The sequence below is a fragment of the Photorhabdus africana genome, assembly GCF_035181445.1.
In the GTDB taxonomy this organism is placed as follows: domain Bacteria; phylum Pseudomonadota; class Gammaproteobacteria; order Enterobacterales; family Enterobacteriaceae; genus Photorhabdus; species Photorhabdus laumondii.
Map to the genome: position 1 here is coordinate 1 of NZ_JAXBVE010000004.1, position 201,191 is coordinate 201,191.

Genomic DNA, 201,191 nt, shown 5'->3' on the forward strand with positions numbered 1-201,191 from the left:
CACAGGCTTCATCCGTGGTTTTGGTATTAGTTTGGCGACGATTATCAGATCATAAATGAAGCCTTTTTTCTATCTAAAATATACAGTTACTGCTTAAGAGCCTGTATATGATCCAGGCAAAACTGATGTGGTTAACCGAGAGGTACAGCACAAATGTTGCCGCTCATCAAAAATATCGATTCGCCACACTTGGTGATTGCGGCCAATATGAAGAGGTTTACATACGCCTTTCACTTCACCACTACGAACCGACCTAATATGGTTAGCATTGATTTCCAGCCCAACAACTTTTTTCTCACCTTCGGAACAGAGATACCCAGCTAAAGAACCGAGTGATTCTGCCAGCACAACAGATGCCCCGCCATGCAATAAACCAAATGGCTGACGGGTCCGATGATCAACCGGCATTGTGCCTTCGATATAGTCATCACCGATATGCGTGATTTTTATGCCCAGATGGCCCATCATACATTGGCTATTTACTTGATTTAGGCTATCCAGTCCAATATCACGTTTCCAAATCATGGGATTATCTCCAATAAAGCTTGCAACGGATGCTTAAGTACTTGCCCTTCTATCCGCTTAACCTGACTGCGGCAGGAATAACCGGAGCTTAAACAACGCTCCAATGGTAATTTCCGCAAGGCAGGTTGCCAGGATAACTTATAGATACCAATAGAGTGTTCTATGTTTTTATTTTCATGACCATAGGTTCCAGCCATGCCACAGCAGCCTACACTGATATTATCCAGCTTGCTACCCAACCGATGGAAAATTTTTCCCCATTGTTGACTACTGCCCGGTAGCATAGTCACTTCAGTACAATGTCCAAATAGATACCATTTATCACCGGATTTTTCTTCATGGTCACTTTTCTCTGGTAAGGTATTAATCAACCATTCATGTACAAGCTGAACCTCAAACTTCCCACGCTGTTCTCCCAAAATTTCTTTATATTCGTCCCGGTAGCACAGCACCAGCGCTGGATCGACACCAACCATTGGAATACCCAACTCAGCAACCCGATTCAGAAAATCTGACGTCTTTTTGGCCGTTTTAGCAAAACGAGATAAGAAGCCTTTGATATGTTGTGCTTTACCGTTTGGAGAAAATGGCAGCAATACGGGTTTATATCCCAACTTTTCTACCAAATAGGCAAAATCAGCCACAACTTTAGCATCGTAATAGCTAGTGAACGGGTCCTGAACGATCAACACGTGTTCGTCACGATGGGCCTGTTCCATTTTTTCAAGCTGTTCCAGTGTGGTCGAAAGCGCATAATGACCCGCCAGTTGTTTGGGCAGCGTCGGGCTGGATAACAAGGGTAAATCCACCATGCCGATAGTCCGGCGACTCAATTCTTGTATCCACGGTTGTTTCAGGAAGAAATTAAAGACCCGAGGGATCTTAGCCATTAATGGCGTGCTGCTTTCCGCATTCGCCACGATATGATCACGTAAAGGGCGAAAATAGCGACCGTGATATAACTCAAGAAAACGTGCACGAAATGACGGAACATCAATTTTAATCGGGCACTGTGTTGAGCAAGCTTTGCATGCCAGACAACCCGACATTGCTTCTTTCACTTCGTGAGAAAAGTCATACTCCCCACGCCATGCCTGCCAACTATTGTGAGTCTTCTCAATCAATCCACGCAAACTTGGTCGTTTTTGTTCTAATCCCTGTTTCAGCAGCGTCGGATCCACCCCCTGCTCAGTTAAAAGACGCAGCCATTCACGCACCAATGTCGCACGTCCTTTCGGTGAATGGATACGTTGCTGACTCACTTTCATTGATGGACACATCGGGCTTTTTACATCGAAATTAAAACAGAGCCCATTCCCATTACACTCTATAGCGCCACGAAATGTATTCCTGACATTTATCGGAATTGTCCGGTCATACGTTCCTCGCTTAACAGCATCAACTTTCATCATAGGGGCATCAACCCCCATCGGCGGACAAATTTTACCCGGATTCAAACGGTTATCCGGGTCAAAGGCAGCCTTAATTCGGCGTAATTCTTCATACAAGATGCGACCGAAAAATGCCGGGCTGTATTCAGCACGAAATCCTTTACCATGCTCTCCCCACAACAAACCACCATAACGTGCGGTGAGACTGACAATTTCATCAGAAATCTGTTTCATCAGTATCTCTTGCTGAGGATCGCACATATCCAGCGCCGGTCGAACATGCAGCACCCCCGCATCCACATGACCAAACATACCGTAATTGAGATGATGGCTATCCAATAGCTGCCGGAATTCCGCAATATAATCAGCGAGATACTGTGGCGGCACACACGTATCTTCTACAAAAGGAATGGGTTTCGCCACACCTTTACTGTTACCCAACAAGCCAACTGCTTTCTTGCGCATTGCATAAATACGCTCAATATCAGCTAACTCTCGGCAAATTTGATAACCAATAATCCCAGCTTGCTTGCCATCCATCAGTTCATCAAGGCGCTGACAAAGTGTTTCTACTTGCCGATCTATCAAAGGTTGATCATCGCCACTGAATTCAACAATATTCAACCCCAGCATATCTTTGTTAGGAATATCCGTTATCAATTCCTTAACTGAGTACCAGACAATATCCTCACGCGCCAAATTCAGCACTTTGGAATCCACGGTCTCAACCGATAACGCCTTTGCCTCCACCATAAAAGGCGCATTACGCAGTGCAGAATCAAATGAATCATATTTCACATTTACCAATCGCCTGACTTTTGGCAGCGGGGTAATATCCAAAACCGCTTCGGTAATAAAAGCTAGCGTTCCTTCTGAACCGGCTAAGATACGACCCAAGTCAAATTTCCGCATATCATCACTGAAAACATGGCGCAAATCATAACCAGTCAAAAAGCGATTAAGTTTGGGGAATTTTTCAACGATAAGTTCACGTTGTTCACGACAACGACTAAGCACCGTGTTATAAATGCGACCGGTAACAGAATCCTCTTGCGCAATCGATTCCGCCTGGACTATATCCATCGCGCGGGTGTCAAGTAATTCCCCCCCTAATAGAACTGCCCGTAAGCTAAGAACATGATCAGAAGTTTTACCATAGACTAATGAGCCCTGACCGGATGCGTCAGTATTAATCATGCCGCCCAATGTTGCACGGTTACTGGTTGAAAGCTCCGGTGAAAAGAAATAACCATATAGACGCAAATATTGGTTCAGTTGGTCTTTAATCACCCCCGCTTCAACTCTGACCCAACCTTGCTCCGGGTTAATCTCAAGGATACGATTCATATAACGGGACATATCCACCACAATGCCGTCATTAAGCGCCTGGCCGTTTGTGCCTGTACCACCACCGCGTGGAGTAAATGTCAAAGTCTGATATTCTTTTTCACCTGCGACACGAGCCAGTAAAACCACATCCGCACTGGATCGAGGGAAAACGACAGCCTGTGGTAAGAGTTGATAGATACTGTTATCTGTCGCCATTGTCAGGCGATCGGCATAACTGCTTGCAACATCTCCGGTAAATCCTTGTTCCTTTAATGTATCCAAGAACTTCTGTGCGACCTCACTGACGTGCGGTGCTTGTGATATGCGTGGGATCATTATCGTTTTGACCCTTTTAAAATGAGTGTCCACATGACTATATTTATACTATCTTTGAATCAATGCCTTAATCAGCCGTAACCATTTACTGCCGTTAACTGATTTGTCTGATAAGGCAAGCGTTTACCTTATCATAATATTCACCTATTTTGAGTAACCTATATACCCTATGGATTTCAAGATGCATCGCGACGGCAAGGGAGTGAATCCCCGGGAGCATAGCAAACTATGTGACCGGGGTGAGCGAGTGCAGCCAACAAAGAGGCAACTTGAAAGATAACAGGTATAGATAACATCCTATTTATTCATTATCTTTAGCGCCACTAACTCCCTGAGAGAAATTAACTTATGGACAAATCTCAACCGTATTATGACCTGCCAAAACTATTATTTACTTTAATTTTCCTGTCACTGTTAATTGTTACCAGCTTTTGGGTGATAAAGCCCTTTATCTTCGGTTTTGTCTGGGCCGGTATGGTTGTTATCGCCACTTGGCCATTATTAGAAAAACTACAGAACAGTTTATGGGGTAAACGCTGGATTGCGGTCTCCATCATGACGCTACTGCTAATTCTATTATTTGTGATCCCTATCGCATTACTGGTCAGCAGTTTATTGGAAAACAGCACGCCATTAATCCAGTGGGCTAAATCCCCCTCTCATTTTCAGATACCGACAATGACCTGGCTAAATAGTATTCCTCTGGTTGGCGATAAACTTTACAGCGGCTGGAACTCACTTATTACTGACGGTGGCAATGTTCTGATAGCTAAAGTCCAGCCTTATGTTGGAGAAGCAGCAACCTGGTTCTTTACTCAGGCGGCAAATGCCGGACGTTTCGTATTCCATCTCTGTTTGATGGTGCTATTCAGCGTGCTCTTATATCTAAAAGGCGAACAGGTGACGATGAGTATTCGCCATTTTGCCATTCGCCTGGCAAATAAACGCGGAGATGCCGCCATCCTGTTGGCAGCACAATCCATCCGTGCCGTCGCGCTCGGCGTGGTAGTTACCGCATTGGTTCAAGCCATTATCGGTGGTCTTGGCTTGGCTGTTTCAGGCATTCCTTATGCTACGTTGCTGACAGTACTCATGTTTGTCTGTTGTGTCGCTCAGCTCGGTCCATTACTGATTTTAGTTCCCGCTGTTGCCTGGCTTTATTGGACAGGTGATACAACCTGGGGAACCGTGCTACTGATCTGGAGCTGTATCGTAACGACAATGGATGGATTTCTTCGCCCATTTTTAATCCGTCTGGGCGCAGATTTACCTATGGCGCTGATATTAATAGGCGTTATTGGTGGAATACTCTCATTTGGCATGATTGGCTTATTTATCGGCCCCGTTGTATTAGCCGTTGCTTATCGTTTATTAATCGCATGGATGAATGAAGTCCCAGAACCTGAAAATGATTTAGCCGAAACTGAAAAATATCTGGAACAGAAATTTTCAGAATAAATTTTTATGATAATGAATTCTGACTTATATAGCGAAAGAGTGTTAGCTCTTTCGCTAAAGCATAATTTTAATAAAACTTCTCACTTTTTTGAGGTGCTGATTTATTAAATATCATTATTGTGAATAAATTGTTAAAAAATCGTTAAATTTGGCTCATTTTAGCCGTAAATAATACTAAAATTAGGACAATTCTTAATGAATAAACTATTTAACTAAATTAATATAAGTGGGCTATGAACGAGACGTTTATTTCTCCTTTTGATGGTTCTACTTGTTAGAAACGCCTATATTGCTGTGTGTAGTCCTTGCCTATCACGCCCATGATAGGCTTTTTTTTTCGCTATTTTTATACTTTCCCGTAGAACTATACCCTATGGATTTCGAGATGCATCGCGGCGGCAAGGGAACGAATCCCCGGGAGCATAGATAACTATGTGACCGGGGTGAGAGAGTGCAGCCAACAAAGAGGCAACTTGAAAGATAACGGGTATATAATTAACGACTCAAATTGTTAAAAAGCCCACCATTATTTTGACGGGCCTTTAGTTTCAATTGAGTATTATTCTCAATTAACTCACTTTCGCTAATCCTAACCAAGTTTTTACAACGGTATCTGGATTTAATGACAGGCTATCAATCCCTTCTTCCATCAACCAGTGAGCAAAATCCTGATGGTCTGAAGGCCCCTGACCACAAATTCCCACATACTTGTTTTGACGCTTAGCCGCCTGGATAGCCAATGAGAGCAGAGCTTTGACCGCATCATTACGTTCATCAAATAGCTCAGATACCACCCCAGAATCCCGATCCAAACCAAGCGTCAGTTGAGTCATATCATTAGAACCAATAGAGAAGCCATCAAAATGTTCAAGGAACTGTTCTGCCAGAATTGCGTTGGACGGAATCTCGCACATCATAATGACTTTCAATCCATTTTCACCGCGCTTCAACCCTTGGGATGCCAGTTCAGCAATCACTGCTTCAGCCTGCGCTACCGTACGAACGAACGGGATCATAATTTCAACGTTGGTCAACCCCATATCATTACGTACACGTTTAACGGCGTCACACTCTAATGCAAAACAGCGACGGAAACTGTCAGAAACATAACGCCCTGCACCACGGAAACCTAGCATAGGGTTCTCTTCATCAGGTTCATAAATGTCACCACCAACCAAATTGGCATATTCATTGGATTTAAAATCAGACAAACGGACAATAACCCGTTTCGGCCAGAATGCAGCCGCCAGAGTGGCAATCCCCTCCGTCAAGCGCCCAACATAGAACTCAACCGGATTGTCATAACCTGCCATCAGCGATTTTATCTCGTGCTGCAACTCAGGCGTTTGCTGATCAAACTCCAGTAATGCACGGGGATGCACACCAATCATCCGATTAATAATAAACTCCAAACGAGCAAGACCTACGCCATCATTCGGCAAACGGGCAAAATCAAATGCACGATCGGGATTGCCGACGTTTAGCATAATTTTTACATCAAGCTCCGGTAGCTGATCGACCTGAGAACTTTGTACAGTAAAATTCAGTTGATTCTGATAAACAAAACCCGTATCACCTTCCGCACAGGAAACTGTCACCGACTGATTCTCTTTCAAACGTTCCGTTGCATCACCGCATCCAACAACCGCAGGAATGCCCAATTCACGGGCAATAATCGCTGCGTGACAGGTCCGGCCACCGCGATTAGTCACAATCGCAGCCGCTTTTTTCATAATAGGCTCCCAATCCGGATCGGTCATATCAGTGACCAAAACATCACCCGGTTGGATGCGATCCATTTCATTCAAATTGTGAATAACTTTTACTCGACCCGCACCAATACGATGGCCTATGGCACGTCCTTCCACCAATACCTGACCTTGTTCATTCAGTTGGTAACGCTCCATAACCTGCTGGTTTGAGCGGACAGTCTCAGGACGTGCCTGAACAATGTATAACTTGCCATTATGACCATCTTTAGCCCATTCAATATCCATTGGTCGGCCATAATGTTTTTCAATTAATAACGCCTGACGCGCCAATGCCTCAACTTCTTTATCAGCTAAAGAGAAACGATTACGTTGTGATGCTGGTACATCTTCGATACGTACCTGCTTGCCATGTTCTTTATTGTCAGCATAGATCATATGCAATTTTTTAGAACCCAGATTGCGTCGCACAATTGCTGGCTTCCCCTTATTTAGGGTTGATTTATGAACATAGAACTCATCCGGATTCACAGCGCCCTGAACAACCATCTCACCCAATCCGTAAGCAGAGGTAATAAAAACAACCTGATCAAACCCTGATTCAGTATCAATAGTGAACATCACACCGGAAGAGGCGAGATCAGAACGCACCATACGTTGTATACCCGCTGATAATGCAACCCCCCGATGGTCATACCCCTGATGGACACGATAGGAAATAGCGCGATCATTAAACAATGAAGCAAACACATGTTTGATGGCAACCATCACAGCATCAATGCCTTGCACGTTTAGAAAGGTTTCCTGCTGCCCGGCAAAAGAGGCATCAGGCATATCTTCAGCCGTTGCCGAAGAGCGTACAGCAAAAGAGGCTTCAGGCTCTCCTTCAGACAACTGTTGATAAGCATCCTGAATATCTTTTTCCAGTTGTGACGTAAATGGCGTATCAATCACCCATTGGCGAATTTGGGCACCTGCTTTAGCCAGTTGATTGACATCATTAACATCCGTTTCATCCAGCAAGTCATAAATACGCTGATTGACACCACTTTGTTCCAAGAAATCATTAAATGCCTGTGCTGTCGTGGCAAAACCATTCGGGACAGAAACCCCCAACTCTGACAGGTGAGTGATCATTTCTCCCAGGGAGGCGTTTTTACCACCAACCCGGTCAATATCATGCATACCTAATTGGTTATACCAAAGCACATTACGCGGGGTGAGGTCATTATTGGGCATTAAAACAATCCTTTTAGCATTTGGGTACAAATCGGAAAATTGGCACTGCATAGAGCAGTCACAAATAGACCTTATGGATTTCAAGATGCATCGCGACGGCAAGGGAGCGAATCCCCGGGAGCATAGATAACTCTGTGACCGGGGTGAGTGAGTGCAGCCAACAAAGAGGCAACTTGAAAGATGACGGGTATAGACTAACACAATGTTTTCGCACACATAGAAAGGTGAATCGATCAACCCAACACATTATTTTTTTCTTAGGTATACTTTGCAGAAAATCGACACTCGGTTTCATTTAACTAAACGATTGGAAAGATAAAAGGTCACTGTAAATATCATGGCAAAATTCAGATTAGAAACATCAGCGGAACGTAATGGTCGTAATAGTGTTGAAGGCGTTGAACGCACTGTCTTTTTTATTTCAGATGGTACGGCAATTACCGCAGAAGTATTGGGCCATGCTGTCTTATCACAATTTCCCATCAAAATAACTTCTTATACTCTTCCTTTTGTTGCCAGTGAAACCCGCGCAGAAGAAATAAAGCAACAAATAAATCAGATATATCAGAGTACGCGTATCAGACCTTTAGTTTTCTATTCCATTATCTCTTCTGGAGTGAAAAATATTATTACCAGCAGCGAAGGATTTTGTCAGGACATTGTACAAACACTGGTCGCTCCATTACAGCAAGAAACCGGGTTGGAACCCAAACCCGAACTTAATCGCACTCACGGTCTGACTGAAAAGAATCTCAGCCAGTACGATGCGCGTATAGCGGCGATTGATTATGCCCTGGCACATGATGATGGTATCTCTTTACGCAATCTTGACCAGGCACAGGTTATCCTATTGGGCGTATCCCGCTGTGGGAAAACACCCACTAGCCTCTATTTAGCCATGCAATTTGGTATTCAGGCTGCAAATTATCCTTTTACTGCGGATGATATGGACAATTTACAATTACCTGCGACATTAAAACAATTTCAACATAAGTTATTCGGTTTAACTATAAGCCCTGAACGGCTGGCAGCTATTAGAGAAGAACGTCGAGAAAATAGCCGTTATGCATCATTGAGGCAATGTAGAATAGAAATTTCCGAAGTTGAAGCTTTATTCCGTAAGAATAAGATTAATTATCTTAACACCACCAATTATTCTGTTGAAGAAATCTCAACCAAAATAATCGACATGATGAAGCTAAACCGCCGAATGTTTTAAAAATATATCAATAGGAATAATGGAAAAAAATTTATCATATGACTAACTATATCATTTGTTTAACTTAGTCGTTTTCGTTTATTGTAATTTCAATTATCTATAGATATGCCTGCTAATGTGAAACGAACATTGAGAAAATATATGTACAAAACAGATGGTTTAAGGACTCACCGTGTCGATAGTTTGGTCACACCTCAAACTCTTGCAATTCAATTTCCCGCATCCGAAAAAATCGTCAACAATGTGACGGCGTCACGGAAACGTATTGCCGATATTCTCTGCGGGAATGATCCACGGCTTATGGTAATCATCGGTCCTTGCTCTATTCATGATATTGATGCTGCTTTAGATTATGCTCAGCGACTGAACAGATTGCGTGAAAAATACCAGCACAGACTGGAAATTATTATGCGCACCTATTTTGAGAAACCACGCACCGTGGTGGGCTGGAAAGGTTTAATTTCAGATCCCTATCTCGACGGTTCTTGCCAGGTAAATCGGGGGATTACTTTGGCCCGGAAATTATTGGTTGACGTCAATGAGTTAGGTTTACCTACGGCAACCGAATTTCTGGATATGGTGACCGGCCAATATATTGCCGATCTGATCAGTTGGGGCGCGATCGGAGCCAGAACAACAGAAAGCCAGATTCACCGAGAAATGGCATCCGCCCTCTCCTGTCCAGTTGGCTTTAAAAATGGAACGGATGGCAACATCCGTATCGCCATAGATGCAATCCGCGCAGCCGGTGTCTGCCACACATTTCTCTCGCCAGATAAGCACGGTCAGATGACCATCTATCAAACCGAAGGCAACCCATACGGCCACGTTATTATGCGTGGAGGCAAACAACCTAACTACAGTGCCAAAGATATTGCTACAGCTTGTACTCAACTACGTGAATTTAATTTGCCAGAACATTTAGTTATCGATTTCAGTCATGGTAATTGTCAAAAAATTCATAGACGCCAACTGACTATAGCAAAAGAGGTGGGCCACCAGATTCAAGAGGGTTCTACCGCTATTGTCGGTGTGATGGCTGAAAGTTTTCTGGTTGAAGGCAACCAGCAAGTCATTCAGGGACAACCGCTAAATTACGGTCAATCGATCACCGATCCTTGTCTAAACTGGCAAGATACAGAACAGCTTATTGACATTCTCGCCGAAGCAGTAAGTTACCGTTTCTGAATCCTTATTCTGAGTTAGCCTTTTTCATTCATAAGAGGCTAACTGACAACACATTAATTAAATTTCATTAATGTGTTGATCCTGACCACCAAAATATTACTTGAAGTCACCTCTTTATATAACGATAATAATTCTCACTATGATAATAGTTGGTATTCGCAAAGTGGTTTTATGACTAAAATATGTCACCAACATTCTTGCATTGCACTTAAAAAACAATGCAACACCTATCCTGCTGAAATTGTAGAAATTAGCTACATTGACAGTAAACACCTATTAGGTGAGCTAGGAATTACCAGAATTCTCCACCAAGGAGAATTCTACCAATTGCGCCAAACTAAAGCCGGTAAGCTGATACTAACTAAATAAAATAATAACTCAGCCAGCCACCCAGATCGCGTATCGGGGCAGCCAGCTATATCCATAACTCATAAAATATTATTATGGAGATTCAACTGATGTCTCAATCTGCAAGATCAACACTCAAACTATCAGCATTAAGCTTAGCAATTATCAGTAGTATTCCGGCTGTTCATGCAGCAACAAAATCGCACGATGCCAACAGTGATAAATCATCCCGTGATGTGATAACGGTTTATGCAACAGGTAATGAAAGGGATAGTTTCGAAGCTCCCATGATGGTAACTGTGATAAATAGCAAGTCACCACAAAGTCAGACAGCCGGTAATGCTAACGATCTCATCAAAAAAATACCCGGCATTAATATAGCCGGTACAAACCGTGCTAATGGGCAAGATGTTAGTCTGCGTGGTTATGGTCCAAAAGGTGTTTTGACATTGATTGACGGGATTCGCCAAGGTACCGATACCGGTCATATCAATGGTACGTTTCTGGACCCAGCACTCATTAAACAAGTCGAAGTTGTACGCGGCCCTTCCGCCCTACTCTACGGCAGTGGTGCCTTAGGTGGTGTGATCGCTTATCAAACTGTCGATGCCGCAGATCTTCTGCAAGCGGGTCAAGATCACGGATTCCGCGTTTTTGCCCGCGGGGCAACGGGTGACCATAGTATGGGCTTTGGTGGTGCAACTTTTGCAAAATCAGAATCCCTGGATGGTCTATTTGCCTTCAGTACCCGTGATTCAGGTAACATCCGGCACGGTGGTGGGGTGGTTGGCGATAATGATGAATTTATCAGTAATCTGATGGCAAAAGGCAGTTGGAAAATTGATGATAACCAGTCCCTAAGCAGTCAATTACGCTATTACCGTAATGAGGCTAATCAGCCTAAAAATCCGCAATCTCTTACTAGTAAAAATAATAAACCTGAATCGTGGACTGATCGCACGACAACTCAACGTGACGCCCAATTCAGCTACCAATTAAATCCAGCAGAATATGATTGGTTAAATGCCAAAACTGACCTCTATTATTCCGATATCACTATTGATGCCCGTACTAAGGAGAAGGGTTTCGAAGGCCGTAAACAGAAAACCTATGGCGTAAAATTGGAAAACCGCTCCCGCCTGTGGACAGACAGCCCGCTGGCGCATCAATTGACTTACGGTGGTGAAACTTACAAACAGAAACAGACCCCAGATGGTAATACAAATAGCTTTCCTGACGCGGATATCCGCTTTTATTCCGGCTGGTTACAAGATGAGATAACGCTGCGCGACCTGCCAGTCTCTATTGTCGCGGGTACGCGCTATGACAACTATAAAGGAAACAATTCTAAAGATGAGGCTGTCAGCGCCGATAAATGGTCTTCCAAAGGGGCTATCAGTATCACACCAACTGACTGGTCGATGCTGTTTACCTCTTATGCCCAAGCTTTCCGTGCACCAACAATGGGAGAAATGTATAACGATTCCATGCACTATCCTGGAAACTTCTGGACCCCTAATCCAAATCTCCGCCCAGAAAGCAACGAAACGTGGGAGTCTGGTTTTGGATTACGTTTCAATGATCTACTAGCAGATAACGACGAGCTGAAATTTAAAGCGAGTTACTTTGATACTAAAGCCAAAGATTATATTAAGTCAGATGTAGTCAACCGAGGAAGGAACACAACATCTGTTAATATATCCAGCGCCAAGATCTGGGGATGGGATGCTTCCATAAACTATGAATCCAATCTGTTCTCTTGGGAACTGGCTTACAACCGCACAGAAGGTAAAGATGAAAAAAGCGGTGGATCTCTTGATAATCTCAGCCCAGATACTATCACCAGCATATTGGAAATCCCTATTGCACAAACCGGCTTCTCTGTCGGCTGGGTAGGTCAATTCACCAATCATACTGACTTCAAAGGTAAAGATGCTAGAGGTAGAGATCCTAAACAACAGGCAGGTTATGGCGTTAATGATTTCTATGTCAGCTATCAAGGTGAAGGAATGCTCAAAGGTGTGACTACTACGGCAGTTTTAGGTAATGCTTTTGATAAAGAATACTACTCACCACAGGGAACACCGCAGGATGGTCGCAATGCCAAACTGTTCGTCAGTTACCAGTGGTAATTAAATAAATGTATTTCAAGGAGTTAAATTGTGAATTCTTCACTTTATGAACGTTATCTACAAGCCAAATCTGATAACAAAGCCAAATATGCCCGTGATCTGGCAGCCTATCTGAATGTCAGTGAAGGCGAATTATTACATAGCCGCGTTGGTATCGATGCCAAACGCCTTAATGTTGACGCCCCAACTTTACTGGAAGAGTTAGCTGTTGTTGGTGAAATTAAAGCGATCACCCGCAATGATTTTGCTGTTCATGAACACATTGGCCGGTATGAAAATACCCATTTCAGCAGCCACGCAGGGCTGGTCCTGAACCCTCGTGAACTCGACTTGCGGATATTCTTTGGGCACTGGAGTAGTGTATTTTATCTGGTTGAACCCGCAAAAAATGGTATGCGCCACAGCATTCAATTTTTTGATCATCAGGGTGACGCATTGCATAAAGTTTATGCAACAGGTAATACGGATATGACAGCCTGGGAAGCACTGATCGAAAAATATCAGACAGAAAACAACCCCACACTGGTCATCAAACCTATAGAAGAAATCACCTATTCAACTCTAACAAATGAACTGAAAGCACAGCTTGATGAAGAATGGCGAGCAATGACTAACGTTCATCAATTCTTCACGTTACTTAAAAACCATAATCTGAGCCGTCAACAGGTTTTCAACGCGGTACATGATGATCTGGCTTACAAGGTGGAAAATTCCGCACTGAATGAACTTATCAACACCGCTTATAACGATCAGAATGAAATCATGATCTTCGTCAGCAATCATGGTTGCGTACAAATTTTCACCGGAAAGCTGGAACGCCTGATGCCCCATCAGGAAGAAAACTCAGATCAGAAATGGATTAATATCTTTAACCGCAATTTCACACTACATTTAATAGAGAGTGCTATTGCTGAAAGCTGGGTAACCCGCAAACCAACAGAGGATGGTTTTGTCACCAGCCTTGAGCTATTTGATGCTAATGGCGATCAGATTGCTCAACTGTTTGGTCAGCGTACAGAAGGCACTCCTGAACAAACTCAGTGGCGTGAGCAAGTGGCTGCTCTGCCAAAACTGCAATCAATACAGGAAGAGCGTGTAGCATGAAACAATGGCTTCTGACATTTGTCCTTGCGGTATCGTTCAGTGCTTTTTCCACTGAACGGATCGTCACTATCGGTGGCGATGTATCTGAAATTGTTTTTGCACTTGGTGAAGGTGATAAAGTTGTCGCCAGAGACAGCACCAGCCAGAAACCAACCGAATTGCTTACCTTACCCGATGTCGGCTATATGAGAATGCTTAACCCTGAAGGTATTCTCTCTATGAATCCGACACTGGTGCTAACCAGTGAGTTGGCAAAACCTTCACTGGCACTTAAGCAGCTCCAGGATTCTGGTGTGGAAGTAATTCAGATAACCGGAAAAGCAGCGTTAGAAGCCGTTCCTGAAAAAATTAAGACCGTCGCTAAGGCGGTCAATCAGACTGAACGTGGTGCACAACTGATTCAACAATATCAAAAAGCACTGGCAGAAATACCAACCACCACCTTGCCGACCCGTATTCTGTTTGTGATGAGTCACGGCGGTATCATGCCAATGGCTGCCGGCCAAAAAACCGCAGCGGACAAAATGATTCGCGCTGTTGGTGCCACTAATGCCATGCAAGGTTTCAACAATTACCGCCCACTTTCCCAGGAAGGTGTTATTGCCAGCGCACCCGATCTGTTATTGGTGACGGAGGATGGTATTAAATCAATGGGCGGTTTGGATAAAATCTGGCAATTACCCGGATTGAAACACACCCCTGCCGGCCAAAAACAACGGGTTTTAATTGTAGATGATATGGGGCTACTCGGTTTTGGCCTCGAAACCCCCTCAGTGATGAAACAACTCAGACAGGCGGCGGAGAAGACTCAATGAGCCGTATGAAGTCTCCGGGTTTGGGCTTGGCGTTTCTTTGTTTGTTACTGTCCGGGTTGGCTATTGGTTCTGCTAATCTTGGCGCATTATCATTATCTTTCAAGACATTATGGGAATCTTCCATCAGTGAACCCCAGTGGCAAATCTGGCTGAATATCAGATTACCAAGAGTGCTATTAGCCATACTGGTTGGCTGTGCTTTAGCAACTTCCGGGGCTGTAATGCAAGGGTTATTTCGCAATCCACTCGCTGATCCTGGCCTGCTAGGTATCAGCAGTGGAGCCGCATTGATGGTGGCAATGGCAATTGTTCTGCCCGTTAGCTTGCCATCTGTCATTGCTGTGTACGGACATATTATCGCCGCTTTTATTGGCAGCCTGTTAATTTCATTACTGATTTTTTCACTCAATAAATATAACTACGGAAATTTGGCCCGCTTATTACTCGCCGGGATTGCTATCAATGCCCTTTGTATGTCTGCTATTGGTGTCCTGAGCTATATCAGTGACGATCAACAGCTACGACAATTCTCCTTATGGATGATGGGTTCACTTAGCCAGGTAGAGTGGCCGACGTTGGCTATTACAGCTTCTTTAATTATTCCCGCTATTATCCTAACGTTCATCCAGGCCCGTAAACTGAATCTACTGCAATTAGGAGATGAAGAGGCCCACTATCTTGGTATAAATGTCCAACGCACTAAATTCCAGTTATTACTACTCAGCGCCCTGCTGATTGGCAGCGCTGTTGCATTAAGTGGTGTTATTGGATTTGTTGGGCTAGTTGTCCCACATCTGATCAGAATGCGATTTGGTGGTGATCATAATTGGCTACTTCCCGGTGCTGCTTTAGGCGGAGCTTCTCTTCTGCTTACCGCAGATACACTGGCAAGAACATTAGTTTCACCAGCAGAAATACCCGTTGGCCTAATTACTGGTTTAATCGGCGGTCCATATTTTCTATGGTTGATACTCAAACAACCGGGGAGCCGCACATAATGGATGCCATAAAAAATAATATTTCTCTGCAAGCGCAGAATTTAAGCTATTCAATTGGCAACCAAAAAATTATTGATAATGTTTCGCTCTCGGTAAATAAAGGCGAGATTGTCGCCATCATTGGGCCAAATGGCGCGGGGAAATCCACATTATTGCGGCTATTAACGGGATATATAAAACCTGAGCATGGACAATGTTATTTACATGGAATACCTATTGAGCAATGGCCAGCTGAACAATTAGCCCGCACTCGTGCCGTCATGCGTCAACATAGCTCACTCTCCTTCCCTTTCAGTGTGGAAGAAGTGGTCGCTATGGGGCGCTCTCCTCATGGTATTCATCACAAACAGACAGCCATTGATACCGTTATTGAACAAACGGATTGCCAAGCGTTACGTCACCGCGACTACCGGCAACTCTCCGGTGGTGAGCAGCAAAGAGTACAACTCGCTCGTGTCCTTGCCCAACTTTGGCATCCAACCCCAATAGAATGCTGTTTGTTTCTTGACGAACCCACATCAGCCTTGGATCTCTACCATCAGCAACACACTTTGCGTCTGCTTTACCGACTGACACGGGAGCAACCTATGGCTATGTGCTGTGTTCTACATGATTTAAATCTTGCTGCTCTCTATGCAGATAAAATCTTTCTATTACATAAAGGGAAGTTAGTCGCTGCGGGTACACCAGAAGAAGTACTGAATGATCATACTCTGAGAAAATGGTATCAAGCAGATCTTGGCATTACCCGCCATCCTGAGACTCAACAACCTCAGATTTATTTGAGGCAGTAACAGTAAATTTGACAGGCAAATTATTTCAATCGCTTGCCTGTCTTACTCTTTACTTACGAAATTTTATTGCATCAGGCAAATACCAAAAAGTTGAAATCAAACACAAGCAATAACCCAGAAGTTCGCACCCTTCCTCAACCATATTTTTTGCTGTTCGATCAAAATGTTCGAGCATCAAACCTTTCCATAATTCTCCCATACCAAACAAACGGGAAAAAACGAGTACACACAAAATACCTGCAACCATCATGCTGTAACTTTGATGGCGCGTAAAATGAACAAGCCCAACCAACGTATCCCTACCGTTATAAGCAGAGTAAAAAATACAAATTAGTGCTAACGGAATAGCAATCCACGCCCAGGCACCATGAAATATTTCATCAAATATAGCATCCAGCTCTCTTATCAATAAACAAGCAAAAAAACCTGATATCAAAACTAATGCAGGACGTAATTGACTATTCTTTTTTGCTTCCAGCAGAAATACAGCAGAAATAACAAACAGTATACTCTCCTGAGCAATTTCAGTTAATGAGTTCTCCTTCACTGCATTCTGCAAATAGATAACATCAATAAAGAGTAAACCTATAACCGTGGCTAAAATCAGAGCATAAAAAACAAAAAATGCCAACTTTTTAGTTAAAAAAGCCAAGTCCGATTGCATTACAACCTCCATTAAATTAAATGACGAACGATGATACTGTTTTAAGTAAATTAGTGAAGATCATTTGATGCTACTTATTATTAAAACAAAGGAAATTTGCATAAATGATAATAATTATCAATTATAAATAGCATTTTTTGCCTATAGATATCCCGGATTTATTTTAAAATACACTCATTAATAACTACCGTTATTATCTTTATGAAAATAACTAACGAAATCTAATATTTTAGCAACTAGCCCACCATCAGTGGGAGGTGAAAATGTCAGAAAGTGTCGTAAATGATATTGTCAGATGGCTCGAAACTCAGCTCCAACGTAACGAAGGTATAAAAATAGCGACCATTGCTGACAGAAGCGGTTATTCAAAGTGGCATCTACAAAGAGTGTTTAAAGAAGTGAAAGGCTATACCTTGGGTGAATATGTTCGTAAGCGGCGTTTACACGAAGCAGCAAGATCTCTGCGTGAAGAAAACCTACCAATCCTTGATATCGCCTTACAGTATGGTTTCAGTTCTCAGGCAACATTTACCCGGATCTTCAAAAAACACTTTGATACCACGCCTGCTAGATTTAGAGAAAATGGTAATCTACCTGAATTAAAGTACTTCTTAGATCATAAGCAATAACCGAGTTCCTAATAACCTTATTGATGGTATTCCCTAATGGTCAATATTTTATTGACCATTTAACGCTTATACTATTTTAATTCGCTAACATCCTAATATACCCGTTATCTTTCAAGTTGCCTCTTTGTTGGCTGCACTCGCTCACCCCGGTCACATCGTTTGCTATGCTCCCGGGGATTCACTCCCTTGCCGTCGCGATACATCTTGAAATCCATAGGGTATAGATTAAAAAACCAAATAAGAATTTTCCAGATAACTATTGGCTAGCCTCGTTTTGTTCACTAAAAATGAAGAACAAATTCCCATAAGTCTTCTAGAACAATTACCACATACACCAGCATAAGTGATTTCGGACAATAACTTTATTCGATGACAATAAAATCCATTCAATTATATTAGTCCACGATAAATAAACTGATTAATATAATTAAAAAACAAAAATATTTTCATACAAATCATAACTATAATATACAGTACTCTTTATTCAATCAGCAGGATTATTTTTACTGCCAACAAACAGATAAAAAACACTAAAAAATACGATCAGAAATGTTAAAATACTGTTCCTAAAATTTAGTGTATGTTCAGTTATTAAAAAGTAAAAACCCTGAAGACTAAACATCAGGGTTTTTATTTATAATTAATTCCAATTCACTATTTACCCTAATAAACGTTATTTTGCAAAAAGCTTGGACACTACCTAAATTTAAAATGGCAAATAACATAATAGGATAGGCTTTTAATACCTTTAACGTAAATAATAGCGAATAATATTTTCTATAAGAATTCTCACTCCTATCATTCCTAATTTCTACCGTCCTTATTATCCCCCGGTTCCGCCTCCTGCACTACCCTTTGCACCGCCTCCTGTACTACCTCCCGCACCACCTCCTGTACCGCCGCCTGTACCACCCCCCGTACCACCGCCTGTACCACCTCCTGTACCGCCTCCTGTTCCCTTATCCTCCTTAATTAATACACCGTTGATATATCCATGTTTATTATATTCATACCCGGTAGTTCTAATAGTAACTTTTTTCGAATTAAGGTGTGCAAGAATCAAAGCTATTAAACTACCACTCCCTTGATAACCACCATCAGAGTTATCTAGAAGAAAATCCCGTGAAGTCCCTTTATCATCAACAATGATTACATGAACATTGTCTCTGGCTATTTCCGGAGCAATTTGAATGGAGGACACAGTTACATCAGAAATCGATACATTAGGGGTAACTATATTATTAGAATTGTTTTGATCAATCATAATATATTATTCCTTATAAGATTAAATTCATATTATACCGAAAAATTCAACTAATTTACTGAACATCCATATTCAACTATCATAATCCATAAACTTATAAAAAATTAAAACACTTTCCAACTTTAAAAATAGTGTAGAACCAATAGTGCGTCAATAAAAGACCAAAGAAAATAAAAACCAAAAAAAATAAACACTCAACATTAATTTATAATAACAAATTAAATTACCGTATGTTTTTTTATTTTTAACCTAGTGCTAACATAACGCATATATTGTGTTATTTATACTAAACATACAGTAAAGAAAAAACCCACCTAATAGTAGTGGTTAGTAATTATATTATAAACATAAAATTCAAGATAAAAAATATAACGGACAGATAATCTAAAATTCACATAGTTATATACCCTATGGATTTCAAGATGCATCGCGGCGGCAAGGGAGCGAATCCCCGGGAGCATAGATAACGATGTGACCGGGGTGAGTGAGTGCAGACAACAAAGAAGCAACTTGAAAGATGACGGGTATATACCTTATAGATTTCAAGATGCATCGCGACGGCAAGGGAGCGAATCCCCGGGAGCATAGGTAACTATGTGACCGGGGTGAGTGAGTGCAGCCAACAAAGAGGCAACTTGAAAGATGACGGGTATAGAGCAATCTGACTCGCTGTTCACTACTTCATAGTAAATTCAACTGACCATGCATAGGTCGCAATATTAGTAGAAGTGATGGTTGCATTACAAACAGCACCTCCACTCGGCGTTGCTCCTTTATTCCATTTTGGAATTTTAACGCCATTAACATATCCGTTCACAAAAGTGGTCATAAATTCGCAGGTTTTAAACCCTATCTTATATCGCACCATTGCATAGTTTACGTCAGGTGAAAGCGGGCTTTGAACCTGATAACTATCGACTCCTCCTGGCCCTACGCTTGCACTAGGTTTAGGTGTTGCATTGACATAGGTACCGGATTCATTATTAGTAATGATGGTATAAACAGCATTCTCGCTACCAGACGCACCAAGATGCTTAAATGTAACTGTTACAGGCGGACCTGCATAAGCGATACCCGCGGCAGTTAGGGAAGTAGTTGCAAACAGGGCCAACAACGATTTACGTACTAACATGTTAGATACTCTCCTTTATGTTGTTTAGAATGGCTTACTGCACTTTAATACAACTTTCTTTTCTATAATTTATTTTTACGTACAATATATGCTCAATTTCATAAAGTGAATTTCCACTTTATGTCTCTATAATATAGACCACTTTTTTACAGAATTTATTTAAATAGTGCGCCATCAGTAAGATCTAAGCACTTTTTGAAATAGGTAGAGTCCCTCCTCATGTTCATATTTTGATTGACAGCGATGGTCGAGATCTTACTTTGCTTAACGAAAGACCATTAATTGCAGATTCAAAAATTTAAATATTGTGACAAATGAACTTCCAATATATGAACTTTCACAATGAGATATTGCACCCAAATTAGATTATCTGATCAATGAGGTTAAATCCGTTATTTCTGCGCAGGGACTTCAACATAGCCTGCCTCCAACCCGATCACCTCCACACCTTGAGGAACGGCATGCCCCGGTGTCACGACAATCTGCTGGGTTTGTGCGTTTAATTCACGGCGATAAGTGACGAAAGTTCGTCCATCAGGGCCGGTATGTAATGCCTCGGCTGGCAAGGCCAATCCACGTTCATTGAGATAGGTGACAATAGCCAGTTTCGCACTCATACTCAGCCGGATACGCTGCCGCTGTTCGGGAGTAAGAGGATCAATCGCCACTAATAGATCATAGGTTACACCCGCGCCCTGCATCTCCTTTGAACTCCCTTGTACACCAATTGTCTTAATTTGCCCTTGTAGAGATAGCCCGGCAAAACCATCACCAGTGATCTCAACCGGCATTCCTTCATACACCTGATAAAGGTCAGCCTCTTCAATACGCGCTACCGCCTGAATTTGCTCCAAATTGATTACCCCTAACAGAGGAGTTCCCTGAGTAACACGTGTCCCCTTTTGAATAAATAACTCCTTATCTGATTCCGATACCTGTGGGCGAATAACAATGCCATCAAAAGGAGAAACCAATTCACGTTGGGCTTGCTGGGCCTGAAGCGCCTGATAACGCGATTGAGCATTAGCTAATTCCATATCAGCAATCTGTCGATTCTCCCCTGTACCTTTATCGAGAGCAACACTCAGTTCCGCCTTAGCGGCGGCAAGATCGAGCTGTTGAACTCTGACCTGCTGCTCCAGGGTATCAACCTCCATACGGGGAACAATGCCACGCTCGAACAAAGCCCGGGTATCGGTTAGCTTACGTTCGGTATCGCTCAAACTTAACTGAGCATTCGTTAAAGCTCTACGTACCCTAGCAACATCCTGGCTGTTCTCCCACCCCACCAAATCTTGTACGGTTTTTTGGGCTTTCAACAGTTCCGCAAGCGCCTGCCGCAACTGAATGTCTAACTGTGTCGTATCAAGGCTCAACAGGGATTGCCCACGCTTAACGCGCTGGCCTTCAGTTACCATCACTTCAGCAATAACGCCATCAAATGGCGCGGCAATCGTCAAACGGGTTGCAGCCTGAATACGGCCAACTAACCCAAGACGATTTTCGAGTCGTTGAGGTTCAACATGCACCCACCGTTGCGGTGATGATGTATCAGTTGAAGAAGAAAGGAAAACATAAGCAATGGTAGCCCCAATGACTAATGCAATAGCAAGTGTCACGAGCCAACGAGTCTTATATCTGAAACGGGCAAGTCCCCTGATCTTAGTCGTTAAGTGCAATATCCCAACTCCCTAACGTAGTACCCAATGTTTCGTCCAACTCCGCTTGTGCATTTAAGTAAGTGATCAACGCATTGAGACGAACATTCTCTGCATTACGCAAATCGGTTTCAAAGCTCAAGACTTGAAAGTTACTGGAGCGGCCCACCGTCAATTTTTCACGTTCAATCTCCAGCTTGCGCAGAGATAGATCCCTGGCACGCTGTGCAATCTCATATTGACGCCAGCGCGTACCAATATCGCGTACCGCATTACCCACATTACGTTCTAGTGACTGTTTTGCCTCAGCAAGACGAATGCCTTGGTTCTGAACATCAACCCGCGCTCGCACTTCCGCCTGGCGCTGACTCAAATCGCCAATGGGTATTTCTACCTGAACACCGGCGTAATTTTCCCAATTACGAGAACGGTTTGATCCTGTTCGATCACGGACCTGACTGGCACCACCCACTAAAGAGACATCCCATAAACGTTCGTTACGGGCAACTGTCAGGTTAATTGCCGCCTGCTCCGCCGTAATCAATTGAGTGAGGTACGATGGCTGTTGCTCTTGTGCCAAATGTTGCGCTTGCAGCAGGTTAATATCTACGCGTTTAGCTTCCAATCTGTCAGTAGCCTTTACCTGAGTTTGTAAGTCTAAGGCGAGCAATCGCAGCAATTCTAAACGACTGGTATCCAATTGATTAGCCGCTTCCTCCGCAGCCAGCTCCTGCATTGCAACATCAGCCTCCGTCTGGACAATCTCAAAAGCTGCCATTCTGCCCGCGGAAATCATAGCCTTGTTAACCTCCAGCAGTTGACGCGAACGTTCAAGAGCATCACGTGCGATTTGTAATTGTTCTTGAGCACGCAACAATCCACGATAAGCCATAATAACTTGCGTGATAGTCTGGGATACCGTCGCTTTTAGGTTCAAACGATTTGTCTGCTCCATCAATTGAGCAAGACGCACAGGCGCTGTAGCCACATCTTTGCCAGCACCACGCAACAAAGGCTGAATAACTGAGAATGAAACACCATCATTACGGCTACGACCTGCATTGTCTGCCCATGTCGTCCGATTCGTCCAAGACAGACTGAATCGAGTACCATATTCTCCAAGCAGCGTAGATGTGGGTGTAATCTCGCTCTGGCGATAGCGATCGCTTTGATTGCGAGCGGCAATATAACGGCTATTAATCAGTAACTTTGGCGTAAAGCGATCTTCAGCAACGCGTAAATCGAATTTCTGTGCAATTCGATCCAGATAAGCACTGCGAATCGAACGATTGTTTCGTAACCCTAAATAGATCGCATCGCTGAGTGTCAGACCAATAGTTTGCTGATTAAGCGAAATTGTATCCGTTGCCGGCATGGTTGCCTGTGATGGATTCAACTGCTGCGCTAACGCTTGTTTGACAGATGCAGCTATTATCAGGGCAATGATGATGCCAATAGCACGTTGAAAAACTTGGCTAATCATCACGAAGTGCCTCTACAGGTTGTAATCTGGCCGCCGCTAATGCCGGATTGATACCGAAAAACAGACCAATCACTAATGAACTAGCGATACCCAGAGGCAAAGAGAATAGGGATAACGTAAATACCCAGCCCGAAAATTTTACAAATAGGTATCCCGCCGCGACCCCCAATAATGAGCCAACCATTGCACCGGCAATGGCCAGAATGGCAGCCTCCAACATAAACAGTATACCAATATCCATAGGCCGAGCTCCCAAAGCCATACGAACACCAATTTCACGCCTACGTTCCGAAACATTCATCAGCATGACATTCATCACGCCCACACCTCCCACCAGCAACGAAATTCCCCCTAAGCCCGCGAGCAAGTAGGAAAATGTCTTTGCTTGACGCGTCAATCCATCAAGCAATTGTTTCGGGATCTCAACTTCAACCTGACGACCTTTTGATAATGAGACAAGGTAGTCACGTAACGACACCGCGTCACTGTTTAGCGTTGCTGTGTCATGGGCTCTGGCAATAACGCTGCCAATTTCTGGTGCCGGCCGTAACCGCCGCATTGCTTCGATAGGCAGTATGACGGAATCATCAATAGAACCGGGGAGTAAAGGGTTTGGTCCCTGAACAGCAAGAATTCCTATAACTTCAAACAGATATTCCCCAATTTGCAATTGACTACCTATCCGAATAGGTTGATTAGCGATTTTTAATTGTTTGGCAATATTCGCTCCGAGCACGGCATAGGTCGTTTGGCGATCATAGTTCGATAGAAAACGTCCCTGCTCGATTTGTAAATCCAACACCGCAGCCAGATCAGAGGATGTACCGGTAATATTCGTATCGATTCCTTTCCCTTGGAAGCGTATACGGGTTGAGTATAATGTGATGGGCGCAGCATGTGTGATAGTCGGAATTGTCCGAGTCAGCGCCTGAGTATCCAGCGTAGATGGCGCGGGTTTAACATCGGCGCCTGGAATAAAACTAAAATGAGCAACCAAAATATTGCTTCCCATACTTTTAAAAGTGCTGATCGCTTCATTAACAGCATTATGACCGATGTTTAAAAGTGCAATGACAGAAGCACATCCAACTGCAATACCAAGCAAAGCAAGCAAGGAGCGCTTTCCTAGCAGACGCAAACTACCCAGTGATTCACGCAGGGCCTGCGCGAAGGAAAAACCGTAGCGACCAGAATTCACATTAAGCATCTAGGCTATCCAGCCACAGATCGGTTTCGGAAAGCCGCCCGTCATTAACATAGAGACAGCGCTGCATATTTTTGGCTATTTCTTCATCATGTGTAACCATGACGAGCGTCACGCCTTGCTCACGGTTCAATGACAGAAGAAGTGCCATAATATCGCGGGCTGTAGCGCTATCGAGATTGCCTGTCGGCTCATCCGCTAGAATCAAAGAAGGCTTACCGACCAAGGCTCTGGCAATGGCAACACGTTGCCGCTGCCCCCCGGAGAGATCAGCCGGACGATGGTAAATACGACCAGCCAGACCAACCAATTCAAGTTGGTATTTCGCTTCCTGCCGAGCCAGAGAACGAGAATATCCACGATATAACAGTGGTAGCGCCACATTATCCAACGCCTGCATTCTGGGAAGTAAATTAAAACTCTGAAACACGAAACCAATTTCCTGATTTCTTATTCTCGCCCGTTCATTAGGAGTAACATTTGTTATATTAACGCCACTAAACTGAAAATAGCCAGAAGAGGGTTGATCCAGTAAACCAAGAATATTGAGTAGAGTACTTTTACCCGAACCGGAAGCACCGACAATTGCACAACTTTGCCCACGCATGATAGTGAATGATATTTTATCAAGTACTGGGTAATATTTTTCCCCCATACGATAAGATCGACAAATATTTTCCATGCAAATCAGGGCTTCTTGGCATGGGGAAGTTATGATTGTCATGGCTGATTTATTCATCGTTTTTGACATCCATTAAACGTATCACTGACTCCATTTGGTTGTTTAGCCGATTTTATATCATGGGAAGATCTTCTTGTAAAAGATTACGGTCTAAGTAACAGGCAAAAACATCGAACAGTGAGAATATATTAGATTTACTTAACACAATTTCAAATTACCCCTTGCATTTTAGGGTTAATCCACCCAAATTACTCCTGCCTACTTTGGCATTGCGTACATGCTTTTATAACAATTCAAGAGATACAGGGCGCGAGATCAAAATATATATCTAAGTTCTCGCAATAGGAAATTATCAGATATTGGGGTAATGGCTATGAAATTAAAAAACATATTTGGTATTGGTAGCGCTTTATTGTTAACTATATTCTCACAGACAGTACCTGCGGCAAGTGGCAGCTATCACTCTTCAGTTGTTTTGCCAACAGTGTATTCCAGAAACTTCACAGAAACAGCTTATCTTCCTGTCGCCGGATCTCCACCAGCCTCCGGCAGTATTAACAATGTATCTTGGACTTGGAACGTTGTTGGATGGCCTACAGGACTATCTGTTTACCTTTGCCAAGGAAGTACCAGTAATTGCCTAGATATATCACGCATGCGAAGAATGTCGACAGACGCATTCAATAATAGAAGCCCGACACAGCAATTTTTTTATGCTCTGAGAGTAGCAAATGGTGGAACAGTACCGGTTGCAGGTCAAACCGGAGAAATTACTGTCAGTTGGCAATAACATTTCAATAACTCTCCAAAGATTGCCGCTAATATTATAGGCGGCAATTCTGATTTGCTTTGAATATTGTCGGATCTAAGAAAGTTGCTAGATGATTTCTTCAATGATTACGGACATTCACCGTATCCTTATAGTGCTTCGCGGCTTTAAGTAGTTTAGAGTTTGCTTTTGGCGGATTTTCCAAAGCTGCCAACAAAGCATCAGCCCCCTCCATCGAAAGGTGTAAGGTTTCAGTTCGTTCAATCACGTTACGCGCACGCTCCATTGCTGATTCAATAAGAAACTGTGAAAGTGTTGCTCCGGAGTAATCAGCCGCCCTTTGTATGATCACTTGAATCTCTGTGGAAGTTCTTGCAACTAAATGGATCTCTTTACGTTCTGTATTAATAGCCATTGATTTTATCTGCATTTTTAGTCTATATAAACATGATGCCATTATGGCATACAAAATAAACGTTTATTAATATATATGCCGAAAAGACACACATGAACACCTAGAATGTACTATTTCTCTGATGATAGATGACGGCCTCAGCCGCCATCTTGGTATCTCTCAGGTGATTAATCCTATGGTAGTTCAACCCCTTTATAACCAGATAAAATCAATTCCCATTCCTGCTGAGCAAACCATGTCTGGGTTTTGCCATCATAATGCAGACTATCAGGCAGAAAAACGCCAAACTCAGTCGCCTTTCCGGTATAGTTCGGAGAATTCCGTGCATCAATCAGTGTTCGATATTGGGGATCATCAGCGATAACATTATTGATTGCCTCAAGCACATAGCTGGTGTTGATGGGATCAAACGCAACCGAAAGTGGATAATACAATCTCCACGGTATACTGCGAGAACCCAAAGCATCACTGATACCAGTAATGATGCGGGTAAAATTCCACTCTGATGCCTGTGCTGCCAATAAACTTTCGGTTTCTGCTTCCCACTGGTTCCAATGAACAGTCAAAATACGAGGATTTTTTCCTAGTTTATGCAGTGATTCGACGGCCATGCGCAAGGTTCTGATCGCACGCGGATAGAGCGATTCCACATCGCAGGGATCTCGTTCAGGAGCCCAACGGTTATCCGGTGGATTATCCAGATACATGCCCTGACCACCCCAGCCCATCAAAATGACATAAAGATCAGGCAAATTAAGCACATTACCTTGATTGATATGGTCTTGCCAGAGTTTGGCAAAACGGTTGGCGGCATTGACAGAGTGATCTTGATTGCCACGAGATAAGCCGACAGGAGCGCCAATATTGGCATTACCAAAGCTGGTCAGCCCTGTCCAGTTAATTGCGGGAAAGTCAACGCGGTAAACTTCTGGCAGAGATAATGTGAATACGTTTTTTAAACCTTGCGTAATTTTTTCATCTTGTGGTAATTGTGTTCCATGACCATAACTATTTGATTGTCCAAGTATGATAAATAATGGGGCATCATTAGGTTCCCACGGAGAATATTTTATTTCTGGAGAATAAACTTGTTTATTTGTCATCAGTTTTCCTATTGATATAATTTAAATTATTATGTCTACTCTCTTCGGTTAAATATAATTAATTTTGGAAGACAAAAATCATTTAGTTAATCAATCATATTTATGGTGCGAGAATGTAAAACCATTTTAAATATTTCGCTTCACAGGTAAGCTATTTATATTTCATCTTAAAAAATACACTTACCAATGTAATCAAGCAAACAAAAATATAACTCATAAAAACAAGTCTGCTTAATAAATAATGTTTAAGTTTTCCGTCATAAAATAAAAATTTTTTTATTGCATTTGGTATTGATAGTATTTTATTTATGAATATAAATTTTATTGAAAATATGTAAATAATATATTGCTATATTTAAAAATATAGTTATAAACTATAAAAATATTAATCCAGCAATTCATACAATAAATAAATAAATAAATAAATAAATAAATAAATAAATAAATAAATAAATAAATAACGAAACAATAAACATCCCAACCAGCTCCTTGTATATTAAGGAACTGGTTATCTATTTTTAAACTTTTTTAAATAATATAACTTAAATCAAAATCAGATATTATCTTACCATGTTAAATGCAATATGGATAATTAATTTACTGTTATAAAATAATTATTTTTAGATAGTTAAAATGCAATTAATAAAATTAAAATTACTGACATTAATTACTGAGATTTAAATAAAACTGCCATCTTAATAATAATAATTTTTACAATTCGCGGATAAAAGCGGATTTAAATTCTCCGGGCTTGCCAAAAGGCTTTTTTCCAGTAAACATTATTCATAGATGAACGAGTAACACCTTTATGGGTTGATGCATGAATAAACTGGTTATTGGCATCATAAATGCCAACATGTAATCCATGCTCGCCACTACCCGTTCTGAAAAAGACCAAATCACCCGGCATTAAATCGCTTTTATCAATACGGGCCCCTAATTTTATTTGCCCACCGGTAGTACGAGGTAATTGAATATCAAACCGGTCACTGAAAGTACGGTAAACAAAACCAGAGCAATCTACCCCCCGACGATCCATTCCACCATAATGATATGGTGTACCACGCCATTGATTAAGCTGCTCCCTAAGCTGAGCAATCACCATGATTGGATCAGAAAGCGCCGTCTTTAACGCCGGAGCCGGGGTTCTGGGGGCATGACTAGAACAGCCAATAAGTAATAGACTGAGCAGCAACAGCAACTCTTTTGTTCTTATTATCATGACTCCCCCTCATAAGATCAGCAAAACAGGCTAACTCTATCCGGCACTCAATAAAAAAACAAGGCTGTAATTTAAGTAAAACAGTTAAATAGTTATTCTCTTCTTCATTCTGGACGACTAATCAACCAGACACCATACAAAATAAAAATCACGCCCGCGGTTTTCAATAATGTAATGGTTTCATTAAACCAAGGCAATAAAGCCGCCATTAAATAGACAAAGACATAACTTAAGCTTATTAACGGATAGGCTTTATTTAATGGTAAATATTTTAGCGTAAATAACCAACACAGCATAGATAATAGATATCCAGCCAGACCCGCCATTACCACCACCAGAGAATGGCGATAACGCCACAGCCACTCAATATCAAACCAATGCAAACCAAGGTTCAACGCTGGCAAATTGACAACACCCCATTTCAGTAATAACTGGGCTATTGTCACCAGTAATACGCTAACTAATCCCCAAATATAACCTTTCATTCATTCAAGCTCATCAGCAAAATTCCCAACATGATAAACACAACCCCACTCCAATGTTTTCTGCCCGCTTTTTCCTGATAGAAAAATTTCCCCGCCAAAGTGACCATAATAAAATTTATACTCAACATGGGATAAGCAATGCCTAACGGCAATATCTGCAATAAACGAAGCCAAAATAACATGCCAACAGCCAATAGAATCACAGCGCCTATTAACCATTTCAGCGCAGATGCCCGCGGATAAACATCACTTTGCCAACATATTACCGCCTGTTTCTGACATAACTGACCCGCACATGTCAGCAAGCTAACCAGCAACAATAAAGCGAAACTTATCATGGCCGCTTCTCATAAACCAAAATAGCAAAGCGATAATTGCGACTAATTTGATCTGCTTTTGGCAAATCAGGTAATTTTTCATTTTTATATAAATGAAAGAGTACTGATACCCGCCCTTCTTTACGCGCTTTCTCTAACCATTGCGGAAAATCTTTATAGCTGATATATCGATATCGGCTATCGGGATAATTCAGCCCATATTCCAATTCACCCCAATTCTCAAACATATAAATATCACTACGCTTCATCTCCCAAGCCACAGTGGTTGCAAGACCAACACTTTCCGATAGAATATAGCGACTGTCTGCAAGTTCCTGACGATGTAACTTAATAAAATTCTGTGGTAATTTGGAATTAACGGTATTTTCAGGCAACGCATTACCTATTACTGAACTGACAACAATGGAACAAAATGCAGCCCATAACCAATATTTCCCATTCATCGCAAAACACAGATAACCGATAATTCCCCAAATACCAAAAGCAACAATCGCTAAAACCCATTTAAGCCATTCCGATGGCTGATATAAAGCGTGTTTTGTCACTGCTTCCATAGCAAATAGAACCATTACTGCCAGCAGACCAAGAAATACGTTAACCATTCCATTGATCTTTAGTAATTTCATCTTGCCATCTCTTACACAATCGACACCAAATTTAGCCATCATCATTGCCAATGGCGCCATACAGGGCAAGATATAAGTTGGCAATTTTCCCTTCGCAATACTGAAAAATAGCAATGGCACGACAAACCAACAAAGGAGAAAAAACATTTCAGGATTGGATTTTCTTTCTTTCCAACTTTTCATCACCGCCCCAGGTAATAACCCCAACCAAGGGATAACACCAAGAATAAGAATGGGTATGTAATACCAGAACGGTGCAATATGCTGTGCATCATCGGAAGAAAAACGCTTAATATGTTCAATCCAGAAGAAATAGTGCCAGTAATCAGGCTCACGTAAGGCAATTGCAATCACCCACGGTAAACTGATTGCTATCGCCGAAATAATGGCAAGTGGGCCAAAGTAGACTATTTGCAGGACCCGCTTCTGATAAATGACAATGGGCAACATCACAATAACCGGAACAGCCAATGCCAGAAACCCTTTAGTCATAAAACCCATGCCACAGCACAAACCAAGCACCAAATATGCCATTATCCGCCGTCTGGTACAGTCTGTTTTTAGCCCCCAGAAGCTACACATCATGGCAGCCGTTACCCACAAAGAAAACATCGGATCGAGTACGCTATAAGTGCCAATGGCAAATACCAGAAACATTGAGATGTAGATAAGGCTAGTGGCAAAAGCAATATGCCGGTTATGCCACATCATCATAGCAAGTCGATATAGTAAAATTGCGCTGATAAAAATACAGAAAACCGATCCAAAACGGACAGCAAAATTATTATCACCAAAAATCCATTGGCTAATATTATTAATCCAATAACCCGCTACGGGCTTTTCAAAATAACGAATATCCAGCAAATACGGGACAATCCAATCTCCTCGTTGCAGCATTTCACGACTGATTTCTGCATAACGGGTTTCATCAGGCTGCCATAATAGACGGCCATTCAGAGGTAATAAGTAGGTAAGGATAAAAAAAAGAGCCATCAAAAAGGCCCCCACCTTACACGCCCGGTTATTTAACATATATAAGTTAAGCCTCTTGTTGGCATCCTAACCACCCTTCTCTACCGGGAAATACAGAACGAACAATTCTCCCGACAGGAAGTCGCTGTATATTTTCAGGCAGCAGATGACTCAGTGCACAAAATTGTATGTTTTCCTGATGAACCATTTCCAACAGTGTTGCAAATTCTGTGGACTTGGACATCCCTTCAACTTCCGTATGGATGGTATATACCGGAACTCCCTGGCTGTTTTGCATCTTATCAAGGATAAACTGGTTAAAATCTTCATCTTTAACCTGAGTTCCTATCACTTCGTCATAAGTTGGCAACGTCACCGGAATTTGCACGGTACCAAGAGTACCATCAGGCAGGATGGGCCTGAATGGATGCGTTCCCCGACAATCGCTGTTGTAATCAAAACCAAACTGCTGCTTTACCGCAAGTACGCGTTCATCAGCCCGCCAACCAGCAACAGCAGAACACGTTACCCGTTGGCCAATTACCTGTACCAATGCATCCACGCCCAATTTAACCTGCTCTGTTAACTGAGCTTCAGACCAACGGCCAACTTTCGCCTGCCAACGCTGATGATCCCAAGCATGCAGACCCACTTCATGGCCTGCATCCAGAGTTTGCTTCATCAAGTAGCCTAAATCTTTAGCAATCTTCTTACCCGGCCATGCCGTCCCCGCCAGTAAAATATCAAGACCATACAGAGACGCTGCATTTGACCTCAACATTTTCCATAAGAATTTTGGCCGTAAAAGACGCCACAAATGGCGCCCCATATTATCCGGCCCAACACTAAAGAAAAAACTGGCCTGAATCTGATGTTTTGCCAAAATTTTGAGCAGTTTCGGTACTCCTTCAACGGTTCCTCGATAAGTGTCCACATCAACTCTCAAGCCAATTTGTTTCATTAATTTTTCCCTAATTCTTCCACTGCTCCACGCAAGAAAAAATCCAGTGTTTCATTTATCGTCTGTTTCATGTCAATGGTTGGTTTCCAACCTAATAACCGCTCCGCATTTTTAATACTTGGCTTACGGTGTTCAACATCCTGATAACCTTTACCATAGTAACTGCCACTTTCAATCTTTTTAAATCCAGCAAACGGAGGAAAATTATCTCTCAATTCATGGTGTTCAAAGCTCTCAAGTAATATTTCCGCCAATTGGCGAATACTAGCTTCATTAGTTGGATTGCCAATATTGATAATTTGACCGTCACATAACTCATCCCGGTTTTCAATAATACGAAACAGCGCCTCAATACCATCATTAATATCGGTAAAACAGCGTTTCTGTTCACCACCATCTACCAGTTTGATCGGTGAACCCTCAACTAAGTTCAATATTAATTGTGTGATCGCTCTGGAACTGCCAATACGTGCAGAGTTCAAATTATCCAAACGCGGCCCCATCCAGTTAAATGGACGAAATAGCGTGAATTTGAGCCCCTCTTTTTCACCATATGCCCAAATAACACGATCTAGCAATTGTTTGGATACAGAATAGATCCAACGTTGTTTGTTGATCGGGCCGACAATCAGACGAGAGTCATCTTCATCAAATTCTTTATCATCACACATTCCATAAACTTCTGATGTGGACGGGAATATAATTCGTTTATTGTATTTAACGCAATAACGGACAATCTTTAGATTCTCTTCAAAATCCAATTCAAATACACGCAGCGGATTACGGGTATATTCAATTGGCGTCGCAATGGCGACCAATGGCAAAACGACATCACACTTTTTAATGTGATATTCGATCCATTCAGTATGGATATTGACATCACCTTCAATGAAGTGAAAACGCGGATTACCAATAAAACGCTCAATAGCGGAAGAGCCGATATCCATACCATAAATATCATAGTTGCCATCACGTAATAGACGTTCTGTTAGATGATTACCGATAAAGCCATTCACACCGAGAATTAATACACGTTTCCGGTGGCTAATTTGAGTGGTTGCCTTTGGGCCAACACGTACATCAGTCACAATGCTCATATCTACTGCCAGACGGTGGCCCTGAACATACAAACCCGATTCACTTTGCCCATTGATAATTTTTAACGCGCCTTTTCCACAAGCAATAATTAACGGATCTACCGATAATACTGTCCCCGGCTGTTTGTCATGCATCTCATTCAACGGGCAGGCACGCCAGATAGTAATCTTATGCTCACCTAAGAAAGTAAATGCCCCTGGATATGGCTCAGTCACTGCCCTAACAAGGTTGTTAATTTCCATGGCTGATTTACGCCAGTCAATCTCACTATCCGCGGCAGTACGACGCCCAAAGTAAGTTGCCTGACTTTCATCTTGAGGTATGGCAGGATACATTCCTGCTTTGATCTGCGGTAATACTTGATCAAACAGTTTTTCCGCTGCTTCACGAATTTTACCGTGCAAAGTCAACGCGGTATCTGTCTCTGCAATAGCAACCTTATGCTGAGCAATAATATCCCCTGCATCAGGTTTCAACACCATTTTATGCAGGGTTACACCTGTTTCCACTTCACCATTTAAAATCGCCCAGTTAATCGGGGCACGACCACGGTATTTTGGCAACAATGAACCATGCAAATTAAATGCACCTATGCTCGCCAGCGATAAAATATCTTCGCTCAACATATTTCGGTAATAAAAAGAGAAAATCACATCAGGTTTCAGTTCCCGAATACGTTCAATCCAAAGTGGATGGTTAACGTTTTCGGGCGCAAAAACCGGCAGCGCCAAATCTGCACTTAAACGGGCAACAGAAGAGAAAAAATGGTTTTCATTAGGATCATCTGTATGGGTAAATACCGCCTGAATATCAAAACCCGCTTTAGTTAAAGCATTGATCCCGACACAGCCGATATCATGATAGGCAAATACGATTGCTTTCATTTAGTACTCTTCCTGGTTGTCGTTGGTCTTTTTATCTCCGACCACTTTTTGAATAAAATAACGTGGGCGTGCACGAACATCGTTATAGATACGGCCTATGTATTCACCTAATAAGCCCATCGCGACGAACTGTGCGCCAATAAATATGAAAAGGAGAGCAAACAGAGTAAATACCCCTTCTGCTGCCCATATGGCACCGAAAATCAGACGTAAAACCATCAATAATACAGCCAGCAAAAAACCAGAAACGGCAATCACACTGCCTACCACACTCAGTAAACGCAAAGGTGCTGTTGTCAGGCAGGTTAGCAAGTCATACATCAGATTAATCAGCTTCATGAAGCTATATTTAGAATCACCAAATTCACGCTCTGCATGAGCAACATCAATCTCAATGGTTTTACGGGCAAACGTGTTTGCCAAAATAGGAATAAAGGTGCTGCGCTCATGGCACTGCAACATGGCTTCAACAATATGGCGACGATAGGCACGGAGCATACAGCCATAATCGCCCATAGAACGGCCAGTTGCCTTAGTAATCATAACATTGATGATTTTTGAAGCTGTTTTACGAAACAGAGAATCCTGCCGATTAGCCCGGCGAGTACCCACAACGTCATAACCTTGTTCAGCCGTTTTAACAAGACGGGGGATCTCTTCTGGCGGATTCTGTAAATCAGCATCAAGCGTAATAACTAAATCGCCATTGGCCTGATTAAACCCCGCCATAATCGCTGAATGCTGACCATAATTACGATTAAGTAAAATAGCAATAATATGATTCTCAGATTGTTCCGCGGCCTGAATCAGAATTTCCGCAGATTTATCACTACTACCATCATCAACCAAAATAAGCTCATATTCCTGAGTCAATTGTTTACAGGCTGCTAAGGTTCTTTCCAATAAAATAGGCAAACTTTCTTCTTCGTTATAAATTGGAATAACAACAGAAATTTTTTTAATTTGTTCAAATGACACTTATCTATGCTCCGAAATAATTTCTTGTAAAGCATCAATGACACGATCTACATCGTCATCACTCATATCAGGAAAGAGTGGCAATGAACACAGTGTTACTGAATTCCATTCTGATTCAGGTAATGACAACTGCGGATATCGATCCCGATAATATTTTTGTGTATGTACAGCTCTGAAATGCAAACCTGTGCCAATATTCTTGCTTTTCAAACGTTCCATTAATGTGTCGCGATCAATGCCACAAACATCCTTATCAACCCGCACCATAAATAGATGATGTGCATGCATATGCTCATAATCGGGCACACTTAACATCTGCAAAGGCGAATCTTTTAATGCCGCTGAATAACGGGCAACAATTTGCCGACGGCGAATATTCATTGATTCCAATTTACTTAATTGCACAACAGCAATCGCAGCATGAATGTCAGATAAATTATATTTGTAACCCGGTTCTATAACTTCTGCCTGTGGTCTCCTGCCTTGAATCTGACGGTCAAAAGCATCAATACCCAATCCATGAAACTTTAGACATCGAATTCGTTCAACAAGTTCATTATTATCAGTAGCAATTAGCCCACCTTCCGCACAAGTGGCATTTTTTATAGCATGGAAAGAGAAAATCGCTGTGCCATGCTCACCAATCCATTCATTCTTATAACGGGTTCCTAATGCATGAGCTGCGTCTTCAATCAATGGAATACCCGCCTCCAGAGCAATCCCACGCAATGCATCTAAATCACAGGGCGCACCGGCATAGTGAACAGGAATAATCGCTTTGGTTCTGGAAGTAATCGCCTTTTTCACTGCTTGCGCATCGATCATTAAAGTATGACGATCAACATCAATCATGATTGGTTCAGCACCAAGCAAACAGATCATGTTTATTGTGGAAACCCAAGTTTGAGACGGTGTAATCACTTCGTCACCGGGGCCAATTCCCAGCGCCATGAGTGTCAGATGCATACCCGCCGTTGCAGAAGCCAAAGCAACCGCATGTTTGCAGCCAAACATGCGGCAAAAGTCCTGTTCCAATTGATGATTTTGCGGGCCTGTTGTAATCCAACCCGAACGAAGAACCTTCTCTACTGCCTGAATTTCTTCATCACCTATCGCAGGACGAGAAAATGGAAGAAAGCTACCCATAAACCACAACCCAATTCATTCATAATATAACGATATATTAGATGACTATATTTGAACGAATCGTAAACACAGGTATGATTTAGCAAATTAAGTGGAAATTACTATCGATCCACGATACGTACAGATTCACGGCAGGTACATACATAAGCCTGGACTGTAATTATGGTAAGAAAACCCGCCAATATTTATCTGTCTTTTCTGGCACACATTTGATATCAGCGGCAAAAACTCTGGAGAGCGTATTTTCTTTCATTACCTCATCCGGCTTTCCATTCGCAACCAGTGATCCATTAGCAAGCAGCCAGATCCGATCAGCTTTATCATAGCTATGATTGAGATCATGGCCACTCATGACTACGGTTCCACCGAGTTCACAGAATTTCTTTATCAACAGATCAAGTGCGGCTACCTGAGTGATATCAAGATTATTCGTAGGCTCATCCAAGAGTAATAATTTACCTTCCGAATTGATTGATGGCCAGACTTGTAAAAAAACTCCGGTTAATCGCACCCTTTGCCATTCACCACCAGATAGATTGCCTACGGGTATTTCTAGAAACTTTCCCAACTTAAAAAAGGAACAGAGTTCTGACAACACACCGTCACAATTAACAAGATGGGCAGCTAAATGCAGTTGCAAATATTGAAAAACCGGCATTATTGGCACAGAAGAAATTTGCTGGCTAAGCCATGCTCTGTACCGTGCTAATTGGCAGTGACTATATTGACTAAGGCACTTTTGTTGCAAATCGATTGCACCACTATAGGGTAAAATACCGGCCATACAGGCCAATAGTGTACTTTTTCCTGAACCATTCGGCCCAATGAGATGTATCTGTTCACCTTGTTGTACCAACGCTGTCAGCGGCATTAATCGATTTCGTACTGATACCTGATTGAGAGCCATCAACTGATTGGTCACTTGCGCATTATCCACTTTTTTAACTCCAGTCTTTGACTCTCAATAATAACCAAATGAAGACTGGCGCACCCAATGTTGCAGTCACAACGCCAATCGGTACTTCTGCATTATTCAAGCTAAGACGAGATAGCAGATCAGCCAGCAATAATCCATAACCGCCGGATAGAACACAGGCAGGCAGTAGAGTTTTATAATCTGTTAGGCCGCATAAACGCAAAATATGTGGAATAACCAAACCAATAAAGCTGATTGTTCCAGCAAGTGCAACACTTAACCCTACCAACAATCCAACAGCAAAGACAAATAAATTACGCCAATAATAAAGTGAGATACCTAATTGTTGGGCCTGTGTTTCTCCCAGTGAAAGAAAATTAAGTACTTTTCCTTGTCTGCTCAACCAAATAATCAAAGGAAACAAAGCGACTACCAACCATTGCTGCCGCCAGTCTATTCCACTGAAACTCCCCATCATCCAATACATTAGCTGACGCAAGTCCAGGCTAGTACTAAAATAAACCATCCAGGTCATTAACGCACCAGAGACAACACCAAAAGCAACCCCGACCAACAACAAACGGGCATTATTCAGATAACGATTTCTTGAAAAGGTCAACAATATCATGGTAACGGTCAGCGCGCCGAGCACAGCGCCAATACTTAATAACCAGAACGGCGCAATGCCATGAAACATCAGCACTAAAAACACCACCACCACGCCAGCACCATTACTGACCCCCAATAGCCCAGGTTCCGCCAACGGATTTTCAAATAGTGCCTGCATTACTGCACCCGCCACAGTCAGGCTCGCACCTACAGCAACGACAGCTAATACACGAGGAAAACGTAACTGCCACACAAACAATTGACCTGTTTCAGAAAACCATTTATTAGGCCAGATCCAATTTTCCCCAGCACAAAGCGAGAGAAAAAAAACCAGTAAAAATAAACACGTGAGAATTGCCAGAAAACGATAATCATGCCTTTTCTGGCGAGTCACTAATTCAGTGATGGAATGAGTGGGTTGCATGGTAAATCAAGCTCATGAGGGAGAATCATTTAAGAAAAAGGCCGCTATTGATGCGGCCTTTTTGATTATTCTTTAGGTGTGGCTTTCTCAACCCTGCTTTTTAACTTCTGACCAGGACGGAATGTCACTACTCGGCGAGCTGTAATCGGAATGTCCTCACCAGTCTTAGGGTTACGCCCCGGACGTTGGTTTTTATCCCGTAAATCAAAGTTGCCAAATCCAGACAATTTTACCTGCTCACCATTCTCCAAAGAACGACGCACTTCTTCAAAGAATAATTCAACCAGATCTTTAGCATCACGCTTGCTAATTCCCAGTTTCTCAAACAGATTTTCTGACATTTCAGCTTTAGTAAGCGCCATAAGTTCAGTCCCTCAAGGATGCTTGGAATCGCTGTTTCAGCACTGCAACACATTTATTAATTGTCGCAGCAATCTCTTCTTCTTCCAGTGTACGCGCGGTATCCTGCAAGATAAAACTTATAGCAAGGCTCTTATGACCCTCTGCTACACCTTTACCACAATACACGTCAAACAAGTTTATGCCAACTATATGATTTACGCCAACTTTCTTGCATTCAGCCAAAATATCTTCTACAGCAACATTTTCAGGCACCACGATCGCAATATCACGACGGTTTGACGGGAAACGTGAAATCTCTTTCGCGTCAGGAACCACGCGGCTTGCCAGCTTGCTCCAGAGCACTTCGAATACCACGGTGCGGCCATTTAAGTCAAGTTTACGTTCCAATTCTGGGTGAACCACACCAATATATCCGATGTATTCCTTTTCCAAATAAATCCCGGCGCTTTGACCTGGGTGCAACGCCGGATTTACATCTGCTCTAAAAGAAATCTTAGATAATTTTCCAGTTAACTCCAGAACGGCTTCCAAATCGCCTTTCATATCGAAGAAATCAACGGACTGTTTTTCCAGTGACCAATGCTCTTCAAAGCGATTTCCTGTAATAACCCCCCCAAGCATCAGCTCCTGACGAATACCCTGATCGGCATTTTCATCAGGCACAAAACGTAAGCCAGTTTCAAACAGGCGCACACGGTTTTGTTGACGGTTTTGGTTATATACCACTGTTGTTAGCAAACCAGTCAGTAAAGATAAACGCATTGCTGACATATCCGCCGAAATTGGATTAGGCAACATCAACGTTTGTTGCTGTGGATGTAACAGTGCCTGAATTTTGGGATCAACAAAGCTATAGGTAATCGCTTCTTGATAACCTCTGTCAACCAGCATGGTTTTAACACGTTGCAGGGAAAGATCCGCTTCATGATGTTTTTTCATAATAAGATCTGCACGCATCGGTACATCTGGAATATTGTTGTAACCGTAGATACGGGCAACCTCTTCCACCAGATCTTCTTCAATCTCTACATCAAAACGCCAGCTTGGCGCAACCGCTTGCCAACAATTTTCCTGAATAGTAACTTTGCAACCTAAGCGGGTCAGGATGTCACCAACCTGTTCATCAGGTATATAGTGACCAATCAAACGATCCAGTTTTTCACGACGCAATGTGATTGTCGCAGATTGAGGCAATTGAGATTCATCAGTAACATCAATAATTGGGCCGGCTTCACCACCACAAATATCAATCAACAGTTGGGTTGTTCTCTCTATTGCTTTGTGTTGTAACTGAGGATCAACACCACGTTCATAGCGGTGAGAAGCATCAGTATGTAAACCATAACGACGAGCACGGCCAACAATCGCTAAAGGAGCAAAAAATGCGCACTCAAGTAAAATATTTTGCGTTTCTTCATTCACACCTGAATGTTCACCGCCAAAAATACCGGCTATTGCAACAGCTTGTTTTTCATCAGAAATAACTAGCGTATCAGCAGAAAGATTGGCTTCTGTACCATCCAGCAGCACCAATTTTTCATCCTGCTTCGCCATACGCACAGTGATTGAGCCATTCAAGCGTTCCAGATCAAACGCATGCAACGGTTGGCCTAATTCAAGCAATACATAGTTAGTTACATCGACAATCGGGTCGATAGAACGGATACCACCACGACGTAATTTTTCACGCATCCACAGCGGCGTTTCCGCTTTCACATTAATGTTTTTAATTACCCGTCCCAGGTAACGTGGGCAAGCTTCTGTCGCTTCAACACGAATAGGGAAAACTGCATCTGTTGTCGATTTTACTGCTTCAATTTGTGGCTCAGATAATGGCATTTTATTAGCAACTGCCACATCACGTGCGACACCTATAATACTCAGGCAGTCAGCACGATTAGGTGTAATGCTGATTTCAACGACCTTATCATCCAGCTTCAGATATTCATGCAGATCAACACCTAAAGGAGCATCCATTGGCAATTCAATAATGCCGTCGTGGTCCTCAGAAATACCCAGTTCAGAAAAAGAACATAGCATCCCTTCAGAAGGCTCGCCACGCAGTTTCGCCGCCTTGATTTTGAAATCACCCGGTAATACAGCACCCACGGTTGCTACTGCAACTTTCAGCCCTAAACGGCAATTTGGTGCACCACAAACAATGTCCAGTAGTCGTTCACCACCTACGTTCACTTTTGTTACCCGTAGCTTATCCGCATTTGGATGCTGGGCACATTGGACAACTTCACCAACAACCACACCATAAAATTGACCGGCAACGGCTTCAACGCCATCAACTTCCAGGCCTATCATGGTGATTTGCTCAGATAATGCTTCACTACTGATGGCTGGATTTACCCATTCGCGTAACCAGAGTTCACTGAATTTCATGAGATATTCCCGCCTTATTTAAACTGTTTGAGAAAACGCAGATCATTTTCGAAGAACGCGCGCAAATCAGTTACACCGTAACGTAACATTGTCAGGCGCTCCACCCCCATGCCGAAAGCAAAACCAGAATAAATTTCAGGATCAAGGCCAACATTATGCAGTACATTAGGATGAACCATACCGCAACCCAACACTTCCAGCCATTTGCCATTTTTACCCATGACATCAACTTCCGCCGAAGGTTCTGTAAATGGAAAGTAAGAAGGTCGGAAACGAACCTGCAAATCTTCTTCAAAAAAGTTAGTCAGGAAATCGTGCAACGTTCCTTTCAGATTGGTAAAACTGATATCACGATCAATAATCAAACCTTCCACCTGATGGAACATAGGTGTGTGTGTCTGGTCGTAGTCATTACGATATACACGACCCGGTGCAATGACGCGAATGGGTGGTTGTTGGCTGTGCATAGTTCGAACTTGAACACCGGAAGTCTGAGTACGCAACAGACGTTTGGCATCAAACCAGAAAGTATCATGATCAGCACGTGCAGGATGGTGAGCGGGAATATTCAGCGCATCGAAATTATGATAATCATCTTCAATCTCAGGGCCTGATTCTACAGAAAACCCTAATTCACCAAAGAAAGTTTCAATACGCTCTATTGTGCGGTTAACTGGATGTAGCCCACCATTTTCCATACGGCGGCCAGGCAATGATACATCTATCTTTTCCGCTGCTAAACGGAAGTTCAGAAGATCAGTTTCCAGTTTTTCTTTACGGATATTCAGAATTTCCAGGACTTCTTGCTTCGCCTGATTAATAACCGCCCCTGCTGCCGGGCGTTCTTCGGCCGGCAGATCACGCAGCGATGACATTTGGAGAGTTAAATGGCCTTTTCTGCCTAAATATTCAACACGCACCAAATCCAACGCAGCAACATCCTGGGCATCTTCTACGGCTGCTCTTGCTTTTGCAACCAGTTCAGCGAGATGTGGCATCGTTTTCCTCTTCCTTCGGCCTAACGGCCTGCTAGTAATGATCGTTAATGACTTTATATACCTTATATACCTTTTCTGTTTTTTGTCATAAAAACAAAAAAGCCTCCACAACGGAGGCTCAGGCGCTACTTTTCGTTTCTTTTCTTACGCGCAAAGCCCCCTGAATTCAGGCGCTAAAGTAAAAAAAGATGCGAAAAAAAGCTAAAGACATAATGTTGGTTCTCTCGGAATAAAACTCTCTTTTGGCAACGACACTCTCGTAAGCTACATCTGACAACAAAGTAAAAGAGGGAGCATGCCCCTCTTATACTACTCTAACTTATGCCAGAGCGCTCTTCGCTTTTTCAACTAAAGCAGCAAACGCCACTTTGTCAAACACAGCGATGTCAGCCAGGATCTTACGGTCGATTTCAATAGAAGCCTTTTTCAGACCATCGATGAAACGGCTGTAAGACAAACCATTCTGACGTGCAGCAGCGTTGATACGTGCAATCCACAGTTGACGGAACTGACGTTTCCGCTGACGACGGTCACGGTAAGCGTACTGCCCTGCTTTGATTACTGCCTGGAAGGCAACACGGTAAACGCGCGAACGGGCACCGTAGTAACCTTTCGCTTGCTTTAAAATTTTCTTGTGACGTGCACGGGCGACAACACCACGTTTTACGCGAGCCATATACTTCTCCTATCGTCTCTGAGTTCTAATCTAAAAATTGCTTATGCGTACGGCAAGCAAGCAACAACCAGGCCCAGATCACCTTTGGAGACCATGCCCTTTGGACGTAAATGACGTTTACGCTTGGTTGATTTCTTAGTCAGAATGTGACGAAGGTTAGCGTGCTTACGCTTAAAACCACCACTTGCAGTTTTTTTAAAGCGTTTAGCGGCGCCGCGTACTGTTTTAATCTTTGGCATTTTAATTTCCACTTCGCATTGTGAATTACAACGAATTAATCAGGCGAACAAGCCCCAACCAGATGAACCGACTGGAGCTTATTACTTGATTGCCTAACTATTTCTTCTTAGGAGCGAGCACCATTATCATCTGACGGCCTTCAATCTTCGAAGGGAAGGATTCGACTACCGCCAGTTCATCCAGATCGTCGCGGATGCGGTTAAGCATTTCGACACCAATCTGTTGGTGTGCCATTTCACGCCCACGGAAACGCAGGGTGATTTTGGCTTTATCGCCATCTTCCAGAAAACGAATCAGGTTGCGTAGTTTGACCTGATAGTCGCCTTCATCTGTACCAGGACGGAATTTAATTTCCTTAACCTGAATAACTTTTTGTTTTTTCTTCTGTTCTTTGACCGACTTACTCTTCTCATAGAGGAACTTGCCGTAATCCATAATACGGCAAACCGGCGGCTCGGCATTCGGGCTGATTTCAACTAAATCAACATCCGCTTCCTCAGCTTTTTCAAGAGCTTCCCTCAGACTGACAATGCCAATCTGTTCGCCATCTAAACCTGTTAAACGAACTTCAGAAGCGCGAATCTCTCCATTAATGCGATTAGGACGCGCTGTTTGAATTCTTTTTCCGCCTTTAATACCTTATTCCTCCAATTGATGAAGATTACGACTGCGTGTTTCTATAAGCAGTTTTTCGATGAACTCGTTAACATCAATGCTACCCAAATCTTTACCACGGCGGGTACGAACGGAAACTTTCCCTGATTCGACCTCTTTTTCACCACAGACAAGCATGTAGGGCACACGACGTAGAGTGTGTTCACGGATTTTAAAGCCAATCTTCTCGTTTCTCAAGTCTGCTTTTGCACGAATGCCAGCATCTTGAAGTTTTTTTACTAATTCCTGTACATAATCAGCCTGGCTATCGGTAATATTCATCACCACTACCTGCTGTGGGGCAATCCATGTTGGGAAGAAACCCGCATACTCCTCAGTTAGGATGCCGATAAACCGTTCCAGTGAACCCAGAACCGCACGGTGAATCATTACAGGAACCTTACGTTCATTATTTTCACCTACGTAGGACGCATTCAAACGACTTGGTAGTGAAAAGTCGAGCTGCACAGTACCACATTGCCACGCACGATCCAAACAATCATGCAAAGTAAATTCAATTTTCGGTCCGTAGAAGGCTCCTTCACCTGGCTGATATTCAAATTGAACACCATTTTCTTGTAGTGCCGCCGCCAGAGATTCTTCCGCTTGATTCCATTGTTCTTCAGTACCAATGCGCTTTTCCGGGCGGGTTGACAGCTTAACCACGATTTTTTCAAAACCAAAAGTGCTGTAAACGTCATACACCATCTTAATGCAACTACTGACTTCCCGGTGAATTTGCTCTTCTGTACAGAAGATATGAGCATCATCCTGAGTAAAACCACGAACCCGCATCAAGCCATGTAATGCCCCTGATGGTTCATTGCGGTGACAACTACCGAATTCAGCCATACGTAACGGTAAATCACGATAGGATTTTAACCCTTGGTTAAAAATCTGAATATGCCCTGGGCAGTTCATCGGTTTAACGCAATATTCACGGTTCTCTGAAGAAGTGGTAAACATATGCTCACCATAGTTTTCCCAGTGACCCGTTCTTTCCCACATGACACGGTCCATCATAAACGGACCTTTAACTTCCTGATATTGGTATTCTTTCAGTTTAGTGCGAACAAAAGTTTCCAGCTCACGGAAAATAGTCCAACCATCATTATGCCAGAATGCCATACCTGGAGCTTCTTCCTGCATGTGGTACAGATCTAATTGTTTACCAATCTTACGATGGTCACGTTTGGCGGCTTCTTCCAAACGTTGCAGATAAGTATTGAGCTGTTTCTTATCAGCCCACGCGGTACCGTATATTCGTTGCAACATTTTATTGTTGCTATCCCCACGCCAATATGCCCCTGCGACTTTCTGCAATTTGAAATGATGGCAGAAACGCATATTTGGCACATGTGGGCCACGGCACATATCAATATATTCTTCATGATTATAGAGACCAGGACGATCATCTCGACTGATGTTTTCATCCAAAATTTGTACTTTATAATCCTCACCACGAGCAACGAAGGTATCACGAGCTTCTTGCCAGTTCACTTTTTTCTTGATGACGTCATAGTCTTTTTTGGCAAGTTCCAACATACGCTTTTCAAGCAGTTCAATATCTTCCTGCGTCAGAGCACGGCCAAGATCAACATCATAGTAAAAACCATTATCAATAATCGGACCGATAGCCATTTTCGTATCTGGCCATAATTGTTTAATCGCATGGCCTAGCAGATGAGCACATGAATGGCGGATAATTTCCAGCCCTGCATCATCTTTACTGGTGATGATGGCAAGATTTGCATCTGAATCGATTAATTCACAAGCATCTACTGGCTCACCATTTACGCGGCCAGCAATACATGCTTTCGCTAAACCTGGACCAATATCACAGGCAACATCCATTACAGAAACGGCATGGTCAAACTGGCGTTGGCTACCGTCAGGAAGAGTAACAACAGGCATTTAAAATCCTTATCTACAGTGGTGACCCACACGAAAGGTCACTTGAAGGAGTTTGATATTCAACTAAAATAACGATTTAAATTATTATCTCGTCAATCCATTAAAGTTTGGTACTAAAATTGGTACACAATGTAAAAAGTGACTACCTTCAATACCGAAACATCGCGAAAATATACCACCAACAACCATTCAGGTCACGGCGATGTTTAGTATAGGTAAAATCATTTGCATTTATTAGTCGAATCCGTCTAATGAAATAATATGGTTGAGGAAAAACGGATAACAATTATCTTCAAGACACATGAAAAAACCCGGCATAAGTTATATATGCCGGATTATCATACGGATACAGGATCGTTTTAGTCTCGTTAAGCCATTACTGAAACTCCTCGTTACAACCCACGGCCAACGCCATATTTAAAGCTTGAACTAAAGCGACTTTATCCTCATTATTCTCCAACAGACTAGCTTCCGGCAAGATATTCAGCAACCGTACCGGTGTATCCGGCCGCTGTTCAAGCGCTTCTGCCAAACTTTCCAGTGCCTGTTGCATATAACCACATATCCGCTCCGGATCAATCGGTTGAACGATTTGCGTCGTCAGCCCTAGTGCATTATCAAAATCCTCCACCGACAAAACAAATGGATAGTTAGTGCGTTCTTGTCCGCCCTGAAATTCAATGCCGCTGGTAACTTTATCCGTGATGATCGCTGGTGTATTATGCCGGTAGTTCAACAAGGCACTAAAGAGTGGAATTTCATTTTGTACCCCACTGCAACGTTGAGCCAATGCCAGTGAAGCGTGCTCATGTTCCAACAATCCCGCCAGCCGGGCATGTGCTGCTCGTACACTCTCCCGTACTGAGGTATCATCCATATCCAGTCGTAACGGCAAGGTGTTGATAAACAGTCCCATGCCGCTGTCACCACCTTCCCCTGCCTGCATCCGCCCAAATAGCACGGTGCCGAACACCACTTTCGCCTGTCCGCTGGTACGTGACAGCACCTGTGCCCAAGCCAAATGACACAGCGCCGCCAAACTGACATCCAAACGTCGGGCCTGACTCACCCCCAACCGGGCCTGAGCCACCAGATTGCGGAAAGGGACTGGCGCAGGCAAGTTCTCTTCCTGTCCGGCAAGATAAGCCTGAATTTCACCTTTCATCACTTCCAGCGTCGTATGGTCGCCAATTAGATGATGCAGCAATTGCAGTACGCTCCAACGACCATCCTCCTCCTGCGCTATCCCAAAGTGCAACAAAGGTGCTTGGTTCAAGTCGAGGCGATGGTGATGTAGGTCAAAATGCTGAGCTAACTGATACATTTGTCATCCGGCATGAAAGAGACGGCAACTTGCCACGGGCAGCTTGTGGTTAATGCCGGGATAGCACACAGTGAAGGAGAACGAGAAAGGAGATCACGGCAAAATGTACGATGCTGCACCAGCCGTGCAAGCTCATCATTCATCCAGTTCGCTACCGTACACCACGGCTGATCAAACTCCACCTTAACAGTCATTGGCACCACCAGCGCCAAACCAGACAACACGTCTGATTCATTTTTCACCCTATCCACAGACCAGCCGATTTGGAATTCAGTTTGATGAGTCAAACGCGCAAGATAAATAGCGAATGTCTGTAACAGCATCTGCAATGAGGCTTTTTCACCATTTTTTAACTTTTCGCTATTTTCTAATAGCGGGGATTGCCAGGCACTTAATGCCCATTTAGGAGCTGCTGATTTTCCGGCAGTTTCGAAAGGTAATTGCAGCGGTATCAAAGAGGCAAGACGCTCGCGCCAGAATGACTCACTGGGTGCAAGTGCCTGGAGGGTATTTTTTACATTCTGAGCCTGTTGTGGAGAAACCAAAGGCAGCTGCTTGCCTGGCCTGAGTTCTGATATATCGGCAAGTTCGTCGGCGGAGAGTAATTTACCCTCAAGTGTGGCAAACCCTCCAATCCGAACATCCTCACTTCCGGTTGTTACCTGCCAAGCCTCCTCCTCTACCGCAATCAACGTACCGGGTACCCCCCCAGAATAGTGATTCAGCCGTTGAAGCTAAGAAATTCGCACTGTGCCCCGTTTCAGTAACAGTTTCGGGCAACCCAGTGGATTTAAATAATTTTCGCCAAAATCTAACGCCCGTACTAAAGCTGAAAGTGCCTCACCCGACTGCTGCCAGCACAAATATCCCCCACCATCGGGACGACGAGACTGAGTATAAAAACTCCGTCGTGTCAGATCTTGCGGATAAGTCACCAACTCGCCATGATCAAGATACCGAAGCAGTTTAATAAATCTTTCCTGAGCAGCCTGATAGCATTTTAGATTCAATGAAAATGCATTATCGTGCTCCTCAATAGGTACCGGACATTGCACAGCAATATCACCGGTATCTACCCCCTCCTCAATGCAATGCCACGAAACGGCATAGTGTGTCTCCCGCTCTAACAGCGCCCAGGAAGTTGCATGACTGCCGGCATAACGCGGCAAGGGGCTATTGTGATAATTAAAAGCACCGCCGCGAATCTGCCCAATCAGCGACATAGGCAAGATAAGCGGATTAACGATTGAGAAAAGCCAGTCCACAGGGTGCTGCGCAATTTGTGCTTGTAATGCTTCGACAGAATTCACACAAACGATCCCTTGCCGGGCAGCCCATGTTTGCAGAACAATATCGGTAGTTAATATTGTATGTATCGTATGCCCAGCCGCCTGAATTTGTTCGGCACAGAACACCGCAAGAGTCGTTCCCCCGACTACGATGCAACTACGTGACAAAGCAGGTATATTCTTTACGTTATTGGTTATATTTTCTGGTGTCTGAGAGAGAAGTTCGGCTTTAAGGATACTTTCCGCTTTTTTAGCAATGTTATCTTTCATCTACTACCTCAATAAATCTGTTAGATATTTGGCAACTGTCATTCTTGGCAATCATCACAAGTGTTTTTTTATTTTTATCCCACTTATCCTAGGCGGAATAAAAATGGGCACGTTAAACGTCAATTAAAATATTCAGGCAACGCTTTCTTTCTGGAATTGGATGTAAATAACTTATTTATTAGCAACTCTGCAATGATAACTTTCCTAATAACGGGAAATGGTCATTCATGAAACGTAACTATATGTTCTATTTCATCCTTATTTTTTTGGATAAACGCTTTTGATTGATACTTAATTCCACAACTTAGATTAAAATCATCAACGACTATTAACATCAATACGGTAAAAATCATATAACTTATTGAAAAATAAATATTAATATTCAAGAAAAGTGCAGATAAAATGCCACATAAAATACAACTTATTAAACATTTACAAAGACATCCTGTATATTTAATTACTTTAAAATATAAGTTCAAGCTAAAATTAATTTCAGCAAATATTATTTAATGATAATAAATTTCCATAATTAATGTAAAAGTTAATTATCTTTAAATCCATAAGAAAATAATTTCTAATTAGAATCAATCTAGCTATATTGTTTTGTTATAATATAGCTGAGTTCAACATTGGTTAAATACCGTATTGATCATTAAGCAATATATTCGAAGAGAGCCCTTCTTTAGATATGAATTATCGGATATCAAACGATATTTACCATCGCATGATGTAAATTGAAATGAGGTCTCATACCTTTTAGCTTGTAAACACCAGTGAACACATATATTAAAACCCCTTCTCTACAATCAATACCAAAGAAGGGATCATTTTATCTTCCATAATCCACTACGGATTGAGTGCAAGCCTTTTGTAGTTAAATTTAGCAGAAACCGCCGTAAACCTTGGTCCAATGCGAGGCTGTCACAAATAGAATTGTCATTTTTACCAGCAACTCAATCTGCCAATACTAACGAACGATAAGCCTTTTTTACCTTCCATAAATAGCGTGGAGCCTGAGGTGCTGGATGATTATCCTGAACATACTGATAAAACTCATCCGGCGTCATACGGTTTATTTTATTAACGGCTAATTGACGATCTGCATTAAAAGTACGTAAAAGAGCACCCGCCCCATTTACGTAGGCAACAATAGTGGCATAGTAGAGAGTCTCAGGGTTATCAATACCTGCCAAATGTTGTTCTTTCAGGATACTGATATAAGCAGTGCCAAGATCAATATTAGTTTTAGGATCTTTCAACTCACGCGTTGTTGGCTGATCAGAACGCCCCTTCTGTCGATACACATCCCGCCCTGCGGTCGATGCTTTTATCTGCATAAGACCAATTGCATTCGATTTACTGACGGCATCAGGGCGAAAACCAGATTCAACTTGAATAATCGCTCTGATAAGCGTTTCATCAACGCCGTATCGATTGGATGCCTGTTGAATAAATGTATCAAAAGGCGTTGACGGGAAAGAAGAAATTCTAGCCGCGTTAGCAGTGTTGCCACTAAGCATACGTTGCTGACCGAACTGTTTACCCGTATTTGTTTGCTGAGTATTTCTCTCAGCACAACCGACTAACAGCACAACCAGTGCCACAAAGCTCAGTCTTAATTTCACCCTATAATCCTCTGGATCAAATTTTACTAAAGCGCAGCATATACAATTTCGTTTACAATCTAAAAATATTTTTACTTAACTTTTCACTCTATTCGTGTTCATATCGTATGGAATGGCTATCGCAACAATCGTTGTTTCCAAATTTTATAATCTTGACTTTACTTAAATGATATTGATAATCGTTATCATATACTTATAACAAGTAAGGTTTGAATTGATGAAGAAAAAACTTTCTCTGCTGTTACTTTCGCCTCCTGTTCTGGGAATTATGCCGATTCTCTTATCCGTCATTCTATTTAGTCATCCGGTATCCGCCGCCAAACAATTTAAAGTTGTCACGACCTTTACCATCATTCAAGATATCGCACAAAACGTAGCGGGTGATGCAGCGATTGTTGAATCAATTACTAAACCGGGCGCCGAAATCCATGATTACCAACCTACCCCCAAAGATATTATAAAATCTCAACATGCTGATTTGATCCTTTGGAATGGACTAAATCTAGAACGCTGGTTTGAACGCTTCTTTGAAAACCTTAAAGATGTACCTGCCGTTGTTATTACTGATGGTATTGAACCACTACCTATCCGTGAAGGGCCTTACAACGGGAATCCTAATCCTCACGCCTGGATGTCACCCACAAATGCTTTGGTCTATATCGAGAATATCCGCCAAGCATTTGTAAAATACGATCCTGAAAATGCAGAAATTTATAATAGGAATGCCAAAGTCTATGCTGAAAAAATCGCGCAACTGGATTCTCCATTGAGAGAACGTCTTTCCCGTATTCCACAAAATCAACGTTGGTTAGTCACCAGTGAAGGGGCTTTTAGCTATTTGGCTAAAGATTACCAATTCAAGGAAGTTTATCTATGGCCAATTAATGCGGAAGAACAAGGTTCACCACAACAAGTTCGTCATGTTATTGATACTGTAAGAGCAAATAAAATCCCCGTTGTATTTAGCGAAAGTACCATTTCAGATAAACCCGCTAAACAAGTCAGTAAAGAAACAGATGCCCGTTATGGTGGCGTTCTTTATGTAGATTCACTCTCCGGCAGTCACGGCCCAGTACCAACTTATATTGATTTACTGAACAAAACTGTAGATACAATCGCAAAAGGGTTTAATCAATGAATAGCAATATGCTGTTTGAACGTCCTCATTTAGTCGTCGATGACGCCACTGTGACTTATAACAACGGTCACACAGCTATTTATGATGCAAGTTTTTCTATCACCGGTGGAACTATTTGTGCGTTGGTGGGCATTAACGGTAGTGGTAAATCCACATTGTTTAAGACTATCATGGGACTGGTAAGCCCATCTCAGGGAAAAGTAACTCTGAGTGATATGCCAGTCAAAAATGCCTTGAAGAAAAATATTATTGCATATGTCCCCCAAACAGAAGAAGTCGATTGGAACTTTCCAGTATTGGTTTCTGATGTCGTTATGATGGGCCGCTATGGGAAAATGGGATTCCTGAGAATCCCAAGTAAAAGAGATCACCAAGCTGTTGATAAAGCACTTGAACGTGTCGGCTTAACGGCCCTACGCAACCGACAGATTGGCGAACTCTCAGGTGGACAGAAAAAACGGGTTTTTCTTGCAAGGGCTCTGGCTCAGGAAGGTAAAGTTCTATTACTAGATGAACCTTTTACTGGTGTTGATGTAAAAACAGAGAATGCCATCATTGACCTGTTGTGTGATTTACGTGATGAGGGCCATCTGGTTCTGGTTTCTACACATAACCTCGGTAGCGTGCCTGAATTCTGCGATCATGTTATCCTAATCAACCGAACGGTTCTGGCAAGTGGCCCAACAGAAACAACGTTCACCCAAAAAAATTTAGAGATGACTTTTGGTGGAGTACTTCGTCATATTAATCTATCCGGCCCGGAATTACATGATGATGATGATCCACGCTCCTTGACTGTTATTACTGATGATGAACGCGCCGCCGTATTTTATGGTCATGATCATCATGTTCCGCCAAGGCAGGGTCAGCATAAGGAGAAGCGTCAATCATGACAGAGCTTTTGCTGCAACCTTTTCACTATAATTACATGGTAAAAGCCATCTGGGTTAGTGCCATCGTCGGTGCCGTCTGCGCCTTCCTTTCTTCCTACCTGATGTTAAAAGGCTGGTCATTGATGGGAGATGCTCTCTCTCACTCAGTTGTGCCTGGCGTCGCTGGTGCTTATGCGCTGGGTCTTCCTTATGCAGGTGGTGCTTTTTTTACCGGGATGTTGGCAGCTCTGTCTATGACTTTAGTTCGTCATATCACTCGCTTACGTGAAGATGCAGTAATCGGGTTCATCTTTTCCACTTTCTTTGCTGCTGGCTTATTAATCGTTTCCCTCAATCCTACATCGGTTAACGTACAAACCATTATTTTCGGCAATATCCTTGGCATCGCTGATGAAGATGTTCTCCAAGTTGAAATCATTATTGCGATTTCATTTATCGTGCTCATGTTTATCTGGAAAGATTTGCTCATTGTATTTTTTGATGAAACGCATGCTCGCTCTATCGGCTTATCTCCCTTGCGGATGAAAATCATTTTTTTTACTTTGTTGAGTGCTTGTACTGTCGCAGCCTTACAAACTGTCGGCGCTATTCTGGTAATTGCAATGGTTGTCACTCCTGGCGCAACAGCTTACTTATTAACAGATCGTTTTAAGCACCTGCTGATCATTGCCGTTACTATTGGCTCCCTGACCAGTGCATTTGGCGCTTACCTAAGCTTCTTCCTTAACGGCGCTACTGGTGGTGTCATTGTCACGCTGCAAACCGTTATTTTCCTACTAGCATTCTTCTTTGCACCAAAACATGGACTATTCGCTTCACGTATACGTGCCAGAAAAGAATCCTCAGCCTTAGCTCAGGAGACGCAACCATGAATGAGTTAATACAGCTATTCACTGAGCCGTTTATGTTTCCATTTATGCAACGGGCAATATTCGCAGCGATTGTAACAGGCGCGGTATGTGCAATACTCTCTTGTTATCTGGTTCTTAAAGGATGGTCGTTAATGGGGGACGCCATTTCTCACGCGGTATTACCAGGTATTGTACTGGCTTTCGCTGCCGGTATACCGCTGGCTATTGGCGCATTCCTTTCCGGTATCTTTTGTGCTGTTGCAACAGGATATCTGAAAGAACATAGCCGGATAAAAGAAGATACTGTCATGGGAATTGTCTTTTCAGGCATGTTTGCCTTTGGTTTAGTTCTTTTTACCCGCATAGATACCGACCAACATCTGACTCATATTCTGTTCGGAAATATACTAGGGATCACTAAAGATGAGTTGAATCAAACATTATGGATTACCTGCATCACTATGGCGGTGATACTGCTAAAGCGAAAAGACTTCATGCTTTATTGCTTCGATCCGAACCAAGCACGCGTAGTAGGATTGCCTGTTAAACTTTTACATTACGGTTTGCTTTGCCTGCTGTCCATGACCATCGTCGCTTCCCTGCAAGCAGTGGGAATGATTTTGGTTATTGCAATGTTGATTTCACCGGGCATTATCGCTTTCATGTTATGCCGCAGTTTTGACCGAATGTTAATCGTCGCTATCATTGCATCGGTCAGTTCCTGTATCCTGGGTACTCTGATCAGTTTCCACATTGATGGTGCAACGGGGCCATGCATCGTTATTGTTCAGGCTATCTTCTTTACACTAGCTTTGGCGTATAGTCAGATAAAACTTGTAAGAACAAAATCTAAACGTAAAACGTATCAAGCCGCTCTACAAATCTCTAACGAACCCAACCAATAACAAAAAGGGTTATATCTATTTTGAGATATAACCCTGTTAATCATCTTTTTTACCTGATCATATATTTTCTCTGACTATAATTGTTCATAAAGTAATTGACGACATAGAGAGGTGAACCATGTGGCAGACAGTAAATCGTTTGTTAAACGAACATTTCGGTGTTGCTGAAATTCACGATAAAACTGAATTAGCCGGAGGGGACATCCACCAAGCTTGGCGAATCACACATGGAAAACGACAAGTTTTTGTCAAATCCAATCTGCGCGAAATACTCCCTGTCTTCAAAGCAGAATCAGAACAGCTTGAACTCCTGGCACGCAGCCAAACTATCCGTGTTCCTGCTGTTTATGGTATTGGCAACAGCCGTGACCATAGCTTTCTACTGCTTGAATTTCTGCCGTTAAAATCTTTTGACCTTCACAGTGCCTATTGCTTCGGTCAACAACTGGCAAAACTTCATCAATGGAGCGAACAACCCCAATTCGGTTTTGATTTTGATAATATGCTGGCAACAACTCCACAACCTAATGGCTGGCAACGACGTTGGCACCAATTTTATGCGGAAAAGCGGGTCGGTTGGCAATTACAAATCGCGGCAGAAAAAAACATGATATTTGGTGATATTGATAATATCGTTCAAGCTATCAGTAACAAACTCCAACACCATCATCCACAACCCTCTCTGTTACATGGCGATCTCTGGCCTGCTAATTGTGCTTCGCTAGATGACCAAGCCGTTGCCTTCGACCCAGCCTGTTATTGGGGAGATCGTGAATGTGATTTCGCTATGTTACCGTTATACCCTGACTTACCAATGCAAATTTTTGATGGCTATCAGAGCATATGGCCGCTCCCTGCCAACTTTATTGAACGGCAACCTGTGTATCAGCTCTATTATTTGCTTAACCGGTGTAATCTATTTGGTGGTGATAATCTTATTGCGGTTCAAAATATTATCAATAATATTTTGACTGAAAATAGCCAATAGATGGCTAGCCAGGCTGCGAAAATACTTATTCCGCAGCTATCGCCAACCGGAGAATCTACCAACCTAAGATTTTCAATAGAAAATAAAAAATTGCACCGATAATTACCGGTGAAATATATAAGATATAAATCTGACTGAACAGTGTATGACGAGGAAGTTTAATTTTTAATTCAATCTGTTCTCTTGTCAGGCCATCATTGCCTTTAGCTTTTTCAATAATAAGCTGATCTTCAATGTTTTCTCGTATAAACTTCACTTGTCTGTATATCCGTTGACCTGACGCACTCATCGCAAGGCCGAAAAAAATAAGAAAATAGATAATCAGGAAACCAAGCGTTGATCCGGTAAAACCAGCCAGACGATCAGGTGTTGGTGAGTTTTTCCAGAAGAAATCCAGAAATGCGGTATTAAAACGCACCATTTCAGCCATCATTTTCAGGAAATCATCCAAAACAGCATTGATACCATCACCTTTAATACCATGCAACCAGACAAGGTTTATCACAGAAACAATGGTCGATAAAAGTGCCGGAACAAAAATCACCCAACCTAAAACTCGCTTAATAATAGCGATGTATCCGGCTTTTTGGTAAGTCATCGATACTCCTCATAACAATAAGCAGATTTTATTTTTGGCTAATCATAGCCCATCAATCACCAAATTTAACTTTATATTTAATTAACTAAGCATTTCTTACCATGTTCCCGATCAGGAAAAGATTTCACCTACTGAGATTGTTACAATCAGCTTTCGCTAACTGTCTGACCAGAGAGAGATACTTAAATGTCTTTTCATTTACCAATAAAAGCAGCCATTTTCGACATGGACGGTTTACTGATTGACTCTGAACCCTATTGGACCCAAGGAGAAAAAGAAGTATTTAGTGAGTTAGGCTTGGATTTCTCTTTAGCCGAAAAACTACCAGATACTCTTGGATTACGAATTGACCAGGTTGTGGAACTTTGGTACCAAGCTTCTCCCTGGCAAGGGGCATCAAAATCAGACGTGGAACAGCGAATTATCAACCATGTTATCGATTTGGTAAAAGAAAACCGTCCTTTACTCCCAGGTGTTGAATATGCTTTAAACCTTTGCCGCAAACAAGGACTGAAAATCGGCCTGGCCTCAGCTTCTCCACAATATATGCTGGAACAAGTACTCAAAATGTTCAGCCTTAATCACTATTTTGATACTGTCGTTTCTGCTGCCAAATTACCTCACAGTAAACCCAATCCCGAAGTTTATTTGCGCGCTGCTGAGCAATTGGATGTCGCTCCGATAAATTGTGTGACACTGGAAGATTCATTCAATGGAATGATAGCAACAAAAGCTGCAAGAATGCGTTCAATCGTTGTGCCATCCGCTCATCACTTTGATGATCCACGTTGGGTTCTCGCCGATATTAAACTACATTCTCTCGAACAATTAACTGTCATGAACATCACCTGATTATAACTTTAGCTGCCATCACTGATGCCGATGGCAGCTTCTTATTGTTCACATAGTAGCCGTAACGCTTATGTCTTATTCTGTCAAACAAAAATCTAATTAAATATTAACGTTATATACCCTATGGATTTCAAGATGCATCGCGGCGGCAAAGGAGCGAATCCCCGGGAGCATAGCAAACTATGTGGCCGGGGTGAGTGAGTGCAGCCAACAAAGAAGCAACTTGAAAGATGACGGGTATATATTAATAAATAAGATATTTTTGCTTTTCACCCTCTATCTTACCCACGTAAAACCCTCTATACTTCGCCAGCTGTATGGATAGACAGTTATTAGTCAGAGGAATTTATGACCGCAGAAGGGCATCTTTTATTTTCAGTTGCCAGCATTATCTTGGCACACAAGCTAGAAATAACACCTGAGATAGCTAATGGAGACTGGCTGCATATGCTACCAGGGGTGCTGCTTACTGCCTTATTACCCGATATCGATCACCCTAATTCAACCTTGGGTAGATTATTCAGATTTATCTCCATTCCTATTGCCAAACTCTGTGGTCATAGAGGATTTACTCACAGTTTGCTTGCTCTCATATTAGGGATTACTTTATTTTGGCTAAAAATACCCGAAGAGTGGCTAATCCCAACTGATTTTTTCCATGCCATGATTGTTGGCTATTTGAGCCATCTGATTGCAGATATGCTAACACCTGCTGGTGTGCCGTTATTATGGCCAATCAAAATACGTTTCTGTCTACCTGTGCTTGGCAAGCAAGGAAATAAGAAAGCAGAAAGGTTTATTTCTGCCTTATTAATTGTCATTGCCGTTTTTCTACCAGAAGATATTGAATATTCCATACTTTTTTATATAAATCGCATCAAAGATCTCTATTTCTAATGCTTTAATTGACTAAAAATAAATCTTAAAAGTCATATTTGTTATATTAAATTCTATATAGTTATAAATGATAATAGTTTAAGCTGGTACTATATTCCCCAATTGCTTGTTGTAATGTGTTCGTTTGCAAACTTACACGATTCGATACAACTTATGCCCTATGGATTTCAAGATGCATCGCGACGGCAAGGGCGCGAATCCCCGGGAGCATAGATAACTATGCGACCGGGGTGAGTGAGCGCAGCCAACAAAGAGGCAACTTGAAAGATGACGGGTATATAACTTAACTAAATTGAATTCTGGAGTTGGGGGATGAATTTACCACTCATTTCGAATGTGCTCGTCTTCGTAGCACTGCTTTTGCTATTGTCAAAAGCCAGTTCACGGCAATGGAACCTGTCGAAAAAGGTTTTTGCGGGCCTTGCCATTGGCATTATTTTTGGCTTAGCACTGCAACTAGTTTATGGTTCTGATAATACCATAGTGAAGGAATCCATATCATGGTTCAACATTGTAGGTAATGGCTACGTACAACTTCTACAAATGGTCATTATGCCTCTGGTATTTGCCTCTATTTTGAGTGCAGTTGCCAAATTACACAAAGCATCTTCTCTAGGAAAAATCAGCTTTCTGACTATCGGGACGTTGTTATTCACGACAATGATTGCAGCGCTTATCGGTATCATGATTATCAACCTGTTCGGCCTGACTGCTGAAGGTCTGATTCAAGGTCCCCAGGAAACAACACGTCTGTCTGCTATCGAAAACAACTACGTCAGCAAAGTCTCTGATTTATCTGTACCACAATTGATTTTATCTTTTATTCCTAAAAATCCGTTCGCAGATTTAACCGGCGCTAACCCAACTTCTGTTATCAGCGTTGTTATTTTTGCAACCTTCTTAGGTATCGCTGCCCTGCAAATGTTGAAAGATGATCATGAGAGGGGTGAACGCATATTAGTCGCTATCGACACTATACAAGCATGGGTAATGAAACTGGTTCGTCTGGTTATGCGCTTAACGCCGTATGGTGTTATGGCCCTGATGACCAAAGTTGTCGCCAACTCTAATATCCATGAAATTGCAAAACTAGGAACCTTTGTTATCGCATCCTACATTGCACTAGCACTAGTATTTGTTGCTCATGGGTTTCTACTTTCTCTCTTCGGCATCAATCCACTTAGATTTTTCAAAAAAACTTGGCCAGTGTTGACCTTTGCATTCACCAGCCGTTCCAGTGCAGCCAGTATTCCACTGAATGTCGAAACCCAGACACTCCGTATTGGCGTACCAGAATCAATCGCCAGCTTTTCAGCATCTTTTGGAGCAACAATTGGTCAGAATGGCTGTGCCGGAATTTATCCCGCCATGCTGGCCGCAATGGTTGCTCCAACAGTGGGCATAAACCCGCTCGACCCGATGTGGATTGCAACACTCGTTGGCATTGTCACTATCAGCTCTGCTGGCGTTGCTGGTGTCGGTGGCGGTGCTACGTTTGCAGCACTGATTGTCTTACCCGCAATGGGATTACCTGTAACATTGATTGCTTTATTGATTTCTGTTGAGCCTCTCATTGACATGGGCCGTACGGCACTGAATGTAAATGGCTCAATGACTGCTGGCACTATTACCAGCCAACTAATGGGGCAAACTGATAAAACTATCTTCGATCAGGAAGAACATGTTGAATTAAGTCAGCTATAATTTAACTGTAAAAAAGCCGGGATTAATTTCCCCGGCTTTTTATTTTATTCACAATATTATTTATTCAGGTATTGTCCACTACGCAGTGCTTCAATACGTTTGTCCAATGGTGGGTGAGACATGAACAGCTCACTGAATGTCTTTGATTTACCATTAATACAGAACGCCATCATGCTGCCTTCTTCCTGCGGTTCATAACTGGTTTTCAGACGCTGTAAAGCAGCGATCATTTTCTCACGACCGACCAACTTGGCAGAACCTGCATCTGCATGGAATTCGCGATAACGTGAGAACCACATCGTGATAATGCTCGCCAGAATACCAAATACTATTTCCAACACCATTGAAACAACCATGTAAACAATCGGATTGCCAGAAGAGTTACTCTCTTCCTCGTCACTATTGCCAGACAGGAAGCTTGATACAGCCTGAGCCAGTAGACGGGAAATAAAGATAACGAAAGTATTTACTATCCCTTGCAACAAAGTCATCGTCACCATATCACCATTAGCAATATGACTAATCTCATGAGCAATAACAGCTTCTGCTTCTGCCCTACTCATGTTATCCAATAGACCGGTGCTGACAGCAACCAGAGAAGCATTACGACGCGCTCCGGTAGCGAATGCGTTAATATCAGGCGCGGCATAAATCGCAACCTGGGGCATGGCAATATTGACTTGTTCCGCTTGACGGCGAACAGTTTCAACTAACCAATGTTCAACTTCATTTGCTGGCTGTTCTATGACCTGACCACCCACAGAACGCAGGGCCATCCATTTGGACATCAACAGGGAAACTAACGCCCCACCGAAACCAAACAGGCCAGCCATAATCATCAAACCTTGTACACTACTCCCCTGAATTCCTGTCAAAGAAAGTATTATCCCGAACACCAACATAACAGCGAGGTTAGTGAGGAGGAACAAAACAATTCGCATCATAAAAACCGGCTTCCTTTATTAATAAATCAATGCACTTTCAGAACTACTCTATAAATAAGGCTGTTCTTACTATATTCAAGGCTTTTAGCCTGTTAAGCGATATACCCGTCATCTTTCAAGTTGCTTCTTTGTTGGCTGCACTCACTCACCCCGGTCACATAGTTATCTATGCTCCCGGGGATTCGCTCCCTTGCCGCCGCGATGCATCTTGAAATCCATAGGGTATAAAACCAACACAACTTTACAAAATCATCAAAAAACCCACATTAGCCTAACACCAATTGGTTAAACAAAACACGCTAATACCTAGTAATGCTGAGAAAATGTGAAATAATTCATCTTTCCTGAAAAGAAAAAGACTGTTCATATTACTGACAGCCCAATACCGTTCACTCAAAACATCCCAAGCGAACGATATTGGGCATTAATCATTAACAGGCTTTAACCCATTATTTTACTTAGATTTAGCCAACATTTTCTCAGCAGGTTGGTGCGCTAAATCAAGTGCAATCTTCACTGACTCATCAAGATAGGGATCTGGCCCCTGATAATCTTTAGGCAAATCATCCAGTGAAGTTAACGGTTTTTTACCCTCGCGTTTAAAGCGATCATTTATGCGATTCAACTTCAGAGCATCCGCTTCTTTATTCTCTTTTTCTCTTTGTGCATAGTTCAGAGAAACAATATTTTTATGCTCTTTCAACGCCTTATAGTGAGCAATATCCTCATTGATATACTTGAATTCGGCATCAGTTGTAATGCGGGCATTGTGAGCAACATTCAACTGAGGAACTAATGCAGCAATAATTTTAGACCCTGTATAACGGGCAGGAGGAATGCTATCCCAAGGCAAAGCATTATCTTCGAAACTTTCCCCAGTTTCTGCCGGATCAACCCCCGTAGGCATGACGATATCAGGAGTAACCCCTTTACGCTGAGTACTACCGCCATTCACACGATAAAACTTCTGAATCGTATATTGGACAGAACCCAGTGATGGCCAATCAGGACGCATCATTTGATCGTAAATACGACTCAAAGAACGATATTGCTGAACTGTACCTTTACCAAAAGTCGGTTCACCAACAATCAACGCTCGCCCATAATCCTGCATTGCTGCGGCAAAAATTTCAGAAGCAGAAGCACTAAAATGGTCTACCAAGACAACCAAAGGTCCTTTATAGTACACCACTTCATCAGTATCAGAATCCTGACGAATTTTCCCATTATTATCTCTAACCTGGACAACCGGGCCACTTGGGAGAAACAAGCCTGATAAAGAAACCGCCTCTGTCAGTGCGCCACCGCCATTACTACGCAAATCAATGACAATAGCACTGACATGCTGTTTGGTCAGTTTTTGTAATTGAGTTTTAACATTATCAGTCAAACCAACATAAAAACCGGGGATATCAAGCACGCCCACTTTTTCCTGACCCATTGTCTTAACTGACATCTTCACAGCCCGATCTTCCAAACGGATCTGTTCGCGAGTTAAAGTAACAGTACGTGGTTTTGCCCCTTTGGTATCAGAAATAACCTCAAGCCGTACTTTACTCCCTTTAGGCCCTTTAATCAGCGCAACCACATCATCCAGACGCCAGCCAATAATATCCACCATAGACTTTCCTGACTGGGCAACGCCGATAATCTTATCACCCACGTTTAATGCTTTGCTTTTGGCGGCAGGTCCACCAGCAACCAAAGAATTTATCACCGTGTAGTCATCATCTATTTGCAAAACAGCACCAATCCCTTCCAGAGAAAGACTCATTTCTGAGTTAAACTGTTCAGTATTGCGTGGTGAAAGATAATTGGTATGAGGGTCAATTTCACGGGCAAACGCAGTCATAATCAATTGGAAAACATCTTCACTTTGGCTTTGTGTCAGACGTTTTAACGCAGATTGATAGCGTTTGGTAAGCATCTCTTTGATTTTATTGTCCTCTTTGCCGCTGAGCTTGAGGTTGAGCCAATCATATTTAACTTTAGCATCCCAAAGTTTATTTAGCTCTTCCACACTCTGTGGCCAAGGGGCTTTGGAACGATCAACATCAATTGTATCGTTACCATCAAAACTCATTGGCTGTTCAAGACGCGATAAAGCGTACTGATAACGCTCAAAGCGACGTTTCTGTAACAAATTAAACAAGTCATACGGAATTTCCAGATTCCCATTTTCCAATTCCTTGCCTAACAACTTTTTCTTATCGGCATACTGAGCAACATCTGACGCCAATAATATGTTATGGCTGTAATCCAGTATATTGAGATAACGGTCAAATATTTTTGCCGAAAAATCACCATTTAAATCAAATTGGCGATAATGAGAACGAGTGAAGCGGGATGTTACCCGCTCGCTAACTGTTGAATGCTGAGGTTCTTGCTTCAATATAGGTAATTGTTCAATACCAACAGGAACAGCCACTGGACTGTTTGTATTTGCATAACAAGTACCAAAAATTGAAACACCTAAGACAAAAGCCAGTCTGACGAATTTGTTCATGCCTTGGTCGGCCTCCGTATCAGAACTGTAAATGTTCTGCGCGTACAATCATTGCCAAACCGGAAGGCAATTGCACCCGTACACCATCTTTGGCGACCTCAAGCACAGAAGCATCCACTGAACTTTTACCCACTCTTACTTTAATTTCCTGACCAATTTTCAGCGACGAAACATCGATAATCTGAATCGGTGCAGGTTGAACAGGTTTAGCAACTGGTTTATGTGCTTGCTGAGGACGCTTTTGTTGGCGTGGCTGTTGCTGCCGTTTTTCTCCCTCAGTATTATTAGCACGGCGACGAGGAGCGGGCTTCTTGGCTATGGGCCGTTCATTTTTTTCACCAGCAGCCGCATTTTCAGCTTCACGTTTTTTAGCTCTTTGCTCCGCACGCTGTGCCTGAACCCGTGCTTTGGCTTCAGTCAGTTGCTGGAGAGCGTGCTCAATATGTTCCGCTTCCAATTCACCGCATGAATTACCATCAAGGTCAACACGCTGCGCACCTTCTTTCACACCATACAGGTAACGCCAACTTGATGTGTACAGACGTAAGGCTGAGCGCAGTTGTGTTTTACTTAAACACTCTTCGTCCTGAATACGTTCAACGATATCTTGAAAAATACCGATCTTTAAAGGACGAGCTTCACCTTCGGCTACGAAACAGAGCGGGAAACGCTCAGCTAAAAAAGCAATAATCTCTTTACTACTATTCAACTTAGGTTGATTTTCCATGAAATTTCCTGATTACAACGGTTTTGCCAACCAGCATAGGCATGAACTGGCGTCATTATAATAGCGTTGCTGATAAATGCCACGTTATCCATATGTTAAGTTACATTCAATTCAACATATTTCGGCACAACGCACTGTTCTAAATGAGCACAAAGCCCATCAATAAGGGCTTGTAAGCCAAATTCGTCTTTCTCGTCGAACCTATTAAAGACCGTACTATCAATATCCAATACACCGATAATTCTATCGCTTACGATCAACGGCAACACAATTTCAGCGTTACTAGCAACATCACAGGCGATATGACCAGGGAACGCATGAACATCATCAACACGCTGGATACGCTTTTCCAATACAGCCGTTCCGCATACCCCCTTGCCAACAGGTATTCTGACACAAGCAACTTTTCCCTGAAATGGCCCTAACACCAACGTATTACCATCAATCAGGTAAAAGCCAACCCAGTTAACGTCATGCAAACGTTCATACAACAATGCACTGGCATTAGCCAGCGTCGCTATTAAGTCATACTCACCAGACAACAGAGCTTTTAGGTCCCCCGTAAGCTCCCAATAGAACTCATTTTTATTCATAATTGACCTATCCGATGAAATTCACAAAATGCATCTCTATTTTTATATCAAAAAAACATCAAATGCCCATAACAATAAGGTTAACAGTCTGTCACACTGACGTAAATTTTTTACTGTCTCTCATAAGATATTCTTTAATTATATTTATCGAGTACTCGCAAAGGCTAGTGAGATATCACACTACTTCACCAAAACATTATCAGAGGTACAACCAGTATGAATATGATTCACTGTTAGTGCCTCTATGCCTTCATACAATAAAATCAAATTGAGTTTTTGCACAATTATAAAGATCAATTATCTGATAGCAGTGCCGTTCATTAACCTCTTTCATTTGAGAGTTGACTAGTGGTGTAGTAAAAAAACAAAACATTCAAACAATTTATCCATAGAATTATTGCATTTACCACACCAACACTTTGAGTCCTTACTACCACACCAAATAAATATTTCCTACTGAATGTATAAAAGGTCAAAGAATGACAGAGATAAAAAAAGCAATATGACAAGAGTAAGTTTTAGAACAGATCGTTATAACAGCAATATCATCTACCGATTATCCAACACAGAAAATATTATTACTGGAAATCTCAGCTATTTGATCTATTCTCAATGATGGCCACACTGGTCTTACCTGTTATCGAAAAGTTAAGGAGCGATCATGAACCAGACCAAATTAAGAATTTCCAGCTACGAAATTGATGATGCTATTCTCTCTTCACCTTCCCAAGAGGACGATATCACCATTAGTATTCCTTGTAATTCCGACCACGAACTTTGTATGCAGTTGGATGGATGGGATGAACATACCAGTATTCCCGCCTTACTAAACGATAAACACATTCTTCTCTACCGAAAGCATTATGATAGACAAAAACATGCATGGGTTATGAGGGTGGTCTGATGTCCACAAAACTTGTGACAAAAAAAGGCCGAGTTGACTCCTCTACTCGGCCTAGGGAAAATGGCTCTTAAGAGCCGTGCGCTAAAAGTGTCATTGAGACGAAAAACAACTTACAATTTAAAGAGTAGCTGACATGCTTGCATTTTACCAACTTTTTGGATAATAAATAATCAAAAACAACATCTTCCATTAAGCCAAAATAGACGCTATACCCTACGGATTTCAAGATGCATCGCGACGGCAAGAGAGTGAATCCCCGGGAGCATAGCAAACTATGTGACCGGGGTGAGCGAGCGCAGCCAACAAAGAGGCAACTTGAAAGATAACGGGTATATTGCTTACTCAATGACATTATCTCTTATCGCACAATGCTAAAGCTGCTTGTTGGAATGGCTCTATGCTCATTTTTTGAGTCGGATTTTTGCTATCATCCAATAGAATAATATCCAAAGACTTAGCATTCACTTTCCCTACCTTCATCATATCCGTGGCTATATCATTCAATGGGTATTGCACTAACGTACTTGGATTAATCACAAACAGAGCCTTATTTGCTCGGCAATCCAACATCACCTCTTCCCGTGTAAATGCCCATTTATCACCAAATTGTAGCTTACTCACCGTTTCAATCGGTGCAGCAACATTTTGAAAAGAGAGACAAAAAAAGGAAAGTAATAAAAGTAAACGTTTCATAATAGTTACCAATGTAGATATAAAAGCGAGCGAAATGGATCTTAAAATCCATAGGGTATAAACGAAGGCATGCATCAATCAGAATAGATAAACGCTCAGGAACCAATATGGCAGTAAATATGCTAAAGCCAAACACTAACATAACTGCCACGAAATGAATGAAGCGACAAAGAATATACAGCGCCGCTAGAGACATAATTATTTCACTGTAAAGCTATAGACACCTTTAGTCTTGTGCCCATCAACAGAGACCACACTCCAGTTAACATCATATCTCCCTGTCGTCAGTTTATCTTCGATAGGAAGAATAAGCTTTGTATTAGTTGCCGGATCAAGCTTCAACTTTCCCGTTTTAATGGGTTTATTTTCCGGACCAATCACTTTTACTTTACTAAAACTCAGCTCAATACCTTCCGAAAAGCTTAGCGTGATCACCTGCGGTGTATTTTCTACTGTCGTATCTTCTGCCGGAATTTGTTCTGTTAAATGCGCATGGGCCAAAGCTTGCTGGCAAGATATGGCAACAAAAAGGACAATTAAAGCAGATAATTTTCGGCCAAAAGAGCGGATTGTGCTAATGGTCATCAATAACCTCTTAATTTTCAAATGAATCTCTATAAATTGTCATCATTTTATATCAAAAGAGTTATTTTATCTGCGATAACTTACAATAAGAATTTCGTCTTGTGAACTATCGCGCAAAAATAAAGGAAAACCGCAGCATTGACTTTAAATACCTAAAGTTATTGCGACTACTGCGGCTAATTAATTCCATTTCATTAGACAGGATTTGCAGCAGCCAGACCTTTCAGATCCTTATCTAATAGGAAAAGAGCTTTACCATCTTCACCAACCATATCCAGTTTATCAAGGATAGATTTAAACAATTTCTCTTCTTCATGCTGTTCTGCTACATACCATTGCAGAAAGTTAAAAGTAGAATAATCCTGCGTGGTTATCGCCAAATGAGCAAGTTTATTAATTTCGGCAGTAATAAATCTCTCGTGCTCATAAGTTCTATTGAGTACATGAGATATAGATTCATAATCGGCCGAAGGTGCATCAATTTGCCCCAAACGTGGCATTGCACCTGTATCACTCAGATACTCAAACAAGCGATGCATATGCTGCATCTCTTCCTGAGAATGCGATTTAAAAAACGCAGCGGCACCAGGTAACCCTTGTTCACTACACCATGCACTCATTTGCAGATATAAATTCGCAGAATAGAACTCCAGATTCATCTGATCATTTAATTTATTAACCATGTCTTGATTTAACATAATAGATACTCCAGTTATTAATTGAACTATATTATGCCAATTAAATTAAAATAATAAAACCCAATATTAAAAATAAATTTAAAATAGTCATCACATTGAAATATCAATATATTTTTTAATAAAAAAATGAAAATGAATCTCATTTAATATATTTAAATGAAAATGAATTACATTTACAAAATAATCTTCATCAAGGAATTTTTATATTTAATGATAATGAATATTATTTATATTTATAAAATAATCAATTCAGACCTTGCCAGAAAAACCTGTCTGGATTAGTTTTATCACTTTGTATTTGTAAATGAGAGAGACACTGATGAAACACAATCTGGCCGAACTTTCTATAGAGAATATGGGCAAAGTGAATGTTGATTTGGCAGCTTCTGGCGTAGCCTTTAAGGAACGTTACAATATGCCGGTACTTCCTGATACAGTTGAACAAGAACAACCCGAACATCTGCGGCAATATTTTCAACAACGTTTAGTCCATTATCGCCAATTATCCAAACAACTTTCCATTTTACCCTACGAGCCAAAAGGCCGCTGATTATCCAGTAAGAATGGCTAACCACCGGATAACCGGTGGTTATACCCGTCATCTTTCAAGTTGCTTCTTTGTTGGCTGCACTCGCTCACCCCGGTCACATCGTTATCTATGCTCCCGGGGATTCACTCCCTTGCCGTCGCGATCCATCTTGAAATCCATAGGGTATATATCCAATTACTGAGCTGCAAACCTATCTGTTGCACTAATAAGCTGATGTAAAATACCCGGCTCATCAAATGAATGTCCTGCTCCTTCAATGATATGTAATTCCGCTTCCGGCCATGCCTGCGCCAGATCCCAAGCATTTTGCACCCGGCAAGCCATATCATATCGACCATGAATGATAACTGCCGGAATATCCCGTATAACGTCAATATTATTCAACAGTTGCTGCCCCTCATTCATAAAACCCTCATTGATAAAATAGTGATTCTCAATCCGGGCAAATGCCAAAGCAAACTCATCTTCCGTAAAACACTCTACACTATTTGAAGGAAGCAATGTTACCGTTTCTCCTTCCCACAAACTCCAGAGACGCGCGGCTTCTAATTGCACCCGAAGATCATTACTAGTCAGCCGCTTATTATACGCGCCGATCACATCCTTTCGTTCTTCCTCCGATAAAATAGATACCGTTCGTTGCCATTTGTCAGGGAAGAAATTAGAAGCACCATCCTGATAATACCAGTGCAACTCTTCTGGCCTCAGTAAGAAAATTCCCCGAAGAATTAATTCAGAAACGTGTTGAGGATGAGTCTGGGCGTAAACTAAAGATAAAGTTGACCCCCAAGAACCACCAAATACCAGCCATTTTTCGACTCCCATCAATTGACGTAAGCGCTCAATATCTTCAACTAAATGCCAAGTGGTATTATTTTCCAAGCTGGCATGAGGTTTTGAACGCCCACAACCACGCTGATCAAATAACATGACATGATATTTCTTCGGGTCGAATAACCGACGGTGATAAGAAGCAATACCACCCCCCGGCCCGCCATGAATAAATACAGCCGGCTTACCTACAGGATTACCACACAATTCCCAATAAATTTGATGACCGTCGCCTGTATCCAAATACCCCGAACGATAAGCTTCACAAGCCGGATATAATTTTTTCAATTCTGACATAACATTTCCTTTACTGGCTAACACCAAATCTGGTATCCGTCAAATGACGGGTAGACATAACTATCCGAAAATGTTATTTCAATTCACTATAGCTAATCGTATTTTGCTGACAATCAACGACAACACGGTAATCTTTGTCACGCTTAGAACCACGAACAGTCAGCGGAATTTTTAATATATCTTTATCACCAGTGATATTTTCCGCCTTTATCCACACCACGGGTTTAGAAGTTCCCAATTGCTTTCTATCTTCTGACCGATGGTTAATGCGATTTTGCAGAAAATCACGCTTTACTTGAGCGGCAATTTGCGATTTAGTTAAATTGTCGCAAGAAATAAATTTATCAACACGTTTGCTCTCCGACACAGCAGATACTGTGAATGAAGCAGTGAGCAAAAGTGCAGCACCTGATAGGCCAACTCTGTTAATGATATGACATGCTTTCATACTACCTCCCGTTAATATCTCAAAGTAAGAGATTAAATATGGAGCTAACCTAACATGTCAGGTAAAATAAATGTGTGATTATTGTTAAATAAATAATTTAATTATGTTCATTTTTCATCATCAAACACCACATTAACCTGCTCTTTTCCTCGATGCCGCTCACGAAGTTCTTGTGCAACCAACGCAATCGCTTCGCCACTACTCATTCCTTCAACCATCAATTGCTGAATTTTTTCTACTGCTCGTTGCTGTTCCTCATGGGATAAAGTTGGCATCTCTGAAAACATGATAATAACCTCTATAAAGTGATCTATGCCGAAGAGTATAGCGATTTTTAACTCAAGTAAGGAATGGATTTCTATGTTAATCTGTAAGGATTAAAAGCAAGACTCACTTTTGCATTACAACTGCTAAACCAACACGATAATGAGTATTTCACTACAAAAACGGCAATTACCCTATCAACCAGACGCTGCCATCAACTATTTCGCGCCGATTTCAAATCAGTCTTGGGCAATGCTGCTCCATTCTGGTGCTGCCAACCATCCCCATAACCGGTTCGATATTCTGGTTGCAGAACCACGGATAACACTGCTCAGTCATAATAAATCAACTGAAATAAATGAAGATGGCGATAGCTATATTACTGAGGAAGACCCCTTTTACCTGCTAAAAAGACAGCTAGAGAAATTAAATATTACAGCAAAGCGTGATCCTGATTTGCCATTTCAGGGCGGTGCGCTAGGTCTATGGGGATATGACCTTGGACGTTACATTGAAGAGTTACCATCACAAGCCAAAAATGAGCTGTCATTTCCAGATATGGCAATAGGTATTTATGACTGGGCGCTGATTGTTGATCATCATAAAAAAGAGGTGATTTTATTCAGCTACAGTGATGTTGATACACGCCTGAACTGGCTTACTTCTCACCAAATTTCGCCAAAAATGGCTTTTACGTTGACCAGTGAGTGGCAATCAAATATGAGTGCCAAACAATATAATGAAAAAATTAACTGCATTCATCACTATCTGTTAAGTGGTGATTGTTATCAAGTTAACCTGGCACAACGATTTTGCGCTGATTATCAAGGAGATGAATGGCAAGCATTCATAAAACTTAATGAGAACAACCGTGCACCTTTTTCCGCCTTTATTCGTTTACCGGAAAACAGCATTATCAGCGTCTCTCCTGAACGCTTTTTACTCCTGGAAAATAAACAAATTCAAACTCGCCCGATTAAGGGAACATTACCGCGCTTAAGTGATACAGAAAAGGACATACTGCAAGCCACAAAACTGGCAACCTCGAAAAAAGACCAGGCTGAAAATTTGATGATCGTCGATTTATTGCGTAATGATATTGGCCGAGTAGCCACACCGGGGTCAGTTAAAGTTCCTGAATTATTTGTAGTTGAACAATTCCCTGCCGTTCATCATCTGGTTAGCACAATCACCGCAACACTGCCAAATGAACAACATGCTACGGATTTATTACGTGTCTGTTTTCCCGGCGGTTCTATTACCGGAGCGCCTAAAATCAGAGCAATGGAAATAATAGAAGAGCTTGAACCTCACCGCCGACATGGATATTGTGGTTCAATCGGCTATATTAGTTTCTGTGGCACAATGGACAGCAATATCACCATTCGTACCCTCTTAACTGAGAAAGAAAAAATATATTGCTGGGCCGGTGGCGGAATCGTTGCCGACAGCATTGCTGAAAAAGAGTATCAGGAAACATTTGATAAGCTGAATCGTATCTTACCGCAACTAGGGAAAATAAAAGTAATATGATATCACTGTCTGATTTCGTTAACAGATTTCAGTTACAACTTCCACCACCACCTAAACGGCTTTCAGATAACAACCGCCATGCTGCGGTGTTACTACCCATCATCTGCAAACCGAAACCAACATTATTGTTGACCCGACGCTCAGCCACTTTACGATCACATGCCGGTCAAGTCGCCTTTCCAGGGGGCGTTGCTGATCCTAAAGATAAATCAATAATCGCGACAGCACTACGGGAAGCGGAAGAAGAAGTTAACATACCTCATCAGAAAGTTCAGGTTCTGGGACAACTTACCCCTTTAAATAGCAGCAGTGGCTATCTGGTAACGCCTATTGTCGGATTATTGCCCCCCGGATTATCCCTCCACAGCAACCCGGCGGAAGTTGCCAAAATATTCGAAGTTCCTCTATCTGAAGCACTTTCACTTTCGAGTTATCATTATCTTGATGTTAGTCGCCGTGGTCAGCAGCATCGTGTCTATTTTTACTGGTATCAGCAGCATCTCATTTGGGGATTAACAGCGACAATAATTCATCAATTAGCTCAACAAGTTCAGGTTTGATCCAAATCATTTAAGGATAACAAATTTGTATTTTTTTTACCCATCTTTATCGCTGTTGCTATCATAATTCAAAAAAACCTGTAAACTCCCTTATCAACACTACTAAATCACAGTAAAGTAGCGTACCTCAATATATATAACTATATCATTTCTATCTTTTTTAAGGAGTCTAGCGTGATTAGCGTTTTCGACATGTTTAAGGTCGGTATTGGCCCATCTAGCTCTCATACGGTTGGCCCGATGAAAGCCGGCAAACAGTTTGTCGACGATCTGGTAAACCAGGGATTAATGCCTTCTATCACGCGTGTAGCCGTCGATGTTTACGGCTCACTCTCATTAACCGGCAAGGGTCATCATACGGATATCGCCATTATCATGGGTCTGGCAGGTAATTTACCCGCCACCGTTGATATTGATTCGATCCCCGGTTTTATTCGTGATGTAGAGCAAACACAGCGTATTAAACTAGCCAATAGTTTACATGAAGTCGATTTCCCACATGATAGCGGCATGGTTTTCCGAAGTGATAATCTGTCATTACATGAAAACGGCATGCAAATTCACGCATTCGCGGGGGACAAAAAAGTTTATAGCAAAACCTACTACTCGATTGGTGGTGGTTTTATAGTTGATGAAGAACACTTTGGTAAACCCTCTCAGGATACCAAACCCGTTTCATATCCATTCAATTCAGCAAAAGAATTACTGATGAATTGCAATAAAACCGGGTTATCTATTTCCGGTTTAATGATGAAAAACGAACTGGATCTCCACAGCAAAGAAGAAATTAATGCCTATTTTGCCGATGTCTGGGATACCATGCAGGCTTGTATTGAACGTGGTTTGAACACCGAAGGGGTTTTACCTGGCCCACTGCGTGTACCACGCCGGGCAGCGGCATTACATCGTATGCTGACCTCATCAAATAATTTATCTAATGATCCAATGAATGTCGTGGATTTGGTGAATATGTTTGCCTTGGCAGTCAATGAAGAAAATGCTGCGGGTGGGCGTGTTGTTACTGCGCCAACCAATGGCGCTTGTGGCATTGTTCCTGCCGTACTCGCTTATTACAACCATTGCATTGAACCTGTAACACCAGAGCTCTATATCCGCTATTTCCTGGCTTCTGGCGCTATTGGCATTCTATATAAAATGAATGCATCGATATCTGGCGCTGAAGTGGGTTGCCAAGGGGAAGTAGGTGTTGCCTGCTCGATGGCAGCAGCCGGCCTTGCTGAACTGCTCGGTGGCAGCGCTGAACAGGTCTGTGTTGCAGCTGAAATCGGTATGGAACATAACCTTGGCCTTACCTGTGACCCGGTGGCAGGCCAAGTACAAGTACCTTGTATTGAACGAAATGCCATTGCTTCCGTAAAAGCAATCAATGCTGCACGCATGGCTTTGCGCCGTACTAGTGAACCGCGCGTTTCTCTCGATAAAGTTATTGAAACCATGTACGAAACAGGTAAAGACATGAACGCTAAATATCGTGAAACATCCCGCGGTGGTTTGGCAATTAAGGTTCAATGTGATTAATCAAATAAATAACCTGTTTTTTAATCAGTAAATGCTTCTGTCATGAAAATATCCCTACCATATGGTTGGGATATTTTTTGACCAAAACTTAATATGATCATCTTTTGATCTAAAAAGATGAATATTTTTTCAATTTTATACTAATTAGATGTTACCGAAAACAGAATAAATATCTAACAATAAGCAAATTATAGATAATTATAAATTAATTTTGCAATTTTTAGCTTATTAAATTGTTTTGTGGTTAACATTTTTATCTATTTCATTTTTTCTGACTGACAGCAATTTTCCTCTGGTATTTCTAATGTTAATCTAACAGCCGATTTTTCCAGTCAATAAGAGATAAAGTCTAAATCAAGTCAAATATTTAGGTATCATATTGATAAAAGGTCATTATTCATACAAATAAGATTTTTAGTGGAGGAATGATTCATCAAAATTATTGCAGTAACTTTGTAATAATCCTGCGTTTATACCCAATGGATTTCAAGATGGATCGCGACGGCAAGGGAGCGAATCCCTGGGAGCATAGCGAACTATGTGACCGGGGTGAGTGAGTGCAGCCAACAAAGAGACAACTTGAAAGATAACGGGTATATATTGTTAATAGAGGGGAAAACAAGTGAGTATAGCCATCATGATTGGCACACACGGAGCTGCGGCTGAGCAACTGCTTCATACCGCAGAGATGTTAATTGGAGAGCAAGAAAATGTCTCTTACATTGACTTCGTTCCTGGTGAAAATGCCGATACCTTATTTGAAAAATACAACAGTAAACTGGAAACGCTTAATACAGAGCAAGGTGTACTGTTTCTTGTCGATACATGGGGAGGAAGTCCATTCAATGCGGCTAGCCGTATCGCCGTAGATAAAGAGAATTATGAGATCATCACCGGCGTTAACGTTCCAATGTTGGTTGAAACCTTTATGTGTCGAGATGATGACCCATCTCTGGCAGAACTGGTTTCCGTTGCTCTGGAAACCGGGAAAGAAGGCATCCGGGCCCTGAAAACAGAAGAACCTCAAATAGCTGAACCCGCCAAGCCCGTGGCATCCGTTGCGGCACCTTCACTTGCACCATCAACCGGTGGTCATATGAAAATTGCACTGGCTCGAATTGATGACCGCCTCATTCATGGTCAGGTCGCTACTCGTTGGACAAAAGAAACCAATGTCAAACGGATCATTGTCGTCAGCGATGAAGTTGCTGCTGATACTGTCCGTACCACCTTGCTAAAACAAGTTGCTCCACCGGGGCTCAGTGCTCACGTTGTTGATGTTGCAAAATGTGTTCGCGTTTATAACAACCCGAAATATGCCAATGAACGTGTCATGTTACTGTTTACAAACCCAACAGATGTTTTGCGTTTAGTCGAGGATGGTGTCGATATCACTTCTGTCAACATCGGAGGAATGGCTTTCCGTCAAGGAAAAACGCAAGTTAACAACGCAATATCCGTTGATGAAACCGATATTGCAGCCTTCAAAAAACTAAATGAACGAGGCATTGAACTTGAAGCCCGTAAGGTTGCCAGTGATAGCCGCTTACAAATGATGGATCTACTCCAGAAGGTTAAAAACGAAAATCAGATCAGAGCAATTTAACTATTACTCAACGACAAAAATTACTCAATGACAAAAATTTCTTACCAAATTTAATTTGGTTACAGGAGACAAACAATGGAAATTACCGTTGTTCAAATTGCATTGATATTCATCGTAGCTTGTATAGCCGGAATGGATTCCATTCTTGATGAATTTCAATTCCACCGCCCACTCGTGGCCTGCACCTTAATCGGGATCATTCTTGGTGACATGACAACCGGTATCATTATCGGCGGTACGCTAGAGATGATCGCTCTTGGCTGGATGAATATCGGTGCTGCAATTGCCCCGGATGCAGCCTTAGCATCAATCATCTCGACGATTCTGGTCATCGCGGGTGGTCGTGATATCGGTGAAGGTATCGCTTTAGCCATTCCACTGGCAGCAGCAGGGCAAGTGCTGACGATCATTGTACGTACCATCACAGTCGCCTTTCAGCATGCTGCTGACAACGCGGCAGAACGTGGCAGCTTGCGTGCGATTAGCTTTATCCATCTGTCCGCATTACTGCTCCAGGCTATGCGTATCGCCATCCCTGCCCTGATCGTCGCACTATCGGTTGGCACCAACGAAGTCCAGCAGTTACTTGCTTCTATTCCAAAAGTGGTAACAGATGGCTTGAATATCGCTGGGGGTATGATCGTCGTTGTGGGTTACGCAATGGTTATCAACATGATGCGTGCCGGTTACCTAATGCCCTTCTTCTATCTCGGTTTCGTCACAGCAGCATTCACTGATTTTAACCTGGTTGCATTAGGCATTATTGGTATTGTTATGGCCGTGCTGTACATCCAGCTAAGCCCTAAATATAACAAATCTCAGGTAGCGGCTGCCCCTGGACACACCAATAACGACCTTGATAACGAATTAGATTAAAAGGATGAGCAACATGTTAGATACAACAAAAACGACTGCTCAGACAGCAGGCCAGAAAAAACTGACACCCAGTGATATCCGTGGTGTATTTCTCCGTTCTAATGTGTTTCAAGGTTCATGGAACTTTGAACGTATGCAGGCCCTAGGTTTCTGTTTCTCTATGGTGCCAGCTCTTCGTCGTTTGTATCCAGAAAATACCGATGAGCGTAAACAGGCACTCAAACGCCACCTTGAATTCTTTAACACTCACCCTTACGTCGTCGCACCTGTACTGGGTGTCACTCTGGCAATGGAGGAGCAGCGTGCTAATGGCGCAACGATTGATGATGGTGCGATTAACGGTATCAAAGTCGGTCTGATGGGGCCATTGGCCGGTGTTGGTGATCCTATTTTCTGGGGGACAGTCCGCCCAGTATTTGCTGCTTTGGGTGCTGGCTTGGCAATGAGTGGTAGCTGGCTTGGGCCTGTCTTATTCTTCTTCTTATTCAACCTGGTACGCCTGTTGGTTCTTTATTCAGGTATCTCTTATGGTTATAAGAAAGGGATCAATATCGTTCAAGATATGGGTGGTGGCTTCTTGCAAAAAATGACAGAAGGCGCGTCAATCCTTGGTCTATTTGTCATGGGGGCATTAGTTAATAAATGGACGAAAGTCAATATCCCGTTGGTTGTATCAGAAATTCCTAATCAACAGACAGGTGAAAAGACAATAACCACGGTTCAAAATATTCTCGATCAATTGATGCCAGGCTTGGTACCACTTTTACTGACATTTGCTTGTATGTGGTTATTACGACATAAAGTCAATGCTCTATGGATCATTATTGGCTTCTTTATTCTGGGGATTATTGGTGCCAGATTTGGTTTCCTTGGTCTCTAGTACAATGGTCTTTTAGTACAATATCATTCGGGGAGGGACTCCTCCCCATATTTTCTTTTTTATAACAATGCAGGGATAGGGATAAGGAATGAACCTTAATGATATAGCATTAACTGGTTTAATCGTACTCATGCTAGCTTTTGCTGTTTATGATGAATTCGTGGTGAATTTTCTAAAAGGGAAAACTCACTTACAAATAAAGCTAAAAAGAAAACATAAAATTGATGCACTCATCTTTATTATCCTGATACTTATTGTTGTTTATAATAATATTACTGCTTATGGTAGCCGTTTAACCACATATTTATTGCTGTTTACTATCCTGGTGACTATTTATATCGCCTATATACGTTCGCCTAAATTATTTTTTAAAAATAACGGTTTCTTCTATGCAAATACCTTTATTTCCTATAGCCGGATAAAAACCATGAATTTATCTGAAGATGGTATTCTGGTTATTGGTTTAGAAAACAAGAAATTATATATATCAGTAAGCCAAATTGATGATTTAGAAAGAATTTATAAATTTCTCATCGAAAACAGATAGATAAGAAAAAATAATAAATAAAAAAATAGACAATAAACAGTCAGCCTTACGCTGACTTTTATTTTCCCCATAAAACAGATAATGATAATTATTATCAATATCATGCCTTAACCCTAAAAATAATATTATTTTCCCTTTTTGAATTATTGTGCTATCTTTTAAATTGTCATGGGGAGTAGCCTGTTTCAGAGAAACGATTTAGTTAATTTTTCTGAAAAGCCCGTATCAACACGCTCGTTACAAAATAAACGTGGTGCGGGTAACCTTATTGCTATCTTAACAGGCATTATTGTTGCTAAAAATAGCAAATGAAATAGTCTAATGAGATAGCTATTAATTCGGTTGGCAAGACCATTGCATATAGCACCATCATTGGTTGGGGGTGGGTTATATGTATATGGAAACACCCAACCGAGGCTATATTAATGAATATGTACGCAACCCTCATCCTAGCTTTAGCACTTTCAATGGATGCCTTTGCTGCTTCAATTTGTAAAGGGGCCGCACTACATAGACCGCATTTTCGTGAAGCAATCCGTACCGGTTTAATATTTGGTTTGGCAGAAGCCTGTACCCCATTGATTGGCTGGTCTCTAGGGCTTTATGCCAGCCAATATATTATAGAGTGGGATCACTGGGTTGCTTTCACTCTGTTATTCATTCTGGGTTGTAGAATGATTACAGAGAGTTTCAAAACAAAGCAGGAAAAAAAGTGTGAGTCACCCTGCCGCCATAATTCAATTGTGTTGATAACAACAGCCATTGCCACCAGCCTGGATGCAATGGCAATTGGTATTGGGCTCGCGTTCCTTGAAGTCAATATCGTGCACACTGCGATGGCTATCGGAATGATGACAATGATTATGGCAACATTGGGTATGTTAATTGGCCGTTATATTGGCCCACGGTTAGGCAAACGCGCTGAACTTATTGGTGGGCTGATTCTAATTGCAATTGGCTTCAATATCTTGTTTGAACATCTAGAATTATTTATGTACTCTAAATAATATACCACCAGCCCAAAATATTTATACCCGTAAAGCCATAGGGTATATATTTTGGGCTGAAATCTTGATCAATTAAGGCGTTGATAGACCCGCAATATAAAATCAGTTTCACATTCAAACAGCGCTCTATCTGCCAACCCTTTTTTCACATCTTCTGTTGCTCGCCAGGCAAATGGGGTCATCTGTAATAAATGATACGCTTGCAGGCCATCTAATTTCATTGGATAAGATAACGATTCATCGGTTATCAATTCAAATCCTTCCAACGGTTCCGCCTTCAATGGATGAAGATGAATATTTTGATAAATCAACTCCTTGAGCTGATAAAGATGGCGAGGACCGGGAGTGACTGTCAAAACAATTCCCTGTGGCTTAACCACCCTTGCCAACTCTTCCGCTTTACAAGGCGCATAAATTCTTAACACCCCGGCAAGCGATTGATCGGCAAATGGCAAGCGATGGCTCGACGCAACACAAAAGCTAACAACCGGATAGCGCTTAGCGCCATAACGAACCGCAATCTTAGCAACATCTAACCCATAGATTTTAAAATTACGTCTCTTGCTTAACTGTGCTTCAACCGCAGCAGTGTAATAACCTTCACCACATCCTATATCCAACAAACTCTCCGCATTTTCTGGCAGATACTTTTCCAGTAATTCCGAAACCCGTTGTTGTAATGGTTGATAATGCCCTGAATCCAAAAATGCTCTTCTTGATTGCATCATCTCCGGGCTATCCCCCGGTTCCTTGGACCTTTTATGCTGAACAGGCATCAAATTAACATACCCTTCTTTAGCACAATCAAACTGATGATTATTCTCACAGCGCCATTGCTGTCGAATGAGCAATAAAGAGTGATGACATAAGGGGCATTGATAAGACATAAGATTCCAAAAATATCAGCGAAAACCAGCCGGTACTATAGCATATTCTGATACTTTTCGTCGTAAATCATGTTAATTAATAATTCTATATAAACAACTAATCATTATCTTGAATGAAATTATATTCCATTATTTTCAGTCCTATTTTCGAGACGACTCACAATATTTCTATGGCATAAATATATTTATCGGGTATGATTCTTCAATCAAAATAAAATATCATTGTTAATAAGTCATTTAACGAATAGAAACAACTAATAATGCAGGTAATATAATGAACATTTTCATACAATATTTTAATAAATTAAGATCAATTTCACCGAAATTCGATATTATGCCCAACACAAACTATTGTGAACTTATCTCACAGAAAAGTGACGTTGAAACTCTAGCAGATGATCTGGATAAAGTCCGTGCAGACTTTGCTGCGGTATTAAAACAATTCAATGATGAAATCATATTATCTACAGGGAAAGAGACGATATATGAGCAAAATAGTCATCGGAAAACACCCTAAAATAGCAAAACAATCTAATCAAGGTGGTATCAATCCATTACATTATCAATTGCCTGATTCAGAAATATTAACGCTTTATGAACAACATACCAAGGGAGCTGTTGACCGATTTCTAACCCTAATCGAACAACAACAGAAGCATAGACACGAGATGGAAAATCTTGGCTTAGGTCGTAGAGCCTGAACACAGCCCGGTTGCAAGCTTGCAAGTCCCGTTTGATAGCAGCCTCGGCTAACTCACGGCGCAGCGGTTCTGGCACTTCAGCCCAGTGCGGAATGCGAATGCGGCGCAGGTACTGCGCTTGGAAGCGTAGGAATCCACCCCGCATTTTCGTTGAATAGGTCGCCACAAACAGACGAGTGACAGCGGATAGCAGGACAGCCTGCAAGGCCCGTAAATCCCAGTCGTCTGACGTGACGTAGTAGAGGTTGTGGTGAGGATACAGTTCACCATCTTCATAGACGATATGCGCCTGTCCCTTGATATCTGGAATCAGGAGCTTTGGCCTCGCAGCCAACGACAGCGTGATGCGGTCAATTGTGCGATACCAGTTGGCCGGAGCTTTCTGCGCACAGTGACGCCCAGCGATCACCTCTCGTCGAGCCTCAAGGTAGCGCCGCAGACGGGGATACTCGTCAAGATCGACCAGTCCGCCCTGCTCAGCAAAGGGGTTGATAACACCCAGACCGCGCCACTCCACTTCACCGGTCATAATGTCTTTGGTTGTTACCAGCTGCACCTTCCGGTCTGGCTCAACATTGAGCGCGTCGAAATCCCCGATAAACGCTTTGTCCGCGCCAGTCGCAACACCGATCCCGACCTTACACCCAGCCTCTTCCAGCAGGGGAAAGTCCCCTTCCAGACGGCGAATAACCGCCATCTGGTCGAATGACTCCAGCAACCACGGCTCCGAACCGTTGGTCACTTGGGCAAGTTCACGCGCTGGGCCGACTTCCTTCGGCAGCGAGGGTGCTTTGAGCAAACCTGCCAATGCGGTCAGCGTCGCCCGGTCAATAGCCGGGCGGTAAGCGATGCGCGTTGGCCCCGGCACTTCACGGCTGATGATAGTGATTGCTGGGTAGGCAATCACATCGGAGTGGAAGGCAGGTGTATCCACCATGTCGACATAGACTTTCAGGTGGAACCGCTCGGCTACGAGGCTACGCAGTGGCCCGCCATAGCGGTTTTTCATCCAGCGATCAGCGCAGATGAAGCCTAGGCTGCCACCATCCGACAAAACCGACAGAGACCGCTCGATGAAGGGAATGTAGATATCTGCCCGGTCATACATCGTCAGGTAACGACTGCGATATTCGGCAAGCAGCGGTGCCGGGATCAACTCCTGACGGACATAGGGTGGGTTGCCAACCACAAAATCGAATTGCCCCTCCAGCGGTGCCAGCAGGAAATCGCCTTGCGACAGCCAGCAACTAGCCAACGTGACCGCAGCATTCGCAGCGATCCCTTGCCGTCTGAGCAGTGCGACAATGGCAGCTTTGGTGCTCTTAAAGGTCTCGTGGTGCAATTCCACCGCCCGGATTGCATCGGTTAGTTCGTCGAGCGCGTGAAAATGGCCCCTCGGGCTTCGAGCCCGCCCTCCGTCGCCAAAGCCTCGGTCGCTGCCGTGACGGGACATACAGGCACTGCAACAGCTCTAGGAGTAACCTTGCTGCGCACGCTGTCTGCGGCGTCTAGTTGTTGGGTCATCCCAAATCCTCATTGGCGCGGCGTGATGACGCCGACGTGCTTGTAAAGTGTGGTTCGGGACACGCCATAACGGCGGGCTACCTCGGCCAGCGCCGCGAACACATGGAAAACCAATCTGCCCGCTGCGCTGCTCAAGGTCAGCCACGATCTGCATCAGATCGGCGAGGCTACGCCCGAGTCGATCCAGCCACCACAACACTTTAGTGCCGGTCTATGCCGGACGCGGGATCATTCCCACTCAATAGTCGCAGGTGGTTTGCCGCTGACATCATAGACAACTCTTGATATCCCATTGACTTCATTGATGATCCGGTTAGAAACCCGGCCCAAGAAATCGTATGGTAAATGCGCCCAATGTGCGGTCATAAAATCAATCGTTTCTACTGCCCGTAACGAAACAACCCAGTCATATTTACGACCATCTCCCATCACGCCCACGGAGCGAACCGGCAAGAATACAGTAAACGCCTGGCTGACTTTATTGTACAAATCAGCTTTGTGCAGCTCTTCAATAAAAATAGCATCTGCACAACGCAGCAAATCGCAATACTCTTTCTTCACTTCACCCAACACACGAACGCCCAAACCTGGGCCTGGGAATGGATGGCGGTTCAACATGTCATAAGGCAATCCCAATTCCAAGCCAATCTTACGCACTTCATCTTTGAACAGCTCTTTCAGCGGTTCCACCAGACCCAATTTCATCTCTTCCGGCAAACCACCTACGTTATGATGAGATTTGATAACGTGTGCTTTGCCTGTCGCAGATGCCGCTGATTCGATAACATCTGGGTAAATAGTGCCTTGTGCCAGCCACTTAACCTGAGCCTGCTTACTTGCCTCTTCATCAAAGACTTCAATAAACACACGGCCAATTGTTTTGCGTTTCTCTTCCGGATCATTAATGCCAGCCAGTGCAGTCAGGAAGCGATCTTCTGCGGGAACATGAACAATATTCAGCCCAAATTTGCCGGCAAACATTTCCATCACCTGATCAGCTTCATTCAAACGCAGTAAGCCGTTATCAACAAATACACAGGTCAGGCGTTTACCAATTGCGCGATGCAGTAACAATGCGGTGACAGAGGAATCAACACCACCGGACAGCCCCAAAATAACGTGATCCTCACCAACCTGTTCACGCAGGCGTACAACGGTATCTTCGATAATAGAAGCAGGTGTCCACAGCGCTTCACATTGGCATATATCCAGTACAAAACGTTCCAATATACGCTGCCCCTGATGGGTATGGGTGACTTCCGGGTGGAATTGTACGCCGTAAAAACGTTTTTCTTCATTCGCTATGATGGCAAATGGACAGGTATCAGTGCTGGCGATAGTGATAAAGTCCTTAGGAATTGCCGTGACTTTATCACCGTGACTCATCCATACATCCAATAATGGTTTACCTTGCTCATTTAATGAATCTTGAACCCCACGGAATAATGCACTTTCCGCTTTAATCTCAACCTGCGCATAACCAAATTCACGCTCAGTAGAATCTTCTACCTTACCACCAAACTGTACTGACATCGTTTGCATGCCATAGCAAACGCCCAGAACCGGAACGCCAGCGTTAAAAACATATTCAGGTGCACGTGGGCTTTCTTGTGCTGTAGTACTTTCCGGACCACCGGAAAGAATAATACCGCTTGGGTTGAATTCGCGGATTTGCTTTTCAGTGACATCCCATGCCCAAAGTTCACAATAAACCCCGATTTCACGAATACGGCGAGCAATCAATTGAGTATATTGCGAACCAAAATCAAGGATAAGAATGCGGTGTTGATGGATATTAGTTGTCATGTGCAGTGAATTCCAAAAAAACAAGTAACAAATAAAGATAAGTGGCCCTTATATGGGCCACAATAAATATGGATTACAAACCTAACCGGTAGTTTGGAGACTCTTTGATAATGGTGACATCGTGAACGTGGCTTTCCTGAATACCGGCATTACTAATGCGAACAAATTCTGCTTTGGTTCTCAATTCATCAATAGTTGCACAACCGGTCAGCCCCATACAGGAACGCAAGCCTCCCATTTGCTGATGGACAATGTTTTTCAGAAAACCTTTATAGGCAACTCGGCCTTCAATGCCTTCCGGTACCAGCTTGTCTGCGGCATTATCAGTTTGGAAATATCGATCAGAAGAGCCTTTAGACATCGCCCCCAACGATCCCATGCCGCGATAAGATTTAAATGAACGCCCTTGGTACAGCTCAATTTCTCCCGGTGACTCTTCTGTCCCTGCCAGCATAGAACCCACCATAACGCACGACGCTCCCGCCGCGATGGCTTTGGCAATATCGCCAGAGAAACGAATACCACCATCAGCAATAACTGGAATGCCGGTGCCTTCCAACGCTTCAACGGCATCAGAGATAGCGGTAATTTGTGGCACCCCTACACCGGTAACAATACGGGTAGTACAGATAGAACCGGGACCAATACCGACTTTAACCGCATTGACGCCAGCCTCTACCAGCGCTTTTGCGCCTTCTCCAGTCGCCACGTTACCACCAATAATTTGTAGATTCGGGTATTTAGCGCGGGTTTCACGGATACGTTGCAGTACCCCTTCTGAATGACCATGCGAGGAATCAATAAGCAGAACATCAACACCGGCGGCAACCAATGCATCAATACGCGCTTCATTGCCGGCACCGGCACCAACCGCGGCACCAACACGTAAACGACCACGTTCATCCTTACAAGCATTCGGCTTACGTTCTGCTTTCTGAAAATCTTTAACCGTGATCATGCCAAGCAGATGAAAACTTTCATCAACTACCAGCGCTTTTTCGACACGTTTTTCGTGCATTTTCTGCAACACAACTTCACGGGCTTCACCTTCTTTCACTGTCACCAGACGCTCTTTAGGCGTCATTACCGCAGTAACAGGCTGATCCAAATCAGTAACGAAACGTACATCACGGCCAGTAATAATACCAACCAATTCATTTCCTTCGGTGACAACCGGATAACCCGCAAAACCATTACGTTCTGTCAATTCTTTAACTTCACGCAGCGTTGTTTCAGGTGCCACAGTGACTGGATCTGTCACAACACCACTCTCATGTTTTTTGACTCGGCTAACTTCTTCTGCCTGACGCTCAATGGACATATTTTTATGGATAAAACCCATTCCACCTTCCTGAGCCAACGCAATAGCCAAACCGGATTCGGTGACGGTATCCATAGCAGCAGACAGCATAGGAACTTTCAAGCGAATGGAGGAAGTCAGTTGAGTTGACAGGTCAGCAGTGTTAGGTAAAACGGTAGAGTGGGCAGGAACTAACAGAACATCATCAAAGGTTAAAGCTTCTTTTTTAATTCGTAACATAAGCAATATCTCACCAATCTGCTGAAAATTTAAGGAATAAAATATTGCCGCGGCATTATACAGAACGTAATCGGTTGCCTCCAGCATTTTATTAAAAAATTTCTTGCTTACTTCATGATGAACGTTAGTATCAGCATATTAAGTTATTGTTTTGAAATTTGATCTTTCTCACATGTCACTACCTTTTAACACTGGAATTTTTTCTGTCAGTCGTCTTAATCAGACGGTTCGACAACTGCTCGAAATGGAAATGGGCAGAATTTGGCTAAGCGCTGAAATATCCAATTTTTCTCACCCCTCCTCCGGGCACTGGTATTTCACGCTGAAAGATGAGCGTGCCCAAGTGCGGGCGGCAATGTTTCGCAGTAGCAATCAACGGGTAACATTCAAGCCACAAAATGGTCAGCAAGTTTTGGTTCGCGCGACAATCACGCTTTATGAACCAAGAGGGGACTATCAGCTTATTGTTGAAAGTATGCAACCCGCCGGTGATGGCCTGTTACAGCAACAGTTTGAATTATTGAAACAAAAACTCAGTACAGAAGGATTATTTGACCAAAGCCATAAAAAACCGTTGCCATCCCCGGCTCAACAACTTGGTGTCATTACTTCAACCAGTGGCGCAGCTCTGCATGATATTTTGAATATTTTAAAACGCCGTGATCCATCATTACCCATCATCATTTATCCAACAGCGGTTCAGGGCACAGAAGCACCGTTACAGATTATTCGGGCTATTGAATTAGCCAATGAACGGCAGGAGTGTAATGTATTGATTGTCGGGCGCGGTGGCGGCTCGCTGGAAGACTTATGGAGTTTCAACGATGAACGTGTCGCCAGAGCCATTTTTCACAGTGATATTCCGATAGTCAGTGCGGTTGGTCATGAAACAGATGTCACTATCGCTGACTTTGTAGCAGATTTACGCGCCCCGACGCCATCAGCGGCCGCTGAATTAGTTAGCCGTCATCAGCTCGAATTATTACGTCAAATTCAGTCGCAACAACAACGGTTGGAAATGGCAATGGATTATTTCTTTGCCAAAAAACAGCGTGTCTTTAGTCTGTTATCTCATCGTTTACAGCAACAACATCCTCATTTACATCTGGCTCGTCAGCAAAACTTACTGGTCAATTTACGCCAGCGACTCACTGACAGCTTGCAACGGCACTTAAAGCAAAACAGCCGGGCTTATGAGAAATTACAGCAACGGCTCTGGTACGCTGAACCTAGCCCGCAGATCCACCAGTATAGCCAACAGATTCAGCAACAAGATTTTCGGTTAAGACAAGCGATTGAAAGGCAAATCAGCCGTTCCAGAGAAAAATTTGCCGTTTCCTGTTCACGGATGGAAGCGGTTAGCCCATTGGCAACATTGGCTCGTGGTTACAGCATCAGTCAAACATCGGACGGAAAATTACTGAAACAAACCAAACAGGTACATGTTGGTGATGTCCTGAATACCCGTTTACAAGATGGCTGGATTGAAAGTGAGGTGTTGAAAATCAAAAAAGAACGGAAAAAACGATCTGCAAATCTGAAATAGTGGCCTTCCTTTGCCACTTATTTTTCCTATACACCCTATGGATTTCAAGATGCATCGCGACGGCAACTTGAAAGATAACGGGTATAATCAGAAACGAATTTCCGCGCCGACAATATAAGTCCGGCCCCGAGCAGTTTGCATAGCCGAAGTTTGCTCAGTCATTAATGGGGAAGAGTTTGCACGATTAAGTGCTTCAGAATAATTTTTGTTTGCCAAGTTCTGTACTGAAAATTTCAGCAGCACATTGTGATTTATCTGATAATCGCTATAAAGATCGACTATCGTTGGGATTTTAGGTTCTTTTTGCTGTACAACTCTCCCATCGTCATCAAAATTATATTGATCTGGGTCCAGTCTATGAGAATCACCGGTATATTTAACAATCGCACCAACACGGAGTTTCTCATCAAATAAACGAACACCGGTATCCAACGTCATAAATCTATCAGGTAGTTGTGACAACGGCTCTGCGCCAAAATGCGCTGTAGCGGCAGAGGTTGGCTGGCGCGTTTTTTGCCAACTATAAGCCAATTTGCTATAAAACATACCCGCATCATAATCAGCAGCAATTTCATATCCGCGTATTTTTACCGGGGTCAAGCTATTGTGATAGATATACATTTTGATGTTAGGATCGACTTCATTGTAATCTGTCGAACTATCGGCTTCACATTTTTTCCTATTGCCACATATAAGCCAGATATCACTGAGAATATAATTTTTTACTTTAGTATGATACCAAGCCGCTTTCAGACGGAAAGTATCTCCCTTTACAATTAAGTCTGGGCGGAAACTGTTAAAACCAATTTGATAAGTGTCTGATGACTCTCCTTTCAGAAATGGATTCATAGACCCACCACCTTCATTACTATAGAAAGTCTCCTGAATATTTGGTGCTCTCATTGAACGGGCATAACTGACGAATGGTTGGAACTCAGGAATAATTTCTGCTGATAATAAAATACCTGGATTAAACCCATGTTCTTTCAAATCCAATTCGATTGCTCCTTGGGGAAAACAAGGAATTCGCAGATCACAAGCCGGTTTATAGCCTTTAACACTGTAGTCCATATAATTAAACGTAATATCTGCCTGATAAATTCCACGACTTATTTTCAATCCACCATAAATACTGGCAATATCTTGTTTACCACTTGGTGCGAAAACATTATTTTCTTTTACTTCACTATCTTTCTTATTATATTCTTTTTTTTCTTTTTCATCTTTACCTTGACCAGAATAAACACTACTTGTTGTCCTGCTATATTCGGTTTCCATCAGCTTACTGCCAAATGTTAACTCAAAATTTGTATCACCATAGTCGAAACGACTAATATTACTGATATCTATTGCATCTGACTTATTTTTTGCATTACTATTGAGCAACTTAAAAAGTGAATCACCTTCATAGCGTTGAGTACTCTCACTGGTACTGACCAATAATTTTATATCAACCCACTCACTAAATGGGGTGTAATTGTATTTTAAATAAATATCCCGACTATCAATATGACGGCGGGTAAATTTATTATGATAGTTACGGCCACTTAGCTCCATATCATGAAATTCATTTGGTTCAATTTTTATTTTCATTAATTGAGAATTGGGTTTTTGCTTAAACGATTTATCTGTAACAAACTCATCGCTTAATACTCCGTCGCCATTCTTATAATGTGCATCAATTGAATGTCCGCTGACAGCCAACATAGCGCCTATTGAACCTTCAGAACTAAAAGCGGGTGTTTTACCCGCAATGGCTAGCATGCCATTATAGCCAATACCATTATTTCCATAAGCTGTTTTTGTGCGTACTCCCAATGAATTCCCTGCAAATATCACATCATCTACACCAATTGTGCGAAAATTAGCGCTACCCACTAATGCATTAACACTACTTGAGCCATCAGATTGACCACGGTTAACATCAACTCCTACAATAAAATTAGGATCAATGATTGTACCGAATTGGTTATACGTAGTACCATGAGCTGGACTCGTCGGAGATGTCCCATAAAAACTTTGGCTAACACCATCAACCATCATATTCACTCGACCAAATCCACTTAATCCACGAATATTCACACTCACGGTTCCCTGCCCCGGATCTATTTGCGTATAAGTTCCTGGCATACTACGTAATATACTATCCGTTGATTGAAGTTTAGTATCTTCACCTTTAGAACTGTAAGAACCGGGCCTTTCCATTGCCCTCACTTCCGCATCATCCTGTGAACCAGAAACCTTAAGGCTACCTAATTTCATCACCTTATCTGATTTTCTCTCTTGCTTTTCCTCGCCATAAGCAAACCCTTGAAGCCCAATTAAAACCACACCAGCTCCTGCTATCTTTGTCATTATTTTCATTTCAATCATCCCAAATGCATACAAATCAATATTTGCTCACATACCCGTCTTTAGAAAATAAAAATGTTTAGCACTGATAATGATTTATCAGTGCTTCAAATAACAAATTTATATTATTTATACCCGTCATCTTTCAAGTTGCCTCTTTGTTGGCTGCACTCGCTCACCCCGGTCACATAGTTATCTATGCTCCCGGGGATTCTCTCCCTTGCCGCCGCGATCCATCTTGAAATCCATAGGGTATATAATTTATTTCAGTTATCTTTTAATTGCGGAAAATACTTTTTAGCATCATCCAGCATCAAAATAAAACTGTAATCCAGTGCAGCATCTTTTAATCGATTAAATCGGCCCGATTTACCACCATGCCCGGCACTCATATTGGTTTCTAATAACAAAATAGAGTTATCTTTCTTCATATCCCGTAATTTTGCCACCCATTTAGTAGGTTCCCAATATTGCACTTGGGAATCATAAAATCCACTCGTAACCAATAAGTTTGGATAACGTTGATGTTTTATATTGTCATACGGACTATATGATTTAATCCGGAAATAATCCTCTTTATTTTCAGGATTACCCCACTCTTCATATTCTCCTACGGTCAGCGGAATAGAAGGATCAAGCATGGTTGTCACGGCATCAACAAATGGAACCTGAGCAACCACACCGCGATATAATTCCGGGGCCTGATTAATCACAGCGCCCATCAACAAACCACCCGCGCTGCCGCCCATTGCATAAACTCGTTTGCTGTCACCATATTTCTGAGCAATCAGTGCTTTAGTCACATCAATAAAGTCATTAAAACTATTCATTTTATTTTCGACTTTACCTTGTAGATACCATTTCTTACCCAATTCACCGCCACCACGCACATGCACCAAGGCGTAAACAAAGCCCCGATCTAATAAACTCAATCGTGGTGAACTAAATGAAGGGTCCATGCTGATACCATAAGCCCCATATCCATAAATCAGTATTGGGTTATGGCCTTTTTTAAACAGTGATTTACGATATACCAGAGATACCGGAACTTCAACGCCATCACGGGCCTTCACCCAAATACGTTGGCTCTCATAATGATGTTTATCAAAACCTTTTACTTCCTGCTGCTTAAGTAATTCCCGCTCACCTGTTTTCATATTCCATTGGAATGTTGAGCTTGGTGTCGTCATGGATGAATAACCATAACGTACAAAATCAGTATTGGGTTCAGGGTTGTAATCAATCCATGCCATATAACTTGGATCATCAAACTTAATCTGCTTTTCTTCCTGTGTCTGCCAATTAATCTGACGAATTGTCGATAATCCTTTTGTTCGCTCCTGTACGACCAACCAGTCATTAAACAGATCGAAATCTTCAAGATCACTATCTTGCCGCGGAGCAATGACTATTTTCCACGGTATATTGATAGCATCCGTCTGATAAAGACCATAAGTTTCATTTTCATGATTTGAACGGATGTAGAAATGATCGCGGAAATGGTCAATATAATACTCTCTGCCTTCCTGACGAGGAGAAAATAGTTGAAGTTCAGCTTGTGGTTTATTTGCATCAATCAGCAAATATTCGGAAGTCGAATTACTGGTTATCGACAACATAATATAATCGCGGGAAGTGCTCTTAGACATGCTTAAATAAAAACGCTCATCTTCTTCCTGATATATTTTCTGATCTTCGCTGGTATTGGTACCATATTGGTGACGAAATACCTGATATGGCAATAACGTTTGTGAATGCCTGCGCACATAAAACAACGTATTGTTGTCGTTAGCCCAAACCATGTTGCCAGAAGTATTTTTTATTACATCGTTATTCCACTGTTTATCCGCAATATCTTTAAAAGAGATCTGATAATTACGGCGTCCCTGCGTATCTTCAGCAATCGCAATACGTTTATTATCCAGAGAGATGGCAAAATTACTCAGTTGGTAATATTCGTGCCCTTTAGCCCTTTCATTACCATCGACCAGTATCTGCCAATCTGATGAGCCATCAACCGGTTTACGCTGATAAATCGGGAAATCTTTGCCCGTTTCATAGGTTGTCCGATAAATATACCCATTATAAGTATAGGGTACCGATTGATCATCCTGCTTCATCCTGCCAACCATTTCTTCGTATAACGTATCCCGTAGCTGTTCACCGGGTTTTAGCATCTGTTCAGTATATTTATTTTCGGCTGTCAGATAATCAATGACTTTTTGATCTTTACGATTATCATCCCGCATCCAGTAATAATCATCTATACGAGTATCACCGTGGGTAGTTATATGGTGTGGTTGTTTCATTGCCTTTGGTGGCATAATTTCTTCCTCTGCGGCGACAGGATTCAACCAGCCGCTTAATAAAAACATCAATAACAGCCCTTTAGTTTTCAGGGCAAACCACGCTTGCTGCCTTAACATATTTGCTGTCCTTAAGTCGTTCAAAAGTATTAATTAGTTAAACTAAAATCAATCGGAATTTCTATCGTAATTTCATTACCGTTTAAAACGGCAATGGGAGGAGCTGGCAACGGCTGCGCCCTTGCCAGAATTCGCTTCGCTTCCCGGTCTAAAGAATGGGTTCCAGAACGACGAACTAAGTCACTGTTAGTCACATAGCCCTGTTTATCAATAGTGAATCTGACGGTAGGCCGACCCGTGCGGTTTCTTCTCTGTGCATCCTCTGGATAGCGTTTATAACGGTTCAAATGCCCGACAACTTCCGCTCGCCATAACGCATCCGCATCAGCAACGGCCTTTGAATCACTGTCATAAGAAGCAGCAACCCGCGAAGTTACATTCGTAGATGTCGCCGTACTGCTCACCATAGCAGCACTACTTTGAGATTTTTCACTCTCTTGTTCTTCTACCTGCTGGCGTTTCACCGGGGGTGTTTTTTTAAGCTCTTCATGGTGTTTTTTCTGTTTTTTAGGTTTATGCACCAGAATCTGCGCCTGTTCATCTTTCATAAGCTCAGGCGTCTTAATCTCATTAACCTCACTTTCCTGCTGCCGACTGGCAACAGAAAGTTGCTGTTCAATACCGATAGGCTGTTTTTGTACCTGATGTGTCGCTTCTGTCAACAATGAAAGCTCCATCATCACCGCCGGCGGTGGCATCAGTTCACCAATAGCAATTTCTTCTGGCTGGTAGATAATCCAGCCAACCAAAATGAGGTGAGCAGCAATAGCAGAAACGAACCCTTTTTTAAAATGACCCGTTTGAAAGGCCGGGTGTGTCAACGTCAACATGGATGATAGCGCATAATTTTAATTATCATTTAGTAATGATAATTAATTTCATATGCTAATGAAAATTATTTTTACCTGTATCGTTAACTTGAGCACATCCCTGTGCCAAGACCTCTTATATACAGGGAAAAGAGCACTATACCCTATGGATTTCAAGATGTATCGCGACGGCAAAGGAGTGAATCCCCGGGAGCATAGCAAACTATGTGACCGGGGTGAGCGAGTGCAGCCAACAAAGGGACAACTTGAAAGATAACGGGTATATTTGTTTAAAATATCTACGGTTTTTTTATGGGTGTATACCAGACATAATCAGCATATTGGCTATCTAGTACATTGCTTTTCTCAGCCATGATCAACACAACAAAGTCCTCTTGGGGCGATAATTCTTTAACATGCAGAGGAACACCTATTACTTTTGTTGCATGATATCCACCCGCAATCAGTGTGGCAGGAGCCGGTGCTTTAAGTAACTGTTCCGCCATTCTGCGATCCCGCATTTGCTGAATAGTTGTCATGGCCGATAACTGTTGTGCCGTTATTTCACCACCGTGAACATCTTTAATCACCGCTTTAATCTGCGCTTTAACATTTTCAGCAACAGAAATATTCCCCTGAAGGGCCGGAGGGTTACTGTAAGCCGCTTTAATTTCACTGCGATCTAAGTTTGCAGACAGCAACGGATAAGGCTGAGATATAAGCTCCATGACCAATCCACCATACAACTCCCACCGCCACCCATCTTGCCATGCAAGAAGCTCTTTTATGCGGCTTTCACGTACGATAGGCTGAGTTTGCAACCAACTCTTAACCTTATTCACTTTTTGCTGCTGATCAGGATTAATCATCTCTAACAGGACCGAACCCTGTTCTCTTTTGAGCGGAAGTTGCTGAACCAACCAAAGCTCTATCTGATGATGATATGGATTATCATGTTTTTCACCCACAACTACCCGCTGATGTGATGCCAGCCGATTGATCAATTCATCAGGGGTCAGGGCGTGACCGGTTTTAAGATCGATAATCACCCCTTGTTGAGTCAGTTCCGGTGAAAGCGCTTGGAGAGTTGGTTTTTGTTGTACAGATACACAGCCAGATAAGATCAGTAAGCCACAGATAATCAGAAAAAATTTTACAGTCGTGAGAAATTTCGTCATGTCCATTATCCATATTATTAATGTCTTGCGCATCATATAGATAATAAGAATCGTTTACAACAAACAGCCCCTATCCATATAGGGAACAGGGGCAATAGGTATTACAGCGGATGAGTTTGCGCTTCAACTGCCGCCAGAGCGACCATATTAACGATCCGGCGTACAGAAGAAATTGGCGTCAAAATATGTACCGGTTTAGAAACTCCCATCAGAACTGGGCCGACAGTAACGCCTTCAGAACTGGTGACACGTAGCAAGTTATAACTGATACGGGCAGATTCCATATTCGGCATAATTAACAGATTGGCAGCCCCTTTCAGTGGGCTATCTGGCATGATGTCACGGCGAATACTTTCAACCAATGCGGCATCACCATGCATTTCACCATCAATTTCAAGTGAAGGTGACATCTTATTCACCAACTCCAGCGTCTGGCGCATCTTCTGTGCTGAGAGGCAATCTTTGGAACCAAAACTTGAATGAGAAAGCAGCGCAACTTTTGGTTCAATACCGAAACGGCGGATAGTTTCTGCCGCCATAAGGGTAATCTCTGCCAATTGTTCAGGTGTTGGATCATTATTGACATAAGTATCCGCAATAAAAGTATTACCGCTTGGTAACATCAGTGCATTCATGGCACCAGCAGTATGAACCCCATCACGGAAACCAAATACATTTTTCACAACATCGTAATGTTCACTGTAACTGCCAACAGTACCACAAATCAGGCCATCAGCTTCACCACGCAGTACCATAATCGCCCCAATCAGGGTGGGATTACCGATAACTGCCCGGCGAGCTTGTTCAGCAGAAACACCCCGACGTTTCATAATGTGATGATATTCCTGCCAGTATTTTTTGAAGCGCGGATCATTCTCATTATTGACGACTTCAAAATCTTTACCCGCTTCAATATGCAATCCCAGTTTCTGGATACGCATTTCGATAACACTAGGGCGACCAATTAGAATCGGGTAAGCCAACCCAAGAGAGATCAGCTCCTGAGTCGCATGCAATACACGTACTTCTTCCCCTTCGGCCAAAACGATACGCTTTTTCGCTTTCTTAGCCTGAGAAAAAATAGGTTTCATAAACAAGTTTGTTTTATAGACAAACTCATTCAGTTTCTCGATATACGCGCCAAAGTCTTTAATCGGGCGGGTTGCTACGCCGGAATCCATTGCTGCTTTGGCCACTGCCGGGGCAATTTTCACAATCAGGCGCGGATCAAATGGTTTAGGAATAATATACTCCGGGCCAAAAAACAGATCCTGATCATCATAAGCGGAAGCCACTTCTTCACTCTGCTCCGCTAGCGCTAAATCCGCAATCGCATGAACACAGGCGAGCTTCATCTCCTCGTTAATGGTTGTTGCACCAACATCCAGCGCACCACGGAAAATAAACGGGAAACAGAGCACATTATTAACCTGATTCGGATAATCAGAACGACCAGTACAAATGATTGCGTCAGGGCGAACTTGTTTTGCCAAGGGTGGCAAAATTTCTGGTTCAGGGTTTGCCAATGCCATGATGAGTGGATCTTTAGCCATCATTTTCACCATGTCTTGAGTCAACACGCCAGGGCCGGAACATCCGAGGAAAATATCTGCCCCAGGAATAACATCACCTAATGTGCGGCTGCCATTGTCTTCAATCGCATAGGCCGCTTTAGTTTCTTCCATATTTTTATCGCGACCACGATAAATCACCCCTTTAGAGTCACATACCACAATATTCTTGCGTTGCAACCCAAGCGCAACCAGCAAGTTCATACAGGCAATTGAGGCAGCACCGGCACCAGAAACGACTAAGCGAACCGCTGAAATCTCTTTTTTCATAATCCGCAAGCCATTCAAAACAGCAGCAGTACAAATTATCGCTGTGCCATGCTGGTCATCATGGAATACCGGAATGTTCATTTTTTCCCGCAGTTTTTTCTCAATATAGAAACATTCCGGTGCTTTGATATCTTCGAGGTTAATCCCCCCAAACGTCGGCTCCAATGCCGCAATGATATCAATCAATTTGTCAGGATCAGACTCATCAACTTCAATATCAAATACATCAATACCTGAGAACTTTTTAAACAGGACACCTTTTCCTTCCATCACGGGCTTACCTGCCAGTGCACCAATATTCCCCAATCCTAAGACCGCACTACCATTAGATATCACTGCCACAAGATTGCCCCGCGCAGTATATTTGTAAGCCGCTAATGGATCTTCTGCAATTTCCAGGCAAGGCGCAGCAACACCCGGTGAATAAGCTAAGGCCAAATCTCGCTGAGTTATCAGAGGCTTAGTGGGAGTAACCGTGATTTTTCCTGGTTGTGGAAACTGGTGAAAATCCAATGCACTCTGTTTTAATTTTTCATCCATCGTCGGATCCTTTATATACAATCTGGAGTAAGGGCAAGAGCAGTATATACCCATCATCTTTCAAGTTGCTTCTTTGTTGGCTGCACTCGCTCACCCCGGTCACATAGTTTGCTATGCTCCCGGGGATTCGCTCCTTTGCCGCCGCGATGCATCTTGAAATCCATAGGGTATAATAGGTACTGTGTGTCAAATCATAACATGGACAGCATCTTATCAATAAAGTAACACTTTTTTGCTCATAAAAAGCACTAGCCAATTTCTCCACTAATACCACTCTTTGCCATAAAGAACAAAAGAGCGAACCCAGGCAGTGCTCACTGTTCATTTATAAGAACGGACTGCAACAATTACACCTAATTTACGCTTATTGGGATGGGCACTTAATCTAGGAAAATAAAGACAGAAACATTATCCTTTATACAATATCATTAAAGTTATAGTAACTATAATAACTATAACATGGAAAAACTCTCAATATAAATTCAATTAAAATAAATTTTATAAAAGAAAACAAATCTAATAATCACTCATTTAACATATTGATTTTTAACATCATTAAAAGAAGCGAAGTTATGTATTTTTTGTGAAAATTACTCATCTTCTTTTTTTACTTATCAAACTAATTTGCGCTATTTATATTTTTATATCAGGATGTGCTTTCTGGACTTACAGAGCTATCAATTCTGTAAATCAATCGGTTTTGATAAAATTTTTTCATAGCAATTTAATTTAGGGCAGCCCCATTCATTACTGCCTTTTAATCAAATTCAAAGTCTGCATTTCGTGGCTTTACTTATTTAAGGGAGAAGGAAAATGTATAACCATTCAGTGATGATAGTTGATGACCACCCTCTCATTCGCCATGGCTTGAAACAGATTGTAGAGCTCGATCGAGCGCTTACCGTGACAGCGGAAGCTGACAATGGTGAAGAAGCAATAAATATTGCATGCAAGCTGAAACCTGATGTCATTATGATAGATCTCAATATGAATGGTCTTTCAGGCGTGGACACGATTAAATCTATCCGTAGAAAAGGGATCAATTCCTATGTACTGGTATTATCCGTTTCAGATGATCGAAATGATGTTTACGCAGCCATTGACGCAGGCGCTAATGGCTACTTACTTAAAGATAGCGACTTAGATTCGTTATTAAGCAGTATTCGCCATGCTGCTCGTGGACAAACTGTATTTAGTGAAAAAATATACCAACATCTTGCTAACCGTCATAAACATGTTGATCCTTTATCTGAATTGACCAAACGTGAGTTAGATGTATTAAAAGAAGTTTCCAGCGGCATGACCAATAAGGAAGTTGCTGATGTCCTATTTATTTCTGAAGAGACAGTGAAGGTACACATCAGAAACTTGTTAAAAAAACTGAATGTACGTTCCCGCCTGGCTGCAACCATCATGTATTTGCAACATAGGAAAAACGGAGTAGCCTAATACTTCTTCCGAGCCGCTCCTTGAGCTTATTACCGAGGGTCGGCTCTTACTTATCGTTGTTATGTAGTAAATGTTATGTAGTAAATGTTATGTAGCAAATGTTATGTAGCAAATGTTATGTAGCAAATACCCCCTATGAGAGCAGGCCAATAAAATTGAGTCTCCTGTTTTGGTGTCTCCGATAATAAAAATCAGGATATCATCTGGATAAAACAGGCATTTTCCAGCATTATGTTTAGGTATTTAAATTTTTTTAAGGATCTGTTAAATGATATTGGATAAACCTTCTCAACCCGCTTTTACTCTCTATGGGATCAAGAATTGTGACACGATAAAAAAAGCCCGTCGTTGGCTGGAAGAACAGGAAATTACTTATCTGTTTCATGATTACCGTGTTGATGGACTCAATGCAGCAATTTTGCAGTCATTTATTGACAAGCTGGGTTGGGAATCATTAATTAACACCCGTGGTACAACTTGGCGTAAACTGACCGATCAACAACGAGCAACAATTAATAATGCTGACGCAGCTAAAGCGTTGATGTTGGAACAACCCGCTATTATCAAACGTCCACTATTAATTTCTGCAAAAGGTGATTGTCTATTAGGTTATAAAATGGATGAATATCAGCAATTTTTTGCTGAGGCACTCTGAAATGACTTGCCCTGTAATTGAACTTGCACAACAACTTATCAGACAACCCTCTATCAGCCCGGACGATAAAGGTTGCCAAGATATTATGATCGCTCATTTGCAAGCAATTGGCTTTACCATTGAACGGATGCCCTTTGGTGATACAAACAATTTTTGGGCCTATCGCGGCATAGGCCCGACGTTAGCCTTTGCCGGACACACTGATGTCGTCCCTGCAGGCGATGAATCTCAGTGGGAATATCCCCCATTTGAGCCCACTATTCGTAATGGCATGTTATATGGCCGGGGTGCGGCGGATATGAAAGGCTCATTAGCGGCCATGATTGTCGCGGCTGAACGTTTCGTCGCCGCCCATCCCAACCATAATGGACGTCTGGCCTTTCTTATTACTTCAGACGAGGAAGCGAAAGCCACCCACGGCACCGTTAAAGTGGTTGAAGCCTTGATGTCCCGCAATGAACGATTGGATTATTGCCTGATAGGTGAACCTTCTAGCCAGCATCGTCTTGGCGATATGGTGAAAAATGGCCGTCGAGGTTCCTTGACTGCGAATCTCACTGTTCACGGTATTCAAGGCCACGTTGCCTATCCGCATTTAGCTGATAACCCAATCCACCGTGTTCTTCCTGCGTTACAGACATTGGTCAATACACATTGGGATGAAGGGAATGAATTTTTCCCGGCGACCAGTATGCAAATTGCCAATATCCACGCGGGAACAGGCAGTCATAATGTGATCCCAGGGAATGTGCAAGTTCAATTCAATTTCCGTTTCAGTACAGAACTGACTGACAGCCAAATCCGTGAACAGGTTGAAACTATCCTCAAAAATCACAATCTCAATTACACGATTGAGTGGATACTGGCAGGCCAGCCTTTCCTAACCGCCAAAGGTGAGTTAGTCAATGCCGTCATCCAGTCAATAGACCAATATTGTGGCTATCAACCTGAATTATCTACCAGTGGTGGTACATCCGATGGACGATTTATCGCTCAGATGGGCGCTCAAGTTGTCGAACTGGGGCCACTCAACTCAACAATTCATAAAGTTAATGAGTCCGTCAACGCCGCCGATCTGCAACAACTTAGCCGGATTTATCAACGTGTTATGGAGCAGTTAATCCAGTGATCACAGCAAATATGTTAACCGGTCTGGCGACTGGCCATTTGACTTCTCTCTTTGGCAATCACCGATTACAACCAGAAGCCGCCAATGCTTTTCTTTCCATGCAACAAGCCGCTGAAAAGGCTGGAATTCATCTGCAACCGGCCAGCACGTTCCGTGATTTTCAACGTCAGCAAGCTATCTGGAATGGGAAATTCCGTGGTGAACGCCCTGTGTTGGATGAAAACAGCCAGCCAATGGATATCACCCAGTTATCAGAGGGAGAACGCTGTAAGGCAATTCTTCGTTGGTCTGCCCTGCCCGGTGGTAGTCGTCATCACTGGGGAACAGATCTGGATATTTATGATCCAACAATGCTACCGGATAACCAGACGTTATTACTCGAACCTTGGGAATATGAAAAGGGGGGTTATTTCGCACCATTAACTCATTGGTTGACCGAGAATATGGCTCATTTCGGTTTTTATCGTCCTTTTATCAGTCACAATAGCGGCGTCGCTGATGAACCATGGCATATCAGCTACCAACCATTAGCCAAGCAATTGGAAAAATTGCTAACTCAGCAGAAGTTACTGGATGTATGGCAGCAGCATGACATCGCTGGCATTGACTGGTTATCTGCTAACTTACCCTATATATTTGAAAATTACCTCTATGTTGCGCAGGAGACAACCTAATGCAATGGTTAGCTGATTACTGGTGGATTATTTTAATTTTATTGGTTGGCGTTCTTCTCAATGCCATTAAAGAGTTACGCCGACTGGATGTTAAAAAATTTCTGGACAATAAACCGGAACGGCCTCCTCATCGGGATCTTAATAGCAAGTGGGATGATGAAGATGATTGGCCACAGAAAAAGCCGTAGTCCACTCTTGCCAATCTTTGGCAAGTTTCTTATCGAGACTTGACAACGCCTGTGCGGTTTCTTGCCGCCAGAGTCGCATTAATGCCTTATATCCACTCAACTTCAATACGGTGATGCATTGCTCAACACCCATTTCCTGCTGGAGATGATTTCTCAGTGCAATCAACGGCAAATCACTGTTCAGCAACAATCGTTGCAAGGCCGGTAATGAAGCAGAAAATGGTCGGTGAGCAAATGCAAAACCTGACAGTTCCTGCCAATCATACTGATTGAGATGATGGTCAGTTTGGTAATCAACAGGCAAGCTAAATCCAATCTGCGATTCCAGCCAATAGGCATCACGGGCAAGCTGTTGCTGAGCTTGAATCCCCAACACAACCCCTTGTTCACTCAGGGGAAAAATAGCCATTGCCGTATAACAACCACTGCTGGCTTCTAGATGAGTTCCCATTCGCACTAATTGGAAGCCACATTTCTGCCACAATGCCCAGAGCTCCGCGGTATAACCAAAGCTAACAGAAATAAAATCCACCCCCTGTTTTTCTGCCCTTTCCCGTTGATACGCGATCATTCCCTGAGCAATACCTTGCCTGCGATGATTAGCCTGTACAGCAACTCTGCTGATCCGTTGAGATTTCAGAACCGCCGCCTGTGGTAAACCGCTATGGGCAGCTAACGATTGAGCAACCAAATTTCCTCTTGGACGACGCCTGCCCGCCCATATTTCATGGGCTAACTCCAGCGCCAATCCCCCCTCTTCAACCATCCACAAAGCCCCCATCAAGGCATTATTTCCAAGAGCCGCAACAAATTGCATGCCTTTAGCATCAAGTAAACGCCGTAAATCCAAAGGTGAAGTTTTGTAGTGAGCACTGGTTAATATGCCGTAAAACTGCCTCAGTAATTCAGGTTGTTTAATCCATTGCTGCTGATGATAGACCTGATAACTGATCGCCTGATCAGAATTGTTGACAGGAATTGCATCCTCAAACAGTAAAGCGTTTTCCAACCAATTTTCCAGCGGATCATTTTCAGCCCAACGCACAGGAGCCGTCAGGTTTAGAATATGACTATCAGGGATTCCAACACAAAATTTAAGTAAAAATCCGCGTCCGGTACCTTCATATCCCTGTACCGTTGTGGTCAACAATATTCGGGGAAAATAGCTGATCAACTCAGATAATTGAGGCATTGGAATAGCAGCAGCTTCATCGATAAGCAACCAATCAATATCTGACACGCTATTTTGTCTACAATATTTCAGTAAATTATCTACGGCCCAGAATTTTCCCTTTTCCCCCGCATAACACCTAATAACTTCGGTTGCCGCTTTTGCCGGTGCAGTTAACCAGCAATTTCCTTGCCATTGCTGCATTAACATACCTGCAAGTGTCGATTTACCTCGCCCTCTTGGCGCAGTAATGACCCATACCCCCTGATTTGCCCGCAAAAGTCGCGTCAAAATAGCATGCTGGCTGGCCGTTGGGTTGCCATCAGGCAGTTGCCACACGCTGTGCCGTGGAAATTCAGGTGGACATAAGGGATCATTTTGCCGCCATAGTAAAACTTGGGGATCACTAACAATTTGCTGCTGAATATGCTGAACAAAATGCGGTGTTGGAATAGCATCTAACTGTTCATTCCAACGCGCGCTATCCTTATCGGGTTGATCACGCCATTGGTACCAAGATGGAACCATCATCACCAACCAACTACCAGCTTTCAATGTGCCTGCCAATATCGCCAGCGCTTCCGCATTAAAACCTGCGGTAGCATCAAATATTCCATGCAGATATTCCTGACCTAATAAATTGGCCGCCTTTTCCGGCAGCACAGCGTGCTGTTTACGATAAGAGATCCATAACCAATCACCAGTAAATCTTTGCTGTAACTCATTAGCCTGTAAATAGCACCAATGATCATCGCCACTCAACACCAACAAACGACGTAACCCTTGCTGCTGCATTTCCGTCTGTATCACACTCAGTTCCGGCAACATAACGGCTATGATTTACCAATCAACAATGACAAAATTCCCGCTGCAATCAGCGGCCCCACAGGCACACCTTTAAACAGGGCAACACCCAATACCGTCCCCACCAGCAAACCAGCGACTGTCGATGGCTGATTAGACATGAGTGAAACACCCCGGCTACCCAACCATGACACTAATACACCTATCACTATCGCGAGTAACGATTTCCAACTCATAAACGAGTTGAGGACAGCTTGTACCGTAATTTTTCCACTGGCGATAGGCGCCATGACTCCCACGGTCAAAATAAGTACACCGATAGTCAACCCATATTTTTCCACCCACGGAAAAAAATGATTCAGTGGCGTTATGCGGATAACCAGCAACAGCAGCATTGCAAGAGTGACGGTCATGTTGTGGCTGATGATACCCAGTGCTGCCAACACTAGCAGCACCAGTAAAGTCGGATCGAGATGACTCATAGATTTCAATACCCTATACCCGTTATCTTTCAAGTTGCTTCTTTGTTGGCTGCATCTTGAAATCTATAGGGTATTAATCCTATTAGGCTAGGGCAATTTTTCCTTACGTTACAGAAATGACAGGTATTTTCGTATTAATTCAAACAATTAACAAGCTAACGTCGCACCACCATCGACCACAATATCTTGTAGCGTTATATGGCTTGCCAAATCAGAAGACAAGAAGAGTACGGTATGTGAAATTTCATTAACATTTGCAATCTTACCGAGAGGAATACCTAATTTATATTGCTCAGGATACCCGTTAATCGTATTTTTTTCATCATCATCGGTTTTCCACATGGAACGCTGCATCAGTGTATCCGTCGAACCGGGTGATACAACATTACAACGTACACCAAACGGCGCGAGTTCTAACCCAACACAATGCGTTAAACTTGTCAGTGCTGATTTTGATGCACAATAAGCCGCCATTTGCATACGTGGGACACGTGCCGCATTAGAGCTGACGCTGATAATAGTGCCACTGCGCTGACGTTTAAAATGGGGAATCACGCTACGAAATAGATAAAAAGCCCCAGAAGCATTAACATTAATACAACGATGCCAGTCACTAATATTTAGCTCATCAATATTTCCCAATTGCAATATACCGGCAGCATTAACCAGAATATCTAATTCGGCTGAGATAGACAGTTGTTGGGAACAGATCATTTCGACCTTTTCTGGATCACTGATATCGAGTTGTATACATTTATATGGCAAATTATCTTGCTCAAATACGCGATCGAAACCTATTACGTTAGCGCCAAGCGCGGTAAAATCACGGGCAATTTGTTCACCAATGCCACGTGCCGCCCCGGTTACCCAGATGGTTTTATGACTAAAATCCATGTGTAAATTTTGTTTATTTTTCATCTTATTTCTTCTTTCTTCTTTAATAGCGATTTATTATGCATTTTTTATAAATTCAGTTTATCGAAATTTACTGATGAAATTATCTCTTTAGTACTCATGACCATTCCTGATTTTTCAGCAACATATTTTAAAGCCATGAGGTGATCTTCAAGCGTAAAATCCGCTATCGCATCACCCACTAAAAAAGGCTTGATATCTCTCATGAATGCGTCAACCGCAGTAATCATGCAACCAATATGTCCATACACTCCGCAAATAATTAATTGATCCCGACCTAAGTCTTTTATATTTTTTTCTAACGAAGAGCGTTGAAATGCACTATAACGCCACTTAACTATCACAATATCATCGTTATTAGGGGCCAAAGCATGGCTAATATTCTGTAAATGGGGTGATCTATTCAAGCCGGCCCCCCATATATCATTAAGTAATGCGCGTTCTTCATCACTTTGCATTTTAGGTTGTGCTGTATATATAATGGGGATCTCTTTTTCTTTACAAAAGACTCTCAATAAATGGATATTTTCAATTAATTTATTGATTAGAGGGCTATTATCACCGAAAAACTGCAAAAAATAGTCCTGCATATCATGAATAAGTAAAATTGCCCTATGGGGTTCTAATAACCAAGATGCTTTATTGTCTGGAAAATCTTTTGGCTGAGGTAGTATATAATTTTTCAATGATGGAATGGTCATGTTAATACCTTCATGTCATTAATTAATTTTCTAATTTGTCTCGAATGAGTTTTCTTAACAATAATTTATTAATCTTTCCGACTGGCGTAACAGGCATAACATCAATAATCTCGAAACGATCAGGCAATTTATATTCAGCAATCCCCATTCCCCTTAAATATTTCCTCAGTTGCAACGTGTTTATATTCGGATCAGCCACCACAATAAAAGCACAGCTTTTTTCTCCCATCAAAGGATCAGGCATCGAAACCAAAGCACTATGGATAACATCTTCATGTTTGAGTAGCAAAGATTCAATTTCTTCCGAAGCAATTTTTTCACCACCGCGATTAATTTGATCTTTCTCACGCCCGACAATACATATATAACCCTCTTTCGTCATATAGGCTAAATCACCAGTATAATAAAAACCTTCTTTATCGAATACCTTTGCATTGTGTGCTGGGCTTTTATAATATCCCCGGAATGTATATGGCCCACGAATGATTAACATACCCGCCGAACCTGACGCTTGTATATTGCCGTTATCATCAACGATACGTACCTCATCATCTTCACTCATTGGGCGACCCTGAGTGGTAAATATACATTCATCATCGTCATTAAGCCGGGTATAACATACCAACCCTTCGGCCATACCAAAAACCTGTTGTAACTTACATGAAAAAAGTTTTGGTATCACTCGCGCCACACTTTCACTTAACTTTGCTCCACCGACTTGTAATAGCCGAAGACTTTCCAGTGAATATTCATATTTCCTCATCGCCTGAATCCATAACGCAACAGCCGCTGGCACCAGTGAAGTCATTGTTACCTTATGTTCACGTATAAGTGGAAAGCAGGTCGTAGGCCCAGGATCTGTTGCTAATATGAGACAACCACCAGCATAAAATACGCCAAGCGCCCCCGGAGAACTCAACGGATAATTATGTTGCGCCGGCAAAGCACAAAGATAACGAGTTTGTTGTGTCAACTCACAAATTTCAGCACTGCGTCTCACACTATAATAGTAATCGTCATGCGTCCTTGGAATTAATTTAGGGGTCCCTGTACTCCCGCCTGAAAGTTGAAAAAAAGCGACTTCATCTGAACGTGTCGTCTCAACATTCAAAGGTAAATTTGTTGACTCTAACCACGATTTTAATTCATTAGTATATTGTATTTTGCGACCATCAACGACGATATTCCTTAAGCGTGGACAATGTGTTTTTAATTGCTCCAGGAAATCATTATTCTGTAAAAGTGAATGCTCTGACGAAAGTACAATCAGACTTGGATCAATTTGTTGTGCATAAGCAATTAACTCTAATTTATTATGGCTAAACAATGCATTAATAGGTACTACCCCCATTTTCAGTAGCGCAAAAAATGTAATATAAAATTCAGCTATATTTGGCAATTGTACGATAGCAGTATCACCTCTCTTTATTCCCGCTAAAGTTAAATTTGTAGCTAATGCAGATGATTGTTGATCAAGTTGATGATAACTAAATTTACGGTCACCACAGATAATAGCTATTGCCTCAGGTTGTCTCTGACATTGTTTATAAAGTATGTCAGTTAAGGGTTTACCAAGCCAATAACCCTTTTCACGATAACGCTCTGCTAATTCAACCGGCCAGCGTGTAAATTCAATAGACATGATTTTATTCCTTACAATAATATTCAATACCTTGAACAATCGTCGATTACTGTTTATACATATTTACTTTATCTTCCATCAGAAATATTTCGACTCTTATTTTGTGAGCTGCTTCTAAATAAATTCATTTCGTAACAAATCATACCTCGTGCAAGCGCTCAAAATACAAATTTAATTACCTAATACATTGCAAAATAAAATCATATTGCTAATAGTTAGTAACGTATATGCCCTATGGATTTCAAGATGCATCGCGACGGCAAGGGAGCGAATCCCCGGGAGCATAGAAAACTATGTGACCGGGGTGAGTGAGTGCAGCCAACAAAGAGGCAACTTGAAAGATGACGGGTATCACCTTTAATCCAACAGGGGTAAATTATGCCATGCTTCCCTCCTGGATATTGGGAACAATATCCGAACACCGCTACCGTGATCACAACATATACTTGCAATGCTGCTTGCAAAGAATGTTGTTTTGAATGTAACCCCTCGGTAAAAGCGCGTTTAAGCCTGGATGAAATTAAACAATTTATTGCACACTCAAAAGCTAATTTTCCAGGGCTAAAGTTAGTTGTTTTCAGTGGTGGGGAGTGTTTCCTGCTAGGTAAAGATCTGATTGAAGCCATTCGCTTTGCCTCAGATCACGGCTTATTAACTCGTTGCGTGACTAACGGTTATTGGGGGAAAAATAGAGAAAAGGCGCAAAAAATCGCCCAAGACTTAATAGCTGCTGGCATCACAGAGATGAACATTAGCACGGGGAAAGATCACAGTGAATGGATTCCCCTTGACAGCGTAATTGCAGCGGCAGAAGCATTGGCCGAACAAAATATTACAACACTGATTACAGTAGAACAGGATACCTTTGATTCCGCCATTGCAACGCAGATCACCCAGAATCCCGTTATTAAGCGACTGAAAGAGCAAAACAAGATTAATTTACAGCGAAATACCTGGATGCCGTTTTATGACACCAGCGAAGAACGAAAAGATATTCCAAACCGGGATCAGCAACTGGCAAAAGGGTGCGATCAGGTCTTTGAAAATATTGTATTAACACCACACGGTGAAATTTCCGCCTGTTGTGGGCTGACATTAGAGCATATCCCCGAAATGAAACTTGGTCGTTTGCAAGGAGGCGATGTATCTCAGCTTTTTAAAGGTCAGGAAGAAGACTTTATGAAAGTCTGGTTAAGAACAGAGGGGCCGTACAAGATCCTAAAAAAATATCGCCCGCAGGATAGCAATATTAATCTGGAAAAAATCGTTCATCCCTGCCAAGCCTGTGCTCATTTGCATAAAGACGAAAGGACACGCCGGAATCTGTTAGATAATTATCACAAAGAAATTATTCCGGTAATAAAGAAATTTAACGCTAAAGAACGGCTGGATCTCATCTACTACTCAGCAGAAAAAAATACCATTAACTTAATTGAAGAATGAAAAATATAACAGAATCGAATCCATATTTTAACGTTATTACTAACAAATATCGCCAAAATAACTCTTTTCCGGCTAGTAAATTTTTATTGAATGAAGTGGTAATCAAGGAAAAGAAATATTTTATTCTTCTTTATGAATATTTTAACTTGTTATTTTGTGATCGGACTCTAAATAAGGATATTTTGTCGAAAAATATATTTAGTCTAAACGCTCAAAATATAAATTTAATCAACTAACCTATTGCAAAATGTCATCATCCAGCTAATAGTTAGTACCATCTAACCTTTAATCGAACGGAGGGTAAATTATTCTATACCCTATGGATTTCAAGATGCATCGCGACGGCAAGGGAGTGAATCCTCAGGAGCATGGATAACTATGTGACCGGGGTGAGAGAGTGCAGCCAACAAAGAAGCAACTTGAAAGATGACGGGTATATACCCAAATACTGTTATGGTCATCACAATATACACTTACAATTAATATAGCAGGCAAGAAATATCAGTTAGATAATTATTTCATGAAATTATCTCAGTAATGAAGAAGCTTAATAAGGAAAGGTTACATCTTATCTTATATATACCCTATGGATTTCAAGCTGCATCTCGACGGCAAGGGAACGAATCCCCGGGAGCATAGATAACTATGTGACCAGGGTGAGTGAGTGCAGCCAACAAAGAGGCAACTTGAAGGATAACGGGTATAACGTTCAATAAAAAAAGAATTCCGTTAACTTATAAAGGAACGAATGATGAAAAGACGTACATTTATTGGCGTGGCTGCCGGTGCCGCTATTGGCAGTGTCATACCCACCGTCAACGCTAGCACTGACAGCAACCGCCTGTTTGGCGTGCCACGTTCATTACTCTCTCCGGGAGAGGTTGAAGAAAATAAGCTAAGGCTGTCAATGTCAAACGCCAAACTCCCGGTTGAAGTTTGGGAAGAGATCATCACCTATAACCGATTCTGGGAAACCCTACAACAACAGCCCAATTTAGCATTAGAATACCGGGAGTCACCGGAAAAAGTGTTAGCTGAATTTGGCATAGACAAAGATATCGTTAGCCCCGGTTCGGCAGAAGAATTACTGTTATTCATCACTTATGATAAAGATTTAATGAATGCGGTAAAAATCAACGACTATGAAGCGCTCTTTTCCCGCCTAAAAACCTATGGTTTAAACGAAAGGGGCTCAAGTCTGAGAAGCCGAATCAATCACCATCTCAATCAAGATGCCAGCCTGTTCGCACATTTTAAAGAAAACATCGAATCCTATCAGCTCCAAGATACAGACAGTCCTCCTCTTATTCGGCTGAAAGAAATTCTGGAACCCTTAAACAGTGAAGATGATACCAGTATTGAGATTGCTCGCCTTGCGGTAGGGGCCAATGTCGTCGCTGCGGTCAACGTGGCTGTCGGCACCCGAGTTGTCGCAGCAGTGAATGCGGCAGCGGCAGTTAACGTAGTAGCCTATTTAAGCCTCGCGGTGCAAACAGCGGTTACTGTATGTATGGCAAATTATTTACCCAAACTTGATCATAGCGACCTTTCAACCGGCACGGCTTCTCTTCATCTTGCCAGACTCTATAACAACCAAGAAATGGTCGATACACTGGTTAAAGAAGCTGTCAGAAGGGAAATCACCGCTTGCCTGTTTGCGGCGCAAAAGTGCGGTTATATCAATCTGCCCGCAACACGTGAAGAACGCAAAGAAGTGATTCATCTCTTTACCGAATTATCTTTAGGAATGGCGGCAGCATGAATAATATCGTGGGATTAAATCCAGACTTCAAAGTCATATTAATGAATGTTGCTATGCTCGTTCTGATCGCTTTAGTTTTTCTGCCTGTACCATATTGGCTCAGTAACAGCAATCCCAATAAGCTGGCGGCAAGTATTGCGACAACTCTCTTTGTCATCATTGTCTTATTTGTAGGCTATCAACTGTTATCAAATAAAGCCGTGGTCAAGGAAGGAAAATTATTGATGAAGTCCGGGGTATATTCACACGAATGGGTTATTTCCTCATTACATCAAGAAGAAGGTGTTTCTCTGGAAGATTTTAGTCGAAGTAATGGTATACATATTATTCATTATTCGTCTGGATACTATCACAAGGGACAAAATAAATATTTCATTCTGCGTGTAAGCAAGCGCCCTCTTATCTGCTTTAGCTCAGAAGGTAATATTGGATTATGCATAGATGAATCTATTTTTGAAAAAATAAAGGGCGAGTTGCAAGGCGTGGAGCCGCAAAATAATGGAATATAATAACAACTATTGGCCGTTGAATTATACACAGCTCCGCTTAGCTATTGCTAACACTGTTGCTGACGATAAGTCTGTCTTCAATGTCGGTGAATTCGTTAGCTTCAGTGATAATATTAGTTTAGCAAGATTGAAGCAGGCCATTATAACCATTCATCACTTCAATGATGGTTTTTCCTTACGTTACCGTATTGCTGAACACAATATTTTTCAGGAAAAGAGCGCTACACCGGTCGAAGTTATACACATAAAACTGTCAGATCCAGCAGTAGAACCAGCGGCAAAAGCGGATTTTGCAAAGAGAACAACTCAACCGCTAGCGCCTGAAAAGGGTGTGACGATAAGGCATTATCTTTACTTTAATGATGTTGGATGCTGTTTCTGGGGAATCATTGCTCACCATATTGCCACAGATTATTGGGGCATAGGACAGTTAATTCATGATGTTTTGTCTTGCTATGAACAACAAACATTCCACCCAACACCAGCGCCTATTTTTACCTATCAAGCTTACCTTGACGAGGTTAAATATAAAGCAAACGTGCATTATGCCAACAACAAAGAGTATTGGAATAATTACCTCAACCAACTGCCCAAATTAGAGGACTATGCCCGTAAACGCCTATTTCCCTCAAAAGCAATTAAAGTAAACCGGCCGCTCACCGCAAACAACAATAGTTTTACTTTCAATGATAAATTAATGATGATGTTGGCTTTATGTCTGCAAATGACCAAACGAGGCCGCGTATCAACAAGTATCATCAATTTACCCTTCTCTAACCGACGTGATAAAGGAGAATACCGCTATTATCGCCCGGCAATGAACACCTTGCCTCTGATGGTTTCTTTAGCCCCGCAGGCAACCATAAAACAGATCCTCGTAGCAATACAGTCGCAAATTAGTCTGCATAGCAAGCATAGCCGTATTGATATAAATGATTTAAATGATGAAGCAATCAATCGAGCAGATCAATTCACTGCCGCCCCCTATGTTAATTTGCTGCATGAGCTTGAACATGATCTTATGAAAGATAATCGCGCCATTCGCGGTTGTATGACTTCCGGCGCAGTCAACAATTATGGTATTAACATCCGGTTTTATCCTGATGGGAAATCAGCATTAGTTGAATTAGATGTGGGGAGCCGCCTGTATAGTCATTTTGCCGCCCATACTTTGATCGACGATTATTTACGTATTTATAGTACGATTGCAGAAAATATTAATGAAACGGTTGAGGCATATTGGGTGAAATATAAAGAAATTGAACCAAAGGATAATATTATATCTAGCTTGGATAACCTAGAAAATATTCTCGTTAATCACCCTATCAAAGAGAATATTATTGCCCGAATAGTACAAATCGTTGCAGTATTGCCGGACAAAAAATCAGTCATTTATGGGGATCAAGCAGAAATAAACGCCGTGCATTGCCTTAATTATGGTGAACTTTACCGTAAATTATTCACTTTCAGTCAATTGCTATTATCCTGCCCACTACAAAACCGAAGGGTAGCAGTGTTATTACCCAGAGGAGTGGATTCCTTATTATCTATATTATCAATCCATACTGCGGGATTATGTTTTGTCCCAATCAATATGACATTTGGCCAGGAAGAGATAAATAACATATTAAATAGTCTGAATATTTCTTTATTAATCACTGCTCGTCATTGCCATGAAAAAGTAAACGGTGTTAATAATACGCATATTCTCTTTATTGAAGATATAGAAACTCGCCCTTCCGAGATATTTCTGGGGTATGATATAAAACGCCCCGCGACTCAAGAAGACGAAGCCTATATCTTTTTCACATCAGGCACCACAGGTGTACCAAAAGCAGTACCGATAACGTTTAAGGGGCTTTATGCCTATTTGACTGCAATGACAGAGCAGTATGATATTAAACAAGATGACGTTATTCTCAATTTTAGCACACCCGTTTTCGATGCTTATATTGAAGAGGTGTTCGGATGTTTTTATCAAGGCGCCACATTAGCCATTGCCAACGATAATATGATCGTTGAACTTGAGACACTATTTTCATTTTGCCATGCACAATCGGTCACTATAGTTAATTTCCCTACCAATTATTGGCATCAAATTGTCTTTTTCCTACATGCCGCTATTAAAGAACTCGCACCTTCGATTAGAATGACAATTATCGGTGGCGATCTGGCAATGGATAAAGCCATTCATCATTGGTTGGAAAAAGTAGGATGTGGTATTTCTCTGATTAACTCTTATGGCCCAACAGAATGTTGTGTTGTGGCTAGCAGTCACAAAATAGATGATAAATTTCAACCCGGTAATATCATTGGTAAAGCGCTAGCCAATACCACTATCGTTATTCGGGAATATGGAACTAATAATATCATTAATGGCAGTAATGGAGAAATATGCATCCGTGGCGATTCTATCTGTACTGGATATATTAATGATAATCAGTCAACTTCACGTAAATTCTTACAGTTGAACGATGGAGAAATCTATTATTTAACCGGAGACCGTGGATTTTACGATGCCCAAGGGAATTTAAATTTCATTGGCCGTCTGGATAAAGAGCATAAAATTGACGGGAAACGTGTCGATCTGGATGAAATGCAAAAATTACTTACAGCGGCGATTAATATTGATGACATTCATTTAGCGATAAAAGAAAATGAAACTGGCTACCAATATATTAATATATTTATCCCTGATAGATCATGCTCAATTACACGTCACGAAATCGTCTCATTCCTGCGTGGATGTTATCCAAAATTGCAGGTACCTTTTATTGTCGAATTATCATCATCCAACAATTCTGCTCCAATATCCGCGTTGAATAAAGAAGATAATATTTCGCAGATTAAAGGCGAAAAACGAGAAATATTTTTTACTTTATGGCGGGAAGTTTTTGGCGATAGCGATGGCATTGTTGATGAAGAGACTAATTTCTTTGACGCAGGCGGTACTTCGCTTAAGGCATTATTATTAATTAACAAGATTCAGCAACGTTTTAATTGTTCTATTCACCTGGAAGATTTCTATCACGCCCCTAGATTAGGTTATCTATTACAATCTGTCATTCAACAAGGGCAAATACCGGTTTTAATCGATAAAAATAGCACTTGCCTGACAGAACAACACGACCAGTATTATTGGATCATCGATACTATCTCTAATCGTTCCGGCGCTCATAATATCCCGCTGTATTATCATTTAACCGGCGAGATTGATTTAAAGAAATTACGTTATGCTTTACTGTATATCATGCAATATTTCCCTGTCCTCTGCCAAAGAGTCACCATAATAGATGGGCAACTCTCTTTAACCTTCTCACCTGCTATTGAAGATAACCTGCCTTTCGAATATATCGATTTAACTCATGCTACCGGCATCAATATTGAAATTTCATTACGCAAGATCTTAAATGATATGGCATTTAAGCCGATAGCATTGCAAGATAATCCACCGGTATATTTTAAGTTATTAAAAATAGCAGAACATGAGCACTATCTTTTATTAAATTTTCATCATGCATTTTGTGACGGGATGTCGATTGCTCATGTGTTGCAAAAATTATCTTCCGCTTACGCAGATAATGTACCAAAGATTGAAGCCGCGACGGAAACAGGCATTAATGTCATTAATCAGCGCATGTCAGACGAAACATTACATTTTTGGACAGAAAAATTGTTCAACGTCCTTTCGGTTGCCGGACAGAATAATGATTCATCGGAGGCTCATCTTAGGGCCCGAGGCCGACGTTATTCAATGCCGTTGTCTCCACAATTAATGGCCGAACTATCCAGCACGCAGAAAAAATATGCGGTGACTCTGGAACATATTGTGATTGGCGCATTTCTGATGACCATTAATTCATTACTCAATAAAGATGAAATTATCGTCGGTATTCCTTGTGCTAACCGCGTTCCTCCCATATCGTTTGACAGTGTTGGTAGCTTCGCAACCACACTACTGCTGCCCTACGTTACTACGGAAACTTCGCTGATTAACCTATCCATATATGTCCGCGAATTTCTGGCAGACGCGAATACTCATTCCAATATCTCACTAGCCTATTTAAAACAGCATCTTCATCACCACCACGATATGCAATTGCCGGAAGTTACCTACTATTTTTCTTCTCAAATAGGGTTTGAAACCGGTTTATATCTTGGTGAAACCCGTTGCACCAAAGAAAAAATCAAGGGGCTTAAGCCTAAAGGAGATATTGCGCTCGAACTGATCAATTTGCCAACTGGAATAGGTCTGGAATGGCTCTACGATGATGATATTTTCTCTGAAGATATCATCAGCGACATGGGGCTGTTTTTGATTGATTTATTGGATTGCATAGGCACTCAGCATAACCCGATGCCTGGCGATACGGAACGATAACAAATCGTAAAATGGGTGCTGATTGTGCTGGTCAAAAAAAAGAAATGGGTTGTTATCACCATCATCATGATCGCTTTTCTTGCCGTGGCTTATAACCACTTTAGCCCAAAAGAGACATCTACGGTGATGACAGAACAAATCGTCACCGGAACGTTAGGTGATGTTATTACTACAGTAAATGCTGCCGGTGTTGTACAACCAACCCGTCAGGTCAATGTTGGTAGCCAAATCTCAGGCCAGTTAACCAAGTTATATGTTGAAGTCGGAGATATCGTTGAAGCAGGTAAGCTGGTCGCTAGCATTGATGATACTTTTTATCGTACTAAAGTTGAGGCAAGCCGAGCGCGACTAGAAAAATTGCGAGCCATGTTGCAGGAGGAACAATACGCTTATCAGCTTCTGGTCATCACGGAAAAGCGCCAAAGAGCGCTTAGCCTGCACTCCGCAACCAGCGAGCAACTGCTGGATGAAGCTGCTTTTGGCGTCAAAAAAAGTCAGGCAAGAATTGAAAGCCTCAAAGCAGACATCAGGCAAAATGAACATATTTTGTACAGCGAAGAAGTCAACCTCAGTTATACTCAAATCTATTCGCCTATTGCCGGCGTCGTGACTGCAATTCATGTTGACCCCGGGCAAACGCTAAATGTCAATCAACAGACACCGGTTCTCATGCAAATTGCCGACCTCAAAAATATGACGGTTTATGCAAAAGTTTCCGAAGCAGATATTAACCAAATCGTGACGGGGCAAAAAGCTTCCTTCAAGATCTATAGTACAAATCAGCATATATGGCACGGTAATGTTAAGAAGATTATGTATAAACCCGATCTCATTAATAATGCTGTTTATTATACCGTGCTATTTGATGTCCCTAATGATAATTTCCTGCTTAAACCCAGTATGAGTGCGGATGTCACTATTGTGACCCACGAAAGCACCGGAGTAGTGACCATCCCCAGTGACATACTGAATAATAAACGGCATCAACCTTTGAACGATGATCTAACGACCTATTTTTTACGTGAGATGAAAGATGGAAACATCGTAGTAAGAAAATTATTGATCGGTCATAACAATGGAAGACGTTCAGTCGTTATCAGCGGATTACAGAATAACGAGCAGATCGTTGTACTTGTCAAACAAGATAATCTTGGGAAGAGCCAAAATGATAACGCTAAATAATATCTGCAAAACCTATGGTAATGAGGGTAAACAACATCTTGTCCTGAAAGATATTTGCTTAACCATAGACCAGAATGATTATGTTGCTATTCTTGGTCGCTCCGGTTCAGGCAAAAGTACCTTATTGAATATAATAGGGCTTTTGGATATCGCCAGTGCGGGAGAATATCTTATTAACGATCTCACGGTAACTCAGCAAAAGATTCATTCATTGGCGCTTTTACGGCGAAAATATTTTGGCTTTGTCTTTCAAAATTACAACCTGCTGGAAAATTATCGCATTGATGACAATATCTTGATGCCCATGTACTACTTAAAAAGAAACTTCGATTATGACAGAGAACATTTCCGTTACTTAATCGATCGTCTCCAGCTTGACAATGTATTAGATAAATACCCGCGCCATCTGTCAGGGGGAGAGCAGCAACGCGTTGCTGTCGCTCGCGCTTTGATCAACAATCCAAAGTTTATTATTGCCGATGAACCTACCGGCGCATTAGATACCACTAATGCGACCAACCTCATGCAACTTTTTACTGAATTACATCATAATGGATGCGGCATCATTCTAGTAACACATGACCAAGTTGTTGCCGAATATGCCAAACGCCGACTCTATCTGGACAGTGGTTCTTTGGTGGCTCAATGAGCATGAGTAAAATAACTTCAAAATTTAACATTTATTCAACTGTCATCCTATTTAATCTCAAGATGACGGTACGCTCTCTCACCGCTCATAAAACACGGCTCTTCCTGACGCTATTATGCATTGCCATCGGCGTAGCTTCGATTGTGATCATGCAAGCAATTGGTACAGAAACCAAGCATCATATTGTTAAGATGGTCTCCTCAATGGGAAGTAATATCATTTCAGTAAAATATAAGGGACAAGAAAACGGCGCTTTCGATTCGTATAATGATTATCTGACACAAGAGGATATAACGTCACTTTCAGATAATCCCCATATCAGCCACAGTACTCTTTTTTACACTGCGCCAGGAACGATAGTTTCTCCACAAGGCACTGCTGATGTTCAATTAATTGGTGCCAATGCGGATATCGCGATTATCCGTAATCTGGTGATTGATCGTGGACGTTTTTACACACCACAAGACAATGCTGCCCTGGCAAGTGTCGTTATTTTGGGGGCCTCTCTGGCCGAGCGACTTTTTCCACAAAAAGAAACTGCTTTCGAGCAAAACATTAAGATCAACGACATCTCAATGCAAGTTATCGGTATCTTGACACAGAAAGGCGAAGGTATGGACGCAGGAGTAGATGATGCCGCATTTTTGCCAAGCAACAGCTATCTGGTACGGCTGTTCGGCAATATGCCTCCTAGTGGCATGGTGTTGAAAGCCAAAGACGCCTCTCATATTGAACCGGTTAAATACGCGATTGAACAACGGTTGTCACGGTTTAAACATCAACAACGCTACGAGATACGTAATACCACCGAATTGTTGAAAACGTTGCATGAAACCCAGTCAAAAATTAATCTTTTCCTATTGTCAATATCATCAGTGACTCTCTTTGTTGCCGGTGTCAGTGTCATGAATACCATTCTCATCAGTGTTAGAGAACGTAGAAGAGAGATTGGTATACGTCTTGCCGTAGGAGCAAGTTATTCTGATATTTTTTACCAATTTCTTACCGAAGCATTTTTGATTTCATTATTGGGAACACTATTAGGATTGTTATTCTCATTTATCGGTTTCAGAATTTTATTATTATTTGATATTACAGTTGGCTTCTCTTTCTATTCCTTTTTACTCGCTTCCCTCGCAGCCTGCTTTATTACCGTTGTGTTTGGTGTATATCCATCACATCGCGCAGCCGCATCAGCGCCAATCGAAGGGATCAGAGAATTGTAGTTTGTTTTGTTTCATAAAACTTTCTGGAGACACAATGAAAAATCAGCTTATCTATGAAATTTTACATCGAGAAATCAGAGCGCTTCACCCGGAAGCAGAGACAATACCGGAGGATGAAAACCTTTTTGATATCGGTTTCGATTCGGTAAAAATGCTGATGCTGGTTGATCGGCTAAATGATGCGGGGTATCCAATTAACTTTGCAGATTTAGCCCGCTGGCCGACAATCAACGATTGGGTCAAACTGCTCGCAAAAAATGAATAGCGCTGCCTATTTCATGACGAATGGTGGATGATCCATGCAGTCAAATCTGCAATTACCTGCACCGGGATCTGACCTGGGTGCAGATAATCCTCTCCACCATCGCACCCCATTGTGGGCAATAAAATATGATTCAATCCAGTGTAGAGTTTGAACTCTGCCTGCCTATTATTTTGCAGTGCAGTTTTCCACATCGTGAAATCAACATTATGCAAAATCTGGAAATCCTGATCTCCCTGGGCAAAAAATAACGGCATTGCAGGCAAGCTGTTTAAGCAGTCAAATGCATGATAATCCTCAATCTGTTTGAGATAACTATCCGGCACTGACAAAAAGCTCTCAAGAGATACTGTATTTTGCTCTTTCCCACTGGGTAATTGGGATAAAATCACCCGGAGTAAATTACGGAAAGGTGCCGCCAACATCGCAATACCCGTAACATCTAAACCCGATTTTTGCTGTAAGTTCCTTGCAATTAATGGGCTGACATATCCGCCGAAACTATGCCCAACCAGAAATACTGGCACATCATGAAATTCAATATGTCCCATTAAACCGGTCAGTATATTACAAGCATCGTCAACAATTTCCGTATTGAGATCGACAACCTCAGGGTCCATATTTCTCTGCCGGATACGGTAATAGCGTTTGTCAAAACGTACACTCGCAATTCCATATTGACTTAATTCATGTGCCAGCATACGAAACAGTGAATTAGGCCCAACATCATAATCCATCGAATGCGGACCAGAACCCGCAAGCAATAAAACAAGTGCTTTGGCATCATTATGTGGTGATGGCAAACAGACCAAACCATCCGGGACATCTCTAAGACCAAACGTCTTTAACGTTTTTTCGATAAAAATACCCTGTTTTGTATACGCATCAGGTATTGGGCATCGAGATAACGTGAGCGAATCAATTTGCCGATCTTTAATCCCAATATAAAGATTGAGCTTTCCATTGAGAGTATTTAGCCGCAGATGACAAGCACCTTGCTGCTGATAAATAATATCGATATCTGAGTTACACAAACTGTCTGCCAATACAGTTAAAGCTAAATCATCAGCCGCCATACGCAATGATTCATTCATTAATTCCCTAGCGGCTTCCCATTGCTCATTAAGCAATGTGGTTATTAATATCTGTATTTCACCTTCCAATGTGGCAATTAATTTCTTAATAAGCATGTAATTACTCAACTTCCTACGGCCACAACCGTGATGTATGCACTAAAGCTAAAATCCAGACAGTTTCACTACTAATCTCATAAACCAGTCGATAGTGTTCGTGTGGAAAAAACTCCAAAGTACCAGAGATCTCTCCGGCATGACCGATATAAGGGAAATCTGCTAATCGATCAGCCGCTGACTCAAACAGTTCGTCCATTTTGAGTGCAGCGTCCGGATTTCTTACAATAAGGTACTCCCATATTGCCTCGCTATCGCAAAGCGCCTGAGATGTCCAAATTACGTTCACTTACGAGCCTTAACCTGTTCTCTTCGAGCCGCAAAAATCGCTTTTACGTCGCTATGTTCAACACCATTACCCTCTTTTACAGATTGGCGTGCGATATCAACCTTTTCCTGAAGGAAAGCACGATATTTATGACGCTGGACATATTCATGCATCAGTTCACGGACAACTTGAGAAGCTGGGCGGTGTTCTGCTGCCGTAGCAGCCATAAAGTGATCACGCAGATCTGATTCAAGTTTCATAGTAAAAACAGCTTGTTTACCCATAGTCCCTCCTCGTTTGATATAAAAAAATATATACCATTTCATTATTGACATCCACTCCTACCGACTTAGCCAGGAGTGGATATCCAATGGATTATGCTATTTCTCTCCGCTGTTGAACGGTAACAATATGATCCGCTTTAGCGAGAAGATCGGCATTATGCGAGACAACAATCCACAAACCAGGCCAATGCTCAGGTAAAACCGCCCATAAACGACGGGCTGTATCCATATCTAATGACGAATCGCAGTTATCAACAATATAAACATCAGCGGGACGACATAACATCCGGGCTAATGCCAAACGCTGACGCTGGCCGCCAGATAATTGACCGGCACGACCAGAATTAATGACGGTATCAAGCCCTTCTGGCAATTCATATGAGCCGGGCGTTAAACCTACCGCCTCCAGCGCCCGTACCATGACATCATCATCAATATCCTTATCACCCAACGCGAGGTTTTGCCTTACGGTTCCACCAAAAAAACCGGCTTTCTGTCTGGCATATCCAATACGTGGATTCCGCCACCAGTTTTCATTGCCTAAAACCTCTCTGTTATTCCACAGTACACTGCCGGAACTGGATTTTTCCAGACCAATCAGGTAACGCAAAAAGGTGGTTTTACCCGAACCAATATCACCGACAATGCCAATAACCTGATTAGCCGTTGCCTCAAACGAAACTGGGGGCTGAGTTTTTGAGTAAGCGAGATGATTAACACTTAACTTATGCAGAATTTCATCTGGCTCATATTCTTTGGTCTCTTTTTTATCTACTTTATTATTTGCCAGAAACTGTCTGATTCGCCCATAACACACATCAGCATTTTTATAATAGGCAACTGACCGACCAAAGAAGAGTATCTGTTCACTGATCCAACCGATATAGGTCAAAAATAGTGCCAGATTCCCGACAGTAAAACTGCCATCAACGATCCGTTTACTCACTATCAATAAAACAGCCGATGTCCCAAGTATGACAATATTTTTGAACAGCCCAGAAAGAAGGTCAGTAAATACCTGATGTTTGGCTTGAATCGCCCGTCGACTGACAAATTTCTGCGATAATCGCTCAATCTGCCCCTCCATTTTGTTGCTAAGGCGCAAGTCGCGTATACCCGTTAAGACGTCAGTAATCTTGCCGGCAATATCCCCTTGCGATTGACGTTTATTCTTCTGTAAATTACCTACCTTGCGTTTAAGTATCGCTCCGACCCAAAGGCCCACAATCATAGGCATAAGAGCTAGTGTGGTTATTATGTCAGTGTTGATAAGCACAACTAATGCGATAATTAAAAGTAATGCGCGGTAAATAAAATCAGAAGTCCAACTTAGAAATTCCGCAATTTCATCGCTATCATCACGAATACGGTTCAGAATATCGCCTTGAGAAAAAGTCTGTCTCTGATTGCGGGAACAGTGGCTCACTCCCCATAAAACCCGCTCTTTCAGGTAAGCACTGACTTTGAAAATTAACGTAAAATCAAAGGTTAACCCCAAGAACAGGAACAGCGATCGCAAAACCATTGTGGCAATCGCAGAGGCAAGCAACCACCAGACCACAGGGTTAGTCGGCTCATTCATCGCTCTATCGAGTAATTTGCTGATTTGGTAACCAATCAACAGAGGAAAACCATGCATCAATGTCCACACAAACATGGTAATGAAATAGAGCGGAGCAAACTTTTTTATCAGCTCAGTCAAGGCCGGTAACATTTTCAGTTTAGTTGATACATTGGATATAGTCATACCATGAACCCATGATTACTCGTTAACATTGCGATTTCTGTTTCAGGGATTCGCTGTTGAATCCGCCCATCATCGATAATGATAATTTCATCAACGACCGACAGTGTGTGAAGGCGATGTGCAACCATCACGACAGTGCAATTACGACTTAACTTTTCAAGCAATTTCAGCCAACTCTCTTCCGTTCGGGGATCAAGTTGAGAAGTTCCTTCATCAATAATCACCAACGAGCAATGCTGTAACATTACTCTGGCACCCGCTATCATTTGAATTTCTCCTGCTGATAGCATCAGACCATTAGTACCAACCTGTGTATCAAGACCATCTGGTTGTGCCCTAACCCATTCAAGCGCATCTAATTCTTGAAGAACCTCCCAAATTTGATCGTCAGATATTTCATTACTGAAAAGCGTTAAATTTTCCCGCAATGTTGCGGAAAACAGATGAGAACGTTGACTGAGAACAGCAATCTTTTTCGCAAACTCTTCCGGCTTAATCGTTGAGACATCGACATTGCCAATGGTCACTCTTCCTGAATCAGGTCGCGCAAATCCACACATCAAATTAAGAATGGTACTTTTTCCTGCCCCCGTTCTACCAATAATGCCAATTTTACTCCCCGGAGCGACGTAAAAATTAACGCCATGCAAAACCTGCGTTTCTTCTCCGTTATAACTGAAATCAACATTATCGAAATGGATAGAGAGAGGACCATCAGGCAATAAATTATCCGATGATTTATCAGGGGCGCCTTCATTTAACATTTTTGCCGAAAGTGATAAAGCAGCAAATAATTTCTGTATCAGCTCTATTTCCGATGACATATCCTCCACCGGCTCCCGCAGTTTATCAACGTAAAGATAAACCATCGTTAATGTGCCGATGCTTAAGCTGTTCTCACCAAGTAATTGAAGCCCAAAACCAAAACCTATACCGAAACAGAGTGCAAAGAAGATCTGGGTAATTGGCCAAAAAACCCGGCCGCCAATATAAGCACTGCGTTCAAATTTGAGCAACATTGACAGCATTTTACGAAATGCAATGGCTGGCCAATGCGCCTGCGACAATGGCTGTAAATCATCCATTGCATGCAATGAATCACCGACAAAACCAAAGATTCGGGCTTTTTCATTTCGCGCAATTAGCCAACGACGAACAGAAAGTCTGGTTAACTGAATCAACACATACGCCACGAGTATGACGACGATGGCTATGGCAATACCTGCCTGAGGCATGACGCTGAATATAATGACCAATGTCCCTAGTGTCAGCGCTACATTAGCAATGGCCTTAAAGCCTGCTTTAGAAATCGTTTTTCCTATAATATCAGCATTACCTTCGATATTTTCCAGCAATTCTCCCTGTGATCGCCGTTCTATTTCCAATACAGGTAAAACTGTCATCACATGGTGAAAGAGCTTATATCTAATGGTATCAGCAATACCCCAACCGGCCTTGGTGCTCATGTAACTGGTTACCAGACTACCGATAACACCAATCGACGCAATAAAAACATAAATGATTGCCAACATGATAAGTTGATCAACAGTCGTTCCTGATGTCGCCTTATCAACATAATTCCTGATAATATAAGGGCCGCTTAGATCGCACGATAATGTAACGGTTAAGGCCAAAAACGCACATACAACTGTCCCCTTAAATGGTACGGCACTCTGTAGCAGTATCCGCCATACAGTTAAATTCTTTGACATGACGCTTTTCATTTTTAGGTTATGGCACCTCATTCAAATTAAAAATGTTATTTGCAACATCAGTATATGCAGCCAACATCAAAGTTATTAATAACAGATCGATCACAACAGCAAGATCTGGTTCACATTTAGCAAAATGCAATTATCGCAAAATACCCGCATTTATCACGATCTGATTGAAATGTTTATAAACGCTATCACAAGAAAATAGCCGAAAAATAAAATTGATACCTTATTCTACAATGTCAATACCTTTATTAGGTCATTTAACAACCTATCATCAGAAACATTCTCAATATGAATAATGAACAATAAATAACTTATTCCAATCAATGAATCATAAATGGAGTAAAAAATAGCAATAATTCTAGTCAATTATAATGATTTTTACAAATATATCGCGGCTATATAAATAAATTCCTATTCAATATTAACGCACCTTGCAAATAAAAGGGCCTTTCGGCCCAAGTAATCGTTTGCGCAATCAGTCCAAAATAACACCGATACGGCGTGCTACCTCTTCATACGCTTCAATCAGACCACCAAGACTTTGGCGGAAGCGATCTTTATCCATTTTGTCCAATGTCTCTTTATCCCACAAACGGCTACCATCAGGAGAGAATTCATCCCCAAGAACTATCTGCCCTTTGAACAAACCAAATTCCAGTTTAAAATCAACCAAAATTAAACCCGCATCATCAAACAATTTGCTCAATACTTCATTGGCCTTGTAGCTCAATTCTTTCATTTCAGCCAGATGTTCTTTGCTAACCCAACCAAAAGTTTCACAATAAGATTCATTCACCATTGGATCATGCTTAGCATCATTTTTCAGAAACAAATCGAACAGAGGTGGATTCAATACCAAACCTTCCTCAATACCAAGGCGTCTGACCAATGAACCCGCAGCCCGATTACGCACAACACATTCAACCGGCACCATATCCAGCTTTTTAACTAATACCTCAGTGTCCGATAACAGTCGTTCCATTTGCGTCGGAATCCCTGCTTCTGCCAATTTGCTCATAATGAAATGGTTAAATTTATTATTCACCATCCCCTTACGATCAAACTGTTCAATACGTTCACCATCCAATGCTGATGTATCATTACGGAACTCCAACACTAACAAATCAGGATCATCCGTGGTGTACACCGTTTTTGCCTTTCCACGATACAACTCAGCTTTTTTTTGCATTTTATATACTCCAGAGATATTACTGCCGTACAAATACCATAAATAAATAATAAAACAGATTGCTGACAAAATCTTGTCCAAAGGGTCGATTTTTTCTATATCAAGAAGAAATGATGTGGAGGGGATATTCTTCACACTGCGCTAGTTTGTTTTTTTATCCAAGATTTTAGAGTTCAAACACTGGCTTAAAAAACAACGCCCTATCAATAAGCTGGCCTGCATACGCAGGCCTCTTTTCACTTGATCCCATGCAAAGCATTTTCTGTCTGGAGAGAAAGGGGAGAAAATTGATCCGCTCTCAGTTCTGTTAACGCATAGAGGAGACGTCCCATCCTGCCATTACCATCAGTGAAACCATGAAAACCGACGACAGCAGCAAAGAGCTGTTTCCCAATCTGAGGATCTTCCTTATCCAATGTCTCTAAATGATGTGCCAGCATTGCTGCACCGCCTATACTGGAAGGAAGGCTCCCACCGCTAATTGCTGGACCACGATAATCACGCTCTATGTTTGGAACCAGTCTATGATGAAGCTCCTTAAGGACTTGGCTATCAGTGAGATCTTTTCCATTATGGGTATACTCCTTGAGTAGCGCGGTGAAGTTACTCCATTCATTCCCCTTTGAACTGGATGCCTTAAGGATCCAGGCGGCAGCACGGTCAGTATTATCAGTTAGCTTATTTGGGTTATAAGACTCTTCTGAAAGAGTTTCTGCATAAATGCCCTGATTAAGATCTTGGCCTCTTATTGCTTCTTGATGATGTTGAGCTGCCAGCAAGTTCTTCTCTTCCATCATCAAAACTGGCTCAAGACTGGCAACAGCATTAGCAGCCGAAGGTTGCTTACGCAATTGTTCAAGACTGACAAACTCCTGCTTAGGGGCAACCAATTTGTTGGTCAATTGAGCTGTTGCCTGATGTCCCATCAGATCCTGTAATTTTTTACCGGTTTCTGTATTTTGTAGCGACTCTGACATAGTTCGCTGTAGCAAAAGCGTATGTTCAGCCAACATGTCTTCTGTCATTTTATGTGTATCTACTGTCCTTAATTTCTCTAGTACCTGTTCCGGTGTCTGCAAGCTACCATCCTTAAACAACATACGAGCATGGCTAACCGAATCTGTGCTCTGTAGACGCTGCTGTTGCGCCCCTTCGGTAGAAAAGAGAGTTTTAGTCACCTCTTTAGCCACTGAGGCACTACTGCCATGCAAGAAAAATTTACTTACCCCCTCAAAGAAACGGGCCAGTTGATTGCTTTTTGGATGCGTACGCAAAACCTGTTGCAGATCTGCATTAATATGGTATTCATGGCCAGCAATTTGCAATTTACCTTCGTTACGAACCTGCTCTTGTATTTGTGATGAGGCATGTTGTAATGCGGTAAGATTTTTAAATTCGATCATAAATTATTCTCCTGTCATAAGACGACGGCAAGGTATTTTTCTGTGATAGTGACGATGGAAATGTATTTGCCCAAGTAATAAACTCAGACAATTCATGCTCCAACTTATTGGCCGTTAGATGTAGCAAGGGTAATATTCTATACGCAACGACCCCAAGCTCTTGATGCCAACCAACACCAGGTAACTGATTATTTAATGGATTAAGTGCTATATTGAGCAAATAACGAAGAGTGTCAGCATCGGCTGAATCTGGAAGTACCATATCTATCTGGCCAATAATGACTAAATAGTCTTCCTGACGACGCAAAATAACAGGCATAGCGTTATCGATGAGTAAGAAGCAATTTCCCTCTTCATCAAAAGAGAGTCCATCCATACCCAATTTGGCTGCCAGTTCGGTCATTAATATATTAGTGAGATAATCATTCATAGTGGGAAAGAAAATCCAATGATTTTGATGGTTGGATTTTAAGCTTTCAGTAATATGCTGGCTGTCAGATCTAGTCTGTCTTTTGTATATTAACAACCGATATTAAAAGCGCCCTCTTTTCAGGGGATACCTTTTGGGAAGGAGTTGCGCTGTAGGAAGTCTTCTTAACCTCGCGCCGGGCTCATTTTTCGTACGAATTTTTTAATAAAATCAAAGCGCTCACCAAACAGCCAGCGCTTTGTCAATAATATGAGGGGCTTTCCTAGATCTATGACCCTGTGGTCTGGCTGAAAGCCGCCTTCAATGCTGCAACCAATTCATCATTTTGTGATTGGGTCAACGGCTTACCTTTATCACTAATAAACTGTAAGCTGCTCCGGTTATTCAAATCACCAACTTGTAATTTGTAATCACCTTCACTAATGGATGGTTCATTAACACCCATTGATTTCCAACTAGATGTACTGAGGCTTTTATAAGTTACAGTAATAGCGCCCGTTGAACGGCTGCTGCTACCCACTTTCATACCGACTTTTTCCAGTGCTGCCGGTAATCTATCCCAAACAATATTATATGGCGCCCGAACAATCATCTGAGGTAATCCAGATGTATCACCGCCACTCTGTACATCCAATGAACCTAAATTACGCGCCACAAGGTCATCGCTAATACGTTCACGCTGCTGGTTTACACCTTCAATTAATTCATTGAGCATCAGTACATTATAACGTTGGATTTCAAGAGGATCAGTTATCTGATGATCACCTTGTCTTAACCCTTCATTAGTAACGGATAATTCAATCTGATAGCTCTGGCGTGCAACACTAATGCGATGACGAGTCTGAGATGGAACATTTTCATCTGCACGCGGCCAATCGATCCAATCGGTTGTCAATGTCTGGCTAGCATCATCACGTTGGCTAACTTGATAACCTTTTTTCAATAGCACATTGTTAATCTGTGACCACAGATGACTATTCTCAGGAGTGCTTTCAAGTAGCAACTTGCTGCTCTTTGCACTGTTTTCAGTACGGGAACCACTCAATAGGGCTAGTGCCTGAGATGGCGGGCGAATATCAAGCGCTTTCCCAACCGGCCCTTTAGAGGCTATTGCTGGAATATCATATTCACCATTCTGCAATGGCAATACCATACCCGCAGGAACTTCCAACGCCTTTCGGGGAGGTGCTCCAAGATATGTCTCATCATCATTGATTTGGCGCTTATAGCTCTGGTCGCTGGAACAGGCTGCCAATAACATGACAAGTGACATACCAGCAACCTTCATCACCTTCGATTTTTGCAACAATATTGCCATTAAAATTCCCTAAATTTTACAATAATCCGGCCATTTTCAAGGCTTTTTCAACTGAGACTTTTCCTGCATCCGTCAATGGCGTCATCGGCAGACGCACGGTGTCATCAGCAATCAAACCCAATTTGTGACATCCCCATTTAACTGGAATCGGATTAGGTTCAACAAATAGCTGACGGTGTAAATCCATCAGGCGGTTATTTAACTTACGCGCCTCTGCAAACTGGCCGTTTAATGCCAATTCACAAAACTTAGCCACATCAGGCGCTGCAATGTTTGCAGTAACAGAAATAACCCCTTTGCCACCAAGCTGAATAAAATCCAACCCACTTGCATCATCACCACTCAATAAGATGAAACTATCATCATTAACCAATTCTTGGATTTGACTAACACGATTTAAGTTCCCTGTAGCTTCTTTAATTGCGACAATATTTTTAATCTTCGCCAAACGCGCTACAGTTGACGGCAGCAGATCACACCCGGTACGAGAAGGCACATTATACAGAATTTGTGGTAAATCCGTATTTTCAGCAATCGTTTTAAAATGCTGATATAAACCTTCCTGCGACGGCTTATTATAATAAGGCGTTACCGTTAGGCAACCAACAACGCCACTGTTTTCAAAACGTTTCGTTAGGGATATTGCCTCAGCAGTCGCATTTGCACCTGTTCCGGCAATAACCGGAATACGCCCATCAGCCAATTCTACGGTTGTCAAAACAACATCACCGTGCTCATCATGACTCAATGTGGCAGATTCTCCGGTTGTCCCTACCGAGACTATCGCTGATGTCCCACTAGCAACATGGTAATCGATTAATTTTTTCAAACTGGCCTTATCAACCTGACCACTCGCCTCCATTGGTGTTACCAGCGCAACAATGCTACCTGTAAATTCAAATCTCCCGCTAGACATTACATAACCCCCTATACAAACAAGAGCTCCATGGTACTTTTTAGTCATTCAGAAGGAAACTATTTAACACAGGATTTCAATGAATTTTGTTAATACCCGATAACCTCTGTTAAAAAGAAGTGATAACGGGTATATACCCGTTATCCTTCAAGTTGCCTCTTTGTTGGCTGCGCTCGCTCACCCCGGTCACATAGTTTGCTATGCTCCCGGGGATTCACTCCCTTGCCGTCGCGATGCATCTTGAAATCCATTGGGTATAGAGCGACTTTGATGCAATTGACCTTGGCAGCATAACCTTTTTATGTTTACCTTAACGAAACCACAGCAGAGAAGGAAAAGTGACTTTGCCACAATCAGAACAACATTTTCTCGTTATAACCGCTTTAGGTGCTGACCGTTCTGGTATCGTCAACACCATTACTCGTCTTGTGAGTGAATGTGGTTGTAACATTGAAGACAGCCGCTTAGCCATGTTTGGCGAGGAATTCACCTTCATTATGCTACTTTCCGGTAGCTGGAACGCTATCACAATGATTGAATCCTCACTGCCACAGAAAGGGGCCGAGCTCGATCTCCTTATCGTCATGAAACGCACAAAGTGCGATACCCACACAACATTTCCTTCCACGGTTTCCGTTAAGGTTGATGTTGATGATTCATCCGGTATTGTTGAGCAGTTTACCAATCTGTTTACTACACAGGATTTTAATATTGCTGAACTGGTATCAAAAACACATCCACCAGAAGGCGATATCCCTACTCGGTTGCAGATCCAGATTACCGCCCACAGTCTATTAGAGGATGATGGCATAATTATTAAGCAGGCGTTTAATAAGCTATGTACAGATCTAAATGCACAAGGCAGTATTAGTATTCTTGAACCACTTTAGTTGAAAGATTAAACGGAGAATACGGGATGAACCCATTGAAAGCCGGTGATAAGGCCCCTCAGTTCAGCCTTCCTGACCAAGATGGAGAAACAATCAATTTATCTGATTTCGAAGGTCAGCGTGTTTTAGTCTATTTTTACCCTAAAGCAATGACTCCTGGTTGTACTGTACAAGCCTGTGGTCTGCGCGATGAAATGGATACATTAAAAGAATCCGGTGTTGAAGTGCTAGGCATTAGCACAGATAACCCAAGTAAATTGTCACGCTTTGTGGAGAAAGAAATGCTGAACTTCACATTGTTGTCCGATGAGGATCATCAAGTTGCTGAACAGTTTGGTGCCTGGGGCAAGAAACAATTTATGGGAAAAACTTATGATGGTATCCACCGTATCAGTTTCCTGATTGATACCAACGGTAATATTGAGCACGTTTTTGATAAATTTAAGACCAGTGATCACCACCAAATCGTGGTGGATTATCTGAAACTGCACCCTTAAATAGAAAATGACTCAAAATTTAATCACGCTTATTTAACAGCTCAAGATGCCAGGGGCAAGTACGGGAGGGATATCACCACCCCGTGCTTCCTCTAATAACGGGTACCAGCATCATTAAAAATAAATTTACTCTTTTATTTCATCGTCTTCTATTATAACTATCTCTTCCGGCCAAGCTTGGATCACCGCTTTAATCAGCGTCGCCAGCGGAATAGCAAAAAATATGCCCCAAAATCCCCACAAACCACCAAAAGTAATCACAGAAAGAATGATTACCAACGGGTGCAAGTTTACGGCTTCAGAGAATAAAATTGGCACCAGCAAGTTACCATCCAGCCCCTGAACCACCAAATAGGCAATAATCAAAGTCCAGAAATCTGTTCCGACTCCCCATTGAAATAGCGCAACCAGTACAACAGGAATCGTGACAATCAACGCACCCACATAAGGAATTAACACTGACAGCCCAACCAAAACAGAAAGCAACAATGCGTAATCCAATCCAAGAAATGCAAACACCGCGTAGGTACAAATACCGACGATCGCCATCTCGGTAACTTTACCCCGAATATAGTTAGTGATTTGCTGGTTCATCTCGCGCCATACCTGCCCAGCCAAAATGCGGTTACGTGGCAGGACCCGTTGCAATGCTTGCAACATCTGATTTTTATCTTTTAGCAAGAAGAAGGCCATCAATGGCACAAGAATCAGATAGATAGCCAGCGTTAACAAACCAATCAATGAAGCCACCGAAAATTTCACTACAGACTCTCCGGCAGTTGAAATCTTACTGCGCAAATTTTCAGCCATCATATCAATGATGCCAGCATCAACCAACGCCGGATAACGGGCCGGTAATGTTTGGGCATATTCATTAAACCGATTAAGCATATTGGGTATATCTGACAACAGATTAATCCCCTGCTGCCATGCGGTCGGCGCGACAATAAAGATAACCAACAAACTGATACCGGAAAAAATGATCAGCACAATACAAACAGCCACTGTGCGCGAACATCCCAGTCTTTCAAGTTTAGCCGTTGGCCATTCCAACAAATAGGCAAGAACAATCGCCACCAGCAAAGGTGTCAAAATGCCATGTAAGAAATAAATAATGCAAAACCCTGCCAACAAGATGACAAATAACGCAATAACTTGCGGATCAGTAAACCGACGGCGATACCACTGTATAATCATATCCAGCATTGACCAGGCTCCTTGATAGCAATATTCATATTTCTATTTTTCTTAAAAATTGTACTAATTGATTAATTTTAAGGTACCCTTGTTTATCATACACGCATTATCTAAAACGATGGTCAAATGAGAGCATTTTTGTTTTATGAAAATAATGTCTAATCAATCTCTGACAGCAATATTAATCAGTACACTATTGCTTACAAGTTCCCCTGTTCTCAGCGCCTCCATTGAAGATTCATTGCCGGATATCGGTACCACGGCGGGTTCAATCCTAAGCATCAATCAGGAACTGGCAATGGGCGATTTCTACGTTCGCCAGATGCGTGACAACGCTCCGCTAATTTATGACCCATTATTGACACAATACATTAATACTCTTGGACAAAGGCTCGTGGCTCATGCGGACTCAGTTAAAACGCCTTTCCATTTCTATCTGATTAATAACCCAAATATCAACGCTTATGCTTTCTTTGGCGGTAATGTCGTACTCCATGCTGCACTTTTTCGTTATAGCCGTAATGAAAGCGAGCTTGCCTCCGTAATGGCTCACGAAATTTCCCACGTCACTCAACGCCACCTAGCTCGAATGATGGAAGATCAGCAACGTACAGCACCGCTAGCCTGGGCAGGCATGTTGGGTTCTATTCTTTTGCTAATGGCTAGCCCACAAGCAGGGATGGCAGCCCTCAGCGGCACCATTGCCGGTGTACAACAAGGTATGATCAGTTTTACTCAATCCAATGAACAAGAAGCTGATCGTATTGGCATGCAGACATTACGTAGAGCTGGCTTTGATCCTCAAGGTATGCCAGATTTTATGCAAATCATGGTAGATCAAACCCGTTACAGTTCTAAGCCACCAGAAATGTTACTCACTCACCCGTTACCTGACAGCCGCCTTGCTGATGCACGTAACCGCGCTAATCAATACCCGGCCCAGAACATTCCACAATCTCAAGATTTTCTGTTCGCCAGAGTTCGTGTTATGGGCATGTACACCACCGAGCAACGCGACTATCTTGAACAAATTTTAGAAAATTATCGGAAAGGCACGGCTAAAGAGCAACTTGCCGCCGCTTATGGCCGGGCAATCTTGCTTTCTCAAGATAAAAAATATACTGAGGCACGGGCTATTCTGGAACCACTGTTAGCAAAACAACCGGATAATGTCTGGTTCATTGACACAATGACTGATATCGATATTGAACAGAACCGAATTGCTCAGACTATCACCCGGTTACAGAACGCATTGCAGAAACAAAAGGACAATTTGGTATTGCAAATCAATCTCGCTAATGCACTTATTCATGCCAAACAATATCAACAAGCTTTAAAATTGCTTCATCGCTATACATTCAATAATCCAGATGATCCCAACGGTTGGCACCTGATAGCCGAAGCCGCCGCCAAGCAAGGTAAACGCCATGAAGAATTATCAGCACAAGCTGAAGAAATGGCACTTCGCGGTCAGTTTGACAATGCTATCAAATACCTCAGTAGTGCCAGTGCACTCGTAAAATTAGGTAGTTACGATCAAGCACGTTATGATGCTCGTATCGATCAATTACGCCAGCTACAACAGCGTTACAGCCAATACAAACGTTAAGGAATTCTCATGCAACAGGTGACGATTTATCACAATCCTCGCTGCTCAAAAAGTCGTGAAACTTTGGCACTTATTGAAGAACGGGGAATTAAGCCACAGATTATTCTCTATCTAGATGTTCCTCTCACGGTAGAGCAATTATCCGTTCTGCTAGAACAGCTTGGTTTTCATGATGCACGCCAATTGATGAGAACGAAAGAAGATCTATACAAGGAGTTGAATCTGGCTGATGAAAAACTCACTCAGCATGATTTACTGAAAGCGATGATTGTCAATCCTAAACTGATTGAGCGCCCAATCGTCGTTTGCGGTGATCAAGCTAGGCTTGGGCGCCCACCGGAAAAAGTAAAAGAAATTCTTAATTGATAAGAATAGATGTGATGATGGTGATGGTGACGTCACCATCATCTTTAAAGGTGCAAAATATCCTTCACAAATGGAATCGTCAGCTTGCGCTGGGCAACTATCGAAGCGTGATCTAACTGATTCAATGCCATAAACAGGGTCCGCATTTCTCTGTCTAATCTTTTCAGTAAAAAGCGCCCTACATCTTCCGGCAATTCAAAACCGCGTAACTTTGCTCGCAATTGCAAGGCTTGTAATTTCTCATCATCGGAAAGCGGTTGTAATTTATAAATTTGCCCCCAATCCAGACGAGAAGCCAAATCAGGTAATTTAAGATCTATCTGGCGAGGTGGACGATCGCCGCTAATAAGCAAACAAGTGCGGCCAATCTCCAAAATGCGATTATAAAGATTGAAAATCGCCATTTCCCACTCTTCATCACCCGCAATACACTCAATATTATCGATACAAACCAGTGATAAGTGTTCCATGCCATCCAGCACCTCAGGGATAAAATAGGCACGTTTATCCAGCGGAACATAACCCACAGCTTCATCTTTCAGGGACAATTCAGCACAGGCGGCATGCAACAAATGACTTCGGCCCCCACTATCACGGGACCAAAAATAAATATAGCTGCCATGCGGCTGATTAATGGCCAATTTGATTGCAGCTAACAGGGTGGCATTTTCCCCCGGAAAGAAACTGGCAAAAGTTTCGTCATCGGGAAGATACAAAGGCAACGAAAGCTGCGATGGTGTGTTCAGAAGCACCTCAAACAGAGCTGGTAATAAACGCCAACAAGTTTATCACAGAAAATAGTTGTAAATGAACTGTATAGGTAAATAATAAAAAAACTATTTTTAGGATTCAATAAGTTAAATCCTTTTCAGGCTCAGAAGCGCATAATATCTCGTCATAGCACAGAACGGACCGCAAACGACTACAAAATATTCTGCATGTAACAACAGGAAAAATTTAAGTTTTCAGTCCTATGTTATTCAAGAATTATGTTATTTAAGCAAAAGCCATCAGACAGTGAGTTTTATTCATTCTTAGCAGAGATCAATGTAATAGCTCTTTACTGATCACAAAAAGGCGATGATAGTGATAATCCTTGTCATGACCCCAGCAATAGTTAGCCCAGGTTACATAGAAGTCATCCCATGAGGTAATCAGGTCCAGTGGACGCTCCTCTTTGGTACCATCAGAAACATACACATGATAGCCATTAATGCTGATAGCCCAAGCAATCATACGTTCCCAAAACCTACGTCCATCTAGCGTTTGCTCACTGTCAGACACAATGATGGAGTATCTTTCAAGGAAAAACCTAAAAAACTCTTGTGGCAAACCTCTCACTGCCCCGTCATGTTGAGGAAGAACTGTACGCCACACCAGTATCTGTGTGCATGTTTTCTTCGATGGAACAATATGTTCCATGAATTCTAGCTTTACCGCGTAAACCGTCTCCGGCATATCTGCATCAGTCACCAATCTATATTGATTGCCAGAAACAGATGCCAGTAAACGGTAACCATACGGCGTAACAAATCCAGGCAAAGAAAAGTCTTGCGCCCCGCGTTCAATGAAAGCCTGGGTGTGTTCTACATTTTTCTCTGTCATGTTAAGTTTGATATCGAAATCTGCTTCAGAGATTAACTTTAGCATTGCTTCATCACTAGTTGCCAATACTTACTGTATCCAAACATTCACCCTTATTCCATCAGTGAAAAATCTCGCTGCAACGCCCTATACAACCTAAAATTTTCACACTATGTACAATACAAACGAAGATCACACTCTATCGCTATTCCTTAAACTATTCTTGATTAATATGCGAACAAAATCGCAACATATTTAACATAAGTTGCTAGTCTTAATAAAAAGTGAAAGTTCTCACTAACCACTCATCCCATAAGAAACGATATAACAAACTGGAGACTGAGCAATGAAAAAAATCCTATTGTGTTGTGCGGCCGGTATGTCCACCAGCATGCTGGTACAACGCATGCAGGCAGAAGTGACAAAACGGGCATTGGACATTGAGATCAAGGCTGTTCCCACGGTTGAATTAGAACACATGATAACCGACGCTGACGTTATTTTACTCGGCCCACAGGTGAGGTATCAATTGGCCCATTTTTCCGCTATCGCCAAACCACTCGGTAAACCAATAGACGTTATTGACATGATGGATTATGGCACTCTTCGTGGTGATAAGGTTCTCGATAAGGCATTAAGCCTGTTGGAATAAACAATTTCATCATCACGCGGAGTACCCTCATGAGTCTCTATACCTCTTTTATGCGTGCCTTAGAAAACCACATTATCCCGTTTGCCGGGCGAATCGGTAACCAGCGGCATATTACAGCAATGCGTGACGGCTTTATCTCAGCCATGCCATTTTTGATCATCGGCAGCATGATGTTAATTGTGGCAAATCCCCCCTTCGATTTACAGACTACATCCTCATTCGGCCAAGCTTGGTTATCCTTTGCCAAAACTCACTGGGACACCATCACAATGCCTTACTTTATGACGATGGGATTAATGAGTGTCTTTGTTTCGGTCGGTACCGCCTACAGTTTAGCTAAATCCTACGGTCTGGACGGGTTAACTTCGGCTTTACTATCACTCATGGCGTTTTTGCTAGCAGCAGCACCACAAATAGAAAACAAAATAGCACTCGATTTCCTCGGTGGCGCAGGTGTATTTACCGCATTAATTTGCGCTATCTGGTCAGTTGAACTAACACGTTTACTAAAAAAATATAACATCACCATCCGAATGCCAACACAAGTGCCACCAGCCATTGCCCGTTCTTTTGAACTTCTATATCCAGTCATAGGTATCTTGTTAACCGTTTATCCTGCCAGCTTGCTATTACAGAGTGAATTCAATCTACTTATTCCCGCAGCCATAATGCAGATGTTCCAACCCCTCATTTCCGTCGGTGATACTCTGCCTGCCATTATACTGGCGCTACTCATTGCTAACTTACTGTGGTTTGCCGGTATTCATGGCGCCAACATTGTCACTGGCTTGATGGCTCCTATTTTTATGGCAAATATTGCCACCAATGCAACATTAATGGCCCACGGTACTGCTGCAACACAAATTCTCACCGATCCTTACTGGGCGTTTTATATCTGCATTGGCGGCTCTGGTTCTACGCTGGTTCTGGCGATTCTGTATCTGCGCAGCCGTTCTATACATTTGCGTACTATCGGAAAACTGAGCGTGGTTCCATCCATCTTCAATATTAACGAACCACTGCTGTTTGGTTCCCCGATTGTGATGAATCCAACCTTATTTATTCCACTATTGGTTGTGCCATTGGTCAATGCAGTATTGTCCTACAGCGTCCTGCATCTTGATCTAGTGCATAAAATGGTCGCCATTTCACCCTGGACTACACCGGCACCCATCGGCGCAATGATTTCCGCCGCCTGGGATTATCGTGCGGCAGTACTAGTTATCATACTCATGATAATCGATCTCTTTATCTGGTATCCCTTCTTCAAAATTTATGAAAAACAATTGATCAACGAAGAAGATAAACAGCAAGAAAACACAGCATCCACTGGTGTAGAAACTCAATCCTAACCCTAATTTTCGGAGAATTTACACATGGATTTAGAACAATCTCTTGATTTAGAAAAAACGATTGTAGAACTGCTGGTTTATGCCGGAAGCGCACGCAGTCATGCACTAATGGCATTACAACATGCCAGAAATGGTGACTTTCAAACAGCACAAACACTGATGGCTGAATCCCAACAGGCAATCAAAGAAGCACACACCATTCAGACTACCCTCATTGGATTAGATGAAGGCTGCGGTAAATTACCTGTCAATCTCATCACCGTCCATGCGCAAGATCATTTAATGAACGCAATGGTTATTCAAGATCTTGCTAGCGATATGATTGAACTCTATCGCCGAATACCATCACAAGAGGAAAAAACATGAAACGAATCAAAATAGCCATTATTGGTGGCGGTAGCAGCTACACACCTGAATTAGTCGAAGGGCTTATTCAACATAAAAAAGAGATTCCACTATCTGAACTGGCACTAGTTGACATTGACAGTGGAAAACAGAAAGTAGAAATTATCGCCGCGCTTACTCGCCGTATGTTAGCTCGTTACGGCATGGAACACGTTATTGTCAGCATCCATTTCACACCAGATAACGCCATTCGCGGTGCCAATTTTATTTTAACGCAACTGCGTGTCGGCCAGCTTCCGGCTCGCGCGGCGGACGAGCGTCTGGGGCTAAAATATGGCTTGATCGGTCAGGAAACTACCGGCGTAGGCGGCTTTGCCAAAGCATTACGCACCATCCCCGTTTTGCTAGATATTGCCCATAAAGTTGAGCAACTTGCACCCGACGCATGGATTATTAACTTCACCAATCCAGCCGGGATCGTTACCGAAGCGATTTCCCGCTACAGCAAAGCAAAAATTATCGGCCTATGTAATGTCCCGGTCACCATGCATCACATGATAGCGAATATGCTACAACGCCCTTATCAGGATGTGCAGTTACACTTTGCCGGGCTGAATCATATGGTCTGGGTACATCAAGTACTGGTTTCAGGTCAGGATAAAACTCAACAGGTACTTGATATGCTATGCAATGGTGCAATCTTAACCATGAATAATATTCAAGAAGCGCCCTGGCCTCCGCCGCTACTCAAGGCACTAGGCGCAATCCCCTGCCCTTATCATCGCTACTTCTACCAAACCCGCAATATGTTACAGGAGGAGCGTGAGGCTGCGTTCGAACAAGGCACACGAGCAGAACAGGTCATGAAAGTAGAACAAGAACTATTTGAACTGTATGCGGATCCAGAACTCGATCACAAGCCAGAACAACTCAGTTTCCGCGGTGGTGCATTCTATTCTGAGGTTGCACTGGATCTGATTTGCGCTATCCATAACAATCTCAATAGTCAATTGGTGGTCAATACCACAAACCACGGCGCTATTCGAGGTTTACCAGATAATGCTGTCATTGAAACTAATTGTATTATTAATGCAGAAGGTGCCCACCCGCTGACGTTCGGCCGCCTGCCTGACAGTATGTATGCTCTGACACAACAGATAAAAACCTATGAACGCTTAACGATCAAAGCAGCGATTCATGGCGATCGCAATGCTGCACTGTTGGCACTGATCACCAACCCGCTGGTTGCCGATATAGACATTGCTTCACCACTATTGGATGACGTATTAACGATAAACCGTGATTATCTGCCACAATTTCAATGAATAAGCGGTACCTGATTAGTTAATTTGAAATCAGAACAAGCATAAAATTAAAGCGATATCTGTTACTTCTGACTAATAGATATCGCTAACTGACTTTGTAACCTCTTTTTTTTGCGGCACCGCACGCAATTATCTTTCACATTAATGCACAAGAAACTTGACTTATTTGATATTTGTAACTACTGTTAGTTACATTATTGAGGGAAAGGAAGAGTACATGAGCAAAGCGGAGAAACTGATAGAAAAGTTTCTTAATAGCCAAAAAACTTTTGAATGGTCTGAACTTGTTGTGTTATTAAGCCTATTAAACTATGAGAAACAAGAAAAGCAAGGTTCGAGGGTACGATTCTTCAATGAATCATTGAATCACACAATTTTAATGCACCGCCCTCATCCTGAAAATTACATTAAAGGTGGTACACTAAAAGCCGTGAAACAGACTTTAAAAGAAGTGGGGTTGATATGAAATATTTAAAATATAAAGGTTATTTAGGTACAATTGAATTTGACCTGGAAAACAATACTCTTTTTGGTAAATTGGAATATATCCGCGATTTAGTGACTTATGAAGCAAAAACAATTGCAGAATTGGAAAATGAATTTAAAATCTCGGTTGATTTGTATTTGCAAGACTGCAAGGAATTAAATAAGAATCCTGATATACCATATAAAGGGATTTTTAATGTTAGAGTTAATCCAGAATTGCATAGAAAAATTGCAGAACTAGCACTTGAAGAAGATGTGACGATTAACGCTTTCGTGAATCAAGCGCTAGAAAATGAAGTCAGTAAACATTATGTAGGGCCTTAATAGCCCCATCGGATTAATGACAAAAGTCTAGCTATCGGGGCCAAGTCTTTGATCTAATAGAGACACTGGAAAATGGGTACCTTGATATACTAAAAGACCCCACACTAAACAAATCCGATACCCTAGATAATGGCTTTCTTTTGTATCTACTTAGTAGATACTCATACGGTTATAATGTATACCCTATGGATTTCAAGATGCATCGCGACGGCAAGGAAGCGAATCCCCGGGAGCATAGATAACTATGTGACCGGGGTGAGTGAGTGCAGACAACAAAGAAGCAACTTGAAAGATAACGGGTATATACTTACTAGACATGAAGAAGCATTTATGGAGGCATAGATATGCGCACTCAAGCAGTTTTGCAAAAATGGGGAAACAGTATTGCTCTGCGATTATCGGGAAATCTGAAAACGATACCTAATCTTGAAGCGGGTGATATTGTAAACATTAACATCAGTGAAGAAGGATCAATTATTCAAAAAGCCGTCAAGAAACGGTTAACTGAATCTGATTTATTAAATGGCTTATCTGCTTATACTGCTCATGCCGACGAACAGGTGACTCCAAGTAATAAGGAACTTAATTACTGATGTTCGTACCTAAACGTGGTGATATTTGCTTTCCTGATCTCCTCCACGGAATAAGATTAATTACTCAACCCATCCCCGCCCTGATTAAATCATTCAAAGCGGGGAAATGAATCGAATTTATTGCTTCAATTAATTATTTTGCTTAACAGATCCAACAGAAGATTCAATATACCGTTCTTCGGGACGGAAAACCGTGACCAAGCGGAAAATCAAACTCATACCGATACCAACAATCGTTGCCAGCGCCATACCTTTAAGTTCAGCAACACCGATATTAATTTTCGCCCCACTGACACCGATGATAAGAATAACGGAAGTCAGAATAAGATTTTGTGCTTTATTGTAATCTACTTTGGAATCAATCAGCACCCGAATACCTGATGCACCAATAACCCCATAAAGCAGCAGAGAAACACCGCCCATGACCGGAACCGGTACGGCCTGAATGGCCGCCGCCAGTTTACCGACACAGGAGAGCAAAATCGCCAATACCGCAGCGCCGCCAATAACCCAGGTACTGTAAACTTTGGTAATTGCCATAACACCAATATTCTCGCCATAAGTCGTATTTGGCGTTGAACCAAAGAAGCCAGAAATCACGGTTGAAAAACCATTTGCGAACATAGAACGATGCAAACCCGGCTCTTTTAGCAAATCTTTCTTCACAATATTCGCCGTTACAACTAAATGACCAACATGCTCAGCGATAACCACCAGCGCCGCAGGCAAGATCGTCATAATAGCGAACCATTCAAAACGTGGTGTATAAAAAGTTGGCAATGCAAACCACGGTGCTTCACGTACCGGCGTCAGGTCAACTACCCCCATCAGGAACGCCAACGCATAACCTACCAATACGCCAATAAGAATCGGGATGATAGCCAAGAATCCACGGAACATCACTGAACCAAGAACGGTTACCGCCAGCGTTACCAGAGAAATGGTCAATGTTGTTGAATCAACATCGGCACCTTCCGCCGGACGCAAACCCGCCATATTAGCCGCAACACCGGCAAGCTCCAGACCGATAACCGCAACAATCGCCCCCATTGCCGCAGGTGGAAACAGCACATTAATCCAACTTCGCCCGGCCACCTTAACAATCAGTGAAACCAGACAAAACAGCACGCCACAGATAATAAAACCACCCAAGGCTAATTCATATCCCAATGGCAACAACAATAAGACCGGAGAAATAAAAGCAAAGCTCGATCCCAAATACGCCGGAACCTTTCCTTTACAAATCACCAGATACAACAATGTACCGATACCATTAAATAGCAGAACTGTCGCCGGGTTGATTTTAAACAAAATCGGCACCAATACCGTCGCACCAAACATAGCAAAAAGATGTTGGAAGCTGAGTGGAATGGTCTGTAAAAAAGGAGGCCGCTCATCTACTCCAATCGTGCGACGGGTCATCTTATTTATCCTCTTAATATTATCGCGTCAGAACCAAAAAAAAGCCGACTCAAAAGTCGGCTAACTTAATTATTTCGTACCAAATATCTTATCGCCTGCATCCCCCAGGCCGGGCACAATGTATCCCTGTTCATTGAGTCTCTCATCAATAGAGGCTGTATACAGTTCCACATCAGGATGGGCTTTTTCCAACGCGGCAATACCTTCAGGAGCAGCCACCAAAACTAGCACTTTAATCGACTGGCAGCCTGCTTTTTTCAATAAATCGATAGTTGCAATCATGGAACCACCGGTTGCCAACATCGGGTCAACCAACAGCGCCATACGTTCATCAATATTAGAAGCCAATTTCTGAAAATAAGGGACAGGTTCTAAAGTTTCTTCATTACGATAAACCCCTACGACGCTGATCCGGGCACTGGGAACATTCTCCAATACACCATCCATCATCCCCAATCCCGCACGCAAAATAGGCACGACAGTTATTTTTTTACCTTTAATCTGCTCAACTGCCACCGGACCACACCAGCCATCAATAGTGACTTTTTCTGTTTCTAAATCAGCAGTTGCTTCATAAGTCAAAAGGCTTCCAATTTCTGCGGCCAGTTCACGAAAGCGTTTGGTGCTGATATCATGCGCTCGCATCAGACCGAGTTTATGTTTAACAAGTGGGTGATTCACCTCAACGATCTTCATGGACCTCTCCTACTGTATATCATGTCGCCAGCAGACAAAAAAACGGCGAGATTATACCGTCTTTTACCCATAACACCACTACCAATCCGTTGATTTTCATCAAACATAGTCCTAATTGCCGAGAACTGAGATCCTAAACAAGAGTCTCGCAAACGTTTGCTTAGACTGTTAGAATTGTTACTATTCTGTCTTAATTTATCAAACGCAACCGCCTTGGGGGCTTCGAGTGACCAACAAAACCTCTCTCAGTTATAAAGATGCCGGTGTCGATATCGACGCAGGTAATGCCTTAGTCAACCGTATTAAAGGTGTTGTAAAACAGACCCGTCGCCCAGAAGTTATGGGCGGTTTAGGTGGGTTTGGCGCTTTATGTGCATTACCACAAAAATACCGCGAGCCAATTCTGGTTTCTGGTACTGATGGTGTCGGCACCAAATTGCGTCTGGCAATGGATCTCAAACGCCATGACACTATCGGCATTGACTTAGTTGCAATGTGCGTCAATGACTTGGTTGTTCAAGGTGCAGAACCCCTGTTTTTCCTTGATTACTATGCAACCGGGAAACTGGATGTTGATACGGCTGCCAGCGTTATCAGTGGTATCGCAGAAGGCTGTCAATTATCCGGCTGTGCTCTGGTTGGTGGTGAAACCGCAGAAATGCCGGGGATGTACCACGGTGAAGATTATGATGTTGCCGGCTTCTGCGTTGGCGTGGTTGAAAAATCAGAAATCATTGATGGCAGTAAAGTTCAGGCGGGTGATGCTTTGATTGCCCTCGCCGCCAGTGGCCCTCACTCAAACGGCTATTCTCTGATACGCAAAATTCTGGCCGTCAGCAACACCGATCCAGAAGCAACCGAGCTTGAAGGTAAATCATTGGCAGATCACCTACTCGCCCCGACAAAAATTTATGTGAAATCCCTTTTATCCTTGATTGAACAGGTTGATATTCACGCTATTGCTCATCTAACTGGTGGCGGTTTTTGGGAAAATATTCCGCGTGTCCTGCCTGAAAATACCCAAGCACAGATTAACGAATCCAGTTGGCAATGGCCGGCCATATTTAACTGGCTGCAACAGACAGGCAATGTCAGCCGTCATGAAATGTACCGTACATTCAACTGTGGTGTTGGCATGGTGATTGCACTACCACCAACAGCCGTTGAACAGGCGATTGAATTACTCACTGCTGCCGGTGAGAAAGCCTGGCAAATCGGCACTATCGCGACACTGAAAGAGGGTGAACAACAGGTTGTCATTCAATGAAAAATATCGTTGTACTCATCTCTGGCAGCGGCAGCAATCTCCAAGCGGTGATTGACGCCTGCCAGCAGAACAGAATCAATGGGCAGGTTTGCGCAGTATTGAGTAATACAGCAAATGCTTACGGTCTGTTACGCGCTAAACAGGCGGATATTCCCACCCATGTTATTAGTCCGAAAAACTATGCAGATCGTCAGGCTTATGATGACGCGCTAAAACACGTGATTGATCAGTATCAACCAGATTTGCTAGTCCTCGCGGGTTATATGCGTATTCTGACGCCAGATTTTGTTCAGCACTATCTTGGCCGCCTGTTAAATATTCATCCTTCTCTGCTACCCAAATATCCTGGTCTGCATACTCACCGCAAAGCGATAGCAAATGGCGATACAGAACACGGCACTTCCGTCCATTTTGTAACAGAAGAATTGGATGGCGGCCCGGTGATCCTGCAAGCTAAAGTGCCTATTTTTGCCGGTGATCAGGAAAATGAGGTTGTTAAACGGGTTCAGACTCAGGAACACAGCATCTATCCATTAGTTATCAACTGGTTTACCGAAGGGCGCCTAAGTATGGTTAATGGCAAAGCATATCTGGATGGAAAGATCCTCCCTCCAGAAGGCTATGCCGCAGAATAATCTATTTATACCCTATGGATTTCAAGATGGATCGCGACGGCAAGGGAGTGCAGCCAACAAAGAGGCAACTTGAAAGATGACGGGTATATTAACGGCTAATTACAGTGCTGTGGTAACATACCCGGCACTGTGAACTATGATTAATTATGCTCCTTTTTTATTAAAAACACTGAGGTGTCAAATGTCTGGTGGTTCTCATACTCCACCTGTTAGGTTACGCCCCCTTGAGCGGGAAGATCTGCCTTTTGTCCATCAATTAGATAACAATGCTAGCGTCATGCGTTACTGGTTCGAAGAACCTTATGAAGCTTTCGTTGAACTGAGCGATCTCTATGACAAACATATTCACGACCAGAGCGAGCGCCGGTTTATTATCGCAAGTTCTGACGCCAAAGTGGGTTTGGTTGAATTAGTCGAAATCGACTATATCCACCGCCGGTCAGAATTTCAGATTATTATCGATCCCACCTATCAGGGCCAAGGTCATGCAACCAAAGCGGCAAAACTGGCAATGGAATATGCATTTTCCGTACTTAATCTGTATAAACTCTACCTGATTGTTGATAAAGAGAATGTCAAGGCCATTCACATCTATAATAAGCTAGGTTTCTATACTGAGGGCGAATTAATAGACGAATTCTTTATTAATGGCCGTTACCGCACCGCCATTCGCATGTGCGTTTTCCAACATCAATATTTTGCCTCCAAGGAAGATGAAAAAATGAGTCAGCAGCCGCTGACGAGAAGATAGCGACAAACGACGCCCCGTCGTATTCAAAGTTTCAATACTTTTACCTCAACACCTGGAGTAACAATGTCCCAAGACAGGCTCTATACCGAAAAAGAACTTAGTTGGTTATCATTCAACGAACGTGTGCTTCAAGAAGCGGCGGATAAGAGCAATCCATTAATAGAACGGATGCGGTTCCTTGGTATTTACTCCAATAATCTGGATGAATTTTACAAAGTCCGTTTTGCTGATGTGAAACGGCGGATATTAATTAATGAAGAACGAGGATCGGCCACCAGCGCTCGAAATGTATTGAAAAAAATTCAAGCTAAAGTGGCTAAAACCGATCAAGAATTTGATGTGCTCTATAATGAGCTGCTACTGGAAATCGCTCGCAATCAAATTTTTCTCATCAATGAACGACAAATTTCACCAAATCAACAAATCTGGTTACGTCAATATTTTCGTCAACATCTGCGGCCACACATTACGCCAATTCTGATCAATCCAGAAACCAACCTGGTTGAATTTCTGAAAGATGACTACACTTATCTGGCCGTTGAAATTGTCCACGGTCAAAATATTCAATATGCACTACTGGAAATTCCGTCGGATAAGGTGCCACGTTTTGTTAACTTGCCGCCTGAACTGCCACACCGCCGCAAGTCAATGATCCTGCTAGACAATATTATGCGTTATTGTCTTGATGAAATTTTCAAAGGCTTTTTCGATTATGATTCACTGAACGCCTATTCAATGAAAATGACCCGTGATTCTGAATATGATTTAGCAACAGAGATGGAATCAAGCTTGCTGGAACTCATGTCATCCACACTGAAACAGCGGCTGACAGCGGAACCCGTAAGATTCGTTTATCAACGAGAAATGCCAGATGAAATGGTAGAATTACTGCGTAGCAAACTTGGCTTGTCAAACAATGACTCGGTGATTGCTGGCGGACGCTATCACAATTTTAAAGATTTCATTAAATTCCCCAATGAGGGGAAGAGAAACCTACTCAATAAACCTTTGCCAAGATTACGACACACTTGGTTTGATAATTTCCGCAATGGTTTTGATGCGATTCGTGAACAAGATGTGCTGCTCTATTATCCCTATCACACCTTTGAACACGTATTGGAATTATTACGTCAGGCGTCTTTCGACCCGAGTGTACTCTCCATCAAAATTAATATTTATCGAGTAGCAAAAGACTCCCGCATTATTGATTCCATGATCCATGCTGCCCATAACGGTAAAAAAGTGACCGTCGTGGTTGAATTACAGGCTCGATTTGATGAAGAAGCCAATATTCATTGGGCCAAACGGCTCACCGAAGCGGGTGTACATGTTATTTTCTCAGCACCGGGACTAAAAATTCACGCAAAACTGTTTGTTATTTCCCGTCTGGAAGGTGAAGAAATTGTTCGCTATGCCCATATTGGTACCGGTAATTTTAATGAAAAAACCGCTCGCCTCTACACCGACTACTCCTTGCTGACCGCAAATCCCAAAATTACTAACGAAGTGCGCCGGGTATTCAACTTTATTGAAAATCCCTACCGCCCGGTCAAATTTGAAAACCTGATGGTTTCGCCGCAAAATTCCCGCGCAATGCTCAACCAGCTTATTTCACAGGAAATCGCCAACGCCAGAGCGAATAAGCCCGCAGGTATTATGTTAAAGATTAATAATCTGGTTGATAAAGAGCTGGTGGACCGCCTATACGACGCTTCGGAAGCCGGGGTAAAAATACGCCTACTGATACGTGGTATGTGTTCACTGGTGCCTAACCAGACAGGATTTAGCGAAAATATTCAGATCACCAGTATCGTTGACCGTTTTCTCGAACATGATCGGGTTTACGTATTCACTAATGACGGAGACGAAAAAGTTTTTCTCTCGTCTGCTGATTGGATGACCCGTAATATCGACTACCGAATTGAAGTTGCGGTTTGCCTGCTTGATCCACAATTGAAACAACGGGTACTGGATATTCTCGAATTACAATTCAACGACACGGTAAAAGCCCGTTACGTCGATAAAGAGCTGAGCAATAGTTATGTGCCACGGGGTAATAAACGGAAAATCCGGGCACAATTGGCTATTTATGACTATCTAAAAGCCCTCGAACAACCTGAACCAAGAGCTTAATTTATGCCGCTAACACATGACAAGCCGACGCCCAGACCAATAGAAATTGCGGCTATTGATCTAGGTTCAAACAGTTTTCATATGATTATCGCACGAATTGTTAACGATGCATTTCAGATTTTAGGTCGCTTAAAACAACGGGTCCATCTTGCCGACGGTCTTGATAACAACAATCGATTAAGCGAAGAAGCAATAACACGCGGTCTTGCCTGTCTGGCTTTATTTGCTGAACGGTTACAAGGCTTTCCTGCGGATAACGTTTGTCTGGTGGGCACTCACAGCTTACGTGAAGCCAGCAATGCCAAAGAATTTATCAAACGCGCTAAAGACGTTATCCCCTACCCGATTGAAATTATTTCCGGCCATGAAGAAGCTCGTCTGATCTATATGGGGGTAGAACATACACAACCAGAAAAAAACCGTAAACTGGTGATTGATATTGGTGGCGGCTCCACTGAACTGGTAATTGGTGAAAATTTTGAACCATTATTAGTAGAAAGCCGCCGAATGGGATGCATTAGCTTCGCCCACCAATTCTTTCCCGATGACGAAATTAGCGCAGAACAATTCCGCCGAGCGCGGCTTGAAGCTGCGCAAAAACTGGAAAATCTCTCATGGCAGTACCGCATCACTGGCTGGAATTCAGCGCTTGGGGCATCCGGGACCATTAAAGCGGTGTATGAAGTGCTGGTCGCCATGGGGGAAAAGGACGGATTAATCACCCCTGAACGGCTGGAGATGCTGGTCAAAGAAATACTCAAATTCAAGAAATTAAAAACCCTCGACTTACCCGGACTAGCGGATGATCGTAAACACTTTTTTATTCCTGGTTTGGCTATCTTATGCGGTATATTCGACACTCTGCATATAAAAGTATTACAACTCTCAGATGGTGCGCTGCGTGAAGGCGTTTTATATGAAATGGAAGGCCGTTTTCGTCATCAAGATATCCGCCAGAGAACCGCGAGAAGCCTGGCTGAACACTATAATATCGACCGAGAACAGGCAAAACGTGTACTTAATACGACTGAAACACTTTACCAACAGTGGGCAATCCAGAACCCTAAACTAGTGCAACCTCAACTCGAAGCGATTTTACACTGGGCGGCAATGTTACACGAAGTTGGATTAAGTATTAACTTAAGCGGATTACAGCGACACTCTGCCTATATTCTGCAAAACACCAACTTACCCGGCTTTAATCAGGAACAGCAATTACTGCTGGCAACCTTGGTTCGCTGTCATCGTAAAACAATAAAACTGGATGATTTGCCAAGATTCAATTTATTCAAGAAAAAACAGTATCTGCCATTAATTCAAATCCTACGTCTGGCAACTCTACTCAATAATCAACGCCAATCCACAACCATTCCTGAATCACTCAGACTGGTCACTGATGATAGTCATTGGGCGCTCTACCTGCCTTACAATTATTTATCAGAAAACACCCTGATGCAGCTTGATCTGGAAAAAGAGCAAGGTTACTGGCATAACGTTACGGGTTGGCAATTAGAAATAGCCGAGGAATCAATATAAAGATACCAAACCATGAAAAAAAGAAGCGATCTCAGATATACCTTATGGATTTCAAGATGCATCGCGACGGCAAGGGAGTGAATCCCCGGGAGCATAGATAACGATGTGACCGGGGTGAGTGAGTGCAGCCAACAAAGAGGCAACTTGAAAGATGACGGGTATATTACACCCAAAAAGAGGGTAACTGGTATGTAGCCTCAGAAATAAAATCATTGATCGAATTTAACTCAGAAATTAAACCTGTTGAACCCGGTTCAATTTTCGACGGATTGACTAGTGAGAAATATATTAGCTACGACACAACTATCCCAGCAAGCAGCGATAACGTCGAACAGGCAAAAGAAAAAATCTATTCACTGTTAGATAATGCCGTCAGAAAGCGGGTTGACACAGACCTGCCAGTGTCAATTATGTTTAGCGGCGGCATAGACAGTACTATCGTGCTTTATCTTGCAAAAAAATATCACCACGATATTACGGCGATTTCATTTGGATTACCGGGTTCAAAAGACATTGAAATTGCCCAAAGATATTGTACTGAGAATAATATAAAGCATATTATATATACATTTACTCAGGAAGAATTAATCAATAATATCCAAGATGCTATCTATTATGGTGAATTTTTCGAACAAATCGATGCGATCGATTCAACTATTGCTCACTTTGGCTATTATATTGCTAACCGTCTTGGCTTTAAAATTGCTTTATGTGGAGAAGGTAGTGATGAAATTTTTGCTGGTTACGATCTATTTAAAACATACCCCGATCCCCATCACCTCTCCCTATATCGATTAAATAATCTTCATAGGACTGATTTACAAAGAGTTGATCGGGCAAGCATGAGAAATACTGTTGAAGCAAGAATTCCCTTTATGGATTCAGCACTAGTGCCTTATGTTTTAAGCTTGGATTTTTCTTACAAACTCAATAATGGGATAGAAAAATATATTTTACGCGAAGCATTCAGAGGAAAAATACCCGAATATATCATTGACAGACCAAAAATAAGAATGCCAGATGGCAGTGGTGTAAAAAATACTATCATTGATTACGTTAAAGATATTAAATGCAATCTACCGAGAAACATGGTTGACAGCCTTAATTCTATCGGATTAACCATGTGACCGGGGTGAGCGAGTGCAGCCAACAAAGCGGCAACTTGAAGGATAACGGGTATATATTGATGATATTTCTCCCGCACTTTATAACCAGCTTAAATTCTCTTAAAAATTAAGCAATATCATCCAACAACCGCAAAGAAAGCGAAGGTAACAGAAGCAGTATCATTTGCATAATTTCTGAAGTCGGCTCGAAAAAACTGACAAAAAATGCCTTAATTTGCCTTAAAAAGCGCTTCCTTGACATATTTTCCACATTTTCTCCATTTTTTAGCCTATCCTCACTGTCTAAACTAATAGCATGAGATTAAACCGATATTTCAGTCGGACATAATCGAGCAACACCTTAGCCTTGCGTTTGAGAGAATGTCGAAGAAATGAATCAAAATAATAAACACCGTACCCTCCTTTTCCGTGCAGCACTGGCCGCTATTGCCATTGCTGCCGCTATATTTTTCTGGTACCAACTAAAAACCCCTCAACAATCTAGTCCATCTGATCAATCCTCTGGTTTAAGACATTCCCCTTTACCCCCTGTGCAGATTGCCACAGCAAAAGAGCAGGCAGTCCCTCGCTTTCTGGCCGGGCTTGGCACTATTCAGGCCGCCAATACCGCCACGGTAACCAGCCGGGTTGAAGGTCAGCTTATCGCTTTGCACTTTCAGGAAGGCCAACAAATTAAACAAGGGGATTTACTGGCAGAAATTGATCCACGCCCTTTTCAGGTTCAACTAGCACAAGCCAAAGGCCAGCTTGCTAAAGATGAAGCAATATTGGCGAATGCCCGTCAGGATCTCAATCGCTACCAGAAATTGGCAAACACTCACCTGATTTCCCAACAAGAAATGGATAATCAACGTGCACTTGTCCGCCAACACGAAGCCAGTCTGAAAGTTGATCAAGCCGCAATTGATAGTGCAAAACTCCAACTCACTTACAGCCGTATTACGGCTCCCATTTCCGGTAAAGTGGGCTTGAAACAGATCGATGTAGGAAATTTTATTTCCAGTGGTAACAGCTCCCCTATCGTGGTTATTACCCAAACCGATCCGGTAGATGTGCTATTTTCACTCCCTGAAAACGATATCAATGCGGTTTTACAAGCTCAAAAAACGAATCATGACGTCGTTGTTAGTGCCTGGGATCGCAATAACCAGCAACAACTTGCCGAAGGAAAACTGTTGAGCCTTGATAATCAAATTGATGCCGCTACCGGCACAATTAAGCTGAAAGCCCGTTTTTCCAATCAAGATAGCATCTTATTCCCAAATCAGTTTGTTAATGTCCGTATTAAAGTCGATACACTGGAAAATGCAGTGGTGATCCCAAATGCTGCCCTGCAAATGGGTAATGAAGGGAATTTTGTCTGGATGTTAGGTAAAGAGAATAAAGTCAGCAAACATCTGGTCACGGTCAAATTGCAGGATACAAAACGCGTTGTTATCAGTACCGGCTTAGCAGCCGGTGATAAAGTGGTCACTGATGGTATTGATCGCCTGACAGATGGTGCTAAGGTGGATATTGTTACACCAATGGCAACAAATAAGCCTCAGCCACAAAAACACGATAAAACGGAGAATTCCTGATGCAGGCAGGCTCCCCAATCCCAGGTGGCGGACCATCACGTCTGTTCATCTTGCGACCTGTTGCCACCACGCTGTTTATGGCAGCAATCCTGCTGGCAGGTATTATCGGCTATCGCATGTTGCCCGTGTCTGCATTACCGGAAGTGGACTATCCCACCATTCAGGTTGTCACACTCTATCCCGGTGCAAGCCCCGATGTGATGACTTCGGCAGTCACCGCACCACTGGAGCGCCAACTCGGACAGATGTCTGGCCTTAAACAGATGGTATCTCAAAGTTCCGGCGGGGCTTCCGTTATCACATTACAATTCCAGCTAACTTTGCCATTAGATGTCGCCGAGCAGGAAGTGCAGGCGGCTATCAATGCAGCCAGTAATTTATTGCCGAATGACCTGCCTTATCCCCCGATCTACAGCAAAGTTAATCCCGCTGATCCACCGATTCTAATGCTAGCCGTCACCTCCGACGCAATGCCAATGACACAGATTCAAGATATGGTGGAAACCCGCATTGCACAGAAAATTTCACAGGTCAACGGCGTAGGATTGGTGACACTCGCCGGCAGCCAGCGACCCGCTGTCAGAGTGAAGCTAAACGCCCAAGTGGTCGCGGCACAAGGATTGGATAGCGAAACGATCCGCACCGCTATCAACAATGCTAACGTTAACTCCGCCAAAGGTAGCCTTGATGGTCCGACTCGCTCTGTCACGCTTTCGGCCAACGATCAAATGAAGTCAGTAAATGATTACCGCAACTTGATCATTGCCTATAAAAATGGCTCACCGGTGCGGTTACAAGATGTCGCAACCATTGAACAAGGCGCTGAAAATACCAAACTAGGTGCATGGTCAAATAACAAACAAGCGATTGTGATTAATGTTCAGCGCCAGCCAGGCGCCAATGTGATTGAAACTACAGATAACATTCGTCAGATGTTGCCGGAACTTATCAGCAGTTTGCCAAAGTTCGTCGATATGAAAATCCTGACTGACCGCACGACAACCATTCGTGCCTCAGTGCAAGATGTTCAATTTGAGCTGTTACTGGCAATTGCACTGGTTGTTATGGTGATTTATCTGTTTTTACGTAACGGTATCGCAACACTTATCCCCAGTATCGCAGTTCCCCTTTCACTGATCGGCACATTCGCAGTGATGTATTTCTGCGGTTTCTCCGTCAATAATCTGACGCTAATGGCGCTCACCATTGCTACCGGTTTTGTCGTAGACGATGCCATTGTGGTCATTGAAAATATCTCTCGTTATATAGAACAAGGCGAGAAACCGATGACAGCCGCATTGAAAGGCGCGGGTGAAATCGGTTTTACCATTATCTCCCTGACTTTCTCTTTGATTGCAGTGCTGATCCCGCTGCTTTTTATGGGCGATATCGTTGGCCGCCTGTTTCGTGAGTTTGCAATTACCCTGGCCGTGGCAATTCTGATTTCAGCCGTTGTCTCACTGACATTAACCCCCATGATGTGCGCTCGAATCCTGAAACCGGAATCACAGATAAAACACAATCGTTTTGAACAAGCCAGTGGACGATTTTTTGAACAAATGATTGCCGGTTATGCTGTATGGCTAAAAAGAGCACTGAATCACCCGTGGATCACCTTTGGCATCGCCCTAAGTACATTGGCGCTAACTGCCCTGCTCTATCTGATGATTCCAAAAGGATTTTTTCCATCACAGGATAATGGGCTGATTCAGGGAACACTGGAAGCGCCACAATCCATTTCCTTCACCGCAATGGTGAATAAACAACAACAGGTTTCATCCTTATTGCTGCAAGACCCGGCAGTAGAAAATATCACCACTTTTGTGGGCGTTGATGGCAGTAACCCAACATTGAATAACGGGCGACTGCAAATCACACTAAAACCACTCAATCAGCGTGATGACAGAATCGTTGACATTATTCCGCGTTTGCAGGAAAAAGTTGCCGCTATACCCGGCATAAAGCTCTATCTGCAACCGATGCAGGATTTGACGATTGACACTCAGGTTACCCGTACCCAATACCAATTCACTTTGCAGGCAACCTCTCTGGATGAACTGAGTATCTGGGTGCCAAAATTGCTGGCTGAACTAAAGCAGAGAGCAGAGCTAGTTGATATCAGCAGTGACTGGCAAGATCAGGGGCTGATCGCCTACGTTAAAGTAGACCGAGACATTGCCAGCCGATTGGGCATCTCAATGGCCGCCATAGATAACGCACTCTATAACGCATTCGGCCAGCGGCTAATTTCAACCATTTATACGCAGGCTAATCAGTATCGGATCATCTTGGAACATGATGTGACATCGACTCCAGGGCTGGCAGCATTTGATAACATCCGCCTTAACGGAACTGACGGCCATATCGTACCTCTCAGAACCATTGCAACTATTGAACAAAGATTTGGTCCACTGGCAATCAACCATCTAGCTCAATTTCCCTCAGCAACATTTTCGTTCAACGTTGCTGAGGATGCTTCTCTTGAGCAGGCGGTCAATGCTGTTCGTGATGCCGCACAACTGATCAACATGCCCAAAGACATTTCCACCCAATTCCAAGGAACAACACTGGCATTTGAAAGCGCACTGGGCAATACATTGTGGCTAATCGCGGCTGCCATTATCGCCATGTATATCGTGCTAGGCATACTGTATGAAAGCTTCATCCATCCGGTGACAATCCTCTCCACATTGCCGACAGCGGGAGTGGGTGCACTATTAGCGCTGATGATGGCAGGTCATGAACTGGATGTCATTGCGATCATCGGCATTATCTTGTTGATAGGTATTGTGAAGAAAAACGCCATCATGATGATCGATTTTGCGCTGGCAGCGGAGCGTGAACAGGGATTATCGCCTTACGAAGCCATTTATCAAGCGTGCTTATTGCGCTTCCGCCCAATTCTGATGACCACAATGGCAGCGTTGCTTGGGGCACTCCCCTTGATGCTCAGCACCGGTGTCGGCGCTGAATTACGTCGTCCTTTGGGTATCTGTATGGTAGGTGGATTGATTATGAGCCAGATCCTGACACTGTTTACTACGCCAGTGATCTATTTACTGTTTGACCGTCTGGCCCACTATCGCCGCAATCGACAGCTCTCAGTTTCAAACACGTCATCTATTGATCATCAGGAGCCGCGGTGAAATTTTTTGCCTTATTTATCCAACGCCCTGTTGCCACCACGCTATTGAGTCTAGCCATAACCCTATGTGGGGTATTGGGATTTACCCTGTTGCCGGTTTCTCCTTTACCACAAGTGGATTTCCCGGTGATCTCGGTTTACGCCTCATTACCGGGCGCTTCACCGGAAACAATGGCCTCATCTGTCGCGACTCCGCTGGAGCACGCCCTAGGCCGAATTGCCGGAGTCAATGAAATGACCTCCAGTAGCTCCCTTGGCAATACCAATATCACACTTGAATTTGATCTCAATCGTGATATTAACAGTGCAGCACGGGATGTACAGGCAGCGCTGAATGCCGCTCAAAGTCTGTTGCCTTCCGGTATGCCTAGCCGACCGCATTATTACAAAGTCAACCCGACTGATGCCCCAATCATGATCCTCACATTGACTTCCGATACCTATAATCAGGGGCAGCTTTATGATTTTGCCTCTACTCAACTGGCTCAGAAAATCGCCCAAGTTGAAGGCGTCAGTGAAGTCTCTGTTGGCGGCAGTTCATTACCGGCAGTCAGAGTTGAATTGAATCCTGGCGCCCTGTTTCATCAGGGGGTTTCGCTAGATGCGGTACGCAAAGCTATCAGCAATGCCAATGTTCGCCGCCCACAAGGATATGTGGATTCCGAGCAGCAACACTGGCAAATTCAAACGAATGATGAGTTAAAAACCGCCGAAAACTATCGCCCAATCATCGTTCACTACAACAACAATTCACCGGTGCGATTGCAGGATGTAGCAAATGTAAAAGATTCTGTTCAGAATGTCAGAGCAGCCGGAATGTCTGGCGGTGAGCCGGCTATTTTGTTGATCATTCGCCGTGAGGCTGGCGCGAATATTATCGCCACAGTAAACCGTATCCGTGAACAATTACCTGCATTACGTGAATCTATTCCTGCCAGTATTCAACTTAATGTTGCTCAAGACCGCACACCCACTATTCGTGCTTCAATAGTGGAAGTAGAACGAGCATTGGTGATTGCTATCGGGCTGGTCATTCTGGTGGTATTCCTGTTCTTGCGTTCTGGTCGCGCAACAGTGATCCCTGCCATTGCTGTACCGGTTTCACTCATTGGCACATTTACCGCTATGTATCTGTGCGGTTTCAGTTTGAACAACCTTTCCTTAATGGCGCTGACGGTTGCCACAGGATTTGTGGTAGATGATGCGATTGTGGTGCTGGAGAATATTTCCCGCCACCTTGAAGCCGGCATAAAACCCATGAAAGCGGCCCTACAGGGTGTCCGGGAAGTGGGTTTTACGGTCCTCTCGATGAGTATTTCGCTGGTAGCCGTCTTTATCCCGCTTCTGCTCATGGATGGATTGGTTGGTCGGCTGTTCCGTGAATTTGCCATTACCCTAACCACATCAATCAGCATCTCATTATTGGTTTCTCTAACACTAACGCCAATGATGTGCGCTCATTTACTAAAATCTCAGCGTCCCAAAGCACAGAAGAAAATACGAGGATTCGGTAAAGTTCTACTGAAAATTCAACAAGCTTACGGACGCTCCCTGATGTGGGTTCTTAATCATAGCCGTTGGGTATTGTTAATTTTGGCCGGCATCATTGCTCTAAATGTTTGGCTCTATATCAATATCCCCAAAACTTTCTTCCCAGAGCAGGATACCGGTCGGTTGCTAGGGTTTGTTCGGGCAGATCAAAGTATCTCGTTCCAATCTATGCGTGAAAAAATGAAAAATTTCATGCAGACAATCAATGCAGATCCTACGGTAGACAGCGTTATCGGCTTTACCGGTGGTGGGCGAGTAAATAATGGTTTTATGTTTATCTCTCTAAAGCCATTGAAAGAGCGTTCAGAAAACGCTGAACAGGTTATCTCACGCCTGAGGATTAAACTTGCCAATGAACCGGGAGCAAATCTATTTCTCATTCCGGTACAAGATATTAGGGCTGGCGGTCGCCAGGCTAATGCCAGCTATCAATTCACATTGCTGGCCGATGATCTGAATGATCTTCGCAAATGGGAGCCTGTTATCCGTAAAGCATTAGGACAATTGCCGCAACTGACTGACGTGAATTCAGATAAGGAGGATAAAGGCGCTGAAATGGCAATAATCTATGATCGCGATACCATGTCTCGTCTGGGCATTAATGTCAGTGAAGCCAATAATTTGCTGAATAATGCTTTTGGTCAGCGACAAATATCCACTATTTATCAACCACTTAATCAGTACAAGGTGGTGATGGAAGTTGCACCAGAATATACACAGGATGTCAGCGCACTGGAAAAAATGTTTGTGATTAATAATCAAGGAAAAGCCATTCCGCTCTCCTATTTTGCTCACTGGCAACCGGCTAACGCGCCACTCAGTGTAAACCATCAGGGGCTTTCTGCTGCTTCAACCATTGCTTTCAATGTATCCGAAGGCTATACCCTCTCTGATGCTATCAATGCGATTGAAAGAACCACAACCGAACTTGGGGTACCTTCAACGGTTCGTGGCACTTTTGCAGGCACCGCCCAGATTTTTCAGGAAACCCTGAAATCACAATTATTCTTGATTCTGGCGGCCATTATTACCGTCTATCTGGTGCTAGGGATACTGTATGAAAGTTATATCCATCCATTGACTATTCTCTCTACCCTGCCTTCCGCCGGTATTGGTGCCCTGCTAGCATTGGAACTGTTTGACACACCATTCAGCCTGATAGCATTAATCGGCATCATGTTATTGATTGGTATCGTGAAAAAGAACGCCATTATTATGGTGGACTTTGCAATTGAAGCTCAACGTAGCGGTAATATCCGCGCTCGTGATGCGATATTCCAAGCCAGCCTGTTACGTTTCCGTCCGATTCTGATGACCACACTGGCCGCCTTGTTTGGTGCCCTGCCACTGGTTTTGAGTAGTGGCGACGGTACGGAATTACGCCAACCCTTAGGAATAACCATTGTGGGTGGTTTGGTTATGAGCCAGCTTTTAACTCTATATACCACACCGGTTGTCTATCTCTGTTTTGATCGACTAAGGGAAAAATGGCAACAACGGCGTACCACCAAGCAAATTATGGAGCCATCATGAAACTCGGCATCAGTGGTAAGCTGTTTATGGCCATTTTCGCCACTTGCATGCTCGTACTCATCACCATGCACTGGGGCGTAAGAAGCAGCTTCCAGCATGGTTTTATTGGTTATATAAAACAAAATATCCAGTTACGTACTGCCATGTTAGCCGAAGCACTGGCTGAACAATATCAACAATATGGTAGCTGGAAATTCTTAAAGAGGAATGACCGGGTAATTTTTCAAATCATTCGCTCCATTGAACAAACCAGTGAAAGCCGTCAAGGTCCACCACCTCGCGGTTGGCGAACTCAATTTTGGGTGGTGGACAGTGACATGAAACTGCTGGTCGGTCATGAAGGTAAAATCCCGTCAGAGACTTATCGCAAACCGATCATCTATCATCATCAAGTCGTTGGCTGGGTCATTGTTAGCACATCAGATAAAATTACCCGTCAAGCTGATATCAGTTTTGATCGCCAACAACAACTGACAAGCTGGATAATTGCCGGTTTATCTACCTTGCTGGCAATGATAGCCACGCTATTATTATCCCGCGGTATGTTAAAACCCGTTAAACGTTTGGTTGAAGGGACGCATAAACTGGCAGCCGGTGATTTCAGTGCCCGAGTCACACCATCAAGTAAAGATGAAATTGGTCAGCTTGCCCACAATTTTAACCAGCTCGCCAGTACCCTGGAAAAAAACGAGCAGATGCGTCGCGATTATATGGCCGATATTTCTCATGAACTGCGCACTCCCCTTTCTATATTGCGTGGTGAATTGGAAGCGTTACAGGATGGTGTTCACAAACCAACGCCAGAAACTCTCAATTCGTTATTGGCTGAAATTACCACATTGACCAAACTGGTTAATGATCTACACCAGCTATCTCTATCCGATCGCGGGGCGCTGGCATACCGGAAAGAATTTATCAACATCAGTGAGTTAATTCAGATTGCTATCGCATCTTATTATGGACGTTTCCTTGATAAACAAATCCAAGTGGATGTTAAACTTCCTGAAATGATTATGGTGTTTGCTGACCCAAGCAGATTGACTCAGCTATTTCATAATTTACTGGAAAATAGTCTTCGCTATACCGCTGATAATGGAAAATTGATCATTAAAGGTTGTTCTGACGATAACCACTTCATTCTAAATTGGGAGGACAGCAAGCCCGGTTTGTCACCAGAGCAATGCCAACGGGTTTTTGAACGATTCTACCGCAGTGAATCCTCACGAAACCGCGCCAGTGGTGGCTCAGGACTTGGGTTAGCCATTTGCTATAACATCGTTGAAGCCCATAACGGTACGATCCATGCCGAACCCTCACCTTTAGGTGGCCTGAGAATTATCGTAGAATTGTCGCTCACTGAATCCCTCGACGGCGAAACGTTATGAGTACAGAATTTGAGCATTATACTGTTTTGATTGTTGAAGATGAGCCAAAACTTGGGCAATTGCTGGTTGATTACTTGCAAGCGGCTGATTACGAAACCCAGTGGCTACTGCGAGGTGATGAGGCGGTTTCCCATGTACAGCAACACAATCCAGATATTATTTTGCTGGATTTGATGCTTCCAGGCTGTGATGGCATCTCTATTTGTCGGGAAATTCGCCGCTTCTCTGACGTACCGATTATTATGGTCACCGCCAAAACGGAAGAAATTGACCGTTTACTTGGATTGGAAATCGGGGCAGATGATTATATTTGTAAACCTTACAGCCCACGTGAAATTGTCGCGCGAGTTAAAACGATTCTTCGTCGCTGTTACCGACCACAAGATATTGTCAGGCAAAGCGATCTACAAATTGACGAAGCCTGTTTCCAAGCGCGTTACCGCGATAAAATACTGGATTTGACCCCAGTTGAATTCCGGTTATTAAAAACGATGGCAAGTCGCCCTGGGCAAGTATTTTCCCGCGATAAGTTATTGAATAATCTATATGACGATCACCGAATCGTGACAGACCGTACCATTGATAGCCACATCAAAAATTTACGCCGTAAACTGGAACAATTAGATAACAGTAAAACATTCATTCGTTCTATTTATGGACTTGGTTACCGATGGGAAGCGGATATATGCCGTTTGTTATAACTGTCACACTTTAACTGAATTAAATTTCTCTCAACCTTTCACCGGTCAGAAATTCAGCTATATTAAAAATACTTACCTTTAATTGGAGGAATTTCTTATGGCTGTGGGTCATTATGATCTTAAGAGAACAAAAAACAAGCAGTATTACTTCAATTTAAAAACATCGAACGGTGAAGTTATCCTTACCAGTGAAATGTATACTACCAAGGCAGCAGCGAATAAAGGAATTCGTTCTGTCCAAGCAAATTCACCGGCAGAAAAAAACTTCGAAATCAGAGAAAACAAATCTGGCAAGTCCTACTTCGTACTGAAAGCGAGAAACTATCAAGTTATCGGCATCAGCGAGTCTTACGATAATGAAGTCGCAGCCAAAAAAGGCATTCAATCTGCGATTAAACATGGCGCTAGCGTCAATGTTCGAGATCTGACAAAGTCAGAATAATATTTTTTCATGATAAACCGCACCTTATCAGTTGAAAGTTATCGTCAATTGATAAGGCGCCCTTCATCGATCAAGAAAACCGGATGTTTCATACTAATAAATTTGTATCCCCAACAAATTAAGCGTTAGAATCCCCCCGGCCTTATCCTTACTTTTTATAGTGAAAACTCATCTCAACTCAAACCGAGAATTTTTTAACCATGTTTACTCCAGAATTACTTTCCCCTGCCGGTTCGCTGAAAAATATGCGCTATGCTTTTGCCTATGGCGCAGATGCCGTATATGCTGGTCAACCACGTTACAGCCTGCGTGTTCGCAATAATGAATTTAATCACGAAAATCTGGCACTCGGCATTAAAGAAGCTCATGAGCTTGGTAAACGCTTTTACGTCGTGGTCAATATTGCGCCTCACAATGCCAAATTGAAAACTTTTCTCCGTGATCTCAAGCCTGTTATTGATATGGGACCTGATGCCCTCATTATGTCTGATCCCGGACTGATTATGATGGTTCGTGAAGCTTTTCCTGAAATGGAAATTCATCTTTCCGTTCAAGCTAACGCGGTTAACTGGGCGACAGTAAAATTCTGGCAACAAATGGGACTGACACGGGTCATTCTTTCCCGTGAACTTTCTCTGGATGAAATTAACGAGATTCGCCAGCAGGTTCCCGATATGGAACTGGAAATTTTCGTCCATGGGGCATTGTGTATGGCCTACTCCGGTCGTTGCTTATTATCCGGCTATATTAATAAACGCGATCCCAATCAGGGAACCTGCACTAATGCCTGCCGTTGGGAATATCATGTCCAAGAAGGCAAAGAAGATGATATCGGTAATATTGTGCATATGCATGAACCGATACCGACAAAAAGTATCGAGCCAACATTGGGAAAAGGCACACCAACAGATAAAGTATTTACGTTCGAAGAAGCAAAACGCCCTGGTGAATATATGTCAGCTTTCGAAGATGAACATGGTACTTATATCATGAATTCCAAAGACTTACGTGCAGTTGAGCATGTTGAGCGATTAGCTAAAATGGGCGTTCACTCTCTGAAAATCGAAGGACGAACAAAATCCTTCTATTACTGCGCTCGCACAGCACAAGTTTACCGCCGAGCCATTGATGATGCCGTTGCAGGAAAACCTTTTGATCCAACGCTGCTAACAACGTTAGAAGGACTTGCTCATCGCGGCTATACCGAAGGATTTTTGCGCCGTCATACCCATGATGCTTATCAGACTTATGAATACGGTTACTCGATATCCGATAGCCAACAATTTGTTGGTGAATTTACGGGTGAGCGAGTCAACGGATTGGCTGAAGTTGCTGTCAAGAATAAATTCATGATCGGAGACCGTATCGAATTAATGACACCATCAGGCAATATCCAGTTTACACTGGAAGCAATGCAGGATAAAAAAGGCCAACCAATGGAAGTTGCGCCTGGAGATGGGTATATTGTCTATTTACCAATTCCTAAACAAATTGATATTAATTACGCCTTATTAATACGTAATCTAAATGGTATTAATTCTCAATATCCTCAAACGAACCGAGACTCAGACAAATAATCATCAATATCCCCTATTCACGATAATATATTTCTTTTTTTAGAAACAGATCACATCAATACTATTTTATTTACCGTAGTATTGTCGGTGAAAAATAGAAAATTAAAAAAGTTTTACAGTAAGACTAGGAACCACCTCCTTGGCCGGCTCAATCTCCCTTGAGCTGGCCTTTTCTTTTTTGCTCTGGGAAATAAAATCAACAAGTTACAGAATTCATTTACATGATTAATTACATAGAGAAATTTAACTATTAAATCAATGAATATTTATATTCATGTGTTTCTGGTACCCTACATATTAATAAGAAAATATTTCTACTTATTGAAATATCACACTATCTAAAGAGATGTAATTAAAATTTTCCACTGTTTAATCATTCAGGAAATCCATCATATTTAGACCAAATATTATACAACTTGATAGAATTAATCAGGTGAAGATTATGAAAACAGATAATTACAATTTACTTATTGTTAAAACTATTAGTTCAACATTTACCTGACTATATCAACTTAATAACCCAAAACGGCTTTTATTTCATATATCCGTCATCTTTCAAGTTGCCTCTTTGTTGGCTGCACTCACTCACCCCGGTCACATCGTTATCTATGCTCCCAGGGATTCACTCCCTTGCCGTCGCGATCCATCTTGAAATCCATTGGGTATATATCCATAACATAAAAAAGGGTAAAATAGCCAAATCACCCCAAAGCTGATAAACAACAGCGCAGTACCTGTTGCCTCCTCATAAAAATGAAGTTTAATCCCACAATAGGAACTGCTTAGTAAACCAAAAGACAATAGAAACGCATTTTTACACCGAATCAGTATGAAAAATATCATCTAACAATAACATCAAGAAAAATCAACTTAGCTGAGTAACAGTAATAAACAGTCAACTTTCATCTATCAAACTCAGCTTGCATCAACAGGTCCAATGACTCTATAAAAAATCGTTTGCAAACAAGTGACTAAAAAGAAAACATAATAATAAATTATCCTTGGTAAATGGAGGAAGCCGAAATATCACTATTCGCAATAGAAACATGAGAAATTTTTCATCTGTGAAAAAATCAAACTATATTGATGTATTTCCCACTCAGCTAATTGATTGATGAATACAGCCAAAACTAAAAATTTAGTATAATTATTATTTTGTATTATTATCATTTTTACGAAAGAATAAATAACTATATTAACTGTTGCTTACAGGATTATATGGATTTAAAAACATTGACGTTAAAAATGGTTATTTGCCATATAGTGGTGTAACATAGTTATAAATCAATTGACAAAATAAAAAATCATTCTTGGATTCACATAAATCAATAAAATTGATATCAATAGCATTCAAGAAATATGAATATCCAACCTTATAAAACTCATTTAAATGATAGAAAAACATATTAAATCTTTGCAAAAAACTCATATAATAAAATAATCAATTTAGCGATAGAAAGATAAAAATATAAATAACACTCTTATTTATCGGTTAATTAAATTATAAAAATAATATTATAATTCAATATTAATCAATAAGTTATTTATTAAAAACAATAACCTTTACGTATATGAACTTAAAGTAATGCTGACAGTCTGATCATAATCGAAAGAAAATCATCCATATATAAACGCTATTTTGATCAATTTATATCAGTTGGTGCTCTAAAATTCCCCAACAGTCTTATCAATTCTATTCAACAATATTTTGATATTATAAATTAATAAATAACAATAATGAAAAAATTCATTCTTTCACAAATAAAAAGACGCGAGCATAGATAAATAATAATGTATATCCAATCTACGATGAAAACATTTCATTGTTGAATAATGAGATCAAAAGAATTATTAACAAGATCAATAAAGGCGATGAATTTATTCTTTATCGGTATTAAATCTTATATACCCTATGGATTTCAAGATGGATCGCGGCGGCAAGGGAGTGAATCCCCGGGAGCATAGCAAACTATGTGACCGGGGTGAGCGAGTGCAGCCAACAAAGAAGCAATTTGAAAGATAACGGGTATATGCCTATTTATCTTATTCCAAGAAAATTGTCTGTTAGCAAACGATAAGAATGACGAAAATATATAATCCAACACATAAAGATCTTACGTTTTCACACCCATATCAATCACCTAAAGAATGGTAATGTCACTCTTACACTAAATAGCCACTTTCCAGGTAATAACATTCTCTTTAAAATCTTACCTGAAGCGATCCACTACCACTTCCCTCCCAAATATAACTTGTTATCCTAAAAAGGATAAATGACAATCGATAGCATCTTTTCATAACTGGAGTAAGACATGACTGATATCGCTAAGTTGTTAGGCAAAGATGCGGACAGTTTATTGCAACATCGTTGTAATGCCATTCCGAGTGAAAATCTTTATCTGCCCGGCGCCGATTTTGTTGACCGCGTAATGATCGACAATAACCGACCCAATACGGTTCTGCGCTCCATGCAAACATTGTTAAATCATGGTCGCCTTGCAGGTACGGGTTATTTGTCTATTTTGCCGGTGGATCAAGGTGTAGAACATTCTGCGGCCGCTTCTTTCGCAGCAAACCCTCTCTATTTCGATCCAAAAAATATCGTTGAACTGGCTATTGAAGCCGGCTGTAACTGTGTTGCCTCTACTTATGGCGTGTTATCCGCGGTTTCTCGTCGTTATGCTCATAAGATCCCATTTCTGGTTAAACTGAACCACAATGAAGCACTGAGCTATCCCGCTCAATATGATCAAACTTTATATGCTAGTGTTGAACAAGCATTCGAGATGGGCGCTGTTGCCGTTGGCGCAACAATTTACTTTGGCTCTATTGAATCACGGCGTCAAATTGAGGAAATTTCAGCCGCCTTTAAACGGGCGCATGAACTGGGCATGGTAACGGTATTGTGGGCCTACCTGCGTAATTCTTCCTTCAAGAAAGAAGGGGTGGATTATCACTCCAGTGCAGACCTCACAGGTCAGGCTAACCATTTAGCAGCCACTATCGGTGCCGATATCGTTAAACAAAAAATGGCCGAAAATAACGGCGGCTATACGGCGATTGGCTTTGGTCATACCGATAAACGTGTTTACACTAATTTGACTACCGATCACCCTATCGATCTGGTCCGTTATCAGATAGCTAACTGCTACATGGGTCGCGCCGGCATGATTAACTCAGGTGGTGCATCCGGTAATAATGATTTAAGTGACTCCGTTCGTACCGCCGTCATTAATAAACGCGCAGGCGGCATGGGGTTAATCCTCGGCCGTAAAGCTTTCAAAAAATCCATGAAAGAGGGTATTGAACTGATTAATGCGGTTCAAAATGTCTATCTGGATAAGCAGGTCACTATCGCGTAAATCAAGCTTGTCGCCGGTGATAATGAATATACCCGTTATCTTTCAAGTTGCCTCTTTGTTGGCGGCACTCGGTCACCCCCGGTCACATAGTTCGCTATGCTCCCGGGGATTCGCTCCCTTGCCGTCGCGATCCATCTTGAAATCCATAGGGTATAGGTATAGATAGTAAGTCGCTACCAACGTTGAGTTATACTGTTCTCACAGCATAAACACCTTACTCTTCTTAATTTATTATCACTTTCTCACCAAATCCCGAAAACGCCAATCAGCAACTCTCACCACCACTGATGAAAATGGTGCACAGGCCCAATTCCTTTTCCTACCTCTAACGAGTCCGCCTGTTCTAACGCCGCCTGGAGGTATGATTTGGCAACAGGCAGTGTTGTCTGCCAATTCGAATAACGCGGTCGCAAAGCAGCCAATGCAGCGGAGAGTGTACATCCTGTACCATGAGTATGACGAGTATTAATTCTGGGCGCAGTAAAACGCCATTCTCCCTCAGCAGTAAATAACCAATCAGGGCTTTCATGTTCTGTAAGGTGCCCGCCTTTCAGTAAAATGGCTTCGCATCCTAGCGATAATAGTTCACGCCCTTGTTTTTGCATGTCCGTTTCAGTTTCTGCTACAGAGCATTGCAATATCACTGCGGCTTCCGGCAAATTTGGGGTAATCAACGAAACCTTCGGTAATAATCGCTCAACAACCTCGGAAACCGCTTCCGGCGCCAACAACGGATCGCCGCTTTTCGCAATCATTACCGTATCCAATACAACATAAGGAACGGCATAACGGCTTATTGTGTCGGCAACAACGGCAACATTGGCCGCATTAGATAACATGCCTATCTTAGCGCTATCAATTCTGATATCTGACAACACAGATTCAAGCTGTGCCGCAACAAAAGTAGGATCGATATCATAAACAGATTGCACACCACAGGTGTTTTGCGCCACAAGCGCGGTCATTACTGTTGTGCCATAAGCACCAAGTGCGGAGAAAGTTTTTAGGTCGGCTTGAATGCCAGCACCACCACTAGGATCAGTACCGGCAATTGTCAGTGAATTGATTCTCATCATAGGTACCCCTTCCAACCAGCAAAAGAAAAGCAGGTATATCAGGAAAAGATACCTTGACTTCCCTACGCTGGCATTATCCAGATCAGGTATTACGGGTTCATCTCAGCTCTGTGAAGAGCGCCCCGAGCCAAAACAAAAACACCCTATCAGATAACTAACAGGGTGATATCGGTATATCATTGTTGCCAATAAAAAATCAAACAGACAACAAATTTACTTCGTCAATCCAAAATGATTGACAAAAAGAAGTTATGCTGCTGTAACATTTGCTGCTGAAGGACCTTTCTGACCGTCCTGAATTTCAAACTCAACTTTTTGACCTTCAGCCAGAGTTTTAAAACCCTCACTCTGAATAGCGCTGAAATGTACAAACACATCTTTGCTACCATCAGCTGGAGTAATAAAACCAAAACCTTTAGATTCGTTGAACCACTTTACAGTACCAGTGATTTTTGCCATTTTAAGAATTTCCTTTGGATCACTTAATTCTAATTCGCCGTTCGGCGCAACATAAAAACTAGAGCAAGTTGCTGCTATTAACAAAGCCGTATAACAGAACCCTACCTCGTTTACCCGAACGATTTATCACATATTCTTAATATGATGGCAAGCCATTTTTTATCAGCTATGGAGCTAACGCACATATTTAAAATTCTTAACAACAATTATTGTTTAACATAGCTGCAAAAATTTGAAAACCCAAGGTTATCCTAATTAGCTCACAGTTTATCCACTCAACAAAACCCCTGATAACATAAATAACTTTAATTTATTTTGCCTGTCTTATTATTAGCTTTTTTATATCTATCGTATGGTCATAGAGACCCATCTCTACTGTTTGAGTAAAAGAAAAAATCAACACACTCCCACAATATTAGTCAACTAAAATATCAGTATTAAATACACCCAGTTAATACCTATCACATCTTAATATTAATTTTTTGTTTAACTTTTATTGAAAATAGCAAGAGTAGAATTCCTGAATTTAGATGTTTGTCATATTTTACGTAATACAAAGAATCTTCCCAATTCATGTCGTCGGGAAATTGGAGCAATAAATAATGAAGTTTGATTTAACCGCAGCCTGTACCCTATCAGCCGCTCTTTTAGTCTCATCTGGGACAGTATTTGCAACAACAGCAGATACTGCTAACAAATCATTAACAACTACTGGATCTCACACACCGATCAGTTATGGCAACAATTCGAGCAGTTTATGGGAAAAATTCAACAATAATGTCGCTCTCACCTGGGATGCCCCCGACAATGAGCTCTATCTGCCGGTAATTACTTGGCATAACAGACATACCTACGATAAAGAGAAGACCGATAAATATAATGAGCGGCCTTGGGGTTTCGGCTATGGTAAATATCGTTACGATGAAGACAACGATTGGCATTCCCTTTATGCAATGGCTTTTATGGATTCTCATAACCGTTTGGAACCCATCGTTGGCTATGGATTTCAGAAGATGTGGATACCCGGCGATTTAGATGGTTTCCGAATGGGAATTGGTTTCACGCTGAGCGTTACCGCTCGTCATGATTATTATTATGTCCCTATTCCACTCCCATTACCGTTATTCTCCATAGAATATGATCGGTTATCGTTTCAAGGGACGTACATTCCCGGCACATATAACAACGGAAATGTACTCTTCGCTTGGTTACGCTGGCAGTGGTAACCGGATAAAAAATACCAGGCTGCGTGACATCAGCTTGGTATTTTTATAGTGATAATCCAGATATACCCGTTATCTTTCAAGTTGCTTCTTTGTTGGCTGCACTCACTCACCCCGGTCACATAGTTTGCTATGCTCCCGGGGATTCGCTCCCTTGCCGCCGCGATGCATCTTGAAATCCATAGGGTATAGATATTATCCCTGCCCCTCTATTTTCATTTTATCACGGCGAGAATGGGACATTAAAAACCCGATCCACAATACCCCCACCCAGAATGGCATCAGGATGACTGAAATACGGATGCTCTCCATCATCAAAATAATGACAAGTATAAAAGCAAGGAAAACCAGACACAGATAATTACCGAATGGATACCAGAATGCCTTAAATGACGGCTCTATCCCCTGTTTAACTTTTTCTGCCCGGAATTTCAAATGCGCCATACAGATCATGATCCAATTAATCACCAGCGTTGTTACCACCAACGCCATTAATAACTCAAATGCTTTACCCGGCATCACATAATTAATCAATACGCCAATCGACGTTGCCAAAGCAGACATGACAATGGCTCTGATAGGAACACCACTTTCATTAACTTTTATCAGCATTCCAGGCGCATTGCCTTGTTTTGCTAAACCGTACAGCATCCGACTGTTACAATACACACCGCTGTTATAAACGGACAATGCCGCTGTTAGGACAACAATATTCAAAATGTTAGCCACCCAGAAACTATCCAGGTTATGAAAAATCATCACAAATGGGCTTTCACCTTCAACGACATTGCCCCACGGATAAAGCGACAATAACACAGTCAGAGAACCAATATAGAAAATCAATATTCTATATACCACCTGATTGGTGGCCTTAGGAATGCTGATACGTGGATTTTCCGCTTCGGCTGCGGTAATGCCCACCAGCTCCAATCCACCAAAAGAGAACATGATGACAGCCATGGCCAGAATAAGGCTGGAGATCCCATTAGGCATAAAGCCACCATGCTGCCAAAGGTTAGTAATGCTGGCCTGGGGCCCGCCATTTCCGCTGACTAACAGGTAAGCACCAAAAACAATCATACAGATAATTGCGGTCACTTTAATGATGGAAAACCAAAATTCTGTTTCACCATATAACCGGACATTAATTAAATTTACCGTATTGATTAAAACAAAGAAGACGGTTGCAGAAACCCAGGTTGGAATATCAGGCCACCAATAGTGGATGTACATTCCCACAGCCGTTAATTCAGCCATTCCGACCAGAGTAAACATCGCCCAATAATTCCAGCCTGATAAAAACCCGGGAAAATCGCCCCAATATTTATACGCAAAATGACTAAACGACCCCGCTACAGGCTCCTCGACGACCATCTCTCCTAGCTGACGCATAATCAGAAATGCAATAAAGCCTGCGATAGCGTAGCCTAAAATTACAGAGGGACCTGCCATTTTTATAGTTTGGGCAATACCGAGAAACAACCCAGTCCCGACAGACCCCCCCAAAGCAATAAGTTGAATATGCCGGTTTTTTAAACCGCGTTTAAGTGTTGACCGCTGCGATTGTCCTGCCATCTTGTCCTCTTGATACAACTTCTATCTTGTTATTAGTGGGAAAACAACCGCTTCCCATTATCTGCTTTATTCAAAGCAGACAAAACACTAGCTTTAAAGGGTGGATATTGAAGATATACCCGTCATCTTTCAAGTTGCCTCTTTGTTGGCTGCACTCGTTCACCCCGGTCACATAGTTATCTATGCTCCCGGGGATTCACTCCCTTGCCGTCGCGATGCATCTTGAAATCCATTGGGTATATATGTTAGCACAGATATATGATGGGAAAATGGCTGATGAGTATCAGCAACTAATCAGAAAGGCAGGTATCGAGTCACAGAACAAATACCTGAATCAAACTGTTCCCCCTGATCACAATAGCTATCCAAAGCTAGCAGGTACAAGAACAGACATATTCCAAGTAATACTAAGATTGCAATGGTTTTTTTTATGTCCAATTCTATTTCCTTCAAGTTCGGTCAGAACGCAATACGTTAAGAATAAAGTTGGAAAATGATATTTTACAGCAATGAAACAAGAAAAATATTCATCCTGTGCTTTCATTGTGAAAAAATCGAACCGGCAACAGTATGCATGCTAACAATGTAATCAGAACGCATTTAAACAAATACTAACTATGTGGATTCTATTCACTATCACAAAAAAATCAATTGTCACATTCAGTTACAATTTAAATCGTTATGTCAAGGCTTTGTCATCTTTAGAAAAAGTTGTGTATACTTCCTTTCACTTTCAACCAGAACAAAATTGTTAATGCCACAGGATAATCACTTAGCACTTGTATGTGCTCTCAGTAAATGGATTGAGAATCACCTTGGCCGGGTAATCCACCTGGAAGAACTGGCAACTTACTCCGGTTACTCGCTTTGGCACATGCAGAAAATATTCAAGGAAGTCACCGGAATTTCTCTTGGTAAATATATCCGCCAGCGACGCCTGGCCGGCGCTGTTCATCTTTTAAGAAACAGCGCTTCGCCTATTTTTGATATCGCCTTAGATTTCGGCTTTGGCTCTCAGTCTCATTTCACTTATATGTTCCGCAAAGAGTATGGCATAACTCCCTATGATTTCCGGCAGAATCCAGAGATTGAGCTCGAAGTTAAATTACCTCTGCATTTCACTACTAACTGTTCGTGACACGATAACCAGAGAACAACAAAGCTCTCTGGATTTCATGGTTAAATGGACAGAGAGCTCTGTCGAATTATTTAACGGTACTTGGTTTCCGTTAACATGAATTTGAAAAACGGACAACCCTGATGCCAGTACCTTTGATATTTCATCCCTGATATCCATAGGGTATATTCTTATTCTTGTTCTTTGTCATACTGAATTAAATAAATCAGCACCAGAATGATAGTGATAAAAAAACGGAAAGCACTAGACACACCATCCCACTGTTTGGACATCCACATCCCAAACCATTCGCCACCAATTGACATAAATGCCACCTGCCAAGTCAAGAATCCCAAGGTCAGACCAGCTATCGCAATAGACTTCTTTTTATTAAAGACAGCAGCGTTAGTTTTTAAATTTACCAGTAAATGAATACCGCCAATCCAACATAACACTGCCGTTAAAGTTTCTAAAGAAATAATGACAATATAGCCAATGTGGTGTAGCAACGGTGAATGAATTGCACGATAGGTAATAGTTGTATCTGGGAAAATAGTATCCATCATTAATACATGCTGTACAAATGCGAAATTAGTCGCATAGTCTGTAATATTGCCAAAAGCCGCTAATGTCGTAAGCAAAGCTATTGCAAAAATCATCAAAGTCTTAGATAAGCGAATAATCATTTGTCAAGTCCTCAAAGAATGGTTTAAGCGCCAAAAAGATCATAAAGAACACAAAACTATACCCTATGGATTTCAAGATGCATCGCGGCGGCAAGGGAGTGAATCCCCGGGAGCATAGCGAACTATGTGACCGGGGTGAACGAGTGCCGCCAACAAAGAGGCAACTTGAAAGATAACGGGTATATCATATAATTTAACAACCATCACCTTATTTCCACAAATTTAATCTTAAAATTACGTTTAAAATATTCCCATCTCATGTCTGACTGATATTTTTCTGTTCATACCATCATTAGATCAGTTATTATCTGCTCCATTATTATTTACCTGACTATTATTTATGGACGATTCTCCAGTTAGTGCAATAAAAAGCTATTTCAGTCAAAAATTGAGTAAAAAAGATTATATTATTAGTTTTATTAAAATAGCAGTTATTTTCGGAATATTAATCTTTCTCTCTGGTTACCTAGCAGACAACAATTATGCCGCCCATATGCAATATGAGTTTTCAGTGTGGCTGTACATGATCTCTATTGGTTTATGGGCAATGTGCTCCTTCGCTACGGTTTGCTATTTAATCATGAAAACAGCTTACAGATTTAATGACGTGGGGTTATATGGCTGGTTAATCTCTATTTTTATCTATCTATGCAGTGTCTTACCAAACTATTTTCCCAACAAAATAATAATGTATTCACCACTTATCAGCCTAATTGGGATTATTCTTGCATTTATTCTGCCAAGCGGAAAAAATCATAATAAAGAGTAATGTTTTCTCCATATCACAAAAATTTCATTTAACCTGACTATTATTTAAACTAGTAATAGTCATTATAAAATAAAGCGACGATTATTTATATACACTGCTTGGATTCACATAATAAAAGCAATCGTGCGTTAAAACAGTGACAGCTAGAAAGATGTAATCAATAATTGCCGAGATAATCTGTAATGACAAGTTAAAGCAAAATGAAGGCAAATTCGAAGAAGCAACTTGAAAGATGACGGGTATATACCCTATGGATTTCAAGATGCATCGCGGCGGCAAAGGAGCGAATCCCCGGGAGCATAGCAAACTATGTGACCGGGGTGAGTGAGTACAGCCAACAAAGAAGCAACTTGAAAGATAACGGGTATAGGTACCATGCCATAAAAGTCACTCCAATAAAGCTCTTTCTATGGCACGATCTCACAAGATACTAAAAACTACTTTTTATATTTCTCAACCAAAGCCAGAGCTATTGATTCAGTTTGTGCATCAGGATTACCACTGATGTCATCTGGCCTAAAATGCATCTGGAATGCACTGATGGTCTTACGAGTATCTTCATCAAGCACACCCGTTTGTGGAATGGTGTAGCCATATTTAGCCAATGTTTTCTGAATTAACTCAACAGAAGCCCTCTCATGCCATTTTCTGCCAGCCATATATTTTTCAACGGTTGCATCTTCAGGCCATGCACCAATACCTTGCTCAGCCAAATTCTTCCAAGGGAAAAGTTTGCCTGGATCATACTTTCTCAAAGGTGCGATATCACTGTGACCAACGACGTTAATAGGTTCAATGCCATAACGTTGAATAATATCTTTCGCCAAACGCGTTAAGAGATCGATCTGCGGCTCATTAAACGGATACCACTCTTTCTCAAGTAGCATTTCCGTAAATCCTTTATTAACAATTTCAATGCCAATCGAAGTGTCATTCAAATCTTTCCGACCATTCCATCCACTGACACCAGCATGCCATGCCCTCTTATCTTCAGGAACCAGTTGCAGAATAACAGGCTTTCCTCTCACATAATTCGGTAACGATGGGATCAAATAATGAGCACTAACACCGCCCTGAGTGAGTATACGTAAAGAATCTTTATCATCGACAGCGGTATAGTGGAACACCAAAAACCTTACTCTGTCATTTTGCCCTTGTGAAGGAAAAGAGCTATCAACTTTATAAGCGCCCCGATCTTCCAGACTGGAACACCCCGCCAATAGCATAAATAAGCCAACCAATATGATCTTCTTCATCATTTCCCTGTCCCACCTATTAATTGAAAGAAATATAATAACACAAAGAAATCAAATGAATACAAAATAAAATTTATGTTTTACATGATTTTTTTATAAAACTATCGGTTTTGTTCTTGACACAAAGCATAAATGAAAATGCCTTATTCCCATAATTTATACCCGTTATCCTTCAAGTTGCCTCTTTGTTGGCTGCACTCGGTCACCCCGGTCACATAGTTCGCTATGCTCCCGGGGATTCGCTCCCTTGCCGCCGCAATGCATCTTGAAATCCATAGGATATAGATGGAAATAAGGCAGAAATAACAAGTGAAACATGAAAGGCTATCAGCCGCTATGTTGTTAAGTCGTACTCACCATACTTTGTTCTAGCATTTCACTTGTGGCCAGCCACTTGGTTCGATTTGGCAAGAGTTGCCGTTTCTTCCCAAATACCAACTTCGACCTTTTTCTGAATTTCAGGATACTGATTAATATCAAATATCGGTAACTTACCGACGCGTCTCTGTTGGTTGTAATCTTTTGCAAGTTTAAATGCGACGCCAGAAAGCAACAAGATAGCGGTCAGATTGGTAATTGCCATCAATGCCATAGACAAATCAGCCATTTTCCAAACTAAAGGCAATTCAGCCAACGCACCAAACATCACCATACCCAACGCCGCCAGACGTAAGATCATTAAGCCCGCAGTATGATTACGTTCAAGGAATACGATATTGCTTTCAGCATAAGCATAATTCGCAATGATTGATGTGAATGCGAAAAAGAAGATAGCCAATGCAATAAATTCAGATCCCCAATCACCGACAGCGGAAGATAATGCCCGCTGAGTCAATTCTATTCCACTTATTCCTGAAATATTGCCATCAAGCACACCCGATGACAGGATGATAACAGCCGTCGCGCTACAGATAACCAGAGTATCCATAAAAACACCTAGCATTTGCACATAACCCTGAGATGCTGGATGAGGAGGATATGGAGAAGCAGAAGCCGCAGCATTGGGTGCTGACCCCATCCCGGCTTCATTTGAAAACAACCCACGTTGAACACCTTGTGTCATCGCCTGTGCAACACCATAACCAACGGTTCCTGAAACGGCTTCCTGCAAACCGAATGCGCTTTTGAAAATCAATGCAAACACTTCTGGCATTCGTTCAAAGTTATGCCCGACGACCCAAAACGCCAAGATCAGATAAGCTATCGCCATAAAAGGGACAACTAATTCTGCAACCCGAGCAATAGAACGCAAGCCACCAAAAATAATGGCCCCGCTAAAAATCACCAAACCGATGCCAACATACAAAGGATCAAAATCAAATGCGAAAGCAGCAGCCTGAACAATGGAATTTGCCTGAACAGCATTAAATACCAGACCAAAAGCAATAATAAGAAATATGGAGAACATCACGCCCATCCAGCGTACTCCAAGCCCCTTTTCCATATAGTAGGCCGGACCACCGCGGTAATTCCCCTTATCGTCTTTTGTCTTGTACAGCTGGGCAAGTGTGCTCTCAATAAAAGAGGTTGCCATTCCGATCAGAGCAACCATCCACATCCAAAAAATGGCGCCAGGCCCACCAGCCGTTAAGGCGATTGCCACACCAGTAAGGTTACCGGTACCAACCCGTGCAGCTAAGCTGGTACACAGGGCCTGGAATGATGAAATACCTGCACTGTCAGATTTTTTACTGTTTTTCAATACTGAAAACATGTGCCCAAAATGACGGATCTGTATAAAACCTGTACGTATAGTGAAGTAAATACCAGCCCCAAGAAGAAGATAAATCAATACGGAGCCCCAAAGGATACTGTTAAAAAAGCTAATTAGTTCCGTCAAGATATTTTTCCCCTTAAATTAGTAAACCCAGTCTGACCATAAAATCGTATCCGGCAGAATTCATTGCGCTTAATATGCCTTTATAATTAACAAGTAACACAATGCTGTATAAGAAAACACAGAGATACTGGTCAGAAAAACGCTATAAATGTAACACAAGTTTGAAATTAATGTGTAATGTTTACTGACCTTTTTACATTATCCATCAGATTAAATGAATGTTTGGTGTACTGTTTTTGACTGATAGTTAATAGATATGTCATTCAATCGGCTATTGCCCGTCAGTCACTTCATACACTTTTGGCTATGCCTCCTATCAGTGATTCACAACGGCTGTGACTTACAACAAGCTACATATATGAAACCCGTTACTCTAGCTCTTACACAAGTAAAAGAAGTTCTACCAATGAGCCGCTTGTTAATTAAATCAACAACCCATTAATATCAAGAAAAAAAATTCAAAAATAAGATATTGTGATTAATTTTGTGAGCAGATTATCAGCTTTAACAAAAAAATCCTCATTAATTTAGAAAATTTTGCATAGTGACACTTATCACATAAGACGTTAGAAATCAAAAAGATAAAAAAATTCACTTATCGAATCACAATGAAATGCCAACACATATACTCAATGTAGGAAATATCATCCCAATAAATAACATAACATTCAAAAAACTAATAAACATCTCAACCTATATCTGACATTTATTTGTAGGCTTCCTCAATCACAAGAACAAATGATATTTTCCCCTCAGCTATTTGTGTTAAGTTATCATTAGCATTAAAAAGTTTTTAACGAATGTTCCCCGCTTATTTATTTGATTATAACGAATACATTTCTGCCTATTTATCTATATCCGTCATCTTTCAAGTTGCTTCTTTGTTGGCTGCACTCACTCACCCCGGTCACATAGTTATCTATGCTCCCAGGGATTCGCTCCCTTGCCGCCGCGATGCATCTTAAAATCCATTGGGTATATTCTCTGAATATATTCAAACATATATCTAATCGTTCCCATTATTCTATTCTCTATAAGATGATTGTCTAATATCTCCACAAGTGGATTAAAATAACAATAAAGCCGAGATAATAAGATCCTTTTTTATAAAAGATCGAGCAGTACTTTGATTACCTGCCAGATAGACCAAACCTTTAACAAAATTTGTAGAAAATTTTCTGAATGAGCAACAGAATTCTAAGTAAAATCAGGTACACTGCAAACCAAAATCATTACAATGATATTACCACTTTAAATTTCCCTAAGACCGAACACCATGAGCACAGATGTCTTGGATAAATCACAAAAACGCAAAGCTTTACTTTGACAATTTACCGTGATGGTCAGTTAGAGACAGCTTAACCCAACTATACCCGTTATCCTTCAAGTTGCCTCTTTGTTGGCTGCGCTCACTCACCCCGGTCACATAGTTTGCTATGCTCCCGGGGATTCTCTCCCTTGCCGTCGCGATGCATCTTGAGATCCATTGGGTATATGCCTAGTTAAAACCAATTTTTACTTTACATTATATTAACATTATGTTTTAATTTCATTAAAATATCATTTCAAAAAAAACTATTATGTGAAAAATATGAAAAAAATTCTCTCATATGCAACATAAAACTGGATCTTTTATTATCTACTGCTAATATTTTCATTTGTTATCTTTTACAAAAAAAATATGTTTATGAAGTTAATATTGTATAAATATCTCACTTTTATTCTAAATGCATAATTTAAACAATATACGTTGAGGTTATGAATGATGTTAAGAAGAAAAAGGAAGAATCCCACTGATAACAATTTACCTATAAGAGTCTATCGTGGGAGATCTAAATATGAATATCACCCTCCATCAGGAGGTTCAATATCCATTTGTTGCTTAAGTTCACCATTATCTGTCGTTTGGGAGGAGTATGAAAAAATTCTTAATAAGGAAAAACAATAACTAAATAATAACATTTAAAATATTATACAGTAAGTACTTTATTTACAGTTATAAAACCAGCGGGAGAACAAACTCCCGTTAGCGGTTTTTGCCTAGATACACCAACAATAAAGATTTTTACACGCTATTAAATTAACTATCCAGTTTTAACTTCTCATATACCCTATAGATTTCAAGATGCATCGAGACGGCAAAGGAGCGAATCCCTGGAAGCATAGATAACGATGTGACTGGAGTGAGTGCAACCAACACAGAGGCAGCTTGAAAGATAACGGGTGTATCTATTTATCGTTCATCAAACCAAGCTAATCATCCAATTCCTTCTCAAGATAGGAATCTTAAGTCCCCTACTTTGGTTGGCATGAAAACGCTCATCGGATTATTGGAAAAGAATAGCCAAATATTTGTCAAAAATTCGCAATTCTCTACAAATTTAGAAGATTGCGAATTGCACTTTTAAGTCCTAGCAGAGTTTTAAAGCCCTTTTCCCCCTACCAAGATCAATAAACATTGTGGTACAAATTTCCAACCCGTTCTTTGAACCGTACAAGTTCTTCTGTTAACGGGGAGTCAAGCCTAAGCATATACCCGTCATTCCGCACCTCATTCCTGATTTAAAAATAGTGTGATCTTACGCACGCTTTATATCTTTGGAGCGCCAATGAGATTGACGGCGATCGCGCATTTTGATCGATTACTTTTATTTGCCGGAAAGTCACTATGTCCATACCTGAGCCTGTCATTAAACGTCTTGAGCACCTGGGGCTTATCGCCGCTTTCTGCAATGAAGCCGGATTACCCCGTATGATTGATGCCATTATCCCAAAATACGCAGAGCATACTGTTTCTCACGGCGAGGCGTTTCTTGCAATGATCCTCAACGGGCTGGGATTTCACAGCCGGACACTCCATATGTTTTCCGGGTTTTTCAGGCATAAGCCTATTGAACGCTTGATGGGTCCCCCGGTATTGACGCAGAGCACCTCAATGACGATGTCCCCGGCCGTACACTGGATGCTTTATATGAGGCTGGCGTATCGGAGGTTTATCAGGTGCTTGCTGAGCAGGTTATTGATAAATTAGGAATAAAATCGGATTCTGTGCATCTTGATATCACGAGTTTCCACGTGGATGGGGAGTACAAGTCATCGTCCGATGAGGATACTCAGCGCATTGAACTGGTGCGGGGTTACAGTCGTGACCACCGCCCCGACCTCAATCAGGTTATCCTTGAGCTGATTTGTGAAAATCAGGCGGGGATACCGGTTTACATGCAGGAGATGAGTGGGAATACCAACGATGCCAAAGCGTTCACGGCAGTCACAAAACACCCTATTAGTTGTCTGAAAGCGGCGCAAAACAGCTGCTATTTTGTCGCGGATGCCGCGCTGTATAGTGAAGCGGCAATATCTTCTCTCCATCAACAAAAACAACGCATTATTACCCGCGTGCCGTTAACGGTTAAGGAAGCTAAACAGCCGCTGCGGAACGTGAATACCCGCCAGCTACAGCCTTTTACCGAAGGTTACGCGGGATGCTGGATTGAATCCCATTATGGCGGGGTCCCGCAACGCTGGTTACTGCTCAGCAGTACGGCTGCCGCGCAACGTGAAGCACAGGCTTTCGCAAAAACCCCCCTGAAATTAACGGAAAAAGAGCTGAAATTGTTTGAAAAATTGTGCAAAAAAGCGTTTGCCTGCAAGGAAGATGCGTTACATGCCCTGCGTGATTTTGAATCCGTCTGCCAGTTTCTCGCTGTTGACGCTCCGAGGCGAAGGAAATCGTGACTTATCAGGGGCGTGGACGTCCGGCGAAAGATAAACGCTCTCAGATTCATTATCAGCTATCGGGCCGGGCTTACAGCCAGCTGGATAAAGCCGCCGATGCCAGACTCCAGGTGGGGATGTTTATTCTCGCCACCAACGACATGGACGAGGAAGCCCCTGATATGGAAACTTTGCTGGCCAATTACAAAGCCCAGCAAAAGGTTGAGCGGGGCTTCCGGTTTCTGAAAAGCCGGAGTTCCTGACCTCTTCCCTGTATCTGAAAAAACCGGCAGACACAATCGCCCACCACCCGTTGGGTATTTTTAACCTTTGAAGGGATTAATACCTTCGAATTTCAAGAGCATCGGCGGGTAACGGGTATACAACCGTACCAAAGTGACCTGTTGAAAATATTGGGTCAATTGTATGAGTCTTTTTATTCCTGAATTGGGTGCGGAATGTCGGATCTGTTTCTACTAACATTCATTAGAAAAAGGGCAAAAACGACACATTGTTATCAATCAAATTTCGGTGTATTAACATGAATGATTCATGAATATGGCTTCATAATAATGGGTTATTAGAGCAAAGAAATTCAACACAGTTCAGACCGTTTCAGTGCGAACTGGGAGATACCGTAGCCAAAAAGCAATGAAAAAGAGGAGAAAATAGCAAATGCAAGGATGAGCTGACAGTAACTTGCACTTGCAACCTTACTGCAAGTTACTGGATAACAGCCGCCGCCTTAAAAATATACTCTTTGAATAGCAATGCCAGAGCCGCCGCAACAATAAACCATTGAAGTCGATCAAATTTACCTTCAAGTTTATCAAAACGTTTATCTATAGATTCAAAACGTTTATCCATAACATCGAAACGTTTATCTATAGATTCGAAGTTAACCTCGGTCTCACGGCGCAGATTATCAACACTTTCCTGAGTTGCAAGATGTTGCATATTCTGCCCTCGGTGTAAGAGAGCATTCAGTACATCGCTCGTATTAAACTCTATTTTTTTATCATCTGAGCCACTCATTTTTTACTCCCTCTCTCTATTAGACAAAACGAATATTACTTTCAGTATACACTCACTGGCAAAATTTAGAAAACCTCACGGAAGCATTCGCTACCGTGAAGTTTTCGCAAGATGACAGATTACATATGCTGAATAATCGCGTCACCAAATTCACTGCATTTCAGCAGCTTAGCGCCTTCCATCAGACGTTCGAAATCATAAGTCACGGTCTTCGCCGCAATCGCGCCTTCCATACCTTTCACGATCAGATCTGCGGCTTCTGTCCACCCCATGTGACGCAGCATCATTTCAGCGGAAAGAATCACAGAACCTGGATTCACCTTATCCTGACCGGCATATTTAGGTGCTGTACCATGAGTCGCTTCAAACAGAGCACATTCATCACCGATATTTGCTCCCGGAGCAATACCGATACCACCAACCTGAGCAGCCAGTGCATCAGAAATATAGTCACCATTCAGGTTCATACAGGCAATAACATCATATTCGGCAGGACGCAGCAGAATCTGTTGTAAAAACGCATCTGCGATGACATCTTTGACAATGATCTCTTTACCGTTTTTCGGATTCTTAATTTTTACCCAAGGACCACCATCCAACAGTTCACCGCCGAACTCTTCACGAGCAAGCTGATAACCCCAGTCTTTGAAAGCACCTTCGGTGAACTTCATAATGTTGCCTTTGTGAACCAGAGTGACAGATTCACGGTCATTATCAATTGCGTATTCGATGGCAGCACGAACTAAGCGTTTAGTGCCCTCTTCAGAACAGGGTTTCACACCGATACCACATTGCTGTGGGAAACGGATTTTACTCACGCCCATCTCTTCTTGCAGGAATTTGATCACTTTATCCGCTTCAACAGACCCCGCTTTCCATTCAATACCGGCGTAAATATCTTCCGCGTTTTCACGGAAAATAACCATATCGGTCAATTCAGGTTGTTTGACCGGGCTTGGCGTTCCCTGGTAATAACGAACAGGACGAAGGCAAACATACAGATCTAATTGCTGGCGCAATGCTACGTTCAGAGAACGAATACCACCACCAACCGGCGTCGTCAGAGGACCTTTAATGGCGACGCGATATTCACGGATCAGATCCAACGTTTCATCCGGCAACCAAACATCTTTACCGTATACATGAGTCGATTTTTCACCGGTGTAGATTTCCATCCAGGAAATTTTACGCTCACCCTGATAGGCTTTCTGAACCGCTGCATCAACAACTTTCAACATTGCAGGGGTAACATCGACACCAATCCCATCCCCTTCGATATAAGGGATGACCGGGTTATTCGGAACAACCAGTTTACCTTTAGCGTCGACTGTTATTTTTTTACCTTCCGCCGGAATAACTACTTTGCTTTCCATTAACCTCTCCTTTCAAGTAAGCGTAATACCTTGTTAATTTTTTGTAAGGGACCTGTCAATACTACTTGAATATTCTGCGAACGCCAATTGATAGCAGACTAATGTATAATACCCCTCCCATTTTATTCAGTGATCTATGATGACAAATTTCGTTATTAAAAAACACAAACTTAACCGATTCAGCCAAAGAAAAATATCGCACTCTGTCAAAAAACCAACAGAACCTCGTCGAGTGTTGATATTTAACAAACCTTATGATGTTTTACCCCAATTCACGGATGAAATGGGCAGAACAACGTTAAAGGATTTTATCCCGTTCCCTAATGTGTATGCCGCCGGGCGTTTAGATCGTGACAGTGAAGGATTATTAATTCTGACAAATGACGGAAAACTTCAAGCACAGCTAACCCAACCGAATAAAAAAACAGCCAAAGTTTATTATGTGCAAGTTGAAGGCGTTCCAGATGAAATCTCTCTCGATAAGTTACGCAATGGCATCATATTAAAAGATGGGCCTACCCTACCCGCAGGTGTCGAGTTAGTTCATGAACCGACATGGCTCTGGAGTCGCCATCCACCGATTCGTGAACGTAAAAATATTCCGGTAAGCTGGTTAAAAATAACACTTTATGAAGGCCGAAATCGTCAAGTGCGCAGAATGACCGCACATATCGGTTTTCCTACACTTCGGCTGATTCGTTTTAGTATAGGAAACTTACCATTAGGCAAGATGAAACCCGGTGAATGGAAGGAGATCAATTTTGTTTAGCCCCCACATCACAGTTGCCTGTGTTGTCCATGCCCAAAATAAATTTCTGGTCGTTGAAGAGACAATTAATGGCAAAGCCTTATGGAATCAACCCGCCGGTCATCTTGAGGCTGGTGAAACATTGTTACAAGCGGCGGAACGCGAATTATGGGAAGAAGCCGGTATTCAGGCTAAGCCGCAAGCACTGCTGAAAGTTCATCAGTGGGTTGCACCAGACGGCACACCCTTTATCCGTTTTCTGTTTCTGGTTGAAATGGAACAACAAACCGTAGCCAATCCACAAGACCGTGATATTGATTGTTGCCATTGGGTTACAGCAGAACAAATATTCAGTAGCCACTGTCTTCGTTCTCCACTCGTCGCAGAAAGTATTCGCTGTTACCTGCAAAACGAAAAACATCCTCTCACCCTACTGAATAGTTATGTTTCTCCGTTTATTTAATGACAAAACAGTGATACGTTTGATGCACCCCGATTTGCAACGTGTTAAAGTACGGCGCTTGTTTTCTTCTCCAGTGAGATTCCCATGTCAGATAACAGCCAGAAAAAAGTCATTGTCGGCATGTCCGGCGGTGTAGATTCCTCCGTTTCCGCCTATTTGCTACAACAGCAAGGCTATCAAGTGGCTGGCTTGTTCATGAAGAATTGGGAAGAGGACGATGATGAAGAGTACTGTTCAGCCTCGACGGATCTGGCTGATGCCCAATCCGTTTGCGATAAGTTGGACATCGAACTTCATACCGTCAATTTTGCTGCCGAATATTGGGACAATGTTTTCGAGCATTTTCTTTCTGAATATCGAGCGGGCAGAACGCCTAACCCAGATATTCTATGCAACAAAGAAATTAAGTTTAAGGCATTTCTGGAATTCGCTGCTGAGGATTTAGGCGCAGATTACATCGCAACAGGTCATTATGTCCGTCGCAAAGATATTAACGGTAAAAGCCAATTATTGCGTGGGCTGGATAACAATAAAGACCAAAGCTATTTCTTATACACCCTGAGCCACCAGCAAATTGCTCAAAGCCTATTTCCTATCGGTGAACTGGAAAAACCGGAGGTTCGTTGTATCGCCGAAAAAATCGGTCTGGTGACAGCAAAGAAAAAGGATTCCACCGGTATCTGTTTTATTGGTGAGCGCAAATTCCGTGACTTCCTTGGCCGTTATTTACCCGCCAAACCTGGCCCGATTATGACAGTAGATGGAGAATCCCTTGGGGAACATCAGGGGCTGATGTACCACACGCTGGGCCAGCGTAAAGGTTTAGGCATCGGTGGAACGAAAGAAGGCAGCGAAGAGCCGTGGTATGTCATAGATAAAGACGTTCAGAACAACATCCTGATCGTGGCACAGGGGCATGAACACCCCCGTTTAATGTCTACCGGCCTTATTGCTCAGCAACTTCACTGGGTTGACAGACAGACATTAACTGAAAAAATCCATTGCGTCGTCAAAACACGTTATCGTCAGCAAGATATTCCTTGCACTGTCACCCCCATAAACGAAGATAAAATAGAAGTCCGTTTTGCTAACCCTGTCGCCGCAGTCACCCCCGGCCAATCAGCCGTCTTTTATCAGGGTGAAGTTTGTCTTGGCGGCGGCGTGATTGAACAACGTTTGCAGGAGTAATTGTGGCAAAGAATTATTACAATATCACACTAGCATTGGCGGGAATTTGCCAGTCAGGTCGCTTGGTACAGCAACTTGCTCATGAAAACCAGTGTGATACCGATGCGGTTGCCACTATGGTTAATAGCATCCTGAACACTAATCCGACATCTGTTTTAGATGTGTTCGGCAATCATGAACGCAATCTGCGCATTGGGCTAAACGCAATGCTAGGGATGTTTAATAACTCTAGCAATGGTATTTCTGCCGATCTCACCCGCTATATTTTGAGTCTAATCGCACTGGAGCGCCGACTAAATAAAAATCAGGCCGCTTTCGATGCATTAGGTAATCGCATCAGCTTGTTAGAACGCCAGCAAGCACATTTTGAACCCATGTCAGAAGGGATGTTCAACTCGTTGGCCGGTATTTATGTCGACGTTATCAGCCCAATAGGTCCACGTATCCAAGTGACAGGTTCCCCTGATGTTCTACGCAATCCACTTGTACAAGCGAAAGTCCGGGCTATTCTACTGGCAGGCGTCCGTTGTGCTGTCTTATGGCAACAAGTTGGCGGCGGTCGCTTGCAATTAATGTTTTCTCGTCAACGCCTGATCCAACAGGCGAAAAATATTCTTTCTCATTGTTAAATAAAATCCGGGAGTTGCTACCAATGGAATTGTCCTCACTGACCGCTGTTTCTCCGATCGATGGCCGTTACGGCGATAAAGTCAGCGCATTACGTACCATTTTTAGTGAGTTTGGCTTACTGAAATTCCGCGTGCAGGTTGAAGTACATTGGCTGCAAAAACTGGCAGAATGTGCTGAAATTAAAGAAGTTCCCGCTTTTGATACAGACGCAAACGCTTACCTGAATGAAATTATCGCAAATTTCGATGAACAGGATGCAATGCGTATTAAAATTATCGAACGCACCACTAACCACGATGTCAAAGCGGTGGAATATTTTCTGAAAGAAAAAGTTGCACATATTCCTGCACTACATCAAGTTTCTGAGTTTATTCACTTTGCCTGTACTTCTGAAGATATTAACAATCTAGCTTATGCGCTGATGCTACAAACCGCTCGTGAAGAAGTACTGTTACCCCAATGGCGCCAGATAATTGATACCATCAAAAAAATGGCGAGTGAATATCGAGATTTACCACTGTTATCTCGCACTCACGGCCAACCGGCCACCCCTTCCACAGTTGGCAAAGAATTTGCCAACGTTGCTCACCGGATGGAACGCCAATATCGCCAACTGGAACAAGTCGAAATACTCGGCAAAATTAATGGTGCCGTGGGTAACTATAATGCCCATATAGCCGCCTACCCACAGGTTGATTGGCATCAGTTTAGTGAAACTTTTGTGACTTCACTCGGCATCAAATGGAATCCATACACCACTCAAATCGAACCCCATGATTATATTGCCGAATTGTTCGATACCATCGCCCGTTTCAACACAATTCTGATCGATTTTGACCGTGACATTTGGGGTTACATCGCACTTAACCATTTCAAACAGAAAACGGTTGCCGGTGAAATCGGTTCTTCCACTATGCCACACAAAGTCAATCCAATTGATTTTGAAAACTCGGAAGGCAATTTGGGGCTGGCAAATGCGGTATTTGGTCATCTGGCAAGCAAGTTACCGATTTCCCGTTGGCAACGAGATCTGACTGATTCAACCGTATTACGTAATCTTGGTGTTGGCCTGGGATATGCTCTGATCGCTTATCAATCTACGATGAAAGGCATAAATAAGTTAGAAGTCAATGAGCAGCACCTGCTGGATGAGCTAGATCAAAACTGGGAAGTGCTTGCTGAACCTATCCAGACAGTGATGCGTCGCTATGGTATCGAAAAGCCTTATGAAAAACTCAAAGAACTTACCCGCGGTAAACGCGTCAACGGTGAAGGGATGAAAACCTTTATCGATGGACTGGATTTACCGGAAGAAGAGAAAACACGCCTGAAAGCCATGACGCCGGCAAATTATATTGGCCGAGCAATTACACTGGTTGATGAATTAAAGTAGTTGATATTCAACAGACGGATAAAACATCCGTCTGTTGCTATACCCTATGGATTTCAAGATGCATCGCGGCGGCAAGGGAGTGAATCCCCGGGAGCATAGCAAACTATGTGACCGGGGTGAGCGAGTGCAGCCAACAAAGAGGCAACTTGAAAGATAACGGTATATCCTTATATAAACCAATCCCAAACATACCTTAATCTATTTCCACCTAACATCTTGCTGTTACAGATCCATATATCTAACATATTCAGCCAGAACCATGACATTGAATTTTTTACCAGCAGCTTTGTCTATATAATAGTCCGAATGAATTGATTATTATAACTGCTTGCTGGAGTTGAGAGGGATTATTCCATGCGGATATTGATCGTTGAAGACAACATGTTACTGCGTCACCATTTAACGGTACAGCTTCGCGACACCGGTCATCTAGTTGATGCCGCTGCAAACGCCAAAGAAGCCGATTACTATCTGGTCGAGAGCAAACCCGATATTGCCATTGTTGATCTTGGTTTGCCCGGAGAAGATGGTTTGAGCCTGATCCGTCGCTGGCGCCAAAAAGATGAAAAACTCCCCATTCTTGTTTTGACCGCCCGCGAAAGCTGGCAAGAAAAAGTCACGGTTCTTGATGCAGGAGCAGATGATTATGTTACCAAGCCCTTTCATCTTGAGGAAATTATTGCCCGTATGCAGGCACTCTTACGCCGTAATAATGGGCTGGCTTCTCAGATTATTGAATTCCCACCTTTCAAAATCGATCTGTCACGCAAGGAATTTACAGTTTACGGGGAGGGCGTCAAACTAACGGCGTTTGAATACCGAATCATTGAAATACTGATGTGTAATAGCGATAAAGTTGTCACTAAAGAGTCATTAATGCGCCAATTATATCCCGATGCTGAACTGCGCGAAGGTCACTCCATCGATGTCTTAATCGGCCGACTAAGAAAAAAAATATTAGATATTTGGCCTTATGAAGCTATCGTGACTGTCCGGGGCCAAGGCTATCGCTTCGATGTGTAAAATTTTCATGGGCAAAAAAGTGCTTAAGCACAACAAGCAGCCTTTCTCACTCCGTACCCGGTTTTTAATGGCAACTGCTGCGGTTATTCTTGCGCTTACCATGTCTTACGGTATTGTTGCCATTGTCGGTTACTTGGTCAGTTTTGATAAAACTGCTTATACACTGCTACGCAGTCAGAGTAATCTATTTTTCAGCCTTGCTCAGTGGAATAACAATCAGTTGGATATTTCAGTACCCCCCAATTTCACACTGAATAACCCATCACTGGTTCTGATTTATAACAACAAAGGTACCATCCTCTGGCGTCAGCGCCATATCCCAAAAGTCGAAAACTCTATTCCTAGTGAATGGTTAAAAGAAGACGGTTTATATGAACTGGATACTGACCTAAAAAGCAGCCGGGATTTGCTAAAAAACTCGGCTAACACACAAGGACAATTAGGTAAACTTAATTCACTTGACGAAAATGAAGATAATGAGCTAACTCACTCCGTTTCTGTCAACAGATATAGTGCGACAGCTCATTTGCCAGCGTTAACCATTGTCGTCATCGATACCATTCCACAGGATTTACAAAAAACGGTTCTGGTGTGGGAATGGTTCGGTTATGTATTGATTGCCAACCTTATTCTGGTTATCCCATTAATTTGGCTGGCAGCACACTGGAGTTTACGGCCAATTAAATCGCTTATCCATCAGATCAGTTCATTAGAAAAAGGTGAACGGGAAAAACTGGATGAAAATCCACCGACAGAGCTGCGGGGGCTAGTTCGTAACCTTAATGTGTTGCTCAATAATGAACGCAATCGCTATACAAAATACCGAACAACACTGGCTGATCTCACACACAGCTTGAAAACGCCACTGGCTGTTTTACAATCAACTCTCCGTTCTTTGCGTGACAGCAAACAAATGACTATTCAACAAGCAGAACCTATCATGCTTGAGCAAATTGGCCGTATTTCTCAGCAAATAGGCTATTATCTGCATCGTGCCAGTATGCGCAGTGAACACAGCGCTATTATGCGGAAAGTCTCTTCTGTTCCTGCTTTACTCGATAGCCTGTGCAGCGCTTTAACAAAAGTCTATCAGCGTAAAGGTGTCAGTCTCACGTTAGATGTCTCACCGGAGATCACCTGGCTTGGTGAGAAAAATGACTTTATGGAAGTCATGGGTAATGTGTTGGAAAACGCCTGTAAGTACTGCCTTAAATTTGTTGAGATCTCTGTGACGATTGATCACGATTCAGTGATGATTATTGTCGATGACGATGGTCCAGGGGTGCCAATTGAAAAATGGGACATGATTTTCCAGCGAGGTCAACGTGTTGATACTTTGAAGCCTGGTCAAGGGCTTGGATTGTCAATTGCTTCTGAAATTATCGAACAATATAAAGGCGATATCAGTATCAGTGACAGTCCACTTGGTGGTGCCAGAATTTGCGTTATATTCCGATGCCAGCAAATTAATGATGATGATTAGTTAAATATGCCAGTGTAGTCTGATACTGAGTTTAACTATTCGCTATAATACCCTGAAATTCACTTCACACTCAGGATGTCACTATGGACTATCAGTTGAATCTGGACTGGCAGGCATTTTTGCATAATCATTGGCAAAAACGGCCTTTACTGATTAAACAAGGCTTCCGTCAATTCATTGATCCCCTTACTCCCGATGAACTCGCGGGGCTGGCTATGGAAAATGAAGTTGACTGCCGTCTGGTCAGCCAGAAAAATGGCCGTTGGGATGTCTCTCATGGTCCATTCGAAAGTTACGATCATTTAGGTGAAAAAGAGTGGTCACTGCTGGTACAAGCGGTTAATCACTGGCACCATCCTTCCGCCGCGTTAATGCAACCATTCCGCGTATTATCTGACTGGCGGATAGATGATCTGATGGTCTCCTTCTCCGTTCCCGGTGGTGGTGTCGGTCCGCATCTAGACCAATACGATGTGTTTATCATTCAAGGGATGGGCCGCCGTCGCTGGCGCGTTGGGGAAAAGCTACCAATGGAACAACGCTGCCCTCACCCCGATCTATTACAGGTCGATCCCTTTAATGCCGTTATTGACGAAGAGATGGAACCAGGCGATATTCTCTATATCCCACCAGGATTTCCTCATGAAGGTTATGCCCTCGAAGATTCACTAAATTATTCAGTTGGTTTCCGCGCCCCCAATTCCCGTGAACTGTTCAGTAGCTTCGCCGATTATGTGCTGGCTAATGATTTAGGCAGCTATCGTTATAGCGATCCCGATCTGACTTTCCGCGAAAATCCGGCGCTGGTCCAGCCGCATGAACTATCAGCGCTACACACCATGATGAACGAATTATTGGCACAGCCTGACACTTTCCAGCAATGGTTTGGTGAATTCATCTCCCAGTCACGGCATGAACTTGATATTGCGCCACCAGAGCCGCCTTATGAAAGTGATGAAATTTATGAATTAATGAAACAAGGTGAAAATCTCCACCGCCTTAACGGATTACGGGTTATCAGAGTTGGTGATCAATGCTTTGTTAACGGTGAATTAATAGATACACCTCATATTAAAGCGGCTGATGTTCTTTGCTGCCATTATGAAATTAATGCAGAAATGCTTGGTGAAGCGATAGATGATGTTCGTTTTATCAGACTGCTCACTGCATTGGTCAATAGTGGTTACTGGTACTTTAATGATTGATACCTCACCTCAAGAGGTTAATTTCAATAGAGTTATCAAAGATAATTAACTCTGTTTAGCACCTAAGTTAGTTATTAACTCACTGCCTTTGAATCAGCGCCTCTGATTCAAAGGCAATTTTAGAATTTACACATTAAAGGAAAATACAGATAACAGATAAATTATGGTGTTGCTATCACTCACAAGAAAAAAACAAGACCTATTGATTTATTTCATATACCGAAAAACAACACAGCAAATTATCGACTTAGCTAATGCTGCAAAACGCCTGACTCATTTCCGACTTTTTAGACAACAGTGCAGTTAATTCAGCAATACGCATGACAACACTTACAGCCTGTTCCATTCCTTCCAACGAAACAAATTCATGTTTGCCATGATAATTATACCCCCCCATAAATATATTCAGGCAAGGTAAACCACGAAACGACAATTGTGCACCATGAGTACCACCACGAATCGGTTTAATAACGGGTTCAATATTACAATCCAGCATTGCTTGTTTGGCAATCTCAATAACATGCGGATATTTGATAACTTCATCATGCATATTGTAATAATTGTCATCGATAGTCAGTTCGATATAACAACCAGGATGCAACCCCTCACCGGCTTTTTCAGCAATTTTAATCATCTTCTTTTTACGTTCTTCGAAGTTATTCCGATCAAAATCACGAATGATATAGTGCATTTCAGCGCACTCAACCGTACCTTTAATACGTTGCAAATGATAGAAGCCTTCATATCCATCGGTATGTTCCGGTGTCTCTTCCGATGGCAATGCTTGATGGATATGGATCGCCAGTGATAAAGCGTTAATCATCACATTCTTAGCACTACCAGAGTGAACATTATTACCGACAATCTTAACGGTCACTACCGCTGCATTGAAATTTTCAAATGCCAGCTCACCTACACCACCGCCATCTACGGTGTATGCCCACTCAGCATCAAATGAATTAATATCAAAATAGCGTGCTCCCTTACCTATCTCCTCATCAGGTGTAAACGCAATCCGAATATCGCCATGTAAGATATTGCTATTTTTCAGACGAACCATTGCAGTAATGATTTCTGCAATACCCGCTTTATCATCAGCACCAAGCAACGTTTTACCATCGGTGGTAATCAGTGTTTTCCCCAACATATTATGCAAGATAGGAAACATAACCGGCGATAACACTTCATTACCCGCCCCCAGCGCAATTTCACCACCTCGATAATTTTCCAACATTTGTGGACTTATATTTTTTCCAGAGAAATCAGGTGAAGTATCAAGGTGAGCAATAAAACCGATAGCAGGTACAGGCCAAGATGTATTGGCAGGTAATGTCGCCATAACACAGCCATGAGCATCCTGTACCACATTGGAAAAACCTAATTCAATCAACTCCTGTTTCAGCGCTTTGGCGAGTTCGAGCTGCCCATGACTGCTGGGAATCATCTTTGCTGACGGCTTTGACTGAGTATCAAAAGATATGTATTTAAAAAAACGTTCTAGTAATCTGTCCATTATTCTCTTCCCCAGGGATTTTGTTACCCATTATGAGGAAGAGAAACACAATAATTATTGCGTCAAATCAGCTTTAAATTCTTTAATGCTATCAATTAACCTTCGAGCATACTCATCTACTATCTTACTGGCGGGTCCATAATGCTTTTCATCAAATAAACTTTCTACCTGACTCGGTTCTAAGTTCAGCTCTACCGTGTGCGCCCCTGACAGTTTAGCTTCATGTACAAATCCAGCCGCAGGATAAACATGACCAGAGGTGCCGATAGCGATAAAAATATCTGCCTGAGCCAGTGCAGAATAGATCTGTTCCATCTCCAAAGGCATTTCACCAAACCAAACAACATGTGGGCGCAATGGTGAAGGGAACTGACAACAATGGCAACGTTCATCTGTCATCAAATCGTCTGTCCACTCAAACACTTGCCCAGATTGGCAACAACGAATTTTGAACAATTCACCGTGCATATGCACCGTGCGGTAGCTGCCCGCCCGCTCATGAAGATTATCGATATTCTGGGTAATCAACAAAAAATGATCGCCAAGCTCATGCTCCAGCGCGGCTAAAGCATAATGCGCTGCGTTCGGTTTTATTTCTGATTGCTGAAGTTGATGACGCCGAGCATTATAAAATGCCTGCACCAATTCTGGATCCTTCTGAAAACCCTCAGGTGTAGCAACATCTTCCACCCGATGTTCTTCCCACAACCCTTCAGAGGAGCGGAAAGTCCGAATACCCGATTCAGCCGAAATACCGGCTCCTGTCAATACCACGATGTAAGGTTTTTTCATATTAAGCGCCAATCGACTATCCCTATAAAAAATCCTGCTACGAAATCTCTGATGTCTCAAACGCTTAACCTTACGAAGCCGGCCAAGCCGACTAAGCCGACGACGAACTCGCATACTGATTTCCTTCAAGATTTTTTAAATACTACTTAGGTTTCTGTTTGTTACACCATAACGTTTTGATTAGCTCATGCCAATAATAGATTAATTATTTTCCACTTAAAATTCGTGCCGGATCAAGTCTACTTGCCCGCCTTGCCGGATACCAACTGGCTAATAAACTCAGGACCAAAGCCGTCGCCAGAACATACAGAACATCCATGCCATGCAACTCAGATGGCAGGAAATCAATAAAGTAAACATCACCGGAAAGAAATTGATGCCCGATCAGCTTTTCCAACCCATGAATAAGCGCCGTCAGATTCAGTGATGCCAACACACCGGCTACAGCACCGGCAATACTGCCCATCATCCCCGTCAATAACCCATACCAGAGAAAAACTGCTCTAATTTGCCTATCCTTAGCGCCGAGGGTTCGCAGGATAGCAATATCACTGCTTTTATCTTTTACCGCCATAATCAGGGTAGAAACGATATTAAAACATGCCACGCCAATCACCAGAATCATCGCCAGATACATAATGCTACGTACCATCTGAATATCATGATACATATAGCCATAATTTCTTATCCAACTACTGATATAGACATACTCCTGTGATGCTTCCCCGGCAGACCTTACTCGTTGATCAGCGGCAAATACATCATCAACCTTGATCGCAATGCCCGTGATTCCCTGTCCATAATCCAAATATTGTTGAGCATCAGCCAAGGGGACCAAAGCCAAACTATGATCAAGCAAACCACTCAATCGAAAAATCCCGCTAACCTGTAAACGAATCCGTTTTGGTTGCAACAGTTTCATTTCGGGATCATTGTTCGGGATCATGACAGTCAACCAATCACCCTGCTTAACCTTCAAAGCATTAGCAACTCCCTGCCCCAGAATGACCTGTTGATGACCCGCCTGAAAATTTTGCCAAACATTATCTTGCACAAACTGTGGTAATGAGCTGACCTGAGATTCAGTGGCTAAATCAACCCCTCTCACCTGAACAGCATGCAAGCTGGCACCTTTTTCCATCAATCCAGTGAAAGTAATATAAGGTGAAGCTGCAACCACACCGATAGTGTTTTTTACCCGTTCCAATGCAGGCTGCCACTGTCCAAAAGGCTGATGAACCGTATAAATTTCACCATGAGGAACAACAGAAAGGATGCGGTTTCTCAATTCTCGTTCAAAACCATTCATGGCACTTAGACCAATAATGAGAACCGCGACACCAAGCATAATCCCTAGGGTAGAAATCACAGAAATCAGAGATACCATACCGCCACGGCGACGCCCGCGACTAAATCGCAAAGCAGTGACCAAAGAGAGAGGCAAATTCGCCATTACAACACTCCCGTCACGGTCAATTCATCCTGTAAATAACCATCACGCATCTCCACCTGACGATTTAATCTGCCGGCGAGATTCAAATCATGGGTAACAACCAGAAATGCCGTACCTTGCTGCCGGTTAAGCTCACTCAGTAATGCAAAGATGCTATCTGCATTACGTAAATCAAGGTTACCGGTAGGTTCATCCGCTAAAACTAAAGAAGGTTCATTAACCAACGCTCTGGCAATTGCCACACGCTGGCGTTCTCCCCCTGACAATTCTGATGGACGGTGATGAGCGCGCTTCTCCAAACCAACAGCCGCCAACATTTCGAATGCTTTCTTCTGTGCCTGACTGCGATTTTTACCACCAATTAACAGTGGCATAGCGACATTCTCTAACGCATTAAAATCTGGCAACAGATGGTGAAACTGATAAATAAAACCCAATTCATGATTGCGCAGTTCTGCTCTGGCTCTGGAGGACATTTTATTCAAAGAACGCCCTTTAAAAAGGACTTCACCAGAAGTCGGTGTATCCAATCCACCAAGCAAATGCAGAAGCGTACTCTTACCTGAGCCGGAACTTCCCACAATCGCCATCATTTCACTCTGATTGATAGCAAAAGTGACATTTTTCAGCACTTCGGTCAGTACTTGCCCTTCCTGGTATTTTTTACACAGATTATTACACAACAATAGTGGTTGATTATTCATAACGCAAAGCCTCAGCAGGTTGAATAGCAGCAGCACGCCAGGAAGGATATAACGTAGACAATAGAGCAATCGCCATCGCTGAAATTGCGATTGTAGCAACCTGTAGCGGCTCAATGGCAACAGGCAGCTCAACACCTGAGGTCAATAAGCCAATCAGTGGCATTAAGTTATTAAGCTGACTGGAAAGCAGAACACCAAGCCCAGTTCCCAGTAAAGTGCCGATGATCCCGGCTCCGGCTCCCTGGATCATAAAAATCGCCATAACCTGACGACGTACCAGTCCCTGTGTCTGCAAAATCGCCACTTCTCCCTGTTTTTCCATGACCAGTAAACCAAGCGAAGTGATGATATTGAACGCCGCCACGGCAATAATCAGGCTTAACAATAAGCCCATCATATTTTTTTCCATCCTGACCGCTTGGAAAAACTCACCTTTACGTTCGCGCCAATCCTTCCACAACAACCCTTCCGGCATAGTTTGTAAGCTCAAACTATCTACAGCCAATGGTTCTGAGAGATAGAGACGCCAGCCAGTAATGTGACCTAGCGGATAGCGCATCAGGCGGGCAGCATCTTGCTGATTAACCAGAATCTGTGTGCCATCGACTTCGCTATTAGACGCGAAAGTGCCAATAACAGTAAATAGACGCTGACTAGGAATACGCCCCATTGGTGTCAACTGGCTGGCACCGGGCACCATCAGGCGAATGCGATCACCGCGTTTTACCCCAAGCTCCCCGGCCAGTTTTTCGCCCAAAATAGCATTGTAGCTACCGGGTTCAAGTTGATGACGATAAGCGCCGGTTAAATATTCAATCAGCGGCTCATATTCATCAAAAGCGATACCCAACATCACACCAACACCGACATTCCTGGCGCTTTGCAAGACAACATCCCCCATCACCAATGGCGTCATCCTGTCAACCTGCTTGAGATCCGCAAGTTCACTGGCAGGATGCGCTTTTGGGTCTAGCGAGCCGTTTACCGACGTCACAACCGCCTGTGGCATAAAGCCAAGAATACTGGTTTCCAGTGAACGCTCAAAACCGTTCATCACGGACAATACTGTAATTAATGCGGCAACACCGAGAGTAATGCCAATGGCTGACAGCCAGGAAACAAACCGACCAAATTTATCAGCCGCCCGACCACGCATATACCGCAAACCTATAAATAATGAGACAGATTGAAACATGAAATCTGTTACGCCCCTGTTGCCAAAGCAAAGTGTTCGGGGATAATAAAGGGTAGTTATATTTTATGGAACCACCAACATCCAGATTCTGTGGTTTTTTTATTTTCTCTCAACCCGCCAGCGTGTTTACTCGAAGACCATTATGTGTCGAAAGCCTGTTGGGAATGGACTGAATCATAGAGAACACATTGACGCCTATGTCCTCAAAATATCGTTATGAACTTCCCGAACGTCGCGGTGATAACCGTCAATTAGGCCAACTTACTGGTGCCGCTTGCGCGGTAGAGTGTGCTGAAATTGTCGAACGCCATCAAGGCCCTGTCGTACTGATAACCAAGGATATGCAAAACGCCTTACGTCTGCATGATGAAATCCATCAGTTTACCGACTGCTCCGTTGATCTCCTTTCCGATTGGGAAACACTGCCGTATGACAGTTTTTCTCCTCATCAGGAGATCATTTCCAACCGTCTGTCTACACTTTACCGTCTGCCGACGATGACCAAAGGTGTTTTAATCCTGCCGATAAATACCTTAATGCAACGGGTTTGCCCTCATGAGTACCTTAACGGGCATGCACTCGTCATGCACAAAGATCAGAGACTCTCACGGGATAAACTCCGTACTGAATTAGAACAGGCTGGCTATCGTAGTGTCGAACAAGTTCTTGAACACGGCGAATTCGCTACTCGCGGCGCACTACTTGATCTTTTCCCAATGGGAAGTGAGCATCCCTATCGTATTGATTTTTTCGATGATGAAATCGATAGCTTACGCATTTTCGATGTTGACAGCCAACGCACGCTGACTGAAGTTAAACAAATCAACCTATTGCCTGCTCATGAATTCCCGACAGATAAAGAGACTATTGAACTGTTTCGCAGCCAGTGGCGGGAACGTTTTGAAGTCCGTCGTGACAATGAGCATATTTATCAGCAAGTGAGTAAAGGTACGTTACCGGCAGGAATAGAATACTGGCAACCGTTGTTTTTTAACCAACCCTTGCCTTCATTATTTGATTATCTACCCGACAACACTTTGCTTATCAGTCAAGAAATAAGCCATTCCGCTGAACGTTTTTGGCAAGACATCCAACAACGCTTCGAGAGCCGTAAAATTGATCCAATGCGACCTCTCTTATCACCAGAAGAACTTTGGCTTCCGGCGGATAATTTATTCTCAGCGCTAAAAAACTGGCCCCGCATTCAACTTAAAGCGGAAGAGTTGAGCAAAAAAGCGAGTCACGTAAATCTTGATTATCAATTACTGCCTGATCTCTCCGTTGTTGCGCAAAATAAAGCGCCGCTGGATAAGCTTCGCCGATTCCTTGAACAATTCAGTGGCCGCGTTATTTTCTCTGTTGAGAGCGAAGGACGGAAAGAAACGTTACAGGAATTATTGTCACGAATAAAGATTAAACCTATTAAAATCAGCAAATTATATCAAGCACAACAGCCAGGTCACTTTTTGATGATTGGTGCCGCTGAACATGGTTTTATCGATACAAAGAATGAACTGGCTCTGATCTGTGAAAGTGACATGCTTGGTGAACGTGTTGTCCGCCGCCGTCAAGATACCCGTCGCACGATTAATACCGATACCCTGATCCGTAACCTTGCAGAATTACGCCCTAGTCAGCCAGTGGTCCATTTGGAACATGGCGTTGGCCGTTACAAGGGGCTAACTACGCTGGAAGCAGGTGGTATCAAAGCTGAATATCTGATCTTAAGCTATGCTGGTAACGACAAACTTTATGTTCCGGTCTCTTCCCTGCATTTGATCAGCCGCTACGCAGGTGGTGCTGATGAAAATGCCCCATTACATAAATTGGGTGGAGAGGCATGGACCAAAGCCCGCCAGAAAGCTGCCGAAAAAGTACGCGATGTAGCTGCGGAGTTGCTTGACATTTATGCTCACCGCGCCGTAAAACCAGGATTTGCGTTTAAACATGATTGGGAAGAATACCAATTGTTCTGTCAAAGCTTTCCATTTGAAACGACTCCAGATCAGGAACAGGCAATTAACGCCGTTCTGAATGATATGTGTCAACCCGTCGCGATGGATCGCTTAATTTGCGGTGATGTAGGCTTTGGCAAAACCGAAGTTGCAATGCGCTCCGCATTTCTGGCAGTCCATAATGACAAGCAGGTGGCGGTCCTGGTTCCGACAACCCTGCTGGCTCAGCAACATTTTGATAATTTCCGCGACCGTTTTGCTAATTGGCCTGTACGTATTGAGATGATATCCCGTTTCCGCAGCGCCAAGGAGCAGCAACAAATCGCTGAAATGGCAGCCGAAGGTAAAGTCGATATCATTATTGGCACACATAAACTGCTACAAAGCGACTTGCGCTGGAAAGACCTTGGTTTGTTAATTGTTGATGAAGAGCACCGGTTTGGTGTTCGCCACAAAGAGCAGATCAAAGCCATGCGTGCCGATGTCGATATTCTGACCCTCACCGCAACCCCAATTCCACGAACACTCAATATGGCAATGAGCAGTATGCGGGATCTCTCAATTATTTCGACCCCTCCCGCTCGTCGTCTGGCAGTCAAAACCTTCGTGCGCGAATATGACAGCTTGGTGGTACGAGAAGCCATACTGCGTGAAGTTTTGCGCGGTGGTCAAGTCTACTACCTCTATAATGATGTTGAAAATATTGAGAAAGCGAAGCTGCGTCTTGAAGAATTAGTACCAGAAGCACGGATCGCCATTGGTCATGGGCAGATGCGTGAACGGGATTTGGAACGGGTGATGAGCGATTTCCATCATCAACGATTTAATGTCCTGATTTGTACCACAATTATTGAGACAGGCATCGATATTCCAAGCGCCAATACCATCATTATTGAGCGAGCTGACCATTTTGGCCTGGCCCAACTGCATCAATTGCGGGGGCGTGTCGGACGTTCTCACCATCAGGCTTATGCTTACCTGCTGACACCACATCCGAAAGCAATGACAACTGACGCACACAAACGTCTGGAAGCTATTGCCTCCCTTGAAGATTTAGGGGCGGGTTTTGCACTGGCAACTCACGATCTTGAAATCCGTGGAGCCGGCGAACTCCTAGGCGAAGAACAAAGTGGTCAGATGACAACCATTGGCTTCACTCTCTACATGGAGCTGTTAGAAAGCGCTGTCGATGCACTAAAAGCAGGCCGCAAACCCTCACTTGAAGACTTGACTAATAGTCAAACTGACGTTGAATTGCGGATGCCTATTTTGTTACCTGATGATTATATTCCTGATGTCAATATGCGTTTGTCTTTTTATAAACGCATTGCCAGCGCCAAAGACGCATCAGAATTAGCAGAATTGAAGGTTGAATTGATAGACCGGTTCGGCACATTACCTGATCCGGGGCGCCACTTATTACAATCAGCAGCCATTCGCCTATTAGCTCAGAAATTAGGTATTAAACGAATAGAAGCCCATGAAAAAGGAGGGTTCATCGAGTTTAGTGAGAAAAATAAAGTTGATCCGACTTATCTTATCGGCCTGTTACAAAAACAACCTGAAATTTATCGGTTGGATGGCCCCGCTAAACTTAAATTCATCACTGACCTGAACGAAAGAACGGCACGCCTGGAATTCATTCAGCAATTACTTGATACTTTTGAACATCATCAGATCTGCTCTTAAGTCATTTTCACTTCCCCTATGATTGATTGTCAGTCTGTGGGGAAGTACTGTGATTTATTCATCAATATTTATTCTAAGATAACAAGCATATCATAATATACCCAATGGATTTCAAGATACATCGCGACGGCAAGGGAGTGAATCCCCGGTCACATAGGTAACTATGTGACCGGGGTGAGCGAATGCAGCCAACAAAGGGGCAACTTTGAAAAAATCCATATGGAATAAGGATGGTTACCTTAATTGGGTTAAGGACAAACTCAATTTCCGAAAAATAATAACCAGATATGGTTATTATAGTAATAACAGCCTGTATTATTGATCTGATACAACAATTTATTTTTTATCTGAATAATATCTCTCCTGTTGTAACAATAACTTTTTATTATACAATAGTTATTTCATATAATTAGCAACAATATATTCTAGAAAAGAAAAAGATGACTTATCCATTTACATACTCCACTTGTCCTTAATTAGCACTCAATTAAAGTGATCGTACCAGATTTTTAGCGTTTTAATAACCGCGTCAAACTTTGCCTTAATGTAACAATCAATCAAATATATTGACTAATTATATAAATCATATTCAAACATATTGTTTATTATTAAATAGATTATTAGATATTCTTAAATATTATATTATCTTTTAATTGCATTATCTTACACTCCGTCTATACCAGTTAACTAAATCTCTATTTATCTATTTTTAAGAAATTAAACAATAACTATATTTACAACAAGCACGAGAAACCATAATTATGCAAAGTGTCACCGCTAACAATATTACATCCGAGAATATTTCCTTTAATAATATTTCCATGAAGATTCTGTGCGAATTGTTGCAATATCGCAGACACCTTACTGATCCAGTGAAAAATTCAGCTAAAGAAGAAGAGATTGTTAAAACTGTACAATTACCCAGAATTGAATACTTTATCAAGAATAAAAAGCCTATCGAATTCATTTTACCGGCATTCCCAACCAAATCACCAAACATAAATAAAGTACTTGGTACTGCCCCTGATATGGCAGAACGCTTATCTTTGATTTTTCTTAATTCTCTTTGCCAGCGTATCCAGCTTTATTATCCTCCTGGTGCTCGCATTATTATTTGCTCTGATGGGCATGTTTTCGGTGATCTCATTCATGTCAGCGATGAAGTTATCAGCCAATACCATGAAGATATTAAACAATTACTTCATGAAGTGGGTGCTATCAATTTAAGTACATTTAACCTCAATGACGATAAGGAACTCTGCGAACATAGTGATGATTTTAATTTACAGAGACAGATGTTAGTAAAACATTATGCCCGATCAGAGGCATCTATCAAAGACGAACTGTTGCAAAATAATAACGGATTACAATTATACCGTGCAGTCACCCGCTTTTTATATGAAGACAGCTTATTACCTGGTTACACCGGATCAAACAATGCCCTACAGAAAGATGCCAAACAAAGAGCTATCGGAGTTATTCAACGAAGTTGGGCATGGGGAAGTTTATTAGATACTCATTTCCCAAAAGCCATACGTCTGTCTATTCATCCTCAACCAGCAGACAGTATTAAATTTGGTATTCATATGATGCCAACCCGGGATGATTGGTTAACCCCTTGGCATGGTGTCGCAGCCAATGTAAATGGGCAATTTATACTTATGAAACACAAAGAAGTTCAGATAATGGGCGGAAAATTAGTAAATATTCATGGAAAACCCAGTCACTATGTAATTTAAAGGAGAATAGCATGACAGAATTAAATCGCTTTCAGACAGAAGAAATAACCCCTTTTGGTTTAAAAATTACGCCTCAATATTCCGATCAACATATTGATACATTATCAGTGGAACAACTGAAAGAACTGGCTAGAAAACACCATCTGCTTATATTACGTGGTTTTAAATCTGATTTATCTGATCACGAAAAATATGAAGAATATGCCCGTAATTGGGGAGAAATAATGATGTGGCCGTTTGGTGCTATTTTAGATGTTCGTGAACACCAAGATGCTACTGATCACGTTTTTGATAACAGCTATATGCCGTTGCACTGGGATGGCATGTACAAACCGACAATTCCCGAATTTATTATGTTCCATTGCGCCCACGCACCTGAAAGCGACCAAGGGGGCAGAACAACCTTTGTCAATACCCGTCGTGTTGTTGCTAATGCTACTCAACAGCAATTAGAACAGTGGAAGAATATATCGATTACTTATCGCATTAATAAAGTCACTCATTATGGCGGGGAAGTACACTCTCCTTTAGTGGAAGAACATCCCGACAGAAACGGATTCGTTATCAGATATAACGAACCGGCAGTAGATGGAGAAAAATTCCTGAATAAACATGCTATTGAATACCATAATATCAGCCCTGATCAAGTAGCAGAATTTCAGCAAGATTTTATCAATATATTATATGATAAGCGCCATTTATATGCTCATGCATGGAAAAAAGGCGATTTGGTAATTGTGGATAATTTCTCTCTGTTACATGGACGAGAAGGATTTACTTCCAAATCAGAACGGCATTTACAGAGAATCCATATTCAATCTAATCCGGTATTTAATAATCAGGCGTTAATATCATAGTATTATTATATAAACGAAGAATTGGAAATATTATTTGACTCCCACTGTAATATATTGGGGGTCAAATGATCTAGCCTTATGAAAAATTGCATTTATTAGTCGAATCCGCCTCATGGAAAAATTAGCAAGTTTGTTTTTATTAAAAAAACAAAAATCAAAAAAGAGCAATGGAGATTTTACACTTCTTAGTGAAACTTTTTTGCTCAAGCTAAAATAGATGAAGCGGGTAAGAAACCCCAACAGACTCAAGACCATCAAAATAAACGGAATATATACAATCATATTCATTTATCCTTAAACTACGTATTACCGAGAAGAAGCTCGCTCTTTAACAGCGTTTTTCAAGATAACTTTCTCATCGATGAGGTATTAGCATCTATTGTCTACTTCACCAAGATACCAATGTTCTGAGTAGAAAAGGTTACCTCTTGGCGATACTTATCCCTGACAACAGAACGACAACTGGTATCCCCCTGACAGTTGACCAGTTCCTCACTTCTTGAACGATTCTGGTCAACGCTTAGATGATTATTGTCCGTAACAAATGTAAAAACCTTTGTACAATAGCCAAAGTTGGTCCGGTCATCGATCAGATGGTGGCGTCTTAATTCTCACGATTTCCTTTCAAACGGGATCAGATCCAAATTCCTATTCCAGTCGGTATACCTGTTACTACCCCTTTTTTTACTGAAAAAACAACATCATCATGCCAACTAAAGATGAATGTTTCGTTTTTCAAATAAACTAAAATCGCAGCACACAGGCATCCTGATAAGACCACCATAATCATAATAATTGTGCAGAATAACAGAAGAATCAGTAATGACTTAAAATGAGTTATCATTTCGCTCCTCCTGATTTATCCAGCTTATCCTCAACTTTACTGCCTGTAACTTCACTGGCTATAGCACCACTAATAGCTCCGATAGTACTTGACGTTTTATTCGATACTATAGGGAAATATTTATTTCCAACGTCGATTATTTTTCCTCCAGCAGTACCTACAACATTACCAACTGCTGCACCTACTACCGGGGCAAGTGGATTTTTATCCTGTAGTTTTGCCCCAACATAAGCACCCGTTATACTCGTCACTTCTGTAAACCAAAACCCTTTACCTTGCGTTACCGTTCCCGTGGCTATCAATGCATCAGTAATGTTTACAGAACCATTTGTAAGCTGATTACTAATATTGGCTGTCACTGATTATACCCCCAGCAAAAATACTTCCCACTGTTGCTCCTGATGGTAACAACAGTGGTGCTGCTACCGTGGACATTCCTGCTCCCCATGCCGTTACCAATCCTCTTACTGGATCTTGTCCTTCCGGGTGATCGCCTTTGGCATGTTTTGACAATGCCGCTGAAATCTCTTGAGAGGATTTACCTTCATTTAACATCGCGGTAGCCAGACTTGATGCTGACCGACCGTAATCCGCCATCCCTTTGGGTAAACTTAGGGCATTATTATCCGTAACAACGCATTCCATTGCGAAGTTGACCGCCGGACTCCGATTTTTCCCTGTCCACTCAGTCAGTTACAACCCGTTTTTTCCAGTATAGTTTGAGGCTCGACCTACAACGCCCCGACGCGACTTTTCAGCCTAGTAAGCCACTTTTCCCAGACGTAATGAACTGCCCCCTTTAAATGTCGGATGATTACCTAACATTTGGGGTACAGTTCACATCGACTGGGATTTTTACTCCAACTTACTTATATGCATTAGATTTTTTTAAATTCTGGTAGTTGTTCGATAACATTTTTGACGGTATTTTTCTCAAAATGTTTTATCGTAACAGTCAATCCTCTATCACTGGTATAAATGATAAATTCATCCTCGCTATTATTTGTAATATAGTAAAAAATATAGAATCCAATATCTGTAAATTCTACAGGAGTTAAATCTATCCCTTGTTGCTCCATTTCTGGCAACTCTAGATCATCATCATCTGTATCCAAAAGAATATTATGTGAATGAGCAATAAATTCCATAATTTCTTTGTTCTGACTAAACAAGGAGGTATCAATTTTCTTGCATGATGGAAACTCCGCTAAGCTGTCTTTCAGATGATTTATCGCCATATGAAGTGTGTAGTTTGAACCGATGGCAGGAACAATAACGTCATCTATGACAAAATTAAATATTCCATATTGCCAATAGCCATCTTCTGACGATTCACAAACTTCATAAGCAACAGCAAATTCATAAGGAAGTCCGTAGATCATTTTTTACCCCCTAGTTGCTTTATTTCACTGTTAAACTTCCGAAGTTCATTATGACCCAGAGCATTTTTACCATCACCAGTGCTTCCACTCCAATGGAATGAACCTGAACCATCTTTTCTCTCATTAAAAAATCTATGAATATTACCTTTTTCGTCTATCGCTAATCTAACTTTAGGATCTTTTGTTGGTATTGACTTTTCAAATAAATTGAGAGAATTTTGCGGTTCAAGGCCAGCACTTGGCCTATTTCCATTTCCTCCCAGAGTGTGTTTACTGTTTGATTTATAAACTAATCCATTATTCGCTGTCACTGGATTAGGTACTGGTACAGCACTTCCCTTGACTCCTTTTGCTCCAGCTTTACTGATCCCTCCAGCCACTCCCGCAGATGCAGCAATTCCCGTCTGCCCCATAATCTTCACGATTTCCTGGGTGGTTTCTTCTGAGCCGCCGGTGATTTGGGCACGATGGAGCACTAAATTCCGTGATGCGTCAATATTTGAC

The 201,191-nt window shown here is 42.2% G+C and carries 173 protein-coding genes, 7 pseudogenes, 1 riboswitch and 1 other annotated feature; of the genes and pseudogenes, 85 read left to right on the forward strand and 95 right to left on the reverse strand.

Annotated features, from left to right (window positions below; translation table 11 throughout):
* Positions 1–93: 93 nt before the first annotated feature.
* Together menI and ydiJ are read right to left on the reverse strand one after the other, a co-directional pair.
* Positions 94–525 (reverse strand): 1,4-dihydroxy-2-naphthoyl-CoA hydrolase, encoded by a 432-nt coding sequence (menI, locus tag SLS51_RS03115; RefSeq protein ID WP_323835421.1) that lies wholly within the window; start codon positions 523–525, stop codon positions 94–96.
* A complete protein-coding gene (gene ydiJ / locus SLS51_RS03120) occupies positions 522–3,581 on the reverse strand; it encodes a D-2-hydroxyglutarate dehydrogenase YdiJ (RefSeq protein ID WP_323835423.1) in 3,060 nt (1,019 codons plus the stop codon). Before ydiJ ends, menI begins: the two co-directional genes overlap by 4 nt.
* A 348-nt stretch (positions 3,582–3,929) precedes the next feature.
* Between ydiJ and ydiK the strand changes: the two genes are divergently transcribed.
* Positions 3,930–5,039, forward strand: a complete 1,110-nt coding sequence (gene ydiK, locus SLS51_RS03125) for an AI-2E family transporter YdiK (RefSeq protein WP_323835425.1) — start codon at positions 3,930–3,932, stop codon at positions 5,037–5,039.
* A 569-nt stretch (positions 5,040–5,608) separates the two neighbouring features.
* On the opposite strand, the gene ppsA is transcribed toward ydiK, so the two are convergent.
* Positions 5,609–7,987, reverse strand: a complete 2,379-nt coding sequence (gene ppsA / locus SLS51_RS03135; protein WP_323835427.1) for a phosphoenolpyruvate synthase — start codon at positions 7,985–7,987, stop codon at positions 5,609–5,611.
* Between the two features lie 337 nt (positions 7,988–8,324).
* On the opposite strand from ppsA, the gene ppsR reads away from it, so the two are divergent.
* The 8 genes from ppsR (at position 8,325) to SLS51_RS03175 (ending at position 16,585) form a co-directional block, all read left to right on the forward strand.
* Positions 8,325–9,206, forward strand: coding sequence for a posphoenolpyruvate synthetase regulatory kinase/phosphorylase PpsR (gene ppsR / locus SLS51_RS03140; RefSeq protein WP_323835429.1), 882 nt, complete (start codon positions 8,325–8,327; stop codon positions 9,204–9,206).
* A gap of 141 nt (positions 9,207–9,347) precedes the next feature.
* Positions 9,348–10,394 carry a 3-deoxy-7-phosphoheptulonate synthase gene (locus SLS51_RS03145; protein WP_323835431.1) on the forward strand — a complete coding sequence of 349 codons (1,047 nt, stop codon included), beginning with the start codon at positions 9,348–9,350 and terminating at the stop codon, positions 10,392–10,394.
* 201 nt (positions 10,395–10,595) lie between these two features.
* Complete coding sequence (hemP, locus tag SLS51_RS03150) at positions 10,596–10,763, forward strand: hemin uptake protein HemP (RefSeq protein WP_439126842.1); 168 nt, start codon at positions 10,596–10,598, stop codon at positions 10,761–10,763.
* Positions 10,764–10,852: 89 nt separating this feature from the next.
* The gene (locus tag SLS51_RS03155) at positions 10,853–12,874 is read left to right on the forward strand and encodes a TonB-dependent hemoglobin/transferrin/lactoferrin family receptor (RefSeq protein WP_323835435.1); all 2,022 of its coding nucleotides are present in this window, start codon (positions 10,853–10,855) and stop codon (positions 12,872–12,874) included.
* Between the two features lie 30 nt (positions 12,875–12,904).
* Positions 12,905–13,978, forward strand: a complete 1,074-nt coding sequence (locus SLS51_RS03160) for a hemin-degrading factor (protein ID WP_323835437.1) — start codon at positions 12,905–12,907, stop codon at positions 13,976–13,978.
* Positions 13,975–14,793, forward strand: coding sequence for a heme/hemin ABC transporter substrate-binding protein (locus tag SLS51_RS03165; protein WP_323835439.1), 819 nt, complete (start codon positions 13,975–13,977; stop codon positions 14,791–14,793). The genes SLS51_RS03160 and SLS51_RS03165 overlap by 4 nt, the downstream gene beginning before the upstream one ends.
* Positions 14,790–15,791: a FecCD family ABC transporter permease gene (locus SLS51_RS03170; RefSeq protein ID WP_323835441.1), complete on the forward strand. Its 1,002-nt coding sequence runs from the start codon at positions 14,790–14,792 to the stop codon at positions 15,789–15,791. The genes SLS51_RS03165 and SLS51_RS03170 overlap by 4 nt, the downstream gene beginning before the upstream one ends.
* Positions 15,791–16,585 (forward strand): heme ABC transporter ATP-binding protein, encoded by a 795-nt coding sequence (locus SLS51_RS03175; protein WP_323835443.1) that lies wholly within the window; start codon positions 15,791–15,793, stop codon positions 16,583–16,585. The genes SLS51_RS03170 and SLS51_RS03175 overlap by 1 nt, the downstream gene beginning before the upstream one ends.
* 49 nt (positions 16,586–16,634) lie before the next feature.
* On the opposite strand, the gene SLS51_RS03180 is transcribed toward SLS51_RS03175, so the two are convergent.
* Entirely contained in the window at positions 16,635–17,249 is a 615-nt protein-coding gene (locus SLS51_RS03180; protein ID WP_323835445.1) for a hypothetical protein, read from the reverse strand.
* 263 nt (positions 17,250–17,512) lie between these two features.
* Here SLS51_RS03180 and SLS51_RS03185 point away from each other — a divergent pair, with 263 nt between their 5' ends.
* A complete protein-coding gene (locus SLS51_RS03185) occupies positions 17,513–17,878 on the forward strand; it encodes a helix-turn-helix domain-containing protein (protein WP_323835447.1) in 366 nt (121 codons plus the stop codon).
* Positions 17,879–18,701: 823 nt separating this feature from the next.
* On the opposite strand, the gene SLS51_RS03190 is transcribed toward SLS51_RS03185, so the two are convergent.
* The 6 genes from SLS51_RS03190 to SLS51_RS03215 all read right to left on the reverse strand — a co-directional run bounded on the left by SLS51_RS03190 (position 18,702) and on the right by SLS51_RS03215 (position 25,358).
* Positions 18,702–19,142 (reverse strand): hypothetical protein, encoded by a 441-nt coding sequence (locus tag SLS51_RS03190; protein WP_323835449.1) that lies wholly within the window; start codon positions 19,140–19,142, stop codon positions 18,702–18,704.
* A gap of 676 nt (positions 19,143–19,818) precedes the next feature.
* A complete protein-coding gene (locus SLS51_RS03195; RefSeq protein WP_323835451.1) occupies positions 19,819–20,274 on the reverse strand; it encodes a hypothetical protein in 456 nt (151 codons plus the stop codon).
* Between the two features lie 392 nt (positions 20,275–20,666).
* Positions 20,667–21,953, reverse strand: coding sequence for an efflux RND transporter periplasmic adaptor subunit (locus SLS51_RS03200; RefSeq protein WP_323835453.1), 1,287 nt, complete (start codon positions 21,951–21,953; stop codon positions 20,667–20,669).
* Complete coding sequence (locus SLS51_RS03205) at positions 21,937–23,415, reverse strand: TolC family protein (protein ID WP_323835455.1); 1,479 nt, start codon at positions 23,413–23,415, stop codon at positions 21,937–21,939. The genes SLS51_RS03200 and SLS51_RS03205 overlap by 17 nt, the downstream gene beginning before the upstream one ends.
* Positions 23,408–24,622, reverse strand: a complete 1,215-nt coding sequence (locus SLS51_RS03210) for an ABC transporter permease (protein ID WP_323835457.1) — start codon at positions 24,620–24,622, stop codon at positions 23,408–23,410. Before SLS51_RS03210 ends, SLS51_RS03205 begins: the two co-directional genes overlap by 8 nt.
* Positions 24,615–25,358: an ABC transporter ATP-binding protein gene (locus SLS51_RS03215; protein ID WP_228957081.1), complete on the reverse strand. Its 744-nt coding sequence runs from the start codon at positions 25,356–25,358 to the stop codon at positions 24,615–24,617. Before SLS51_RS03215 ends, SLS51_RS03210 begins: the two co-directional genes overlap by 8 nt.
* A gap of 310 nt (positions 25,359–25,668) precedes the next feature.
* Here SLS51_RS03215 and SLS51_RS03220 point away from each other — a divergent pair, with 310 nt between their 5' ends.
* Entirely contained in the window at positions 25,669–26,091 is a 423-nt protein-coding gene (locus SLS51_RS03220; protein ID WP_323835460.1) for a flagellar protein FlhE, read from the forward strand.
* A gap of 100 nt (positions 26,092–26,191) precedes the next feature.
* Here SLS51_RS03220 and SLS51_RS03225 read toward each other — a convergent pair whose 3' ends face one another.
* The 23 genes and pseudogenes from SLS51_RS03225 to SLS51_RS03325 all read right to left on the reverse strand — a co-directional run bounded on the left by SLS51_RS03225 (position 26,192) and on the right by SLS51_RS03325 (position 49,991).
* Entirely contained in the window at positions 26,192–26,485 is a 294-nt protein-coding gene (locus SLS51_RS03225) for a type II toxin-antitoxin system TacA family antitoxin (protein ID WP_323835462.1), read from the reverse strand.
* A gap of 173 nt (positions 26,486–26,658) precedes the next feature.
* On the reverse strand, positions 26,659–27,588 hold the full coding sequence (locus SLS51_RS03230) for a hypothetical protein (RefSeq protein WP_323835464.1): 930 nt from the start codon (positions 27,586–27,588) through the stop codon (positions 26,659–26,661).
* A 736-nt stretch (positions 27,589–28,324) separates the two neighbouring features.
* Positions 28,325–28,810, reverse strand: coding sequence for a C40 family peptidase (locus SLS51_RS03235; RefSeq protein WP_323835467.1), 486 nt, complete (start codon positions 28,808–28,810; stop codon positions 28,325–28,327).
* Positions 28,811–28,914: 104 nt separating this feature from the next.
* On the reverse strand, positions 28,915–29,295 hold the full coding sequence (arnF, locus tag SLS51_RS03240; protein WP_113025413.1) for a 4-amino-4-deoxy-L-arabinose-phosphoundecaprenol flippase subunit ArnF: 381 nt from the start codon (positions 29,293–29,295) through the stop codon (positions 28,915–28,917).
* Entirely contained in the window at positions 29,292–29,633 is a 342-nt protein-coding gene (arnE, locus tag SLS51_RS03245) for a 4-amino-4-deoxy-L-arabinose-phosphoundecaprenol flippase subunit ArnE (protein WP_323835470.1), read from the reverse strand. The genes arnF and arnE overlap by 4 nt, the downstream gene beginning before the upstream one ends.
* Positions 29,630–31,291: a lipid IV(A) 4-amino-4-deoxy-L-arabinosyltransferase gene (gene arnT / locus SLS51_RS03250; RefSeq protein ID WP_323835472.1), complete on the reverse strand. Its 1,662-nt coding sequence runs from the start codon at positions 31,289–31,291 to the stop codon at positions 29,630–29,632. Before arnT ends, arnE begins: the two co-directional genes overlap by 4 nt.
* A gap of 7 nt (positions 31,292–31,298) precedes the next feature.
* Positions 31,299–32,192, reverse strand: coding sequence for a 4-deoxy-4-formamido-L-arabinose-phosphoundecaprenol deformylase (gene arnD, locus SLS51_RS03255; protein ID WP_323835474.1), 894 nt, complete (start codon positions 32,190–32,192; stop codon positions 31,299–31,301).
* Positions 32,192–34,174, reverse strand: coding sequence for a bifunctional UDP-4-amino-4-deoxy-L-arabinose formyltransferase/UDP-glucuronic acid oxidase ArnA (arnA, locus tag SLS51_RS03260; RefSeq protein ID WP_323835476.1), 1,983 nt, complete (start codon positions 34,172–34,174; stop codon positions 32,192–32,194). Before arnA ends, arnD begins: the two co-directional genes overlap by 1 nt.
* Positions 34,175–35,152, reverse strand: coding sequence for an undecaprenyl-phosphate 4-deoxy-4-formamido-L-arabinose transferase (arnC, locus tag SLS51_RS03265; protein ID WP_323835478.1), 978 nt, complete (start codon positions 35,150–35,152; stop codon positions 34,175–34,177).
* On the reverse strand, positions 35,153–36,298 hold the full coding sequence (arnB, locus tag SLS51_RS03270) for a UDP-4-amino-4-deoxy-L-arabinose aminotransferase (RefSeq protein ID WP_323835480.1): 1,146 nt from the start codon (positions 36,296–36,298) through the stop codon (positions 35,153–35,155). It abuts the gene before it with no gap.
* Positions 36,299–36,458: 160 nt separating this feature from the next.
* Positions 36,459–37,205 carry a vitamin B12 ABC transporter ATP-binding protein BtuD gene (btuD, locus tag SLS51_RS03275; RefSeq protein WP_439126843.1) on the reverse strand — a complete coding sequence of 249 codons (747 nt, stop codon included), beginning with the start codon at positions 37,203–37,205 and terminating at the stop codon, positions 36,459–36,461.
* Between the two features lie 34 nt (positions 37,206–37,239).
* Positions 37,240–38,247, reverse strand: coding sequence for a vitamin B12 ABC transporter permease BtuC (btuC, locus tag SLS51_RS03280; protein ID WP_323835484.1), 1,008 nt, complete (start codon positions 38,245–38,247; stop codon positions 37,240–37,242).
* Positions 38,248–38,312: 65 nt separating this feature from the next.
* A complete protein-coding gene (gene ihfA / locus SLS51_RS03285) occupies positions 38,313–38,609 on the reverse strand; it encodes an integration host factor subunit alpha (protein ID WP_011146885.1) in 297 nt (98 codons plus the stop codon).
* Between the two features lie 4 nt (positions 38,610–38,613).
* On the reverse strand, positions 38,614–41,001 hold the full coding sequence (gene pheT, locus SLS51_RS03290) for a phenylalanine--tRNA ligase subunit beta (protein WP_323835497.1): 2,388 nt from the start codon (positions 40,999–41,001) through the stop codon (positions 38,614–38,616).
* 14 nt (positions 41,002–41,015) lie between these two features.
* Positions 41,016–41,999 carry a phenylalanine--tRNA ligase subunit alpha gene (gene pheS / locus SLS51_RS03295; protein ID WP_323835499.1) on the reverse strand — a complete coding sequence of 328 codons (984 nt, stop codon included), beginning with the start codon at positions 41,997–41,999 and terminating at the stop codon, positions 41,016–41,018.
* A 92-nt stretch (positions 42,000–42,091) separates the two neighbouring features.
* Positions 42,092–42,216, reverse strand: a sequence feature (Phe leader region).
* Between the two features lie 102 nt (positions 42,217–42,318).
* Positions 42,319–42,675 (reverse strand): 50S ribosomal protein L20, encoded by a 357-nt coding sequence (rplT, locus tag SLS51_RS03300; RefSeq protein ID WP_011146888.1) that lies wholly within the window; start codon positions 42,673–42,675, stop codon positions 42,319–42,321.
* Between the two features lie 41 nt (positions 42,676–42,716).
* The gene (rpmI, locus tag SLS51_RS03305) at positions 42,717–42,914 is read right to left on the reverse strand and encodes a 50S ribosomal protein L35 (RefSeq protein ID WP_006118955.1); all 198 of its coding nucleotides are present in this window, start codon (positions 42,912–42,914) and stop codon (positions 42,717–42,719) included.
* A gap of 97 nt (positions 42,915–43,011) precedes the next feature.
* A complete protein-coding gene (infC, locus tag SLS51_RS03310; RefSeq protein ID WP_323835752.1) occupies positions 43,012–43,551 on the reverse strand; it encodes a translation initiation factor IF-3 in 540 nt (179 codons plus the stop codon).
* Between the two features lie 3 nt (positions 43,552–43,554).
* Positions 43,555–45,483, reverse strand: a complete 1,929-nt coding sequence (gene thrS / locus SLS51_RS03315; protein ID WP_323835517.1) for a threonine--tRNA ligase — start codon at positions 45,481–45,483, stop codon at positions 43,555–43,557.
* 469 nt (positions 45,484–45,952) lie between these two features.
* Positions 45,953–46,801 (reverse strand): annotated as a pseudogene (locus tag SLS51_RS24585) (condensation domain-containing protein); the annotation flags it as partial.
* Complete coding sequence (locus tag SLS51_RS24590) at positions 46,795–47,499, reverse strand: DNA-3-methyladenine glycosylase (protein ID WP_439126840.1); 705 nt, start codon at positions 47,497–47,499, stop codon at positions 46,795–46,797. The pseudogene SLS51_RS24585 and the gene SLS51_RS24590, both read right to left, overlap by 7 nt.
* Positions 47,500–47,541: 42 nt before the next feature.
* On the reverse strand, positions 47,542–48,366 hold the full coding sequence (locus tag SLS51_RS24595; protein ID WP_439126841.1) for a formyltransferase family protein: 825 nt from the start codon (positions 48,364–48,366) through the stop codon (positions 47,542–47,544).
* 953 nt (positions 48,367–49,319) lie between these two features.
* The gene (locus SLS51_RS03325; RefSeq protein ID WP_323835519.1) at positions 49,320–49,991 is read right to left on the reverse strand and encodes a transglycosylase SLT domain-containing protein; all 672 of its coding nucleotides are present in this window, start codon (positions 49,989–49,991) and stop codon (positions 49,320–49,322) included.
* A 217-nt stretch (positions 49,992–50,208) separates the two neighbouring features.
* On the opposite strand from SLS51_RS03325, the gene SLS51_RS03330 reads away from it, so the two are divergent.
* The 5 genes from SLS51_RS03330 to SLS51_RS03350 all read left to right on the forward strand — a co-directional run bounded on the left by SLS51_RS03330 (position 50,209) and on the right by SLS51_RS03350 (position 54,766).
* Entirely contained in the window at positions 50,209–51,129 is a 921-nt protein-coding gene (locus SLS51_RS03330) for a metal ABC transporter substrate-binding protein (protein ID WP_323835521.1), read from the forward strand.
* Positions 51,126–52,022 carry a manganese/iron ABC transporter ATP-binding protein gene (locus tag SLS51_RS03335; RefSeq protein WP_225813301.1) on the forward strand — a complete coding sequence of 299 codons (897 nt, stop codon included), beginning with the start codon at positions 51,126–51,128 and terminating at the stop codon, positions 52,020–52,022. Before SLS51_RS03330 ends, SLS51_RS03335 begins: the two co-directional genes overlap by 4 nt.
* Positions 52,019–52,894, forward strand: a complete 876-nt coding sequence (locus SLS51_RS03340) for a metal ABC transporter permease (RefSeq protein ID WP_323835523.1) — start codon at positions 52,019–52,021, stop codon at positions 52,892–52,894. The genes SLS51_RS03335 and SLS51_RS03340 overlap by 4 nt, the downstream gene beginning before the upstream one ends.
* A complete protein-coding gene (locus tag SLS51_RS03345) occupies positions 52,891–53,778 on the forward strand; it encodes a metal ABC transporter permease (protein WP_323835525.1) in 888 nt (295 codons plus the stop codon). The genes SLS51_RS03340 and SLS51_RS03345 overlap by 4 nt, the downstream gene beginning before the upstream one ends.
* Positions 53,779–53,896: 118 nt before the next feature.
* Positions 53,897–54,766 (forward strand): fructosamine kinase family protein, encoded by an 870-nt coding sequence (locus tag SLS51_RS03350; RefSeq protein WP_323835527.1) that lies wholly within the window; start codon positions 53,897–53,899, stop codon positions 54,764–54,766.
* A gap of 55 nt (positions 54,767–54,821) precedes the next feature.
* On the opposite strand, the gene SLS51_RS03355 is transcribed toward SLS51_RS03350, so the two are convergent.
* Entirely contained in the window at positions 54,822–55,364 is a 543-nt protein-coding gene (locus SLS51_RS03355) for a YniB family protein (RefSeq protein ID WP_323835529.1), read from the reverse strand.
* A gap of 186 nt (positions 55,365–55,550) precedes the next feature.
* On the opposite strand from SLS51_RS03355, the gene hxpB reads away from it, so the two are divergent.
* The 3 genes from hxpB to SLS51_RS03370 all read left to right on the forward strand — a co-directional run bounded on the left by hxpB (position 55,551) and on the right by SLS51_RS03370 (position 58,817).
* Positions 55,551–56,216 (forward strand): hexitol phosphatase HxpB, encoded by a 666-nt coding sequence (hxpB, locus tag SLS51_RS03360; RefSeq protein ID WP_323835531.1) that lies wholly within the window; start codon positions 55,551–55,553, stop codon positions 56,214–56,216.
* A 348-nt stretch (positions 56,217–56,564) separates the two neighbouring features.
* Positions 56,565–57,113 carry a metal-dependent hydrolase gene (locus tag SLS51_RS03365; protein ID WP_323835533.1) on the forward strand — a complete coding sequence of 183 codons (549 nt, stop codon included), beginning with the start codon at positions 56,565–56,567 and terminating at the stop codon, positions 57,111–57,113.
* Positions 57,114–57,425: 312 nt separating this feature from the next.
* Positions 57,426–58,817 carry an L-cystine transporter gene (locus SLS51_RS03370; RefSeq protein WP_323835535.1) on the forward strand — a complete coding sequence of 464 codons (1,392 nt, stop codon included), beginning with the start codon at positions 57,426–57,428 and terminating at the stop codon, positions 58,815–58,817.
* A 56-nt stretch (positions 58,818–58,873) separates the two neighbouring features.
* Here the strand turns inward: SLS51_RS03370 and htpX are convergent, their stop codons facing one another.
* From htpX to SLS51_RS03390, 4 genes and pseudogenes are all read right to left on the reverse strand, one after another.
* The gene (gene htpX, locus SLS51_RS03375) at positions 58,874–59,761 is read right to left on the reverse strand and encodes a protease HtpX (RefSeq protein WP_323835537.1); all 888 of its coding nucleotides are present in this window, start codon (positions 59,759–59,761) and stop codon (positions 58,874–58,876) included.
* A 454-nt stretch (positions 59,762–60,215) separates the two neighbouring features.
* Positions 60,216–62,171 (reverse strand): annotated as a pseudogene (gene prc / locus SLS51_RS03380) (carboxy terminal-processing peptidase); the annotation flags it as partial.
* A 115-nt stretch (positions 62,172–62,286) separates the two neighbouring features.
* Positions 62,287–62,994, reverse strand: a complete 708-nt coding sequence (proQ, locus tag SLS51_RS03385; RefSeq protein WP_323835541.1) for an RNA chaperone ProQ — start codon at positions 62,992–62,994, stop codon at positions 62,287–62,289.
* Between the two features lie 95 nt (positions 62,995–63,089).
* On the reverse strand, positions 63,090–63,587 hold the full coding sequence (locus tag SLS51_RS03390; RefSeq protein WP_323835543.1) for a free L-methionine (R)-S-oxide reductase MsrC: 498 nt from the start codon (positions 63,585–63,587) through the stop codon (positions 63,090–63,092).
* Between the two features lie 661 nt (positions 63,588–64,248).
* Between SLS51_RS03390 and SLS51_RS03395 the strand changes: the two genes are divergently transcribed.
* A complete protein-coding gene (locus tag SLS51_RS03395; protein ID WP_112875709.1) occupies positions 64,249–64,491 on the forward strand; it encodes a DUF1480 family protein in 243 nt (80 codons plus the stop codon).
* A gap of 351 nt (positions 64,492–64,842) precedes the next feature.
* Here SLS51_RS03395 and SLS51_RS03400 read toward each other — a convergent pair whose 3' ends face one another.
* From SLS51_RS03400 to ftnA, 4 genes and pseudogenes are all read right to left on the reverse strand, one after another.
* Positions 64,843–65,184: a YebY family protein gene (locus SLS51_RS03400; protein ID WP_323835546.1), complete on the reverse strand. Its 342-nt coding sequence runs from the start codon at positions 65,182–65,184 to the stop codon at positions 64,843–64,845.
* A gap of 76 nt (positions 65,185–65,260) precedes the next feature.
* Positions 65,261–65,380, reverse strand: a pseudogene (locus tag SLS51_RS03405) (copper resistance protein CopD); the annotation flags it as partial.
* Positions 65,381–65,382: 2 nt separating this feature from the next.
* Entirely contained in the window at positions 65,383–65,769 is a 387-nt protein-coding gene (gene yobA / locus SLS51_RS03410; protein ID WP_011146910.1) for a CopC domain-containing protein YobA, read from the reverse strand.
* A gap of 194 nt (positions 65,770–65,963) precedes the next feature.
* A complete protein-coding gene (ftnA, locus tag SLS51_RS03415) occupies positions 65,964–66,467 on the reverse strand; it encodes a non-heme ferritin (RefSeq protein WP_323835550.1) in 504 nt (167 codons plus the stop codon).
* A 319-nt stretch (positions 66,468–66,786) separates the two neighbouring features.
* On the opposite strand from ftnA, the gene SLS51_RS03420 reads away from it, so the two are divergent.
* Positions 66,787–67,017: a DNA polymerase III subunit theta gene (locus tag SLS51_RS03420; RefSeq protein ID WP_323835552.1), complete on the forward strand. Its 231-nt coding sequence runs from the start codon at positions 66,787–66,789 to the stop codon at positions 67,015–67,017.
* 174 nt (positions 67,018–67,191) lie between these two features.
* Here the strand turns inward: SLS51_RS03420 and pip are convergent, their stop codons facing one another.
* The 3 genes from pip to SLS51_RS03435 form a co-directional block, all read right to left on the reverse strand.
* A complete protein-coding gene (gene pip / locus SLS51_RS03425) occupies positions 67,192–68,145 on the reverse strand; it encodes a prolyl aminopeptidase (RefSeq protein ID WP_323835554.1) in 954 nt (317 codons plus the stop codon).
* A gap of 73 nt (positions 68,146–68,218) precedes the next feature.
* Entirely contained in the window at positions 68,219–68,593 is a 375-nt protein-coding gene (gene yebF, locus SLS51_RS03430; RefSeq protein WP_323835556.1) for a protein YebF, read from the reverse strand.
* A 107-nt stretch (positions 68,594–68,700) separates the two neighbouring features.
* Positions 68,701–68,880, reverse strand: coding sequence for a YoaH family protein (locus SLS51_RS03435; protein WP_323835558.1), 180 nt, complete (start codon positions 68,878–68,880; stop codon positions 68,701–68,703).
* Positions 68,881–69,019: 139 nt separating this feature from the next.
* On the opposite strand from SLS51_RS03435, the gene pabB reads away from it, so the two are divergent.
* From pabB to mntP, 8 genes are all read left to right on the forward strand, one after another.
* Positions 69,020–70,390: an aminodeoxychorismate synthase component 1 gene (pabB, locus tag SLS51_RS03440; protein WP_323835560.1), complete on the forward strand. Its 1,371-nt coding sequence runs from the start codon at positions 69,020–69,022 to the stop codon at positions 70,388–70,390.
* Positions 70,387–70,950, forward strand: a complete 564-nt coding sequence (locus SLS51_RS03445) for a CoA pyrophosphatase (protein WP_323835561.1) — start codon at positions 70,387–70,389, stop codon at positions 70,948–70,950. Before pabB ends, SLS51_RS03445 begins: the two co-directional genes overlap by 4 nt.
* Positions 70,951–71,124: 174 nt before the next feature.
* Entirely contained in the window at positions 71,125–72,489 is a 1,365-nt protein-coding gene (locus SLS51_RS03450) for an L-serine ammonia-lyase (protein ID WP_323835563.1), read from the forward strand.
* Positions 72,490–73,111: 622 nt separating this feature from the next.
* Entirely contained in the window at positions 73,112–74,095 is a 984-nt protein-coding gene (gene manX, locus SLS51_RS03455) for a PTS mannose transporter subunit IIAB (protein ID WP_323835565.1), read from the forward strand.
* Between the two features lie 75 nt (positions 74,096–74,170).
* Positions 74,171–74,971, forward strand: a complete 801-nt coding sequence (locus tag SLS51_RS03460) for a PTS mannose/fructose/sorbose transporter subunit IIC (RefSeq protein ID WP_011146920.1) — start codon at positions 74,171–74,173, stop codon at positions 74,969–74,971.
* Positions 74,972–74,984: 13 nt separating this feature from the next.
* On the forward strand, positions 74,985–75,851 hold the full coding sequence (locus SLS51_RS03465) for a PTS mannose transporter subunit IID (protein WP_011146921.1): 867 nt from the start codon (positions 74,985–74,987) through the stop codon (positions 75,849–75,851).
* 88 nt (positions 75,852–75,939) lie between these two features.
* Entirely contained in the window at positions 75,940–76,398 is a 459-nt protein-coding gene (locus SLS51_RS03470; RefSeq protein WP_323835569.1) for a DUF986 family protein, read from the forward strand.
* Between the two features lie 425 nt (positions 76,399–76,823).
* Entirely contained in the window at positions 76,824–77,405 is a 582-nt protein-coding gene (gene mntP, locus SLS51_RS03475; protein WP_146747582.1) for a manganese efflux pump MntP, read from the forward strand.
* A 68-nt stretch (positions 77,406–77,473) separates the two neighbouring features.
* Here the strand turns inward: mntP and rlmA are convergent, their stop codons facing one another.
* Positions 77,474–78,292 (reverse strand): 23S rRNA (guanine(745)-N(1))-methyltransferase, encoded by an 819-nt coding sequence (gene rlmA / locus SLS51_RS03480; RefSeq protein WP_323835571.1) that lies wholly within the window; start codon positions 78,290–78,292, stop codon positions 77,474–77,476.
* Between the two features lie 274 nt (positions 78,293–78,566).
* Between rlmA and SLS51_RS03485 the strand changes: the two genes are divergently transcribed.
* Together SLS51_RS03485 and SLS51_RS24105 are read left to right on the forward strand one after the other, a co-directional pair.
* The gene (locus tag SLS51_RS03485; protein WP_323835573.1) at positions 78,567–78,809 is read left to right on the forward strand and encodes a hypothetical protein; all 243 of its coding nucleotides are present in this window, start codon (positions 78,567–78,569) and stop codon (positions 78,807–78,809) included.
* Positions 78,742–78,918, forward strand: a pseudogene (locus SLS51_RS24105) (hypothetical protein); the annotation flags it as partial. The gene SLS51_RS03485 and the pseudogene SLS51_RS24105, both read left to right, overlap by 68 nt.
* Here SLS51_RS24105 and SLS51_RS03490 read toward each other — a convergent pair.
* The 4 genes from SLS51_RS03490 to guaB form a co-directional block, all read right to left on the reverse strand.
* Positions 78,839–80,446, reverse strand: a complete 1,608-nt coding sequence (locus tag SLS51_RS03490; protein ID WP_323835575.1) for an Eco57I restriction-modification methylase domain-containing protein — start codon at positions 80,444–80,446, stop codon at positions 78,839–78,841. The pseudogene SLS51_RS24105 and the gene SLS51_RS03490 overlap by 80 nt on opposite strands.
* Positions 80,447–80,464: 18 nt before the next feature.
* Positions 80,465–80,671, reverse strand: a complete 207-nt coding sequence (locus tag SLS51_RS03495; RefSeq protein ID WP_323835577.1) for a hypothetical protein — start codon at positions 80,669–80,671, stop codon at positions 80,465–80,467.
* A gap of 74 nt (positions 80,672–80,745) precedes the next feature.
* Positions 80,746–82,323 (reverse strand): glutamine-hydrolyzing GMP synthase, encoded by a 1,578-nt coding sequence (gene guaA / locus SLS51_RS03500; RefSeq protein WP_323835579.1) that lies wholly within the window; start codon positions 82,321–82,323, stop codon positions 80,746–80,748.
* 73 nt (positions 82,324–82,396) lie between these two features.
* Positions 82,397–83,863, reverse strand: a complete 1,467-nt coding sequence (gene guaB, locus SLS51_RS03505) for an IMP dehydrogenase (protein WP_323835581.1) — start codon at positions 83,861–83,863, stop codon at positions 82,397–82,399.
* 172 nt (positions 83,864–84,035) lie between these two features.
* Between guaB and xseA the strand changes: the two genes are divergently transcribed.
* Positions 84,036–85,409 (forward strand): exodeoxyribonuclease VII large subunit, encoded by a 1,374-nt coding sequence (xseA, locus tag SLS51_RS03510; RefSeq protein WP_323835583.1) that lies wholly within the window; start codon positions 84,036–84,038, stop codon positions 85,407–85,409.
* Positions 85,410–85,496: 87 nt separating this feature from the next.
* Here xseA and SLS51_RS03515 read toward each other — a convergent pair whose 3' ends face one another.
* The 5 genes from SLS51_RS03515 to maeB form a co-directional block, all read right to left on the reverse strand.
* Complete coding sequence (locus tag SLS51_RS03515; protein WP_323835585.1) at positions 85,497–87,773, reverse strand: TonB-dependent receptor domain-containing protein; 2,277 nt, start codon at positions 87,771–87,773, stop codon at positions 85,497–85,499.
* A 254-nt stretch (positions 87,774–88,027) separates the two neighbouring features.
* Positions 88,028–90,085 carry a S9 family peptidase gene (locus tag SLS51_RS03520; protein ID WP_323835754.1) on the reverse strand — a complete coding sequence of 686 codons (2,058 nt, stop codon included), beginning with the start codon at positions 90,083–90,085 and terminating at the stop codon, positions 88,028–88,030.
* Between the two features lie 131 nt (positions 90,086–90,216).
* Positions 90,217–91,017: an energy transducer TonB gene (locus SLS51_RS03525; RefSeq protein ID WP_323835587.1), complete on the reverse strand. Its 801-nt coding sequence runs from the start codon at positions 91,015–91,017 to the stop codon at positions 90,217–90,219.
* A 278-nt stretch (positions 91,018–91,295) separates the two neighbouring features.
* On the reverse strand, positions 91,296–92,174 hold the full coding sequence (locus SLS51_RS03530; RefSeq protein WP_323835589.1) for a ChaN family lipoprotein: 879 nt from the start codon (positions 92,172–92,174) through the stop codon (positions 91,296–91,298).
* Between the two features lie 101 nt (positions 92,175–92,275).
* Positions 92,276–94,555, reverse strand: a complete 2,280-nt coding sequence (gene maeB / locus SLS51_RS03535) for an NADP-dependent oxaloacetate-decarboxylating malate dehydrogenase (protein WP_323835591.1) — start codon at positions 94,553–94,555, stop codon at positions 92,276–92,278.
* A gap of 813 nt (positions 94,556–95,368) precedes the next feature.
* On the opposite strand from maeB, the gene SLS51_RS03540 reads away from it, so the two are divergent.
* The 5 genes from SLS51_RS03540 (at position 95,369) to SLS51_RS03560 (ending at position 98,650) form a co-directional block, all read left to right on the forward strand.
* Positions 95,369–96,004, forward strand: a complete 636-nt coding sequence (locus SLS51_RS03540) for a response regulator (RefSeq protein WP_011146941.1) — start codon at positions 95,369–95,371, stop codon at positions 96,002–96,004.
* A 271-nt stretch (positions 96,005–96,275) separates the two neighbouring features.
* Positions 96,276–96,659 (forward strand): ArsC family reductase, encoded by a 384-nt coding sequence (locus tag SLS51_RS03545; protein ID WP_323835756.1) that lies wholly within the window; start codon positions 96,276–96,278, stop codon positions 96,657–96,659.
* A 1-nt stretch (position 96,660) separates the two neighbouring features.
* Positions 96,661–97,788: a succinyl-diaminopimelate desuccinylase gene (gene dapE / locus SLS51_RS03550; RefSeq protein ID WP_323835595.1), complete on the forward strand. Its 1,128-nt coding sequence runs from the start codon at positions 96,661–96,663 to the stop codon at positions 97,786–97,788.
* An 11-nt stretch (positions 97,789–97,799) separates the two neighbouring features.
* On the forward strand, positions 97,800–98,462 hold the full coding sequence (locus SLS51_RS03555) for a M15 family metallopeptidase (protein ID WP_323835758.1): 663 nt from the start codon (positions 97,800–97,802) through the stop codon (positions 98,460–98,462).
* Positions 98,462–98,650 (forward strand): YpfN family protein, encoded by a 189-nt coding sequence (locus SLS51_RS03560; RefSeq protein ID WP_323835597.1) that lies wholly within the window; start codon positions 98,462–98,464, stop codon positions 98,648–98,650. The genes SLS51_RS03555 and SLS51_RS03560 overlap by 1 nt, the downstream gene beginning before the upstream one ends.
* Here SLS51_RS03560 and SLS51_RS03565 read toward each other — a convergent pair.
* The 5 genes and pseudogenes from SLS51_RS03565 to SLS51_RS03585 form a co-directional block, all read right to left on the reverse strand.
* Positions 98,601–100,649, reverse strand: coding sequence for a tRNA(Met) cytidine acetyltransferase TmcA (locus tag SLS51_RS03565; RefSeq protein ID WP_323835599.1), 2,049 nt, complete (start codon positions 100,647–100,649; stop codon positions 98,601–98,603). The genes SLS51_RS03560 and SLS51_RS03565 overlap by 50 nt on opposite strands.
* A 5-nt stretch (positions 100,650–100,654) precedes the next feature.
* Complete coding sequence (locus SLS51_RS03570; protein WP_323835600.1) at positions 100,655–101,107, reverse strand: DUF441 domain-containing protein; 453 nt, start codon at positions 101,105–101,107, stop codon at positions 100,655–100,657.
* A 147-nt stretch (positions 101,108–101,254) separates the two neighbouring features.
* A complete protein-coding gene (dhbA, locus tag SLS51_RS03575) occupies positions 101,255–102,025 on the reverse strand; it encodes a 2,3-dihydro-2,3-dihydroxybenzoate dehydrogenase (RefSeq protein ID WP_323835602.1) in 771 nt (256 codons plus the stop codon).
* Between the two features lie 77 nt (positions 102,026–102,102).
* Positions 102,103–102,723 (reverse strand): annotated as a pseudogene (locus SLS51_RS03580) (isochorismatase family protein); the annotation flags it as partial.
* Between the two features lie 22 nt (positions 102,724–102,745).
* A complete protein-coding gene (locus SLS51_RS03585; protein WP_323835604.1) occupies positions 102,746–104,365 on the reverse strand; it encodes a (2,3-dihydroxybenzoyl)adenylate synthase in 1,620 nt (539 codons plus the stop codon).
* Between the two features lie 378 nt (positions 104,366–104,743).
* On the opposite strand from SLS51_RS03585, the gene SLS51_RS03590 reads away from it, so the two are divergent.
* The gene (locus tag SLS51_RS03590; protein WP_323835606.1) at positions 104,744–105,808 is read left to right on the forward strand and encodes a radical SAM protein; all 1,065 of its coding nucleotides are present in this window, start codon (positions 104,744–104,746) and stop codon (positions 105,806–105,808) included.
* A 326-nt stretch (positions 105,809–106,134) separates the two neighbouring features.
* Here SLS51_RS03590 and SLS51_RS03595 read toward each other — a convergent pair whose 3' ends face one another.
* The gene (locus tag SLS51_RS03595) at positions 106,135–106,272 is read right to left on the reverse strand and encodes a hypothetical protein (RefSeq protein ID WP_323835608.1); all 138 of its coding nucleotides are present in this window, start codon (positions 106,270–106,272) and stop codon (positions 106,135–106,137) included.
* 287 nt (positions 106,273–106,559) lie between these two features.
* On the opposite strand from SLS51_RS03595, the gene SLS51_RS03600 reads away from it, so the two are divergent.
* The 7 genes from SLS51_RS03600 to SLS51_RS03630 are packed head-to-tail and all read left to right on the forward strand — an operon-like array spanning position 106,560 to position 115,782.
* A complete protein-coding gene (locus SLS51_RS03600) occupies positions 106,560–107,570 on the forward strand; it encodes a hypothetical protein (RefSeq protein WP_323835610.1) in 1,011 nt (336 codons plus the stop codon).
* Positions 107,567–108,079: a hypothetical protein gene (locus SLS51_RS03605; protein ID WP_323835612.1), complete on the forward strand. Its 513-nt coding sequence runs from the start codon at positions 107,567–107,569 to the stop codon at positions 108,077–108,079. Before SLS51_RS03600 ends, SLS51_RS03605 begins: the two co-directional genes overlap by 4 nt.
* Positions 108,069–112,460, forward strand: coding sequence for a condensation domain-containing protein (locus SLS51_RS03610; protein WP_323835614.1), 4,392 nt, complete (start codon positions 108,069–108,071; stop codon positions 112,458–112,460). Before SLS51_RS03605 ends, SLS51_RS03610 begins: the two co-directional genes overlap by 11 nt.
* Before the next feature lie 24 nt (positions 112,461–112,484).
* Positions 112,485–113,642 carry an efflux RND transporter periplasmic adaptor subunit gene (locus tag SLS51_RS03615; RefSeq protein WP_323835616.1) on the forward strand — a complete coding sequence of 386 codons (1,158 nt, stop codon included), beginning with the start codon at positions 112,485–112,487 and terminating at the stop codon, positions 113,640–113,642.
* Positions 113,626–114,291 carry an ABC transporter ATP-binding protein gene (locus tag SLS51_RS03620; protein ID WP_323835618.1) on the forward strand — a complete coding sequence of 222 codons (666 nt, stop codon included), beginning with the start codon at positions 113,626–113,628 and terminating at the stop codon, positions 114,289–114,291. The genes SLS51_RS03615 and SLS51_RS03620 overlap by 17 nt, the downstream gene beginning before the upstream one ends.
* A gap of 2 nt (positions 114,292–114,293) precedes the next feature.
* Positions 114,294–115,517 carry an ABC transporter permease gene (locus SLS51_RS03625; RefSeq protein WP_323835620.1) on the forward strand — a complete coding sequence of 408 codons (1,224 nt, stop codon included), beginning with the start codon at positions 114,294–114,296 and terminating at the stop codon, positions 115,515–115,517.
* Positions 115,518–115,551: 34 nt separating this feature from the next.
* Entirely contained in the window at positions 115,552–115,782 is a 231-nt protein-coding gene (locus tag SLS51_RS03630) for a phosphopantetheine-binding protein (RefSeq protein WP_323835622.1), read from the forward strand.
* A gap of 11 nt (positions 115,783–115,793) precedes the next feature.
* Here SLS51_RS03630 and SLS51_RS03635 read toward each other — a convergent pair whose 3' ends face one another.
* The 10 genes from SLS51_RS03635 to dapA form a co-directional block, all read right to left on the reverse strand.
* Positions 115,794–116,969, reverse strand: coding sequence for an alpha/beta hydrolase (locus SLS51_RS03635; RefSeq protein WP_323835624.1), 1,176 nt, complete (start codon positions 116,967–116,969; stop codon positions 115,794–115,796).
* Positions 116,970–116,985: 16 nt separating this feature from the next.
* Complete coding sequence (locus SLS51_RS03640; RefSeq protein ID WP_323835626.1) at positions 116,986–117,258, reverse strand: type II toxin-antitoxin system RelE/ParE family toxin; 273 nt, start codon at positions 117,256–117,258, stop codon at positions 116,986–116,988.
* A complete protein-coding gene (locus SLS51_RS03645) occupies positions 117,255–117,521 on the reverse strand; it encodes an antitoxin of toxin-antitoxin stability system (RefSeq protein WP_088374396.1) in 267 nt (88 codons plus the stop codon). Before SLS51_RS03645 ends, SLS51_RS03640 begins: the two co-directional genes overlap by 4 nt.
* A gap of 91 nt (positions 117,522–117,612) precedes the next feature.
* Complete coding sequence (locus SLS51_RS03650; RefSeq protein ID WP_323835628.1) at positions 117,613–119,268, reverse strand: ATP-binding cassette domain-containing protein; 1,656 nt, start codon at positions 119,266–119,268, stop codon at positions 117,613–117,615.
* Positions 119,265–120,980 (reverse strand): ABC transporter ATP-binding protein, encoded by a 1,716-nt coding sequence (locus SLS51_RS03655; RefSeq protein WP_323835630.1) that lies wholly within the window; start codon positions 120,978–120,980, stop codon positions 119,265–119,267. The genes SLS51_RS03650 and SLS51_RS03655 overlap by 4 nt, the downstream gene beginning before the upstream one ends.
* Before the next feature lie 484 nt (positions 120,981–121,464).
* On the reverse strand, positions 121,465–122,178 hold the full coding sequence (purC, locus tag SLS51_RS03660) for a phosphoribosylaminoimidazolesuccinocarboxamide synthase (RefSeq protein WP_323835632.1): 714 nt from the start codon (positions 122,176–122,178) through the stop codon (positions 121,465–121,467).
* Between the two features lie 236 nt (positions 122,179–122,414).
* Complete coding sequence (locus tag SLS51_RS03665) at positions 122,415–123,581, reverse strand: VopS family T3SS effector adenosine monophosphate-protein transferase (protein WP_323835634.1); 1,167 nt, start codon at positions 123,579–123,581, stop codon at positions 122,415–122,417.
* Entirely contained in the window at positions 123,568–124,011 is a 444-nt protein-coding gene (locus tag SLS51_RS03670) for a type III secretion system chaperone (RefSeq protein ID WP_165577686.1), read from the reverse strand. The genes SLS51_RS03665 and SLS51_RS03670 overlap by 14 nt, the downstream gene beginning before the upstream one ends.
* A 268-nt stretch (positions 124,012–124,279) precedes the next feature.
* The gene (gene bamC / locus SLS51_RS03675; RefSeq protein WP_323835638.1) at positions 124,280–125,329 is read right to left on the reverse strand and encodes an outer membrane protein assembly factor BamC; all 1,050 of its coding nucleotides are present in this window, start codon (positions 125,327–125,329) and stop codon (positions 124,280–124,282) included.
* 16 nt (positions 125,330–125,345) lie between these two features.
* Positions 125,346–126,245, reverse strand: a complete 900-nt coding sequence (gene dapA / locus SLS51_RS03680) for a 4-hydroxy-tetrahydrodipicolinate synthase (RefSeq protein ID WP_323835640.1) — start codon at positions 126,243–126,245, stop codon at positions 125,346–125,348.
* Between the two features lie 344 nt (positions 126,246–126,589).
* Between dapA and SLS51_RS03685 the strand changes: the two genes are divergently transcribed.
* Entirely contained in the window at positions 126,590–127,135 is a 546-nt protein-coding gene (locus SLS51_RS03685; protein ID WP_323835642.1) for a glycine cleavage system transcriptional repressor, read from the forward strand.
* Between the two features lie 26 nt (positions 127,136–127,161).
* Positions 127,162–127,632 (forward strand): thioredoxin-dependent thiol peroxidase, encoded by a 471-nt coding sequence (bcp, locus tag SLS51_RS03690; protein WP_323835644.1) that lies wholly within the window; start codon positions 127,162–127,164, stop codon positions 127,630–127,632.
* A gap of 126 nt (positions 127,633–127,758) precedes the next feature.
* Here the strand turns inward: bcp and SLS51_RS03695 are convergent, their stop codons facing one another.
* On the reverse strand, positions 127,759–128,838 hold the full coding sequence (locus tag SLS51_RS03695; protein WP_323835646.1) for an AI-2E family transporter: 1,080 nt from the start codon (positions 128,836–128,838) through the stop codon (positions 127,759–127,761).
* Between the two features lie 136 nt (positions 128,839–128,974).
* On the opposite strand from SLS51_RS03695, the gene bepA reads away from it, so the two are divergent.
* The gene (gene bepA / locus SLS51_RS03700) at positions 128,975–130,438 is read left to right on the forward strand and encodes a beta-barrel assembly-enhancing protease (protein WP_323835648.1); all 1,464 of its coding nucleotides are present in this window, start codon (positions 128,975–128,977) and stop codon (positions 130,436–130,438) included.
* 9 nt (positions 130,439–130,447) lie between these two features.
* Positions 130,448–130,804 carry an arsenate reductase (glutaredoxin) gene (gene arsC, locus SLS51_RS03705; RefSeq protein ID WP_323835650.1) on the forward strand — a complete coding sequence of 119 codons (357 nt, stop codon included), beginning with the start codon at positions 130,448–130,450 and terminating at the stop codon, positions 130,802–130,804.
* A gap of 44 nt (positions 130,805–130,848) precedes the next feature.
* Here the strand turns inward: arsC and hda are convergent, their stop codons facing one another.
* Positions 130,849–131,556, reverse strand: a complete 708-nt coding sequence (gene hda / locus SLS51_RS03710; protein WP_323835652.1) for a DnaA inactivator Hda — start codon at positions 131,554–131,556, stop codon at positions 130,849–130,851.
* Between the two features lie 292 nt (positions 131,557–131,848).
* On the reverse strand, positions 131,849–132,454 hold the full coding sequence (locus SLS51_RS03715) for a hypothetical protein (RefSeq protein ID WP_323835654.1): 606 nt from the start codon (positions 132,452–132,454) through the stop codon (positions 131,849–131,851).
* A gap of 280 nt (positions 132,455–132,734) precedes the next feature.
* Between SLS51_RS03715 and SLS51_RS03720 the strand changes: the two genes are divergently transcribed.
* The 7 genes from SLS51_RS03720 to SLS51_RS03750 all read left to right on the forward strand — a co-directional run bounded on the left by SLS51_RS03720 (position 132,735) and on the right by SLS51_RS03750 (position 137,465).
* A complete protein-coding gene (locus SLS51_RS03720; RefSeq protein ID WP_323835655.1) occupies positions 132,735–133,040 on the forward strand; it encodes a PTS sugar transporter subunit IIB in 306 nt (101 codons plus the stop codon).
* A gap of 29 nt (positions 133,041–133,069) precedes the next feature.
* Positions 133,070–134,392, forward strand: a complete 1,323-nt coding sequence (locus tag SLS51_RS03725) for a PTS sugar transporter subunit IIC (protein ID WP_323835656.1) — start codon at positions 133,070–133,072, stop codon at positions 134,390–134,392.
* Positions 134,393–134,416: 24 nt separating this feature from the next.
* Positions 134,417–134,758: a PTS lactose/cellobiose transporter subunit IIA gene (locus SLS51_RS03730; protein WP_323835657.1), complete on the forward strand. Its 342-nt coding sequence runs from the start codon at positions 134,417–134,419 to the stop codon at positions 134,756–134,758.
* Positions 134,755–136,062, forward strand: a complete 1,308-nt coding sequence (locus tag SLS51_RS03735) for a 6-phospho-beta-glucosidase (protein ID WP_323835659.1) — start codon at positions 134,755–134,757, stop codon at positions 136,060–136,062. The genes SLS51_RS03730 and SLS51_RS03735 overlap by 4 nt, the downstream gene beginning before the upstream one ends.
* Positions 136,063–136,279: 217 nt before the next feature.
* A complete protein-coding gene (locus SLS51_RS03740; RefSeq protein ID WP_036777623.1) occupies positions 136,280–136,528 on the forward strand; it encodes a type II toxin-antitoxin system HicA family toxin in 249 nt (82 codons plus the stop codon).
* Positions 136,525–136,872 (forward strand): type II toxin-antitoxin system HicB family antitoxin, encoded by a 348-nt coding sequence (locus SLS51_RS03745; RefSeq protein ID WP_011146978.1) that lies wholly within the window; start codon positions 136,525–136,527, stop codon positions 136,870–136,872. Before SLS51_RS03740 ends, SLS51_RS03745 begins: the two co-directional genes overlap by 4 nt.
* Positions 136,873–137,216: 344 nt before the next feature.
* Complete coding sequence (locus tag SLS51_RS03750) at positions 137,217–137,465, forward strand: AbrB/MazE/SpoVT family DNA-binding domain-containing protein (RefSeq protein WP_323835663.1); 249 nt, start codon at positions 137,217–137,219, stop codon at positions 137,463–137,465.
* A 129-nt stretch (positions 137,466–137,594) separates the two neighbouring features.
* Here the strand turns inward: SLS51_RS03750 and uraA are convergent, their stop codons facing one another.
* The gene (gene uraA, locus SLS51_RS03755) at positions 137,595–138,887 is read right to left on the reverse strand and encodes a uracil permease (RefSeq protein ID WP_323835665.1); all 1,293 of its coding nucleotides are present in this window, start codon (positions 138,885–138,887) and stop codon (positions 137,595–137,597) included.
* Between the two features lie 69 nt (positions 138,888–138,956).
* The gene (upp, locus tag SLS51_RS03760; protein WP_323835667.1) at positions 138,957–139,583 is read right to left on the reverse strand and encodes a uracil phosphoribosyltransferase; all 627 of its coding nucleotides are present in this window, start codon (positions 139,581–139,583) and stop codon (positions 138,957–138,959) included.
* A gap of 226 nt (positions 139,584–139,809) precedes the next feature.
* Between upp and purM the strand changes: the two genes are divergently transcribed.
* The 14 genes from purM (at position 139,810) to fbaB (ending at position 162,308) form a co-directional block, all read left to right on the forward strand.
* Positions 139,810–140,850, forward strand: coding sequence for a phosphoribosylformylglycinamidine cyclo-ligase (gene purM, locus SLS51_RS03765; protein WP_323835669.1), 1,041 nt, complete (start codon positions 139,810–139,812; stop codon positions 140,848–140,850).
* Positions 140,847–141,485: a phosphoribosylglycinamide formyltransferase gene (gene purN / locus SLS51_RS03770; RefSeq protein ID WP_323835671.1), complete on the forward strand. Its 639-nt coding sequence runs from the start codon at positions 140,847–140,849 to the stop codon at positions 141,483–141,485. Before purM ends, purN begins: the two co-directional genes overlap by 4 nt.
* Before the next feature lie 181 nt (positions 141,486–141,666).
* The gene (gene speG, locus SLS51_RS03775; RefSeq protein WP_323835673.1) at positions 141,667–142,236 is read left to right on the forward strand and encodes a spermidine N1-acetyltransferase; all 570 of its coding nucleotides are present in this window, start codon (positions 141,667–141,669) and stop codon (positions 142,234–142,236) included.
* 63 nt (positions 142,237–142,299) lie between these two features.
* Positions 142,300–144,369 (forward strand): polyphosphate kinase 1, encoded by a 2,070-nt coding sequence (ppk1, locus tag SLS51_RS03780; protein ID WP_323835675.1) that lies wholly within the window; start codon positions 142,300–142,302, stop codon positions 144,367–144,369.
* Positions 144,370–144,372: 3 nt separating this feature from the next.
* Positions 144,373–145,905, forward strand: a complete 1,533-nt coding sequence (gene ppx / locus SLS51_RS03785; RefSeq protein ID WP_323835677.1) for an exopolyphosphatase — start codon at positions 144,373–144,375, stop codon at positions 145,903–145,905.
* Positions 145,906–146,117: 212 nt separating this feature from the next.
* Positions 146,118–147,032 carry an asparagine synthase C-terminal domain-containing protein gene (locus tag SLS51_RS03790; protein ID WP_323835679.1) on the forward strand — a complete coding sequence of 305 codons (915 nt, stop codon included), beginning with the start codon at positions 146,118–146,120 and terminating at the stop codon, positions 147,030–147,032.
* A gap of 371 nt (positions 147,033–147,403) precedes the next feature.
* The gene (locus tag SLS51_RS03795; protein ID WP_323835680.1) at positions 147,404–148,612 is read left to right on the forward strand and encodes an MdtA/MuxA family multidrug efflux RND transporter periplasmic adaptor subunit; all 1,209 of its coding nucleotides are present in this window, start codon (positions 147,404–147,406) and stop codon (positions 148,610–148,612) included.
* On the forward strand, positions 148,612–151,758 hold the full coding sequence (locus SLS51_RS03800; protein ID WP_323835682.1) for an MdtB/MuxB family multidrug efflux RND transporter permease subunit: 3,147 nt from the start codon (positions 148,612–148,614) through the stop codon (positions 151,756–151,758). Before SLS51_RS03795 ends, SLS51_RS03800 begins: the two co-directional genes overlap by 1 nt.
* On the forward strand, positions 151,755–154,841 hold the full coding sequence (gene mdtC, locus SLS51_RS03805; protein WP_323835684.1) for a multidrug efflux RND transporter permease subunit MdtC: 3,087 nt from the start codon (positions 151,755–151,757) through the stop codon (positions 154,839–154,841). Before SLS51_RS03800 ends, mdtC begins: the two co-directional genes overlap by 4 nt.
* A complete protein-coding gene (gene baeS, locus SLS51_RS03810; protein WP_323835686.1) occupies positions 154,838–156,226 on the forward strand; it encodes an envelope stress sensor histidine kinase BaeS in 1,389 nt (462 codons plus the stop codon). The genes mdtC and baeS overlap by 4 nt, the downstream gene beginning before the upstream one ends.
* Positions 156,223–156,927 carry an envelope stress response regulator BaeR gene (gene baeR / locus SLS51_RS03815; protein WP_323835688.1) on the forward strand — a complete coding sequence of 235 codons (705 nt, stop codon included), beginning with the start codon at positions 156,223–156,225 and terminating at the stop codon, positions 156,925–156,927. Before baeS ends, baeR begins: the two co-directional genes overlap by 4 nt.
* Before the next feature lie 97 nt (positions 156,928–157,024).
* The gene (locus SLS51_RS03820) at positions 157,025–157,369 is read left to right on the forward strand and encodes a YegP family protein (RefSeq protein WP_323835690.1); all 345 of its coding nucleotides are present in this window, start codon (positions 157,025–157,027) and stop codon (positions 157,367–157,369) included.
* A gap of 200 nt (positions 157,370–157,569) precedes the next feature.
* The gene (gene trhP / locus SLS51_RS03825; protein ID WP_323835692.1) at positions 157,570–158,946 is read left to right on the forward strand and encodes a prephenate-dependent tRNA uridine(34) hydroxylase TrhP; all 1,377 of its coding nucleotides are present in this window, start codon (positions 157,570–157,572) and stop codon (positions 158,944–158,946) included.
* Positions 158,947–161,258: 2,312 nt separating this feature from the next.
* Positions 161,259–162,308, forward strand: a complete 1,050-nt coding sequence (fbaB, locus tag SLS51_RS03830; protein WP_323835694.1) for a class I fructose-bisphosphate aldolase — start codon at positions 161,259–161,261, stop codon at positions 162,306–162,308.
* A 275-nt stretch (positions 162,309–162,583) separates the two neighbouring features.
* On the opposite strand, the gene thiD is transcribed toward fbaB, so the two are convergent.
* Together thiD and cspE are read right to left on the reverse strand one after the other, a co-directional pair.
* Complete coding sequence (gene thiD, locus SLS51_RS03835; RefSeq protein ID WP_323835696.1) at positions 162,584–163,384, reverse strand: bifunctional hydroxymethylpyrimidine kinase/phosphomethylpyrimidine kinase; 801 nt, start codon at positions 163,382–163,384, stop codon at positions 162,584–162,586.
* Between the two features lie 42 nt (positions 163,385–163,426).
* A riboswitch (TPP riboswitch) is annotated at positions 163,427–163,519 on the reverse strand.
* 114 nt (positions 163,520–163,633) lie between these two features.
* Positions 163,634–163,843, reverse strand: a complete 210-nt coding sequence (cspE, locus tag SLS51_RS03840; RefSeq protein WP_011147003.1) for a transcription antiterminator/RNA stability regulator CspE — start codon at positions 163,841–163,843, stop codon at positions 163,634–163,636.
* A 602-nt stretch (positions 163,844–164,445) separates the two neighbouring features.
* On the opposite strand from cspE, the gene pagP reads away from it, so the two are divergent.
* Positions 164,446–165,069, forward strand: a complete 624-nt coding sequence (gene pagP / locus SLS51_RS03845) for a lipid IV(A) palmitoyltransferase PagP (protein WP_323835700.1) — start codon at positions 164,446–164,448, stop codon at positions 165,067–165,069.
* Between the two features lie 192 nt (positions 165,070–165,261).
* On the opposite strand, the gene SLS51_RS03850 is transcribed toward pagP, so the two are convergent.
* Together SLS51_RS03850 and mgrB are read right to left on the reverse strand one after the other, a co-directional pair.
* A complete protein-coding gene (locus SLS51_RS03850) occupies positions 165,262–166,641 on the reverse strand; it encodes an amino acid permease (protein WP_323835702.1) in 1,380 nt (459 codons plus the stop codon).
* A gap of 294 nt (positions 166,642–166,935) precedes the next feature.
* Positions 166,936–167,079 carry a PhoP/PhoQ regulatory lipoprotein MgrB gene (gene mgrB, locus SLS51_RS03855; protein WP_112877748.1) on the reverse strand — a complete coding sequence of 48 codons (144 nt, stop codon included), beginning with the start codon at positions 167,077–167,079 and terminating at the stop codon, positions 166,936–166,938.
* A 316-nt stretch (positions 167,080–167,395) separates the two neighbouring features.
* Here mgrB and SLS51_RS03860 point away from each other — a divergent pair, with 316 nt between their 5' ends.
* Complete coding sequence (locus tag SLS51_RS03860) at positions 167,396–167,779, forward strand: helix-turn-helix domain-containing protein (protein WP_323835705.1); 384 nt, start codon at positions 167,396–167,398, stop codon at positions 167,777–167,779.
* A 170-nt stretch (positions 167,780–167,949) separates the two neighbouring features.
* Here SLS51_RS03860 and SLS51_RS03865 read toward each other — a convergent pair whose 3' ends face one another.
* Both SLS51_RS03865 and SLS51_RS03870 read right to left on the reverse strand, forming a co-directional pair.
* Entirely contained in the window at positions 167,950–168,444 is a 495-nt protein-coding gene (locus SLS51_RS03865) for a DUF2165 family protein (RefSeq protein WP_323835707.1), read from the reverse strand.
* 72 nt (positions 168,445–168,516) lie between these two features.
* Positions 168,517–168,648: a hypothetical protein gene (locus SLS51_RS03870; protein WP_323835709.1), complete on the reverse strand. Its 132-nt coding sequence runs from the start codon at positions 168,646–168,648 to the stop codon at positions 168,517–168,519.
* 136 nt (positions 168,649–168,784) lie between these two features.
* Between SLS51_RS03870 and SLS51_RS03875 the strand changes: the two genes are divergently transcribed.
* Entirely contained in the window at positions 168,785–169,213 is a 429-nt protein-coding gene (locus tag SLS51_RS03875; RefSeq protein WP_323835711.1) for a DUF805 domain-containing protein, read from the forward strand.
* A 437-nt stretch (positions 169,214–169,650) separates the two neighbouring features.
* On the opposite strand, the gene SLS51_RS03880 is transcribed toward SLS51_RS03875, so the two are convergent.
* Both SLS51_RS03880 and SLS51_RS03885 read right to left on the reverse strand, forming a co-directional pair.
* Positions 169,651–170,469, reverse strand: coding sequence for an N-acetylmuramoyl-L-alanine amidase (locus tag SLS51_RS03880; RefSeq protein WP_323835760.1), 819 nt, complete (start codon positions 170,467–170,469; stop codon positions 169,651–169,653).
* A 376-nt stretch (positions 170,470–170,845) separates the two neighbouring features.
* A complete protein-coding gene (locus SLS51_RS03885) occupies positions 170,846–172,309 on the reverse strand; it encodes an alanine/glycine:cation symporter family protein (RefSeq protein WP_323835714.1) in 1,464 nt (487 codons plus the stop codon).
* A 2,668-nt stretch (positions 172,310–174,977) separates the two neighbouring features.
* On the opposite strand from SLS51_RS03885, the pseudogene SLS51_RS03890 reads away from it, so the two are divergent.
* Positions 174,978–176,469 (forward strand): annotated as a pseudogene (locus tag SLS51_RS03890) (IS1634 family transposase).
* A gap of 277 nt (positions 176,470–176,746) precedes the next feature.
* Here SLS51_RS03890 and SLS51_RS03895 read toward each other — a convergent pair.
* The gene (locus tag SLS51_RS03895; protein WP_323835716.1) at positions 176,747–177,058 is read right to left on the reverse strand and encodes a hypothetical protein; all 312 of its coding nucleotides are present in this window, start codon (positions 177,056–177,058) and stop codon (positions 176,747–176,749) included.
* Between the two features lie 119 nt (positions 177,059–177,177).
* Positions 177,178–178,431, reverse strand: coding sequence for an NADP-dependent isocitrate dehydrogenase (gene icd, locus SLS51_RS03900; protein ID WP_323835718.1), 1,254 nt, complete (start codon positions 178,429–178,431; stop codon positions 177,178–177,180).
* Positions 178,432–178,570: 139 nt separating this feature from the next.
* Here icd and rluE point away from each other — a divergent pair, with 139 nt between their 5' ends.
* The 8 genes from rluE to SLS51_RS03940 all read left to right on the forward strand — a co-directional run bounded on the left by rluE (position 178,571) and on the right by SLS51_RS03940 (position 186,564).
* Positions 178,571–179,200, forward strand: a complete 630-nt coding sequence (gene rluE / locus SLS51_RS03905; protein ID WP_323835762.1) for a 23S rRNA pseudouridine(2457) synthase RluE — start codon at positions 178,571–178,573, stop codon at positions 179,198–179,200.
* A complete protein-coding gene (locus tag SLS51_RS03910; protein ID WP_323835720.1) occupies positions 179,193–179,642 on the forward strand; it encodes an NUDIX domain-containing protein in 450 nt (149 codons plus the stop codon). Before rluE ends, SLS51_RS03910 begins: the two co-directional genes overlap by 8 nt.
* An 84-nt stretch (positions 179,643–179,726) precedes the next feature.
* Positions 179,727–180,830: a tRNA 2-thiouridine(34) synthase MnmA gene (gene mnmA / locus SLS51_RS03915; protein ID WP_323835722.1), complete on the forward strand. Its 1,104-nt coding sequence runs from the start codon at positions 179,727–179,729 to the stop codon at positions 180,828–180,830.
* Positions 180,831–180,832: 2 nt separating this feature from the next.
* Positions 180,833–181,459 carry a high frequency lysogenization protein HflD gene (gene hflD, locus SLS51_RS03920; RefSeq protein WP_323835724.1) on the forward strand — a complete coding sequence of 209 codons (627 nt, stop codon included), beginning with the start codon at positions 180,833–180,835 and terminating at the stop codon, positions 181,457–181,459.
* Positions 181,460–181,482: 23 nt separating this feature from the next.
* Positions 181,483–182,853, forward strand: coding sequence for an adenylosuccinate lyase (gene purB, locus SLS51_RS03925; RefSeq protein ID WP_323835726.1), 1,371 nt, complete (start codon positions 181,483–181,485; stop codon positions 182,851–182,853).
* 354 nt (positions 182,854–183,207) lie between these two features.
* On the forward strand, positions 183,208–183,876 hold the full coding sequence (gene phoP, locus SLS51_RS03930) for a two-component system response regulator PhoP (RefSeq protein WP_323835728.1): 669 nt from the start codon (positions 183,208–183,210) through the stop codon (positions 183,874–183,876).
* Positions 183,877–183,895: 19 nt separating this feature from the next.
* Positions 183,896–185,359, forward strand: a complete 1,464-nt coding sequence (phoQ, locus tag SLS51_RS03935; protein WP_323835764.1) for a two-component system sensor histidine kinase PhoQ — start codon at positions 183,896–183,898, stop codon at positions 185,357–185,359.
* Positions 185,360–185,442: 83 nt separating this feature from the next.
* Positions 185,443–186,564 (forward strand): ribosomal protein uL16 3-hydroxylase, encoded by a 1,122-nt coding sequence (locus tag SLS51_RS03940; protein WP_323835730.1) that lies wholly within the window; start codon positions 185,443–185,445, stop codon positions 186,562–186,564.
* 247 nt (positions 186,565–186,811) lie between these two features.
* On the opposite strand, the gene pepT is transcribed toward SLS51_RS03940, so the two are convergent.
* From pepT to lolC, 5 genes are all read right to left on the reverse strand, one after another.
* Positions 186,812–188,077, reverse strand: a complete 1,266-nt coding sequence (gene pepT / locus SLS51_RS03945) for a peptidase T (protein WP_323835732.1) — start codon at positions 188,075–188,077, stop codon at positions 186,812–186,814.
* Positions 188,078–188,131: 54 nt separating this feature from the next.
* On the reverse strand, positions 188,132–188,983 hold the full coding sequence (gene cobB / locus SLS51_RS03950; protein ID WP_323835734.1) for a Sir2 family NAD+-dependent deacetylase: 852 nt from the start codon (positions 188,981–188,983) through the stop codon (positions 188,132–188,134).
* Positions 188,984–189,074: 91 nt separating this feature from the next.
* Positions 189,075–190,322 (reverse strand): lipoprotein-releasing ABC transporter permease subunit LolE, encoded by a 1,248-nt coding sequence (lolE, locus tag SLS51_RS03955; protein WP_323835736.1) that lies wholly within the window; start codon positions 190,320–190,322, stop codon positions 189,075–189,077.
* Positions 190,322–191,026 (reverse strand): lipoprotein-releasing ABC transporter ATP-binding protein LolD, encoded by a 705-nt coding sequence (gene lolD / locus SLS51_RS03960; protein WP_323835738.1) that lies wholly within the window; start codon positions 191,024–191,026, stop codon positions 190,322–190,324. Before lolD ends, lolE begins: the two co-directional genes overlap by 1 nt.
* A complete protein-coding gene (lolC, locus tag SLS51_RS03965) occupies positions 191,019–192,221 on the reverse strand; it encodes a lipoprotein-releasing ABC transporter permease subunit LolC (protein WP_323835740.1) in 1,203 nt (400 codons plus the stop codon). Before lolC ends, lolD begins: the two co-directional genes overlap by 8 nt.
* 197 nt (positions 192,222–192,418) lie before the next feature.
* Here lolC and mfd point away from each other — a divergent pair, with 197 nt between their 5' ends.
* From mfd to SLS51_RS03980, 3 genes are all read left to right on the forward strand, one after another.
* Positions 192,419–195,865 carry a transcription-repair coupling factor gene (gene mfd / locus SLS51_RS03970; protein WP_323835742.1) on the forward strand — a complete coding sequence of 1,149 codons (3,447 nt, stop codon included), beginning with the start codon at positions 192,419–192,421 and terminating at the stop codon, positions 195,863–195,865.
* A 761-nt stretch (positions 195,866–196,626) separates the two neighbouring features.
* Positions 196,627–197,604: an L-tyrosine isonitrile synthase gene (pvcA, locus tag SLS51_RS03975; protein ID WP_323835744.1), complete on the forward strand. Its 978-nt coding sequence runs from the start codon at positions 196,627–196,629 to the stop codon at positions 197,602–197,604.
* A gap of 11 nt (positions 197,605–197,615) precedes the next feature.
* A complete protein-coding gene (locus SLS51_RS03980) occupies positions 197,616–198,461 on the forward strand; it encodes a TauD/TfdA family dioxygenase (protein WP_323835746.1) in 846 nt (281 codons plus the stop codon).
* Between the two features lie 840 nt (positions 198,462–199,301).
* On the opposite strand, the gene SLS51_RS03985 is transcribed toward SLS51_RS03980, so the two are convergent.
* The 4 genes and pseudogenes from SLS51_RS03985 to SLS51_RS04000 form a co-directional block, all read right to left on the reverse strand.
* The gene (locus SLS51_RS03985; RefSeq protein ID WP_323835748.1) at positions 199,302–199,664 is read right to left on the reverse strand and encodes a hypothetical protein; all 363 of its coding nucleotides are present in this window, start codon (positions 199,662–199,664) and stop codon (positions 199,302–199,304) included.
* On the reverse strand, positions 199,648–199,950 hold the full coding sequence (locus SLS51_RS03990; protein WP_323835750.1) for a hypothetical protein: 303 nt from the start codon (positions 199,948–199,950) through the stop codon (positions 199,648–199,650). The genes SLS51_RS03985 and SLS51_RS03990 overlap by 17 nt, the downstream gene beginning before the upstream one ends.
* A 233-nt stretch (positions 199,951–200,183) precedes the next feature.
* Positions 200,184–200,687 (reverse strand): immunity 42 family protein, encoded by a 504-nt coding sequence (locus SLS51_RS03995; RefSeq protein WP_065821922.1) that lies wholly within the window; start codon positions 200,685–200,687, stop codon positions 200,184–200,186.
* Positions 200,684–201,191, reverse strand: a pseudogene (locus SLS51_RS04000) (hemolysin/hemagglutinin-like protein HecA precursor); the annotation flags it as partial. The gene SLS51_RS03995 and the pseudogene SLS51_RS04000, both read right to left, overlap by 4 nt.

Excerpts from the sequence above, each read along its gene's own strand:
- menI (WP_323835421.1), bottom strand. The coding sequence starts at position 525 with ATGATTTGGAAACGTGATATTGGACTGGATAGCCTAAATCAAGTAAAT.
- ydiJ (WP_323835423.1), bottom strand. The coding sequence starts at position 3,581 with ATGATCCCACGCATATCACAAGCACCGCACGTCAGTGAGGTCGCACAG.
- ydiK (WP_323835425.1), top strand. The coding sequence starts at position 3,930 with ATGGACAAATCTCAACCGTATTATGACCTGCCAAAACTATTATTTACT.
- ppsA (WP_323835427.1), bottom strand. The coding sequence starts at position 7,987 with ATGCCCAATAATGACCTCACCCCGCGTAATGTGCTTTGGTATAACCAA.
- ppsR (WP_323835429.1), top strand. The coding sequence starts at position 8,325 with ATGGCAAAATTCAGATTAGAAACATCAGCGGAACGTAATGGTCGTAAT.
- SLS51_RS03145 (WP_323835431.1), top strand. The coding sequence starts at position 9,348 with ATGTACAAAACAGATGGTTTAAGGACTCACCGTGTCGATAGTTTGGTC.
- SLS51_RS03155 (WP_323835435.1), top strand. The coding sequence starts at position 10,853 with ATGTCTCAATCTGCAAGATCAACACTCAAACTATCAGCATTAAGCTTA.
- SLS51_RS03165 (WP_323835439.1), top strand. The coding sequence starts at position 13,975 with ATGAAACAATGGCTTCTGACATTTGTCCTTGCGGTATCGTTCAGTGCT.
- SLS51_RS03170 (WP_323835441.1), top strand. The coding sequence starts at position 14,790 with ATGAGCCGTATGAAGTCTCCGGGTTTGGGCTTGGCGTTTCTTTGTTTG.
- SLS51_RS03175 (WP_323835443.1), top strand. The coding sequence starts at position 15,791 with ATGGATGCCATAAAAAATAATATTTCTCTGCAAGCGCAGAATTTAAGC.
- SLS51_RS03180 (WP_323835445.1), bottom strand. The coding sequence starts at position 17,249 with ATGCAATCGGACTTGGCTTTTTTAACTAAAAAGTTGGCATTTTTTGTT.
- SLS51_RS03185 (WP_323835447.1), top strand. The coding sequence starts at position 17,513 with ATGTCAGAAAGTGTCGTAAATGATATTGTCAGATGGCTCGAAACTCAG.
- SLS51_RS03190 (WP_323835449.1), bottom strand. The coding sequence starts at position 19,142 with ATGATTGATCAAAACAATTCTAATAATATAGTTACCCCTAATGTATCG.
- SLS51_RS03195 (WP_323835451.1), bottom strand. The coding sequence starts at position 20,274 with ATGTTAGTACGTAAATCGTTGTTGGCCCTGTTTGCAACTACTTCCCTA.
- SLS51_RS03205 (WP_323835455.1), bottom strand. The coding sequence starts at position 23,415 with ATGATTAGCCAAGTTTTTCAACGTGCTATTGGCATCATCATTGCCCTG.
- SLS51_RS03210 (WP_323835457.1), bottom strand. The coding sequence starts at position 24,622 with ATGCTTAATGTGAATTCTGGTCGCTACGGTTTTTCCTTCGCGCAGGCC.
- SLS51_RS03215 (WP_228957081.1), bottom strand. The coding sequence starts at position 25,358 with ATGAATAAATCAGCCATGACAATCATAACTTCCCCATGCCAAGAAGCC.
- SLS51_RS03220 (WP_323835460.1), top strand. The coding sequence starts at position 25,669 with ATGGCTATGAAATTAAAAAACATATTTGGTATTGGTAGCGCTTTATTG.
- SLS51_RS03225 (WP_323835462.1), bottom strand. The coding sequence starts at position 26,485 with ATGGCTATTAATACAGAACGTAAAGAGATCCATTTAGTTGCAAGAACT.
- SLS51_RS03230 (WP_323835464.1), bottom strand. The coding sequence starts at position 27,588 with ATGACAAATAAACAAGTTTATTCTCCAGAAATAAAATATTCTCCGTGG.
- SLS51_RS03235 (WP_323835467.1), bottom strand. The coding sequence starts at position 28,810 with ATGATAATAAGAACAAAAGAGTTGCTGTTGCTGCTCAGTCTATTACTT.
- arnF (WP_113025413.1), bottom strand. The coding sequence starts at position 29,295 with ATGAAAGGTTATATTTGGGGATTAGTTAGCGTATTACTGGTGACAATA.
- arnE (WP_323835470.1), bottom strand. The coding sequence starts at position 29,633 with ATGATAAGTTTCGCTTTATTGTTGCTGGTTAGCTTGCTGACATGTGCG.
- arnT (WP_323835472.1), bottom strand. The coding sequence starts at position 31,291 with ATGTTAAATAACCGGGCGTGTAAGGTGGGGGCCTTTTTGATGGCTCTT.
- arnD (WP_323835474.1), bottom strand. The coding sequence starts at position 32,192 with ATGAAACAAATTGGCTTGAGAGTTGATGTGGACACTTATCGAGGAACC.
- arnA (WP_323835476.1), bottom strand. The coding sequence starts at position 34,174 with ATGAAAGCAATCGTATTTGCCTATCATGATATCGGCTGTGTCGGGATC.
- arnB (WP_323835480.1), bottom strand. The coding sequence starts at position 36,298 with ATGGGTAGCTTTCTTCCATTTTCTCGTCCTGCGATAGGTGATGAAGAA.
- btuD (WP_439126843.1), bottom strand. The coding sequence starts at position 37,205 with ATGGCTCTCAATCAGGTATCAGTACGAAATCGATTAATGCCGCTGACA.
- btuC (WP_323835484.1), bottom strand. The coding sequence starts at position 38,247 with ATGCAACCCACTCATTCCATCACTGAATTAGTGACTCGCCAGAAAAGG.
- ihfA (WP_011146885.1), bottom strand. The coding sequence starts at position 38,609 with ATGGCGCTTACTAAAGCTGAAATGTCAGAAAATCTGTTTGAGAAACTG.
- pheT (WP_323835497.1), bottom strand. The coding sequence starts at position 41,001 with ATGAAATTCAGTGAACTCTGGTTACGCGAATGGGTAAATCCAGCCATC.
- pheS (WP_323835499.1), bottom strand. The coding sequence starts at position 41,999 with ATGCCACATCTCGCTGAACTGGTTGCAAAAGCAAGAGCAGCCGTAGAA.
- rplT (WP_011146888.1), bottom strand. The coding sequence starts at position 42,675 with ATGGCTCGCGTAAAACGTGGTGTTGTCGCCCGTGCACGTCACAAGAAA.
- rpmI (WP_006118955.1), bottom strand. The coding sequence starts at position 42,914 with ATGCCAAAGATTAAAACAGTACGCGGCGCCGCTAAACGCTTTAAAAAA.
- thrS (WP_323835517.1), bottom strand. The coding sequence starts at position 45,483 with ATGCCTGTTGTTACTCTTCCTGACGGTAGCCAACGCCAGTTTGACCAT.
- SLS51_RS24595 (WP_439126841.1), bottom strand. The coding sequence starts at position 48,366 with ATGAAAGATAACATTGCTAAAAAAGCGGAAAGTATCCTTAAAGCCGAA.
- SLS51_RS03330 (WP_323835521.1), top strand. The coding sequence starts at position 50,209 with ATGAAGAAAAAACTTTCTCTGCTGTTACTTTCGCCTCCTGTTCTGGGA.
- SLS51_RS03335 (WP_225813301.1), top strand. The coding sequence starts at position 51,126 with ATGAATAGCAATATGCTGTTTGAACGTCCTCATTTAGTCGTCGATGAC.
- SLS51_RS03340 (WP_323835523.1), top strand. The coding sequence starts at position 52,019 with ATGACAGAGCTTTTGCTGCAACCTTTTCACTATAATTACATGGTAAAA.
- SLS51_RS03345 (WP_323835525.1), top strand. The coding sequence starts at position 52,891 with ATGAATGAGTTAATACAGCTATTCACTGAGCCGTTTATGTTTCCATTT.
- SLS51_RS03350 (WP_323835527.1), top strand. The coding sequence starts at position 53,897 with ATGTGGCAGACAGTAAATCGTTTGTTAAACGAACATTTCGGTGTTGCT.
- SLS51_RS03355 (WP_323835529.1), bottom strand. The coding sequence starts at position 55,364 with ATGACTTACCAAAAAGCCGGATACATCGCTATTATTAAGCGAGTTTTA.
- hxpB (WP_323835531.1), top strand. The coding sequence starts at position 55,551 with ATGTCTTTTCATTTACCAATAAAAGCAGCCATTTTCGACATGGACGGT.
- SLS51_RS03365 (WP_323835533.1), top strand. The coding sequence starts at position 56,565 with ATGACCGCAGAAGGGCATCTTTTATTTTCAGTTGCCAGCATTATCTTG.
- SLS51_RS03370 (WP_323835535.1), top strand. The coding sequence starts at position 57,426 with ATGAATTTACCACTCATTTCGAATGTGCTCGTCTTCGTAGCACTGCTT.
- htpX (WP_323835537.1), bottom strand. The coding sequence starts at position 59,761 with ATGATGCGAATTGTTTTGTTCCTCCTCACTAACCTCGCTGTTATGTTG.
- proQ (WP_323835541.1), bottom strand. The coding sequence starts at position 62,994 with ATGGAAAATCAACCTAAGTTGAATAGTAGTAAAGAGATTATTGCTTTT.
- SLS51_RS03390 (WP_323835543.1), bottom strand. The coding sequence starts at position 63,587 with ATGAATAAAAATGAGTTCTATTGGGAGCTTACGGGGGACCTAAAAGCT.
- SLS51_RS03395 (WP_112875709.1), top strand. The coding sequence starts at position 64,249 with ATGAACCAGACCAAATTAAGAATTTCCAGCTACGAAATTGATGATGCT.
- SLS51_RS03400 (WP_323835546.1), bottom strand. The coding sequence starts at position 65,184 with ATGAAACGTTTACTTTTATTACTTTCCTTTTTTTGTCTCTCTTTTCAA.
- yobA (WP_011146910.1), bottom strand. The coding sequence starts at position 65,769 with ATGACCATTAGCACAATCCGCTCTTTTGGCCGAAAATTATCTGCTTTA.
- ftnA (WP_323835550.1), bottom strand. The coding sequence starts at position 66,467 with ATGTTAAATCAAGACATGGTTAATAAATTAAATGATCAGATGAATCTG.
- SLS51_RS03420 (WP_323835552.1), top strand. The coding sequence starts at position 66,787 with ATGAAACACAATCTGGCCGAACTTTCTATAGAGAATATGGGCAAAGTG.
- pip (WP_323835554.1), bottom strand. The coding sequence starts at position 68,145 with ATGTCAGAATTGAAAAAATTATATCCGGCTTGTGAAGCTTATCGTTCG.
- yebF (WP_323835556.1), bottom strand. The coding sequence starts at position 68,593 with ATGAAAGCATGTCATATCATTAACAGAGTTGGCCTATCAGGTGCTGCA.
- SLS51_RS03435 (WP_323835558.1), bottom strand. The coding sequence starts at position 68,880 with ATGTTTTCAGAGATGCCAACTTTATCCCATGAGGAACAGCAACGAGCA.
- pabB (WP_323835560.1), top strand. The coding sequence starts at position 69,020 with ATGAGTATTTCACTACAAAAACGGCAATTACCCTATCAACCAGACGCT.
- SLS51_RS03445 (WP_323835561.1), top strand. The coding sequence starts at position 70,387 with ATGATATCACTGTCTGATTTCGTTAACAGATTTCAGTTACAACTTCCA.
- SLS51_RS03460 (WP_011146920.1), top strand. The coding sequence starts at position 74,171 with ATGGAAATTACCGTTGTTCAAATTGCATTGATATTCATCGTAGCTTGT.
- SLS51_RS03465 (WP_011146921.1), top strand. The coding sequence starts at position 74,985 with ATGTTAGATACAACAAAAACGACTGCTCAGACAGCAGGCCAGAAAAAA.
- SLS51_RS03470 (WP_323835569.1), top strand. The coding sequence starts at position 75,940 with ATGAACCTTAATGATATAGCATTAACTGGTTTAATCGTACTCATGCTA.
- mntP (WP_146747582.1), top strand. The coding sequence starts at position 76,824 with ATGAATATGTACGCAACCCTCATCCTAGCTTTAGCACTTTCAATGGAT.
- rlmA (WP_323835571.1), bottom strand. The coding sequence starts at position 78,292 with ATGTCTTATCAATGCCCCTTATGTCATCACTCTTTATTGCTCATTCGA.
- SLS51_RS03485 (WP_323835573.1), top strand. The coding sequence starts at position 78,567 with ATGAACATTTTCATACAATATTTTAATAAATTAAGATCAATTTCACCG.
- SLS51_RS03490 (WP_323835575.1), bottom strand. The coding sequence starts at position 80,446 with ATGTCCCGTCACGGCAGCGACCGAGGCTTTGGCGACGGAGGGCGGGCT.
- SLS51_RS03495 (WP_323835577.1), bottom strand. The coding sequence starts at position 80,671 with ATGCAGATCGTGGCTGACCTTGAGCAGCGCAGCGGGCAGATTGGTTTT.
- guaA (WP_323835579.1), bottom strand. The coding sequence starts at position 82,323 with ATGACAACTAATATCCATCAACACCGCATTCTTATCCTTGATTTTGGT.
- guaB (WP_323835581.1), bottom strand. The coding sequence starts at position 83,863 with ATGTTACGAATTAAAAAAGAAGCTTTAACCTTTGATGATGTTCTGTTA.
- xseA (WP_323835583.1), top strand. The coding sequence starts at position 84,036 with ATGTCACTACCTTTTAACACTGGAATTTTTTCTGTCAGTCGTCTTAAT.
- SLS51_RS03515 (WP_323835585.1), bottom strand. The coding sequence starts at position 87,773 with ATGAAAATAATGACAAAGATAGCAGGAGCTGGTGTGGTTTTAATTGGG.
- SLS51_RS03520 (WP_323835754.1), bottom strand. The coding sequence starts at position 90,085 with ATGCCACCAAAGGCAATGAAACAACCACACCATATAACTACCCACGGT.
- SLS51_RS03525 (WP_323835587.1), bottom strand. The coding sequence starts at position 91,017 with ATGTTGACGTTGACACACCCGGCCTTTCAAACGGGTCATTTTAAAAAA.
- SLS51_RS03530 (WP_323835589.1), bottom strand. The coding sequence starts at position 92,174 with ATGACGAAATTTCTCACGACTGTAAAATTTTTTCTGATTATCTGTGGC.
- maeB (WP_323835591.1), bottom strand. The coding sequence starts at position 94,555 with ATGGATGAAAAATTAAAACAGAGTGCATTGGATTTTCACCAGTTTCCA.
- SLS51_RS03540 (WP_011146941.1), top strand. The coding sequence starts at position 95,369 with ATGTATAACCATTCAGTGATGATAGTTGATGACCACCCTCTCATTCGC.
- dapE (WP_323835595.1), top strand. The coding sequence starts at position 96,661 with ATGACTTGCCCTGTAATTGAACTTGCACAACAACTTATCAGACAACCC.
- SLS51_RS03555 (WP_323835758.1), top strand. The coding sequence starts at position 97,800 with ATGTTAACCGGTCTGGCGACTGGCCATTTGACTTCTCTCTTTGGCAAT.
- SLS51_RS03560 (WP_323835597.1), top strand. The coding sequence starts at position 98,462 with ATGCAATGGTTAGCTGATTACTGGTGGATTATTTTAATTTTATTGGTT.
- SLS51_RS03565 (WP_323835599.1), bottom strand. The coding sequence starts at position 100,649 with ATGTTGCCGGAACTGAGTGTGATACAGACGGAAATGCAGCAGCAAGGG.
- SLS51_RS03570 (WP_323835600.1), bottom strand. The coding sequence starts at position 101,107 with ATGAGTCATCTCGATCCGACTTTACTGGTGCTGCTAGTGTTGGCAGCA.
- dhbA (WP_323835602.1), bottom strand. The coding sequence starts at position 102,025 with ATGAAAAATAAACAAAATTTACACATGGATTTTAGTCATAAAACCATC.
- SLS51_RS03585 (WP_323835604.1), bottom strand. The coding sequence starts at position 104,365 with ATGTCTATTGAATTTACACGCTGGCCGGTTGAATTAGCAGAGCGTTAT.
- SLS51_RS03590 (WP_323835606.1), top strand. The coding sequence starts at position 104,744 with ATGCCATGCTTCCCTCCTGGATATTGGGAACAATATCCGAACACCGCT.
- SLS51_RS03600 (WP_323835610.1), top strand. The coding sequence starts at position 106,560 with ATGAAAAGACGTACATTTATTGGCGTGGCTGCCGGTGCCGCTATTGGC.
- SLS51_RS03605 (WP_323835612.1), top strand. The coding sequence starts at position 107,567 with ATGAATAATATCGTGGGATTAAATCCAGACTTCAAAGTCATATTAATG.
- SLS51_RS03610 (WP_323835614.1), top strand. The coding sequence starts at position 108,069 with ATGGAATATAATAACAACTATTGGCCGTTGAATTATACACAGCTCCGC.
- SLS51_RS03620 (WP_323835618.1), top strand. The coding sequence starts at position 113,626 with ATGATAACGCTAAATAATATCTGCAAAACCTATGGTAATGAGGGTAAA.
- SLS51_RS03625 (WP_323835620.1), top strand. The coding sequence starts at position 114,294 with ATGAGTAAAATAACTTCAAAATTTAACATTTATTCAACTGTCATCCTA.
- SLS51_RS03630 (WP_323835622.1), top strand. The coding sequence starts at position 115,552 with ATGAAAAATCAGCTTATCTATGAAATTTTACATCGAGAAATCAGAGCG.
- SLS51_RS03635 (WP_323835624.1), bottom strand. The coding sequence starts at position 116,969 with ATGCTTATTAAGAAATTAATTGCCACATTGGAAGGTGAAATACAGATA.
- SLS51_RS03645 (WP_088374396.1), bottom strand. The coding sequence starts at position 117,521 with ATGGGTAAACAAGCTGTTTTTACTATGAAACTTGAATCAGATCTGCGT.
- SLS51_RS03650 (WP_323835628.1), bottom strand. The coding sequence starts at position 119,268 with ATGACTATATCCAATGTATCAACTAAACTGAAAATGTTACCGGCCTTG.
- SLS51_RS03655 (WP_323835630.1), bottom strand. The coding sequence starts at position 120,980 with ATGTCAAAGAATTTAACTGTATGGCGGATACTGCTACAGAGTGCCGTA.
- purC (WP_323835632.1), bottom strand. The coding sequence starts at position 122,178 with ATGCAAAAAAAAGCTGAGTTGTATCGTGGAAAGGCAAAAACGGTGTAC.
- SLS51_RS03665 (WP_323835634.1), bottom strand. The coding sequence starts at position 123,581 with ATGATCGAATTTAAAAATCTTACCGCATTACAACATGCCTCATCACAA.
- SLS51_RS03670 (WP_165577686.1), bottom strand. The coding sequence starts at position 124,011 with ATGAATGATTATCTCACTAATATATTAATGACCGAACTGGCAGCCAAA.
- bamC (WP_323835638.1), bottom strand. The coding sequence starts at position 125,329 with ATGGCAATATTGTTGCAAAAATCGAAGGTGATGAAGGTTGCTGGTATG.
- dapA (WP_323835640.1), bottom strand. The coding sequence starts at position 126,245 with ATGTCTAGCGGGAGATTTGAATTTACAGGTAGCATTGTTGCGCTGGTA.
- bcp (WP_323835644.1), top strand. The coding sequence starts at position 127,162 with ATGAACCCATTGAAAGCCGGTGATAAGGCCCCTCAGTTCAGCCTTCCT.
- SLS51_RS03695 (WP_323835646.1), bottom strand. The coding sequence starts at position 128,838 with ATGCTGGATATGATTATACAGTGGTATCGCCGTCGGTTTACTGATCCG.
- bepA (WP_323835648.1), top strand. The coding sequence starts at position 128,975 with ATGAAAATAATGTCTAATCAATCTCTGACAGCAATATTAATCAGTACA.
- arsC (WP_323835650.1), top strand. The coding sequence starts at position 130,448 with ATGCAACAGGTGACGATTTATCACAATCCTCGCTGCTCAAAAAGTCGT.
- SLS51_RS03715 (WP_323835654.1), bottom strand. The coding sequence starts at position 132,454 with ATGCTAAAGTTAATCTCTGAAGCAGATTTCGATATCAAACTTAACATG.
- SLS51_RS03720 (WP_323835655.1), top strand. The coding sequence starts at position 132,735 with ATGAAAAAAATCCTATTGTGTTGTGCGGCCGGTATGTCCACCAGCATG.
- SLS51_RS03725 (WP_323835656.1), top strand. The coding sequence starts at position 133,070 with ATGAGTCTCTATACCTCTTTTATGCGTGCCTTAGAAAACCACATTATC.
- SLS51_RS03730 (WP_323835657.1), top strand. The coding sequence starts at position 134,417 with ATGGATTTAGAACAATCTCTTGATTTAGAAAAAACGATTGTAGAACTG.
- SLS51_RS03735 (WP_323835659.1), top strand. The coding sequence starts at position 134,755 with ATGAAACGAATCAAAATAGCCATTATTGGTGGCGGTAGCAGCTACACA.
- SLS51_RS03740 (WP_036777623.1), top strand. The coding sequence starts at position 136,280 with ATGAGCAAAGCGGAGAAACTGATAGAAAAGTTTCTTAATAGCCAAAAA.
- SLS51_RS03745 (WP_011146978.1), top strand. The coding sequence starts at position 136,525 with ATGAAATATTTAAAATATAAAGGTTATTTAGGTACAATTGAATTTGAC.
- SLS51_RS03750 (WP_323835663.1), top strand. The coding sequence starts at position 137,217 with ATGCGCACTCAAGCAGTTTTGCAAAAATGGGGAAACAGTATTGCTCTG.
- uraA (WP_323835665.1), bottom strand. The coding sequence starts at position 138,887 with ATGACCCGTCGCACGATTGGAGTAGATGAGCGGCCTCCTTTTTTACAG.
- upp (WP_323835667.1), bottom strand. The coding sequence starts at position 139,583 with ATGAAGATCGTTGAGGTGAATCACCCACTTGTTAAACATAAACTCGGT.
- purN (WP_323835671.1), top strand. The coding sequence starts at position 140,847 with ATGAAAAATATCGTTGTACTCATCTCTGGCAGCGGCAGCAATCTCCAA.
- speG (WP_323835673.1), top strand. The coding sequence starts at position 141,667 with ATGTCTGGTGGTTCTCATACTCCACCTGTTAGGTTACGCCCCCTTGAG.
- ppk1 (WP_323835675.1), top strand. The coding sequence starts at position 142,300 with ATGTCCCAAGACAGGCTCTATACCGAAAAAGAACTTAGTTGGTTATCA.
- ppx (WP_323835677.1), top strand. The coding sequence starts at position 144,373 with ATGCCGCTAACACATGACAAGCCGACGCCCAGACCAATAGAAATTGCG.
- SLS51_RS03795 (WP_323835680.1), top strand. The coding sequence starts at position 147,404 with ATGAATCAAAATAATAAACACCGTACCCTCCTTTTCCGTGCAGCACTG.
- SLS51_RS03800 (WP_323835682.1), top strand. The coding sequence starts at position 148,612 with ATGCAGGCAGGCTCCCCAATCCCAGGTGGCGGACCATCACGTCTGTTC.
- baeS (WP_323835686.1), top strand. The coding sequence starts at position 154,838 with ATGAAACTCGGCATCAGTGGTAAGCTGTTTATGGCCATTTTCGCCACT.
- baeR (WP_323835688.1), top strand. The coding sequence starts at position 156,223 with ATGAGTACAGAATTTGAGCATTATACTGTTTTGATTGTTGAAGATGAG.
- SLS51_RS03820 (WP_323835690.1), top strand. The coding sequence starts at position 157,025 with ATGGCTGTGGGTCATTATGATCTTAAGAGAACAAAAAACAAGCAGTAT.
- trhP (WP_323835692.1), top strand. The coding sequence starts at position 157,570 with ATGTTTACTCCAGAATTACTTTCCCCTGCCGGTTCGCTGAAAAATATG.
- fbaB (WP_323835694.1), top strand. The coding sequence starts at position 161,259 with ATGACTGATATCGCTAAGTTGTTAGGCAAAGATGCGGACAGTTTATTG.
- thiD (WP_323835696.1), bottom strand. The coding sequence starts at position 163,384 with ATGATGAGAATCAATTCACTGACAATTGCCGGTACTGATCCTAGTGGT.
- cspE (WP_011147003.1), bottom strand. The coding sequence starts at position 163,843 with ATGGCAAAAATCACTGGTACTGTAAAGTGGTTCAACGAATCTAAAGGT.
- pagP (WP_323835700.1), top strand. The coding sequence starts at position 164,446 with ATGAAGTTTGATTTAACCGCAGCCTGTACCCTATCAGCCGCTCTTTTA.
- SLS51_RS03850 (WP_323835702.1), bottom strand. The coding sequence starts at position 166,641 with ATGGCAGGACAATCGCAGCGGTCAACACTTAAACGCGGTTTAAAAAAC.
- SLS51_RS03860 (WP_323835705.1), top strand. The coding sequence starts at position 167,396 with ATGCCACAGGATAATCACTTAGCACTTGTATGTGCTCTCAGTAAATGG.
- SLS51_RS03865 (WP_323835707.1), bottom strand. The coding sequence starts at position 168,444 with ATGATTATTCGCTTATCTAAGACTTTGATGATTTTTGCAATAGCTTTG.
- SLS51_RS03870 (WP_323835709.1), bottom strand. The coding sequence starts at position 168,648 with ATGGTTGTTAAATTATATGATATACCCGTTATCTTTCAAGTTGCCTCT.
- SLS51_RS03875 (WP_323835711.1), top strand. The coding sequence starts at position 168,785 with ATGGACGATTCTCCAGTTAGTGCAATAAAAAGCTATTTCAGTCAAAAA.
- SLS51_RS03880 (WP_323835760.1), bottom strand. The coding sequence starts at position 170,469 with ATGAAGAAGATCATATTGGTTGGCTTATTTATGCTATTGGCGGGGTGT.
- SLS51_RS03895 (WP_323835716.1), bottom strand. The coding sequence starts at position 177,058 with ATGAGTGGCTCAGATGATAAAAAAATAGAGTTTAATACGAGCGATGTA.
- icd (WP_323835718.1), bottom strand. The coding sequence starts at position 178,431 with ATGGAAAGCAAAGTAGTTATTCCGGCGGAAGGTAAAAAAATAACAGTC.
- rluE (WP_323835762.1), top strand. The coding sequence starts at position 178,571 with ATGACAAATTTCGTTATTAAAAAACACAAACTTAACCGATTCAGCCAA.
- mnmA (WP_323835722.1), top strand. The coding sequence starts at position 179,727 with ATGTCAGATAACAGCCAGAAAAAAGTCATTGTCGGCATGTCCGGCGGT.
- purB (WP_323835726.1), top strand. The coding sequence starts at position 181,483 with ATGGAATTGTCCTCACTGACCGCTGTTTCTCCGATCGATGGCCGTTAC.
- phoP (WP_323835728.1), top strand. The coding sequence starts at position 183,208 with ATGCGGATATTGATCGTTGAAGACAACATGTTACTGCGTCACCATTTA.
- SLS51_RS03940 (WP_323835730.1), top strand. The coding sequence starts at position 185,443 with ATGGACTATCAGTTGAATCTGGACTGGCAGGCATTTTTGCATAATCAT.
- pepT (WP_323835732.1), bottom strand. The coding sequence starts at position 188,077 with ATGGACAGATTACTAGAACGTTTTTTTAAATACATATCTTTTGATACT.
- cobB (WP_323835734.1), bottom strand. The coding sequence starts at position 188,983 with ATGCGAGTTCGTCGTCGGCTTAGTCGGCTTGGCCGGCTTCGTAAGGTT.
- lolE (WP_323835736.1), bottom strand. The coding sequence starts at position 190,322 with ATGGCGAATTTGCCTCTCTCTTTGGTCACTGCTTTGCGATTTAGTCGC.
- lolD (WP_323835738.1), bottom strand. The coding sequence starts at position 191,026 with ATGAATAATCAACCACTATTGTTGTGTAATAATCTGTGTAAAAAATAC.
- lolC (WP_323835740.1), bottom strand. The coding sequence starts at position 192,221 with ATGTTTCAATCTGTCTCATTATTTATAGGTTTGCGGTATATGCGTGGT.
- mfd (WP_323835742.1), top strand. The coding sequence starts at position 192,419 with ATGTCCTCAAAATATCGTTATGAACTTCCCGAACGTCGCGGTGATAAC.
- pvcA (WP_323835744.1), top strand. The coding sequence starts at position 196,627 with ATGCAAAGTGTCACCGCTAACAATATTACATCCGAGAATATTTCCTTT.
- SLS51_RS03980 (WP_323835746.1), top strand. The coding sequence starts at position 197,616 with ATGACAGAATTAAATCGCTTTCAGACAGAAGAAATAACCCCTTTTGGT.
- SLS51_RS03990 (WP_323835750.1), bottom strand. The coding sequence starts at position 199,950 with ATGGAATGCGTTGTTACGGATAATAATGCCCTAAGTTTACCCAAAGGG.
- SLS51_RS03995 (WP_065821922.1), bottom strand. The coding sequence starts at position 200,687 with ATGATCTACGGACTTCCTTATGAATTTGCTGTTGCTTATGAAGTTTGT.